General features: G+C 67.7%; 203 protein-coding genes, 3 tRNA genes and 13 pseudogenes (2 of these 219 only partly in view). 88 read left to right on the forward strand and 131 right to left on the reverse strand.

From position 1 onward, the window contains the following. Both ASD77_RS16245 and ASD77_RS16250 read left to right on the forward strand, forming a co-directional pair. Positions 1-1,866 carry the 3' portion of an error-prone DNA polymerase gene (locus ASD77_RS16245; protein WP_055944361.1) on the forward strand. The gene continues 1,392 nt to the left of window position 1, outside the view, so 1,866 of the gene's 3,258 nt are visible here — the last part of the coding sequence; the start codon falls outside the window, past its left edge; its stop codon occupies positions 1,864-1,866. A 7-nt stretch (positions 1,867-1,873) separates the two neighbouring features. Then, positions 1,874-2,509, forward strand: a complete 636-nt coding sequence (locus ASD77_RS16250; protein ID WP_055944364.1) for an alpha-ketoglutarate-dependent dioxygenase AlkB — start codon at positions 1,874-1,876, stop codon at positions 2,507-2,509. Between the two features lie 124 nt (positions 2,510-2,633). On the opposite strand, the gene flgL is transcribed toward ASD77_RS16250, so the two are convergent. The 12 genes from flgL to ASD77_RS16310 form a co-directional block, all read right to left on the reverse strand. Then, the gene (gene flgL, locus ASD77_RS16255) at positions 2,634-3,836 is read right to left on the reverse strand and encodes a flagellar hook-associated protein FlgL (protein ID WP_055944367.1); all 1,203 of its coding nucleotides are present in this window, start codon (positions 3,834-3,836) and stop codon (positions 2,634-2,636) included. Beyond that, complete coding sequence (flgK, locus tag ASD77_RS16260; protein WP_055944370.1) at positions 3,833-5,716, reverse strand: flagellar hook-associated protein FlgK; 1,884 nt, start codon at positions 5,714-5,716, stop codon at positions 3,833-3,835. The genes flgL and flgK overlap by 4 nt, the downstream gene beginning before the upstream one ends. 14 nt (positions 5,717-5,730) lie before the next feature. Then, complete coding sequence (gene flgJ, locus ASD77_RS16265) at positions 5,731-6,714, reverse strand: flagellar assembly peptidoglycan hydrolase FlgJ (protein ID WP_327194198.1); 984 nt, start codon at positions 6,712-6,714, stop codon at positions 5,731-5,733. A 253-nt stretch (positions 6,715-6,967) separates the two neighbouring features. Continuing rightward, positions 6,968-8,149 (reverse strand): flagellar basal body P-ring protein FlgI, encoded by a 1,182-nt coding sequence (locus tag ASD77_RS16270; protein WP_082563380.1) that lies wholly within the window; start codon positions 8,147-8,149, stop codon positions 6,968-6,970. Between the two features lie 8 nt (positions 8,150-8,157). Continuing rightward, entirely contained in the window at positions 8,158-8,844 is a 687-nt protein-coding gene (flgH, locus tag ASD77_RS16275) for a flagellar basal body L-ring protein FlgH (protein ID WP_055944373.1), read from the reverse strand. 31 nt (positions 8,845-8,875) lie between these two features. Continuing rightward, positions 8,876-9,661 carry a flagellar basal-body rod protein FlgG gene (gene flgG / locus ASD77_RS16280; protein WP_055944376.1) on the reverse strand — a complete coding sequence of 262 codons (786 nt, stop codon included), beginning with the start codon at positions 9,659-9,661 and terminating at the stop codon, positions 8,876-8,878. Between the two features lie 959 nt (positions 9,662-10,620). Beyond that, positions 10,621-11,373: a flagellar basal body rod protein FlgF gene (locus tag ASD77_RS16285; RefSeq protein ID WP_055944380.1), complete on the reverse strand. Its 753-nt coding sequence runs from the start codon at positions 11,371-11,373 to the stop codon at positions 10,621-10,623. A gap of 110 nt (positions 11,374-11,483) precedes the next feature. Continuing rightward, positions 11,484-12,704: a flagellar hook protein FlgE gene (flgE, locus tag ASD77_RS16290; protein WP_055944383.1), complete on the reverse strand. Its 1,221-nt coding sequence runs from the start codon at positions 12,702-12,704 to the stop codon at positions 11,484-11,486. A gap of 37 nt (positions 12,705-12,741) precedes the next feature. Further along, on the reverse strand, positions 12,742-13,425 hold the full coding sequence (locus ASD77_RS16295; RefSeq protein ID WP_055944385.1) for a flagellar hook capping FlgD N-terminal domain-containing protein: 684 nt from the start codon (positions 13,423-13,425) through the stop codon (positions 12,742-12,744). Positions 13,426-13,452: 27 nt separating this feature from the next. Next, entirely contained in the window at positions 13,453-13,860 is a 408-nt protein-coding gene (gene flgC / locus ASD77_RS16300) for a flagellar basal body rod protein FlgC (protein ID WP_055944388.1), read from the reverse strand. Between the two features lie 11 nt (positions 13,861-13,871). Beyond that, positions 13,872-14,258, reverse strand: coding sequence for a flagellar basal body rod protein FlgB (gene flgB / locus ASD77_RS16305; protein ID WP_055944391.1), 387 nt, complete (start codon positions 14,256-14,258; stop codon positions 13,872-13,874). A gap of 150 nt (positions 14,259-14,408) precedes the next feature. Further along, positions 14,409-15,362: a chemotaxis protein gene (locus ASD77_RS16310; protein WP_055945071.1), complete on the reverse strand. Its 954-nt coding sequence runs from the start codon at positions 15,360-15,362 to the stop codon at positions 14,409-14,411. Positions 15,363-16,274: 912 nt separating this feature from the next. Between ASD77_RS16310 and flgA the strand changes: the two genes are divergently transcribed. The 4 genes from flgA (at position 16,275) to ASD77_RS16330 (ending at position 19,092) form a co-directional block, all read left to right on the forward strand. Continuing rightward, entirely contained in the window at positions 16,275-16,925 is a 651-nt protein-coding gene (gene flgA / locus ASD77_RS16315; RefSeq protein WP_082563381.1) for a flagellar basal body P-ring formation chaperone FlgA, read from the forward strand. Positions 16,926-17,093: 168 nt separating this feature from the next. Then, entirely contained in the window at positions 17,094-17,402 is a 309-nt protein-coding gene (flgM, locus tag ASD77_RS16320) for a flagellar biosynthesis anti-sigma factor FlgM (RefSeq protein ID WP_055944394.1), read from the forward strand. Positions 17,403-17,407: 5 nt separating this feature from the next. Continuing rightward, on the forward strand, positions 17,408-17,752 hold the full coding sequence (locus tag ASD77_RS16325) for a flagella protein (RefSeq protein WP_055944397.1): 345 nt from the start codon (positions 17,408-17,410) through the stop codon (positions 17,750-17,752). A 188-nt stretch (positions 17,753-17,940) separates the two neighbouring features. Then, the gene (locus tag ASD77_RS16330; RefSeq protein WP_082563415.1) at positions 17,941-19,092 is read left to right on the forward strand and encodes an ATP-binding protein; all 1,152 of its coding nucleotides are present in this window, start codon (positions 17,941-17,943) and stop codon (positions 19,090-19,092) included. Positions 19,093-19,221: 129 nt separating this feature from the next. Here the strand turns inward: ASD77_RS16330 and ASD77_RS16335 are convergent, their stop codons facing one another. The 15 genes and pseudogenes from ASD77_RS16335 to ASD77_RS18335 form a co-directional block, all read right to left on the reverse strand. Beyond that, positions 19,222-19,521, reverse strand: coding sequence for a GIY-YIG nuclease family protein (locus ASD77_RS16335; protein ID WP_055944400.1), 300 nt, complete (start codon positions 19,519-19,521; stop codon positions 19,222-19,224). After that, positions 19,514-21,160, reverse strand: a complete 1,647-nt coding sequence (locus ASD77_RS16340) for an EAL domain-containing protein (RefSeq protein WP_082563416.1) — start codon at positions 21,158-21,160, stop codon at positions 19,514-19,516. Before ASD77_RS16340 ends, ASD77_RS16335 begins: the two co-directional genes overlap by 8 nt. Before the next feature lie 65 nt (positions 21,161-21,225). Beyond that, positions 21,226-21,861, reverse strand: coding sequence for a histidine kinase (locus ASD77_RS16345; RefSeq protein ID WP_055944406.1), 636 nt, complete (start codon positions 21,859-21,861; stop codon positions 21,226-21,228). A gap of 132 nt (positions 21,862-21,993) precedes the next feature. Further along, a complete protein-coding gene (locus tag ASD77_RS16350; protein ID WP_055944409.1) occupies positions 21,994-23,184 on the reverse strand; it encodes a methyl-accepting chemotaxis protein in 1,191 nt (396 codons plus the stop codon). 232 nt (positions 23,185-23,416) lie between these two features. Continuing rightward, entirely contained in the window at positions 23,417-24,487 is a 1,071-nt protein-coding gene (locus ASD77_RS16355; protein WP_156383726.1) for a chemotaxis response regulator protein-glutamate methylesterase, read from the reverse strand. Beyond that, positions 24,484-25,086 carry a chemoreceptor glutamine deamidase CheD gene (gene cheD / locus ASD77_RS16360; RefSeq protein WP_055945079.1) on the reverse strand — a complete coding sequence of 201 codons (603 nt, stop codon included), beginning with the start codon at positions 25,084-25,086 and terminating at the stop codon, positions 24,484-24,486. Before cheD ends, ASD77_RS16355 begins: the two co-directional genes overlap by 4 nt. Next, positions 25,083-25,994: a CheR family methyltransferase gene (locus ASD77_RS16365; protein ID WP_055944415.1), complete on the reverse strand. Its 912-nt coding sequence runs from the start codon at positions 25,992-25,994 to the stop codon at positions 25,083-25,085. The genes cheD and ASD77_RS16365 overlap by 4 nt, the downstream gene beginning before the upstream one ends. 97 nt (positions 25,995-26,091) lie before the next feature. Continuing rightward, positions 26,092-28,329, reverse strand: coding sequence for a methyl-accepting chemotaxis protein (locus ASD77_RS16370; protein ID WP_055944418.1), 2,238 nt, complete (start codon positions 28,327-28,329; stop codon positions 26,092-26,094). Positions 28,330-28,426: 97 nt separating this feature from the next. Continuing rightward, a complete protein-coding gene (locus ASD77_RS16375; RefSeq protein WP_055944423.1) occupies positions 28,427-28,831 on the reverse strand; it encodes a hypothetical protein in 405 nt (134 codons plus the stop codon). Positions 28,832-28,995: 164 nt separating this feature from the next. Further along, the gene (locus ASD77_RS16380; protein WP_055944426.1) at positions 28,996-31,605 is read right to left on the reverse strand and encodes an EAL domain-containing protein; all 2,610 of its coding nucleotides are present in this window, start codon (positions 31,603-31,605) and stop codon (positions 28,996-28,998) included. A 164-nt stretch (positions 31,606-31,769) separates the two neighbouring features. Continuing rightward, the gene (locus ASD77_RS16385) at positions 31,770-33,977 is read right to left on the reverse strand and encodes a methyl-accepting chemotaxis protein (protein ID WP_082563383.1); all 2,208 of its coding nucleotides are present in this window, start codon (positions 33,975-33,977) and stop codon (positions 31,770-31,772) included. A gap of 218 nt (positions 33,978-34,195) precedes the next feature. Continuing rightward, the gene (locus ASD77_RS16390) at positions 34,196-34,684 is read right to left on the reverse strand and encodes a chemotaxis protein CheW (RefSeq protein ID WP_055944429.1); all 489 of its coding nucleotides are present in this window, start codon (positions 34,682-34,684) and stop codon (positions 34,196-34,198) included. Between the two features lie 99 nt (positions 34,685-34,783). Then, the coding region (locus ASD77_RS18545; protein WP_235578568.1) for a methyl-accepting chemotaxis protein at positions 34,784-35,437 on the reverse strand (654 nt) is incomplete at its 5' end. A gap of 1 nt (position 35,438) precedes the next feature. After that, a pseudogene (locus tag ASD77_RS18550) lies at positions 35,439-36,529 on the reverse strand (HAMP domain-containing protein); the annotation flags it as partial. Between the two features lie 1,111 nt (positions 36,530-37,640). Then, positions 37,641-38,420, reverse strand: a complete 780-nt coding sequence (locus ASD77_RS18335) for a flagellar brake protein (RefSeq protein ID WP_055944435.1) — start codon at positions 38,418-38,420, stop codon at positions 37,641-37,643. A gap of 449 nt (positions 38,421-38,869) precedes the next feature. Between ASD77_RS18335 and ASD77_RS16405 the strand changes: the two genes are divergently transcribed. Continuing rightward, positions 38,870-40,492 (forward strand): hypothetical protein, encoded by a 1,623-nt coding sequence (locus tag ASD77_RS16405; RefSeq protein ID WP_162247646.1) that lies wholly within the window; start codon positions 38,870-38,872, stop codon positions 40,490-40,492. Positions 40,493-40,613: 121 nt separating this feature from the next. On the opposite strand, the gene ASD77_RS16410 is transcribed toward ASD77_RS16405, so the two are convergent. Further along, a complete protein-coding gene (locus ASD77_RS16410) occupies positions 40,614-41,345 on the reverse strand; it encodes a CPBP family intramembrane glutamic endopeptidase (protein WP_055944442.1) in 732 nt (243 codons plus the stop codon). Between the two features lie 95 nt (positions 41,346-41,440). Here ASD77_RS16410 and ASD77_RS16415 point away from each other — a divergent pair. Both ASD77_RS16415 and ASD77_RS16420 read left to right on the forward strand, forming a co-directional pair. Continuing rightward, a pseudogene (locus ASD77_RS16415) lies at positions 41,441-42,454 on the forward strand (L,D-transpeptidase). Positions 42,455-42,621: 167 nt separating this feature from the next. Continuing rightward, entirely contained in the window at positions 42,622-43,380 is a 759-nt protein-coding gene (locus ASD77_RS16420; protein ID WP_156383700.1) for a hypothetical protein, read from the forward strand. Positions 43,381-43,503: 123 nt separating this feature from the next. Here ASD77_RS16420 and ASD77_RS18555 read toward each other — a convergent pair whose 3' ends face one another. The 21 genes and pseudogenes from ASD77_RS18555 to flhB form a co-directional block, all read right to left on the reverse strand. Beyond that, complete coding sequence (locus tag ASD77_RS18555; protein ID WP_055944447.1) at positions 43,504-44,055, reverse strand: methyl-accepting chemotaxis protein; 552 nt, start codon at positions 44,053-44,055, stop codon at positions 43,504-43,506. A 72-nt stretch (positions 44,056-44,127) separates the two neighbouring features. Then, positions 44,128-45,899: pseudogene (locus tag ASD77_RS17890) on the reverse strand (methyl-accepting chemotaxis protein); the annotation flags it as partial. 42 nt (positions 45,900-45,941) lie between these two features. Then, positions 45,942-46,856 (reverse strand): annotated as a pseudogene (locus ASD77_RS18560) (Cache 3/Cache 2 fusion domain-containing protein); the annotation flags it as partial. Between the two features lie 189 nt (positions 46,857-47,045). Then, positions 47,046-49,336: pseudogene (locus ASD77_RS16440) on the reverse strand (methyl-accepting chemotaxis protein). Positions 49,337-49,768: 432 nt separating this feature from the next. Beyond that, positions 49,769-50,962, reverse strand: a complete 1,194-nt coding sequence (locus ASD77_RS16445) for a porin (RefSeq protein WP_055944456.1) — start codon at positions 50,960-50,962, stop codon at positions 49,769-49,771. Between the two features lie 85 nt (positions 50,963-51,047). Then, positions 51,048-53,036 carry a chemotaxis protein CheA gene (locus ASD77_RS16450; protein ID WP_055944459.1) on the reverse strand — a complete coding sequence of 663 codons (1,989 nt, stop codon included), beginning with the start codon at positions 53,034-53,036 and terminating at the stop codon, positions 51,048-51,050. Between the two features lie 47 nt (positions 53,037-53,083). After that, positions 53,084-53,449, reverse strand: a complete 366-nt coding sequence (locus ASD77_RS16455; protein WP_055944462.1) for a response regulator — start codon at positions 53,447-53,449, stop codon at positions 53,084-53,086. Beyond that, a complete protein-coding gene (locus ASD77_RS16460; protein ID WP_055944465.1) occupies positions 53,446-53,757 on the reverse strand; it encodes an STAS domain-containing protein in 312 nt (103 codons plus the stop codon). The genes ASD77_RS16455 and ASD77_RS16460 overlap by 4 nt, the downstream gene beginning before the upstream one ends. A gap of 191 nt (positions 53,758-53,948) precedes the next feature. Beyond that, the gene (locus ASD77_RS16465; RefSeq protein ID WP_055944468.1) at positions 53,949-54,956 is read right to left on the reverse strand and encodes a chemotaxis protein CheW; all 1,008 of its coding nucleotides are present in this window, start codon (positions 54,954-54,956) and stop codon (positions 53,949-53,951) included. Beyond that, complete coding sequence (locus ASD77_RS16470) at positions 54,953-55,735, reverse strand: ParA family protein (protein ID WP_055944471.1); 783 nt, start codon at positions 55,733-55,735, stop codon at positions 54,953-54,955. The genes ASD77_RS16465 and ASD77_RS16470 overlap by 4 nt, the downstream gene beginning before the upstream one ends. A 149-nt stretch (positions 55,736-55,884) precedes the next feature. Next, a pseudogene (gene motD, locus ASD77_RS16475) lies at positions 55,885-56,697 on the reverse strand (flagellar motor protein MotD); the annotation flags it as partial. Between the two features lie 18 nt (positions 56,698-56,715). Then, entirely contained in the window at positions 56,716-57,456 is a 741-nt protein-coding gene (locus ASD77_RS16480; protein ID WP_055944475.1) for a flagellar motor protein, read from the reverse strand. Between the two features lie 252 nt (positions 57,457-57,708). Beyond that, the gene (locus ASD77_RS16485) at positions 57,709-59,466 is read right to left on the reverse strand and encodes a chemotaxis protein CheA (protein ID WP_055944478.1); all 1,758 of its coding nucleotides are present in this window, start codon (positions 59,464-59,466) and stop codon (positions 57,709-57,711) included. A 27-nt stretch (positions 59,467-59,493) separates the two neighbouring features. Beyond that, positions 59,494-59,631, reverse strand: coding sequence for a hypothetical protein (locus ASD77_RS18240; protein ID WP_156383701.1), 138 nt, complete (start codon positions 59,629-59,631; stop codon positions 59,494-59,496). Positions 59,632-59,668: 37 nt separating this feature from the next. Beyond that, entirely contained in the window at positions 59,669-60,286 is a 618-nt protein-coding gene (locus tag ASD77_RS16490; protein WP_055944481.1) for a protein phosphatase CheZ, read from the reverse strand. Next, complete coding sequence (cheY, locus tag ASD77_RS16495; RefSeq protein ID WP_055945081.1) at positions 60,286-60,666, reverse strand: chemotaxis response regulator CheY; 381 nt, start codon at positions 60,664-60,666, stop codon at positions 60,286-60,288. Before cheY ends, ASD77_RS16490 begins: the two co-directional genes overlap by 1 nt. 155 nt (positions 60,667-60,821) lie before the next feature. Continuing rightward, the gene (locus ASD77_RS16500) at positions 60,822-61,574 is read right to left on the reverse strand and encodes an RNA polymerase sigma factor FliA (RefSeq protein WP_055944484.1); all 753 of its coding nucleotides are present in this window, start codon (positions 61,572-61,574) and stop codon (positions 60,822-60,824) included. After that, positions 61,571-62,383: pseudogene (locus ASD77_RS16505) on the reverse strand (MinD/ParA family protein); the annotation flags it as partial. The pseudogene ASD77_RS16505 and the gene ASD77_RS16500, both read right to left, overlap by 4 nt. Before the next feature lie 55 nt (positions 62,384-62,438). Further along, positions 62,439-64,103 (reverse strand): flagellar biosynthesis protein FlhF, encoded by a 1,665-nt coding sequence (gene flhF / locus ASD77_RS16510; protein ID WP_055944486.1) that lies wholly within the window; start codon positions 64,101-64,103, stop codon positions 62,439-62,441. A 179-nt stretch (positions 64,104-64,282) separates the two neighbouring features. After that, positions 64,283-66,364 (reverse strand): flagellar biosynthesis protein FlhA, encoded by a 2,082-nt coding sequence (gene flhA / locus ASD77_RS16515; protein ID WP_055944489.1) that lies wholly within the window; start codon positions 66,362-66,364, stop codon positions 64,283-64,285. Beyond that, complete coding sequence (gene flhB, locus ASD77_RS16520) at positions 66,361-67,491, reverse strand: flagellar biosynthesis protein FlhB (RefSeq protein WP_055944492.1); 1,131 nt, start codon at positions 67,489-67,491, stop codon at positions 66,361-66,363. The genes flhA and flhB overlap by 4 nt, the downstream gene beginning before the upstream one ends. A gap of 111 nt (positions 67,492-67,602) precedes the next feature. Between flhB and ASD77_RS16525 the strand changes: the two genes are divergently transcribed. From ASD77_RS16525 to ASD77_RS16540, 4 genes are all read left to right on the forward strand, one after another. Then, complete coding sequence (locus tag ASD77_RS16525; protein WP_055944495.1) at positions 67,603-67,983, forward strand: hypothetical protein; 381 nt, start codon at positions 67,603-67,605, stop codon at positions 67,981-67,983. Positions 67,984-68,046: 63 nt separating this feature from the next. After that, positions 68,047-69,336, forward strand: a complete 1,290-nt coding sequence (locus ASD77_RS16530; RefSeq protein ID WP_055944498.1) for a TolC family protein — start codon at positions 68,047-68,049, stop codon at positions 69,334-69,336. After that, on the forward strand, positions 69,333-70,607 hold the full coding sequence (locus ASD77_RS16535; protein ID WP_055944501.1) for an efflux RND transporter periplasmic adaptor subunit: 1,275 nt from the start codon (positions 69,333-69,335) through the stop codon (positions 70,605-70,607). The genes ASD77_RS16530 and ASD77_RS16535 overlap by 4 nt, the downstream gene beginning before the upstream one ends. Before the next feature lie 25 nt (positions 70,608-70,632). Beyond that, positions 70,633-73,794, forward strand: a complete 3,162-nt coding sequence (locus ASD77_RS16540) for a CusA/CzcA family heavy metal efflux RND transporter (RefSeq protein WP_055945086.1) — start codon at positions 70,633-70,635, stop codon at positions 73,792-73,794. A gap of 111 nt (positions 73,795-73,905) precedes the next feature. Here the strand turns inward: ASD77_RS16540 and ASD77_RS16545 are convergent, their stop codons facing one another. Beyond that, the gene (locus ASD77_RS16545) at positions 73,906-74,889 is read right to left on the reverse strand and encodes a GGDEF domain-containing protein (RefSeq protein WP_082563388.1); all 984 of its coding nucleotides are present in this window, start codon (positions 74,887-74,889) and stop codon (positions 73,906-73,908) included. A gap of 241 nt (positions 74,890-75,130) precedes the next feature. Here ASD77_RS16545 and ASD77_RS16550 point away from each other — a divergent pair, with 241 nt between their 5' ends. Next, a complete protein-coding gene (locus ASD77_RS16550) occupies positions 75,131-75,778 on the forward strand; it encodes a hypothetical protein (protein ID WP_156383703.1) in 648 nt (215 codons plus the stop codon). A 75-nt stretch (positions 75,779-75,853) separates the two neighbouring features. Here the strand turns inward: ASD77_RS16550 and ASD77_RS16555 are convergent, their stop codons facing one another. From ASD77_RS16555 to ASD77_RS16705, 32 genes and pseudogenes are all read right to left on the reverse strand, one after another. Next, on the reverse strand, positions 75,854-76,444 hold the full coding sequence (locus ASD77_RS16555; protein WP_055944506.1) for a TetR/AcrR family transcriptional regulator: 591 nt from the start codon (positions 76,442-76,444) through the stop codon (positions 75,854-75,856). A gap of 209 nt (positions 76,445-76,653) precedes the next feature. Then, the gene (gene fliR / locus ASD77_RS16560) at positions 76,654-77,445 is read right to left on the reverse strand and encodes a flagellar biosynthetic protein FliR (RefSeq protein ID WP_055944508.1); all 792 of its coding nucleotides are present in this window, start codon (positions 77,443-77,445) and stop codon (positions 76,654-76,656) included. 118 nt (positions 77,446-77,563) lie between these two features. Next, on the reverse strand, positions 77,564-77,833 hold the full coding sequence (locus tag ASD77_RS16565; RefSeq protein WP_055944511.1) for a flagellar biosynthetic protein FliQ: 270 nt from the start codon (positions 77,831-77,833) through the stop codon (positions 77,564-77,566). 122 nt (positions 77,834-77,955) lie between these two features. Further along, positions 77,956-78,765: a flagellar type III secretion system pore protein FliP gene (gene fliP, locus ASD77_RS16570; protein WP_055944513.1), complete on the reverse strand. Its 810-nt coding sequence runs from the start codon at positions 78,763-78,765 to the stop codon at positions 77,956-77,958. A 1-nt stretch (position 78,766) separates the two neighbouring features. Next, positions 78,767-79,159: a flagellar biosynthetic protein FliO gene (fliO, locus tag ASD77_RS16575; RefSeq protein ID WP_055944516.1), complete on the reverse strand. Its 393-nt coding sequence runs from the start codon at positions 79,157-79,159 to the stop codon at positions 78,767-78,769. Between the two features lie 10 nt (positions 79,160-79,169). Then, positions 79,170-79,517: a flagellar motor switch protein FliN gene (fliN, locus tag ASD77_RS16580; RefSeq protein ID WP_055944519.1), complete on the reverse strand. Its 348-nt coding sequence runs from the start codon at positions 79,515-79,517 to the stop codon at positions 79,170-79,172. Further along, positions 79,514-80,554 carry a flagellar motor switch protein FliM gene (fliM, locus tag ASD77_RS16585; protein WP_055944522.1) on the reverse strand — a complete coding sequence of 347 codons (1,041 nt, stop codon included), beginning with the start codon at positions 80,552-80,554 and terminating at the stop codon, positions 79,514-79,516. The genes fliN and fliM overlap by 4 nt, the downstream gene beginning before the upstream one ends. 15 nt (positions 80,555-80,569) lie before the next feature. Next, the gene (locus ASD77_RS16590) at positions 80,570-81,097 is read right to left on the reverse strand and encodes a flagellar basal body-associated FliL family protein (RefSeq protein WP_055944525.1); all 528 of its coding nucleotides are present in this window, start codon (positions 81,095-81,097) and stop codon (positions 80,570-80,572) included. Between the two features lie 238 nt (positions 81,098-81,335). Continuing rightward, on the reverse strand, positions 81,336-82,568 hold the full coding sequence (locus ASD77_RS16595; RefSeq protein WP_055944528.1) for a flagellar hook-length control protein FliK: 1,233 nt from the start codon (positions 82,566-82,568) through the stop codon (positions 81,336-81,338). Next, on the reverse strand, positions 82,568-83,020 hold the full coding sequence (gene fliJ / locus ASD77_RS16600; protein WP_055944533.1) for a flagellar export protein FliJ: 453 nt from the start codon (positions 83,018-83,020) through the stop codon (positions 82,568-82,570). Before fliJ ends, ASD77_RS16595 begins: the two co-directional genes overlap by 1 nt. Before the next feature lie 18 nt (positions 83,021-83,038). Continuing rightward, positions 83,039-84,436, reverse strand: a complete 1,398-nt coding sequence (gene fliI / locus ASD77_RS16605) for a flagellar protein export ATPase FliI (RefSeq protein ID WP_055944536.1) — start codon at positions 84,434-84,436, stop codon at positions 83,039-83,041. Further along, positions 84,433-85,023: a FliH/SctL family protein gene (locus tag ASD77_RS16610; protein WP_055945092.1), complete on the reverse strand. Its 591-nt coding sequence runs from the start codon at positions 85,021-85,023 to the stop codon at positions 84,433-84,435. The genes fliI and ASD77_RS16610 overlap by 4 nt, the downstream gene beginning before the upstream one ends. Before the next feature lie 23 nt (positions 85,024-85,046). Then, on the reverse strand, positions 85,047-86,057 hold the full coding sequence (gene fliG / locus ASD77_RS16615) for a flagellar motor switch protein FliG (RefSeq protein WP_055945094.1): 1,011 nt from the start codon (positions 86,055-86,057) through the stop codon (positions 85,047-85,049). Further along, positions 86,050-87,717, reverse strand: a complete 1,668-nt coding sequence (fliF, locus tag ASD77_RS16620; RefSeq protein ID WP_055944539.1) for a flagellar basal-body MS-ring/collar protein FliF — start codon at positions 87,715-87,717, stop codon at positions 86,050-86,052. The genes fliG and fliF overlap by 8 nt, the downstream gene beginning before the upstream one ends. 38 nt (positions 87,718-87,755) lie before the next feature. Then, complete coding sequence (gene fliE / locus ASD77_RS16625; protein WP_055944542.1) at positions 87,756-88,115, reverse strand: flagellar hook-basal body complex protein FliE; 360 nt, start codon at positions 88,113-88,115, stop codon at positions 87,756-87,758. A gap of 77 nt (positions 88,116-88,192) precedes the next feature. After that, a complete protein-coding gene (locus ASD77_RS16630; RefSeq protein ID WP_055944544.1) occupies positions 88,193-89,656 on the reverse strand; it encodes a sigma-54 dependent transcriptional regulator in 1,464 nt (487 codons plus the stop codon). Next, a complete protein-coding gene (locus tag ASD77_RS16635) occupies positions 89,649-90,029 on the reverse strand; it encodes a response regulator transcription factor (protein ID WP_055944547.1) in 381 nt (126 codons plus the stop codon). The genes ASD77_RS16630 and ASD77_RS16635 overlap by 8 nt, the downstream gene beginning before the upstream one ends. 15 nt (positions 90,030-90,044) lie before the next feature. Further along, positions 90,045-91,469, reverse strand: coding sequence for an RNA polymerase factor sigma-54 (gene rpoN, locus ASD77_RS16640; RefSeq protein WP_055944550.1), 1,425 nt, complete (start codon positions 91,467-91,469; stop codon positions 90,045-90,047). A gap of 237 nt (positions 91,470-91,706) precedes the next feature. Continuing rightward, the gene (locus tag ASD77_RS16645) at positions 91,707-92,339 is read right to left on the reverse strand and encodes a response regulator transcription factor (protein WP_055944553.1); all 633 of its coding nucleotides are present in this window, start codon (positions 92,337-92,339) and stop codon (positions 91,707-91,709) included. Between the two features lie 214 nt (positions 92,340-92,553). Next, a complete protein-coding gene (locus tag ASD77_RS16650; protein WP_055944557.1) occupies positions 92,554-93,138 on the reverse strand; it encodes a PilZ domain-containing protein in 585 nt (194 codons plus the stop codon). A 3-nt stretch (positions 93,139-93,141) separates the two neighbouring features. After that, positions 93,142-93,447, reverse strand: coding sequence for a hypothetical protein (locus ASD77_RS16655; protein ID WP_055944560.1), 306 nt, complete (start codon positions 93,445-93,447; stop codon positions 93,142-93,144). Further along, a complete protein-coding gene (fliS, locus tag ASD77_RS16660; protein ID WP_055944563.1) occupies positions 93,444-93,860 on the reverse strand; it encodes a flagellar export chaperone FliS in 417 nt (138 codons plus the stop codon). The genes ASD77_RS16655 and fliS overlap by 4 nt, the downstream gene beginning before the upstream one ends. A gap of 51 nt (positions 93,861-93,911) precedes the next feature. Beyond that, positions 93,912-95,276: a flagellar filament capping protein FliD gene (gene fliD, locus ASD77_RS16665; RefSeq protein WP_055944568.1), complete on the reverse strand. Its 1,365-nt coding sequence runs from the start codon at positions 95,274-95,276 to the stop codon at positions 93,912-93,914. 431 nt (positions 95,277-95,707) lie between these two features. Then, positions 95,708-96,858: pseudogene (locus tag ASD77_RS16670) on the reverse strand (flagellin); the annotation flags it as partial. Positions 96,859-97,032: 174 nt separating this feature from the next. Beyond that, positions 97,033-98,133 (reverse strand): annotated as a pseudogene (locus ASD77_RS16675) (flagellin); the annotation flags it as partial. A 187-nt stretch (positions 98,134-98,320) separates the two neighbouring features. Continuing rightward, a pseudogene (locus tag ASD77_RS16680) lies at positions 98,321-99,623 on the reverse strand (flagellin). Between the two features lie 80 nt (positions 99,624-99,703). Further along, on the reverse strand, positions 99,704-100,478 hold a 775-nt coding region (locus ASD77_RS16685), incomplete at its 5' end, for a flagellin (protein WP_268793391.1). A 1-nt stretch (position 100,479) separates the two neighbouring features. Next, positions 100,480-100,721, reverse strand: a pseudogene (locus ASD77_RS18685) (flagellin); the annotation flags it as partial. Between the two features lies 1 nt (position 100,722). Further along, positions 100,723-101,076: pseudogene (locus ASD77_RS18570) on the reverse strand (flagellin); the annotation flags it as partial. Between the two features lie 82 nt (positions 101,077-101,158). Continuing rightward, positions 101,159-102,362 (reverse strand): annotated as a pseudogene (locus ASD77_RS16695) (flagellin). A 351-nt stretch (positions 102,363-102,713) separates the two neighbouring features. After that, complete coding sequence (locus ASD77_RS16700) at positions 102,714-103,283, reverse strand: hypothetical protein (RefSeq protein ID WP_156383704.1); 570 nt, start codon at positions 103,281-103,283, stop codon at positions 102,714-102,716. After that, positions 103,267-104,121 (reverse strand): hypothetical protein, encoded by an 855-nt coding sequence (locus tag ASD77_RS16705; protein WP_055944574.1) that lies wholly within the window; start codon positions 104,119-104,121, stop codon positions 103,267-103,269. Before ASD77_RS16705 ends, ASD77_RS16700 begins: the two co-directional genes overlap by 17 nt. A gap of 165 nt (positions 104,122-104,286) precedes the next feature. On the opposite strand from ASD77_RS16705, the gene ASD77_RS16710 reads away from it, so the two are divergent. Continuing rightward, the gene (locus tag ASD77_RS16710; RefSeq protein WP_082563419.1) at positions 104,287-104,697 is read left to right on the forward strand and encodes a hypothetical protein; all 411 of its coding nucleotides are present in this window, start codon (positions 104,287-104,289) and stop codon (positions 104,695-104,697) included. A gap of 70 nt (positions 104,698-104,767) precedes the next feature. On the opposite strand, the gene ASD77_RS16715 is transcribed toward ASD77_RS16710, so the two are convergent. After that, on the reverse strand, positions 104,768-105,175 hold the full coding sequence (locus ASD77_RS16715; protein WP_055944580.1) for a GFA family protein: 408 nt from the start codon (positions 105,173-105,175) through the stop codon (positions 104,768-104,770). Between the two features lie 72 nt (positions 105,176-105,247). Here ASD77_RS16715 and ASD77_RS16720 point away from each other — a divergent pair, with 72 nt between their 5' ends. Next, complete coding sequence (locus ASD77_RS16720; protein WP_200947421.1) at positions 105,248-106,213, forward strand: YafY family protein; 966 nt, start codon at positions 105,248-105,250, stop codon at positions 106,211-106,213. Positions 106,214-106,352: 139 nt separating this feature from the next. On the opposite strand, the gene ASD77_RS16725 is transcribed toward ASD77_RS16720, so the two are convergent. Continuing rightward, entirely contained in the window at positions 106,353-106,979 is a 627-nt protein-coding gene (locus tag ASD77_RS16725) for a TetR/AcrR family transcriptional regulator (protein WP_055944586.1), read from the reverse strand. A gap of 7 nt (positions 106,980-106,986) precedes the next feature. Continuing rightward, complete coding sequence (locus ASD77_RS16730; RefSeq protein WP_055944589.1) at positions 106,987-107,244, reverse strand: acyl-CoA-binding protein; 258 nt, start codon at positions 107,242-107,244, stop codon at positions 106,987-106,989. Positions 107,245-107,395: 151 nt separating this feature from the next. On the opposite strand from ASD77_RS16730, the gene ASD77_RS16735 reads away from it, so the two are divergent. Both ASD77_RS16735 and ASD77_RS18250 read left to right on the forward strand, forming a co-directional pair. Further along, complete coding sequence (locus ASD77_RS16735) at positions 107,396-109,384, forward strand: SDR family oxidoreductase (RefSeq protein WP_055944592.1); 1,989 nt, start codon at positions 107,396-107,398, stop codon at positions 109,382-109,384. A gap of 52 nt (positions 109,385-109,436) precedes the next feature. Beyond that, the gene (locus tag ASD77_RS18250) at positions 109,437-110,018 is read left to right on the forward strand and encodes a hypothetical protein (RefSeq protein ID WP_156383705.1); all 582 of its coding nucleotides are present in this window, start codon (positions 109,437-109,439) and stop codon (positions 110,016-110,018) included. Positions 110,019-110,040: 22 nt separating this feature from the next. Here ASD77_RS18250 and ASD77_RS16740 read toward each other — a convergent pair whose 3' ends face one another. The 4 genes from ASD77_RS16740 to ASD77_RS16755 form a co-directional block, all read right to left on the reverse strand. After that, positions 110,041-110,469 carry a group II truncated hemoglobin gene (locus tag ASD77_RS16740; RefSeq protein WP_055944595.1) on the reverse strand — a complete coding sequence of 143 codons (429 nt, stop codon included), beginning with the start codon at positions 110,467-110,469 and terminating at the stop codon, positions 110,041-110,043. 81 nt (positions 110,470-110,550) lie between these two features. After that, entirely contained in the window at positions 110,551-111,504 is a 954-nt protein-coding gene (locus tag ASD77_RS16745; RefSeq protein ID WP_055944598.1) for a restriction endonuclease, read from the reverse strand. 241 nt (positions 111,505-111,745) lie between these two features. Next, positions 111,746-112,309, reverse strand: a complete 564-nt coding sequence (locus tag ASD77_RS16750; RefSeq protein WP_055944601.1) for a phasin family protein — start codon at positions 112,307-112,309, stop codon at positions 111,746-111,748. Positions 112,310-112,403: 94 nt separating this feature from the next. After that, complete coding sequence (locus ASD77_RS16755; RefSeq protein WP_055944604.1) at positions 112,404-113,648, reverse strand: patatin-like phospholipase family protein; 1,245 nt, start codon at positions 113,646-113,648, stop codon at positions 112,404-112,406. An 87-nt stretch (positions 113,649-113,735) separates the two neighbouring features. On the opposite strand from ASD77_RS16755, the gene ASD77_RS16760 reads away from it, so the two are divergent. Then, complete coding sequence (locus tag ASD77_RS16760) at positions 113,736-114,452, forward strand: hypothetical protein (protein WP_055945098.1); 717 nt, start codon at positions 113,736-113,738, stop codon at positions 114,450-114,452. Positions 114,453-114,455: 3 nt separating this feature from the next. Here the strand turns inward: ASD77_RS16760 and ASD77_RS16765 are convergent, their stop codons facing one another. Continuing rightward, positions 114,456-114,731: a polyhydroxyalkanoic acid system family protein gene (locus tag ASD77_RS16765; RefSeq protein ID WP_055944607.1), complete on the reverse strand. Its 276-nt coding sequence runs from the start codon at positions 114,729-114,731 to the stop codon at positions 114,456-114,458. A 99-nt stretch (positions 114,732-114,830) separates the two neighbouring features. Here ASD77_RS16765 and ASD77_RS16770 point away from each other — a divergent pair, with 99 nt between their 5' ends. Continuing rightward, the gene (locus ASD77_RS16770) at positions 114,831-115,634 is read left to right on the forward strand and encodes an FHA domain-containing protein (protein WP_055944609.1); all 804 of its coding nucleotides are present in this window, start codon (positions 114,831-114,833) and stop codon (positions 115,632-115,634) included. Here ASD77_RS16770 and msrQ read toward each other — a convergent pair. Further along, positions 115,603-116,232 carry a protein-methionine-sulfoxide reductase heme-binding subunit MsrQ gene (gene msrQ, locus ASD77_RS16775; RefSeq protein ID WP_055944612.1) on the reverse strand — a complete coding sequence of 210 codons (630 nt, stop codon included), beginning with the start codon at positions 116,230-116,232 and terminating at the stop codon, positions 115,603-115,605. The genes ASD77_RS16770 and msrQ overlap by 32 nt on opposite strands. 482 nt (positions 116,233-116,714) lie before the next feature. Then, on the reverse strand, positions 116,715-117,683 hold the full coding sequence (msrP, locus tag ASD77_RS16780; protein WP_055944616.1) for a protein-methionine-sulfoxide reductase catalytic subunit MsrP: 969 nt from the start codon (positions 117,681-117,683) through the stop codon (positions 116,715-116,717). 172 nt (positions 117,684-117,855) lie between these two features. Between msrP and serC the strand changes: the two genes are divergently transcribed. The 3 genes from serC to aroA all read left to right on the forward strand — a co-directional run bounded on the left by serC (position 117,856) and on the right by aroA (position 121,711). After that, the gene (gene serC / locus ASD77_RS16785; RefSeq protein WP_055944619.1) at positions 117,856-118,941 is read left to right on the forward strand and encodes a phosphoserine transaminase; all 1,086 of its coding nucleotides are present in this window, start codon (positions 117,856-117,858) and stop codon (positions 118,939-118,941) included. Positions 118,942-119,056: 115 nt separating this feature from the next. Next, the gene (gene pheA, locus ASD77_RS16790; RefSeq protein WP_055944622.1) at positions 119,057-120,208 is read left to right on the forward strand and encodes a prephenate dehydratase; all 1,152 of its coding nucleotides are present in this window, start codon (positions 119,057-119,059) and stop codon (positions 120,206-120,208) included. 198 nt (positions 120,209-120,406) lie between these two features. Then, positions 120,407-121,711: a 3-phosphoshikimate 1-carboxyvinyltransferase gene (gene aroA, locus ASD77_RS16795; RefSeq protein WP_055944625.1), complete on the forward strand. Its 1,305-nt coding sequence runs from the start codon at positions 120,407-120,409 to the stop codon at positions 121,709-121,711. Between the two features lie 184 nt (positions 121,712-121,895). Here aroA and ASD77_RS16800 read toward each other — a convergent pair whose 3' ends face one another. Both ASD77_RS16800 and ASD77_RS16805 read right to left on the reverse strand, forming a co-directional pair. Then, positions 121,896-122,453 carry an energy transducer TonB gene (locus tag ASD77_RS16800; RefSeq protein ID WP_055944628.1) on the reverse strand — a complete coding sequence of 186 codons (558 nt, stop codon included), beginning with the start codon at positions 122,451-122,453 and terminating at the stop codon, positions 121,896-121,898. 391 nt (positions 122,454-122,844) lie between these two features. Next, entirely contained in the window at positions 122,845-123,492 is a 648-nt protein-coding gene (locus ASD77_RS16805) for an energy transducer TonB (protein WP_055944631.1), read from the reverse strand. 111 nt (positions 123,493-123,603) lie between these two features. Here ASD77_RS16805 and serS point away from each other — a divergent pair, with 111 nt between their 5' ends. Beyond that, the gene (gene serS / locus ASD77_RS16810; RefSeq protein ID WP_055944634.1) at positions 123,604-124,884 is read left to right on the forward strand and encodes a serine--tRNA ligase; all 1,281 of its coding nucleotides are present in this window, start codon (positions 123,604-123,606) and stop codon (positions 124,882-124,884) included. A gap of 237 nt (positions 124,885-125,121) precedes the next feature. On the opposite strand, the gene ASD77_RS16815 is transcribed toward serS, so the two are convergent. Both ASD77_RS16815 and ASD77_RS16820 read right to left on the reverse strand, forming a co-directional pair. Continuing rightward, positions 125,122-125,856 carry a DNA alkylation repair protein gene (locus ASD77_RS16815; protein ID WP_082563393.1) on the reverse strand — a complete coding sequence of 245 codons (735 nt, stop codon included), beginning with the start codon at positions 125,854-125,856 and terminating at the stop codon, positions 125,122-125,124. Between the two features lie 172 nt (positions 125,857-126,028). Continuing rightward, positions 126,029-126,607, reverse strand: a complete 579-nt coding sequence (locus tag ASD77_RS16820) for an NAD(P)H-dependent oxidoreductase (RefSeq protein ID WP_055945103.1) — start codon at positions 126,605-126,607, stop codon at positions 126,029-126,031. 116 nt (positions 126,608-126,723) lie between these two features. Between ASD77_RS16820 and ASD77_RS16825 the strand changes: the two genes are divergently transcribed. From ASD77_RS16825 to ASD77_RS18255, 4 genes are all read left to right on the forward strand, one after another. After that, a complete protein-coding gene (locus ASD77_RS16825; RefSeq protein ID WP_055944637.1) occupies positions 126,724-127,731 on the forward strand; it encodes a LysR family transcriptional regulator in 1,008 nt (335 codons plus the stop codon). Positions 127,732-127,971: 240 nt separating this feature from the next. Further along, a tRNA-Ser gene (locus tag ASD77_RS16830) sits at positions 127,972-128,061 on the forward strand. Between the two features lie 44 nt (positions 128,062-128,105). Then, positions 128,106-128,354, forward strand: a complete 249-nt coding sequence (locus ASD77_RS16835) for a hypothetical protein (RefSeq protein ID WP_235578569.1) — start codon at positions 128,106-128,108, stop codon at positions 128,352-128,354. 198 nt (positions 128,355-128,552) lie between these two features. Then, positions 128,553-128,834: a hypothetical protein gene (locus tag ASD77_RS18255; protein ID WP_156383706.1), complete on the forward strand. Its 282-nt coding sequence runs from the start codon at positions 128,553-128,555 to the stop codon at positions 128,832-128,834. Positions 128,835-129,386: 552 nt separating this feature from the next. Here ASD77_RS18255 and ASD77_RS16840 read toward each other — a convergent pair. Next, positions 129,387-129,917 carry a transposase gene (locus ASD77_RS16840; protein ID WP_055944643.1) on the reverse strand — a complete coding sequence of 177 codons (531 nt, stop codon included), beginning with the start codon at positions 129,915-129,917 and terminating at the stop codon, positions 129,387-129,389. A gap of 125 nt (positions 129,918-130,042) precedes the next feature. Here ASD77_RS16840 and ASD77_RS16845 point away from each other — a divergent pair, with 125 nt between their 5' ends. From ASD77_RS16845 to ggpS, 3 genes are all read left to right on the forward strand, one after another. Beyond that, positions 130,043-130,324 (forward strand): hypothetical protein, encoded by a 282-nt coding sequence (locus ASD77_RS16845; protein ID WP_055944646.1) that lies wholly within the window; start codon positions 130,043-130,045, stop codon positions 130,322-130,324. A gap of 42 nt (positions 130,325-130,366) precedes the next feature. Next, positions 130,367-130,636, forward strand: coding sequence for a hypothetical protein (locus ASD77_RS16850; RefSeq protein ID WP_055944649.1), 270 nt, complete (start codon positions 130,367-130,369; stop codon positions 130,634-130,636). A 668-nt stretch (positions 130,637-131,304) separates the two neighbouring features. Further along, positions 131,305-133,602 (forward strand): glucosylglycerol-phosphate synthase, encoded by a 2,298-nt coding sequence (gene ggpS / locus ASD77_RS16855; protein ID WP_055945106.1) that lies wholly within the window; start codon positions 131,305-131,307, stop codon positions 133,600-133,602. A gap of 426 nt (positions 133,603-134,028) precedes the next feature. On the opposite strand, the gene ASD77_RS16860 is transcribed toward ggpS, so the two are convergent. From ASD77_RS16860 to ASD77_RS16870, 3 genes are all read right to left on the reverse strand, one after another. Next, the gene (locus ASD77_RS16860; protein WP_055944652.1) at positions 134,029-134,829 is read right to left on the reverse strand and encodes an isocitrate lyase/phosphoenolpyruvate mutase family protein; all 801 of its coding nucleotides are present in this window, start codon (positions 134,827-134,829) and stop codon (positions 134,029-134,031) included. A 99-nt stretch (positions 134,830-134,928) separates the two neighbouring features. Beyond that, a complete protein-coding gene (locus ASD77_RS16865; protein WP_162247647.1) occupies positions 134,929-135,147 on the reverse strand; it encodes a hypothetical protein in 219 nt (72 codons plus the stop codon). Positions 135,148-135,568: 421 nt separating this feature from the next. Further along, positions 135,569-136,447, reverse strand: coding sequence for a M28 family metallopeptidase (locus ASD77_RS16870; RefSeq protein WP_055944658.1), 879 nt, complete (start codon positions 136,445-136,447; stop codon positions 135,569-135,571). 146 nt (positions 136,448-136,593) lie between these two features. On the opposite strand from ASD77_RS16870, the gene ASD77_RS16875 reads away from it, so the two are divergent. Beyond that, the gene (locus ASD77_RS16875; protein WP_055944661.1) at positions 136,594-137,241 is read left to right on the forward strand and encodes a response regulator; all 648 of its coding nucleotides are present in this window, start codon (positions 136,594-136,596) and stop codon (positions 137,239-137,241) included. Positions 137,242-137,861: 620 nt separating this feature from the next. On the opposite strand, the gene ASD77_RS16880 is transcribed toward ASD77_RS16875, so the two are convergent. Next, a complete protein-coding gene (locus tag ASD77_RS16880; RefSeq protein ID WP_055944665.1) occupies positions 137,862-138,593 on the reverse strand; it encodes a hypothetical protein in 732 nt (243 codons plus the stop codon). Between the two features lie 148 nt (positions 138,594-138,741). After that, positions 138,742-141,900, reverse strand: coding sequence for a ribonuclease E (gene rne, locus ASD77_RS16885; RefSeq protein WP_055944669.1), 3,159 nt, complete (start codon positions 141,898-141,900; stop codon positions 138,742-138,744). Positions 141,901-142,284: 384 nt separating this feature from the next. Between rne and ASD77_RS16890 the strand changes: the two genes are divergently transcribed. Then, positions 142,285-143,283, forward strand: coding sequence for an RluA family pseudouridine synthase (locus ASD77_RS16890; protein ID WP_055944672.1), 999 nt, complete (start codon positions 142,285-142,287; stop codon positions 143,281-143,283). Here the strand turns inward: ASD77_RS16890 and ASD77_RS16895 are convergent. The 4 genes from ASD77_RS16895 to ASD77_RS16910 form a co-directional block, all read right to left on the reverse strand. Continuing rightward, positions 143,271-145,337: an ATP-binding protein gene (locus tag ASD77_RS16895; RefSeq protein ID WP_055944675.1), complete on the reverse strand. Its 2,067-nt coding sequence runs from the start codon at positions 145,335-145,337 to the stop codon at positions 143,271-143,273. The genes ASD77_RS16890 and ASD77_RS16895 overlap by 13 nt on opposite strands. A 233-nt stretch (positions 145,338-145,570) precedes the next feature. Then, positions 145,571-145,960 carry a DUF1761 domain-containing protein gene (locus ASD77_RS16900; protein WP_055944679.1) on the reverse strand — a complete coding sequence of 130 codons (390 nt, stop codon included), beginning with the start codon at positions 145,958-145,960 and terminating at the stop codon, positions 145,571-145,573. Between the two features lie 22 nt (positions 145,961-145,982). Then, complete coding sequence (locus ASD77_RS16905) at positions 145,983-146,396, reverse strand: energy transducer TonB (protein ID WP_055944682.1); 414 nt, start codon at positions 146,394-146,396, stop codon at positions 145,983-145,985. Continuing rightward, on the reverse strand, positions 146,396-146,743 hold the full coding sequence (locus tag ASD77_RS16910) for a 4a-hydroxytetrahydrobiopterin dehydratase (protein ID WP_055944685.1): 348 nt from the start codon (positions 146,741-146,743) through the stop codon (positions 146,396-146,398). Before ASD77_RS16910 ends, ASD77_RS16905 begins: the two co-directional genes overlap by 1 nt. 94 nt (positions 146,744-146,837) lie before the next feature. Here ASD77_RS16910 and ASD77_RS16915 point away from each other — a divergent pair, with 94 nt between their 5' ends. Both ASD77_RS16915 and ASD77_RS18260 read left to right on the forward strand, forming a co-directional pair. Continuing rightward, positions 146,838-147,434, forward strand: a complete 597-nt coding sequence (locus ASD77_RS16915; RefSeq protein ID WP_055944688.1) for an NfuA family Fe-S biogenesis protein — start codon at positions 146,838-146,840, stop codon at positions 147,432-147,434. 15 nt (positions 147,435-147,449) lie between these two features. Next, positions 147,450-149,093, forward strand: a complete 1,644-nt coding sequence (locus ASD77_RS18260) for a hypothetical protein (RefSeq protein ID WP_055944691.1) — start codon at positions 147,450-147,452, stop codon at positions 149,091-149,093. A gap of 159 nt (positions 149,094-149,252) precedes the next feature. Here ASD77_RS18260 and ASD77_RS16925 read toward each other — a convergent pair whose 3' ends face one another. From ASD77_RS16925 to ASD77_RS18265, 3 genes are read right to left on the reverse strand one after another with little or no spacing between them, the layout of a single operon-like run. Further along, positions 149,253-149,708 (reverse strand): cytochrome c, encoded by a 456-nt coding sequence (locus tag ASD77_RS16925; protein WP_055944695.1) that lies wholly within the window; start codon positions 149,706-149,708, stop codon positions 149,253-149,255. A gap of 7 nt (positions 149,709-149,715) precedes the next feature. Continuing rightward, entirely contained in the window at positions 149,716-150,114 is a 399-nt protein-coding gene (locus ASD77_RS16930) for a cytochrome c (RefSeq protein WP_055945109.1), read from the reverse strand. A gap of 16 nt (positions 150,115-150,130) precedes the next feature. Then, positions 150,131-150,409, reverse strand: coding sequence for a hypothetical protein (locus ASD77_RS18265; protein ID WP_156383707.1), 279 nt, complete (start codon positions 150,407-150,409; stop codon positions 150,131-150,133). 53 nt (positions 150,410-150,462) lie between these two features. Between ASD77_RS18265 and ASD77_RS16935 the strand changes: the two genes are divergently transcribed. The 3 genes from ASD77_RS16935 to ASD77_RS16945 are packed head-to-tail and all read left to right on the forward strand — an operon-like array spanning position 150,463 to position 158,230. Continuing rightward, on the forward strand, positions 150,463-151,605 hold the full coding sequence (locus ASD77_RS16935) for an efflux RND transporter periplasmic adaptor subunit (RefSeq protein ID WP_055944698.1): 1,143 nt from the start codon (positions 150,463-150,465) through the stop codon (positions 151,603-151,605). Beyond that, positions 151,602-155,120: an efflux RND transporter permease subunit gene (locus ASD77_RS16940; RefSeq protein WP_055944701.1), complete on the forward strand. Its 3,519-nt coding sequence runs from the start codon at positions 151,602-151,604 to the stop codon at positions 155,118-155,120. The genes ASD77_RS16935 and ASD77_RS16940 overlap by 4 nt, the downstream gene beginning before the upstream one ends. Then, the gene (locus ASD77_RS16945) at positions 155,117-158,230 is read left to right on the forward strand and encodes an efflux RND transporter permease subunit (protein ID WP_055944704.1); all 3,114 of its coding nucleotides are present in this window, start codon (positions 155,117-155,119) and stop codon (positions 158,228-158,230) included. The genes ASD77_RS16940 and ASD77_RS16945 overlap by 4 nt, the downstream gene beginning before the upstream one ends. Before the next feature lie 67 nt (positions 158,231-158,297). Here ASD77_RS16945 and ASD77_RS16950 read toward each other — a convergent pair whose 3' ends face one another. From ASD77_RS16950 to ykgO, 8 genes are all read right to left on the reverse strand, one after another. Further along, positions 158,298-159,533 (reverse strand): TraB/GumN family protein, encoded by a 1,236-nt coding sequence (locus tag ASD77_RS16950; protein ID WP_200947422.1) that lies wholly within the window; start codon positions 159,531-159,533, stop codon positions 158,298-158,300. A 4-nt stretch (positions 159,534-159,537) separates the two neighbouring features. Next, on the reverse strand, positions 159,538-160,068 hold the full coding sequence (locus tag ASD77_RS16955) for a GNAT family N-acetyltransferase (protein ID WP_055944710.1): 531 nt from the start codon (positions 160,066-160,068) through the stop codon (positions 159,538-159,540). 9 nt (positions 160,069-160,077) lie between these two features. Further along, the gene (locus ASD77_RS16960) at positions 160,078-160,962 is read right to left on the reverse strand and encodes a carbon-nitrogen hydrolase (RefSeq protein ID WP_055944713.1); all 885 of its coding nucleotides are present in this window, start codon (positions 160,960-160,962) and stop codon (positions 160,078-160,080) included. 85 nt (positions 160,963-161,047) lie between these two features. Next, positions 161,048-162,355, reverse strand: a complete 1,308-nt coding sequence (locus ASD77_RS16965) for an MFS transporter (RefSeq protein ID WP_055944716.1) — start codon at positions 162,353-162,355, stop codon at positions 161,048-161,050. A gap of 4 nt (positions 162,356-162,359) precedes the next feature. After that, positions 162,360-163,331 (reverse strand): aldo/keto reductase, encoded by a 972-nt coding sequence (locus tag ASD77_RS16970; RefSeq protein ID WP_055945113.1) that lies wholly within the window; start codon positions 163,329-163,331, stop codon positions 162,360-162,362. A gap of 125 nt (positions 163,332-163,456) precedes the next feature. Further along, positions 163,457-164,488, reverse strand: coding sequence for an agmatine deiminase family protein (locus tag ASD77_RS16975; protein WP_055944719.1), 1,032 nt, complete (start codon positions 164,486-164,488; stop codon positions 163,457-163,459). A 27-nt stretch (positions 164,489-164,515) separates the two neighbouring features. Continuing rightward, on the reverse strand, positions 164,516-164,845 hold the full coding sequence (locus tag ASD77_RS16980; protein ID WP_055944722.1) for a hypothetical protein: 330 nt from the start codon (positions 164,843-164,845) through the stop codon (positions 164,516-164,518). A 185-nt stretch (positions 164,846-165,030) separates the two neighbouring features. Beyond that, positions 165,031-165,156: a type B 50S ribosomal protein L36 gene (ykgO, locus tag ASD77_RS16985; RefSeq protein WP_010342887.1), complete on the reverse strand. Its 126-nt coding sequence runs from the start codon at positions 165,154-165,156 to the stop codon at positions 165,031-165,033. A 172-nt stretch (positions 165,157-165,328) separates the two neighbouring features. Here ykgO and cmk point away from each other — a divergent pair, with 172 nt between their 5' ends. From cmk to ASD77_RS17035, 10 genes are all read left to right on the forward strand, one after another. Then, positions 165,329-166,006: a (d)CMP kinase gene (gene cmk / locus ASD77_RS16990; RefSeq protein WP_055944725.1), complete on the forward strand. Its 678-nt coding sequence runs from the start codon at positions 165,329-165,331 to the stop codon at positions 166,004-166,006. A 151-nt stretch (positions 166,007-166,157) separates the two neighbouring features. Continuing rightward, positions 166,158-167,849: a 30S ribosomal protein S1 gene (gene rpsA / locus ASD77_RS16995; protein WP_055944730.1), complete on the forward strand. Its 1,692-nt coding sequence runs from the start codon at positions 166,158-166,160 to the stop codon at positions 167,847-167,849. Positions 167,850-167,945: 96 nt separating this feature from the next. Continuing rightward, the gene (locus ASD77_RS17000) at positions 167,946-168,251 is read left to right on the forward strand and encodes an integration host factor subunit beta (protein WP_055944733.1); all 306 of its coding nucleotides are present in this window, start codon (positions 167,946-167,948) and stop codon (positions 168,249-168,251) included. A gap of 71 nt (positions 168,252-168,322) precedes the next feature. Next, positions 168,323-168,604 (forward strand): lipopolysaccharide assembly protein LapA domain-containing protein, encoded by a 282-nt coding sequence (locus tag ASD77_RS17005; protein WP_055944736.1) that lies wholly within the window; start codon positions 168,323-168,325, stop codon positions 168,602-168,604. A gap of 2 nt (positions 168,605-168,606) precedes the next feature. After that, the gene (gene lapB, locus ASD77_RS17010) at positions 168,607-169,785 is read left to right on the forward strand and encodes a lipopolysaccharide assembly protein LapB (RefSeq protein WP_055944739.1); all 1,179 of its coding nucleotides are present in this window, start codon (positions 168,607-168,609) and stop codon (positions 169,783-169,785) included. Continuing rightward, a complete protein-coding gene (locus tag ASD77_RS17015; protein WP_055944744.1) occupies positions 169,785-170,756 on the forward strand; it encodes a hypothetical protein in 972 nt (323 codons plus the stop codon). Before lapB ends, ASD77_RS17015 begins: the two co-directional genes overlap by 1 nt. 18 nt (positions 170,757-170,774) lie before the next feature. Next, the gene (locus ASD77_RS17020; protein ID WP_055944747.1) at positions 170,775-172,688 is read left to right on the forward strand and encodes a nucleoside-diphosphate sugar epimerase/dehydratase; all 1,914 of its coding nucleotides are present in this window, start codon (positions 170,775-170,777) and stop codon (positions 172,686-172,688) included. Continuing rightward, positions 172,685-173,587: a UTP--glucose-1-phosphate uridylyltransferase GalU gene (gene galU, locus ASD77_RS17025; RefSeq protein WP_055944756.1), complete on the forward strand. Its 903-nt coding sequence runs from the start codon at positions 172,685-172,687 to the stop codon at positions 173,585-173,587. The genes ASD77_RS17020 and galU overlap by 4 nt, the downstream gene beginning before the upstream one ends. Before the next feature lie 56 nt (positions 173,588-173,643). After that, positions 173,644-174,936, forward strand: a complete 1,293-nt coding sequence (locus ASD77_RS17030) for an FAD-binding oxidoreductase (RefSeq protein WP_235578584.1) — start codon at positions 173,644-173,646, stop codon at positions 174,934-174,936. Next, positions 174,933-175,277: a tRNA-binding protein gene (locus tag ASD77_RS17035; RefSeq protein WP_082563397.1), complete on the forward strand. Its 345-nt coding sequence runs from the start codon at positions 174,933-174,935 to the stop codon at positions 175,275-175,277. Before ASD77_RS17030 ends, ASD77_RS17035 begins: the two co-directional genes overlap by 4 nt. A gap of 59 nt (positions 175,278-175,336) precedes the next feature. Here the strand turns inward: ASD77_RS17035 and ASD77_RS17040 are convergent, their stop codons facing one another. From ASD77_RS17040 to ASD77_RS17050, 3 genes are read right to left on the reverse strand one after another with little or no spacing between them, the layout of a single operon-like run. Next, positions 175,337-176,542 (reverse strand): acetyl-CoA C-acyltransferase, encoded by a 1,206-nt coding sequence (locus tag ASD77_RS17040; protein WP_055944761.1) that lies wholly within the window; start codon positions 176,540-176,542, stop codon positions 175,337-175,339. A 26-nt stretch (positions 176,543-176,568) separates the two neighbouring features. After that, positions 176,569-178,941: a 3-hydroxyacyl-CoA dehydrogenase/enoyl-CoA hydratase family protein gene (locus ASD77_RS17045; protein WP_055944765.1), complete on the reverse strand. Its 2,373-nt coding sequence runs from the start codon at positions 178,939-178,941 to the stop codon at positions 176,569-176,571. A 23-nt stretch (positions 178,942-178,964) separates the two neighbouring features. Continuing rightward, positions 178,965-179,594 carry a TetR family transcriptional regulator gene (locus ASD77_RS17050; RefSeq protein ID WP_055944768.1) on the reverse strand — a complete coding sequence of 210 codons (630 nt, stop codon included), beginning with the start codon at positions 179,592-179,594 and terminating at the stop codon, positions 178,965-178,967. Positions 179,595-179,816: 222 nt separating this feature from the next. On the opposite strand from ASD77_RS17050, the gene ndk reads away from it, so the two are divergent. The 9 genes from ndk to moeB all read left to right on the forward strand — a co-directional run bounded on the left by ndk (position 179,817) and on the right by moeB (position 188,941). Further along, positions 179,817-180,242 carry a nucleoside-diphosphate kinase gene (gene ndk, locus ASD77_RS17055; RefSeq protein WP_055944771.1) on the forward strand — a complete coding sequence of 142 codons (426 nt, stop codon included), beginning with the start codon at positions 179,817-179,819 and terminating at the stop codon, positions 180,240-180,242. Positions 180,243-180,252: 10 nt separating this feature from the next. Then, positions 180,253-181,476, forward strand: a complete 1,224-nt coding sequence (rlmN, locus tag ASD77_RS17060) for a 23S rRNA (adenine(2503)-C(2))-methyltransferase RlmN (protein ID WP_082563398.1) — start codon at positions 180,253-180,255, stop codon at positions 181,474-181,476. A gap of 13 nt (positions 181,477-181,489) precedes the next feature. Then, a complete protein-coding gene (gene pilW, locus ASD77_RS17065; RefSeq protein WP_235578570.1) occupies positions 181,490-182,287 on the forward strand; it encodes a type IV pilus biogenesis/stability protein PilW in 798 nt (265 codons plus the stop codon). Next, entirely contained in the window at positions 182,287-183,102 is an 816-nt protein-coding gene (locus tag ASD77_RS17070; RefSeq protein WP_235578571.1) for a RodZ domain-containing protein, read from the forward strand. The genes pilW and ASD77_RS17070 overlap by 1 nt, the downstream gene beginning before the upstream one ends. 61 nt (positions 183,103-183,163) lie before the next feature. Beyond that, positions 183,164-183,799, forward strand: coding sequence for a tetratricopeptide repeat protein (locus ASD77_RS17075; protein ID WP_055944780.1), 636 nt, complete (start codon positions 183,164-183,166; stop codon positions 183,797-183,799). Then, entirely contained in the window at positions 183,796-184,974 is a 1,179-nt protein-coding gene (gene bamB, locus ASD77_RS17080; RefSeq protein WP_055944783.1) for an outer membrane protein assembly factor BamB, read from the forward strand. Before ASD77_RS17075 ends, bamB begins: the two co-directional genes overlap by 4 nt. A 179-nt stretch (positions 184,975-185,153) precedes the next feature. Beyond that, entirely contained in the window at positions 185,154-186,554 is a 1,401-nt protein-coding gene (gene der, locus ASD77_RS17085; protein WP_055944786.1) for a ribosome biogenesis GTPase Der, read from the forward strand. Further along, entirely contained in the window at positions 186,551-187,768 is a 1,218-nt protein-coding gene (gene glp, locus ASD77_RS17090) for a gephyrin-like molybdotransferase Glp (RefSeq protein WP_055944795.1), read from the forward strand. Before der ends, glp begins: the two co-directional genes overlap by 4 nt. An 18-nt stretch (positions 187,769-187,786) precedes the next feature. Further along, positions 187,787-188,941, forward strand: a complete 1,155-nt coding sequence (moeB, locus tag ASD77_RS17095) for a molybdopterin-synthase adenylyltransferase MoeB (RefSeq protein ID WP_268793393.1) — start codon at positions 187,787-187,789, stop codon at positions 188,939-188,941. On the opposite strand, the gene ASD77_RS17100 is transcribed toward moeB, so the two are convergent. Beyond that, positions 188,942-189,799 (reverse strand): AraC family transcriptional regulator, encoded by an 858-nt coding sequence (locus tag ASD77_RS17100; protein WP_055944801.1) that lies wholly within the window; start codon positions 189,797-189,799, stop codon positions 188,942-188,944. 194 nt (positions 189,800-189,993) lie between these two features. Between ASD77_RS17100 and ASD77_RS17105 the strand changes: the two genes are divergently transcribed. The 3 genes from ASD77_RS17105 (at position 189,994) to ASD77_RS17115 (ending at position 192,989) form a co-directional block, all read left to right on the forward strand. Beyond that, positions 189,994-190,767: an SDR family oxidoreductase gene (locus ASD77_RS17105; RefSeq protein ID WP_055944805.1), complete on the forward strand. Its 774-nt coding sequence runs from the start codon at positions 189,994-189,996 to the stop codon at positions 190,765-190,767. 103 nt (positions 190,768-190,870) lie between these two features. Next, positions 190,871-191,122: a hypothetical protein gene (locus ASD77_RS17110; protein ID WP_055945120.1), complete on the forward strand. Its 252-nt coding sequence runs from the start codon at positions 190,871-190,873 to the stop codon at positions 191,120-191,122. Between the two features lie 25 nt (positions 191,123-191,147). After that, complete coding sequence (locus ASD77_RS17115; protein WP_055944808.1) at positions 191,148-192,989, forward strand: monovalent cation:proton antiporter-2 (CPA2) family protein; 1,842 nt, start codon at positions 191,148-191,150, stop codon at positions 192,987-192,989. Between the two features lie 6 nt (positions 192,990-192,995). Here ASD77_RS17115 and ASD77_RS17120 read toward each other — a convergent pair whose 3' ends face one another. Together ASD77_RS17120 and ASD77_RS17125 are read right to left on the reverse strand one after the other, a co-directional pair. Beyond that, a complete protein-coding gene (locus ASD77_RS17120) occupies positions 192,996-193,793 on the reverse strand; it encodes an alpha/beta hydrolase (protein WP_235578572.1) in 798 nt (265 codons plus the stop codon). Next, positions 193,786-194,082, reverse strand: coding sequence for a DUF1244 domain-containing protein (locus tag ASD77_RS17125; protein ID WP_055944814.1), 297 nt, complete (start codon positions 194,080-194,082; stop codon positions 193,786-193,788). Before ASD77_RS17125 ends, ASD77_RS17120 begins: the two co-directional genes overlap by 8 nt. A gap of 70 nt (positions 194,083-194,152) precedes the next feature. Here ASD77_RS17125 and folD point away from each other — a divergent pair, with 70 nt between their 5' ends. The 5 genes from folD (at position 194,153) to tadA (ending at position 199,687) form a co-directional block, all read left to right on the forward strand. Further along, positions 194,153-195,010, forward strand: a complete 858-nt coding sequence (gene folD / locus ASD77_RS17130) for a bifunctional methylenetetrahydrofolate dehydrogenase/methenyltetrahydrofolate cyclohydrolase FolD (RefSeq protein ID WP_055944817.1) — start codon at positions 194,153-194,155, stop codon at positions 195,008-195,010. 198 nt (positions 195,011-195,208) lie between these two features. Beyond that, positions 195,209-196,666, forward strand: coding sequence for an IMP dehydrogenase (gene guaB / locus ASD77_RS17135; RefSeq protein ID WP_055944820.1), 1,458 nt, complete (start codon positions 195,209-195,211; stop codon positions 196,664-196,666). Positions 196,667-196,779: 113 nt separating this feature from the next. Beyond that, a complete protein-coding gene (guaA, locus tag ASD77_RS17140; protein WP_055944823.1) occupies positions 196,780-198,345 on the forward strand; it encodes a glutamine-hydrolyzing GMP synthase in 1,566 nt (521 codons plus the stop codon). Positions 198,346-198,380: 35 nt separating this feature from the next. Continuing rightward, positions 198,381-199,211, forward strand: coding sequence for an NYN domain-containing protein (locus ASD77_RS17145; protein ID WP_327194197.1), 831 nt, complete (start codon positions 198,381-198,383; stop codon positions 199,209-199,211). After that, positions 199,211-199,687, forward strand: a complete 477-nt coding sequence (gene tadA / locus ASD77_RS17150) for a tRNA adenosine(34) deaminase TadA (RefSeq protein WP_055944829.1) — start codon at positions 199,211-199,213, stop codon at positions 199,685-199,687. The genes ASD77_RS17145 and tadA overlap by 1 nt, the downstream gene beginning before the upstream one ends. On the opposite strand, the gene ASD77_RS17155 is transcribed toward tadA, so the two are convergent. Then, on the reverse strand, positions 199,684-200,154 hold the full coding sequence (locus ASD77_RS17155; protein ID WP_055944832.1) for a DUF2721 domain-containing protein: 471 nt from the start codon (positions 200,152-200,154) through the stop codon (positions 199,684-199,686). The two genes, tadA and ASD77_RS17155, sit on opposite strands and share 4 nt — an antisense overlap. Positions 200,155-200,254: 100 nt before the next feature. Here ASD77_RS17155 and orn point away from each other — a divergent pair, with 100 nt between their 5' ends. Beyond that, on the forward strand, positions 200,255-200,818 hold the full coding sequence (gene orn / locus ASD77_RS17160) for an oligoribonuclease (protein ID WP_055944844.1): 564 nt from the start codon (positions 200,255-200,257) through the stop codon (positions 200,816-200,818). A 64-nt stretch (positions 200,819-200,882) separates the two neighbouring features. Here the strand turns inward: orn and ASD77_RS17165 are convergent, their stop codons facing one another. Together ASD77_RS17165 and ppsA are read right to left on the reverse strand one after the other, a co-directional pair. After that, positions 200,883-201,833 (reverse strand): mechanosensitive ion channel domain-containing protein, encoded by a 951-nt coding sequence (locus ASD77_RS17165; RefSeq protein ID WP_055944846.1) that lies wholly within the window; start codon positions 201,831-201,833, stop codon positions 200,883-200,885. Between the two features lie 92 nt (positions 201,834-201,925). Further along, on the reverse strand, positions 201,926-204,298 hold the full coding sequence (gene ppsA / locus ASD77_RS17170) for a phosphoenolpyruvate synthase (RefSeq protein WP_055945123.1): 2,373 nt from the start codon (positions 204,296-204,298) through the stop codon (positions 201,926-201,928). A gap of 154 nt (positions 204,299-204,452) precedes the next feature. Here ppsA and ASD77_RS17175 point away from each other — a divergent pair, with 154 nt between their 5' ends. Both ASD77_RS17175 and ASD77_RS17180 read left to right on the forward strand, forming a co-directional pair. Continuing rightward, entirely contained in the window at positions 204,453-205,274 is an 822-nt protein-coding gene (locus ASD77_RS17175) for a pyruvate, water dikinase regulatory protein (protein WP_055944848.1), read from the forward strand. A 113-nt stretch (positions 205,275-205,387) separates the two neighbouring features. Continuing rightward, positions 205,388-205,870: a DUF1249 domain-containing protein gene (locus ASD77_RS17180; protein ID WP_055944851.1), complete on the forward strand. Its 483-nt coding sequence runs from the start codon at positions 205,388-205,390 to the stop codon at positions 205,868-205,870. A 19-nt stretch (positions 205,871-205,889) separates the two neighbouring features. On the opposite strand, the gene ASD77_RS17185 is transcribed toward ASD77_RS17180, so the two are convergent. The 3 genes from ASD77_RS17185 to ASD77_RS17195 all read right to left on the reverse strand — a co-directional run bounded on the left by ASD77_RS17185 (position 205,890) and on the right by ASD77_RS17195 (position 206,512). Next, complete coding sequence (locus tag ASD77_RS17185) at positions 205,890-206,117, reverse strand: hypothetical protein (protein WP_055944856.1); 228 nt, start codon at positions 206,115-206,117, stop codon at positions 205,890-205,892. Between the two features lie 191 nt (positions 206,118-206,308). After that, positions 206,309-206,384, reverse strand: a tRNA-Glu gene (locus ASD77_RS17190). Between the two features lie 52 nt (positions 206,385-206,436). Next, a tRNA-Ala gene (locus tag ASD77_RS17195) sits at positions 206,437-206,512 on the reverse strand. 137 nt (positions 206,513-206,649) lie between these two features. On the opposite strand from ASD77_RS17195, the gene ASD77_RS17200 reads away from it, so the two are divergent. The 20 genes from ASD77_RS17200 to ASD77_RS17295 all read left to right on the forward strand — a co-directional run bounded on the left by ASD77_RS17200 (position 206,650) and on the right by ASD77_RS17295 (position 224,052). Beyond that, a complete protein-coding gene (locus ASD77_RS17200; protein WP_055944859.1) occupies positions 206,650-207,387 on the forward strand; it encodes a beta-ketoacyl synthase chain length factor in 738 nt (245 codons plus the stop codon). Then, entirely contained in the window at positions 207,380-208,177 is a 798-nt protein-coding gene (locus tag ASD77_RS17205; RefSeq protein WP_055944862.1) for a lysophospholipid acyltransferase family protein, read from the forward strand. Before ASD77_RS17200 ends, ASD77_RS17205 begins: the two co-directional genes overlap by 8 nt. Further along, a complete protein-coding gene (locus tag ASD77_RS17210) occupies positions 208,164-208,424 on the forward strand; it encodes a phosphopantetheine-binding protein (protein WP_055944865.1) in 261 nt (86 codons plus the stop codon). The genes ASD77_RS17205 and ASD77_RS17210 overlap by 14 nt, the downstream gene beginning before the upstream one ends. Before the next feature lie 23 nt (positions 208,425-208,447). Further along, positions 208,448-208,702: an acyl carrier protein gene (locus tag ASD77_RS17215; protein ID WP_055944868.1), complete on the forward strand. Its 255-nt coding sequence runs from the start codon at positions 208,448-208,450 to the stop codon at positions 208,700-208,702. Between the two features lie 17 nt (positions 208,703-208,719). Beyond that, positions 208,720-209,271, forward strand: a complete 552-nt coding sequence (locus ASD77_RS17220) for a hypothetical protein (protein ID WP_055945127.1) — start codon at positions 208,720-208,722, stop codon at positions 209,269-209,271. Beyond that, positions 209,264-210,949, forward strand: coding sequence for an AMP-binding protein (locus ASD77_RS17225; protein WP_055944870.1), 1,686 nt, complete (start codon positions 209,264-209,266; stop codon positions 210,947-210,949). The genes ASD77_RS17220 and ASD77_RS17225 overlap by 8 nt, the downstream gene beginning before the upstream one ends. After that, positions 210,939-211,718: a glycosyltransferase family 2 protein gene (locus ASD77_RS17230; protein WP_055944874.1), complete on the forward strand. Its 780-nt coding sequence runs from the start codon at positions 210,939-210,941 to the stop codon at positions 211,716-211,718. Before ASD77_RS17225 ends, ASD77_RS17230 begins: the two co-directional genes overlap by 11 nt. Then, positions 211,715-212,659 (forward strand): acyltransferase, encoded by a 945-nt coding sequence (locus ASD77_RS17235; protein WP_055944877.1) that lies wholly within the window; start codon positions 211,715-211,717, stop codon positions 212,657-212,659. The genes ASD77_RS17230 and ASD77_RS17235 overlap by 4 nt, the downstream gene beginning before the upstream one ends. Continuing rightward, complete coding sequence (locus tag ASD77_RS17240) at positions 212,652-214,193, forward strand: aromatic amino acid ammonia-lyase (RefSeq protein WP_055944879.1); 1,542 nt, start codon at positions 212,652-212,654, stop codon at positions 214,191-214,193. The genes ASD77_RS17235 and ASD77_RS17240 overlap by 8 nt, the downstream gene beginning before the upstream one ends. Continuing rightward, positions 214,183-214,614, forward strand: coding sequence for a thioesterase family protein (locus tag ASD77_RS17245; RefSeq protein WP_055944882.1), 432 nt, complete (start codon positions 214,183-214,185; stop codon positions 214,612-214,614). Before ASD77_RS17240 ends, ASD77_RS17245 begins: the two co-directional genes overlap by 11 nt. After that, positions 214,611-215,237: an outer membrane lipoprotein carrier protein LolA gene (locus tag ASD77_RS17250; RefSeq protein ID WP_055944885.1), complete on the forward strand. Its 627-nt coding sequence runs from the start codon at positions 214,611-214,613 to the stop codon at positions 215,235-215,237. The genes ASD77_RS17245 and ASD77_RS17250 overlap by 4 nt, the downstream gene beginning before the upstream one ends. Continuing rightward, positions 215,230-217,596: an MMPL family transporter gene (locus tag ASD77_RS17255; RefSeq protein WP_055944886.1), complete on the forward strand. Its 2,367-nt coding sequence runs from the start codon at positions 215,230-215,232 to the stop codon at positions 217,594-217,596. The genes ASD77_RS17250 and ASD77_RS17255 overlap by 8 nt, the downstream gene beginning before the upstream one ends. Then, on the forward strand, positions 217,593-218,825 hold the full coding sequence (locus ASD77_RS17260; protein WP_055944889.1) for an NAD(P)/FAD-dependent oxidoreductase: 1,233 nt from the start codon (positions 217,593-217,595) through the stop codon (positions 218,823-218,825). The genes ASD77_RS17255 and ASD77_RS17260 overlap by 4 nt, the downstream gene beginning before the upstream one ends. Further along, complete coding sequence (locus ASD77_RS17265; RefSeq protein ID WP_055944891.1) at positions 218,813-219,361, forward strand: DUF3261 domain-containing protein; 549 nt, start codon at positions 218,813-218,815, stop codon at positions 219,359-219,361. Before ASD77_RS17260 ends, ASD77_RS17265 begins: the two co-directional genes overlap by 13 nt. Continuing rightward, positions 219,358-220,548 (forward strand): beta-ketoacyl-ACP synthase, encoded by a 1,191-nt coding sequence (locus tag ASD77_RS17270; RefSeq protein WP_055944894.1) that lies wholly within the window; start codon positions 219,358-219,360, stop codon positions 220,546-220,548. Before ASD77_RS17265 ends, ASD77_RS17270 begins: the two co-directional genes overlap by 4 nt. Then, positions 220,548-221,003 carry a hotdog family protein gene (locus ASD77_RS17275; protein ID WP_055945130.1) on the forward strand — a complete coding sequence of 152 codons (456 nt, stop codon included), beginning with the start codon at positions 220,548-220,550 and terminating at the stop codon, positions 221,001-221,003. Before ASD77_RS17270 ends, ASD77_RS17275 begins: the two co-directional genes overlap by 1 nt. Beyond that, on the forward strand, positions 221,000-221,734 hold the full coding sequence (gene fabG, locus ASD77_RS17280; protein ID WP_055944897.1) for a 3-oxoacyl-ACP reductase FabG: 735 nt from the start codon (positions 221,000-221,002) through the stop codon (positions 221,732-221,734). Before ASD77_RS17275 ends, fabG begins: the two co-directional genes overlap by 4 nt. Further along, the gene (locus ASD77_RS17285; RefSeq protein ID WP_055944900.1) at positions 221,731-222,966 is read left to right on the forward strand and encodes a beta-ketoacyl-ACP synthase; all 1,236 of its coding nucleotides are present in this window, start codon (positions 221,731-221,733) and stop codon (positions 222,964-222,966) included. Before fabG ends, ASD77_RS17285 begins: the two co-directional genes overlap by 4 nt. A gap of 55 nt (positions 222,967-223,021) precedes the next feature. After that, positions 223,022-223,492 (forward strand): hypothetical protein, encoded by a 471-nt coding sequence (locus ASD77_RS17290; protein WP_156383710.1) that lies wholly within the window; start codon positions 223,022-223,024, stop codon positions 223,490-223,492. Positions 223,493-223,611: 119 nt separating this feature from the next. Next, entirely contained in the window at positions 223,612-224,052 is a 441-nt protein-coding gene (locus ASD77_RS17295) for a hypothetical protein (protein WP_055944906.1), read from the forward strand. Between the two features lie 95 nt (positions 224,053-224,147). Here ASD77_RS17295 and ASD77_RS17300 read toward each other — a convergent pair whose 3' ends face one another. After that, a complete protein-coding gene (locus ASD77_RS17300) occupies positions 224,148-225,056 on the reverse strand; it encodes a copper resistance protein B (protein WP_082563401.1) in 909 nt (302 codons plus the stop codon). Further along, a protein-coding gene (locus tag ASD77_RS17305) for a copper resistance system multicopper oxidase (RefSeq protein WP_055944912.1) crosses the window boundary here: on the reverse strand, positions 225,053-225,792 show its end. Its footprint extends 1,063 nt past the window's final position; only the last 740 of its 1,803 coding nucleotides appear in the window; its start codon lies beyond the right edge, outside the window; its stop codon occupies positions 225,053-225,055. The genes ASD77_RS17300 and ASD77_RS17305 overlap by 4 nt, the downstream gene beginning before the upstream one ends.

Genomic DNA, 225,792 nt, shown 5'->3' on the forward strand with positions numbered 1-225,792 from the left:
GTGGCCAAGGCCTTCGGCCTGCCGGCGGACCAGATCGCGCTGCTGTCCGAGTGCTACGGCTGGGGCAATGGCGAGGCGCCGATGGAACAGCGCCTGCGCGAGGCCGGCTTCGATCCCGCAAACCCGTTGATCCAGCGCGTGCTGGCGGTCACCGAACAGTTGCGCGACCACCCGCGCCACCTCTCGCAGCACGTGGGCGGCTTCGTCATCGGCGACGCGCCGCTGTCGACCGTGGTGCCGGTGGAAAACGCATCGATGGACGACCGCACCATCATCCAGTGGGACAAGGACGACCTGGAGACGATGCAACTGCTCAAGGTCGACTGCCTGGCGCTGGGCATGCTGACCTGTATCCGCAAGGCGGTGGACCTGGTCGAGCGGCACCGCGGATTCAGGGTGGATATCGCCCGGTTACCCAGCGACGATGCAAGCACCTACGAGATGATCCAGGCCGCCGACACCGTGGGCGTGTTCCAGATCGAGTCGCGGGCGCAGATGAGCATGCTGCCGCGGCTGAAGCCGAAGGAATACTACGACCTGGTAGTGGAGGTGGCGATCGTGCGCCCCGGCCCGATCCAGGGCGGCATGGTGCATCCCTATCTGCGACGCCGGCAGGGCAAGGAGCCGGTGACCTATCCCTCCGAGGGTGTGAAAGAGATCCTCGGGAAAACACTGGGCATCCCGCTGTTCCAGGAACAGGTGATGGAACTGGTGATCCATGCCGGCTACACGCCCTCGCAGGCGGACGGGCTGCGCCGCTCGATGGCGGCCTGGAAGCGCGGCGGCGACATGGAGCCGCATCGCCTGCGCATCCGGGAACTGATGGAGAAGAAGGGCTATTCGTCCGAGTTCATCGACCAGATCTTCGAGCAGATCAAGGGCTTCGGGTCCTACGGCTTTCCGCAGAGTCATGCGGCTTCGTTCGCCAAGCTGGTCTACATCAGCTGCTGGCTGAAGCGGCACGAACCGGCGGCGTTCGCCTGCGCGCTGCTCAATGCGCAGCCGATGGGCTTCTATTCGCCGAGCGAAATCGTGCAGGACGCACGCCGTAGCAAGGGCGGACGCGTCGGTATCGAGGTGCTTGCGGTCGATGTGACCCGCAGCGACTGGGACAACACGCTGGAGGGCGGACATGCGCGGCGTGGCGTCGACGACGGTGGCCAGGCTGCGCTGCGGCTCGGTTTCCGCCAAGTGAACGGGCTGTCGCAGCAGGCGGGCGAGGCGATCATGGCCGCGCGCGCGCAACGCGCCTTCACCGATGTACGCGACCTGTGCCTGCGGGCAGGCCTGGATGGCAAGGCCCGTCATGCCCTGGCCGAAGCAGGCGCATTGCACTCGCTGGCCGGGCATCGTCATGCGGCCCGCTGGGCGGTGGCCGGCATCGAACGGCAACGCCCGTTGTTGCCGGGCAGCCCGGACGAGGAGGCCATCGCCTTGCCCGCGCCAGCGGCCGGCGAAGACGTCACCTCCGACTACCGCGCCACCGGCCTGACGCTGGGCGCGCATCCGCTGTCGTTGCTGCGCGAACGCCTGCGACGGCAGCGCGTGGTCGATTCCCGCCAGTTGCGCGCACTGCCGCATGGACGCGGTGCACTGGCCGCCGGCATCGTCACCCAGCGGCAACGGCCGGCGACGGCGAAAGGGACGATCTTCATCACGCTGGAAGACGAGCACGGCATGGTCAACGTGGTGGTGTGGTCGCACGTGGCGCTTCGCGACCGCAAGGCCTTGCTGGGGGCGCGGCTGCTGGCCGTGCGCGGGCGCTGGGAGCAGGTGGACGGCGTGGCGCACCTGATCGCACGCCGGCTGGAGGACTTCAGCCACCTGCTGGGCGAGCTGCAGACCAGCTCGCGCGACTTCCACTGAGCCGGCGATGCACGCGCTGCCCACGCTGACTGACGACCTGTTCGCCCCCGCCATGATTCAACTGGTGGACGATGCCGAAGGCGGCATCCGCTACTGGCCGGACGTTATCCAGCCCGTCACGGCGCGTGCCTGGTTCGACACGTTGCAGTCGCGCGCGGCGTGGACGCACCTGCAGCGGCCCATGTACGACCGCATCGTCGATGTCCCGCGGCTGCTGGCGAACTACGCCGTGGACGCGCTGCCGAACGATCTGCCACTCGCGGAGCTGCTGGCCTGCGTGCAGGCGAAGGCGCCGGCGCCGTACTCGCGCATCGGCATGAACCTCTATCGCAACGGCGATGACAGCGTCGCCATGCACGGCGACAAGCTGCACACCGTCTCCGCAGGGCATCCGATCACGCTGGTGTCGCTGGGCGCGCCCCGGCGCATGCTGATCCGCGCCCGCGAGGGCAGGCGCGAGACGCTGGCGGTCGATCTGATGCCGGGCAGCGTGCTGTCGATGAGCCACGCCTCGCAGCGCACGCACGAGCACGGCATTCCGAAGACCCGGCGCGCTCAGGGACCACGTATCAGTGTGGTGTTCAGAGTGAGGCCGGCGTCGCCTGTGGGGGTAGGTGTGGTGGCAGGTGTGGGAGCGACGTAAGTCGCGATGAACTACCTGTAACGCTTCATCGCGACTTACGTCGCTCCCACAAGAATTCCCAAAAAAACGCCGCGAGGTCATCGCGGCGTGAGGGCAAGGACTGCTGGAAAGGAAAAGGGGTTCGTCAGCCCATCAGCTTGAACAGCGAGAGCGACTGCATCTGCATGAAGACGGTCTGCGCGGCCTGCAGGGCGGAGTTCTCCATCTGGTAGCGGCCGATGGCCTCGGCCCAGTCCAGGTCGCGCAGGCCGGAGAGGGTGTCCTTGAGGGTGATGTTGTTGGCCTCGCGCAGCGACGCGGCGGTCTCGATGGCGGACAGCTGCGCGCCACCACTGGCGCGTGCGTCGATCATCCTGCCCTGCGCGGTGCCGATGTCGCGCATGGCGCCCTGCAGGCTGTTCTGCATGGCGGCGCGCTGCGCGTCGGTAGTGGGGCTGGTGTCCAGCGTGTCGATCAGACCCTGCACGGTGGCGAAGATGTCGCGGCTGCCGGCGGGCCCCAGCGTAAAGCTGTCGCCGTTGGCGGGCTGGCCGTCGATCCGCATCTGCGCACCGGCGAAGGCGATGCTCTCGCCCTTGGCGTAGGTGCCGGCGGCGACCGGATTGCCGCCCGCATCCAGTACCTGGTAGCTGTCGTTGGCACCGAACGACAGCGTGTAGGTGCCGCCGTTCCACACGGTGGAGTCGGTGACGCCGAACGCCATCAGCAGGCCGGTGCCGGTGTTGCCGCTGGCGGGTTGGCCATCGACGCGGCCATCGCCGGTACGCAGGCGCAGGAAAACCTCGCTGCCGGGCAGGGTGTCGGAGACGAACATGTCCGGCGCCACTTCCACCTGCCGCTGGGTCTGGTCGCCGCTGTAGATCACGTTGCCGCCACTGAGGGCGAACGGTGCGCTGCCGTCGCTGGTGCCGCCGAACAGATAGCGGCCGGCGCCGTCGGTGCTGTTGGCCAGGTCCAGCAGGCCGGCGTGGATCGCCTTCAGCTCGGTGCTGATCGCCTGCCGGCTGTCGTCGCCCATCGCCGCATTGTTGGCCTGGATGACCAGTTCGTTGATGCGCGCCATCGCATCGCCTACGCGGGTCAGTGCGTTCTCCTGCAGGCCCAGGCGGTTCTGCACCGCGTTGGCGTTCTGGCCGAAGCGTTCCAGTTCGGCGACCGCGCGATCCAGGCCCACGGCGGTTCCGGCGGCGACCGGATCGTCCTTGGCCGTCACCAGCCGCTGCCCGCTGGCGAGCTGCTGCTGCGTGTGCGCCAGCTTCGCCTGCTTGGCCAGCATCGTGTTGATCGACTGCTGGTACATCATGTTGGTGGAGATGCGGTAGTTCATCGACGTGTCGCCGCCAGGAGCGATTGGAACAGGGTGTCGGCGGTGGCGATGATCTGCGAGGCGGCCTGGTAGGCCTGCTGCAGGCGCATCAGGTCGGCCGCTTCCTCGTCCAGGTTGACGCCGGAAATCGCATCGCGCGAGGCCTGCGCCTGGTCGTGGATGACCTGCTGGGCCTGCGCGGAGTAGTCCGCCTGGCGCGCGGCCGAACCGACCTGCGTGGTCAGGCCGCCGATCGCGCCGTTGAGGGTCAGCGTGCCGCCGTTGAGCACGCGCGCATCGTCCAGGTTCGACAGCAGCTTCGCGTTGCCGTTGTCGCTGGAATTCGCACCGGTCGGGCCCACGCGGAAGCTGTCGCCGGCCGCCGGCGCGCCATCCAGCACCACGCTCCAGCCGTTGTAGGCCACGGTCTGGCCCGGCGTGTAGGGGAACGGGCCGGTGCCGTTGATCGTGTACTGGGTGGCGTCGAGGAAATCGATGTCGACCGGCGCCAACAGGTTGGGGTCCGCGGCATTGGTCACCTTCATCCCGCTGACCTTGCCGCTGCCGGTGTTGGTCAGGTCGGTGTTGGCCTTGACCGGCGTCGCCGCGGCGATGCGGCCCGGGTCGGTGATGGCCACACCGAGGTTGCCGGCCGCGCCGGCAGTGGGCTGCAGCAGGAAGCGGTCGTTGGTGCCCGGCGTGGTGCCCGCTGCCAGCCGCAGTTCGATGCCGTTGACGATGAGCGGATCGGTCGCGGTGCCGGTGCCGGTCATGGGAATGCTCGCGCCCGTGTCCGGATGGGTCGCCACCCAGGCGGCGCCATCGAAGCGCAGCAGCACGTTCTGCGCGTTCAGCGCACCGGTATTGCCCACCGAGGTCTGCAGCACGGCGTTGCCGGTATTGCCGGCGTTCGAGGAGATGCGCGGCGCGGGCAGGCTGAAGAAATCCGCGCCCATCTGCCCGTACTGGTCCATGCCGGCGCGATGGCCGGCATTGAACGTCTGCGCCAGCGAGGTGGCGACACGGCCGAGTTCGGCCGATGCCGGATCCAGCACGGTGGTGCGGAACTCGATCAGTCCGCCGATCTGGCCGCCGAGCGCGCGCTTGTCCAGCGTGGTGCGTTGGCCGTTGGTTTCCAGCGCCACCTGCAGGCGCTCGGGACGGTAGGGGTCGGGCACGGTGACGAGGGTGCTGGCGGTGGCGCCCACCACCAGCGGCTGGCCGCCGGCGCTGAAGACGTTGACCAGGCCGCCGTCCTGCACCACGGCATTGCCGCCGGTGTAGCCCACCAGTTCGGTGATCAGCTGGTCGCGACGGTCCAGCAGGTCGCCGGACGGACTGGTGTTGCCGCCGATGCGGCCGTTGAGCTGGGCGATCTCCTTGGCCAGCCGGTTCACTTCGCCGGTGGCGGCGGTCAGGCCCGCGTTGACTTCGATGTCCAGGCCATCCAGATGCTTGTCGACCTGGTGGAAGCGGGTGACCAGCGCATTCGCCTGCGCCAGCACGCTTTCACGATCAGCCGAGCCGGCCGCGTTCGACGACAGCGCATTGACCGAGTCGAAAAAGCTCGACCACGGCGCGCTGATGCCGGTGGCCTTCTCGGAGAACAACTGGTCCAGCCGCGTGGACAGCGTGGACAGCTGCTGCAGGCGCGAGAGTTCGCCGCCGCTGTCGAGCAGGCGCGAGGTGGCCAGCGAGTCGGCCATCCGGCGCACATCGACGATCTGCACGCCATTGCCCTGGTAGCCGTAGCCGAAGTAGGTGCCGTCGCGCGATTCGAACTCCACGCGCTGGCGCGAGTAGCCCGGCGTGTTGATGTTGGCGACGTTGTGGCCGACCGTGGACAGGGCGCGCTGGAAGGCGATCAGGGCGCTGCTGCCGGTGGCGAGAAGGTTGGACATGCGTGTTTCCCAGGTCAGCGCCGCAGCGCGTTGCCGATGGCGTTGCCCACGGCGTTGCCGACCGGTCCGGCCACGGTGGTGCCGATCGCCGACAGCACCTTGCCCAGCGTGGGGCCGTTGGCGATGGAGGCGATCTTGTTGGCGTAGGTCGGGTCGGTGGCGTAGCCGGCGCGTTGCAGGCCGCGCGCGAAGCCGGCGATGTCCTTGCCGGCGGCGAGCGCCTGCTGGTAGCGCGGGTTGGTCTTCAGCAGCCGCACGTAGTCGGCGAAGCTTTCGGCGGGCGAGGCGTAGGCGCGGAAGTCCGCCGTCTCGGTGTGCTTCACGCCGTTGGTGTACTCGTGGGTGGCGGTGCGGGCGCGTTCGCCCTTCCAGCCGGTGGCCTTGATCCCGAACAGGTTGTGCGCGCTGCCGCCGTCGCCGGTCCTGATCTGGCGCTTGCCCCAGCCGGTTTCCAGCGCAGCCTGCGCGACCAGCGCCCGCGGATCCACACCCAGCTCCTTCGCCGCCTGCTTGGCGTGGTCCCAGATCTCGGCGACGAAGCGTTCCGGCGTGTTGCGTGCGTACTTGGACGGATCGGCCGAGGCGACCTGTTCCACCTCGTCGCAGGCCACGTCGGGCCGCACGGTGATGGTGTCGAGCGTGATGGTGGCCGGCATGCCGGCATCGTGGCGCGCGCTGCTGCCGATGCCGCGGCCGGCGATGGCGTCGAGCATGGAATCGGACTCGTTGCCCGGCAGCAGGCGCTTGTACGCCGACAGCGCGGTGCTGGCGGGTACGGCCGGCGTAGCGCTGTCGGTGGCGCCCAGCTGGCGCGCGATCATCGGCGCCAGGCCCAGTCCGCGGCCCTGCGACATGGCAGTGGCCAGCTGCTGGTCGTACATGTCGCGGAACACCTGGTTCTCGCCGGGGAACAGCGAGTCGCCGAAGCCGGCCTCGCGCATGCACTTGATCATCATCTGCGCGAACTGGCTTTCCAGCTTGCGGGCGACGTCGTGGATGCGCGCGTTGTCCGGCGTACCGCTGGCGTCGGCCAAGGGCAGAGCGGGGTTCAACGTTCCGATGGGCATGCTGGCCATGGCAGTCAGGGGCCGGGATGGGGGATGGAGGATTCGGGATTCGGAAAAGCGTGGTTGCGCAGGAGGTAAGGCAAGTCCTGTGCCGAAGGGACGTCGGAGATGGGCCAGGACGCGGCGGCGTGCGCGGAGTCCACACCCGCCATCCCGTATCCCGAATCGCGAATCCCGGCTTCCATCAGATCACCTCGAGCTCCGCACGCAGGGCGCCGGCCTGCTTCAGGGCTTCCAGGATCGCGATCAGGTCGCCCGGGGCGGCGCCGACTTCGTTGACGGCGCGCACGATCTCGTCCAGCGAGGTGCCGCCCTCGAACTTGAACATGCGGTTGCCTTCCTGGCTGACCGACACGCTGGACTGCGGCGTCACCACGGTCTGGCCGCCGCGGGAGAATTCGTTCGGCTGGCTGACGTTGGCCGACTCGGTGATCGTCACCGTCAGCGAGCCGTGCGTCACCGCCGCGGCCATCACCTGCACCTGTGCGCCGATCACCACAGTGCCGGTGCGTGCATTGACGATGACCTTGGCCGGCGCACTGCCGGGCGTCAGTTCCAGGTTCTCGACCTGGGCGAGGAAGTTGATGCGACGGGAGATGTCGGCGGGCGCCCGCACGGCGACGGTGACGGCATCCAGCGCGTACGCATTGCCGGCACCGAAGTTCTGCTCCAGTGCCGCGACCATGCGCGAGACCGTGGTGAAATCGGCGCGGTGCAGGTTGAGGGTGATGGTGCCTTCTCCGCTGTCCAACGCATTGGGGATCGCACGCTCGACGGTGGCGCCGTTGGGAATGCGGCCCACGCTGGGCACGTTGACCGACACGCGCGAGCCGTCCTTGCCCTGCGCGCCGAAGCCGCCGACCACCAGGTTGCCCTGCGCGATGGCGTAGACCTCGCCGTCGGCACCGCGCAGCGGCGCCATCAGCAGGCTGCCGCCGCGCAGCGAGGTGGCGTTGCCGATCGAGGACACGGTGATGTCGATCGGCTGGCCGGGCTTGGCGAAGGCGGGCAGGTCGGCGTGGATGGCCACGGCGGCCACGTTCTTCAATTGCGGATTGACGTTGGCCGGCACGTTGACGCCCAGCTCGCCCAGCATGTTCTTCAGGCTCTGCACGGTGAAGGGCGCCTGGCTGGTGCGGTCGCCGCTGCCATCCAGGCCCACGACCAGGCCGTAGCCGACCAGCGGATTGCTGCGCACGCCGCCGACCTGCGCCAGGTCCTTGATGCGCTCGGCGCGCGCGGCCGGCGCCAGGCAGATCAGCACCAGGCCGATCCACGCCAGCAGGCCGAGCAGGGTGTAGGTGTCGATGCGGCGCGGCTTCTTCGTCGGCGTCGGCGCAGCGTGGTTGGAGTCGTTGGTGTCCATCACGGCGCTCAGTTCGGGAAGATCGGGGAATTGAAGAAGCGGCCCAGCCAGCCCATCGAATTGGACTGCGCGATGGCGCCACGGCCGCCGTAGGCGATGCGTGCGTCGGCGACCTTGCCGGAGGAAATGGTGTTGTCCGGGTTGATGTCGGCCGGACGCACGATGCCCTGGATCTGCACCAGCTCGTCGCCCTGGTTCAGGCGCATGTTCTTCTGCCCCTGCACGACCAGGTTGCCGTTCGGCAGGCGCTGGATCACGGTGACCGTCACGCTGCCCTGCAGGCGGTTGCTCTGCGCGCTGTTGCCGGCGCCGCTGAAACCACGGTCGCCGTTGACCGAGGCGCTGAGGATGTCGCGGCCGTTGAGCGTGACCGGTGCGCCGGCGATGTTCGGTGCCGCCAAGCTGACTTCGCTCTGCTTGTCCACCGAGGTGGTGGCCGAGGTCTGCGCGGTGGTGTTTTCCACCAGGTTGATCGTCAGCAGGTCGCCCACGTCGCGGGCGCGGCGGTCGGCGTAGAGGTTCAGGCCCGGGCCGGCGCGGTAGATGGAACCGGCGGTGGCCGGGGCCTGTACTGCGACGATGGGCTGGATGGGCTGCATCGGCGCGTACGGGCGCACGTCGCCTACGTAGCGCGCGCAGCCCGGCAGCAGCATCAGCGCGCAGGCGAGGGTGGTGGCGGACGTGGAGCGCTTCATGGCATGTCCCGTGGCGTGACGATGGCGACCGTCAGACGTTGTTGTTGAGGTAACCGAGCATCGAGTCGGTGGTGGAGATGGCCTTGGCGTTCATTTCGTAGGCGCGCTGGGTCTCGATCATGCTGACCAGCTCTTCCACCACGTTGACGTTGGAGCCTTCCAGCGAGCCCTGCACCACGCTGCCCAGGCCGTTGAGGCCGGGCGTGCCGTTCTGCGCCGGGCCGGAGGCGGTGGTTTCCAGGTAGAGGTTCTCGCCCTTGGCCTGCAGGCCGGACGGATTGACGAAGTCGGTGAGCGTCAGCGAGCCGATCTCCAGCGCCTGCGCCTGGCCGGCCATGGTCACGCTGACGGTGCCGTCGTTGCCGATGGTCAGCGACTGCGCGCCTTCGGGCACCTGGATGCCGGGTTGCACGGGATAGCCGCTGTTGGTGACCAGTTCGCCCTGCGCATTGATCTGGAACGAGCCGTCGCGGGTGTAGGCAGGCGAGCCGTCGGGCAGCAGCACTTCGAAGAAGCCGCGGCCGTTGACCATGACGTCGAGCGAGCGGCCGGTCTGCTGCGGGTTGCCCTGCTGGAAATCCTTGGAGGTGGACACCACGCGCACGCCGGTGCCGAGTTGCAGGCCGGACGGAAGCTGGGTCTGCGAGGAAGTGGAGCCGCCGGGCTGGCGCACCTGCTGGTACAGCAGGTCCTCGAAGCTGGCGCGGTCGCGCTTGAAGCCGGTGGTGTTGGTGTTCGCCAGGTTGTTGGAGACCACGGACATGCGCGTCTGCTGCGCGTCCAGTCCGGTCTTGGCGACCCAGAGGGCTTGGTTCATGGCGTGGTTCCTCGCGGATGGAAGGGGTGGGGCCGCGCGATGCGGTTCCTCGCGTCTTCTCAGGCAAGTCCTGTGCCGGAATGGGTGCCGTGGTTCTGGCGCGGGGCCGGGAGGTCGCGCGGCCGGGTGGGGCATGGCGTGCGACGGGTGCGCCGGAAAGTCGGCGGGCCCCTCATCAAGCCCCTCTCCCTGCGGGAGAGGGGTTTGGGGAGAGTGCCAACGAAGTCCATGTCTTCTCCCCGCGCTGGCGGTTGCCACATCCGCCGTGGGCTTTTGCCTTTGATGGCCTTGCGGGATGAGGCTTTCTGCCGCCGACGCATGGCGCCGCTCGCCGCGGGGGCCCTACTTTCTTTGCTTGTGCAAAGAAAGTAGGCAAAGAAAGCACACCCCGGCGGTCCGCCCGCCGCTGTGCGGCGGGTACGCAGTCCCGGCGGGAATTTTCGTAAGTGCCATCCTGGCCCATACGAAAACGGCGCACGTCCTGTGCGCCGCCCTGCGGGTTTTACCCGCCGTGACTGCCGGACCTCAGGGGGCCCAAAGGCTGTGTCCGAGGGATCGGCGCGCGCTCTTGTTGTTGCTGTTGCCGTTGCTTTCGGGCCCCCATCTAGGCACGGCGAGTAGGGCGGGTACAACCCGAAGGGCGCCGTCATGGATGACGGCGTTTTCGTACGGCACAGGGATGTGCCTTACGAAAATTCCCGGCCTGCTCGCGGACCCGGCGCGTAGCGCCGGGCGTGCCGCCTGGGGTGTGTTTCTTTGGTTCTTTCTTTGCACAAGCAAAGAAAGAACGCCCACCCGCGGCGAGCGGCACCATCTATAGGAAACAGAAAACCCGTCCCGTAAGGCCATCCAACCCAAGCCAATCGCGGACGTGGTCGATGCCATGGGCCGGAAAGGGAGTGGACTTCGTTGCCCCTCACCCCAACCCCTCTCCCGCAGGAAGAGGGGCTCAAGCGGCGTCAGCCGCCGAGACGCAGCAACTGGTTCGACGACTGCGCCATCTCGTCGCCGCTGCGGATCACCTTCACCTGCATCTCGAACTGACGCTGCAACTGGATCATCTGTACCAGCGCACCGGCCGCATCCACGTTGCTGCCTTCCAGCACGCCCATCGTCAGGCTGTTGCCGTTGGCCACCGGCAATGTCGGCGCCTGCGGGTCCGAAGGACGCATCAGGCCATCGCCGCCGCGGGCGAGCTGCGACTGCGCCGCTTCCACGATGCGCATCCGACCGACCACGGCCATCGTCTGCGGACCTTCGCCCTGCGGGATGATCGACACCGTGCCGTCGGCCCCGATGTCGATCGACTGCGCCGGCGGTATCGCGATGGGGTTGCCGTTGTCGTCCAGCACCGCGCGGCCGCCCGCCGTCACCAGCTGGCCGTTCGGCGTGACGTTGAGCTCGCCGTTGCGCGTGTAGGCGGTGCCGCCATCGGCGGCCTGCACGGCCATCCAGCGGTTGGGCTGCAGCGACACGTCGAGCGAGCGCCCGGTGACCATCTGCGAACCCGTGCGTCCGTCGAAACCGGGATCGATCAGTACCGCGTCCACACGCGAGGGAAAGCCCTGGCCCTGGATCTTGAACGCCTCGGTGCCGGCCAGCGCCGCCTTGAAGCCCTTGGTGTCCACGTTGGCCAGGTTGTGCGACACCGTGCCCTGCGCCTGCAGCGAAGCGCGGGCGCCGGTCATTGCGACGTAGAGGGCTTTGTCCATGAGGCGAGTCCAGAGTGAAGAGGAGTGAGAAGTGAGGAAAGGCGGGGGAGTGTGTCAGCGAGTGCGGTAGATCCCACTCACTCCTCACTCCTCTCCGCTCACTCCTCGCCTCACCTGATGTTGATGACCGCCTGGGTGATCTGGTCCTGGGTCGACAGGGCCTGCGAGTTGGCCTGGAAGTTGCGCTGCGCCACGATCATGTTGACCAGTTGTTCGGTCAGGTCGACGGTCGAGGCTTCCAGCGCGCCGGAGGCCACCTGGCCGAAGTCCGACGTGCCCGGTGCGCCGATGCGCGGTTCACCCGAGGCGTAGCTGTGCGTCCAGGTATTGTTGCCCTGCGACACCAGGCCCTGCGGGTTGCTGAAGTTGGCCAGCGCCACCTGGCCCAGTGCCTGGTCTTCGCCGTTGGAGTAGCGCGCGTAGACCACGCCGGTTTCGGACACGCTGAACTCGTTGAGCTTGCCGGTGGCGTAGCCGTCCTGGTTCTGGATGCGCTTGGCGAACTGCTCGCCGTATTGCGTGGTGCCGCTGATGTTCAGCGTCATGTTCAACACGCCGGCGCCGGTGCTGGGCGTGAACGGGGCGAGCGCCACCTGGCCATTGGCCGGTGCGGTCAGCGTGCCGTTGTTGTCGAACTGCACGGTGGTCGGCGCGCCCATCGAGGCGCCGTCCACGTAGGTGTGCATCTGCCACTCGTTCGGGTTCGGCGTCTTAACGTAGTACACAGTCTGCTGGTGGGCCACGCCCAGCGAGTCGTACACGGTGACCGAGGTGGTTTCGTTGTAGCTGGCGCTGTCGGTCGGCGAGAACGGGGCGATCGTCGGCTGCGCGGCGTTGCCGGGCAGGGTGACGCCCAGTTCCACGGCGGTGGTCGGCGACGGCGGGCTGTCGGTGGTCAGCAGGCGCAGGTCGGTCATGTTGCCGGTGTCGAAGCCGATGCCGTCGGCACGTGGCGGGAACACCTGCAGGCGGTAGCCTTCCGGCGTGGTCACGAAACCGTTCGGATCGCGCTGGAAGTTGCCGGCGCGCGTATACACGTTGGTGCCGTTGTTGCTGACGGTGAAGAAGCCTTCCTTGTCCACCGCCATGTCCAGGTAGCGCCCGGTCTGGTTGATGTCGCCCTGCGAGAACTGCTGGGCGACGTTGGTCAGCCGCACGCCGGCACCGATGCCGTTGCGCATCAGGCCGTAGCCGGTGGACGAGAACACCTCGGCGAACTCCGCGCGCGACTCCTTGAAGCCGGTGGTGTTGACGTTGGCGATGTTGTGCGAGGTGACGTTGAGGTCGGCGTTGGCCGCCCTCATGCCGGACAGTGAGCTGTTGAATGCCATGGAAGACTCCTTGCGGGATGCGGTGGGAGCGTGGGTGTCAGGACGTCGACTTGCCGATGCGCAGCACGTAGTCGAGCGGGGCGGTGCCCAGGCCGGGCAGGTTGAGGTACAGGCCGTCGGAGCCGATGGTCACGCTGTCCACGGTGGCGTCGACGTAGGTGTTGAGGGCGGTGCCGGTGCCATCACTGGCGGTGTGCGTGGCCTTGATCGTGTACGCGCCGGCGTCGGCACGCTCGCCGTTGGCCTTCACGCCATCCCAGGCGAACGCGGTTTCGCCCTTGGCGGTGGCGTCGACTTCAATGGTGTCCACCACCATGCCGCTGGCGTCCTTGATCTCGAAGGTCACCTTGCCGGCGCCGGGGGACATCACCAGGCCGCTGGCGTTGCCGGTGGCGGGCAGGGCGATGGATTCGGACGGCACCACCACCGAGTGGCCGACCAGCGCGGCGCCTTTCAGCACCTGGTCGCCGGTCAGTGCGGCGGTGAAGCCGTTGACGGTGCCGTTCAGATCGCTGATGCCCTGCACGGTGGAGAACTGCGCCAGCTGGGCGACAAACTCGCTGTTGGACAGGGGTTTCAGCGGATCCTGGTTGCTCAGCTGCTCGGTCATCAGCCGCATGAAGTCGGCCTGGCCCAGGGTGTCGGCTTTCTTCGCGGTGGTCGCGGCGCCGGTGGTGCTGGTATTGAGGGCGGCGAACGGATCGCCGTTGACAGTGGTCATGGGTGTGCTCGGTCAGGGGAGGGTGCGTCAGCGGCCCATCGTCAGCGTGGCCAGGGCGAGTTCCTTGGCGGTGTTCAGCACTTCCACGCCGGCCTGGTAGCCGCGCGAGGCCGAGATCAGGTTGACCATCTGCGCCACCGGATCGACATCCGGCGCATAGACGTAGCCATCGCCATCGGCCATCGGATGGCCGGGCTCGTAGCGCTTGATCGGCGGTGCCTCGCTCTGGGTGATTTCCTTCACCTGCACCGAGGTCAGCGACCCGTCCGCATTGAGCTTGCGGGCCTGGAAGATCGGTTCGATCGGCTTGTACACCGCTTCCGGCGAGGAGGCGATGGAGTCGGCGTTGGACAGGTTGCTGGCGATGGTGTTGAGACGTACGGACTGCGCCTGCAGCGCGGAACCGGCGACGTCGAAGATCGGCAGGTTGCTCATGGCAGTGCCCCTTACTGGCCGGTGATCGCGGTGAGCATGGTGCGCACCTTGGATTCGATGAAGCTCAGCGAGGCGCGGTATTCCAGCGCCGCGCGGCCGTAGGCGGCACGCTCGGTGTCGGCGTCGACGGTGTTGCCGTCGAGGCTGGGCTGCACGCCGTCGCGCTCGAAGATGCGCGGCGAGGCGTTGAGCAGCGTCATGTGCTGCTCGTTGGTGCTGCTCAGCGGCGCGGCCTTGGCGGCGGCCTGTTCCAGGGCGGCCTGGAAGTCCAGGTCCTTGGCCTTGAAGTTGGGCGTGTCGGCGTTGGACAGGTTGCTGGCGATCAGCTGCATGCGCTGCTCACGCAGCGGCAACGCCGCGGCGTGGACACCGAGGTAACTGGAGATGGGATTGGACATGGCACCGCTCCGGCAGACCGTTGCCGGGGCAGTTGCAAGGCGTGTGCCAGACATGCGCCTCCTTCTCCCCGCGCGGCGGGGAGAAGGTGCCCGAAGGGCGGATGAGGGGCGAGCGCCGCGCTGGCGCTGACGGTGGCTTCGGGGTGCGCCTTACGCCGCCATGCGTGCCGCCGCCACCTGGTTCAGGCGGAACAGCACGTGTTCGGCCAGCTCGTGCGGGCTGTACTTGGCCACGAAGGCGTTGGCGCCCACGCGTTCGACCATCGCGTTGTTGAACACGCCCGACAGGGACGTGTGCAGCAGCACGTACAGGCCGGCCAGGCCCGGGTGGCGCCGGATTTCCGTCGTCAGCGTGTAACCGTCCATGGCGGGCATCTCGATGTCGGAGATGACCATGGCGTAGCGCTCGGCCGGATTCTCGCCGGCGGCGTGCACCTGCAAGAGGTGGTCCAGTGCCTGCCGGCCGTCCGAGAGCAGGGTGGCGGTGACGCCCAGCTGCTCCAGCACGCTGCGGATCTGCGAGCGCGCCACGCGGGAGTCGTCGACGACCAGCACCTGCATCGGCGGCGCATCGGCGGGCAGGGCCATCTCCGGCGCCAGGGTGGCGTCCATGCGCGACTGGCAGATGTCGGCCAGCACGCTTTCCACGTCGATCACCTGGATCAGTTCGCCCTGGAAGCGCGTCACCGCGGTCAGGTAGCTGTTTTCCGCGCCCAGCTCCGGCGGCGGGTGGATGTCTTCCACCGCGATGTTGACGATGCGCTCCACGCCGCTGACCAGGAAGCCCTGCACCGAGCGGTTGAACTCGGTGACGACCAAGTAGTTGGGGGCGTTCTCGGGATTGGGGTCGCGCTCGGGGTGGCGGATGCTCAAGCCCAGGTCAAGCACGGGCACCGACCGCCCGCGGACGTCGGCCACGCCGACGAACTCGCCCGGCAGGCCGGGGAGCTGGAACAGCGAGGGTCGGCGCAGGACTTCCTGCACTTTGAAGACGTTGACGCCAAAAAGCTGACGCCCGCCCAGGCGGAACAGCAGCAGGGCGAGGCGGTTGTGGCCGGCCAGGCGGGTGCGCTGGTCGATGCGGTTGAGCAGATCCTGGGTCATGCACAGCATATCGGCCGCGGGATAGGGAACTTGAGCCGGGGGAGCGGCGCCGATTGAAGCCCCTCTCCCTGCGGGAGAGGGGTAGGGGAGAGGGCCAACGAAGTCCATGTCTTCGCTCTCCATGGTGCGCCACGACATCCGCGATGGCCTTTGGGTCCGTGGCCTTGCGGGGTGGGGCTCTTTTCCAGGACGTATGGTGCCGCTCGCCGCGGGGGCATTCCTTTCTTTGCTCGTGCAAAGAAAGGAACCAAAGAAACACGCCCCAGGCGGCACGCCCTGCGCTTCGCGCAGGGTCCGCGAGCGGTCCGGGAATTTTCGTAAGGCACATCCGTGTGCCATACGAAAACGCCGCCCATCCGGGGCGGCGCCCTTCGGGTTTTACCCGGCCCGCTCGCCGTGCCTCATGGGGACCCCGAAAAGCAGGAGCAACCGCGACGCATCGGCTTTGGCTCTCGGGCCCCCTGAGGTCCGGCAGTCACGGCGGGTGCAACCCCAAAGGGGCGCCGCACAAGGATGTGCGGCGTTTTCGTACGGGGCACGATGCCCCGCACGAAAATTCCCGCCTGGACTGCGCACCCGCCGCGCAGCGGCGGGCGGACCGCCGGGGTGTGCTTTCTTTGCTTACTTTCTTTGCACAAGCAAAGAAAGTAAGGCCTCCGCGGCGAGCGGCACCATGTTCAAGAAAAGGAAAGCGCCTCCCGCCAGGCCATCAAAAGCGGAGCCCGTGGCGGATGTGGTGCGGACTGCCGGCGGATCGAAGGCACGTGCTTCGTTGGCCCTCTCCCCAACCCCTCTCCCGCGGGGAGAGGGGCTCAAGCGCGTCAGAAAGACAACACCTCGGACCCCGCGGCAGTCGAGGGCTCTGGCACACCGCTTGCAGCTTCCCCGCCGATGAACCTCCGGACCCCGCCCATGCTGCGCCTCACTTTCGCCCTGATCGGTGGCCTGACCGCATGCAGCGTGTTGGCCGCGGACTTCCAGCCGGTCGACAGCATCAAGGCTGCTGCGATCGGTGCGCTGCCTGCCGGCAGCGAAGCCGAAGCCACGCTGGACCCCGCCCTGCGTCTGCCACGCTGCGGTGCGGCGCTGGTGGCGCGCATCCAGGGCAGCACCAGCGTGGAAGTCAGTTGCCCGCAGGACGCCGGCTGGCGCCTGTTCGTGCCCGTGCGCGTGCGCCGCAGCCAGACGGTCCTCGTCCTGGCGCGCGGCATCGCCCCGGGCGAAACGATTACCGCAGACGCTTTCGTCGCCGAGCGTCGCGATGCCTCGCGCATCGTCGGGGCCGCCGTCGCCGATCCGGCGCAGGCGGTGGGCCGGGTCGCCCGGCGCATGCTGTCGGCCGGCGCGGTGCTGGCTTCGACCGACCTGGTCGCGCAGCGGCTGGTCCGGCGTGGCGACAACGTGGCGCTGGTGTCCCGTCGCGGCGGGGTGGAAGTGCGCGTGGCCGGCAAGGCGCTCGCCGATGGCGGCGAGAACGAGCGGGTCACCGTGGAAAACCTGTCCTCGCGCCGCGTGGTGCAGGGCGTGGTGGGGCCGGGCGGCGACGTCTGGGTCAGCCGATGACGCATCATGGCCACATCGCCCTCAAGGTATGCCGGGGGTGGCCGATATCGAACGTGGGTGGAAGCAGGCCGGGCACGATCTGGCACTTCCGCGGATTGTGGCCTCCGTCACTAAAGTCGGAAGGGCCGCGGCCGATAACTCCTATGAACCCTGTGACAGGTGAATGAAATGAGCCAGAAAATCGAAGGCACTCCCCCTGCCGCCGTCCGCACCACCGGCCCCGTTGGCGGCCGTGTTGCGCCGGCGGGTGCCGAACGTTCGCGGCCGGTCGAAGCCAGCGCCGGCGGCGACAGTCTGCGCCTGACCGGCGAGGCCGCCAGCCTGCAGGCGATGCAGCGCGAGCTGTCCAACGCGCCCGCGATCAACGAGTCCCGCGTGCAGGCCGTGCGTGAAGCCCTGCAGGCCGGTACCTACAAGGTCAATGCCGAGGCGATCGCCGACGGCATGCTGGGCCTGGAAGACCAGTTGGGCGGCTGAGCGCAATGAGCCATGCCTCCCTCCAGCGACTGTCCGCGGCCCTGGAAGGGGAACGGCGCGCCATCGTCGAGCACGACGTGGAAGCGCTGGTGCGATGCACGCAGGACAAGCTGGATGCGCTGCGCGCGCTGGAAACCGCGGCCGCCGGCTTCGGCTTCCCGGAAGACCTGCGCGAACAGCTGGCCGAACTGGCCGAGAAGAACCATGCCAACGGCATCCTGCTGGCGCGTCGCCGTCGCGAAGTGAACTGGGCGCTGCGCCATCTGGGCCGCACCGAAAGCCACGGCGCCTACGATGCGCAGGGGCAGACGTCCACGACGTCCGCGCCGCGTCCGCTCGCGGTCGCCTGAGCCCGGTGCCGGATCCGCAAACTGCGACACCGCACCTTGCCGCTCCCGCTGCCGCGCCGGATACTGGCGCCCCATCGCCGCCACCCGATGCATCCGTGGCCACAGTCCCGCCATTGAACACGTCCCCCGGCGCCTGCGCCGTGGACGACATCCCGACCTTCGCCGACCTCAAGGCGCTGGCCGAACTGATGGACGATGGTTATCTGCTCTGTCGTGGCGATGCGCGTCCGCTGCACGCCAACGCGGCGGCGCGCGCGCTGGTCAACGACCATGTCGACCCTCTGGCCGCCCTGTCGCGCCTGCTGCCGGCGGATGCGATCCGCACCGCGCGCGAGACCGGTCGCTGGAACGCCGACCTGACGCTCGACGATGGCCTGGTGCTGCAGGTGCGCGCCTACTTCCACGACAATCCCGGCGGCGGCCACTGCCTGGTCGTGTTCCACGACGTCAGCGAGGCGCATGCGCGCCAGCAGGAACTGCAGCGACGCCACGCCCAGCTCCGGCAGACGCTGGTGCGGCTGGCCGGCGCCCAGGAGCAACTGGTGCAGTCGGAGAAGATGGCCTCGATCGGCCAGCTGGCCGCCGGCGTCGCGCACGAGATCAACAATCCGATCGGCTACGTGCACTCCAACCTCGGCTCGCTGCAGGAATACCTGCACAGCCTGTTCTCGCTGATCGAGGTCTACGAACGCGCGCTGCGCCTGCCGGACCCCAAGGTGATGCTGCCCGAGATCGAGGATCTGCGCGCACGCTCCGACATCGACTTCATCACCGGCGACCTGCCGCAGCTGATGTCCGAATCGCGCGAGGGCATCGAGCGCGTCACCGCCATCGTGCGCAACCTGAAGGACTTCTCCTACTCCGGTCGCGACGACAGCTGGAAATCCGCCGACCTGCACGCCGGTCTCGATTCCACCATCAACATCATCTGGAACGAGCTGAAGTACAAGGTCACGCTGGAGAAACACTACGGCAAGCTGCCGCTGGTGCAGTGCCGTCCGTCCGAGTTGAACCAGGTGTTCATGAACATCCTGCTCAACGCCAGCCATGCCATCGACGAACGCGGCACGATCCACGTCACCACCGGCGTGGACGGCGAGGAGGTCTGGGTGGAGATCCAGGACAGCGGCCACGGCATTCCGGACGAGATCCTGCAGCGCATCTTCGACCCCTTCTTCACCACCAAGCCGGTCGGCAGCGGCACCGGCCTGGGCCTGTCGATCTCCTACGGCATCGTCAAGAAGCACAACGGCCGCATCGAGGCACGTAACGTGCCCGGCGCCGGCGCCTGCTTCCGCATCACCCTGCCGATCCGGCAGCCGAGCCTCGACGCGGCGTGAGTGGTCTGGTTCTTGTGGGAGCGACGTAAGTCGCGATAAGGGAGTTCGGTTGTCCCGAACCAGGATCTGCGCGGCAGGCGTCGGTCGCGTTCGATGACGCGGCGATGGTTCGTTTTCAGCGTTCGCGACTTACGTCGCTCCCACATCCACATCCACGTCAGCCGACTCGAAGAAAGCGAGCTTCTTCGCCCTGGGCAACCGCTTCAGCTGCGCCTCGGCGCGCGAGGCCGCGCTGCGGTCCGGGTAGCCACGACTCGCGAGCACGCGCAGCGGCGGATTCGCGCGGGTGTACTTGGCGCCGGTGCCGGCGACATGCGCGGCGTAGCGTGCTTCAAGCCGGTTGGTGATGCCGGCGTAGTACGTGCCGTTGCGGCATTCCAGCAGGTACAGGCACCAGCCCTCCGGCATGGGCGCGACAGCGTCAGGCATGCGCGCGGTGGTGCGGCTGGTTCTCGTAGGTGGTGAAGGCCTGGCGGATGTGTTCGCGCAGGTCGTCGTCGTTCCAGGGCTTGGTCAGGAAACGGTAGATCTCGCCGCGGTTGATCGCCTCGGTCACCGTGGCCAGGTCGGTGTAGCCCGACAGCACCAGCCGCACGGTGTCGGGATACAGCAGGCGCACGCGGCCGAGGAATTCGGTGCCGCTCATGTCCGACATGCGCTGGTCGGACAGGATGACCTGCACGTCGTTGGTCGCCAGCAGCTCGAAGGCGTCGGTGACGTTGCTGGCGGCGAGGATGCGGTAACCATCGCGGCGGAACAGGCGCACCAGCGAGCGCAGGATGTTCTCCTCGTCGTCCAACAGCAGCAGGGTGCGGTCCGGCTTGGTGGCGGCGAACGCGTCCGCGCGCAGGTAGCGGCGGCGCAGCACGGCGCCGGCATCCTCGGCCGACATCGGTTCGCCGAACAGGTGGCCCTGGAACATGTCGCACTGGTTGCGGCGCAGGAAGCCGAGCTGCGTGTCGGTCTCCACGCCGTGCGCGATGACCTTCATGCCCAGCTGGTGGCCCATCGCGATGATGGCGCAGGTGATGGCCACCTCGCGCGGGCTGGACGGCACGCCCTTCACGAAGTTGCGGTCGATCTTGATCTTGTCCACCGAGAAGCGCACCAGCGAATCCAGGTTGGAATCGCCCATGCCGAAGTCGTCCAGCGTCAGCCGCACGCCTTCGCGGTGCAGCTGCGCCAGCGTGCGGTGGACCAGGTTCATGTCCTTGGCCAGCGCGTTCTGGCGGACCTCCAGCACCACCATCTGCGGCGGGATGCCGGCCTCCTGCATCGCCTCCAGCACCTCGGACACGAAGCTGGGACGCAGCAGTTGCAGCGTCGATACGTTGACCGCGATCTCGAAGTCGTCGAAGCCCCAGTCGCGCCAGACGCGTGCCTGCTTGAAGGCGTTCCGCAGCACCCAGTCGCCGATCTGCACGATCACGCCGAGCTTTTCGGCCACGTGCATGAAGCGCTCCGGCACCAGCAGGCCGAGCGCGGGGGAGTACCAGCGCAGCAGGGTTTCCATGCCCACCACGCGGCCGTCGTGCGCGTTGATCTGCGGCTGGTAGAACAGGCGCAGTTCGTTGTGGTGGATGGCGTTGACGATCTGCCGCGCGATGATGCTGTCGCTGCGCGCGGTGATCGCCGCGCCGCGCCGGTACAGGCGTACCAGGTTCATGCCTTCGTGCTTGGCCTGTTCCATCGCGCTTTCCGCGCACTGCAGCAGGCCCGAGGCGGTGTCGGCATGCTCGGGGCACAGCGCCACGCCCAGCGTGCCGGTCAGGAACAGCGTGTACGGAAGCACCGTCATCGGCAGTTCGATCTGCTCGCGCAGCATGTCGCCGAAGCGCTCCGGCGGCAGCGTGCCCGCCACGCGCGGCACCGCCACGATGAACTCGTCGCTGCCGTGGCGCCACGCCCGCGCTTCCGGGCCGAGCGCCCGTTGCAGGCGGTCGCTGAGGATCGCCAGCGCTTCGTCGCCGACTTCCACGCCCATGTTCTCGTTGATCGAGCGGAAGTGGTCGATGTCCAGGTACAGCAACATCAGCGGCGTACCGTCCGCGGTCGCCGTGTCGACCATGCGTTGCAGGTCGGGTTCGCCGGCGCCCAGGCGGGGCAGGCGGGGCAGATGGGCGTGCTCGGTATTCACGCGGGTTGGGCAGGCATCGCGGACGTGGGGCCATAGGGTAGGCGAAGTCGCCAGTGCGTGCCGGAAACGGCATCGAGGCCGCCGCCGGCCGCGCCCGCCAATGCCTGCAGCAATGGCAGCTCGGGCAGCTCGATCGCGTCCCCGGCCTGCAGCTCCAGCGTCAGGTCGCCCGACGCCTCCGCGCTGCCTGCCAGCGACACGCCCAGCGTGGTTCCCGCCTGCGCCACGGCACGCATCACCATCTGGGCGATGCGGAACGCGACCAGGGCGTGGTCGGGTGCCGGCGCGCGCGGCAGCGGCGCCAAGGCCAGAGCGGTGCCGGGGAACAGGCGCTCATGCTCGGCACGCAGCGCGGCGTCCAGGCCGATCGAATCCAGCTGCGGCGGATGCAGCGTGGCATGCAGGTCGCGCACGATGGCGACGGCGTCGTCGCTGGCGCGGATGATCTCCTGCAGATCCTCCGCACGCAGGGCGGCATCGTCTTCCGACTGCACCAGATGGGCGCCCATGCGGATCGCCGACAGGGCCTGGCCGACCTGGTTGTGCAGGGCGCGGCCAACGCGATGGCGCTCGGCTTCCTGCAGGCGGAACAGCTGCAGCAGCAGGGCAGAGGAGGAAGGCGGGTTCGGCATCGGCAGCGACGGTGCGGGCGTGGCCGCAGTATGCCAGCGCGACTTCGAGGTCGGGCGGGTGAGGCCCGGAAACGCGACGGGGCGGCCCGTGGCCGCCCCGTCGTGGTCAATCGTGTGTCGCGTCTGCCGCGATCAGAACAGCTCGACCGTACCGGCGCCCATGTTCTGCTGGGCGACCGGCTTGTGCGGCGGACGCTCCCATTCCGTGCGCTGGTCGCGCAGGCGGTTGCCGATCAGGCGCAGTGCGCTGAGCAGTTCGTTGTCGGTGGCGCCGCCAGTGCGGTGCAGCAGTTCCTGCAGGGCGACGGCTTCCTTGTTGATCGCGGTCAGGCGGTCCAGATGGGTGGTCGCACTGCCCAGCGACTGCGTGGCGATGTCCTCGAACTGCAGTGAGCGGACCGCGTCGGCGACGCTCGCGTCGATGGCGTGGCCGCACATCGAGACCTCGCGCATGCCGTCGCCCAGCGAGGCGTTGATTGCCGCGACCTGGTTCAGCATGCCCGCGGCTTCCGAACGTGCTTCGCGTGAGCGGTCCAGGTCGCGCGAAGCCATGTTCGACACGGTGTCGCGGACCTTGGCGATGGATTCCTTGGAGCTGTGCGCCAGCTTGCGGATCTGTTCGTTGAAGGCGGTGGAGCGCTCGGACAGGTTGCGCACCTCGTCGGCGACCACGGCGAAGCCGCGTCCGGCTTCACCGGCGCGCGCCGCTTCGATGGCCGCGTTCAGCGCCAGCAGGTTGGTCTGGTCGGCGATCGACTTGACGTCTTCCAGCAGCGAGAAGATGCCGTCCAGGTGCTGGGCCATGTCGTCGATGTGGTGCACGGTGGTGCCGCTCTGGCCGGCGACCTGTTCCAGCGCCTCGACCAGCTGTTCCATGCGCTGGCTGGCGTTCTGGGCGAAGCGCGCCACGTCCACGCCGGCACGGTCGCCCTCGCCGTTGCGGTCGATGATGCGCGAGATCGCCGCGCTCTGCTCGCGCGACTTGCGGTTCATCGCGTCGAAGCTGCCGCCGAGGTTGTTGACGGCTTCGCGGATCAGTTCGCGGGCGCGTTCGATCTCGCTGCGCGAGCCTTCGATCTCGTTGTTGACGAAGCGGCGCAGTTCGGTCAGCAGTGCGTCCTGTTCGCGCACGACGCTGGCGTGCTCGGGCGAGATCTGGTGCCCGTGGGTCGCGGTCAGCCAGGCGAAGATCAACCAGGCCAGCGTCAGCGAGGTCAACAGGGCCCATTGCAGGGCATTGGGCCAGTCGAAGCCGACCGACACCGGGAACAGCAGGGTCAGGATGAGGGGTGCCGCCAGACGAACCAGGATGCGCGAGTACATGGGTGCTCTCTGATGAAGCTCACTGTTGAGTATCGGCCGTGGGGAACGGCTCTTTAGGCGGGAATTCGGGTGGTTTTTCGATCACCCGCGATCTGTGATGCCGGTTGTCGCTTGTGTGCCAGGCTGTTGTGGGAGCGATGTGAGTCGCGATGCTCTTTGTTCGGGCACCGCGGTCCCGTCATCGCGACTGACGTCGCTCCCACATCAGTCCCACAGCGAGGATTCCGGAAGCTCAGGCGATCGCCGCAGCCAGGTCGAGCAGGCGCTGGGCGATGCGTTCCAGTGGCAGGGCCTCTTTCGCGGCACCCATGCGCATGGCCGCGCCGGGCATGCCCCAGACCACGCTGGTGGCTTCGTCCTGCACCAGGGTGGGGGCGCCGGCCTGGCTCATTTCCAGTAGGCCGCGGGCGCCGTCGTCGCCCATGCCGGTGAGGATGGCGCCGACCGCGTTGCCGCCGGCGCTCTGCGCGACCGAGCGGAACAGCACGTCGACCGCCGGCTTGTGGCGGTTCACCGCCGGGCCGTCGTCGATGCGGCAGCGCCAGCGGGCGCCGTCGCGGATCACGCGCATGTGCAGGCCGCCCGGCGGCAGGTAGGCATGGCCGGGCAGGATGGCTTCGCCGTCGGTCGCCTCGCGTACGGCCATGGCCGAATGCCGGTCGAGGCGTTCGGCGAAGGCGCGGCTGAAACCGGCGGGAATGTGCTGGGTCAGCACGATGGCGGGCGCGTCGGCGGGCATCTGTTCCAGCACCACACGCAGCGCCTCGGTGCCGCCGGCCGACGCGCCGATGGCGATCAGCCGGTCGGTGGTGCGGAAGCGCAGCGCGGGCGGTGCCGGCAGGGCGGTGTCGAGGTTCACGCGCGGCGCGCCCTGGCGCGCCAGCGGGCGGACGCGCGCCTTCGCCGCGGCCTTGACCTTGGCGATGATTTCGTCCGAATACGCCTGCAGGCCGCTGGCGACATCGAGCTTCGGTTTTGAGACGAAGTCCACCGCGCCCAGCGCCAGCGCCTGCAGGGTGGTGTCGGCGCCGCGCTCGGTGAGCGAGGAGATCATCACCACCGGCATCGGCCGCAGGCGCATGACGTTCTCCAGGAACGCCAGCCCGTCCATGCGCGGCATTTCCACGTCCAGCGTCATCACGTCGGGATTCAGGCGCTTGATCTTGTCGCGCGCCAGCAGCGGATCGGCGGCCGAGCCGACCACCTCGATGCCGGGGTCGCGGGACAGGATCTCGGTCAGCATCTGGCGCACGACCGCCGAGTCGTCGACGATCAGCACGCGGCAAGGGGTCATGCTCATCAGAACAGCTCCACGCCCCCGGTGACGGGGGCCTTGGACAGGCGGGCGCGGGCCGCGGACTCGGCGGCCAGCACTTCGGCGTCGTGCGCGTGCGGCAGGCGCTGCACGACCGCGCGGCCACTGTCGGGGAAATACCAGACCTTGCGCGGATGGATGCCGCGCAGGTCTTCGGCCACCACCGGGATGCGTTCGGCATCCAGGTAGCGGCGGACGAATTCGGCGTTGCGCGTGCCGACCGGATTGCTGGTGAACCCCTTCAGCACGTTGGCGCCGCCGAACACCTTGGCCTGCAGCCGGTTGCGGGCCGCACCGCGCTTGAGCAGGTCGTTGATCAGCAGTTCCATCGCATAGCTGCCGTAGCGCGCGGGCGCGCCGTCGCCGACGTTGCCGTCGGGCAGCAGGAAGTGGTTCATGCCGCCGAGCTTGAGCAGCGGGTCGCGGATGCACGCAGCCACGCACGAGCCCAGCACGGTGACCAGCGCGGTGTGGTCGTCCACCACCAGGTACTGCGTGGGCAGCAGCTTGGCGGCTGCGGTCTTGAAGCGGATGTCGTGGTAGCGCAGGACGCTGCCATCGGCGAAGGCGGCCGCGGCGGCGCTCACGCGGCGGCCCCGGCGCGCCGGTACAGCGTGCGGCCGCACGGCTGGATGATGTCTGCGGCGTGCAGGTAGTTCTCCGAGTGCCCGGTGTACAGCATGCCGTCGTCGGCCAGGTGCGGGACCAGGCGGGTGAGGATGCCGCGCTGGGTCGGCTTGTCGAAATAGATCATCACGTTGCGGCAGAACATCGCCGTGAACGGACCGGCCACGTCGTAGCGGGGCGCCAGCAGGTTGAGCGGGCGGAACTCGATCATCTGCCGCAGCGCCGGATGCACGCGGCACTTGCCTTCGTTGGGACCGCTGCCGCGCTGGAAGTAGCGGCGCTTCAGCGTGTCGTCGAGGCCGGCGATGCGTTCGACCGGGTAGACGCCGCGTTCGCCGGTGGCCAGCACCTGCGTGTCCACGTCGGTGGCCAGGATGCGTACCGGCGGGGTCAGCGTGCCGTAGGCCTCGCAGGCGGAGATGGCGATCGAATACGGTTCCTCGCCGGTGGAGGCGGCGCAGGTCCAGATCTTCAGCGGTCCGTCGTGGCGGCGCTTGGCCAGCTCTTCCTGCAGCCGCTCGAAATGGTGCGGTTCGCGGAAGAACGAGGTGAGGTTGGTGGTCAGCGCGTTGGTGAACGCCTGCCATTCGTCGCCGCCGTCGCGCTCCAGCTGGTCCAGGTAGTCCTTGAAGCTGCGCAGCCCCAGCGCACGCAGGCGGCGCGAGAGGCGGCCGTAGACCATGTCGCGCTTGCCATCGGCCAGGGCGATGCCGGCCCGCTGGCGGATCAGGTCGGCGACGCGGCGGAAGTCGCGGTCGTCGAACTCGAAATCGCGCGCGCCGGATGCTGCTGCATCGTCCTGCGGTGGCGCGGCGGAGGTCCGTCGGGTCGAAGGTGCCGGAACAAGAGGGCGGGGACTGACGGACATGGGATCTCGTAAGAGAGGGCTACTGTCGGGTTACTCGGCCGAAGCCCCGTCGGCAGGACGGGGCTTCGGCATGTCCACGTGATGCAAGCGGCGTGCCTCAGAACTCCTGCCAGTCGTCGCCGTCGGCCAGCGCCGGCTCGAGCGGCGCGGGCGCGCTGCTGCGGGCGACCGCTGGGCGGGTGCTGGCGGCCGCGGGCGCGGCCTTGGCCGGCTTGGACGTCGCCAGCGGCGCGGCCGGGGCCTGCGCATGCAGTTTGAACACCGAGACGGACTCGCTCAGCGCCAGCGCCTGTTCTTCCATCGAGCGGGCGGCGGCAGAAGCCTCTTCGACCAGTGCGGCGTTCTGCTGGGTGGTCTCGTCCATCTGGGTGATGGTCTGGTTGACCTGTTCGATACCGGCGCTCTGTTCCTGCGAAGCGGCGGAGATCTCGGCCATGATGTCGGTCACGCGCTGCACCGAGGCGACGATCTCGCCCATGGTCGCGCCGGCCTGGTTCACCAGCTTGGAGCCGTCGGCCACCTTGTCCACGGACGTCTCGATCAGACCCTTGATTTCCTTGGCCGCATTGGCCGAGCGCTGGGCGAGGGTACGCACCTCGCTGGCCACCACGGCGAAACCACGACCCTGTTCACCGGCACGGGCGGCTTCCACCGCGGCGTTGAGCGCCAGGATGTTGGTCTGGAAGGCGATGCCGTCGATGACCGAGATGATGTCGGCGATCTTCTTCGACGAATGCTCGATGTCGCGCATCGTCGTGACCACCTTGCCGACCACCTCGCCACCCTGCGAGGCCACGCTGGCGGCACCGATGGACAGCTGGTTGGCCTGGCGGGCGGATTCGGCGTTCTGGCGCACGGTGGAGGTCAGTTCCTCCATCGACGCGGCGGTTTCTTCCAGGTTGGCCGCCTGCTGCTCGGTACGGCGCGACAGGTCCGAGTTGCCGCTGGCGATCTCGCCGGCGGCGGTGTTGATGCTGCTGGATGCGTCTTGGATGCGGCCGACGATGTCGGTCAGCTGCGTGACGGTGGCGTCGGCGTCGTCGCGCATGGTGGCGAACACGCCGTGGAAGTCGCCTTCCATCCGCGCGGTCAGGTCGCCGCGGGCGATGGCCTTCAGCAGTTCGGAGACTTCGGCCAGGTTGCCGTCGGTGGTTTCCATCAGCTGGTTCAGGCCGTCGATCATGTCGCGGAAGTCGTACTGGTACTTGTCCACGTCGCCGCGCTGGCTGAAATCGCCCGCCGACGCCGACATGGCCAGGCGCTTGATCTCGCCGTTGATGGCCGACAGGTTGGCCTTGGTGGCGTCCATCGTCTCGGTGAGGTTGGCCTTTTCGCCAGGCAGCTTGGGCATGTCCAGGCTCAGGTCGCCGACCGAGTAGCGCTGCATGATCTTCAGTGCATCGCCGATCGCCTGCAGGTGCGAGGCGACCAGCGCGTTGGTGTCGCGCACCATGCGGCCGTACTCGCCGGGGAACGCGCTGTCGTCCATGCGGTAGCTGATCTGGCCTTCGTCGTGGCGCGCGGCCATCTCGCTCTGCGCGGCGATGACCGACTGCACCTGCGTCTGCATGCGCTGCATGGCGGTGAGCAGCTGGCCGACTTCGTCAGAGCGGCTGGTGTCGATCTTGCCGTCCAGCTTGCCGGCGGAGACGTCATTGGCCACGCGCACGGCCTCGCCGACGCCGTTGGCGATGGCACGGGCGAAGAACCATGCCAGCGTCAGGCCGCCGACGATGCCGGCCAGCAGCATGACGATCATCAGCGTGCTGGAGGCGGCGTAGGTGCTCTCGGCGCTGGCGCTGGCCGCCTTGGCCTGCGTGTCGACGACATTAACCAGGGCGGTGAGTGCGGTGAGCGCCTTGCGGTGCTGGTCGCGGGTGGAACCGATGAAGGCGTCGACGGCGTCGTCCGGCAGGCCGAGATCGAGCATCTCCTGCACTTCGGCATAGGATTGCTGCGCGCCCTTCCATTCCTTGACGAAAGCGTCGTAGGCCTTCTTCTCGTCAGCGCTGGAGATCAGCGGCACGTAGTCCTTGATCGCCTGGTCGATCTTCTTCTCGGTCTGCGCGGCCTGTGTCTTCGCTTCGGCCTTGACCGCGTCACTGGCGCGGACGTGCTGGCGATAGGACGTGGTGCGGTACTCGCCCAGCAGGCTCTGCATGTCGCCTGCGGCCTTCACGCTGGGCAGTACATTGCCGGTGACGTCGGTGGTGACACCGTTCAACGAATTGAGGCCGACGAACGCGGCGATGCCCTGGATCAGCATCAGGGCCAGCACGACGCCGAAGGCGAGCATCATCTTCGTCGTCAGTTTGAGGTTCTTGATCCGCTGCATGGGATTCTTTTTCCTTTGACCTTGGCGCGCGCCGCGCCGCTCTGGGTGCAACCGGGGCAGGGCGTCGTGCGCCCTGCCCGTGGAACGGATCGGCGTATCAGCGGATCGTCGCGAGCTTCAGGTTCGACGGCGAGTTGACGACGATCTCGGCGCGCGACTGGTCACGCTCGATGTTGCCGATCACGCAGACGTCCTTGCCTTCCAGTTCTTCCGGCGCCGGCTTGAACTTGGCGCGGGCGTCGCCCGGGATGCGCGCGGTGAAGGTGTGGCGCGGGAAGTTGCCGCCCATGTACAGGAAGGTCGGCGTGCCTTCGGCGTTCTCGGCGAAGCGGGCCTTGCCGACCTTGCCGCAGACGGTGCCGGCCTTGCCGGCGAAGCGCGGCGCCATGTCGGCCGGGATGGCGTTGTCGATCTGCGACTGGCTGTTGGCCGGCGCGGCGGGCATCAGCAGGGCGGCGCCGACGACGGCGATGGACAGGGTCAGGACGGATGCGATCTTCATGCCAGTGGCTCCGGAGAGTGGGGAAAGTGGGAAGGACTCACCGGCTGAGATCGGCCCGCCCGGATCAAACTTGAGACCATGGTCGAACCCTGACGCGCGGATGTGTGCGATTGGGACCCGCATCACAATTCGCGTGTCCTGTGCGCGCGCCGGGGGGCGCGCGCTCAGGCGACGGAGGCGGTGACCTCGGCCTCGCGGGCCGCGCTGTAACCCTGGGCTTGCATCCAGTCTTCCAGCTCGTCCGCCGGCAACGGCGGCGAGAACAGGTAGCCCTGCAGCACGGGAAAGCGCTGTTCGGTGAGGAAGCGATGCTGCGACTCGGTTTCCACGCCCTCGGCCACCACCTTCATGCCCAGGCTTTCGCCGATGCGCAGCACCGAGGACGTCAGCGTGCGCGCGATCGCGCTGGTGTCGATGTCGCGCACGAAGCTCTGGTCCAGCTTGAGCTCGCTGATCGGCAGGCGGTGCAGGTGGCTGAGGCTGGAATAGCCGGTGCCGAAGTCGTCCAGCGACAGGCGCACGCCGAGCAGGTAGATGGCCTCGATGTTCTCCAGCACGTCCGGGTCGGGATCGAGCATGACGCTCTCGGTGATCTCCAGCGTCAGGTCGGCGGGTACCAGGCCGTGTTCGTCCAGCAGTTCGGAGATCTGCAGCGACAGCTGCGGATCGCGGAAGTTGATCGCCGAGATGTTCACCGAGACGCGCGGGATGTCGATGCCGCGGCCACGCCAGTCGGCCATGCGTGCGCAGGCCTGGCGCAACACCCACAGGCTGAGGTCGGCGATCAGGCCGCACTCTTCGGCGACGGGCACGAAGCGCGCGGGCGGGATCACGCCCAGGTCCGCGTGGTGCCAGCGCAGCAGCGCCTCCACGCCGTACAGTTCGTGGCCGTGGGAGCCGCCCACCTGGGGCTGGTAATGCAGGTCCAGCTGGTTCTGGCGCAAGGCGTCGCGCAAGGCGGTTTCCAGCGAGACGCGTTCCTGCGCCAGGCGGTTCATGTCCACGCTGAAGAAGCGGAAGCCGCTGCCGCCGTCGCGCTTGGCGCGGTACATGGCCATGTCGGCGTGGCGCACCAGCAGGTCGATGTCGCGGCCGTCCTCGGGGAACATCGCCACGCCGATGCTGGCGCTGGGATGCAGGGTCATCAGGCCGGCGGTGGTCGGTGCGGCGATGGCGCCGAGCAGGCGCTCGGCCACGCTGCCGGCCTGTTCGGTGCTGCACATCGGCAGCACCGCAACGAACTCGTCGCCGGCCTGGCGACCGACGATGTTGATGCCGCCCAGTTCCTCGCTGAGGCGGGCGGCGACATCGCGCAGCAGGCCATCGCCAGCGGCATGGCCTTGCGCGTCGTTGACCCGCTTGAAGCGGTCCAGGTCGATGAACAGGACGGCGGCCGTACCGTTGGACTGGGCCACGTTGGCCAGCGCCTGCTCGGCCTTGGCGCTGAACATGATGCGGTTCGGCAGGCCGGTGAGGGTGTCGTAGAACGCCAGCTGATGGACGCGCTCGTTGGTCTGTTCGCGCTCCAGCGTCAGCGAACAGAGGTGCAGGCAGGTGTCGGCCAGGCGCTCGTGCAGTTCGTCCGGGCCGCGGTTCTCGCGGTAGTAGAACGACAGCGTGCCCAGCACGCGGCCGCTGCTGGACTTGATCGGGTGCGTCCAGCACGCGCGCAGCCCCAGCGGCGTGGTCAGGTGGCGGGTGTTGGCGCACAGCGGATCGCTGGCGATGTCCTTGACCAGCACCGCGCGGCCACGCCAGGCGGCCACGCCGCAGACGCCTGCCCGCGGGCCGATCGGCAGGCCGTTGATCTTGCGCGCCCAGGCTTCGGGCATGCTCGGCGAGGCGAGGGCATGCATCAGCCCTTCGCTGTCCACGGTGATGATGGACACGGTCAGCTCGGGCGCGATGTGCTCCACCTCGCGGCAGATCAGCGTCATCACGTCGGCGACGTTCCACTCGTGCACCAGCGCGTCCAGCACCTTGTTGTGCAGCACCTGGTGCATCTTGGTCCGGGTGATGTCGCTGAGCACGCTGACCAGGCCCAGCAGCGTGCCGTCTTCGTCGTGCACCGGATTGATCGCGGCGGACAGCCACAACGGCCGCCCGGCCTTGGTGTACAGCAGTACCTCGGTCTGCAGGCCCTCGCCGGCATCCATCGCCCGGTTGATGCGCTCGTCCAGCGTGCCGTCGGTATGCGGACCGGACAGCAGTTCGGACGGTTTGATGCCGCGCAGTTCCTCCAGCCGGTAGCCGAGCATGCGGGTGAAGCCGCTGTTGACGTAGACGACCTCGCGATCGACCGAGCTGATGAAGATCGCGTTGTCGCTGCTGTCCACCACGATGGACAGCTGGCGCAGGCGTGCCAGCTGCCGCTGCTGGTCGCTGGTGTCGCGGACGAAGGCGGTGTGGAAGACGTGTTCGCCGATCACCACTTTCGACATCGACACCGAGCAGGCCGCCTGGCTGCTGTCCTGGCGCAGCAGCACGGCATCGCGATGGCTGCCGAGCAGGGCGGCCAGCGTCGAGTCGGCCGTGCCGTCAGCCTGCGCGTTCGCCAGCAGGCGGGTGAAGGGCAGGCCGTGCACGTCTTCGCGGCGGCAGCGCCACAGCGCTTCGGCTGCCGGATTGAACAGCACCACGCGATGGCGGCCATCGACGACGAAGGCCGCATCCACCGACTGTTCCAGCACGTGCCACAGGCTGTCGTGCGCCGGCTCGGTCGGTGCCTGGGCCTCGCGCAGCGGTGTCAGCGCATTCAGCGTGCGGCGCAACATGCCGCCTCCGCGTGGTGCACGGGCGGCGGGCGGCTGGCGTCGTCGTGGGCGGTGGGTGCGACGGTCATCGGGGGCCAGGGTGGGGTGCCTTCAAGTGACATAACGGCCGGGTTCCGGATTACTTGAACGCGGTCACGGGGCAGGGACGCAGGACGTCCGCGCCATCAGAACTCCTGCCAGTCGCCGTCCGCCAGCGCCGGCTCGGGCGGGCGGGTCACCGGCTTGCGAGCCACGGCCCGCGGCGCCGCTACCCGCGACGGCGCGGCCGCCGACGTGGCCTTGCGTGCCGGCGCGGCGACCGTGGCCTGCAGCTTGAACACCGAGACCGAACCGGTCAGCGCCTGCGCCTGCTCCTCCATCGAGCGCGCGGCGGCGGTGGCTTCCTCCACCAGTGCGGCGTTCTGCTGGGTGGCTTCGTCCATCTGCACGATGGTCTGGTTGACCTGTTCGATGCCCGCGCTCTGTTCCTGCGAGGCGGCCGAGATCTCGGACATGATGTCGGTCACGCGCTGCACGCTGGCCACGATCTCGGCCATCGTCGCACCGGCCTGGTTCACCAGTGCCGAGCCATCGGCGACCTTGTCCACGGAGTTCTCGATCAGGCCCTTGATCTCTTTGGCCGCATTGGCCGAACGCTGGGCCAGCGTGCGCACTTCCGACGCGACCACGGCGAAGCCGCGGCCCTGTTCGCCGGCACGGGCCGCTTCCACCGCCGCGTTCAAGGCCAGGATATTCGTCTGGAAGGCGATGCCGTCGATGACCGAGATGATCTCGGCGATCTTCTTCGAGGACTGCTCGATGTCGGTCATCGTGGTGACGACCTTGCCGACCACGAGCTGGTTGGCCTGGCGGGCGGATTCGGCGTTCTGGCGCACGGTGGAGGTCAGTTCCTCCATCGACGCGGCGGTTTCTTCGAGGTTCGCCGCCTGCTGCTCGGTGCGACGCGACAGGTCCGCGTTGCCGCTGGCGATTTCGCCGGCAGCGGTGTTGATGCTGGTGGCCGCCATCTGGATGCCGCCGACGATCTCGGTCAGCTGGCCGACGGTGGCGTTGGCGTCGTCGCGCATCGTGGCGAACACGCCGTGGAAGTCGCCTTCCATCCGTGCGGTCAGGTCGCCATCGGCAATGGCGCGCAGCAGGGCCGACAGCTGTGCGAGGTTGCGGTCGCTGGTGGCCATCATGGTGTTCAGGCCCTGCACCATCTGCAGGAAGTCGTGGCGGAAGCCGGCCTCGTCGCCGCGTGCGGTGAAGTCGCCGGCCGCCGCCGACTGCGACAGCCGCTTGATCTCGCCGTTGATGGCCAGCAGGCTCTGCTTGGCTGCGTCCATCGCCTCGTGCAGGAACGCACGGGTACCGGGCAGGCGGCGTGCGTCCTGGCTCAGGTCGCCGCTGGCATAACGCTCCAGGATGCCGATGGCATCGCGGAACGCGTGCAGGTGCTCGAACATCATGGTGTTGATGCCGCCGGCCAGTTCGCCGTATACGCCGGGGAAATCCTCCGGCATGCGGTGGCTGATGTCCTCGGCTTCGTGCAGGCGGATCATGTCCCGCGTCTCGTGCGAGAAGCGTTCCAGCATGTGCACCATCTCGTCGGTGGCCTTCAGCATCTGGCCCACCTCGTCGCGGCCATGATGGCCGGTGCGCACGCTCAGGTCGCCGCGCGAGACGCCCTTGATCGCCGCCAGGGCACGTGCCACCGGCTCAAGCACCGACTGGCCGATGACCCAGCCGATCGCCATGCTCAGCAGCACCAGCAGGCCGCCGGCGATGGTCATGACCACGGTGAACTGCATCGCCTGCGCCTGCGTATCGTCGAGATAGACGCCGGTGCCGATCACCCAGCCCCACGGCTGGTACAGCGCGGCGTACGAGGTCTTCGGTACCGGCGCTTCCTCGCCGGCCTTGGCCCAGCTGTAGTCGACGTGGCCACCGCCGGCCCGCGCCACGCGGACGAATTCCGGGAAGATGCGCTTGCCGTCCGGGCTCAACACATCGTCCAGCGGCTTGCCGGTCAGATCCGGCCGGGTGGGGTGCATCAACATGATCGGGGCTTCGTCGGTGACGAAGAAATAGTCCACGCCGCCGTTGGCCTGCATCGTCGACAGCGTGGCCAGTGCCCGTGCCTTGGCGTCGGCTTCGTCGAGCTTGCCGTCGGCCGCCTGTTTGGCATAGCCGGCGATCACGCTGAGCGCCATCTCGGTCTGTGCCTTCAGACCGTTCTGGCGCGTACTGGTCAGGTCCAGGTACTGCATGCGCGCGGCGACGACCGCCAGTGCGATGGTGCCCAGCGCGACCAGCGCGGTCTGGATCAGGAACCGGCGCTTCAGCGGCAAGGAGGAAAGCGTGGCGGCGATCTTGGCATTCAGCGACATGGCGGTCTCGGACGGCAGGGACGATGCATAGGAGTGGGAGGGAACGCAGTGCGCCCCTCTGGTGTTATCGGCCGGCGCGCGCGGATTTGCAGGGTGCGTTGCGTGCTACGACGAAAGACGCATGGCCGGGCTTGCGATGGCCGCATACGCGAAAACCGCGGGCCTTGCGGTCCGCGGTCTCGGGAGTGCTGCCGTGCTGCCGAAGGCCCGGCGGTGGATCAGGCGGCGACCGCTTCCGGCAGGGGCTGGCCCAGATCGGCGCTGTCGATCAGCGTTTCGATGTCGAGCAGGATCAGCATGCGTTCGTCAATGGTGCCGATACCGGAGATGAAGCGGGTATCGACGCTGGCGCCGAATTCCGGCGTGGGGCGGATCTGCTCGGCATTGAGCGCGATCACGTCCGACACGCTGTCCACCACGATGCCGACCACACGGTCTTCCACGTTCAGTACGATCATCACGGTGAAGGCGTCGTAACGCGCTTCCTTCAGCCGCAGCTTCAGGCGCAGGTCGATCACCGGCACGATGGTGCCGCGCAGGTTGATGACGCCCTTGATGTAATCCGGTGCGTCGGGCAGGCGGGTCACCGAGTCGTAGCCGCGGATTTCCTGGACCTTCAGGATGTCCACGCCGTAGTGCTCGTCTCCCAGGGTGAAGCTGAGGAACTCGTCCGCGGTCGCCGCGGCCAGGGTCTTCTTGTCGCTCATTCGTCGGGCTCCTGTTGCAGCCGGTAAGGGGTAGCGGGGTTCCCGGGGCGGAACCGGTCAAGGCCTAGATCGGCCCCGGGCGGGGTTTCTTTAGCGCGGTCAGTGCAGATCCGGTTCGGCAACGCTGCGCAGGGCGCCGCCGGCCGCGATGCGGGTGACCCGTTCCTGCACCAGGCGCGCCACGGTGCCGTGGCCATCCAGGCGGAAGGTGGACACGGCATCGCTCAGGGCATGGGCCTGTTCCTCCATCGAACGGGCTGCTGCCGAGGCTTCTTCCACCAGCGCGGCGTTCTGCTGCGTGGTCTCGTCCATCTGCACGATGGTCTGGTTGACCTGTTCGATGCCCGCACTCTGTTCCTGCGAGGCGGCGGAGATCTCCGCCATGATGTCGGTCACGCGCTGCACGCTGGCCACGATCTCGGCCATCGTCGCGCCGGCCTGGTTCACCAGCTTGGAACCGTCGGCCACCTTGTCCACCGAGTTCTCGATCAGGCCCTTGATCTCCTTGGCCGCATTGGCCGAACGCTGGGCCAGCGTACGCACTTCGCTCGCCACGACCGCAAAGCCGCGGCCCTGTTCGCCGGCACGCGCCGCTTCCACCGCCGCGTTGAGCGCCAGGATATTGGTCTGGAAGGCGATGCCGTCGATGACCGAAATGATCTCGGCGATCTTCTTCGAGGACTGCTCGATGTCGGTCATCGTGGTGACGACCTTGCCGACCACATCGCCACCCTGCGAGGCGACCGAGGCCGCNAGCTGGTTGGCCTGGCGGGCGGATTCGGCGTTCTGGCGCACGGTGGAGGTCAGTTCCTCCATCGACGCGGCGGTTTCTTCGAGGTTCGCCGCCTGCTGTTCGGTGCGGCGGGACAGGTCGGCGTTGCCGCTGGCGATTTCGCCGGCCGCGGTGTTGATGGAACCGGAGGCTTCCTGGATGCGGCCGACGATGTCGGTCAGCTGCGCGACGGTGGCGTTGGCGTCGTCGCGCATCGTGGCGAACACGCCATGGAAGTCGCCTTCCATCCGTGCGGTCAGGTCGCCCTTGGACAGGGACTGCAGCACACCGGACACGGCCTCCACGCTGCCGGAGATCGTCGCCAGCAGGCCGTTGACCTGCTGCGCCAGCGTCAGCAGGAAGCCCTGCTTGCCGGTCTCCGTGATGCGGCCGCTGAGATCGCCCTGCACGGCGGATTGCACGATGCGGGTGACCTCCTGTTCGACCATCACTTCGTTGGTGCGGTCCGCCCATTCGACCACGTAGCCGATGCGCTGGCCTTCGCCGTCGGTCACCGGGTTGATGATCAGCTGCATGATGCGGCCACCCACGCTGATCTGCGCACGGTGCGTGCCCTGCAGCTGCGCCAGCATGCGCGACTGGTGCTCGGGCTTCTTGTGGAAGATGTCGATGCTGCTGCCCACCACCGTGCGCACGTCGAAGGCGGGCAGGTCGCGGCGCAGGTCCTGTTCCACGTCGGTCAGCATCTTCATCAGCGGGCGGTTGGCGTAGACGATGGTGCGATCGGCATCGGCGATCATGACGTTGGTGGTGACGTCTTCCAGCGCGGTACGGATGCGCAGGCTTTCCTTCGCCACCACGGCGTCGCGTTCGATGCGCTCGCGCAGGTTCGCCTGCATGCTGCGCATCGCCTTCATCAGTGTGCCGATCTCGTCGCTGCGCGCGGCATCGATCTCGCTGTCGAGCTTGCCGCGGGCGATGTCGTCGGCCACGCGCACCGCGTCGGCCAGCGGCCGGGCGACCTGGCGGCGCAGCAGCCAGAACACCGCGCCGCACAGCAGCGCCGCGCCGAGCGCGCCCACCATCACCACGGTCCACAGCACGGCGCGCGCTTCCTGCATCAGCACGGCGCGCGGCACCACCACGCCCAGTGCGAAGCGTTCCTGCGCGTCACCGATCTGCAGCGGCACGTAGGCCTCCATCACCGATTCGCCGGTGGCATCGGTGGCTTCGCGGAAGACGGATTCGCCGCTGGCGATCTGCTTCATCACGTCGGTCGCCTGCGCGCCGGCGAACGGCTTGCCGACCGAGGCGGCATTCTGGTCGGCCATGACCACGCCGGCCGGCGTCAGCAGGCGGACGAAGCCGGCGTCCATCGGGGTGAGCTTGGCGATGCGCTCCTGCAGCGACTGCAGGGCGAAGTCGACCGTCATGACGCCGAGGTAGGTGCCGTTGTCCAGTACCGGGGTGGACAGGGTCGTCATCAGCACGTCCTTGCCGGCGATCTTGTAGACGTAGGGTTCGGCGACCACCGCCCGCTTGAGCTCGCGCGGACGCAGGTACCAGTCGCCGGCTCCGGGCACCTCGTAGTCGCGCAGCGCCTCCTGCAACGGGACGCCGTCGGCCCAGGCCCAGTAGCTCATGAAGCGGCCGGTGTCGTCGTGGCCTTCGGCGGATACGTATTCCGTGTCCTTGCCGTCGAAGGCGTCTGGTTCCCACAGCGTGCCGACGCCCACCCATTCCGGATGCGCTTCCAGCTGGCGCTTGAAGATGGCGCTGGCGGTGCTGCGGCTGAGGCCGTCGCCGGCGCGCTGTGCGAGCAAGGCATCGGCCAGCGCCGCGTTGGTGTCGAAGGCGCCGGTCAGTTCGCCGGCGATGCGCTGCGCTTCGAGGTTGGCCAGCCCTTCCATCGTGGTGCGCGCGCCGGCCAACAGGGACTGGCTGCTGCGCAGGTAGCTGGCGGCCGCGGCGACGCCGAAGGCGAGCAGGGCGACGATGGCGGTGCCGTACATCACGCGGGTGGCGATGCTGCGGGAGGAGAAACGCGAAGAAGCGGAAGACATGGTGACCTCGTCTGCAGAGTGGCGACGTCTGCAGCGAGGGTGCGCCGGGGCCGGCGTCCGGTAGTGCAGTCGTGTTACGACAGCTATCGGCGGCGTCGCGGGGCGATTGAGCACGGGAAGGCCGATGCCCGACAAACGGCGGCCGGAATGGCGACGCCGGTCACGCTGCGCCGCGTTCGCGGGCGCTGCGCTGGCGCTCCAGGCGGAAGATGTAGCGCTGGATCAGTGCGTCGCCACCGCGCGGCATGTCGGTGAACTGGCAGCCGGCGCGCCAGCTTTCACTGCCGTTCTGGTTGAGTTGCCGGTGCAGGCTCTTGACCATCAGGCGCACGCACAGCGGGCCACTGTCGGGCAGGTGCAGCAGGCTGCCGGGGAATTCCTTGTACGGCTTCAGTGCGGGCTCTTCGGCCTGCACTGCCAGCGCCACGCCGCCGCCGCTGATGTCCAGCACGCGATACCTGCGGTAGGTGGTCTCGCCATCGGGCTGGCGCTCGGCGATGGCGCAGTCCATCGGCTGGGTCACGGGTACCTGCAGGCGGTAGAACTCACGACGCTGCAGGCGCAGGACGCAGTCCGGCAACGCCGCGCGGAAGGCGACCTGGCCGTCCTTCTGCACGCGCTGCAGGTCGTAGAGCTTGAACTGCACGTGGATGCGGTCCAGCCGCGACACGCAGGTGACGTGGCTGGCCTCCTCGATGCTCCGGTTCACGGCGTCCGAGGCGCTGCCGTCGATCAGCACCCCTTCGTCGTCGTCCAGCACTTCGACCACGGACGTCGGAAAGGTGTGGTTGCGGGGCATGGCACAACCGCTGACCAGCGCGCGCTTGTCGATCAACGACTGCAGGATCTGGCGCACGGCGGGCGCGCCATGCACAAGGTATTTTTCTTCCTCGTCGTACCTGACGGGATCGGCCAGAGGGGCGTCGCTGGACTCGGTCATGCGGAGCGGAAGCGTCAGGGCAGGGAAGGCGTCACAGGCTGTATCGGCGTGTGTCACAAACTCTTTAGGCGATGTCTCCGCCGGCCCGGCGGGGGACAGGCTGGCCCGCGCAGCACGACGTACACGGATGTAGCCGACCGACGGTCCTGTCAAATCACATTTAGCGAACACGGTGCGGGCGCACTCTGCTGGACACAGCCGGGACAGCGTGGCCATCACGGCGGCGATTCCCGGACGCGCGCGAGACCGCGCTGCTGGCCGACATGCGATGCACCGCACGCACCGCCGCCTCCATCTGCGATCCCCCGCGGCCATATGGCCTGCGCTTGTCTGCGCGCCCGCAACGGCGCGCCGCCGCGGGCGCCGCTGACCGCGACGCCGGACGCGTTCCTCACTGACGGGCGGTGCGGTGTTGCTCGGGCTGTCGTGGCCCAGGGAAGGAGAACAGCATGTCTGCGAATCCGAATGTGCGCTGGGGCGGAGTGCTGCGGCGGTATCTGGTCTGTCTGGTAGTGGCCTGTGCGGCGGTTTCCTCGCCTGCATGGGCGGACGAGATCGAACAGGGAGTACTGCTGCTGCGCTGGGGCGATGCCCGACCGGCGGGGCTCGGGCAACCCGTGCTTCCGCCCCGTTTCAAGGCCTGGCTGGAAGCAGGGCCGGGCACACGCCATCGACTCGACATCGCCCAGGCCACGCGCGCGGCAGGGGACCTGTACGCGCTGGCGAACCGCCGTGTCGCGGTATCGCATGTCGTCGCAAAGGGCGGGGGACGGCAGGTCATCGATGCCATCGTGCCGACGGATCGCGTGTCGCACCCAGCCCCCGTGGCGGGCGACGATGGCCGTCCCCGACTGTCGGCGCCTGTCCATGGCAGCACGCGCTGGATCACGCTGATGTGCCGGTTCGCCGATGTGGCGACGGAACCGAAGTCGCGCGACTTCTTCCAGTCCCAGTACGGCAATGCCCCCGGGCAACTGGGCCACTACTGGTCGCGGGTGTCGCGGGGCGCCATCGACCTGGCCGGTAGTCAGGCGCATGGCTGGTATGCACTGCCGCGCCCGCGCAGCGCCTATACGGGCACGCAGGCCGACCTGTCGCTGCTGTTCGCCGACTGCACCGCCGCTGCGGATGCGGAGGTGGATTTCACCGGCGTCATCGGCGTCAACCTGATGTTCAACGGTGAGCTGGACGGCTATGCCTGGGGTGGCGGTGCATGCGCGGTGCTCGATGGCGCCTACGGCTGCCTGCGCGCTACCTGGAATCCGCCCTGGTCGTTCTCCAACCTGGCCGCCATGGCGCATGAAATGGGCCATGGCTACGGCCTGCCGCATTCGGACAACAGCGATGGCGACGCCGACACCTACGACAATCCTTGGGACCTGATGAGCGATGCATGGCGCCGGGCCGGCAGCGACCCGGTGTACGGGCTGCTGCCCAAGCACATCAATGCGTACCAGCGCGAACGGCTGGGATGGGTGCCGGCGACAAGCAGGCGGACGCTGCAGGCGGACGACATCGGCACGCACGAGTTCCTGCTCGAGACCGTCGATGCGCCGGGAGCGAGCGGCGTGCAGTTGCTGGTGGTGGCAGTGCCCACGCAGCCCGATCCGTTCGCGACGGTCATCTACACGGTGGAGGCGCGCCGTCGCACCGCTCCCTACGAGTCCAACCTGCCGGGCGATGCCGTCATCATCCATGCGCTGACGCACTACGGGACCACCCAGAGCCTGGACAGCGACGTGCCGCCGGCAACCTACTCGGCCAACGAAGGCTCGATGCTGAGACCCGGCGAACGCTTCCGCCTGCCGCAGGGACAGCACTGGGTCGAAGTGGTGGCGGATACGGACAGCGGTTTTCGCGTACGCGTGGGGCCGGGCGCGCGGGTGATGAGTTCGCCGTTGCCGGCGCTGGTGCGCATCGCAACCGGGACGACTTCCACGCGACCGTCGCCCGCGCCGCCCACTGGGCGGGCATCGTCGTTGGAACGGCGACCTAATGCAGAGAGACGGGCTTGCGTCGCCGCGCCGGCGATGAAGACTCCGGCTTCGCCCTGCACCGGGCATTCGCGTTGAAGGGCGCGTGTGCGGCCGCATGACATCCGCCCAGCGTCATCACGACAGGGTCCGGTCCGGCAGGTAAGTTGCTTTCGATAGCCACCCGCCACTGTACGATCCCGCGATCTCTCGGCCGCCGCTATCCCATCAGCAGGGCGAAGCCGAACAGCGTCCAGTCGTTGAGCACGTGCGCGCCGGTGGAGACCCACAGGTTGCGCGATAACAGGTACGCCAGGCTCAGCACCAGGCGGGCCGTGCCGATGATCACCAGGCACTGCACCAGGTCCCACTGGTAGGTCGGCAGGTGTACCAGCGCGAACGGGATGGCCGACAGCAGCCACGCCAGCACCAGGGCGGTGCGTCGCTGCAGCTTCATGCGGGTATGCAACCACCACAGCAGGGCGAGGAAGGGCAGGATGGTCAGCAGCTCCTCGCCCAGCAGCTGCGGCACCATCGCCGCGAAGGCCATGACACGGGTGGCCGTATCCGCTTCGCCCATCGATTTGAACGCGGGGTTGGCCGACGCGTGATCCAGGCCGCTCAGCAGCAGGCCGACCAGCAGGGTGACCACCAGGTTCAATGCGGCAATGCCGACCATCAACAGCAGGTCGCGGCCGCTGAGTCGATGGAATAGCGCCGTCCATGCGTGGCCGGTGACCAGCGCCAGCGCGCCCAGCGGCACCAGGCAGAACAGCAGCACCGGGATCCACATGCCCCATGGCTGCGGAGGGCGCGTCCACGGCGACACCAGCAGCCAGAACGCCACCGCCACGCCGGCCAGCACCACGAGCCACTGCAGCCCCGAAAGGCTGACCGGTGTGCCGGCATAGAAGGGGAAGTCGGGACGATCCTGCGAACCGGGAGAATGCATGAGCGACTCCGGAAGCGAGCGGCTGCATTTAAGCACGCGGCCGTGCAATATGTGACACGAGCTGACGCTCGTGCCATCCCGACAAGGACACCGCGATGATCCGGACCCCACTGTGCGCATGGCTGGTACTGGCGCTGCTTTCCTTCGGCGCGCAGGCCACGCCGTCATGGGGCGCGAAGACCTCCCGTCCCGCCGGCACGCCGCCGGCCGCGCTCAACCCCGGCGAATGGGTGTGGGGCGGCGATGCCAAGGACATGGGACCGATGGCGGTCGTGGTCAGCCTGACCGAGCAGCGCGCCTATGTGTACCGCAACGGATTGCTGATCGCCGTCTCGACCGTCAGCAGCGGCAAGCCGGGCCATGAAACACCCACGGGTGTGTTCACCATCCTGCAGAAGGACAAGGATCACCACTCCAGCAAGTACAACAACGCGCCGATGCCGTACCAGTAGCGGTTGACCTGGGATGGCGTGGCCCTGCATGCCGGCGGCTTGCCCGGCTACCCGGAATCGCATGGCTGCGTGCACCTGCCCACCGAGTTCGCCCGCCTGCTGTTCGATGCCACCACCATGGGCATGGTGGTGGTGGTCGCGAAGGAAGGGCTGGCGCCCGAGGACCTGGTGCATCCGCCGGTTGCCAGCCCGATCGATCCGAAGACCGGCGTCGAGAACGCGGGGCCGCTTCTGGGCGCGCACGAATCGTTCCGTTGGGAACCGCAGAAGTCGCCCACCGGTCCGCTGTCGATGGTGATGAGCACGGCGGACCGTCGCCTGTTCGTCTTCCGCAACGGCATCGAGATCGGACGGGCGCGGATCGACTTCCGCAACGGCCCCGTGCCGCAAGGTACACATGCTTACCTGGTCGCCGGGGTCACCTCGGGCCAGGCGCCGACGTGGCGGCGAATCGGTATTCCCGGCCGCGAGGACGAAGCCGGCCAGGACGTCACGTCGCAGGACGTGGCACGCGTGGTGGTGCCACCCGACTTCACCGCGGCGGTCTCGCCGCTGCTGCAGCCGGGCGCGGTGCTGTTGCAGACCGACCTGCATGTGCTGCCGGAGACCACCGGGCAGGCGCTGCAGGTGCTCAATGCGGATGTGCCGGCGCTGTAGACATTCCCATCGGAGTGATCTTCACGCCACCGCGTCTGCCATGCAGCGATGCTCCGCCGACCCGTCCTTTCTTCATTGGTTGGCGGGCGAGAAGACCCGATTTTCGCAAGATCATCGTTGTCCCGCTTCCCTCACGGCCACGCTCGAATCCCACCAGGAGAACCGTCATGCGTCCGCAGCCTCTCGCCGTTTCCCTTGTCGCAACGCTTGCCATGTCCTTCGCCGCGTCCGCCCAGACCCCGCCCGATGTCGAAGACCTGGTCGGTGCGCGCGGTGCCGGCGGTGAAACCCAGCTGCAGTCGCGCGGCTACGAGCAGCGCGATTCCAACACCGTGCGCGACCAGCGCTTCACCTTCTGGTGGAATGCCAAGCGGAGCCAGTGCATTTCCGTGTCGACCATGGACGGGCGTTATGCCTCGATCCAGTCGGTGCCAGCCGCCAACTGCGGTGCATCCGGAAGTGCAGCGGGCGGCGCATCGTTGCGTCCGTCTCCGTCCAGCGAGCGCGATCCCAATTCGCTCGTGCTGGTCTGCTACGGCGCCGGCACGCGTCCGACGGTGACCAGCGAACCCGACTACCGCTGGGACGACAAGCGCAACAAGTGGCAAGAAGCCGACACCGTGCGTGCCACCACGGAAGGCTTCAACAGCGACGTGCAGATCGAACTGTACGGCGACCACGGCCGCATCCACCTGGGCGCGCCGCTGATTCCGCCGATCAACTCGCACGGCGATCATGGCTGGTGGGACCTGGACAACCTGCAGGTCGGCGCGGACCGCATCACCGCCACCTACCGCCTCAATGGCATGAACAAGCCAAGGCTGACCGTCGACCGTCGCTCCGGTCTCATCACCATCGAAGGCGGCACCACCTTCTCCGGCCAGTGCGACATCGGCAACTACGGCGGCGGCCAGCGCCGCTTCTGATCGCGATCGGGTAGAGCGTGTCGCCTGGCGGGCAGCGTCCGCCTGCGCTGCCATCCCATGAAGCACACGACCCGGCCTGAGCCGGGTAGTCTGCGTTGAACGTCACTGCGCGCGCCGACGCGCTCAGAACTCCTGCCACTCGCCGTCTTCGGTCACCGCAGGATCGGTCTTGCGCGGGCTGGGCTTGCGGACCACGGCCTTGGGTTTCGCTGCCGGGGCAGGCGGGACGTGCTTGCCGGTGGTGGCGGCCGCGATGGCGTGGCGCACCGGTGCGCTGATGGTGCCGTCCAGCGTGAACACCGCGACCGATTCGGCCAGCGCCCGTGCCTGGTCCGCCATCGACGTGGCCGCGGCCGAGGCTTCTTCCACCAGCGCGGCGTTCTGCTGGGTCGCCTCGTCCATGTGGGTGATGGTCTGGTTGACCTGCTCGATGCCGATCGACTGCTCCTGCGACGCCGCCGAGATCTCGGCCATGATGTGGGTGACACGCTGCACGCTGGCGACGATGTCGCCCATCGTGGTGCCGGCCTGATCCACCAGCGTCGAGCCCTCGGCCACCTTGTCCACCGAGGCTTCGATAAACCCCTTGATCTCCTTGGCCGCATTGGCGCTGCACTGGGCGAGCGTGCGCACCTCGCTGGCCACCACGGCGAAGCCGCAGCCCTGTGGCGCCACGATCGCGGAAAAGCAGACGGCCCGGACATGGCCGGGCCGTCGTTGATGCAGGAACAGATGAACGGTGGGCGGCTAGAACGTCTGCCAGTCCTCGTGGTCGTCACCGGCGGCCACCGGCTCCGGTGCGCGCACTGCCGGAGGGCGTGCCTTCCTGGCCGCGGCCGGACGCGACGGGGCGGCCTCCGCCGCCGGCCTGCGCGCCGGTGCGCTGACCTTCGCCTGCAGCTTGAACACCGACACCGACGCGGTGAGGGCGTGGGCCTGCTCTTCCATCGCACGCGCGGCAGCGGACGCTTCCTCCACCAGCGCGGCGTTCTGCTGCGTGGTCTCGTCCATCTGCACGATGGTCTGGTTGACCTGTTCGATGCCCGCGCTCTGTTCCTGCGAGGCGGCGGATATCTCGGACATGATGTCGGTCACGCGCTGCACCGACGCCACGATCTCGGCCATCGTCGCGCCGGCCTGGTTCACCAGCGCCGAGCCGTCGGCGACCTTGTCCACGGAGTTCTCGATCAGGCCCTTGATCTCCTTGGCCGCATTGGCCGAACGCTGGGCCAGCGTGCGCACTTCCGACGCGACCACGGCAAAGCCGCGGCCCTGTTCGCCGGCACGCGCCGCTTCCACGGCGGCGTTGAGCGCCAGGATATTGGTCTGGAAGGCGATGCCGTCGATGACCGAGATGATCTCGGCGATCTTCTTCGAGGACTGCTCGATGTCGGTCATCGTGGTGACGACCTTGCCGACCACGCGTCGATGACCGAGATGATCTCGGCGATCTTCTTCGAGGACTGCTCGATGTCGGTCATCGTGGTGACGACCTTGCCGACCACGTCGCCGCCCTGCGAGGCGACGGAGGCGGCGCCGATGGCGAACTGGTTGGCCTGGCGCGCGGACTCGGCGTTCTGGCGCACGGTGGAGGTCAGCTCCTCCATCGAGGCAGCGGTTTCCTCCAGGTTGGCGGCCTGCTGCTCGGTACGGCGCGACAGGTCCAGGTTGCCCGAGGCGATTTCGCCGGCGGCCGTGTTGATGGAACCGGAAGCCTCCTGGATGCGGCCGACGATGTCGGTCAGCTGCGCGACGGTGGCATTGGCATCGTCGCGCATGCTGGCGAACACGCCGTGGAAGTCGCCTTCCATGCGCGCGGTCAGGTCGCCGCGGGCGATGGCCTTCAGCAGTTCGGAGACCTCGGCCAGGTTGCCGTCGGTGGTTTCCATCAGATGGTTCAGGCCGCCGACCATGTCGCGGAAGTCGTGCCGGTACTTGTCCACGTCGCCACGCTGGCTGAAGTCGCCCGCCGATGCGGCCATGGCGAGGCGCTTGATCTCGCCGTTGATGGCGGACAGGGTGGACTTGCAGGCATCCAGCGTTTCGGTGATGAACGCTTTTTCGCCGGGCAGGCGGTCCATGTCTTCCGACAGGTCGCCGTCGGCGTAGCGTCGCATGATGCCGACCGCACGCATCTTGACCGCGATGTGGGCCGCGACCAGCGTATTGGTGTCTCGCACCATGCGGCCGTACTCGCCGGGGAAGACGCTGTCGTCGATGCGGAAGCTGATCTCGCCTTCGTCGTGGCGGCGCGTCATCTCGGTCTGCGCGGCGATCACCGACACCACCTGCGTCTGCACGCGATGCATGGCCGACAGCAGCTGGCCGACCTCGTCCTGGCGCGTGGTGTCGATCCGACCGTCCAGTCGTCCCGCCGCCACATCGCCGGCGATGGCCACGGCGCCCCGCAGCGGCTGCGAGACCACGCGGCGCACGCCGATCCAGGTGAGCACGGCGATCACCACCAGGGCGAGCAGCGAGAGCGACACGATCGCGATGGTCAACGCATGGCTGGAGGCGAGCACATTGGCCTGCGGTTCCACCGCCACCAGCGCCCATTTCCACGGCGCGAACCGCTTCACCGCGACCAGCGCGGGGACGGCCTGGTCGCCGGATTTCGGCGCGACGTCGAGCACGTCATGGCCGTGGTCCTGTTCCAGCAGCGACTTCATCGCGGGCACGGAACCGGCGGCCACCACGTCGGTGTAAGGCGTGTCCTGGCTGGTAGGATGCGCGGCCATCCTGCCGTGCTGTTCGCCTTCGGCCAGGTCGACGACGAAGAAGTAACCGGCTTCGCCGAGCTTCGTCGTGCGCAGCTTGTCCTTCAGCGCGGCCAGTCCGTCGCCATAATTCTGGCCGACGAACAGGATGCCGACGGTGTTGCCTTCGGCATCCTGCAGCGGCTGGTAGTGGGTCATGTAGTCGCGGCCGAACAGGCGTGCGCGGCCGGTGTACGGCTTGTCTTCCAGCATCAGTGCGTAGGCCGGATGCTTGTGGTCCAGCGCCGTGCCGATGACGCGCTGGTCCTCGGCGTTGCGCAGCGAGGTGGTGGCACGGATGAAGTCGTCGCCCTGGCGCACGAACAGCGTGGCGACCACGCCGGTGGCGTCGGTGAAACGGTCCACATGGGTGAAGTCGAGGTTCACGGTCTGCTCGCCGAAGCGCAACGCCGGTACGTCGACATCGCCGATGGGCGTGCTGGCGGCAGCATCCACCGACACGTCGCCGGAGGGCAGCGACGCGCGGAAGCTGCGCGCCATCCGCTGCGTGGCATCGGTCAGCGTGCTGTCGTAGAGCGCGACGGATTCCAGCATGACCTGCGCGGCGACATCCAGGTCGGCCAGCGCACGGTCCTGGATGGCGCGGCTGGATTGTCGCTGGACCACGAAGGCGAGGATGGCGAGCACTACCGCGACGGCGACGGTGACCTGCAGGGAGAGTTTGCTGCCAAGGGAAAGACGCGCGAGTCGGGTCATGGGGCAGGGAGGTGGTTGAGGTATCAGGACCGGTATCGGCGTTACGCCCTCCAAATTGAGCGCTGCGTCAGGATTTTCCCGACGAACGGTAAATGCGTGTACGTGGAGCGGTGTCCTGCCCTCAACGCACACGGCCCGGACAAGCCGGGCCGTGTGGTGACCACGAAGCCGGCAGGCGCCGGGTGGGGCTCAGAACTCCTGCCAGTCGCCGTCGGCCAAGGCCGGCTCCGGCTTGCGCGGGGCCGGCTTGCGGGCCACCGCCTTGGCCGCGACCTTCGGCGTCGGCGTGGCCACGGCGGCGGCCGCGATCGCCTTGCGCACGGGGGCGCTGACCGTGGTGGCCTGCAGCTTGAACACCGAGACCGATTCGGTCAGCCCTTGCGCCTGCTCTTCCATCGAACGCGCGGCGGCGGTGGCTTCTTCCACCAGTGCGGCGTTCTGCTGGGTGGCTTCGTCCATCTGGGTGATGGTCTGGTTGACCTGCTCGATACCGGCGCTCTGTTCCTGCGACGCGGCGGAAATCTCGGCCATGATGTCGGTCACGCGCTGCACGCTGGCCACGATCTCGGCCATGGTGGCGCCGGCCTGGTTCACCAGCGCCGAGCCGTCGGCCACCTTGTCCACCGAGTTCTCGATCAGGCCCTTGATCTCTTTCGCGGCGTTCGCGCTGCGTTGCGCCAGCGTGCGGACTTCCGACGCGACCACGGCGAAGCCGCGGCCCTGTTCGCCGGCACGCGCCGCTTCCACGGCCGCGTTGAGCGCCAGGATATTGGTCTGGAACGCAATGCCGTCGATCACCGAGATGATCTCGGCGATCTTCTTCGAGGACTGCTCGATGTCGGTCATCGTGGTGACGACCTTGCCGACCACATCGCCACCCTGCGAGGCGACCGAGGCCGCACGATGTCGGTCATCGTGGTGACGACCTTGCCGACCACATCGCCACCCTGCGAGGCGACCGAGGCCGCACCGATGGCGAGCTGGTTGGCCTGGCGGGCGGACTCGGCGTTCTGGCGCACGGTGGAGGTCAGTTCCTCCATCGACGCGGCGGTTTCTTCGAGGTTGGCCGCCTGCTGCTCGGTGCGACGCGACAGGTCGTTGTTGCCTGCGGCGATCTCGCCGGCGGCGGTGTTGATGCTGGTGGCCGCCATCTGGATGCCGCCGACGATCTCGGTCAGCTGGCCGACGGTAGCGTTGGCGTCGTCGCGCATCGTGGCGAACACGCCGTGGAAGTCGCCTTCCATCCGTGCGGTCAGGTCGCCGCGGGCGATGGCCTGCAGCAGCTCGGACACTTCGGCCAGGTTGCCGTCGGTGGTTTCCATCAGACGGTTGACGCCGGACACCATTTCGCGGAAGTCGTATTCGTACTTGCTTTCGTCGCCGCGCTGCGAGAAATCGCCGGCCGCGGCTGCGGTGGCCAGTCGCTTGATGTCGCTGTTGATCGCCGACAGGTTGGCCTTGCACATGTCCATCGCTTCGGTGATGACGATCTTCTCGCCCGGCAGGCGATCCATGTCTTCCGACAGGTCACCGACGGCGTAGCGGCGCATCACTTCCACGGCGCGCATCTTCACGCCGATGTGCTGGGCGACCAGTGCGTTGGTCTCGCGCACCATGCGGCCGTATTCGCCGGGGAAGGCGCTGTCGTCGATGCGGTAGCTGATCCGGCCTTCGTCATGGCGCACCGCCATTTCGCTCTGGGCGGCGATGACCGACTTCACCTGCGTCTGCATGCGCTGCATGGAGCCGAGCAGGTCGCCGAGCTCACTGCGGTCGTCGATGATGATCTGGCGATCCAGCTGGCCGCGCGCCACGGCGTCGGCGACGCTCATGACCTCGGTCATCGGCCGCACGATCGAGCGGGTGATGAGGACCGCGGCCGCGATGGCCAGCATCAACGCCACTGCCACCAGCAGCCCGATGGCGCGGATGTTGTTGGTATAGCCGGCCTGCTGGGCGGCAACGGCTTCGTCCAGCTCCTTCATCTTGTCGTCCAGAATCACGGCCACCGCATCGGCCGCGGCCTGGCGCAGGTCGCCGGCGCCACTGGCGGGTGCCAGGTCGCCGACTTTGACCGATTCGATCAGGAGGCGGCTGTTGTCGAAGTAGAGCGCGGACTTGGCCAGCATCTGCTGGTACAACTCCTTCTGATGCGTGTCGGTGATGGTGGTCCCGTACGCTTTCGACAGCTCGTCGAAGGCCTTGCTTCCCGCCACCAGCTCGCCGGTGTACTCGGCAACTTTCTCCGGGTCCTGGTAGCCAGCGACCAGGCCGCGCTCACTGACCCGGTATTCGGCCAGCATCGTGGCCAGGCGTCCAAGGTCGCGGATGGCGGGCACCTCCTTGTTCGTGATCCCGACCACCACGCCCTGCGCCACGCCCATCCGCTGTACGGAGAACGCGCCGGTGGCGACGATGAGCAGGACGAGCACGGCGAAGCCGATGGCCAGGCGCTTGCCGATCTTGAGGTGCTTGAACATGAAGGCGGTCTCGATAGAGTTCAGTAGGTGGGGCCGGTGCATCAGGCGGAAGCCGTCGCGGTACGTGCCCTTGGTGCGGTGTCTCCCCCGGAGTAACGGCGGAATGTGACAGTTCTTGATGACCGCTCGGCGGAAAGGTAAGCGTGCTTACCTGTATGTCGACGGCATGCCCGCGCAGACCGTGACCGGGTGCGCAGGCAATGCGGAAAGCAGGCTTGGACGTGCATCTGCGCGCGCAGCGGCAACACGGACGGAGCGGCGGAGAACGTCGCGCGCGTCGTCTCGCGCTTCACGCCGCTGGCGCGGAACTCGAACGACGGCATGAGGTAACCATTGGCGCCCGTGTCCAAACATAGGCGCGCTTGCCCGAGCGCCAACAGAGCATGCCCGCGCAGACCGTGACCGGCTGCGCAGGCGATGCGGAAAGCACGGTCAGAAATGCATCTGAGCGCGCAGCTGGAACACGGACGGATCGGCGGAGAACGCGCCGCGCGTCGCATCGCTCTTCACGTAATTGGCCTGGAACTTGAAGTAGGGCGTCAGGTACCAGTTCGCGCCCAGCGTCCAGTTGTGTTCGCGACCACCGGCGATGCCGTCGCTGTCCAGGTCGATGCGGCTGTAGCGCGCCAGCAGCTCCAGCGCGCCGTACTTGCCCTTGGGCTTGGGGTTGCTGACGTTGCCGCCGCTGTAGCCGCGCGATTCGCCGGTCACCAGCCAACTGCCCAGCACGTAGCCGCCATCGGCCGAGTACGAAGGCAATCCCAGCTCGCGCGTGGTCTCCTGTCGCAGGTACTCGCCCTGCAGCGACCACGGGCCGTGGATCCACAGCGCTTCCAGGCCCATGCGCTCGATCTGGTCCACGCGCGTGAGCGTGCCGGAGTCGACCAGGCGCACGCCGGTGAGCGAGGCTTCCGGCTTGGCGCGCCAGCGCACGCTCGGATACACGGTGACGCCCAGACCATTGACCTCGCTGTCGGGACGTTCCTGCGATCCGGCAATGCCCAGGTGCAGTACGTCGCCGGCCGCCTTGCGCGGCGTCCACGCCAGCCGGAACGCCGCCGTGTCGCCCTTGTTGTTGCCCTGCAGGTCGGACTCGAAGAAGTAGCCGACGTTGGCGATGTAGTGCGCGCGTTCGAACGCCCAGTCGATGCCGCTGCGGCGGCCCTGGTAGAACGCCTGCGTGGGCAGCGACGGTTCCAGCATCGAGACGTGGCGGGTGCCGGTGTTGCCCTCGAAGCCGAGCGGCAGCTTCATCTGGCCGATGCGCACCTTGCCGGCGTCATGGCCGAACAGCGCCTTGGTTTCCAGGCGCAGGGCGACGTCGTTCCAGGTCTTGGCTTCGAAGTCGAAGGTCGCGCCGAAGTCGTACACGCCCTTGCGCTTGAGCGTCACGCCGATCTCCTGGCGGCGCCAGGCGTCGTCGTCTTCAAGCGCGGCGCCGTTGTAGCCCTCACCGGAAAAGCGGTTGAGGTCGTATTGCAGGTTGCCGCCCAGGCTCAGCTCGGTGCCGTCGGCGAAGCTGATCTTCGGCGGCCACGCGGCCGCGGTGGTGCGTCCGTCGTCGGCACGGGCGCCGGCGTGCACGGCCAGCAGCGAAAGGGCGAGGGTGGAGAGCAGGTACTTCATGCGGATACCGTCAGTGTAGGGGCGTGCGCCACCGGCCGTCGCCCCGTGGGGAGCGACGCGGTCGGGGACAACGCGGGGAATGGGGTCAGGCGGCCTGCTGCATCCGGCGCGCGCGGACCAGGCCACCGACATCGACGATCAATGCGACGCGGCCATCACCGAGGATGGTGGCGCCGGAAATGCCGTCGATGCGGCGGTAGTTGTTCTCGATGTTCTTCACCACGACCTGCTGCTGGCCGATCAGTTCGTCCACTTCCAGCGCCAGTTTATGGCCGTCGGCTTCCACCACCACCACCAGCGGATCGTCCGCCTCGCTCTGGCCGTAGCGGTAGTACTGGTTCAGCGCCACGATCGGCAGGTACTCGCCGCGCACGCGCAGCACGCGGCCTTCGCCGCCGACCGTGCGCACGTCCTCGGCCTGCGGTTGCAGCGCTTCCAGCACGTAGGTCAGCGGCAGGATCAGGGTTTCCTCGCCGACCGACACGGCCATGCCGTCGAGGATGGCGAGCGTCAGCGGCAGGCGGATCACCACGCGGGTGCCGTGGCCGGCGCTGCTTTCGAGCTGCACTTCGCCACCGAGCGCCTGGATGTTGCGGCGGACCACGTCCATGCCCACGCCACGACCGGACAGATCGGTGACGGCATCGGCGGTGGAGAAGCCGGGCTGGAAGATCAGGTCCCAGACCTGCGCGTCGGTGGGGTTTTCCGGCAGCGGCAGGCCGCGCTCGGCGGCCTTGGCGAGGATGCGGTCGCGGTTGAGGCCGCGGCCGTCGTCGCTGACTTCGATGACGATGTGGCCGCCCTGATGGGACGCGGCGAGCGTGATGGTGCCGGTCTCGTCCTTGCCCGATTGCGCGCGCACGTCCGGCATTTCCAGACCGTGGTCGATCGAGTTGCGGACCAGGTGCACGAGCGGATCGGCGATGCGTTCGATCAGGCCCTTGTCCAGCTCGGTGCCTTCGCCGATGGTGCGCAGGCGCACCTGCTTGCCGAGGCGCGCGGACAGGTCGCGGACCAGACGCGGGAAGCGGCGGAACACGGCGTCCACCGGCAGCATGCGCACGCCGATGACGGCTTCCTGCAGGTCGCGGGTATTGCGTTCCAGCAGGTCCAGGCCGGCGAACAGTCGCTCGCACTGGGCCTGGTCGAGCAGGCCGGAGACCTGCTTCAGCATGGCCTGGGTGATGACCAGTTCACCGACGAGGTTGATCAGGCCGTCAATCTTGTCGACGCTGACGCGGATGGAGCTTTCGGCGGCGTCGTTGGCGGCGGGCGCGGCAGCGGGCGCCTGCGCGCCGCTGGCGACGACCGCGGCCACGGGCTGCGCCGCCACGGCGACGGCGTCGACCGGCACCGCGTTGCGCTGCATCGGCTGGATGTCGAGTTCGCAATCGTCGACGACCCAGGCGAACACGTCGTCCACGGCGCTGCGCGGGACCTTGCCGATCAGGCCCAGATCCCAGGCGAGATAGGCTTCCAGCGGATCGATCTGCTCGAAGCCGGGCAGGCGTTCCATGCGGCACGCGATTTCCAGCGGCCCCAGGTGTTCCAATTCGCGCAGGATGCGCAGCGGATCGTTGCCGCTCATGAACAGCGACGGCGCCGGCGTGAAGCCGATCTTCCAGCCGTCAGGTTCGGCCTCGGCGACGGCAGCGGCGGCCGGAGCGGCGGACGCGGGCGCGTCCTGTCCCGACAGCACGGCGTTGAGACGGTCCTTCATGGCCTGCACGGCGGCCGGATCTGCCGGCGTGCCGTGCTCGGCTTCGGCCAGCAGGGCGCGCAGCACGTCGACCGAGGCCAGCATCGCGTCGACCGCCGGCGGGCTGACCGCACGCTGGCCGGCGCGCAGTTCGTCGAGCAGCGTTTCCAGCACGTGGGTCATGCCGGCGATGGCGTCGAAGCCGAACGTCGCCGAGCCGCCCTTGATCGAGTGCGCGGCGCGGAAGATGGAGTTGATCAGGTCGCCGTCACGGTTGCCCTGTTCCAGCGACAGCAGGCCGGCTTCCATGGCTTCCAGCCCTTCGCGGCTTTCCTCGAAGAACGTGGCGTGGAAGCGCTGCATGTCCATGTTCATTGCGACGGTGCCCTGATGCGGTCGAAGGGAAGGAGAGGAGGGGAGGATCAGCCCAGGACTTTCTGGACGGTGGCGACCAGTTGTTCCGGGTTGAACGGCTTGACCAGCCAGCCGGTGGCGCCGGCGGCCTTGCCTTCGGCCTTCTTGTCGGCGGCCGACTCGGTGGTCAGCATCAGCATGGGCGTGAACTTGTAGTCCGGCAGCCCGCGCAGCGCGCGGATCAGCGAGATGCCGTCCATGTTGGGCATGTTGACGTCGGTGACCACGGCGTTGAACTTCTGTCCCTGCGCGCGCCCCAGCGCCACCTGGCCGTCTTCGGCTTCATCGACCGAGAAACCCGCCGAGCTCAGGGCGAAGGCGACCATCTGTCGCATCGAGGCCGAATCGTCCACTACCAGAATGCGTGCGCTCATGCGGCGTTCTCCACTTGTTGCGTGTTGTGTTCGTTGTCGTTGGCCAGGCCCAGCTGTGGTGCCAGACCGAGCAGCCGCGCGGCGTCGCGGAAGCTCTGGCTGACCGCACTGAAATCGGTGGCCAGGCCGGCCTGCTCGCGCTGGCGCACGAAGCTGCACAGCACCTGCAGGCTGGCGGTATGCACGCGCTGCACGGTGCCGGCGTCCAGCGCCAGCGGTTCCGGCTGCGCGATGTGCGGGGCCAGGTGCTGCTTGAGGTCGGTGGCGGCCTCGATACCGAGGTCGTCACCCAGGGGCACAGCGCTCATCGTGTCTCCGGAAGGGCGGCTCTAGTGAGGTATCGGCGCGGGGTGGCCGGTCTTGAGGTGCGGAAGTGAAAATGTGATGGACTGCTGGAAAGGCAGGAGTGAGGGGAGAGGAGTGAGGAGTGAGCGGAAGCGAAGCAGCTCTTGCGGTTACTCACTTCTCACTCCTCTCCACTCGCTACTCGCTACTCGCTTCACTGCAGGATCCGCGACGCATCCAGCAGGATCACCGCGCACTCGTTGAGGCGTGCCACGCCGCGGAACAGCGGATTGGCGATGCGGCCGACGCGGGCGTTGTCCGGCGATTCGATCTGCTGGTCGGCGAGATTGGCCACGTCCTCCACCGCGGTGACGCGCAGGCCCAGGGTTTCGCCATGTTCTTCGAGCACGACGATGCGGGTGGCGGCGTCGGATTCGATCGGGCGCCGGCCCAGGTACAGGCCCAGGTCGATCACCGGCACCACCTGGCCACGCAGGTTCATCACGCCCAGCATGTGCGGTGCGGCGCCGCGCAGCGGCAGCAGGGTGGCCGGACGCACGACTTCCTGCACCTTCAGCAGTTCCAGCGCGTAATGCTGCTGGTCGCAGCGCAGGCGCAGCCAGCGGGTCTTGCGTTCGGTCGCGCGCCGGCGTTCGCCGTGGTCCGTCGGCGTGAGCAGGTAGGGCTTGTCCGGCAACGGCGGCATGGCGCGCGGTGGCGGCGATGCCGGAACGGGCGCGGGCGCGATGACCGGCGCGGCCGGGGCAGCCACGCGCGCGGTCGGCGCGGCGCCGCCGTGGAGTTCGTCGAGCAGGGCTTCGAATTCGTCGTCGCCGATCATGTCGTCGCTGCGGCCGGGACGCGTCGGGGCGACCGCCAGTGCAGGTGCCGCGGCGGCGGGCGGCGGTGCAGGCGCAGGTGCGGCGGCAACCACCGCGGTCGGGACGCCGTCGCCATGCAACTGGTCGAGCAGGGCTTCGAACTCGTCGTCGCTGATCAGTTCCGCCTCGCTGCCGGGACGCGTCGGCGCCACCGCCAGTGCGGGTGCGGGCGTCGGAGCCACCTCGGCGGCCGGCGCGAGGACGACCGGTGCAATGTCCACGACCGGCGCGGCACGCTCGATCGCCTCCGCGACCACGGCCGGTGCTGGCGGCGTCGCAGGCAGGCCGGCGTCGCCGAGCAGGTCGAGCAGGTAGTCGTCGAGGACGGCCGGGGTGGTCATGCCGCCTGCTCCGTGTCGCGCGCTTCGGTCAGCAGCAGCCAGTCGAGCGCGCGGCGGTACGCCGACAACCCACGGCCGGGGTACTGCGTGGCCGGGCTGGAGCGCGTCAGCGCGTCGACGCTGCAGATGCGGGTGTCATTGGGGATGGCGTCGTTCCAGACGCGCTCGCCGTATTCCTCCTGCATCGCCTTGAGCGTGTCCGCGCCGGTACGCGTGCGCTTGTCGTGCAGGGTGGGCAGGATCGAGACCGGCAGCACGCGATGGCGCGAGCGCTGGATCATGTCGGCGGTGCGGCACATGCCCTTCAGGCCGTGCAGCGCCAGCGGTTCGGTCTGGGTGGGAATGATGACGTGGTCGGCCGCGGCCAGCGCGTTGACCATCAGCAGGCCCAGCGTGGGCGGACAGTCGAACAGCACGTGGTCCCAGGCCTGCCCGCCGCGCGCCAGCGCATTGGACAGCGCCAGGCCGAGGCCGGGCTGGGTGGCACTGCGGCGCTCCAGCGTGGCCAGCGGCGTCTGCGCGGCGACGAAGGACAGGTTCTCGATCTCGGTGGCGCGCGCCACGCTGGCGAGCGTGGGCGGCTGCTCGTCGAACAGTTCCAGCACGCCGGTCGGCTGCGGATCGGTGGCCACGCCGAACGCGCGCGTCAGCGAGGCATGCGGATCCAGGTCGACCAGCAGCACGCGATGGCCGCGCATGGCCAGGCCGCGCCCGAGGGCGAGGGTGGTGGTGGTCTTGCCGACGCCGCCTTTCTGGTTGGCGATTGCCCACACGCGCATCACGGTACTCCTTCATGGACCTGGGGCGCCGGCGGCGCTCCGGGCATGGGCGACGCGGCGTGGGTCGGCAACGGCGGCAGCGGGATCACTGACGGCGGAGCGACGGCCTGTTGCTGCGCATGCAAGTCCGGTGCCGGACCGGTCGGACTGGCCAGGATCACCAGCAGCACGCGGCGGTTGGTGTTGCGGCCTTCCTCACTGGCGTTGTCGGCGATGGGGCGGAACTCGCCGTACCCGATCATCGCCAGCCGTTCCGGCGGAATTCCGTCGCGCACGAACAGGTGCACCACGCTGGCCGCGCGGGCCGACGACAGTTCCCAGTTGGAGGGGAACTGCGAGGTGCGGATCGGTCGGTCGTCGGTGTAGCCCTCCACCCGTACGGAGTTGGGCACGTTGCCCAGCACTTCGGCCAGCTTGCCGACGGTCTGCTGCGCCTGCGGGTCGAGCGCCGCCGAGCCGGTGGTGAACAGGATGTCGCTGTTGATCTGCACTTCCAGCCACAGCGCCGAGCGCTTGATGGTCACCAGCTTCTCGTCGATCAGCGGCGCCAGCGCGCGCTCCAGGTCGTCGGCGATGCGCTTGAGCTCGCCCTGCGCGGCCTGCAGGCCGGCGGCGTCCAGCGACATGTTCATCTGCGAGGCCATCGCGGCCAGCAGGGTGACGTTGGGCGACGGCGAGGGCGCCGACGGCCCTTCCTTGGCCCCGGACTTGATGGGCGAGGGACGGTCGAAGTCCGAGCCCTGCAACTGGTGGTTGCCCACCTGCACCGGATTGATCGTGCGCGGCGCGCCGCCGAACGCGGCGGTGAGCGCATCGGCCACCACGCGGTACTTGCCTTCGTTGACGGTGGAGATGGCGTACATCACCACGAAGAAGGCCAGCAGCAGCGTCATCAGGTCGGCGTAGGGGATCGCCCAGGCCTCGTGGTTGGCGTGCTCTTCGTGCTTCTTCCTGCGTGCCATCGCCGTCGTCCCGCCGGGTCAGTGCAGGAAGCCGGCCAGCTTGGCCTCGATGTTGCGCGGATTCTCGCCCTGGGCGATGGCGATCAGGCCTTCGATGATCATTTCCTGCTCGCGGCTGCGCCCGCCGATCACGCTCTTCAGCTTGCTGGCGATGGGCAGGAAGAACAGGTTGGCCGAGGCGATGCCGTAGATGGTGGCGGTGAACGCGGCGGCGATGCCGTGGCCCAGCTTGCTGGGGTCGGCCAGGTTCTTCATCACCGCGATCAGGCCGAACACGGCGCCGATGATGCCCAGCGTGGGGGCGTAGATGCCCATCGCCTCGAACACCTTGGCGGCGGCCAGGTCCTGGTGTTCCTGGCCGTTGAGGTCGATCTCCATCATGTGCCGGATCGATTCCGGTTCCACACCGTCGACCAGCATCTGCAGGCCCTTCTTCAGGAACGGATCGTCCTGCTGGCTGACCACCGGCTCCAGGCCCAGCAGGCCCTGCTTGCGTGCGATGTTGCTCCACTCGACGATCTGCGCGAGCAGCGCGTCGCCGTCGGTGCCCGGCGGGCGGATCACCCAGCGGGCGATCGACACCGCGCGCTTGAACACCGGCGGCGGCGTATGCACCAGGATCGCGGCCAGCGTGCCGAGGATGACGATGACGAATGCCGCCGACGACCACAGCGACGACAGGCCGGCTCCCTTGAGGATGCTGCCGCCCACCAGCGCGACCAGCGCCAGCAGGAGTCCGATGAGGCTGAAGATATCCATGTGCTGATCTATCGGCCTGGTCGAGAGGGACTTGAGGTGGACCGCTTGTGGGAGCGACGTAAGTCGCGATCGCGATCACACCCAGATCGTTGTTGTGGGAGCGACGTAAGTCGCGATGGCCGCGAGACGGATGGGTAGAGGGTCTTGATGTCTGAGAGAAAAAGCTCGCGACTTACGTCGCTCCCACAACAGCCCGGCACCCACACCCACTCGGCACCCACAGCAGCCCGGCTCCCGCGCCCGCCCACTGCGTCACGCCGTCGCGCGCAGCCCGTCGACATCCAGGATCAGGGCCATGCGGCCGTCGCCGATCAGCGTGGCGCCGGCGTAGCCGGGCAGGCCGCGCACGGCGCGCGGCAGCGGCTTGATGACGACTTCCTCGCGGCCGCGGACCTGGTCGACGATCAGGCCGAAGCGCTGCTCGCCCATCTGCAGCACCACGATGGTCAGCAGCGGCGCCATGAACGGGTCCACGCGCAGCCACTGGCGCAGGTCGACCAGCGGCAGGGTATGGCTCTGGCGGTCCAGCACGGCCTGGCCGTCGAACCAGCGCAGGCTTTCCGACGGCGCGTGCAGCACTTCCATCACGCGCGCCAGCGGCAGCGCGTAGACGGGGTCGCCGGCCTGCACCAGCAGGGTCGGCAGGATGGCCAGCGTCAGCGGCACGCGGATGACGAAACGGCTGCCGCGACCGACATCGGAATGGATGGTGATCTGGCCGCTGAGTTCGCGGATGCGCGACTGCACCACGTCCATGCCGACGCCGCGGCCGGAAATGTCGGTGACCTCGGCCTTGGTCGAGAAGCCCGGCAGGAAGATCAGCTGCAGGCATTCGTCGTGGCTGAGGCGGGCGGCGGCCTCGGGATCGATCAGGCCTTTTTCCAGCGCCTTGACGCGCAGGCGTTCCGGATCGATGCCGGCGCCGTCGTCGCGGATCTCGATGGTGACAAAGTCGCCTTCCTGCTGCGCCGACAGCCGCACATGGCCCTGCCTGGGCTTGCTGCAGGCCTCGCGCAGCGACGGCACTTCGATCCCGTGGTCGATCGCGTTGCGCACCAGGTGCACCAGCGGATCGGCCAGCGCCTCGACCAGGTTGCGGTCGAGCTCCGTGTCGGCGCCGACCAGTTCCAGGTCGACTTCCTTCTGCAGCTGGCGGGCGACGTCGCGAGCGACCTTGGGGAAGCGCGAGAACACCTTGCCGACCGGCTGCATGCGCGTACGCATCACGGCGGTCTGCAGGCGTGCGGTGGCGATGTCCAGGCTGCTGACGGCGCGGTCCAGTTCCTCGTCGCGGATGCGCGCGCGCAGCGTCTTCAGGCGGTTGCGCGACAGCACCAGCTCGCCGACGAGGTTGACGATGGCATCCAGCCGCTTGGTGTCCACGCGGATGGTCTGTTCGACCTCGCCGCCGGCCTTGGCGGCGGGCTTCGGCGCGGCGGGTCTGGCCGGAGCGGGCGCCGGTGCGGCTCGCGGTGGCGTGGGCGCAGGCGCGGCCAAGGTCGTCGGCGCGCCATCGCCGTGCAGCTGGTCGAGCAGCGCTTCGAATTCGTCGTCGCTGATCATGTCGCCGCCCGCGGCGGGCGCCGTCGGTGTCGCCAGTGCAGCAGGCGCAGAGCGAGGTGCGGGGGCGCCACCGTGCACGTCGAACTGGTCGATCAGGATCTGTGGCGCATGCGGCGGGTCTTCGCCGGCGCCGATGGCGTCCAGCATCTGCTGCAGCCAGTCCAGCGACTGCTGCGCGGCGTCGAAGTGCTGCGCTTCCAGCGCGGCCTGACCGGCGCGGACCAGGCCCAAGGTCTCTTCGGCCGCGTGGCACAGGTTGACCATGGGCTGGATGCCGAGGAAGCCGGCACCACCCTTGAGGGTGTGGAAGCCGCGGAACACCGCGTTGAGCTGGTCGCTGTCGGACGGGTCCTGTTCCAGCGTGACCAGCTGTTCGCCGAGCCGGTCGAGGATTTCCTGCGCTTCGATCAGGAAGTCGGCGGCGATTTCGGGCGTGACGGCGGACATGGGCGGGACGGATACCGGGGCAGGCGATCAGCGGGAGGAATCGAGCAGGGCCGGGGCGGCGCGGCGTCGCAGGAAACGGCCGACCAGCGCATCGCAGACCAGCAGCGATCCCACGAACAGCAGGACGACGGGGTGACGGGAACGGCGGGCGGCAGCGGCGGGCATGGCGGGTCTCCGGTTCCGCAGCGCGTGTCCCCCGGGGCTACAACCCCAGGCCGGACAGCAGGTCGTCGGCGTCGTCCTGCGAAAACGCGTTGCGGTCAAGACCAGCAACGGCCGGACCGGCGAGTTCTGAAGCCTTGTCGCGGTTTTTTTCCGGTGGCGGCAGGCCGAGCGCGCCGAAACCCTCGTGCACGCGACGCACGATGCCGGCCACGCGGCGGATGATCTGGCCGGTGAGGTCCTGGTAACTCTGCGCCAGCGCCATCTCGGACAGGCCCTTGCCGATGCTGTCCACCAGCGCGGCCTGCGCCGGCGACAGGTCGGTGGCTTTCAGCTGGGTGGCGTAGCCACGGCACTGTTCGGCCAGGTCCAGCGTCTTGTGGCTGGCCTGCTCGGTCATCTCCACCACGTGGTCCAGGCGTGCACAGGCGTCATCGAGTTCGTCCGGACCGGTCGGCGGCAGCTCGCCCAGCGTCTGCGCCAGCTCACGCGCCAAGCGTCCCAGGCCCTGCATCATCGGCTGCGTGCGCCACGCGGCGATGGCATCCAGTTCGCGACGCCAGCCGGCTTCGTCGCCCTGTTCCAGGGCGTCGAGGGCGTGCTGCAGTTTCTCCACCAGCGCCGCGCGGGCAGCGGTGGCGTCGACGACGGCGTTCATCAGGCGGCCGCTCCCAGGCGTTCGAAGATCTTGCCCAGCTTCTCTTCCAGCGTCTGCGCGGTGAACGGCTTGATGATGTAGCCGTTCACGCCGTTCTGCGCCGCTTCGATGATCTGCTCGCGCTTGGCCTCGGCGGTCACCATCAGCACCGGCAGGGTCTTGTAGCGGTCGTCGGCGCGGATGGCCTTCAGCAGCTCGATGCCGGTCATGCCGGGCATGTTCCAGTCGGTGACCACGAAGTCGAAACCGCCCTGGCCCAGCGCCGTCAATGCGCTGTTGCCGTCCTCGGCCTCGGCGGTGTTCGTGTAGCCCAGGTCGTTGAGCAGGTTCTTGATGATGCGGCGCATGGTGGAGAAATCGTCCACGATCAGGATGCGCATGTTCTTGTTGGTCACGGGTGCTCCGGTATTGCGTGGACGGCGAGTCTGGAGGGGGTATCGGCCGGGGCCGGGAAATGTTTAGGGGCGGTGGATGACGCGGCAGGGGCACAGGGTGCGGAGCCGTGTCTCACTCCTCACGCCTCTCCACTCGCTTCTCACTCCTCGTCTCCCAGCCCCGCGTCGGCCTTCTCGAACACCTGCAGGCGTCCGCGCAGGCGCACCATCGCCTGGCCGTGGATCTGGCAGACGCGCGATTCGCTTACGCCGAGCACGGCGCCGATTTCCTTCAGGTTGAGCTCCTGCTCGTAGTACATCGACAGCACCAGTTGCTCGCGCTCGGGCAGCTGGCCGATGCACTTGACCAGTTGCTGGCGGAACTCGCTGCGTTCCAGGTTCTGCTGCGGCGAGGGACCGCCGGTACGCGAGGTGTTCGGCTCGCCGTGGTCGTCGATGTGCGACTCCAGGCTCAGCACCTGGCCACGCGCGGCGTCTTCCATCAGGCGCAGGTATTCGGGCAGCGGCATCTCCATCGCGCTCGCCACTTCGGTGGCGATGGCGGCACGGCCGGTGCGCTGTTCGATCTCGCGCACGGTGGCGGCGGCCTGGCGCGCGCGGCGATGCACCGAGCGCGGCACCCAGTCGCCACGGCGGATCTCGTCGATCATCGAGCCGCGGATGCGGATGGAGGCGTACGTCTCGAACGAGGCGCCCTGTTCGGCGTCGTAGCTGCGCGAGGCTTCCAGCAGGCCGATCATGCCGGCCTGAATCAGGTCGTCGATCTCCACGCTGGCCGGCAGTCGCGCCGCCAGGTGATGGGCGATGCGGCGGACCAGGTCGGCGTGCTGGGTGACGAAGTCGTTGGCGGCGCTTCGCTGCACCGCGCGGTACTGGGCGGCGGCGGTGTTCATGCGGCCACCCCCCGCTGGATCAGGCGTTCGACGAAGAATTCCACGTTGCCGCGCGCGCCTACCGGCGGCTGCCAGCGCGCCGTCGTGCGTGCGATGTCGGTGATGGCGCGCGCCGACGGGCTGCCCGGGTAGGCCTTCACCACCGCCTGCTGGCGCTGCACGGCGCGGCGCAGCCAGTCGTCCTGCGGCACGGCGCCCAGGTAGTGCAGGGCGACGTCGCCGAGGAAGCGTTCGCAGACGCGGGCGAGTTTCTCGTACAGCTTCCGGCCCTCGTTGGGGTCGCGGACCATGTTGGCGATGACGTGCACGCGGTCCAGGCCGCGCTCGCGCGTCAGCACCTTGATCAGCGCGTAGGCGTCGGTGATCGAGGCCGGTTCGTCGCAGACCACCACCACGGTGTCCTGCGCGGCCTGGCAGAAGGTCAGCACGCTGTCGGTGATGCCGGCGGCGGTGTCGACGATCATGAAATCGAGGGCGCGCTGCAGTTCGGAGAATACGTTGACCAGGCCGACGTGTTCGGCCGGGGTCAGTTCGGCCATGTGGCGGAAACCCGACGAGGCCGGCACCACCAGCACGCCTTCCGGACCTTCCAGCAGCACGTCTTCCAGGCCGCAGCGGCCGGCGACCAGGTCGGCCAGGGTGAATTTCGGCGACAGGCCGAGCAGCACGTCCACGTTGGCCAGGCCCAGGTCGGCGTCCATCAGCAGGGTGCGCTTGCCCATCTCGGCGAGCGACACGGCCAGATTGACCGACACATTGGTCTTGCCCACGCCGCCCTTGCCGCCGGTGACGGCGACGACACGCACGGGATGGAAGGCGCCGGGCAACGGCGGGGTGCTGCGGGGATTGGTCTGCAGCGGATGGTCAGGCGACATGGGTGGCCTCGGTCGAGCAGGGTTCGTCGGCTTCGCGGCGCAGCTGGTCCAGCCGCAGCACGAGGTGGGCGCTGTTGGCGCGATGGAGGTCGTCGGGAACGCGCTGGCCGTCGGTCACCCAAGTCATCGGCAGCTGGTGGTCGACGACCACGCTCAGTGCGCTGCCCAGGCGGCCGGTTTCGTCCAGCTTGGTCAGCACCACGCCTTGCGGCTGCACGGTGCTGAAGCGGCGGACCACTTCGTCCAGGTCGGAGAAGTGCGAATTGGCCGGCAGGCACAGCAGGGTCTTCACCTGGCCGGAGGCACGCAGCCAGTTGAGCTGGCCGACCAGGTTGCGATCGCGCTGGCCCAGGCCGGCGGTGTCGATCAGCACCAGCTTGTAGTCGCGCAGGCGTTCCAGCACCAAGGCCAGGGTCTGCGCGCTGTCGGCCTCGTGCACGGCGATGCCGAGCTGGCGGCCGTAGCCGTGCAGCTGCTCGCGGCCGCCGACGCGCAGGGTGTCGGTGGTCACCAGCGCCACGTCGCGCGGGTTGTGGCGTTGCGCGAAGCAGGCGGCCAGCTTGGCGATGGTGGTGGTCTTGCCGGCGCCGGTGGGGCCGACCAGGGCGATCACGCCGCCGGTGTCCAGCAGGTCGGTGTCCAGCACCGGCAGCTTCTTCGACAGCAGGCCCAGCATCAGGCCGCGACCGCGGTGCGCTTCGGTATCGGCCGGAATCTGCAGGGCGATGTCGCGGGTGATACCGGCGTCGAAGCCGTAGTCCTCCATCAGTTCCATCGCCTGCATGCGCACCGGCGAACCGCGCAGGCGTTCGTCGGTGAGGCGGTGCATCTCGCGCTCGATCATCTCGCGCATGGCAGACAGTTCGCCGCGCATCTGCACCAGCTGCTCGTCGCTCTCGCGCGCCTGAGCGGCGTTGTCGGTGACCACGCTCAGCGTGGGCACGGTGACGGTGGTCGGGGCCGCCACGGGTGCGATGGCCGGCGTGCGGGCGGCATGCAGAGTGGCCACCGGCGCGGGTTCGGGTTCGGGCAGCGACACCGGCGGCGCGATCGAGGGCAGCAGCGCGTCCAGGTCCAGGGTGTCGTCGGCGTCGGCGCGCGGTACGACCGGACGGCGCGGAGCGACGGGCTCGTTCGCCGGCGCCGGCGGCAGGCACGACGCCAGCTTGGCGGCGAAGGATTCGGGTTCGATCAGCAGCGGTGCCATCTCGCGCGTCACCGGTGCCTGCACGCGGTCGGCCGGAGCCACCGGCGCACGCGGTGCGGCGACCGGCGAAGGCGGGGCAACGGTAACCGCGGCGGCGGCGACCGGTGCCGGCGTCGCGATCTCGGCGTGCGGCGCCGCGGGCGTCGCCGACTGGCGACGGGCGAAGTAGCTGGCCGCGGCCTGCGCCGGCGACAGCGCGGGTGCATTCGCGGCCGCGGCCGGCGTGGCCGGATCCAGCAGCGGATGCAGCGGCGCCGCGGGCGCAGCCGGGCGCATCGCTTCCAGCGTGCGCTGCACCAGCGCTTCGTCGTAGTTGCTGGCGGCGACGATCTCGACACCGTCCTCGGTGACCCGGTTGGACAGGATCACCGCATCCGGCCCGTGTTCCTGCCGGACCATCGCAAAGGCAGTGCGCATGTCGGCGGCGACGAAGCGTTTGATTTTCATGTCAGGGGCCGGGATTCGTGAGTGGGGATTCGGGATTCGTCAGGGCAACAGCAAGGCTCGGCACGCCGCCGTTTTCGTCGATGAGGGTTTGTTCCACGTTTCATTGCCATGCCATCTCTCTCCGATCCCGGGAAATCCGCCGTTGCGAATCCCCAATCCCCACTCACCAATCCCGGCTCTCAACTGATCGTCCCCACCAGCTTCAGCCGCTTGTCCTCGGGAACCTCGCTGTAGGCCAGCACCGACAGCGAGGGGACGCTGTGGCGGACCAGGCGGGCGAGGGCGGCGCGGACCGTTCCCGGTACCAGCACCACCGCAGGCTCGCTGCGGGCTTCCTGCTTGGTCACCACGTCGGCGAGGCTCTGGTGCAGGCGTTCGGCCAGTCCCGGTTCCAGCGCCGCGCCGGTTCCCTGGGTGCTGTCCTGCAAGACGCGTTCCAGATTCGGCGCCAAGGTGTAGACGGGCAGTTCCGGTGCCATGCCGGAGATTTCCTGCACGATGAAGCGGCCCAGCGAGGTGCGCACGGCGGCGGTCAGCGCGGCCGGATCGGCGTTCTGCGGGGCGAACTCGACCAGCGCCTCGACGATGCGGCGCAGCTGGCGGATCGGCACGCGCTCGATCAGCAGGTTCTGCAGCACGCGCACCACGGTGGCCAATGGCAGCGCCTTCGGGGTGAGGTCCTCGACCAGCTTCGGCGCGCTGCGGGCCAACTGCGACAGCAGCTGCTGCACTTCCTCGTGGCCCAGCAGTTCCGGCGCGTGTTCGCGCACCAGATGCGAGAGGTGGGTGGCCATCACCGTGGCCGGGTCGACCACGGTATAGCCCAGCGATTCGGCGGTGGCCTTCTGGTGCGACTGGATCCACACCGCGTCCAGGCCGAACGCCGGGTCCTTGCCGGGGATGCCGTCGATGGTGCCGAACGCGCCGCCCGGGTCGAGGGCCAGTTCGCGGTCCGGATGGATCTCCGCCGACGCCACCGGCACGCCGTGCACCAGCAGGCGATAGCCGTTCGACGGCAGTTCCAGGTTGTCGCGGATGTGGACCGGCGGCACCAGGAAACCGAGGTCCTGGGTCAGCTTGCGGCGCACCGCCTTGATGCGCGACATCAGCTCGCCGCCCTGGTTCTTGTCGACCAGCGGGATCAGCCGGTAACCCACTTCCAGGCCCAGCGGATCGACGGGACGCAGCTCGTCCCAGGTCAGTTCGGCATTGCGGTCCGGGGCGCCCGGGCCGGGCAGGGCGGGCACGTCGCCGGCCGGCCCGTCCGGGCCTTCCTGGGTCCGCTTCCACATCTTCCAGGCCAGGTAACCGATGCCGGCGGCCAGCGTCAAAAAGGCGACGTTGGGCATGCCGGGCACCAGCCCGACCAGGCCCAGCACGCCAGCCGCGACCGCGAGCGCCTTGTGCTGGCCGAAGGCCTGGCCCATCACGGCCTGGCCCATGTCTTCCGAGCGCGAGGCGCGCGTCACCAGCATGGCCACGGCCGACGACACCAGCAGCGCCGGCAGCTGGGCGACCAGGCCGTCGCCGATCGACAGCAGGGTGTAGGTGGAAGCGGCCTCGGCCGCTGGCATGCCGTGCTGGAACATGCCCACGGCGAAGCCGCCCACCAGGTTGATGAACAGGATCAGGATGCCGGCGATGGCGTCGCCGCGGATGAACTTGTTGGCGCCGTCCATCGAGCCGTAGAAGTCGGCTTCCGCGCGCACTTCCTCGCGGCGGGCCTTGGCCTCCTCGCGGGTCAGCACGCCGGCGTTGAGGTCGGCGTCGATGGCCATCTGCTTGCCGGGCATGGCGTCCAGGATGAAGCGCGCCGAGACCTCGGCGATGCGGCCCGCACCCTTGGTGATTACCACGAAGTTGATGATGGTCAGGATGGCGAACACCACGATGCCGACGGCGTAGTTGCCGCCCACCACGAATTCGCCGAAGGCCGCGATGACCTTGCCGGCGGCGTCGTGGCCGTTCTGGCCGTTGAGCAGGATCACGCGGGTCGACGCGACGTTCAGCGCCAGCCGCAGCATGGTGGTCATCAGCAGGATGATCGGGAAGATGGTGAAGTCGAGCGGCCGCTTCACGTAGATCACCGCCAGCAGCACCACCAGCGAGATGGCAATGTTGAAGCTGAAGAGCGCGTCCAGCACCGGCGGCGCCAGCGGCACCACGATCATCGCCAGCAGCGCCAGCACGACCAGCGGCGCGCCCAGGCCGTTCTTCAGCATCTCCATCCAGCGCAGCCCGCCGGCGGGTTGCGCGCTCATGCCTTGCCTCCGTGCTCATCGATGTCGACGGTCGGCTGGTCGGGCAGCGGGGCTTCGCCCACGCGCCAGGCACGCAGTTGGTAGACGTAGGAGAGGATCTGGGCGACGGCGGCGTACATTCTCACGGGGATTTCCCGGCCAAGCTGGCCTTCCCGATACAAGGCGCGTGCCAACGGCGGCGCGGAGACGATGGCGATGCGGTGGGCGTCGGCCAGTTCGCGGATGCGCAGGGCCATTTCGTCCACGCCCTTGGCGACCACGGTGGGCGCGCCCATCTGGCCGGCCTGGTACTTCAGCGCCACGGCGTAGTGGGTCGGGTTGACCACGATGACGTCGGCGGTTGGCACCTCCTCCATCATCCGCCGCTGCGACATCTGGTGCTGCAACTGGCGCATGCGGCCCTTCACCTCCGGGCTGCCTTCGCTTTCCTTCATCTCGTCGCGCAGCTCCTTGCGCGTCATCTTCAGCTTTCGCAGCCAGTTCCACTTCTGGTACGGCGCGTCGATGGCGGCCAGCAGGATCAACCCGCCCGTGGTGGCCAGCAGCAGCGTGCTGGTGAACGACAGGCCGCTGCGCACGGCCTGCTCCAGTGGCATGGTCAGCAGCTCGCGCAGCGGATCCAAACCCGGCTTCAGACAGATCGCTGCCGCGCCGCCGATCAGCGCCACGCGCAGCAGCGACTTCAGCAGCTCGGCGATGCTTTCCGCGCCATACAGGCGCTTGAGACCGGTCGCGGGGTTGAGGCGCTTGAAGTCGGGCATCAGCGACTTCTGCGAGAACTGCAGTCCGCTCATCAGCGCCGGTGCCGCCAGACCGGCCAGCACGCAGATGCCGGCCACCGGCGCGACCGCCGCCACCAGCTTCAGCAGCAACAGGCCGACATGGCCGAACAGCTGGTCCGGCTGGCGCATCAGCATGGGGTCGGGCGTCAGCGCGATCTTCATCCAGCCCAGCGCATTGCGCGCCAGGCCGGGCCCCATCGCGATGATCGCCAGCACGCCCGCCCCGAACACCGCCGCCGTCGCCAGCTCGCGCGAGCGCGGGATGTTGCCTTGCTCGCGGGCTTCGCGAAGCCGTTTTTCGGTAGGAAGTTCAGTGCGTTCGCCGCTTTCGTCCTGCTCAGACATGGCGCATTTCCGACGGGGTCGGAGCCTGTCGTGCAAGAGCTGTTCCAGTCGGGGACGGGAACCCGGCGTGGAATTGTCTAACGGAGCCGAGGACGGCTAGCATGGCGCACGATGCTCCGCGTCCTCCGCCACCGCCGTTTCTTCCTGCTGCGCCTGCCGGCGCTGGCGGTGCTGCTGCTCGCGGTACTGGCCAATCCGGTGCTGGCCTCGCTCGGAGACCTTCACGAGCTCGGCAACGGCAACGAGCATCTGCATGCGGTGAGCGACCACGCCGACGCCGACCACGGTCACGCCGATGGCGACGCGGGCGAGGGCGACCTGCTGCATGCGCTGATGCATGCCAGCCACTGTTGCGGCCACCTGACCGCCATTGTGCCGGCACCGATGCTGGTGCAGGGCATGTTGCTGCCGTCCGTCGCGCCTGCGACCGACGCGATGCCGTTGCCGCCTGCGCGGCCTGCGTCGTTGCTGCGTCCTCCGATCGCCGTGTGATGGCCGTGCCGGGCTGACCTCAGGTCGCCCGCGTTCCCTCACACGACGTTCCGGAGACTTCCCATGTGGTTGCGACTGGCGGCAGTGGCCGCCTTCGCGATGGCGCCGTGCGTGCACGCACAGGTGCCATCGCCTGCTGTTCCCCCTGAAACCCTGACGCTGGACGACGCCATCGCGCGTGTCGCCAGCGCCCATCCCGACCTGCGCCTGTTCGGCGCGCGTACCGACATCCTGCTGGCCGAACGCGAGGTCGCACTTCTGCGGCCCGCATTACGCGTCGGGCTCGATCTCGAGAACGTGCTCGGCACCGGCGATGCGAACGGCTTCCGCCAGGCCGAAGCCACGCTGACGCTGGCGGGCGTGCTGGAGCGCGGCGGCAAGCTCGACGCGCGACGGACGCTGGCACAGGCGCGCATCGACGCGTTGGCCATGCAACGCGAAACCCAGCGGCTCGACCTGCTGGCGGATGTCGCCCGTCGCTATCTGGCCGTCACCGGCGCGCGCGCGCAGCGGAGCATCGCCACGCAGGAGATCGCGCAGCGTCGGCGCACCGTCGTTGCCGCCCGCCAGCGTCTGCAGGCCGGCGCCTCGCCCGAGTCGGTCGTGCTGACCGCGCAGGCGGCGCTGGCGCGTGCCGAACTGGCGCTGCTGCGTGCCGACCAGCAGGAGGCCGCGGCGCGTCAGCACCTGGCAGCGTTGTGGGGCGAGCGCGCGCCGCGCTTCGAGGTGGCGGCCGGCGACCCGCTGGCGCTGCCGGCGATCGACGACGTCGACGCACTGGGATCGCTGCTGGACGGCACGCCGGAACTGGCGCAGTTCGCCGACGAACGCCGTATCCGTGAGGCCCGTGTCCGGCTGGCACGGACCGCGTCCACGCCCGACCTCGACTGGCAGATAGGCGTGCGCCGGATGCAGGACAGTGCCGATACCGCGCTGGTCGGCGGTATGTCGTTGCCGCTGGGCGGTAAGCGTCGCGCGGGGCCGGAGATCCGTGCCGCCGAGGCGGACCTGGCGGCACTGGAGATCGAGCGCGAATCACGCGACATCGCGCTGTACTCCACGCTGACCGATGCGCATGGCCGCTATCGGGTGGCGCAACTCGACGTGCAGCGCACGCGCAACGACGTGCTGCCACGCCTGCTGCGTGCCGAACAGGCGGCCGAGCGCGCCTATCGTGCCGGCGCCATCAGCTACCTGGAATGGGCGCAGCTGCAGTCCGAGACCACGGCGACCCGTCGCCAGCAGCTGGACACCGCGCTCGATGCGCAGGCGGCCCTCATCGAAATCCAGCGGCTCACCGGGCAGGCGTTCGTCGCCGCGCCCACCGCTTCAGAACAAGGAACCACCCCATGACATGGCATCCCCTCATGAGCGCGATGGCGCTTTCGTTGATGCTGGCCGCCTGTGGCGGGGGCAAGGACGACCACGTCGACGGTAACCGGGGCCACCAAGGCGAAGGGCATGGCGGAGAAGAGCACGACGCAGAAGAGGCCGCTCGCGGCGAACACGGCGGCCGCCTGCTGACGCAGGACGGCGTCACCGTCGAACTGGCGATCGCCGAAGCCGGCACGCCGCCGGCCTACCAGGCCTGGCTGTACCGCGACGGCAGGCCATTGCCGGCCAAGGCGGGCAGCGTGGAGGTCCGCCTGGTCCGCCTGGGCAACGTGCGGGAGACGCACGTGCTGCATCCACAGGCCGACGGCAGCCTGCTGGCGAAGAGCGTGGTGGGCGAACCGCATTCGTTCGATGTCGAGGTGCTGGCGAAGGTGGAAGGCAGGCGGCTGCGCTGGACGTACGACAGCTACGAAGGCCGCACCACCATCGGCGCGAAGGTCGCCGAGGATTCCGGCATCCGCGTTGCCCCGGTGCAGGCCGGCACGATCGCCGACGAGCACGAAGTGCAGGGTTTGCTGACGCCGGTGGAAGGCCGCGTTGCCAACGTCGCCGCACGCTTTCCCGGCCCGGTCCGCCGGCTGTCGGTCAACGTCGGCGACCGCGTACGGGCCGGACAGGCGCTGGCGACCATCGAAAGCAACCTCAGCCTGACCACGTATTCCGTCACCTCGCCGATCGGCGGCGTGGTGCTGGCGCGCAACGCCGGCGTCGGCAGCGTGGCGGGCGAGGGTGCCACGCTGTTCGAGATCGCCGACCTGTCCACCCTGTGGGTGGACCTGCATGTTTTTGGCGCGGATGCCCAGCACATCGTGCCCGGCGTGCCGGTCACGGTGACGCGCCTGGCCGATGGCGCCACCGCGCAGACCACGCTGGAACGCGTGCTGCCCGGCACCGCCACCGCCAGCCAGAGCACAGTGGCGCGCGCGACGCTGCAGAACAGCGATGGCCTGTGGCGTCCCGGCTCCGCGGTGAAGGCGCGCATCACGGTGGAGCAGCAGCCGGCGGCGATGGTCGTGCCGCTGGCCTCGCTGCAGACGTTCCGCGACTGGGACGTGGTGTTCGTGCGCGTCGGCGACACCTACGAGATCCGGCCGGTCGAGCTGGGCCAGCGCGACGCGCAGCGCGTCGAAGTGCGCGCAGGCTTGAAGGCGGGCGACCAGGTGGTAGTCGAACAGAGCTATTTGGTGAAGGCCGACATCGAGAAATCGGGGGCCTCGCATGACCACTGATCCCGGCATTCCCGCATCCGGCGGTGTGCTGGAGCGTGTCCTGCGCTTCGCCATCGGGCAACGTTGGCTGATGATGGCGTTGACGCTGGTCCTGGTGGCGGTGGGCGCATGGAGCTTCGGCAGGCTGCCGATCGACGTCACCCCCGACATCACCAACGTGCAGGTGCAGGTCAACACCGAGGCGCCCGGCTATTCCCCGCTGGAGGCCGAACAACGCGTCACCTTCACCCTGGAAACCGCGCTCGCCGGTCTGCCGGGGCTGGACTACACGCGCTCGATCTCGCGCTACGGGTTGTCGCAGGTGACGGTGGTGTTCAAGGACGGCACCGATGTCTACTTCGCCCGCCAGCAGGTCGGCGAGCGCATCCAGCAGGTGAAATCGCAGCTGCCGGCCGGACTGGCGCCGGAGATGGGGCCCATCGCCACCGGCATGGGCGAGATCTTCATGTATACCCTCGAAGCGGAGGCGACGGCGCGCAAGGACGACGGTAGGCCGTATACCGCCACTGACCTGCGCACGCTGCAGGACTGGGTGGTGCGTCCGCAACTGCGCAACGTGCCCGGCGTGACCGAGGTCAACACCATCGGGGGCTTCGCCCGACAGATCCACATCACCCCCGATCCGGCGCGGCTGGTGGCGCTGGGGTTCACCCTGCACGACGTGGTGCAGGCGGTGGCGCGCAACAACCGCAACGTCGGCGCCGGCTATATCGAACGCAATGGGCAGCAGTTCCTGGTGCGTGCGCCGGGACAGGTGGCCGACCTCGACGGCATCCGGGACATCGTGCTGGACCGCCGCGATGGCGTGCCGATCCGCGTGCGCGACGTGGCGCAGGTAGGCGAGGGCCCGGAGCTGCGCACCGGCGCGGCGACGCTCGACGGCAAAGAGGTGGTATTGGGCACCACCTTCATGCTGATCGGCGCCAACAGCCGCGAGGTGTCGCAGGCCGTCGCCGCGCGTCTGGCCGAAGCCAACCGCAGCCTACCCCCGGGGGTGCGCGCGGAGCCGATGTATGACCGGACGGCGCTGGTCGACCGCACCATCCGCACCGTGGCCAAGAACCTGGTCGAGGGCGCGATCCTCGTCGTCGTCGTGCTGTTCCTGTTGCTGGGCAACGTGCGCGCGGCGCTGATCACCGCGGCGGTGATCCCGCTATCGATGCTGTTCACCCTCACCGGCATGGTGCGTGGCGGCGTGTCGGGCAACCTGATGAGCCTGGGCGCGCTGGACTTCGGCCTGATCGTTGATGGTGCGGTGATCATCATCGAGAACTGCCTGCGTCGCTTCGGCGAACTGCAGCACCGGCTGGGGCGCCTGTTGACGGACGAGGAGCGGCGGGAGGCCACGGCATCCGCGACGGCCGAGGTCATCCGGCCCAGCCTGTTCGGCCTGGGCATCATCACGGCGGTGTACCTGCCGATCTTCGCGCTCACCGGCGTGGAGGGAAAGATGTTCCACCCGATGGCCGTCACCGTGGTGCTGGCGCTCAGTGGGGCGATGGTGCTGTCGCTGACCTTCGTACCGGCGGCGATCGCGCTGTTCCTGCGCGGGCGCGTGCAGGAGAAGGAGACGCAGTTGATGGGCTGGGCGCGTCGCGCCTATGCGCCGGTGCTGGCGTGGGGATTGCGTACGCGTAGGATCGTGGTCGGCGCTGCGTTCGCGCTGGTGGTGGTGTGTGGCCTGCTGGCGACGCGACTCGGAACGGAGTTCGTGCCGAGCCTGGACGAAGGCGACATCGCCATGCATGCCATGCGCATCCCCGGCACCAGCCTGGACCAGGCGGTGCGGATGCAGTCCACGCTGGAAGCGCGGATCACGCAGTTCCCGGAAGTGCGCCGCGTGTTCGGCAAGCTGGGCACGGCGGAGGTGGCGACCGATCCCATGCCGCCGTCGGTGGCCGACACCTTCATCATGCTCAAACTGCGCAGAGAATGGCCCGACCCGCGCAAGTCGAAGGCCACGCTGGTCGCGGAGATCGAGAAAGCGGTCGCCGAGATCCCGGGCAACAACTACGAGTTCACCCAGCCCATCCAGATGCGGATGAATGAGCTGATCTCCGGCGTGCGCGCTGACGTCGCGATCAAGCTGTACGGGGACGATCTCGGCACCCTGGTGGAGGTCGGCGAGCGCATCGAGGCGCTCGCGAAGTCCGTGGACGGTGCAGCCGACGTGCGCATCGAACAGGCCACCGGTCTGCCGCTGCTCACCATCACGCCGGACCGTCAGGCGCTGATCCGCTACGGATTGAATCCCGGCGACGTGCAGGACACCGTGGCGACCGCGGTGGGGGGCGAGGTGGCGGGACAATTGTTCGAGGGCGATCGCCGCTTCGACATCGTGGTGCGTTTACCGGAAGCGATGCGGCAGGACCCCGCTGCGCTGCACGATCTCCCCATTCCCCTCGGTGGTGCCGGCAACGAGGACGAGTCCACGCGCGCCGCAAGCTGGCGCTCGGGCACGCCCGCCACCGTGCCGCTGCGCGAAGTGGCGAAGATCGAGACCACGCTTGGACCCAACCAGATCAATCGCGAGAACGGCAAGCGCCGCGTCGTGGTGACGGCCAACGTGCGCGGTCGCGACCTGGGCGGCTTCGTCGAGGATCTGCGCGCACGCGTCGCGACGGACGTGACGCTGCCGGCCGGTTACTGGATCGAGTACGGTGGCACGTTCGAGCAGTTGATCTCGGCCAGCCAGCGGCTCGCCGTGGTGGTGCCGGCGACGCTGCTGCTGATCTTCGCGCTGCTGTTCTGGGCCTTCGGTTCGGCCAGGGACGCCGCCATCGTGTTCACCGGCGTGCCGCTGGCGCTGACCGGGGGCGTGGTGGCGCTGGCGCTGCGCGGGATTCCGCTTTCCATCTCCGCCGGCGTGGGCTTCATCGCGCTGTCCGGCGTGGCGGTGCTCAATGGCCTGGTGATGATCGCCTTCATCCGCAAGCTGCGAGAGCAGGGGCTGAGGCTGGATCAGGCCGTCGTCGACGGCGCACTCGGTCGCCTGCGCCCGGTGCTGATGACCGCGCTGGTCGCCTCGCTCGGTTTCCTGCCGATGGCGTTCAACGTCGGCGCGGGATCGGAAGTGCAGCGGCCGCTGGCGACGGTGGTGATCGGCGGCATCGTGTCCTCGACGCTGCTGACGCTGGTGGTGCTGCCGGTGCTGTACCGGTGGTGGTGGGGTAAAAGCGAGACGTGAGTGATGGGGCGGGGAGTGAGCGTTGAGCGATAGCACACTTTGCTCACTCCTCACTCCTCACTCCTCACTCCTCACTCCTCACTCCTCACTCCTCACTCCTCTTCACTCGCACTAGAACAAGTCGTCCGCGATCACGTAGCTGTCGCGGCCGGCCGATTTGGCGCGGTAGAGCGCGGCGTCCGCGCGCGAGAACCAGTCGTGCCAAGTCTTTTCCTGTTCGCGCAGCAGGGCGGCGCCGAGCGAGATGGTGATGCGTCCGCCGGGGCCGCGAAGGCTGCCGCGCACGGCCTTGCGCAGGCGCTCGGCCGCCGCTTCCAGATCCTCGGTGCTGTCGAGTTCGAGCAGGGTCACGAATTCCTCGCCGCCGAAGCGGAACACCTGGTCGTTGCGGCGCATCTCGAAGCGCAGGATCGAGGCGAGGTCGGCGATGGCGGCGTCGCCGGCGGCGTGCCCGTACTGGTCGTTGACGTCCTTGAAATGGTCCAGGTCCAGCACGACCAGTCCGAAACGGCGCTCGCCACGCTGGAAGCGGCCGACGGCATCGGCCAGGGCGCGCTCCATGCTGCGGCGGTTCGGGACGCCGGTCAGTGCATCGACCGCCGCCAGCCGCTCCAGGTGGGCGCGGTCGTCCTGCGTGCGCGCGGCGAAGATCAGTGAGAACGCGGTGATCATGCCGGCACTGACGAAGACCGACGCGGCGTGCACGACGTCGTGGAAGAAGCCCGGGATCAGTTGCATGCCGACGATCAGCAGCACGTTGCACGCCACCGCCACCCAGCGGTGCGCGATGAAGAAGTTGGTCAGCAGTACCAGGTAGGTCCAGGTGAGCGCGGTATGGCCCAGCAGCAGGCAGGCGCCGAACGTCGCGACGGAATTGAGCACCGCCAGCACGTTGCCGGCGCGGAGACTGTCGCCGGTACGCCACGCGTACACCACGGGTGCGGAGACGGCCAGGACCACCGCCAGATCGAACCCTGCCTGCGACCACTGTCCCTGCCAGCCGCGATAGACGCCGAACGAGGCGATCGTCACTGCCGTGATCGAGCCCAGCAGGACGATGATGTCCAGGCGGAAGTCGCGGTGTTTCGGCTTCATCTCGAGTGCGGTTGCGGGAGTCGCGAGTCTGCGACTCGTCGCTCGGAAGGGGCAGGGACAGGCGCCACCCCGGCGCCCCGCGCAGTGTAGGCGTTAACTGTGAGACGAGAGTGATGGAGGTCACGCTTGGGCGTCCACTGATCGACCGAGGGTGCGTGCATCGTGCAAGCAGGCAGCACCGTCACTGCGCATTCATGCAAGCCTGCGAAAACTGCCGCCTCCGCAGCGGGCGAGGACGGTCATGAAGACGATGAAGATGGCGGCATGGGTAGCGGCGTTGGGGATGGCGATGGCCGCCGGCCAACCGGTATACGCGCAGACGGTGGGCTACAACATCCGCACCGGCGATGTGTGGGTGGATACGCGTTTGGGCGAGATCAACGATTACGGGCGACGTTACCGCGACCCGTTCGTATCGGAGATGACGGGGCATTACGGCGCACCGCGTTCGTTGGTGCTGGATCTGCTCGATCGTCGCGACTGGGCGCCGGCCGACGTGTACTTCGCCTGTGCCATCGCCAGGGCGCTCCGCATTCCCTGCCTGGAGGTCGTGCAGCGTTATGAGCGCGACCCGGGCCAAGGGTGGGGCAACCTGGCCAAGCAGATGGGCATCAAGCCCGGCTCGCCCGCCTTCCATGCGTTGAAGAACGGTACGGTCGGCACGTACGACCGCTGGGGCTATCCCGTCCGCGTCGATCAGCGTGTCAGCGTGGACTGGTCCCGGCACGGTCCGGGCCACGGCAAGGGCGGCAACGGCGCAAAGCCGCAGGCCGGTCCGGCCAAGAGCGATCACGGCGGGCACGGGCAGGGCAACAGCGACAAGGGTCCCGGCAACAGCGGGAAAGGCAACGGCGGCAAGGGCAATGGCAAGGGCAACGGACGCGATTGAGCCGTTGCCGGTTCGAACGAAGAACGGCCTCCGCAAGGAGGCCGTTCTGTTTGCAGCGATCCGGCGCGTCGCGCGTCAGGCCGACAGCGCTTCCAGTGTCTTGAATACCTGAGGCACCGCCATCGCCGGCGTGCCGCCGTTGACGGCGACGGCGCGCAGACCGTGCTGGTAACTCTGCCAGATCATTTCGTCGGCATGCTGGATGTCGATGCCACGGAACTCGCCGGCGCCCATGCCGCGGCTCAGTTCCAGGCGCACCGGTTCGCGCATGCGGCGCAGCGCGGTGTTCATTTCGGCTTCGACCGTCGGCGACCAGCGCGCCGACACGCTCCACAGCGCCGGGAAGGCGATGAAGTTGGCCGCGTCTTCGCGCGCCATCCAGAAATAGAAATCCAGAATACGCTGCGCGTGCGTCGAGCCCTGCGGACGCTCCACCATCGGTGCCCGACGCGCGGTGTAATCGCGGATCAGCAGGGTGGCGATGATGTCGGCCTTGGTCTCGAAGTGAAGGATCACGCCGCGTGCGCTCAGCCCGGTTTCCTCGCCCAGGTCCATCAGCGTGGTCTGGTCGAAACCCTTGGTGAAGAACAGGCGGCGTGCCGCGGCCAGCACGGCTTCACGCGTTTCCTGACTGGTGCGTCGCTTGTGGGTCGGGCTGTGGTGCACGGCAATCTCCGGTTCGCGGGAGAAGCGTTCCGGCGTCGGGCGGGATCGGTTCCGTCCGTGCGCAGGCGTATGTCGCAACTCCCTTGCCCCCATTCTGCACACATTCATCCATTTAGTGGAACCGGCGACGCACTTCAATATGAGACACACGCTGCAAAGCCGCCAACTGTGCGTTCCCGCACCGTTTCACAAACGTGACTGTCATGCCCTCATGCGGTGAGCTGCCGCGCCGCGTCGAACGACACATCGAAGATCCGCTGCACCGGCGGGCCCAGCTCACCGGCCAGCAAGGCCAACAGGAACAGGCCCAGCAGCAGCGCGGTGGGCAGGCCCAGCTGGATGGGGTTGAGGGCCGGCGCAGCGCGGCCCAGCACGCCAAAGGCCAGGTTCACCGCCAGCATCGCCACCATGACCGGCAGCGCCAGCCCCACGGCGGCCCGCAGCACATGGGTGAACAGCATCGGCGCCACTTCCAGCATCTGCTGGACATCGGGCAGCGCGGTGCCGATCGGCAGCGAGCGGTAGCTGTCCACCAGCAGCGACACCAGCGCCAAGTGGCCGTTGGCGGTGAAGAACAGCAGGCCGAAGGCCAGGTAGAACCACTGGCCGACGACACCGGAATTCACCCCGCGCAAGGGGTCCGACATCTGCGCGAAGGCCAGGCCGGTGCCCTGCGAAATCAGTTCGCCCGCCATCGCGCCGGCCTCGAAGGCCAGCCGCAGCATGAAGCCCATGCTCGCGCCGACCGCCAGTTCGCGTGCCACGTTCAGCACGGTGCTGGCATCGAAGGCGATGCGGTCCGGCGTGCCGGGCAGCAGCGGGGCCAGCGCCATCGCCAGCGCGCCGGCGATGATGACGCGCACCCGCACCGACACCGCGCGCGTGCCGATCAGCGGCGCGGCCATCAGCAGCGCGCCCGTGCGCAGCATCGTCCACAGGATGGCGTTGATCATCCCGAAGGCCTGCTGGCCGTCGATCACCATCTGGGTGGCTGCGTCCATGAGGCGAGAAGTGAGTGGGGAGGAGTGAGGAGTGAGTAGGAGCAGAAGCAGGAGCGGGAGGGGGTATGTCGGATGTGGCTTTTGCTCACTCCTCACTCCTTTCCGCTCACTCCTGGCCTCAGCCGATCAAATGCGGCAGTCGCTGGAACAACGTCGTCGTGTATTCCACCAGCACGCCGAGCAGGTAGCTGCCGGTGGCGAACAGCGCGGCGGTCAGGGCGATGGCCTTGGCGACGAAGGCGATGGTGGGCTCGTTGAGTTGCGTGGCCGCCTGGATCACGCCGATGACCACACCGACGACCAGTACGACCAGCAGCAGCGGGCCACCGACCCAGAGGGCGATCTCCAGACCATCGCGAAGTTCGGTGAGGGCGGTTTCAGGGCTCATGAGGATTAGAGAAGTGAGTGGAGAGGAGTGAGGAGTGAGGAGAAGCAACAGCAGGAGCAAGGGAGGCAAGTCGGGGGTGGCTTTTCGCTCACTCCTCACTCCTCTCCACCCACGCCTCGCTCCTAGTTGAAGCTCGCCGCCAGCGAGCCGACGATCAGCACCCAGCCGTCGACCAGCACGAACAGCAGGATCTTGAACGGTGCGGACACCAGCATCGGCGACAGCATCATCATGCCCATCGACATCAGCACGCTGGCGACCACCAGATCGATGATCACGAACGGGATGAAGATCAGGAAACCGATCTCGAACGCGGTCTTCAGCTCGCTGGTGATGAACGACGCCACGACGATCGGGAACGGCACCGCATCCGGACTGGTATAGCTGCCGTGTCCGGCCAGGCCGGCGAAGGTCATCAGATCGGTCTCGCGCACCTGCGCCAGCATGAAGTCGCGTAGCGGGCCGGTGGTCAGCGTCCACGCGGTGGAGAAGTCGATCTGGCCGTTGAGATAGGGCGCCATACCCTGTGCCCACGCCTTTTCGCCGACCGGCATCATCACCAGCATGGTCAGGAACAGCGCCAGGCCCACCAGCACCTGATTGGAGGGCGTCTGGCCCGTGCCCAGCGCCTGTCGCAGCAGGCCCAGCACGATGATGATGCGGGTGAACGCCGTCATCGCCAGCAGTGCCGACGGGATCAGCGTGATGGCCGTCATCAGCAGCAGCGTCTGCAGCGGCAGACTGACGGTGTTGTCGCCGACCTGGCCGACATTGACCTTGGGCAGCGTCGGCAACGCGGGCGCCGTCGGTGCGGCAGGCGCCGCCGGTGTCGCCGCAGGTGCTGCGGCAGGCGCGGTCGCCGCCTGCGCGAACGCCAGCGTCGGCGCGGCCAGCCACAGCAGGCAGATCAGGGAAAGAACGAAACGACGCATCTCAGGACTCTTTGCGCAGGCGCTTGGCCAGCAGTTCGGCGAAATTAGGCAGGGCCGGCGCCGGGGCGACGACCAGCGGTTCGGGCAGCGTGTGCAGCGCGGTGATGCCGCCGGCGGTCACGCCGATCAGCAGCTGCTCCTTGCCGACCTCGATGACCATCACGCGCTCCTTGGTGCCGACCGACAGCATCGACACCACGCGCAGCTGTTCGCTGGGCCGGATGCCGACGCCCATGCCGGGCATGCGCTTGAGCAACCAGGCCAGGCCCAGGATCAGGCCCAGCACCAGCACCAGGCCGACCAGCGCGCCGCCGATGCCGGGCGTGGACGGCGCGTGCTGGCCGATCTTCTGGGCGGGCGCCGCGGCGGCGGCGAGCAGGGCGAAGGCGTGCATGGCGATCGGCTCAGCGCAGGCGGCGGATGCGTTCGCTGGGGCTGACCACGTCGGTCAGGCGCACGCCGAAGCGGTCGTTCACCACCACGACTTCGCCATGCGCGATCAGCGTGCCGTTGACGAACACGTCCAGCGGTTCGCCGGCGCCGCGCTCCAGTTCCACCACCGAGCCCTGGTTGAGCTGCAGCAGGTTGCGGATGGGCATGCGCGTGCGGCCGACTTCCAGCGACAGCGTCACCGGCACGTCGAGGATGACGTCCAGGCTCATGTCCATGTCGTGGCCGGCATGGGCGCCGTGGTCGGCAAGCGCGGTATCGCCGAAGGCGGTGGCGAGGGCTTCTTCGTTCTCGGGAATCATGGCGTGGCGTCCTGGAAGGCGACGGGTGCAAGGGCGTGGCGGCCGGCGGTCGGCGGCTGGTGCCGGCTGCCGGGAGGGTGGTGGGCGGTGATCTTCACCGCGTTGAGTCCGTTGGAGATGCCGAACTCGCCGGTGAACACCGGTACCTGCTCCACGCAGACCGGCACGCACTTGGGCAGGTCGATGGGCAGGATGTCGCCGATCTTCAGGCGGGTGAGCTCGCGCAGGTTGATGCGCTTCTCCGCCAGCACGCTGGAGACGGTGACTTCGGCGCTGCGCAGCTGCTCGTGCATCGTCACGCGGAAGCTGTCGTCGTCGTGCACGCGGTCGGACTGGATGCCGGCGTCGAGCAGTTCGCGGATCGGCTCGAGCATGGAATAGGGCAGGGTGACGTGCAGGTCGCCGCCGCCGCCGTCCAGCTCCACGTGGAAGCGGCTGACCACCACGTACTCGCGCGGGCTGACGATGTTGGCGAAGTGCGGATTGACCTCGCTGGTGATGTACTCGAAGTCCACCTGCATCACCGGCGCCCAGGCATCGATCAGGTCGGCAAAGGTCTGCTTCAGCAGCAGCTGGATCACGCGCATCTCGGTGGCGGTGAACTCGCGGCCTTCGATCTTGGCCGGGTAACGGCCGTCGCCGCCGAAGAAGTTGTCCACCATGGTGAACACCAGCTTCGGTTCGAACACGATCAGGCCCACGCCGCGCAGCGGCTTGAACTTGACCAGGTTGAGATTGGTGGGCACGTACAGCGAATGCAGGTAGTCGCTGAACTTGACCGTCTCGATGCCGCGTACCGACAGCTCGGCGGAGCGGCGCAGCAGGTTGAACAGGCCGATCCGCCACGTGCGCACGAAGCGCTCGTTGATCATTTCCAGCGTCGGCAGGCGGCCGCGGACGATGCGGTCCTGGCTGGCGAAATCGTAGGTCCGCGCCACCGTCGGATCGTGCGGCGGTTCCTCGGTCTCGATGACGCCGGAGTCGACGCCGTTCAGAAGCGCGTCGATCTCGTCTTGCGACAGCAGGTCACTGGTCATGGCGGCGGGTATCCGTCACTGCATCACGAAACTGGTGAAGAGGATCGATTCGGCGCTGGGCTTGCCGGTCTCGGCCACCAGCAGCGATTTCACTTCGCCGAGGGCGGCGTTCTGCAGGCGCTCCTTGCCTTCGCGCGACATCAGGCTGGCAGCGTCCTGCTGGGCGAACAGCATCAGCAGCCGTGCACGGATGGCTGGCGCATGCAGCTGGATGGCGGTCATCGCTTCGGGATCGCGCGTCATCAGCTGGACTTCCACCTGCAGGTAGCGGGCGCCGCCGGTTTCACCGACGAGGTTGACGACGAAAGGCGGTTCGAGCGCGAAGTACTGCGCCGGTGCGGGCACTTCACCCGGCTTCTTGGCCTCGGGGGCGTCGGCCTTCTCGTCCTTCGTGCCGTGGCTGGCGAAGTACCAGGCGCCGGCGCCCGCTGCGCCGGCCGCGATCACGGCCACCAGTCCGATGGTCAGCAGCGACTTGCCGCCCTTGGGCTTGTCGCCCTTGTCGGCCTTGGATTTGCTTGCGTTCTTGTCGGCGGCTGCCACGGCGCTGGATCTCCTGAGGGGTCAACCCAGGGATGCAAGCGGTGTGCCGTGGTACGGAAGCGGGGCCGACGGGGTTTTGACGGGTGGGATTTCTGTAGGAGCGACGTGAGTCGCGACCGCACCTCATCTGCGTCCGGGACCGTCATTCAAGCGCGGATGAACGTCTGATCCAGCGTCAATGATGCCGAGTTCATACGGTCGCGACTCACGTCGCTCCTACAGCAACTACGGCGGGCCGTCAGGCGTAGGCGTCGACCAGGCCGCGGGCGGTCATGCGGACGGTGCGAGGTGTTTCGATGGCGGGTTCTGCGCTGTCGCCTCCGCCTTCGCCGAACGCCGGACCGCCGCCCTGCGGGCGCGGCGTGTGCTGCTGGCCCACGTCGGCGTGGGCGAGCTGGAAGCCGTGCTGGCCCAGCATCTCGCGCAGGCGCGGCAGGCTGCTTTCCAGCGCCTGGCGTACATCGGCCTGGGCACTGGAGAAGTCGGCGTGCACGCGGTCGCCGTCCAGGCGCAGGCGGATCTCCACCGTGCCCAGGTCGTTCGGCGTGACCTTGATGTGGGCATGGCCGATCTTCTGGTCGGCCATCCAGCGCACGGCGTCGCCGATGTCGTCGTCGAAGTGGCCGCCGTGCAGGTCGGCGCTCGGTGCCTGCAGGGCATTGACGGTGTCGGTGCGCGCCAGGCCGAGTGGTGCATTGGAGGCGCCGACGCCGGCCAGCAGGTTGCCGGTCGGTGCGGCCGCGTCGCCGTCGTCGCTGCGCAGCGCATCGACGATATCGCGGCCGAGCTTGACGGCGTCGGGCACGGCGGCGGCGACCTGGCCGCTGGCAAGGTGCGTGGCGAAGGACAGCAGGTTCTGCAGCGGCGCCTTGGTGTCGGACGTCGCGGCGGCGGTCGGCAGCGGTGATGTCGTATCGACGCTGGCGGGTGGGGCGATGTCGCCGCTGTCCGGCGAGGCGATGATCGCCGTAGCGTCGAGCGTGCCCGGCAGGGTCGGCAGGGTCGGCAGAGCCGCACGTACTCCCGACAACAGGGCATCGGGCGTGGGCGTCGTCGTAGCCGGCTGAGCGCCGCTGAGCAGGGGGTTGCCGAGCGGATCGGTCAATGCGGTGGCCGTGGTGTCCGAAGGCACGGCAACGGACGGCACGGGCAGTTCCATCAGTACGGGCGGCAGGATCGGGGATGCGGCGAGGGCATCTTCTGGCTTGTCGTCCGCAGCAGGGGGGCGCGCCGTTTCGTCCTGCGTTCGCGCGGCGCTGTCGGCGCGTTGCCCGACGGGTTCCTTCGTCCCGCGAGCGCGTGCCTCGGAGGAACGTGGCGCGTCGTCGTGCTTGACGGGGCGACGGACCATGTCGTCGAACGCCGGCTTCTTCACGGCGGTCTCGTCGTTGGCAGCGGCCGCATTCCCGGGCGGCGTCGCGGACGCAGGCGCCTTGGGGGCGAAAGACAGCGCGGAGGTCGGCGACGGCATCAGGCGTCCTCGTTCTCGCGGGCGGTGGCCGCCAGGCGTGCACGGCGCGCACCCACGTCGTCCATCTCGCGCTGGTCGCGGCGGTCGACGATCAGCTTTTCCTGCACGCGATAGCTGGCGGCCAGTTGCTCAAGCACCTGCTTGTCGCGGCTGGCCAGCAGCAGGCGGTCGCGTTCGATGTCCACGCTGGCGCGGCTGCGGTCGACGTTCTGCAACTGCTGTTTGAGCGCCTGGTCGATGCGTTCGAGGAAGGCGCGACGGTTGGCGAGCTGCGCCGGACTGGTGGCGGCCATCTGGCTGTTGGCGTAGTCCTCGGCGTACTGGCGCAGTTCCTCCAGTCGCGATTCGTGCTGCGCAAGCGTGTTCTGGCGCTCGGCCAGTTCGCGGGCGATGGAATCCTCGTGCTCCTGGGCGCGGCGCAGCAGCGGGTCGATTCGGCGGGACTGCATCATCGTGGGGGTTCCTTGGCGTTACTGCAGGCCGGGCGGCAGGGGCATGCCGGCGGCGATGTTGCGTTGGATCAGGGACTCCAGCGCGGCGCGGCTGCTCGGCAGGTCGGCGGCGCGCGCCACGTCCTGGCCGAGGAACTCGACGATCTCGGGCCAGCGTTCGAGCGCTTCGTCCACGGTCGGATCGTTGCCGCGCTGGTAGGCGCCGATCGCGATCAGGTCGCGATTGCTGTTGTAGGCCGACAGCAGGCGCTTGAGCTTGCGGATGCGGTCGCGCCAGGTTTCGTCTGCGATCTCGGTGACCACGCGGCTGACCGACGATTCCACGTCGATGGCCGGGTACAGGCCGGCATCGGCGACGCGGCGCGACAGCAGGATGTGGCCGTCGAGGATGGCGCGGGCGGCGTCGGCGATCGGATCCTGGGGATCGTCGCCTTCGGTCAGCACGGTGTAGAAGGCGGTGATCGAACCGCGACCCTTGGCACCGTTGCCGGCGCGTTCGACCAGCGCCGGCAGGCGGGCGAACACGGACGGCGGATAACCGCGCGTGGTCGGCGGCTCGCCGACCGACAGGCCGATCTCGCGCTGCGCCTGGGCGAAGCGGGTCAGCGAGTCCATCAGCAGCAGCACGTTGAGGCCCTGGTCGCGGAACCATTCGGCGATCGCGGTGGCGCGATAGGCGCCCTGCAGGCGCGCCAGCGGCGGACGGTCGGCGGGACTGGCGACGACGACGGCGCGCGCCAGGCCGGACGGGCCCAGCGTGGTCTCGACGAAGTCGCGCACTTCGCGCCCGCGTTCGCCGATCAGGCCGACGACAATGACGTCGGCGGCGGTATAGCGGGTCATCATGCCCAGCAGCGTGGACTTGCCGACGCCCGAGCCGGCGAACAGGCCGACGCGCTGGCCGCGGCCGATCGGCAGCAGCGCGTTGATCGCGCGCACGCCGACGTCCAGCGGCTGGGTGATCGGTTCGCGCGACAGCGGATTGATCGCCATGCCGGCCAGGCTGACGCTGCCTTCGGCGCGGATCGGGCCGCGGCCGTCGAGCGGCACGCCGTCGCTGTCGATCACACGGCCCAGCAGGCCTTCGCCCACTTCCACGCCGCCGCGACGACGCGATGGCACCACGCGCGCATTCGGCAGCAGGCCGTGCAGTTCGGCGCTGGGCATCAGGTAGGTGCGTTCACCGGAGAAGCCGACCACTTCGGCATCGACCCAGCCGCCGTCGACCACCTCGACCTTGCAGGTGGCGCCCATCGGCGCCTCGCAGCCGATGGCTTCCAGGGTCAGGCCGACCGCGCGGCGCAGGATGCCTTCGCGGATCAGGCCGTGGCCGCCGAGTTCGGGATTGATCTGCGACAGGCGCGCGGACAGGCGCAGGTCGCGCGCGGTCAGCCACTCCAGCGGTTGCGCACTCATGCGCGTGCACCGCGGTTGAGGACGGTGTCGAGCGCGCCGCGCAGGCGTGCTTCCAGGGTGCCGTCGATGCGCACGCTTTCGGCGTGCACGCGCAGGTCGCCGCGGCTGAGCGAGGTGTCCGCGGTCAGGCGGGTGTGCGCGGTCATCGCCAGCACCGGCGTCAGCGCGGCGATGTCGTCCGGATGCAGGCGCAGTTCGACCTCGCGCTGCGAGCCGCCGACGGCATCGAGCGCCGAGGTGGCCAGTTCCTGCAGCAGGACCGGATCGGTCTGGTAGGCACGGCCGACCAGTGCGCCGGCGATGCGCACGGCGAGCTCGGACAGCGCGGCGACCACTTCGTTCTCCAGCCGGTCGAGCGGCCGCGAGAAGTTGTCGAGGATGCCTTCCATCTGCGCGGCGAGGCGGCGCACCTCGGCCTGGCCCTGGCCGAAGCCTTCGGCGTGGCCTTCCGCGAGGCCGCGCTCCAGGCCTTCACGGTAGGCGGCGTCTTGGATGGCCTGGATCTCTTCCAGCGTCGGCGGCACCAGTGCGGGCGCGTCCTGTTCGGCGGGCGCGTCGGTGACGACCACGTCGAGCGGGGCCGGCATCCAGCGCAGCGGCGAGGGCGTGCTCATACCATTTCCTCGGCGCTGGCGGTGAGGGCGATGACGCCCTGGTCAGCCAGGCGGCGGACGATGGCGAGGATTTCCTTCTGCGCGCCTTCCACGTCGGACAGGCGCACCGGACCGCGCGCTTCCATGTCTTCCAGCAGGATCTGCGCGGCGCGTTGCGACATGTTGCGGGTGATCTTTTCCTTCACCTTGGCGTCGGCGCCGCGCAGCGCCAGGCCCAGGCGGTCGTTCGGCACTTCGCGCAGCAGCGCCTGCAGTTCGCGGTCACCCAGGTCGGCCAGGTTGTCGAACACGAACATGAGGTCCTGGATGCGCGCGCCCAGGTCGGCGTCGACCTGGGTGATGCTGCCCAGGATCACCTGGTCCTGGCCGGAGTCCATGAAGTTGAGGATGTTGGCCGCGACCTTCACGCCGCCGATGCTGGAGGCCTTGAGGTTCTGGTTGCCGGCGAACTGGCGCTCCATGATCTCGTTGAGCTCGTTCAGTGCGTTGGGTGGAATGCCGTCGAGCGTGGCGATGCGCAGCAGCACGTCGGTGCGGGTGCGTTCGGGCAGCAGCTTGAGGGTGTCGGCGGCCTGGTCGCTGTCCAGGTGGGCCAGCACGATGGCGATGATCTGCGGATGCTCGTTGCGCACCAGGTCGGCGATCGCGCGCGGGTCCATCCACTTCAGCGTGTCCAGGCCGGTGGTGTTGCGGCCCAGCAGGATGCGGTCGATCAGGCCGCCGGCCTTGTCCTCGCCCAGCGCCTGCACCAGCACCTTGCGCACATAGTCGTCGGCGCCCATGCCCAGCGAGGTCTGCTTGTGCAGCGCCTCGCCGAAGGTGGCCATCACCTGCATCACCTGCTCGCGGCTGATGCCGGAGATGGTGGCCATGGCGATGCCGAGCTTCTGCACCTCCTTGGCGTTCATGTGCTTGAGCACTTCGGCGGCGTCTTCCTCGCCCAGCGAGAGCAGCAGCACGGCGGCGCGCTGCACGCCGGTGAGGCTGGTGTCCGGTGCGTTATTCATCATTGGCCACCCAGTCCTTGACCACCTGTGCGACCTGCTTGGAGTCGGTCTTCACCGCCTCGCGCGCCTGGCGCAGGCGATCCTCGTAGGCATCCGAGGGCAGAGCACGCATCGGCGGCAGCTGTTCGTGCGAGAGCGTGGCGACCACGCCGTCCTCGCCGTCCTCGTCGACCACGCTGACGTCGATGCCGTCCTCGTCCTCGCGCTTCTGCCGGGCCGACGGGCTGATGATCTGGCGCATGGCCGGGCGCAGCACGCCGAACAGCAGCACGATGACCACCAGCGCACCCAAGCCGTAGCGTGCGATGTCGCGCACCATCGGGTTGTGCAGCCACGGGCTTTCCCAGAACGGCACGTCGACCGGTGCTTCGGTCTCGCGCACGAACGGCGCGTTCATCACCGATACCGAGTCGCCGCGTTCGGCGTCGAAGCCGACGGCTTCCTTCACCAGCGCCTCGATGCGGGTCAGGGTGGCGGCGTCCAGCGCGGTCATCACCACCTTGCCGTTCTCGCCGGTGCGCGGTACGTGGTCGACCAGCACGGCGGCGGTGACGCGGCGCACGCGGCCGGCCGGCTGGCGGGTGTGCTGCAGCGTGCGGTCCATCTCGAAGTTGCGGGTGGCGCTGCTCGCGGTTTCCACCGGGGCGGCGGGATTCGGGGCGGCCGCCGCGTTCGGACCGGGCGGCGTGTTGCTGGTGGCGCCGGGCACGCCCTCCGGGCCGGTGCCGGCGACGGTGTTCTGGCTGACCTGTTCGCTGCGGATCTTGGCCGGGTCGTTGGCGAAGGTCTCGCGCGCTTCCTCGGTGACGGAGAAGTCCATGTCCACGGCGACTTCGGCGTTGACACGCCCGGCGCCGGTCAGCGGTTCCAGCAGTTCGCGGATGCGGTCGTTGAACGAGGTCTCCAGCTTGCGCACGCGCTCGAACTGCGCGGCGTTGAGGGCGGCTTCGCTGTTCGGGTCGCTGATGGTCAGCATGCGGCCGCTCTGGTCGACCACGGTGACGCGCTCCGGCGCCAGGTCCGGGATCGACGACGACACCAGGTGCACGATCGCGTCCACCTGGTTGCGTTCCAGCAGCGCGCCCGAGCGCAGGTCCAGCACGACCGAGGCGCTGGCCACTTCGCGCTGGCGGGTGAAGGCGGACGGCTTGGGGATAGCCAGGTGCACGCGCGCGTCGCGCACCGGGCGCAGGGTGGTGATGGTGCGGACCAGTTCGGTTTCCAGGGCGTGCTGGTAGCGCGCGTTCTCGACGAACTGGCTGACGCCGAAGCCGGGATCGCGCTCCATCATCTCGAACCCGAGACGGCCGCTTTCGGCCAGGCCGGCGCCGGCCAGTTTCAGGCGGGCGTCGTGCAGGTTCTCTTCCGGCACGGAGATGGCGCCGCTGGCCTGGTCCAGCTGGAACGGAATCTGCGCCGCACGCAGCATGTCGGTGGCTTCGGCGGTGGCCTTGGCGTCCAGGCCGGTGTAGAGCGGGGTGTAGGCCGGCTTCTGCGACCAGAAGAACACCATCATGCCGACGGCCACGGCGCCGGCGATCAGCAGCAGCGTGCCCATCTGCTTGAACACGCGCGCGTCCTGGATCTTGGTCAGCGCCGCACCGGCCTTGTCGGCGGTCAGCGATTCCTTCAGGGCTTCCTTGGACAGCGTGAGGGCCATGGTGACGGTTCGGTTCTAGGTGAGAGGGTGGGGCCGCGTTACAGCGGCATGTTCATCACGTCCTGGTAGGCCTGCACCAGGCGGTTGCGCACTTCCACGGTGGCGCGGAACGCGACCTGCGACTGCTGTGCGGCCACCATCACCCGCGCCAGGTCAGCGCGCGGATCGCCCAGCTCGAAGGCCTGCGCCAGGGCGCCGGAGGTCTTCTGGGCGTTGTTCACGCCCTCCAGCGCGTTCTGCAGCGTGTCGCCGAAGCTCGGCGCCTTGACGCCCGGCTGCTCCAGTCCCACCCGGTTGGGCGTGAACGCGCCGGGGTTGGGCATCGGCTCCAGCGCACGCGTACCGACCTGGTGCTGGTAACTGCGGATCTGCGAGAGGATGGAGGAGACGTCGGACATGGGCGGGTGCTTCGGTCGTCGGGGTGTCTTGCCTGATCAGTTGCAAGACCCGTGCCGGAAACCGCGCCCGTGGCCAGTCAGTTTTCCGTCGCCAGCGCGACGTCCTCGCGCTCGATGCCGTACTTGCGCAGCTTCTCCACCAGCGTGGTGCGGCGCAGGCCCAGCAGCTGCGCGGCATGCGCGACCACGCCACCGGCGCGGTCCAGCGCGTCGCGGATCAGGTTCAGTTCGATCTGGGCGATGTGTTCGCGCAGGTCGATGCCGGCCTCGGGCAGGCGGTCGGGCGGCGACACGGCGGCGGCGACGATCGCCGACGGCAGCGGCGCGGCCATGGCGGGGGCGGCGGCGACTGCTGCCGGCGTTTCCACCGCCGGCACGTCCACGCCTTCGGGCTGGTAGCGCTTGGGCAGGTCGGCCACGCGGACCAGGCCGCCGGGATGCAGCACGGCCAGGCGCTCGACCAGGTTGGTCAGCTCGCGTACGTTGCCCGGCCAGGCGTACAGGCGCAGGGCCTGCAGGGTCTCGTTGGCGAAGCGCACTTCGCCGCGGCCGGTGCGCGAGAGCTGGGCGGCGATGGTCATCACCAGGTCGGGCAGGTCGTCGGCGCGCTCGCGCAGCGCCGGCATCTCGATGGGGAACACGTTGAGGCGGTAGAACAGGTCTTCGCGGAAGTGGCCGTCGGCGATGCGCGCTTCCAGGTTGCGGTGGGTGGCGGCGATCACGCGCACGTTGCAGCGGATGGTCTGGTTGCCGCCGACGCGCTCGAAGCTGCGCTCCTGCAGCACGCGCAGCAGCTTGACCTGCATCGGCAGGCTCATGTCGCCGATCTCGTCCAGCAGCAGGGTGCCGCCCTCGGCCATCTCGAAGCGGCCCTTGCGCGCGGTCAGCGCGCCGGTGAAGGCGCCCTTCTCGTGGCCGAACAGTTCGCTCTCCAGCAGGTCCGGCGGGATGGCGCCGCAGTTGATCGCCACGAACGGTCCGTCGCGGCGCGGCGACTGGTCGTGGATGGCGCGGGCAACCACTTCCTTGCCGGTCCCGGACTCGCCCAGCACCAGCACGGTGGTGTCGAAGTCGGCGACCTGCTCGATCATGCGGCGCAGGCGGGTAACGGCCGGGCTGTTGCCGGTCGGGCCGCGGGTGGTGACCTGCTGCGCCTGGTGTTCGGTGTCCAGCCGCTTCAGGCTGGCGCGGCGCAGGCAGGCTTCCAGCTGCGCGTGGCGGATCGGGCTTTCCAGGGCCCACACGCCGGCCTCGTGCAGGCCGTGCGCGGCGGCGAAGCCGGCGGTGTCGCCTTCCAGCAGCAGCACCGGCGGCGGCAGCGGGGCCTTGCCCAGCCAGGCGAAGAACGTGTCGGCGGCCTTCTGGTCGTCGAGCGAACCCACCACCACCGCCAGCCAGTCGTGCTGGCGCGCGCGGCGGACATCCACGTCACCGGCGCTGGCGACCCAGCGGGGTGTCAGGTCCATGAATTCGAGCAGTCCGGCCAGGCGTTCGGCACGGGTGGCGTCGGCGTCGATGACGAGGATGCGGGATTCACTCATGGCGGCGGTCTTTGAATTTCTCGAGGATGGGCAAGACTTCCTGGATGTAGGAAAGCTTGCTGACGAAGTCGTCGGCACCGGCGCGCATCGCGTGTTCGCGGTGCTCGGCGTCGTCGAAATGGCTGGCGATCACGATGAAAGGCGGTGCGTCCTGCGTCTTGATCAGGCGGGTGGCCTGCAGGCCGCCCATCTCCGGCATGGCCAGGTCCATCAGCACCACGTCCGGACGCAGGGTCTCGGAGCGTTCGATGGCTTCCAGGCCGTTGCTGGCGCGGCCCACGATGTCCAGCCACTCGACCTTGCGCAGGTGGCGCAGGGCGGCGTTGATGAAACCTTCGTGGTCGTCCACCAGCAGTACGGTGATCTTGCTCATTGCGTGCGTGCTCCGTTATCCGGCCTTGGCCAAGACCGATACGGTAGCGCGTCGGCGTTCCCGGGCGGGAGCGATATCGAGTTGTTCGCGGTACTTCGCCACGGTCCTGCGGGCGATGTGGATGCCCTGCCGGGCCAGCAGGCCGGCGATGGCTTCGTCGGCCAGCGGCTTGCCGGCCGGTTCGGCGTCGATCAGGCGGCGCACCATCGCGCGCACGGCCGGACCGGACACGTTGGCGCCTTCCAGCCGCACCGCGAAGAAATGCTTCAGCTCGAACGTGCCGCGCGGGGTCTGCATGTACTTGCCGGTGGTGATGCGCGAGATGGTGGACTCGTGCATGCCGATGGCGTCGGCGATTTCCTTCAGCGTCAGCGGCGCCATCGCTTCGTCGCCCTGGGTCAGGAAGCCGGCCTGGCGCTCGACGATGGCGCGCGCGGTGCGCAGCAGGGTGTCGTAGCGGATGGACAGGCCGCGGGTCAGCCAGCGGGCTTCCTGCAGCAGTTCGCGCAGCTTGCCGGCGCCTTCTGACGGTGCGGCCTGGTCCAGCGCACGCTCCTGCATGGCGTTCACGCGCAGGCGCGGCGTGGTGGCCGGGTTCAGCGCCACGCGCCACGCGCAGTCGGCGTGCCAGGCCACCACGTCCGGCACGATGTAGCCGGTCGGGGCGGGCGCCAGCGAGGCGCCCGGGCGCGCGTCCAGCGACAGCACCAGGTGCACGCCTTCCATCACTTGGTCGATGTCCAGCTCCAGCAGGCGGGCGAGGGCGTCGTATTCGTGGGCGGCCAGCAGCGCCATGCCGTCGGTGACGATGCGGCGGGCCACATGGCGCGCCGGCACGCGGCCCTGCAGGCAGTCCAGCTGCACCAGCAGGCATTCGCGCACGTCGGCGGCGGCCAGGCCGGGGAACTCGCCGCGCAGCAGGCGCTCGCGCAGCGCCAGCACGGCCGGCACGGTCAGGTCGAAGCGGGCCGAGGCCAGCAGCGCCAGGGTGTCGGGCGCCTGCTCCAGGTAGCCGGCGTCGTTGGTGTGTTCGAGCCAGAACGCGACCACGTCGAGCGAACGGTCGTCCAGTTCCAGCGCCAGCCGGTCCAGCACGCGCACGTGCGGGTCGCTGGATTCGCCGGCTTCGATGCGCTGCATGCGGTCTTCGTCGCCGTCCTGCCAGCCGGCGCCGGGGACGTCCCACAGGCTGGATTCGGGCAGTTCGTCGAAGGCGGCGGTTTCCAGCGTGGCCACGTCCTGGGCGGGCAGCACCTCGATCTCGGCGGTCTGGTCGGCGTCGTGGGTTTCCTCGACTTCCAGCAGCGGATTGAGGTCCAGCGCGCGGCGCACTTCCATTTCCAGCTGCAGGCCGTCCAGCTGCAGCAGCCGGATCGACTGCAGCAGTTGCGGCGTCAGGTGGAGTTGCTGTCCGAGCTGGGTGGAAAGTCCCGTCTTCATTCCCGTCATCCCCGATTCGATGGCGTGCCGAGGTCGGCTTCACATCGTGTTGACACTGTGCGCGGCGGGTGACGGAAAAAAAATCAGGGCGATTCTGGTCGTGCTGCGGGCACGCCCGACGCGCCGTCAGGGTTTCCCCTACGACGTCGGTTCAATGGCGGGAAAGGGCGCCCCGGGAGGACGCGGCACAACGGAAATCCGTCACGGAACGGATCTCCCGGTGATGCATTGCAAGGCTCAGGCCAGTTCGTTCTGGTGGCGCGCGGCCAGCAGCAGCAGATCGTTGGCGCGGCGGCAGCCCAGCGATTCCATCATGCGCGCGCGATGCGTTTCGACAGTCTTGACGCTGATGCCGAGCTGCGCGGCGATTTCCTTGCTGCTCATGCCGCCGCCCAGCTGGCGCAGGATCTCGCGCTGCCGCGGCGACAGCGCGGCGATGCCGGTGGGACGCTGCTGATTGAGCATCGGCGCCAGCATCTTCGACGAAACCTGCGGGCTGAGGAACACCTGGCCATTGGCGGCGGCGCGCAGGGCGAGTTCCAGTTCCATCGGCGCGGCTTCCTTGACGACGAAGCCGGCGCAACCGCGATCGAGCGCCACGCGCACCTGGGTGGGATCGTTGTGCATGGACATCATCACCACGCGCGTCTGCGGCAGCGAGTCGCGCAGCAGCGGCAACAGCTCAAGCCCGCTGCGGTCGGGCAGCGAAAGATCCAGCAGGATCAGGTCCGGGCGGTGGATGGCCGCCATGTCCAGCGCCTGTTGCCCGTTGCAGGCCTCGGCCACGACATCGACATCGGGCAGCGCCTGCAGCAGGCGTCCGATGCCGGCGCGGACCAGGGTGTGGTCGTCGACGATGAGTACACGCACGGGAGGAACCAGATCTTGTCGCGGTAACGAGTCGTCTCACGATAGCCGCGGACGGCGGCAACGCCAATTCACAATCGCGATGGAGATGTGAAATGCCGACGCGAGTCACAGTTGAGGGGCGCGTACGGCGACGGAAACCACGAAGTTGGCAAGGCGCGGCTGTGATGGGTGCACGGCGCATGCGCAGGCGCGCACGCCGCTGCGCAAAACACGGCTACGTGCGGTCGGCCAGTTGCCGTGCTTCGGCGATCTGGCGGCGGTGCAGGCGGAACAGGTGACGGTCCATCGCTTCGGCCAGGCCAGCGTTCAGTGCATCGAACTGCAGCCACACGTGCTGCAGTCCCTGCGAGCCTTCCACCTGGTCGAGCACGGTGGCCGGCAGTTCGATCTGGTCGCTCAGCCACGCGGCGGGCTGCACGGTGACGATGCCGTTCGTACCGTTGGCAACGGGCAGCGGCGTGGCCACATCCAGCCGCAATCCGCGATGCGACCAGCGCAGGGCCGTGACGGGCAGGGCGTCTTCGTGGCGGCGCGCCAGGCGGCCGAGCAGCGACAGCACCAGGTCGAGCTTGGCCTCGATGCGCTGCTGCGAGGGCGTCGCTTCCTTGCGTTCCTCGGGGTCGTCGCCGCTGACGTCTTCGGCGATGGCCAGCCCCTTCAGCAAAGCTTCCGAGGTCGCCTGCATCAGTGCGCGCCGGCCGGCGTCGAAGCGCGCCGGCAGCACCGCGTCACAGGTCAGTGCGCCCTCGAACAGGGCGTGTTCGGCCGGATGTTCCACCAGGATGATCGAATGGGGCACGGCTCATCCCTCCACGACGGACAGGTAGGCGCGCGCGGCGCGGTCGGCGCGCTGCGTGGCATGCATGCGCACGCGGGCCTGTTCGCGCGCGTCCTGCATGGACTTCTGCAGTTCCAGCTGCGCGCGCAGCAGCACGGCGAGGGCATCGTAGCCGGCGGTCTTGCCGCCATCGGCGTGCAGGAACGCGCGCACGTCGTGGTCGTGGCGATTGAGCAGGCGCTCGACGTCGTCCAGTTCGCCGGCGTGCAGCGCGTGGCGCATGCCGTCCAGCTGCGCGAACAGGTCGGCGAGGGCCGGTGCGGTGCTCATCCGGCCACGGCCATCGCCGGGACCTGGCGCTGCTCGTTGGGGATGGCGTTCCACGCCGATTCGATTTCGCCCAGCAGCTCCAGCGATTCGCGCAGGGCGGCGGGATCGTTGTGCAGGTTGGCTTCGATCAGCCGCGTCTGCACGTAGTCGTACAGCGCCGACAGGCTGCCGGCGATCTCGCCGCCCGCCTCATGGTCGAGCGAGCCGTTGAGGTGGCCGATGATCGCGCTGACCTCGCCTATCGCCTTGCCCTTGCGCGCCAGGTCGCCACGCAGCACGCAGGCCTCGGCCAGGCGCAGGCGCTCGCAGGCACCCGCCAGCAACAGGGCGACCAGACGGTGCGGATCCGCTTCCATCACGGCACTGCTGAGGCCGGTGTTGCGGTACTGCGCGGCGTAGGACTGAAGTGACATTGCGTGATCTCCTGGGGTGGCAATGCGGGGCGTGCCCCGCGACCACCTTGCTTATCCGGTCTGATTGGAGAGAGAGGCCAGTTGCTGGGCCAGGTAGTTGCTGGTGTTGCTCATCTGTCCGACCAGGGCGTCCATGGCGACGAACTGCGCCTTGTACCGGTTCCCGACGGCTTCCATGCGGGCGTCCAGCGCGGTGCGTTGCGCGGCGACGTCCTTGATCTGCGCGTTCAGCCCGTTGCTGCGCAGGGTGAATGCGCCATCGGTGCCGGTGTAGCTGCCGACCGCCTTCTGCAGGGTGCCGGCGAACGCGGTGTCGCCGGTGAACGCGGTACGGATCTTCTGCGGATCGGCGGTCAGGGCGGCGGTGAACTTGCTGCTGTCGAACACCAGCGTGCCGTCGGACGACGGAAAGCCCTTGGTCTGCAGGCCCAGTGTCTTGGCATCCAGGCCCTGCGCGGCCAGGTCGCCGAGCAGGTTGCCCATCAGGTTGCGCAACTGCCCTGAGGCGCTGCGCATCTGCGCGTCACCGGTCAGGGCGGAGGGCTCGTTGGTTTCGGCGTTGTACTTGGTGGACGCGTTGATCGCGTTGATGGCGGTGTTGTACGCCGTCACGAAATCCTGGACCAGTTTGCTGGCGGCGGCGGTGTCGGTGGACACGGTGACCGTGCTGGTGCCCTTGGTCTTCAGGTCCAGGGTCAGGCCGGGCACGGCCTCTGTGATCTTGTTGTTGCTGGCGGTGACGGTCAGGCCGTCGATCAGCACCTCCGCATCGGCCGCCGGCACGCGCTCCTGCAGGCTGCCGACCAGCGATTGCAGGTCGCTGCCACCGGAGGTGAAGGCGAGGGTGAGGCCGTTGGCCGCGCCGGTCTTGTCCGACGATACCGACAGGTACTGGCCGTCATTGGAGGTCAGCACGCTGGCCTGCACGCCCTTGCTGCGCGCGGCGTCGTTGATGGCGCTGCGCACGTCCTGCAGGGTGGCGCCCGCGGCGATGTCGATGGCCAGCGCCTCGCCGCCGACGGTCAGCGTCAATTGGCCGGCGCCGAAGGTCTGGGTGGCCGTGACCGGCGCGTTGGTGATCCATTTGTTGGCGGTGGCCAGTTCGACCACCTCCACGTTGTAGGTGCCGTTGGGCGCGCCGCTGGAGACGCTGGCGCTGGCGACGGTGTCTGTCCCCGACTTGACCGTGCGCGTGTCGAACGCGGTGGCCGATTTCAGCGCCTTGAGCGCGGTGTCCAGGGTGCTGAAGGCGGAACTGACGGTGCCGATGGCGGACAGCTTGAACTTCGCCTGGCTCTCGATGCGGTTCAGGCGGTTGTCGGCGGGTTTACGGTCGGCCGCGACCAACTGCTCGACCATGCCGGTGATGTCCATGCCGGAGCCGACGCCGCCGTAACCCAGTGAGTAATCTGCCATTGCCCTGTCTCCTGTCTGGCCCTTTCCGCAAAAAGGGAGGCTGGGCGGGTCGCCATCCGCTGACGAATGGGACCCGCCCGTGCAGTACTGATAACGGCCCGCGGGAGCCGTTCTTTAGCCGCATTTCTCCGTCTCCCACCGCCGCCGTGGGTCCGGCGTGCTGGTAAGAAATGCAGGCGAAGACGGAGATGCAGGGTTTGTGCCAGTGGGGCGAGGAGTGAGTGGAGAGGAGTGAGGAGTGAGTGGAAGCAGGAGCAGCCGTCGCCGCTGAACGCTTTTGCTCACTCCTCACTCCTCACTCCTCTCCGCTCGCTCCTGCCAAAAAAAGACCCCCGCCGTCGCCGGCAGGGGTTGGGGTACTGCCAAACGGAGGGAGACGAATCCGTCCGTGACGACAGGGAACTATCAAAGAGGGTGGAGTGGCATGGTTTCATGGCCGTACCGGCCTGCTGCAGGATCTGGGTGCGGGTCAGTTCGGCGGTTTCCTTGGCGAAGTCGGTGTCGCGGATGCGGCTGCGCGATGCGGCCAGGTTTTCCGAACTGGTCTGCAGGTTGGCGACGACCGAGGTGAAGCGGTTCTGCACCGCACCCAGGTCGGCACGGGCGCTGTTGACCGCCGTCAACGCCTTGTCGACGATGGTGACGGCGCGCGAGGCATTGAGGTAGGTGGTGACATCGAGGTCCGACAGACCCTTCACGTCGCCTGCGCCGGGCACACCGCCCGTGACGCCCACGCCGGAGGTGATGCCGGCGGCACCACTGGTGCCGTACACCACATTGATGCCTGCGGGTGCGCCGCTGGCGTTGAGCGCGGCGCCGACGGTGGAGTACGTACCGCTGGTGCCGGTCGACTCGGCGTAGATGCCGTGTTCGCCGATCTTGGCGTTGATGGCGCCCATGATCCTGGCGGTCACCTGCGCGCCGGTGTCGCCCGTTTTCACGTCGACATCGTCGATGGCGACGGTCTTGCCGGCAGGATTGGTCACCGAGATGTTGGTGATCTTGCCGTCTGCGGTGGCCGTCCCCGTCGCCACGCCCACGCCGCCGGTGGAACCGAACTGGACCTTGCCGAGGGCCGTGGACTTGGCATCTCGACCACCTTGTCGATGGCGATGGCCTGGCCGGCGTTGGCGCCGACCTGGAACAGCTGGCTGGAGAACGAGCCGTCCAGCAGCTTGGTGCCGTTGAACTCCGACTGCTTGGCGACGCGATCGATCTCGGCGGTCAGCTGTTTGACCTCGGCGTTCAGCGCCGCACGGTCGGAGGAGGAATTGGTCGCGTTGGACGATTGCACGGCCAGTTCGCGGATGCGTTGCAGGTTGTTGCCGATTTCGGTCAGCGAACCTTCGGCGACCTGGGCCAGCGAAATGCCGTCGTTGGCATTGCGCACGGCGACGTCGAGGCCGCGGATCTGGGTGGAGAAGCGCTCGGAGATGGCCAGGCCGGCGGCGTCGTCCTTCGCGCTGTTGATGCGCAGGCCCGACGAGAGACGCTGGATGGTCGTGGCGAGCGAGGCACCGCTGGTGCTCAGGTTGCGCTGGGCATTCAACGACATCGTGTTGGTGTTGATGACCTGTGCCATGGCGCGGACCTGGAGGGACGAAGAGAAGAGTTACGGCGGAGAAGGAAGGCCCGGCGCCCGCCACCAAGCCGGTAGAAGGCGGAGGGGTGGCGATACCACCCCTCCCGGCGCGAAACGGAGGGAGACGAATCCTTCCGGGACGCCTGCGCCAGGCGACGATTCCTGTGAAGCGGNCAGCATGGCCGTACCGGCCTGCTGCAGGATCTGGGTGCGGGTCAGTTCGGCGGTTTCCTTGGCGAAGTCGGTGTCGCGGATGCGGCTGCGCGATGCGGCCAAGTTTTCCGAGCTGGTCTGCAGGTTGGCGACGACCGAGGTGAAGCGGTTCTGCACCGCACCCAGGTCGGCACGCGCGCCGTTGACCGAGGTCAGGGCGGCATCGACGATTTCGAGGGCCTTCTGTGCGCCTTCCACCGAGGTGATGTCCAGGTCCTTGACGAACGAGGCCGTGGCGGTCGCGGCGGCGGTGGTCGTGGCGGCGGTCAGGCCCGACCCGGTCACCGTGCCACCCACCACCAGATCCTTGCCGCCCTTCACCGAGTTCAACGTCACCTGGTCGGCGGCCACCGACGCGTACACGCCGGTTTCGCCCATCTTCGCGTTGATGGCGGTGGCCAGCGTCTTGGCGATGTCGTCGCCGCTGGTACCGTTGGTGTAGGCCACGGTGTCGATCGCGATGCCGTTGATCGTCAGGCCGGCGACGCTGCCGTCGGCGCCTGCGTCGGCGATCGCCGCGCCAGTGACGTCGGCGGCGAACTTGATGTTGCCCAGCGACTGCGAGCGCGCGTCCACCACCTTGTCGATGGCGATGGCCTGGCCGGCGTTGGCGCCGACCTGGAACAGCTGGCTGGAGAAGGAGCCGTCCAGCAGCTTGGTGCCGTTGAACTCGGACTGCTTGGCGACACGGTCGATTTCCGAGGCCAGCTGCTTGACTTCGGCGTTCAGTGCGGCGCGGTCGGACGCGGAGTTGGTCGCGTTGGCCGACTGCACCGACAGCTCACGGATGCGCTGCAGGTTGTTGCCGATTTCGGTCAGCGAGCCTTCGGCGACCTGGGCCAGCGAAATGCCGTCGTTGGCATTGCGCACGGCGACGTCGAGGCCGCGGATCTGGGTGGAGAAGCGCTCGGAGATGGCCAGACCGGCGGCGTCGTCCTTGGCGCTGTTGATGCGCAGACCCGACGACAGGCGCTGGATGGTGGTGGCGAGCGAAGCGCCGCTGGTGCTCAGGTTGCGCTGAGCGTTGAGCGACATCGTGTTGGTGTTGATGACCTGTGCCATGACGGGGTCCTGGAGAAAGGGAGGGTGACGCGTGGTACGTGAGAGAGGAGCGGGGAGGAAGGCCCGGCGCCCGCCACCAAGCCGATGGAAGGCGGAGGGGTGGCGATACCACCCCTCCCGGCGCGAAACGGAGGGAGACGAATCCTTCCGGGACGCCTGCGCCAGGCGACGATTCCTGTGAAGCGGTTTAGCGGAGCAGGGACATCACGTTCTGGGGCACCTGGTTGGCCTGGGCCAGCATGGCCGTACCGGCCTGCTGCAGGATCTGGGTGCGGGTCAGCTCGGCGGTTTCCTTGGCGAAGTCGGTATCGCGGATACGGCTGCGCGAAGCGGCCAGGTTTTCCGAGCTGGTCTGCAGGTTGGCGACGACCGAGGTGAAGCGGTTCTGCACCGCGCCCAGGTCGGCACGGGCGCCGTTCACGGCGGTCAGTGCCTTGTCGACGATTTCCAGCGCCTGCTGCGCACCCTTGACCGAGCTGATGTCCAGGTTGGAGGCGTACTGCTTGGTGGTGGCGACCGTGCTGGCGGCGACGTCCGCCGGGGCGGTGCCGCCGGTCCACGTGCCGGTCTCGATGGCGATGCCCTTAAACGCGCCGTTGGTGCCGACGCTGTCCTTGACCGAGGTCAGGTTGATCGCGCCCGCCGCGCCGAGTTCGGCATACACGCCGCTCTCGCCGATCTTGGCGTTGATCGCCGTGACCATCGCCTTGGCGGCGGCGTCGCGGGTGCCAGCAGCGGTGCCCTGCGCCGCCACGTCGACGGTGTCGATGGTGACCGTGGCACCGTCGGCGTTGGTCAGCTGCAAGCCTTCGATCTTCAGCGCGGTCACGCCGTCGGCCGGGGTGGCGGTGGTGAAGGTGGCGGTGGCGAACATCGCGCCGCCCAGCGCATTGGCCTTGGCGTCCACCACCTTGTCGATGGCGATGGCCTGGCCGGCGTTGGCGCCGACCTGGAACAGCTGGCTGGAGAACGAGCCGTCCAGCAGCTTGGTGCCGTTGAAATCCGACTGCTTGGCGACACGGTCGATTTCGGAGGTGAGCTGCTTGACTTCGGCGTTCAGTGCGGCGCGGTCGGACGACGAGTTGGTGGCGTTGGCCGACTGCACCGACAGCTCACGGATGCGCTGCAGGTTGTTGCTGCTTGACTTCGGCGTTCAGTGCGGCGCGGTCGGACGACGAGTTGGTGGCGTTGGCCGACTGCACCGACAGCTCACGGATGCGCTGCAGGTTGTTGCCGATTTCGGTCAGCGAGCCTTCGGCGACCTGGGCCAGCGAGATGCCGTCGTTGGCGTTGCGGACAGCGACGTCCAGGCCGCGGATCTGCGTGCTGAAGCGTTCGGAAATCGCCAGGCCGGCGGCGTCGTCCTTGGCGCTGTTGATGCGCAGGCCGGACGAGAGACGCTGGATGGTGGTGGCGAGCGAGGCGCCGCTGGTGCTCAGATTGCGCTGAGCGTTCAACGACATGGTGTTGGTGTTGATCACTTGGGCCATGGAGGTTTCCTCAAGGCGTTGAAAAGGGCAGGCATCAGGTGGGTGGGGAGAGAAACGCCCACCCGATGCCCTTCAGCGGGTTAGCGGAGCAGGGACATCACGTTCTGCGGCACCTGGTTGGCCTGGGCCAGCATGGCCGTACCGGCCTGCTGCAGGATCTGGGTGCGGGTCAGTTCGGCGGTTTCCTTGGCGAAATCGGTATCGCGGATACGGCTGCGCGAAGCGGCCAGGTTTTCCGAGCTGGTCTGCAGGTTGGCGACGACCGAGGTGAAGCGGTTCTGCACCGCACCCAGGTCGGCACGTGCGCCGTTGACCGAGGTCAGCGCCTTGTCGACGATTTCCAGCGCCTGCTGCGCACCCTTGACCGAGCTGATGTCCAGGTTGCTGGCGTACTGGCGGGTCGGCGCCGCGCCGGCGGTGTAACCGACCGCCGTGGTGGTGAAGGCGGTAAACGCGCCGCTGCTGTTGACGCTGTCCTTGACCGAGGTCAGGGTGACCGCGCCGGCCGCGTTGGCTTCGGCGTAGACGCCGGTTTCGCCGACCTTGCCGTTGATGTGCGCGGCCAGCTGCTTGCCGGCTTCGCTGGCATTGGCGGCGGCCAGGCCGACGCTCTTCACGGTCAGGGCGTCGAAGCTGACGGCCGTGCCCTTGCTGTCGGTGATGGTGAACGCAGCGATCGCGACGTCGGTGTTGTCCACGCCCGTGACCGCGGCGACCGTGCCCGTCGCGAACTGGGCGCCGCCCAGTGCATTCGACTTGGCATCGACCACCTTGTCGATGGCGATGGCCTGGCCGGCGTTGGCGCCGACCTGGAACAGCTGGCTGGAGAACGAGCCGTCCAGCAGCTTGGTGCCGNGACTTGGCATCGACCACCTTGTCGATGGCGATGGCCTGGCCGGCGTTGGCGCCGACCTGGAACAGCTGGCTGGAGAACGAGCCGTCCAGCAGCTTGGTGCCGTTGAAGTCGGCCTGCTTGGCGACGCGGTCGATTTCGGCGGTCAGCTGCTTGACTTCGGCGTTCAGTGCGGCGCGGTCGGACGACGAGTTGGTGGCGTTGGCCGACTGCACCGACAGCTCACGGATGCGCTGCAGGTTGTTNCTGCTTGACTTCGGCGTTCAGTGCGGCGCGGTCGGACGACGAGTTGGTGGCGTTGGCCGACTGCACCGACAGCTCACGGATGCGCTGCAGGTTGTTGCCGATCTCGGTCAGCGAACCTTCGGCGACCTGGGCCAGCGAGATGCCGTCGTTGGCGTTGCGGACGGCGACGTCCAGGCCGCGGATCTGCGTGCTGAAACGTTCCGAGATCGCCAGACCGGCGGCGTCGTCCTTGGCGCTGTTGATGCGGAGACCCGACGACAGACGCTGGATGGTCGTGGCCAGCGAAGCGCCGCTGGTGCTCAGGTTTCGCTGAGCATTCAACGACATCGTGTTGGTGTTGATTACCTGTGCCATGAGAAGTTTTCCTTAGGCGTTTGTCGCACGGGGGGATGGAGGTTCCAACGCTTCCCGGCCGTGCAACCCGGGACGCAAAGGCTTAGTTCCGCAGCAGGGACATCACGTTCTGGGGCACCTGGTTGGCCTGGGCCAGCATGGCCGTACCGGCCTGCTGCAGGATCTGGGTGCGGGTCAGTTCGGCGGTTTCAGTCGGTATCGCGGATGCGGCTGCGCGAGGCGGCCAGGTTTTCGGAGCTGGTCTGCAGGTTGGCGACGACCGAGGTGAAGCGGTTCTGGATGGCACCCAGGTCGGCGCGGGCGCCGTTGACCGAGGTCAGGGCCTTGTCGACCACTTCCAGGGCGCGCTGCGAGCCGGCGAAGGTGGTGATGTCCAGGCCCTGGACGAAGCTGTTGGCCGTGGCCAGGTCGCCACCGTTGGTGCTGGTTTCGGTCAGGCCGAGGTTGGCGGCCGTCGAAGCGGTGGCGCCGGCGACGACCGGACCGCCGAAGGCGAGGGCGAATTCCTGCCCGCCCTTGATGCCGGTCAGGTTGATGACACCGGCCTTGACCTCGGCGTAGACGCCGGTCTCGCCCAGTCGGGCGTTCAGCGCGGCGGCCGCGCCCTGGGTGATCGACTGGCCTGCCTTCACTTCGAAGGCGCCGATGTCGAAGGTCGTCGCGGTGCCGCCGGTCGGCGTGACCGTGACCTGCAACTGCGAGAAGGTGGTGTCGGCCGCGGCGGCATCGACGCCCAGCGCCGTGCCGATGTAGGTGTTGGCGAAGGTCACGCCGCCCAGCGTCTGCGCGCGGGCGTCGACGACCTTGTCGATGGCGATGGCCTGGCCCGCATTGGCGCCGACCTGGAACAGCTGGCTGGTGAACGAGCCGTCGAGCAGCTTGGTGCCGTTGAAGTCGGCCTGCTTGGCGACGCGGTCGATTTCCGCCGTCAGCTGCTTGACCTCGGCGTTCAGCGCCGCACGGTCGGAAGCGGAGTTGCTGGCGTTGGACGACTGCACGGCCAGTTCGCGGATGCGCTGCAGGTTGTTGCCGATCTCGGTCAGCGAGCCTTCGGCCACCTGGGCCAGCGAGATACCGTCGTTGGCGTTGCGGACGGCCACGTCGAGGCCGCGGATCTGGGTGGAGAAGCGTTCGGAGATGGCCAGACCGGCGGCGTCGTCCTTCGCACTGTTGATGCGCAGGCCCGATGACAGGCGCTGGATGGTGGTGGCCAGAGAGGCGCCGCTGGTGCTCAGGTTGCGCTGAGCGTTGAGCGACATCGTGTTCGTGTTGATTACCTGTGCCATGTTCGTCTCCTCTTATTTGGATTCACGGCGTTGAAGGGAAAAGACGCTGCCGGTTTGTTTTGTTGGGCTAGTCGTCTTCGTGTTGCGAAATGAATAACGGCGCTGCCAAAAAAACCTTTAGGGGGTGTGCGAAAAAATGTGGTAAGTCGCGGAAACGCCCATGCGACAGGCGTTTCCGCGGATGACGAAAAGCGTGATGAAGGCCCTAAAGAAGGCGCGGAGGCTGCCGTTAAGGCCGCCCTTCGGGACACCGTGGCGCGCAAAGGTGCGTGCAGGCGCAGGCGAACGTCCGCGCGCGGCGTTATCGGTGGGATGAAAAAGCGGGCATGCGCACGACGCGCACGCGGGCGATCAGGGCGTTGGGCTGGCCGTGCGCCAGGCGTCGGCAGGATCGCTCAGCAGCGACACATCGCTCATGCGGTACTCGCAACCGACCAGGGAGCGTCCCTGCAGGCTGGGATGCTCGGCGGGGTAGACGACCAGCGCGTGTGCGTCGTCCAGCGCGCCGGCCAGCGGCGCGTCCTTGCTTTCTTCCAGCGCACGCTCCAGCTGAGCAGTGGCCTGTTCGATCGGACTGTTCACCAGCAGCAGCACGCGGTTGTCGGTGATGACGACCGCGTCGCTGCGATGCCCCCACGCCTGCACGGGATCCTGCAAGCGGTAGAGATCCATCATCGGCGCGCTGTACTGGCGTTCGGTCTGGACGAATTCCGTCGGGCGCTCGCGCCGCAGGCGCGTCAGCAGCGTCGGCAGGTGGGCGATCGACGTGCGGCAGGTGAGCGCATCGAGCAGCGTGTCCGTGGGGCCGGCGGTCGGCGCGGGGGCGGTGGCGACAACCGGTTGCGCGGACAACGCGAACGTCGTGCCGGTCAGCGACAGCGCCGCCAGCACGACGGGCAGGGACTTACTCGATCTGCGCATTCGCGTGGGCGGCATCCAGCGCTTCCATGGCGTCGCGCGGCTTCAGCTTGCCGGCCTTCTCGAACGAGGCGGCCGCGGCGTCTTCCTTCTTGTCGCCATGCAGAAGCAGCAGCACGTTGCCGTACTCGACGTGCGCGATGGGGGATTCCGGCGTCAGCTTGAGCGCGGTCTTGATGTGCGATTCGGCTTCGCCGGCCTTGGCGCCGTAGGTCAGGCCGCCGATCATCGCGCCGATCTTGTCGATGATCTCGGCGTGATAGAGCGCCAGCGCGGTATGCGCCTCGGCATGCTTGGGCTCGCGTTGCAGCGTGGCGTCCAGCGCCGCCCGCACCTTGCCGGCGATGCCCTGCTTGAGCGCCTTGGCGATGCTCAGGCCCTGGCTGTAGCGGCCCAGCGCGAAGGCGTGGCGGTAATGGCTGTTGGCTTCGTCCGGCAGGGCCTTGATCGCGGCCTCGGCCAGCTTGGCGGCCTGCTCGAAGCGCTTCAGCTGCTCGGCTTCGTCGTCCACCAGATAGGTAGCGTGGATGCCGATGGCCTTGACCGCGACGGAGGCGCCCAGCGGACCGAGCGCTTCACCGGCTTCGTAGGCGGCCTGGAAGTCGCCGCGATGGAAGGCGCGCCACGCGTCCTGCAGGCGCTGTGCCAGATCGGCGGGCTCCATTCCCTTCGCGGCTTTGCCGGCGGCGGCGATCAGCGCCTTGGCGCGCTTGTCGTCCGGCCAGGGCTCCTGATCGCCGGCGTGCAGGGCAGGCCAGGCTTTCTTCAATGCATCGCCAGCGTAGGCATAGGCTTTTGCATCGTGCGGAAACGGCGCCCACTTGGATGATTTTGCTGCCATCGATCGTCCCTCCCAGGAAGCGGCGAGCATCGCCGCGAACGCGGTCCACAGGCAACCCCTACGCATTCCGTCGCGCCAGCGGCCAATAGTGTGATTGCTCGACGCAGGCCAGACAGCATCCCATCATGGAAGCCGGCCACCGTGGCCGGCATGTGGACCGCCCCCATGGCCGCCAAGAAGACCACCCGCAAGACTCCCGAACCCACCCTGCGCCATGTCTGGCTCGCTGGCCTTGGCCTGATCGCCGTCGCGCGCCGCGGAGCGGTGACCGCCGCCAACGACGTCGCCGGCAGCCTTCACGCCGCCCGCCAGCAGGCGGAGACCCTGGCCAGCCAGGCCCAGCGTGACGTGCTGGATCGCCTGGCCGGCATCCGCGAGCAGGGCGAAGCCGGCGTTGAGCGCTTCAGCGCCGACGTCGAAGCGCGCCTGCAACCGGTGCTGGCCAAGCTGGGCCTGAAGACGCCGGCCCGCAAGCCGGCGGCCCGCACCCGCAAGAAGCCGGCCGCCAAGCGCACGCGCGCCGCCGCGCCGCGCAAGGTCGCGACCAAGCGCCCGGCCCGTCGCAGCCGCGCCTGAGCGCTCACGCCGCGTATCCATCAAAGAGAACGCCCCGGTTTGCCGGGGCGTTCTGTTATGTGACGCTCGATCAGAGATGCCGGGTGATGGCGGGCTCCGAGAACCAGTCGTTGTCGCGCCCGTTGGCATAGCGGATCGGGATTTCGGCCAGCGTGGCGGGCTCGACGTCATCGAGGCAGGCCAGGTTGACCGAGTAATAGCGCCCACCCAGCACCTCCAGCTCGCCGCGGCCGAACGACTTCACGCCGCAGTGCCTGCAGAACAGGTGTTCCACCATGCCCGTGCCGAACGGGTAGCGGGTCAGCGCGTCTTCGCCCTGCTGCAGACGGAAGGCCTCCGGCTTGACGATGGCGCCCCAGTAGCGGGTCTTCGAACAGATAGAGCAATTGCAGCGGCCGCTGCCGGCAGTCAGGTCGAGATCGGCCTCGTAGCGCACGGCCCCGCAATGGCAGCTTCCCTGGTAGGTCTGGACGGTCATGAGGCCTGGCTCCCGGCTGGATGATGGCGTCAGTGTGGTGGTTATCGAGGACAGAATCAGTCCTCAATAGGCGTGCATACTGACGCTATGCTCAGCACCTCCAACCGTCTTCTCCGCCTGCTCTCGCTGATGCAGTCGCGTCGCCACTGGACCGGCGCCGAACTGAGCCAGCGGTTGGAGGTCGACCGTCGAACCCTGCGTCGCGATGTCGAGCGGCTGCGCGAGCTCGGCTATCCCATCGACGCCTCGCCCGGACTGGGGGGCGGCTATCGGCTCGGCGCCGGCTCGGCGATGCCGCCGGTGCTGCTGGAAGACGATGAAGCGGTCGCCGTGGCGGTGGCGCTGCGCACGGCTGCGGCCAGCGTCGGCCGGATGGAGGACACGGCGCTGCGGCTGCTGTCGAAACTCGACCAGTGGTTGCCGGCACGGCTGCGCAAGCGCGCCAGCGCGTTGTATTCGGTCACGTTGTCGCTGGCCGGCGGCGTACCCACCTCCGACGTGGACGCGCTGCTGCGCATCGCCGGCGCCTGCCGTGATGGTTTCCGCCTGCGCATGCAGTACCGCGACCGCAGCCAGCGCGCCAGCGAGCGCCTGATCGAGCCGCTGCGCCTGGTCCATACCGGCAGTCGCTGGTATCTGGTGGCGTGGGACCTCAAGCGCGAGGACTGGCGGACCTTCCGCGTGGATCGCGTGCAATCGCTGCACGACACCGGCACGCAGTTCCCGCCGCGCGAGTTTCCCGGCGACGTGGCCGACTACGTGGCCAAGTCGATCACCCAGCCGTTCACCCGCTACCAGGTCAGGCTGCGTCTGCCCGGATCGATCGAAGACCAGGCCGCGCGTGTGCCCACGTGGTGCGGCATCCTCGAAGCCGGCGATGCGCAGCACTGCCTGCTGGAGCTCGGCGCCGAATCGCTCGATGGACTGCTGGCGTTGATGGCCCTGATCGGCCCGGACTTCGAGATCGTCGACGATCGCGGCCTGCTGCCGGAACTGCGTGCGGCATCGGCCCGGCTGGGCGATGCGCTGGCCGCCTGAGCTCGGCCTACTGGGCATTCACCGGTCCGCGTAGAGCGGAGCTTGCTCCGCTGCTGTTCGTTTCCCGAGCCACCGATGCCGTCCGGCGTCGAGCAAGCTCGACGCTACGCGGTAGGGCACAGGCAACGATGGGGCGGCGTCAGACGGTATACGCCTGCGTCAGCGTATTCAGGTGCACGCGTTCCGCGTCGCGCAGGAACGGCGCCACCAGCATCATCACCTGCACGATTCCCTGGCGGATGGCGGCCTGTTCGTCCTTTTCGCCGCGCGTGGCCGCGTAGTTCAGCCAGAACGTGGAAATCACCAGCACGTTGGTGGCGGTGGCGGCCAGCTCCGCCGCCGACGCGCGCATCACGCCGGCGTGGCCCATGCCGCGCATCACCGCGTGCGCACTGTCGTCGGCGCGCTTGAGGATGCGGGCGAAGCGCAGTCGCAAGCGACGGTTGCGACTGAGGATCTCGACCAGGTCGCGATACAGGAACCGGTAGTCCCAGATGCACTCGAACACCAGGTGCAACTGCAGCCAGATGTCCTCCAGCCCGGGCAGCCGGTCGGTGGGCGGCGTCAGGGCCGCGTCCATGCGCTCTTCGTACCGCGCGAAGAGCTGCTCGATGATGTCGTCCTTGTTGCGGAAGTGGTAATACAGATTGCCCGGGCTGATCTCCAGCTCGTCGGCGATGTGGTTGGTCGTTACATGAGGCTCGCCCTGTGAGTTGAACATCGCCAGGGCGGCATCGAGGATACGCTGGCGGGTGTCGCGCGCCACGTGCGTCTCAGGCCAGCAACTTCTTCACCAGGTCCACGTATTTCTTCTGCGCATCCTCCTGGGCGGTGCCCTTGAGCTTGGCCCAGGCTTCGTACTTGGCGGTGCCGACGAAGTCGAAGAAACCGGGCTTGTCGCCTTTCACATCACCTTCCGCACCCTGTTTGTACAGCCCGTACAGGCGTAGCAGGGTGTCGTTGTCCGGGCGCTCCGACAGCGTCTGGATGTCCTTGGATGCCTGCTCGAACGCGTTCTTCAGATCTGCCATGGATGATCCCTCCCAGTGATCGGGGCCATCACACCACGGGTGGTGGGGGCGGTCAATCCGTGACGGGATTGTCGAATCTGGGCCGCTCTGGCAAGTTAGCCCGCAGGGCGGTCGGAGGGGCTTGCCCACACAACTCGAGGATTGGGTCGTCATGAGCTATTTCGTCACGGGCGCCACGGGATTCATTGGCCGCTATCTGGTCGGCAACCTCCTCAAGCGCAGCGGGACGGTCCATGTGCTGGTCCGCAAGGACTCGCAGAAGAAGTTCGACGCCATCGCCAAGAAGGCCGGCTGGGACATGAAGCGCGTGTCCGTGGTGCATGGCGACATGACCAAGCCCAAGTGCGGCCTGACACCGGCGCAGTTGCGCGCACTGGGCGGCAAGGTGAAGCATTTCTTCCACCTGGCCGCCGTCTACGACCTGACCGCCACCCGCGAAGCGCAGCAGGCCGCCAACATCGACGGCACCCAGCATGCGCTGGACCTGGCCGCCGCGCTGAAGGCCGGCTGCTTCCACCACACCAGCTCCATCGCCGCCGCCGGTCTGTATCCGGGCATCTTCCGCGAGGACATGTTCGAGGAAGCCGAGGGCCTGGACGATCCCTACCTGCGCACCAAGCACGATTCCGAGGGCCTGGTCCGCGCCGAGACGCGCACCAAGTGGCGCATCTACCGTCCCGGCATGGTGGTGGGCCACTCGAAGACCGGCGAGATCGACAAGATCGACGGTCCGTACTACTTCTTCACCCTGATCAAGAAACTGCGCGAACTGCTGCCGCCGTGGATGCCCGTGCTCGGCATCGAGGGCGGGCGCATCAACATCGTGCCGGTGGATTTCGTGGCCGATGCGATGGACCACATCGCGCACAAGCCGAAGCTCGACGGCCATACCTTCCACCTGACCGATCCGGAACCGATGCGCGTGGGTGAAGTGCTGAACACCTTCGCCCGTGCCGGCCACGCACCCGAAATGACCATGCGCCTGGATGCGCGCATGTTCGCCTTCGTGCCCGGCGGCATCCGCACGGCGGTCGGCAACCTGCCGCCGGTGCGGCGCTTCATCGGCATGCTGCTGCGCGATTTCAAGATCCCGAAGGAGGTGCTGAAGTTCATCACCTATCCCACGCGCTTCGACAGCCGCGAGACCGAGCGTGCGCTGAAGGGCACCGGCATCGCCGTGCCACGGCTGGAGGACTATGCCTGGCGCCTGTGGGACTACTGGGAGCGCCACCTCGATCCGGACCTGTTCGTCGACCGCACGCTGAAGGGCAAGGTGCGCAACAAGGTCGTCGTCATCACCGGCGGTTCGTCCGGCATCGGCCTGTCCACCGCGCAGCGCGTGGCGGAAGCCGGCGCGACCACCATCATCGTGGCGCGCGGCGAAGAGGAACTGTTCAAGGCCCGCGACGACATGAAGAAGGCGGGCGGCAAGGTGTTCGCGTATACCGCCGACCTGGCCGACATGGCCGACTGCGACCGGCTGGTGAAGACGGTGCTGGACGAGCACGGGCATGTCGACATCCTGATCAACAACGCGGGGCGCTCGATCCGCCGTTCCATCGAGGCGAGCTACGACCGCTTCCATGATTTCGAGCGCACGATGCAGCTGAACTATTTCGGCAGCATCCGCCTGATCATGGGCTTCCTGCCGAAGATGACCGAGCGCCGCAAGGGTCACATCATCAACATCAGTTCGATCGGCGTGCTGGCCAATTCGCCGCGTTTTTCGGCGTATGTGGCATCGAAGGCGGCGCTGGACGCGTTCAGCCGCTGCGCGCAGGGCGAACTGTCGGGCAAGGGCATCAGCTTCACCACCATCAACATGCCGCTGGTGAAGACGCCGATGATCGCGCCCACCAAGATGTACGACAGCGTGCCGACGCTGTCGCCGGAGGAAGCGGCCGACCTGCTGGTCAAGGCGATCATCGAGAAGCCGAGCCGCATCGCCACCCGCCTGGGCATCTTCGCCGCGCTGATCAATGCGGTCGCGCCGAAGGCCTACGAAGTGGTGATGAACACGGCCTTCGAGCTGTTCCCGGATTCGGCCGCCGCCAAGGGCGACCGCAAGGCGCTGAAGGAATCAGCGCCCAGCCAGGAGCAGATCGCGTTTGCGTCGCTGATGCGGGGTGTGCACTGGTAGGCGGGGTGGCATCATGGTCGTGGGCCAAAGAGTATTAAAGCTCGCGAGCTGTATGGCTGTGCTGGTCGCGGTACTTCTTCTTGGGTTTTACGTTTACCGAGCTACTCAGAGTCGGCAGCTGAGTCAGCAGCTAGCAATCGAATCGCAGGCCATTGGTTCGGGTGAGGGTGTTCGCACGTTGCGCGACATCATGGGCTTAGCGCCGATGCGGCTTGACTGCACTCCAGGAGAGCTGCTGATTTCGATGGCATACCTCAGATGCGATGTTGGAGGAAGCATCCAAGCGCGCATCCAGCCTGCTGGATTGGCAACTTATGAAGGGGCTGAGAGCAGCGGCTATATATTGAATGGCGTCTACAGGGCACGGTACACACAGCGACTTTCTGCGTTACAGCGTGAACAATTGAGGCTATTGGTCCGCAAGTGGCCGAAGTTCGATCCGGAAATGGAAGCGTCTCGCATGCTTCTCCTGAGCCGCAAGAACGCGATGCTAGTCTGTGAGGATGGGCGACTGTACGGTATCCCTGCTATGCGTGATCTGCGTGGGGTCGAGCCGAAAGAAGAGCTCTTTCAGGTTCTTGAGGTCGCGCCGGCAAGAGATCCGGATGCTCGTGAGATTGTCTGCTTTCACTGAAGACAGCGAAGCAAGCTCCGCTCTACGCATCCTGGGTGTCCGCCCACCGTAGTGGCACCGCCTGCAGGTTCCGCATATGCAGCGCCAGCGGTTCGATCCTCGACCACAGGAACTCGCGCAGTTCCGCGTCTTCGATCGTCTCGACCATCGCGCCATGGAAGCAGGCCAGCCAGCCGCTGGCTTCCTCCATGCCGATCCGGAAGGGCAGGTGGCGGGCGCGCAGCATCGGGGCGCCGTGCTTCTGCGTGAACAACGGCGGCCCGCCGAGCCAGCCACTGAGGAACTCGAACAGCTTCTGCTCGCTGCCGTCGAGGGAGATCGGATGCTGCGCGCGCACCGCGGCGGCTTCCGGCAACGTGTCCATCAGCGCATACATGCGCTGGGTCATCCGGCGCAGGCCGGCTTCGCCGCCGATGCGGGCGTAAGGCGTGGGAGCAGCTGGATCGTTCATCGGATCGGGAGGTGGGGCGACGGCGGCAGGATCATCCTGCAGCGCTGCCCCGGTGCACAGCGACGGAGTGTCGCGGCGGCATCACATCGTCTTGCACTGGCGCCAGCGCACCGGCTCGCTGCTGCCCGGCGGCGGATTGAGCTGTACGCGGCTCGCGCGGAGGGCGGGGTAGCGTTCCAGCTCCAGACAGATCCACGGCCAGATCTCCTTCTCGCTGGCCGTGCGGTCGACGCTCAGTGTCAGCTTGGTCTGCCAGACGCCGCGGGTGATGCCGGGTGTCTTCGACAGCGCCTTGAGGACATCGCGCATCTGCGCTTCCAGTTCTTCCTGGGTGGGTTCGCGGAAGCTTTCCTGCGGAACGGCGGGCGTCGCCGGTGCCGCCGCCGGGGCAGGGCGTGCCATGGTGGCGGCAGAGGCGGGTTCTGCGTCCTCGCGGACCGTGGGGTAGGCGTTCGACCAGACGGCCATCGCCAACGCGCCCAGGGTCACCGCGCCCAGCCATGAGATGCCCGTATGGCGCTTGGCGCGGCTGGTGGCGTAGTGGGCGATCTGCTCACGCAGGGCGGGCTCGATCAGGAAACGCACTTCCGGCCACAGGCGGGGGCCGTCGAGCAGTTCGATGCTGGTGCCCTGCGCGGCGTCGCGACCTTCCTTCTCGACCTTGCCTTCGGTGGCAAGGATGCCGCCACGTGCGGCGCCCAGGCGGATGCTGGCCGCCAGCTCCTGTACCGGTGCCGCGGCGATGCGGTAGGCCGAACCATGCTTGCAGGACAGCAACCAGCGTTCTTCGCCCCGGGCGAGCACGAAGGTCGACTGCGGTTCGCGCGAATCCTGCTGGTCCGGCGTCGCCTCCACCAGGCCCCGGCGTTCCATCGCGGCCAGCACGAGCTTGGAAAATTCGCGCCAGCGCAGTCCGGACAGTGCGTGCAGTCCATACGACATTTCGTCGTGGGGGCGGCGGATCAGCCAGAGATAAACCGTGGCGGCGGTGCCGCTCACAATGGTGACGGCCAAGCCGATGAGCCAGATGGACATGCGTCGCGGATGCGTTGTTGTTATTAGACCCGCGATTCTACCGGGCCGCCCCTGTACGTGTCTGTGTTCGATGGGAACAGGGGGGCGGCAGGCCGAGGAAGCGCCCGCCAGTCCGAAGCCGTAAGGGGAGGGGAGCAAACGAACTTCGATGGACTGGCGGGCGGAATGATTGTTACGTCATTCGATGTTGCCGCGCAACAAATTTTTATTCAGAAAAGCGCTTGAAAAACCGTGTGCAACCTTATGGTGCAGCCTTCTTGCGCGGTGCACGTTTCGCGGGCGTTTTCTTCGCTGCGGGCGTCGATTTCTTGACGCTGGCGGCCTTGCGCGGACGCGCGGTGCGGGCCGTCTTGGCCGCCGGCGCACCGCCGAGCTTGCGCAGTTCGGCATTCAGCGCATCCACGCGATCGATCAGTGCGGAGAGATCCTCGCGGCTGGGGACTTCCAGACGGCGCAGGGCACGGTGCACGCGCTCCTCGAAGACCTTCTCCAGGCGGTCCCAGGTATCTGAGGCGCGCTCGCGCGCCTGGCCGACCGTGGTCTCGACCGCGTCACGCATGGCCTGGGCCTTGCCGCCGGCGGCCTTGCGCGTGAGGTGTTCCAGTGACAGGCCTTCCTTCACCAGCGTTTCGAACAGCTTGGTGCCTTCGGCCTGCGCCCGCCCGAAGGCACCCACGCCGGCCAGCCACACCTGCTGCGCCGATTCGCCCAGGCGCTTGGACATCTGTTCGGCCTGCGCCTGCAGGTCCTCGTTCTTGGAAGCGGAAGCGGTCTTCTTGCGTGCGGATTTCTTCAGCGTGGCCATGGCGTTCCGTCGTTGGATGAAGGGGTGAGTGCGGGCCAGAATCGACGCCGCGTCTAGAGTTTTCACACCAGCCGGTGAGGCCGCCGTGAGCGGATCACGTGCGGCGGGCGGCCCGGCGGCGCGATACCAACTGGTCCACGTCGTCCAGCGCGCGACGCAGTCGGGCGGTGGTTTCGGTCATGCGCGGCATGACGTCCAGCCCATCGAGGATGGAACGGTGGCGGTCGTTGACGATGTCCTCGTTGTAGCGGATGCCGTGCGCGGCCAGCATCGGCTTGAGCACCGCGGCGCGCTTGCGCAGGTCCGCCAGCGTGTTGCGGTAGGCCAGTTGGCAGACGCGGTGGCGCGAGGAGAAGCTGAAGAGGTTGGTGAAGAACAGCTCGCTGTCGTCGGCGTTGGGCTCGAACACCAACTGGTCGATGTCCGGGTAACGGTGCGGATACTTTTCCATGCCGATCTGCATGCGCGACTGCAGCAGCGTGCGCAGCGTCTGCGACAGCACGGCCGGCAGTCCGCCGCTGGCCAGCCCGACCTGTTCGGCCTCGTCCGCCTGCGGCGTGGCCTGGTTGGCATCGAACGGCACCAGCGGGTTGATGCCGATCATCAGGTCGATGCCGCGGTCCAGTACCGTGCTCGCATGCATCGTGCGGCGCAGGGCGCCGTCGAGGAAATGCCGGCCGCCTATCTCCACCGGCGGGTACAGGCCGGGCAGTGCGGAACTGGCCTGCACGGCGCGCGAGATGGGAATGTCGTCCCAGCCTTCCTCGCCGAAGCGCACCGTCTCGCCGCTGTCCAGGTCCACCGCCACCACGAACAGGTCGGCGTCCAGCGTGCGGAAATCGTTGCTGCGGCCGCGCCGGTTGAAGATGTCGCGCAGGAAGCGCTCCACTTCCTCGTTGTCGAAGATGCCGGTGGGCACCAGACCGCCGAAGCGCAGGAACAGGTCCGACCAGCGCGTGGCGCGGCGGGGATTGCGCATCAGCCGCGACAGCCAGTCGGCATACAGCCCCGGCAGGGTGGCCGCCCGCCGCAGGTATTCGCCCACATTGGGTCGCAGGAAGGTCTCGGGACGGAATTCGGCATCGTCGCTGGTGCCGGTGATGAAGATGCGGCACATCTCGGCCGTGCCCATCCGGTTGGCCAGTCCGGCAGCCAGGAAAGCCCCCGAGCTGACGCCCACGTAGCAATCCATCCGGGTCAGGTCCAGACCGTCCAGCGCTTCATCCAGCGCACGCAGTGCGCCCAGTTCGTACATCCCGCCGATGGGTCCGCCGCCGGCGATGGCCAGCCCGATCTTGCCGTTGTGGCCCCGTTGCCGCGCGCTGTGGATCGAAAGCATGTACTACCCGTGGTGACCTTGCCGCCCGAGTGTAGCCGACCGGTCGCCGGGTTGCGGTGGTCGCACCCGGTCCGGATCATGGCGACCATGGCCCGAGCAAATCCGTTGATAGAACGCGTGGGCAGGCGCCTGGCCTGGCACCAGGCCGCGCACGACCCCGACCACGAGCCGCGCAACCGGCTGCGCTGGCTGCCCGAGGTCCGGCGCTGGCAGGCGGCGCGGCTGGAAGCCAGCTTCGCGCATTTCCTGAACGACCCGAAGCGGCGCGCGGCGGCGATGTTCTTCCTCACCGACGTCTACGGCGACCACGACTTCAGCGGGCGCGACGCCAACGTCGCCAAGGTGATGCCGATGATGCAGCGCCTGCTGCCCGGTGCCGTATTGGAAACCGTCGCCCATGGCATCGAACTGGGCGTGCTGACCCATGCCCTGGACATGCGCATGGCCGAGGCGCTGCACCGGCTGGCGCCGAACCGCCGCAAGCTGGACGCCGACCTGTACGGCAAGGCCTATCGTGAGGTGGGCCTGCCGCGCCTGCGCGGGCACCAGATCGACCTGATCGCGGAGGTCGGTGTGGGCCTGGCGCGGGCGGTGAAGACGCCGGGCGTGGCCACGCTGCTCAAGCTGTCGCGCGGACCGGCCAAGGCGACCGGTCTGGGCGAGCTGCAGGGATTCCTGGAGCGGGGTTTCGCTGCCTTCGCCGCCCTTGGCGATGGCAAGGCGTTCGTGCGCGACATCGAGCGTGCGGAACGTGCGGTATCGCGCCGGCTGTTCGCCTCCGACCCGGATCCGTTCCGCGACTGAGCCCTAGTCGAACTTCTCGCTCAGCACCCGGCGGATCTCGGCTTCGATCGGCCCCTTCATCGCCGAGAGCAGGAAGCCCAGGTTGGCGGTGACCCGCAGCTTGTCGGCGAGCAGGGCGATGGTGCCGTCCACGCCGGAGCGGCTGAATTTCAGCGTGTCGCCGTCCCAGCCGTACTCCATGTCGAAGCGCTCGGCCAGTTTCTTGGCCACGCCTTCGACGGCCTTGCGCGCCTGCGCGGGCGTCTTGGAATGCGGGTGCTGGATATCGATGCTGGCCATGCGCGGGCTCCGGTGACGGGCCGCCATTCTGCGCGGCGACGCGTGAAGATGCCAAGCCGGGGCTGCCGGTCCCACGCCAACCTGCTAGGCTCCCGTCGCGTGCAGAACCTCAGACTTCATTTCAGCAACCGCCCCGCGCCGGACCGGCCGCTCACCACCGGTGTGCACCGCATCGTGCGCGAGGCCACCGGCACGATCGGCGTCGGGGACGCCCTGCAGGGCGCGCTGCTCGCGCAGATCTGCGTGGACCGGCGTGGCCTGTGGCTGCAGGTGGCGAACGGCATGCGTGGCGTGCACATCAATGGCCGCCCGGTCAGGCGCATGGCGGTGTTGCGGCCCGGCGACGCGGTGTTCGTGGAAGGCGTGGAATTGCTGCTGCAATCCGGCTACGCATCGGCGGCCGACCTGCGCGACAGTGATGCCGGCCAGGGCGACATGCGGGTGGTCCTGCGTGGCCTGGGCGGCAAGTACCACGGCAAGAGCGTGTCGCTGGAGCAGCCGCGCGTGGTGGGCCGCGCCCGCGATGCCCACATCCGCATCGACGACCCCGGCTTCGCCGAACGGCATGCGCGCCTGGAGCTGCGCGGCGAGCGCGTGCTGCTGCGCGATCTGGGATCGGTGGAGGGGACGCGGGTGAACGGCGTGCCCGTGCGTGACGCATTGCTGGTGGCCGGCGACCAGATCGTGTTCGATGCCCAGCATCGCTTCGTGCTCGAAGTGCCGTGGGCGCCCAGCGCGAAACTGGAGGATGCCGCCCCGATGGACGACGCCGGCACCACGCCCGTAGACGGCGCCACGCCGACCCGGCCGGCCTCGTCGATGCTGCGCTGGCCCTGGCTGTTGCTGGCGGCGCTGCTGATGGCGGGCGCGCTCAGCGCGCTGCTGCTGTTCGGCGCGGGCTGAACTTCTTCCAGACACGCCAGCCGAGCAGGACCGCCAGGATGGCGGCATACAGCAGCGGCTCGCGGATGTCCGACTTCACCAGCCACCAGAAGTGCAGCACCGCCAGCACGCCGATGGCGTAGACGAGTTTGTGCAACTGGCCCCAGCGGCGGCCGAGCCGGCGCATCCAGCCCTGCGTCGAGGTGATGGCCAGCGGCACCAGCAGCAGCCAGGCGGCGAAACCGACGGTGATGTAGGGCCGCTTGACGATCTCCTCGAAGATCTGCGTCCAGTAGCCGCGCAGGTCCAGGCCCAGATACACGGCCAAGTGCAGGCTGGCGTAGAAGAACGCGTACAGCCCCAGCATGCGCCGGAAGCGCAGCAGCACGGACTGCCCGGTCAGCTGGCGCAACGGCGTGATGGCCAGCGCGATCATCAGCATCCGCAGCGCCCACAGCCCGGTGCGATGCTCGATTTCCGCCACCGGATCGGCCCCCAGCGCATCGCTGCCGTGCTGCCAGACGTCGTAGAACTGACAGGCCAGGATGGCCAGCGGGGTCAGCGCAAGCGCATGGACCAGGGTCTTGGCGGCGATCAGGCGCGGGGAGGTCTTGGGCATGCGGGATGGGATCGGTGTCGGTATCGGAAAGGGATGATGTCAGGAGAGGGACGACGTCGGCGGCTGCGGGTCCGGGTGCCGAGGGTGGTGGCCCCGTCCCAGCGCCCTTCGTGCCGAACCCGTCGAGAAGCCGTCCGTGGTGAGCCGTCGAGGAGCCGTTCGTGGTGAGCCTGTCGAGGCTCCGTGCCGGGTGAGCCTGTCGAGGTCCCGTTCGTGGTGAGCTTGTCGAGGTCCCGTTCGTGGTGAGCTTGTCGAACCACGCTCTTGGCGGAAAGCCTGAGCGTCGGCCTCGAAAAGCGTGGTTCGACAGGCTCACCACGAGCGGAATGGGAAATCATCACGCAATGAGTTGAAGCTCACCACGAACGGAGTGGGCGCTCACCCCTGCCATACCCGGGTGACAGGGCACCCCACGCGGACCGCGAACGGCGTTGCCATGCCACCCCCCGCACAGCCGCAGCACGCGTTCTCCGGACGCGCGCTCAATACCACTTCTTCAGGTCCATGCCGGTGTACAGCGACGCCACCTGGTCGGCATAGCCGTTGAACGCACGCGTGGGGATGCGTTCGGCGAACAGCTTGCTCTGCGTGCCGGCGATGCGCCGCTCGGTCTTCTGGCTCCAGCGCGGATGGTCGACGTTCGGATTGACGTTGGAGAAGAACCCGTACTCCGAGGGCTGCAGGTCGTGCCAGGCGGTCTCGGGCATCTTCTCGACGAACTTGATCTCCACGATCGACTTGATGCTCTTGAAGCCGTACTTCCACGGCACCACCAGCCGCAGCGGCGCACCGTTCTGTTGCGGCAGCGGCTTGCCGTACAGGCCGGTCGCCAGCAGGGTCAGCGGATGCATGGCCTCGTCGATGCGCAGGCCTTCGCGGTAGGGCCAGTTGATCGAGCGGTAACGCACCCCCGGCATCTGCACCGGATCGGCTAGCGTGGTGAAGGCCACGTACTTGGCCTTGGACGTGGGCTGGAACTTCTTCAACACGTCGCCCAGCGGCACGCCCAGCCACGGGATCACCATCGACCAGCCCTCCACGCAGCGCAGGCGGTAGATGCGCTCCTCGGGCGTGAGCCCCTTGATCAGGTCCTCCAGCGCGATCTTGCCGGGCTTGGCGCATTCGCCGCCCACCACCACCGACCACGGCGAGGTCTTCAGGGTCTTGCGCGCGTTGGACGGGTCGGCCTTGCCGGTGCCGAACTCGTAGAAGTTGTTGTACGTGCTGACATCCTCGAACCGGGTCAGCGTCTCGGTGGTGCGGAAGCCGGACCGCGCCTGTTCCGGCGTCACCGTGATCTTCGGCGGCGGCGGGGGTTCGGCCTCGGCGCAACCGGCCAAGGCCAGTGCGGGTGCGGCGGCGAAGGCCTGCAGCAGGCGGCGACGCTCCAGATAGACACGCTCGTCGGTGACGTGGGAGGCGGGAATCCGCAGGACATCGCGCAAGGACATGGAAGGGTTTCCTCGGAGGGCGGTGGTTCGACCCGGGCATGCGGCATTGGTTCACCGGCCGGGCGCATACAAGGTAGTACGCCAGCGATGAAGAAAAGGATGCGCCCGGCGCTGGTTGCCCCTGCAACTGATGCGCTGCGGCATACTACGGCCCTTCTTGTTCAGGTGCCCCATGACGCGCGCGTTCAACTTCAGTGCCGGCCCGGCGACGTTGCCCGAATCCGTCCTGCGGCAGGCCCAGGCCGAGATGCTCGACTGGAACGGCATCGGCGCGTCCATCGTGGAGATCAGCCACCGCAGCCAGGATTTCATCGCGGTGGCGGCACAGGCCGAGGCCGACCTGCGCGCGCTCGTCGGCATTCCCGATGACTACGCGGTGCTGTTCCTCTCCGGTGGCGCGACCACCCACCAGGCCCTGCTGGCGCTGAATTTCGCGGCGCCCGGCCAGGTGGTCGACTACGTGGTGACCGGCCACTGGGGCAAGACCGCGATCAAGCAGGCCAAGCCGTACTGCACCGTCAACATCGCCGCGGATGGCGAAGCCGGCGGCTTCCACGACATTCCCGCGCGCGACAGCTGGCGGCTCACGCCGGGCGCGGCCTACGTCCACATCACCGCCAACGAGACCATCCACGGCGTGGAGTTCCGCGATACACCGGACGTCGGCGACGTGCCGCTGTTCGCCGATTTCAGTTCCTCCATCGCCTCCGAGCCGCTGGATGTGTCGAAGTACGGCGTGATCTACGCAGGCGCGCAGAAGAACCTGGGCCCGGTCGGCGTGGCGGTGGTCATCATCCGCAAGGACCTGTTCGCGCGCAGCGGCCAGCCGCGCGCGGACATCTTCGACTACCGCTCGCACGCCGAACGCGACTCCATGCTCAACACGCCGCCGACCTGGAACTGGTATCTGGCCGGCCTGGTGTTCAAGTGGATGCTGGCCGAGGGCGGGGTGGCCGAGTTCGCCCGCCGCAACGCCGTCAAGTCGTCGCTGGTCTACAGCGCCATCGACGCCTCGGGCGGTTTCTACCGCAACGACGTGGCGGCGGCCGCGCGGTCGCGGATGAACATCCCGTTCTTCCTGCCGGACGACACCCTGACCGCGCGCTTCGTGGCCGAATCCAAATCGGTCGGCCTGCTGGCACTGAAAGGCCACAAGGCGGTCGGCGGCATCCGTGCCTCGCTGTACAACGCGATGCCGGTGGAAGGCGCGCAGGCGCTGGTGGAGTTCATGCGCGATTTCCAGCAGCGCAACGGATGAAGCATCCCTCTCGATCCGGTGTGGGAGCGACGTAAGTCGCGATGAAGCGTTACCGGTAAATCTTCGCGACTTACGTCGCTCCCACAGGGATGCGACCGGATTACGGAAAAACCCGATGGCCTCCAAACCCAGCAAGAAACCCGCAAAGCCCGCCGGCGGCAAGAGAACCGACGTCACTACCCCCGCCGCGCCCGCCCTCTCCGACGTCCGCGCCAAGATCGACGGCATCGACCGCCAGATCCAGTCGCTGATCGCCGAGCGCGCGCGCTTCGCCCACCAGGTCGGCAAGGCCAAAGGCAAGCTCGCCGCCGCGGTCGACTACTACCGGCCCGAGCGCGAGGCGCAGGTGCTGCGGATGGTCGTGGACCGCAACGAAGGCCCACTCAGCGATGAAGTGCTGGTGCACGTCTTCCGCGAGATCATGTCCGCCTGCCTGGCCCAGCAGGAGCCGTTGAAGATCGGCTACCTCGGTCCGGAAGGCACCTTCAGCCAGCAGGCCGTGCTCAAGCACTTCGGCCGCTCGGCGCATGGGCTGCCGCTGGCCAGCATCGAGGAAGTGTTCCAGGAAGTGGCCAGCGGCAATGCCGATTTCGGCGTGGTGCCGGTGGAGAACTCGGGGCAGGGCACCATCCAGATCACGCTGGACATGTTCCTGACCTCGGACCTGAAGATCTGCGGCGAAGTCGAACTGCGCGTGCACCAGTTCCTGATGTCGCGCAGCGGACGTATCGACGACATCGAGCGCATCTACGCACACCCGCAGTCCTTCGCGCAGACGGCCGGCTGGCTGCGTGCGAACCTGCCGAAGGTGGAGAAGGTGCCGGTATCGAGCAACGCCGAGGGCGCGCGCCGCGCGCGCGGCAACGATGATGCGGCGGCCATCGGCGGCGAGAGCGCCGCGCACGTATACGGCCTGAAGAAGGTCGTCATGAGCCCGATCCAGGACGACAAGGACAACACCACGCGCTTCCTGGTGATCGGCCGCAGCCTGTTCCCGCCGTCCGGCCACGACCGCACCTCGGTGCTGGTCTTCATCCACGACAAGCCAGGCGCCCTGTTCGACGTGCTCAGCCCGTTCGCGCGCCACGGCATCAGCATGAACCGCATCGAATCGCGCCCGTCGCACCACGCCAAGTGGGAGTACGGCTTCTTCATCGACCTGGCCGGCCATATCGACGACGACGCGATGAAGCTGGCCCTGGCCGAACTGAAACAACACTCGGCGCAGATCAAGGTGCTGGGGTCGTATCCGGTTGCGGTGCCTTGAAAGCCGTCACGAACCCCGTCCGGTCTTGGTATCGCTTTATTCGTCATCCCGGCGAAAGCCGGGATCCACGTTGACGTTGCCTTTTGCCGGACCAGCAAGATCAAGATGGATCCCGGCTTTCGCCGGGATGACGGCAACCTCCCGTCCTACGTCCAGACGTCCGCTTCCTTCTATCCTCGCAAGACGCAACGAGCTCCCATGACCCAGCACTGGATCGCCTCCACCGGCCGCGCCTTGCGCGGCACCCTCGACATCCCCGGCGACAAGTCGGTGTCGCATCGCGCGGTGATGTTCGCCGCGCTGGCCGATGGCGTATCGACCATCGACGGCTTTCTCGAAGGCGAGGACACCCGCGCCACGGCCGCCATTTTTTCGCGCCTGGGCGTGCGTATCGAGACCCCCTCGCCGTCGCGTCGCATCGTGCATGGCGTCGGCGTGGACGGCCTGAAGGGCGCGGATGGCGAGCTGGACTGCGGTAACGCCGGCACCGGCATGCGCCTGCTGGCCGGGCTGCTGGCGGCGCAACCGTTCGACAGCGTGCTGGTCGGCGATGCGTCCCTCTCCAAGCGGCCGATGCGCCGCGTGACCGGCCCACTGTCGACGATGGGCGCACGCATCGATACGGAAGAGGGTGGTCTGCCGCCGCTGCGCATCCATGGCGGCCAGGCGCTCACCGGCATCGACTACACGCTGGAAGTCGCCAGCGCGCAGGTGAAGTCGGCCGTGCTGCTGGCCGGCCTGTACGCGCAGGGCGAGACCGTCGTGCGTGAGCCGCATCCCACCCGCGATTACACCGAGCGCATGCTCAAGGCCTTCGGCGTGGACATCGATTTCTCCCCCGGCGTTGCGCGGCTGCGTGGCGGCCAGCGGTTGAAAGCGACGGACATCGCGGTGCCGGCGGACTTCTCGTCGGCGGCGTTCTTCCTGGTTGCGGCCAGCATCATCCCGGGCTCCGAGCTGCGCCTGCGCGCGGTCGGCCTCAACCCGCGCCGCACCGGCCTGCTGCAGGCCCTGCGGCTGATGGGTGCTGACATTCGCGAGGAGAACGCCAGCGAGCATGGCGGCGAGCCGGTCGCGGACCTCGTGGTGCGACATGCGCCGCTGCGTGGCATCGCCGTGCCCGAGGCGCTGGTGCCGGACATGATCGACGAGTTCCCGACGCTGTTCGTCGCGGCGGCGGCCGCTGAAGGTCCCACGGTCGTCAGTGGCGCCGCGGAATTGCGGGTGAAGGAATCCGACCGTCTCGCCGCCATGGCAAATGGACTACGTGCCTTGGGGCTGCGCATCGACGAAACCCCGGATGGCGCGACGATCTTCCCCGGCGAGCTGAAGGGTGGGGTGGTGGACAGCCATGGCGACCACCGCATCGCGATGGCGTTCTCGATTGCGGGTCAGCTCGCAAAGGGCGAGGTGCGCATCGGCGATGTCGCCAACGTGGCCACCTCGTTCCCGAACTACGACGGGCTGGCCACGGGGGCGGGGTTCGGGCTGCGCAACGCCTGAGGCCTCACGAAACTGGGTGTGGGAGCGACGTAAGTCGCGATGAAGGGTCCTGAATGCATCATCGCGACTCACGTCGCTCCCACAACAGCCGCTAGCAACTCGCGCCGCATCCACAAAAAAGGGGGCGCCTGCCCGCGCCCCCTTTCCTTTCCTCGTCAGCTCCGTGTCGGGAGCGGTGCCGTGCTTAGATCGGCGTGAAGTCCACCGGCACCTTCACGCTGGTGGCGACGGCCTTGCCATTGCGCATGGCCGGCTCGAAGCGCCACTGGCGCACGGCGGTCAGCGCGGCACGGTCCAGATCGCGTTCGCCGCTGCGCTCGACCACGCGAACCTCGATCGGATTGCCGTTGGCGTCCACCTCGGCCAGCACGACCACCGTGCCACCCACGCCGGCCCGCAGCATCGAGGCCGGGTACTTCGGCTCGGTGTTGGTCGCGAGCGGGCGTGCATCGCGGCTGATCGGCGCCGGGCGCGTGGCGACACGCTCGGCGCGTTCGCGGTTGGTGGCGGCGCGCTCGCCTGCCGGCGCGGCGGGCGCCGCATCGCCGATCACGGCTCCCGGCACGGTTGCCACCGGGGCCTCAGCCGGCGCACGCGACTGGCTCCACCAGATCAGGCCGCCCGCCGTGACCGCAAAAGCGAGCAGCGTCAGCAGGACGGGGGACGTGGTGCGGCGCGGTTCGACCGTGCTGTCTTCGACGGTGTCCGGGGCGCGGTATTCGTTGTTCGTGGGCATCGACATATGAACCTCCGTTTCGCGTTGTGGGTTCCGCGTTGGAACGGTGCCGAGTCTTTGCGCGAGGATGTTTGCGATGCGTGATCGAGTGATGAAGCGCGCCGGTTTGAGTTCAGCTAATGAAACACGCGTTCATCGGTGTGCAAGGCGCGTGCATGGGCGGAGCCTTTCAGCACTGCGGCCAAACATATCGCGTATCGGAAGCTCCGACACAAGCCTCCGTTCGTGGTGAGCCTGTCGAACCACTCTGGCGCTGATGTGCGCCGTCGTGGCGTTTGGAGCTTGCGCGAAGAGCGTGGTTCGACAGGCTCACCACGAACGGATCTCTAGCGGCGCCGAAAGTCAGGTGGCGTCGTGGCGGCGCCCACGCTGCATCCTGCGCCGTGCCGACGTCGCATCACCGCATCTTGAAATCGATCGGCACCGTCACCGCGCCGGGGACCGGCTGGCCATCGCGCTGCGCCGGCTGGAAACGCCACTGGCGCACGGCGGCGACGGCCGCACGGTCCAGGTCGCGCGAGCCGCTGCGCTCGGCGACGTCGACGGAGGTGGGCACGCCATCTGCGCCCACTTCCACGCGCACCATCACCGTGCCCTGGTCGCCATTGCGCATCGCGGCGGCCGGATATTCGGGGGCGGGGGTCTGGCCGGGGATCGGCACCGGCACATCGCCCGGGGCCAGCGGAACGGTAGCGGAGGGCGCCGGGGCATCGCCGGGCGTGGCGGGCAGCGGGGTTTCGGCGACCGGTACCGGCATCGGCTTTTCTTCCACCAGTTGTGGACGCTCCTCGGCCGCGGGGCGCGGCGCCGGTTCGTCCATGCCGCTGGCGCCGGTGCCGGTGGACAGCGGCTCGGGCAGCGCTTCGATCGGCAGCGCCTTGCCCGGCGCGGCGGCCTCGGGGGTATAGAAGCCGTCGTCGCGGCCGAGCCACCACACGATCAGGAACAGCAGCAGGCCGATGCCGAAGGCGATGGCGGCGTTGCGCAGGGCGGTGCGGGGCAGGCGGAAGGTGAAGTGCGGGTCGTGCGGTTGCTGGGCCGACATGGGGATCACCGGTGGAATCGCGCCGATTCTTGCACAGCAGGGGTTAACCGCGCGGGCAGCCGGTCGCAGATGGGCGATAATGCCGGCCTCCCACGCCAGACTGCTGTTTCCATGCTCGATCCTGTCCTGCTCCGCACCCAGCCCGCCGAACTCGCCCAGCGCCTCAAGCAGACCCGCAACTTCGATCTGGACGTGTCCCGCATCGCCGACCTGGAAGCTGCCCGCAAGCAGCTGCAGAAGCGTACCGAGGAGCTGCAGAACCTGCGCAACACCCGTTCCAAGGCGATCGGCCAGGCCAAGGCCAAGGGCGAAGACGTGTCCGCGCTGATGGCCGAAGTGGCCGGCTTCGGCGACGAGCTGAAGGCCTCGGAAGTGAAGCTGGACGAGATCCGCAGCGAGATCGAAACCATCGCCCTGGGCATTCCCAACCTGCCGCACGCCAGCGTCCCGGTCGGCCAGGACGAAGCCGACAACGTCGAACAGCACCGCTGGGGCACGCCGCGCACGTTCGACTTCGCGGTCAAGGACCATGTGGAACTCGGCGCCCGCCACGGCTGGCTCGACGCCGACACCGCCGCCAAGCTCTCCGGCGCCCGCTTCACCGTGCTGCGCGGCCAGCTGGCCCGCCTGCACCGCGCGCTCGCGCAGTTCATGCTGGACCTGCACACCAACGAACACGGTTACGAAGAGACCAGCGTACCGGTGATCGTCAACGCCGATTCGATGCGCGGCACCGGCCAGCTGCCGAAGTTCGAGGAAGACCTGTTCGCCACCCAGTTGGGCGAGCACACGCGCTACCTCATCCCGACCTCGGAAGTGCCGCTGACCAACATCGTCCGCGACGAGATTCTCGACGACGCCCGCCTGCCGCTGCGCATGACGGCGCATTCCATGTGCTTCCGCTCTGAAGCCGGCAGCGGTGGCCGGGACGTGCGCGGCATGATCCGCCAGCACCAGTTCGAGAAAGTGGAACTCGTCTCGATCGCGCGCCCGTCCGAAAGCTACGACGAGCAGGAGCGCATGACCCGCGCCGCCGAAACCGTGCTGGAGAAGCTGGGCCTGCCGTACCGCCGCATGCTGCTATGCACCGGCGACATGGGCTTCGGCGCCACCAAGACCTTCGACCTGGAAGTCTGGCTGCCGTCGCAGGCCATGTACCGCGAGATCTCCTCGTGCTCCAACTGCGAGGACTTCCAGGCCCGGCGCATGCAGGCCCGCTGGCGCAACCCCGCCACCGGCAAGCCCGAACCAGTGCACACGCTCAACGGCTCCGGCACCGCCGTCGGCCGCGCGCTGATCGCGGTGATGGAGAACTACCAGAACGAAGACGGCTCGATCACCGTGCCCGAAGCGCTGCGGCCGTACATGGGCGGGGCCGAGCGGATCGCTTGAATCGTCGTTTCTTCACGCCAGCGGAGAGTCCGCATTGAATCCTTCTCCCCGCGAGCGGGGAGAAGGTGCCCGGAGGGCGGATGAGGGGCAGCCTTTCGCGCGTTTTCCTCCATCGCGTTTTGTTTGTCGAATGTGATCGAGCGTTGACCGCCAGCGACGCTCGCAGGATGCTGCCTCCGTTCGCCCCTCACCCGCCCGTTGGGCACCCTCTCCCCGCTGCGCAGGGAGAGGGGAGTGTCAAGTCTTTTTCGCGCGCCCCTTGCCCGACGTCGCCACCTTGGCGCGCACCAGCGGGCGAGTGAGGTCGCGCAGGGCGTCCTTGCCGATCCAGCGCCGCGTCGCATCGTCGGAGGCGGCCAGTCGCGTGGCCAGCGCGAGCGCTTCCGCATGCAGCGCGGCATTGCGGTGGCCGATGGCCCGCAGCGCCCAGCTCACGCCCTTGCTGACGAAGTTGCGCGCGTCGTCCGCCGCAGCCTCGACCAGCCCCAGCCCCTCGAGGAAGGGCGCATCGCCGGTCCGTCTGTCGTGCACGGCCAGTCCGGCGAGCAGCGCGAACGCCGCGCGTTTCTGGAACTCATCGCGCTTGCGTGCCCACGCCACGACACGCGTCCACGCGTGCGGGCTGCGGTCGAACAGGTGCAGGCACATCGTGTCGCAGACCGCCCAGTTGTCGAACGCACGGCACCAGCGGTCCATCCGGGTCGTCGTCAGCTGGGCGGGGTCGGCAACGAAGGCCGCCAGCAGGCGCGCCTCGTAGATCCCGCTGTCCCACAGCGGCTGCGCCAGCGCGTGCCGGCGCCCGATGCGCTTGCCCAGCGCCTGGATATCGCGCATGGGCACGCCCAGCGCATGGGTGTCGGGAATGCCGTAGCGTGCCAGCCCGCCCCGGTGTGCGGGGCTGGCGGCGGCGTGCAGCAGGGCGATCGCCTGCGCGGCGTCGATCTGTTCCGGGGCGGCTTTCCGGGCGGGCATCGGCGGATCACGGTGACGAGTGCCGGCAGCATACCGGTGCCGCCTTGTCATTCCGACGCGCGCGCGGCGGGCGTCGCGCCTCGGGCAGTCGCGCGAGCGGCCACGCCTTCCATCGCTGCAAAGAAAACGGCCCGCTTGCGCGGGCCGAACGGAGAGAGGACTGCGGTGGACCTCAGGCTGCCTGGCGCACCGGCGCCGGAATGCTCGCCAGCGCGACTTCGATGGCCTGCGCCTTGTGCTCGGGCGAATAGGCCACGCGCTCGGCGCGGATGAAGTCCACGTCGGTGATGCCCAGGAACTTGAACACCTGGGTCAGGTACGGGGCGACGAAGTCGATCGCGGTGCCGGCGTATTCGCCGCCGCTGGCCTCGGCCACGATGACCTGCTTGCCGCCGGCCAGGCCCACCGGGCCGTTCTCGGTGTACTTGAAGGTGCGGCCGGCCACGGCCACGCGGTCGATCCAGGCCTTCAGCGTGGACGGCACGCCGAAGTTGTAGCGCGGCACACCCAGCACGATGACGTCGGCGTCCAGGAACTGCTGCAGGGCAGCTTCGCTGGCTTGTGCGGCGGCGGCGTCGCCCCCACCCAGTACGGCATTGGTCAGGTGGGGCAGCGGGTCGGCGTCGAGGTCGCGGTAGGTGACCTCCAGCCCGGGCACGCTGTCCTGCCAACGGGCTACGATGGCGGCGGTCAGTTGTCGGCTGACGGAGTTGGCGGCCAGCGCGCTGCTGTCGATATGCAATAGTTTCACGGTGGTTCTCCTGTCGGGTGCGGCCAGCGCCGCCTTGGAGACCACTGTAGGTCGTTGCATAAGTGGGATAAACGTGGTTTAACGTCACTGATTGTTCTAAAGGCGGAACTATTGTCATGCAGCACGACCTCAACGACCTCTATTACTTCGCCATGGTGGTGGACCACGGTGGCTTCGCTGCGGCCGAGCGGGCGCTGGGTATTCCCAAGTCGCGCTTGAGCCGGCGCATCAGCCAGTTGGAAACCGACCTGGGCGTGCGCCTGCTGCAGCGCTCCACGCGCCGCTTCGCGGTAACCGACGTCGGCACCAGCGTGCATCGCCATGCGCAGACCATGCTGGCCGAAGCCCAGGCCGCACGCGAAGTGGTGGATCGTCTCAGCGCGGAACCGCGCGGTGTGGTGCGCGTCAGCGTGCCGGTGGCGGTGGCGCAGATGCAGTTGCCGAAGATCCTGCCGGCCTTCCTCGACAAGTACCCGAAGGTGCGGCTGCAACTGCACGTCAATAATCGCCGGGTCGACATCATCAACGAGGGCTACGACGTGGCCCTGCGCGTGCGCGCCAAGCTCGACGACGATGGCAGCCTGGTGATGCGCAGCTTCGGCCAGATCCAGGAGCTGCTGGTCGCCAGTCCCAAGTACCTCAACCGCGCCGGCCGCCCGAAGGTGCCGGAAGACCTGGCCGAGCACGTCACCCTCAGCATCAGCGAGGACGAGGCGCGCCAGCGCTGGGAGCTGCATGGTCCGGACGGCGAGGTGCGCCGCATCGAACTGAATCCGCGCCTGGCCGGTTTCGATTTCCCGCTGCTGCAGTCGATGGCGAAGGACGGGTACGGCATCACGCTGCTGCCTGAGACGGTGTGCGCGGACGCGGTGCGCAAGGGCGAGCTGGAGGTGGTGTTGCCGGAATGGAGCCTGCCGCAGGGCATCTGCCACGCGGTGTTCGCCTCGCGCCGGGGCATGTTGCCGGCGGTGCGGGTGTTCATCGATTTCCTGGCCGAGCACCTGCCGCAGCAGATCGAGTCGTCGCGGCTGGATTGCGGTGGCGCCTGTGCGGAGGCGAAGGAGAAGGCCATCGCGATGGCGATCGACAACACCAAGGCCGGCAAGGTGAAGAAGGCCTCGTAAGCCACGGCGGCGGGGTTCGTGCGAAAATGCGCACCGGCCTGCAAGGGGCCGGGGTGTGCCGCCGGCGTAGGGTGGCAGGCTGGGATGGATCGAGGTCCATCGGCGTTACAACCGAGAGATGGCCGAGCGGTTTAAGGCAGCCGTCTTGACGCGAAGGCCGCAGGCCGGAGCGAACATCGACTGCAGGTCGATGGTAAAACTGCCGTACGGCGCGCAGCGCCGGGGCAGGGCAATGACAACGGAGAGATGGCCGAGCGGTTTAAGGCAGCAGTCTTGAAAACTGCCGTAGGTGTAAGCCTACCGTGGGTTCGAATCCCACTCTCTCCGCCACTTCATTTGATGCCGCACGCCGCCATTCGGGGACTGCAATGCACATGAAGGATGGCAATGGCTTCTACAACAAGATAATGGGCATGCTGTTCGTGTGGGCGGGCGGTTTTGTCGCATACGTCTCGTGGGGCAAGCTGATGGCGTACGTAGCGACCGGATACATCGCGGTGTCCGCTACGGCCAAGATGCCTGGCGCTGAGGGGCCTCGGGCGCTGGTCGAAGTCGCGGTGATTCTCTTCTTCGGACTTTGGCTTGCCGCTTCCGGCCTGCACCTGTTCTTCAAGAAGCCGTGACCTGACTTGTAGGACGGGTTGAGCGCAGCGATACCCATCGTTTGGGTGTGTCTGATCGTGCGCGATGATGGGTATCGCTGCGCTCAACCCATCCTACGTGCTGACGTCGGCGGAGCTGATGATGGCCACTTCAGCTAACGACTAAACTATTGTCTATTGCATTAGGATTGCAAAATTCTTCACAAGATGGAGGTAGTGATGGTTCCTGTGCCTGACTATTCAGATGAATGGCTCGCAGGCCTGAGTGATTCGGAAATCCAGTATTGGAGCATGAAGCCTCAATCTGAAAAAGACTGGTGGGCTTTCAATACGAAACAAAAAGACCGAGCAATGCTATTGCGCACAGAGCTTGGAGCACTTGAAGTCCATCAATCATTGCTGGCCATGCCGGAATCAGAGCATAAGAAGATTCTAGATAAGCTAAAAATCAAAAGAAATGAAGCGATGGAGCGGCTAAAGGGAGGCTTTCCAGATGCCTAACGCAGACCGTCCGAAGTGTGGCTATGTTCCGTCACTCCCGCAGAAATTTGGCGCTGGCGAAGACGATGAGCAAATACTCTCTTGACTTGCCCACCGGCGAGTTCCCTGAGTCAGCGACAGTTACCCCAGCCTCACGGCTAGGTCTGCGTCGGAACGTGGAGCGCTTTGCGGAGTACTTTAAGCGGGAGCTTAAGTACGACATCTCGCTTTTCTGCGCGAGAGAATCCAGCAAGTCTCCCGTATTCGTCCCATATGAAGGGCATCTTTTCCATGTGCCGGCTGACGACATGCCGGGCATGAAGGTTCGCTACGTAGGGGCTGCCGTGTTCAGGAGGCGCGAAGCACATTGGGTTATGCAATGGGTTTGGATTCACCCTTTCTTTCGGCGTGAAGGTCATCTGTCTCGGTCCTGGCGAGATTATCAAGCGCGGTACGGTGAATTTGTTGTAGAGGGGCCGTACTCGCTTGATATGCAAGCTTTCCTCAGGTCTAAGACGAGTTCCGCTTAAGCTTGTAGGAGCCCGTAGGATGGGTTGAGCGAAGCGATACCCATCACCGCCGCTCCCCGAAACCCGCCTCATCTCCGTCCCAACCCCACCCCTCCGCCAACACCCCATCGCGCACAAACCGATGGAACGTGGAGTATGGCCAGTCCACAACACGCGCCGCACGACCATGCTTCACCGGATTCCAGTGGATGTAATCCACATGCCGCGCGAAGTCGACGTCATCGCGTATCAGATGCTCCCAATATCGCCGTTGCCAGATGCCGCGTTCGCCCTTGTCGACACGACTCGCGCGTCGATGCTCGCCACGGAGAAGGTGGCGTGAGAACCAGGTTTTGATGAGGCGCCAGCGCAAGGGAAAGTCGGCATCGTTTGGCGGCAAGGTCCAAAGTGCGTGCAGGTGATCCGGCAGCACGACCATTGCGTCGATGTCGAAAGGATGACGGTGCCGGGTGTACCGGATTGCGTCGCGCAATAGGTCGATGTGGTCGACCAGCAGTGTCGTGCGCCGGTCGGCGAGATTGACGGTGAAGAAGTAGGTGGCGCCGGGGATGAAGGTGCGGCGGTAGTTGGTCATCCTTGACCTCGGAGATGGTGTCGATGGGTATCGCTTCGCTCAACCCATCCTACGACTTTTCGATAAGCCGTCCTTGCGACCCGAGTCCGCTAGACTCCGGGCACGCCCGATAAGACGCATCCCGCATGAAACTCACCCCAACCCCCCTCACCGCCGCCACTGCCGGCCTCTTCGCCGGCATCGTGATGCCGTTGCTCTGGCCGCACCTGGGGGAGGAGACGTTGAACTGGGTGTTCGCGTTCCTGCTGGTGGTGGCGCTGCCGGTGCATGTGCTGGTGGTGGGTTTCAACGTGCCGGGCGAATCGCGGGCGGCGGGGGCGCTGGATGCCGCGTTGCTCAAGCGGGTGATGATCTGGCTGGCGACCGCGGTGGCGACGCTGGCGCTGATGAATATCATGCTGGCCTAGGGCCGGGCCTATACTCGCCCCACTCAACGGAAAGGGCTACCCATGTGCAAGACCGCACTCTTCCTGGCCTTGATGCTGGCGGCCGGCGCTGCCTTCGCCGACACCTACGCCTTCGGCAACCGCGTGGTCAGCAGCGGCGACAGCATCGGAAGACTTGTCGAGATCGCCGGCAAGCCCGACCTGGTCACACCCCTGGAAAACCAGTACGGCGCCCTCGAAGGCGAGAACTGGACCTACTTCCGTGAGGGCAAGACCATCGTCTTCACCATCAACACAAACGGCAAGATCCTGCGCATCTCCGAGTCGCGTTGATCGCCGCCATCGGTGGGCGCGCGATGCGTGGAATGCCCCCATCGGATGTTTTTGGGCGGCGCGCGGACCTTTTTCGCTCTCGCGATCCCCTTCGTGTGAGAAGAACGGCTCTTTTTCGCCCAACGCCGGACCTTAGTGAGAGAAGAGAGGACCTTTTCGGTCCAGCGTCGGATCTTGTTGAGAGATGACAGGCTCTTTTTGGTCCATCGTTGGACCTTAGTGAGAGAAGAGAGGATCTTTTCGGTCCAACGTTGGATCTTTCAGGTCCATCGCCGGACCTTACTGAGAGAAGAGAGGATCTTTCAGGCCCAAGGTGGCGTCTTGCAGTGAGCAGAGCGCAGCGTGCCGGTGCCGTCTGTGGGGCAGGGCGCGCGGAAAACAGCGGTTTTCGGCCGCAGATTTAACATTCTTAACATTACGTTGACCTCTCACTGTGAGATGCGGCCTACAATGCTGCATCGCATCAGTCGATGTCCGCGTCCATGCTTCGGGGACGGACGCACATCTGCAGCGCTTCCGCGCGCAGCGTGCCTGGCACGCGGCACCCTAGTTTCCTGCGCCCGTTCGTGGCGCCTTCTTTCGATGCGATGACTCTCCCCGCCGGCGTCCCTGTACGCCTTCGCGTCGTGCCTTGTGCGCGGCATCTCCCCCTTATGGAGTGCACCTGCATGAGCCTGCTGAAACACCCTGAGCAACCCCTTCTTCTTGCCACCGATCTCGATGGCACCTTCCTGGCCGGCGATCCGGAAGCGCGCAAGCGCCTGTACCACCTGGTCGACGCCCATCCCGACGTCAAGCTGGCCTGGGTGACCGGCCGCGGCCGCGAAGCGATACTCTCGCTGCTGGCCGATCCCGGCCTGCCCACGCCGGACTACGTGATCTGCGATGTCGGCGCCACCGTGCTGCGCACCGCCGACATGCAGCCGATCCAGCCGCTGCAGTCGCAGATCGAAGCGCGCTGGCCGGGCGAGCACGTGGTGGCCGACGCCATGCGCCGCTTTCCCATGCTGGTGCGGCAGGAAGTGCCGCAGGAGCGCCGCTGCTCGTACTACTGCCATCCCGAGCAGCTCTCCACCATCCAGGCCGAGGTGGAAGCCGTGGCCGCCTCGCTGGGCTGCGAGGTGCTGTATTCAGCCGACCGCTACCTGGACATCCTGCCGCGCGACACGCGCAAGGGCAGCACGTTGACGGCGCTGGTGGACGAACTGGCACTGGACCCCGCGCGCGTGCTGGTGGCCGGCGACACCCTCAACGACCTGTCGATGTACGGCGAGGGCTTCCCTGGCGTGTGTGTGGGCGACTCCGAGCCGGCGCTGGTCGCCGCCACGGCCGGCATGGACAACGTGCTGCATGCCGACGCGCCGGGTTGCGGTGGCATCCTGCAGGCGATGGCGCATTTCGCGCTCATCGATGCCGACGATTACCCGCCCACGCTGCATCCGCCGGGCAAGGCGGAACTGGTGATGGTCTATCACCGCCTGCCGTACGAGGAGCACATCGTCGACGGCCAGCGCGTGCGCCGGCCGCACAGTTCGCCGAATGGCATCATTCCCAGCCTGCTCAGCTTCTTCGGCAACGGCCAGCCCGGTTCATGGGTGGCGTGGACGGTGGACGATCCGAAGGCGCCGCCGGTCGAGGCGCGCGCGCCGGTGGATGCCGAGCGCTATCCCGGTCTCACCGCCGCGCATGTGCCGCTGACCAAGCACGAGGTGGACGTGTTCTACAAACGCTTCTCGAAGGAAGCGTTCTGGCCGGTGATCAACAGCTTCTGGGAGCGCGCGCGTTTCAACGAGGACGACTGGGCGCTGTTCAAGCGCGTCAACCGTCGCTTTGCCGAGGCCGCCGCCGCCGAGGCCGCGCCCGGCGCCACGGTGTGGCTGCACGACTACAACCTGTGGATGGTGCCGTCGGTGCTGCGCGAGCTGCGCCCCGACGTGAAGATCGCCTTCTTCCACCACACGCAGTTCCCGTCGGCGGACATCTTCGCCATCCTGCCGTGGCGGCGCGAGATCCTCGGCAGCCTGCTGGCCTGCGACTATGTGGGCTTCCATATCCCGCGCCATGCGGAGAACTTCACCGACGCGGTGCGCAGCACCTTCCCTGTGGAGGTCACCGCACGCGCCTCGTGCGCGCCGCGCTTCCTGACCTTCGGCTGCGCCGTGGGCGTAGAGGACATGGCGACGGAACTGCGCATCGACGGCCGCACGGTGCGCATCGGCGCGCATCCGATCGGCACCGACGTGGGCCGCATCCGCGCCAGCCTGGAGACCGAGCAGGTGGCGGAGGACATCGCGCGCATCCGCGACGAGATCGGCCGCCGCAAGCTGGTGCTGTCGATCGAGCGGCTGGACTACACCAAGGGCATCCTGCAGAAGCTGCACGCGTTCGAGCGCCTGCTGGACGAATCGCCGGAACTGCAGGGCGAAGTGACGCTGGTGCTGGTGTGCGTGCCGGCGGCGAAGGAGATGACCATCTATCGCCCGTTGCAACAGCAGATCGAACAGGCGGTGGGCCGCATCAACGGCCGGCTGTCGCAACTGGACTGGACGCCGGTGCGCTTCTTCGCCCGCGTGCTGCCGTTCGCCGACGTGGTGGCGCATTACGCCGCGGCCGACGTCATGTGGATCACGCCGTTGCGCGATGGCCTGAACCTGGTGGCGAAGGAGTTCGTGGCGGTGCAGGGCCTGGACGGCGGCGACGGCGTGCTCGTGCTGTCGGAATTCGCCGGGGCTGCGGCCGAACTGAAGGGCGCGGTGCTGACCAATCCGCACGATCCGGCCGACCTGGCGCGCACGCTGCGGCAGGCGCTGGCGATGACACCGGGCGAACGCGAAGACCGTCAGCGCCGGCTGTTCGACATCGTGCGCCACCACGATCTGTCGCGCTGGGGACGCGAGTTCCTGGCGGCTGCACGCGGCGAAGAGCAGGGGGAGAATGCGGGCCCGCAGGCAGCGATTGCGGCTTAACGCATTTACCTTTGACTCCTCCCGTGTGACTCGCGATAGTCACGTCACACCCGGGGCAGGAGACCCACGATGCGCACATTGATGATGCGGAGCATGGCCTGGCTGCTGATCGCGGCCACCGCGCTGGTGCTGTTCGGCTTGCTGCAGATGCCCGAGCTCTGGCTGGGCCGCTGATTCGCGGATCCGCGGCTCACGACAGGCAAAAGAAAACCCGACCATGAAGGTCGGGTCTGAAAGGGGGAGTCCCCGGCTCCGGCAGTGCTGCTTGCTCAAGGCAGCGCCCAGTTCCATTGCAGAGCGGCCATTCCTGGCCTGCGCAGGGCGTGCTGCCGGGGACGTGGCTATCCTCGCCCATCGCTTTCACATTCACAGTCGGGCCTTGTCCCGGTGTGCTGTAGGAAAAATCCTACCCGCCCGCGCGTCGACTCAGCCGAACAGACCGTTGACCGCGCCATAGCCCATCGCCTGCGGGTCGGGCAGGGCGGTGGTGTCGGCATGCAGGAAGGTGTCGACCTGCGCGGCCAGCCGGCCATACATCGACTCGGCCAGGGCCGAGCCGGTGCTGACGCGCCGCACGCCCAGAGCCTCCAGCGCGGCGAGATCCTGCAACTGCGGACGCAGCATCGCGTTGAGCGGCAGACCGCAGCGCGCCGCCAGTGTGCGCAGGGCGTCGGCATCGACCAGGCCGGGCACGAACAGGCCATCGGCACCGGCATCGCGGTACAGCGCGGCGCGCGCCAGCGTGGTCTGCAGCCGCGCGCTTTCTTCGACGAGCCCGCGCAGATAGACGTCAGTGCGTGCGTTGATGAAGACATCCAGGCCCTGCGCAGCGCACGCCTCGCGGATGGCGCGGATCTTGGCGGCGAGCAGGGCGGGATCACCGGCGCCGTCTTCCAGGTTGATGCCGGCCGCGCCGGCACGCACGACGCGCAGCACGGTGTCGGCGACGGTGGCCGGATCGTCCGCATAGCCGCCTTCCATGTCGACCGTCAACGGCACGGTGATGACCCGCGCGATAGCGGTGACCGCATGCAGCAGGGCTTCCACGTCGAGCGTGTCGCCATCGGGATAGCCCTGCGCCCACGCCAGGCCGGCGCTGGTGGTGGCCACGGCGGGCGCGCCCAGGTGTTCGATCAGGCGCGCCGTGCCGGCGTCCCAGGCGTTGGCCAGGCGGAGCAGGCCCTGCGTGTGCAGGTGGCGGAAACGGGCGGCGGGCGAGGGCGTCATGGGCGGACCGGTGGTGGACGTCGGACCGTCAGGGTGCCATGACCCGGCGCAGGCGACTCACCGGATGCGGACAGCGTTATCGCCGCCGCACCCTCGGCGTCAGGCGCAGAGCTTCCAGCCCTCGAACAGCCGCCAGCGGCCGTCGCCGCCTTCGATGTTGATGGCGTAGTCCAGCCCCTGCTGGTGGCGCTGGTTGGCCAGTTTCACGGCGTAGCCGAGCGCGGCGCCCGGGCTGGCGAAATGAAGCGGCGGCGACTCGTTGATCGACAGCTCGTAGGAGCCGTCTTCCGCCGGGGCATGGAACAGGTCGAAGGTCATCATGGCAAGCAGATTGCGGTGTCTGTGCGAAAACCTACGGGACGCGCCGTGACGTGGACGCATAGGGGCAGCCTGCCGTTTCCCGGGATTAAGTCATGTGGAAGCGGTGTGAGAAAACTGTGCGGTCAGACTGAACCGTCTACACATCGTCTTCGCATTGCCGTACGTAAAACGGCCGCCAGTGGTCGGGAAGACGGATCCACCCCCTCTGTCCCCCGCACACCCCTGCTACCGAGCCGCAAGGCTGACACCCAGGGCACCACGAGAGAACCGAACGCAGCTTCCCGGACACCCCCTGTTCCGTGCTGCGCCTGGCGGTGGACCGCGAGTCCGACACCGTCGCCGCCCGGAGAGCCAGGCGTGTTCTCGCCCCAACGCAAACGGGCCCGCAAGGGCCCGTTCGTGTGTCCGCCGTGCGGTGTCAGTGCGTGGCGGCGGCGTCCCAGGCGCGCAGGCCCTGTTCGACCACGCGCAGCGCGTCGTCCACGCGCGCGCCGTCCAGCTCGGCGGTGGTATCGCGTTCGCTGTGAATCACCTGCATCACCTTCGGCACCTGCGCCGGCTTGCCGCCGCCGAAGACGGCGAGGATCGGATCGATCTCGTCGCCACCGACCAGCGAGAACGACACCGCCGGCCAGCCCGCCTTGAGGAAGGCCAGGTGGTCGGTGGGCGGGTACTTGTCGCCCGGCGAGAAGCCGAGCTTCTCCTGGGTGCTCGCGGTGCGCAGCGCGGCGACCAGCCGGCTGTCGCCCTCGGCGGCGGGCGTCATCATCCACAGCGTGTCGCCCCAGCCGAACACGTCGAAGTTGACGTACAGCGCCGGCCTCTCGCGCCCTGCGGTGGCGACCCAGGCATGTGCGCCCACCAGACCCTTCTCTTCCAGGTCCCAGAACACCACCTGCACGCGATGGTGGGCCAACGGTGTGGCCTTCAGCGCCTGTGCCAGTTCCAGCACGGCGGCCACGCCGGAGGCGTTGTCGGTGGCGCCGTGACCGACCGGGACCTTGTCGTAGTGCGCGCCGATCAGCAGCAGCGGCGCCTTGTCGGGGCCGCCGAGATCGGCAACGAGATTCTCGCCGGCCTGGTCCCCGCGCACGAACGCCTCGCGCTTCCACGCGATGCCCAGCGTGTCCAGGCGCGCGCCGATGGCGTCGCCGCGGGCGATGGTGCCCGTGCCCGCGCTGATCGCCTCGACCTGGTGCTGCCAGCGCTCCGACACGTTGTTGTCGGCCCAGGCCGGGACGCTGGCGACGAGGGACAGCAGCAGGGCAACGCGGGTGCGATGGCGCAGATCGGACATGGTGGAATCCCCGGGGAAAATCCGAGTATGCCGTACGCACCCGGCGACTACACCCATGTAGCCGCCGCGCATCGATACAATGTTAATTGCGCGGCGACGGACGGCCCCTCTACGCTCGACCCGTTCTCCCCAAGGCATCGGCTTACATGACCATCCGCGTTTTCCTGATCGACGACCACGCCCTGGTGCGCACCGGCATGCGCCTGATCCTCGGCACCGATACGGAGATCGAGGTGGTGGGCGAGGCGGAGACGGGCGAGGCGGCACTGCCGCTGGTGCGCCAGCTGAAGCCCGATGTGGTGCTGTGCGACCTGCACCTGCCGGGCTATAGCGGACTGGAAGTGACCGAGCGTCTGGTGCGGGCCGACATCGGCGTGCGCGTGATCATCGTGTCGGTGCTGGAAGACGGGCCGTTGCCCAAGCGCCTGCTGGAAGCCGGCGCCTCCGGCTACCTGGGCAAGGCCGGCGATGCGGCGGAACTGATCCGTGCCGTGCGCGATGTGGCGCGCGGCAAGCGCTATCTGGGCAGCAACGTGGCGCAGAACCTGGCACTGCATACGGTGGGCGGCGATGCCTCGCCATTCGACGCGCTGTCCCCACGCGAACTGGAAGTGGCCATGCTGCTGACGCAGGGCCTGCGCCAGGAAGAGATCGCCCGTCGCCTGAGCCTGAGCGCGAAAACGGTGAACACGCACAAGACGCGCCTGTTCGAGAAGACCGGCGTGCAGGACAACATCGCCCTGGCCCGGCTGGCCGCGCAGTGGGGCCTGATGGATCCGACGCGCGCGCTTTGACTGGGCAGGCGGCGCATCGGAATCGTCATCCCGGCGCAGGCCGGGACCCAGTGGCTTTCGCTTCCCGCGCAAGGCGATGACGCCAGTCGCTGGGTCCCGGCTTGATCAGACGTACGTCTGTTAAAAGCCGCCGGGATGGCGGAGGTCTCTTGGCCTTTGAGGACGTCATTCCAGCGCAAGCTGGAATCCATTGCGCTTAGGTCGCTGCGCTTGCCGCGACGGCGCGATCGGCATCAAGATCAAGATCAAGATGGGTCCCAGCGTTCGCTGGGACGACGGCGCTGGGCTCGTCATCCCGGCGTAGGCCGGGACCCAGTGTCTTTCGCTTCTCACGCAGGACGATGATGCCGGTCGCTGGGTCCCGGCTTGACCAGACGTGCGTCTGTTAAAAGCCGCCGGGATGACGGAGCTGCCTTCGCCTTTGAGGACGTCATTCCAGCGCAAGCTGGAATCCATTGCGCTTGGGCCGCTGCGCTTACCTCGACGTCACGATCAGCAGAAGATCAAGATGGGTCCCAGCGTTCGCTGGGACGACGGCGTTGAGATCGTCATTCCAGCGGCTTTTAACAGACGCGCGTCTGGTCAAGCTGGAATCCATCGCGAGCATGCGAGTGTGCGTTCTAGCGCGCAGACCGTGCCCTCGCTTCCATCGACGCGGTGCAGGTCTGCAGGGAAGCCAGCATGGTGTCGGCAAGCTGCGCGGCACGGGATTCCAGCGCGGTGCGGGATTCGCCTTTCGCGGGCACGCCCAGCACGGCGATTTCGTAGCGGCTGCCGCCATGCACGAACAGGCGATGGACCGAAAGCGAGTACAGCGGTTCATCGGGCACGTTCAGCAGGGGACGCGTGACCGGGAACGGACCGTCCTCGTTGCCGCCCTCGATGTTGAGCAGGCGCATCTCCACGGTCGGACCGAAGGGCGATGTGCCGGTGTCGACCACATAGCGCTCCCCGGAGGCGGCCGTGCGGATGGCCAATGCCGTGTCCTGCTCGCGTTGCAACAGCCGCGCGTACTCGTCGGAGGCCGTGCGGCCATTCGGCAGGGTGGAGGTCACCACGTGTCCATGCAGGCCGTTGGTGTAGGCCAGCCGGTAATACGAGATCGCGCCACCCTTGAGGGTGCCGTGCACGACGTTCTCGATGGGGCCGGCGTCGGGCATGTCGACGCAGTACACCTCCATGAAGGTCTGCTTCAACAGATGTTCCCGCGTGTTGTCGGCGCCGCGCACGACCACCGGGCCTTCGGTCCAGGTGTAGACCTCGCGGGACTGGGCGCCGGCCGTGCCGGATAGGCAGGCAAGCAGTGCGATCACCGCACGGCTCAGGGTGAACGACGAGGCGACTGACTCCATGACAGGCATCCATGCGCTGGGAACATGGAGGGACTGTAGTCGCATCGTTCCACCCTTGCCAAACCCGCACGGTAGAGGAGCTGATACGACACTGGCCGCTTTCGCGGCCAGTGTGCTTTCACGACGATTATCGAAGGAGCGCGGCGCGTCAGGCGCTGCGTTCCTCGGTGCTGTCGTCGTCCTGCTTGTCGGCCTGGGCGATCTCGTCCGCCGACTTGACCGGCGTGACCACGGGCTCGAACAGGCTGCGCGTGACCGACGGCGGCGTGTCCGCATCGGCGACGAAGAACAGCGAGCCGGTGGCCGGGGCGCTGGCGGGCTTCGGCGCGGCGGGCGCGGGTGCGACGGCTTCGACCGGCGCCTCGATGTCGGCCGTGGCTTCGTTGACCGCGTCGACCAGATCGATCTGCACGGGCTCGTTGCGCACGGCGGCGACCGGGGCCTCTTCGACGGCTTCGACCACGGCCATGGGCGCTTCAACCGCAGCGACCACTGGGGCGGGCTCGGCGGCGATGTCGGCCTTCACCGTTTCGACAATGGCGACGGCGGCCGGGGCTTCCTGCTGCACCGTGGCGATCACCTCGGGCTGTGCGCGGGCGGCTTCCGCCTTGACCTCTTCGATGACCGCGACGGCGGCGGTGGTCTCGACCACGGCCGGGGCGGGCACGACGTCCGGCGTCGTGTCGACGGCGGATGGTTCCGCAGCGGCGACCGCAGCGGCGACGACCGGCGCGGATGCCACCACGGGCGCGACGGCGACGGGTGCAGCCGGACGCGGCTTCGGCGGACGCGGGGCGGCGACGGCCGGCTCCTCGTCGTCGAAATCGAATTCGGGCTGCGAACGGTCGGCCACCTGGGTTTCGTCGTCGCTGCCGAGATCGTCGGCCAGCAGGCCTTCTTCGCCAGCACCGGCTTCGCCATTCCCACGACGGCGGCGACGGCCACCGCGACGGCCACGGCGGCGGCGGCCGCCCTCACCGGTATCGCCTTCGGCCGACGGCGCGGCATCGCCCTCGACGGCGGCGACCTGGGTCGTGTCGAGCTCGGTCGCCGGTGCCTCTGCCGTCGGTGCGATGACGGGAGCAGCGGCGGGCGGCGTGGTGCGTGCGGTGTCCTGCGCGGCGACCACGGCAGCGGCTGCTGTCGTCAGCGTCTCATCAACGGCGGGCTTGGCGACGGCGTCCTGCTGCGGTGCACGCGGGGCCTGCTGGCGCTGGCCTTCCTGCGGCTTGCCACCCTGCTGACCCTGCGGCTGCCTGGCTGCCTTCGGCGGCTGCTGCGGATTGCCCTGGCCGTTCTGCGGCTGGCTGCCCTGCGGCTTCGGCTGCTTCGGGCCCTGCGGTTCGTTGCGCGGCTTCTGCTGCTGGGCATTGCCGCCCTGGGCGTTCTGGCCCTTGTTGCGCTCGTCGCGGCGGTTGCCGTCCTGCTTGCCGCCGCGTGCGCCATTCTGCTGGCCACGGTTGTCGCGGCCATCGCGGTTCTCGCGACGACCGTTGGAACCGTTGGTGCGGTCATTGCGCTGGCGGCTGTCCTGCTGCGGACGGGCCTGCGGGGCGGGCGCGGCGGCTTCGCCACCGCCGAACAGACGCTTGAAGAAGCCGACCACACCGCCCGAGGCAGGCGCGGCGACGGCCACCGGTGCCGCCACTACCGGGGCGGGCGCAGGCGCGGCCACCGGGGCTTCGCGTTCTTCGCGCACCGGCGCGGGCTGGGCATGCTTGACGTGGGTCACCGCCGGCGCGGCCGGGATGTTGAGCTGGGCCTTGGTCAGCGCATGCACCGGCAGCTTGCGCTGGGTGCCGCGGTGGTAGCTGGGCTTGCTGCTTTCTTCGCCCAGCTCGTTCTCGCGGATGCGGGTGACTTCGTAATGCGGCGTGTGCAGCGCCTCGTCGGCCACGATGATGACCGGCGCGTCGTGGCGCTGTTCGATCTCGCGCAGGGCGCTGCGCTTCTCGTTGAGCAGGAAGTTGGCGATCTCGAGCGGTGCCTGGATCAGCACCTGGCCGGTGTTGTCCTTCATGGCGTGCTCTTCGGCCACGCGGATGATCGACAGCGACAGCGACTCGACGCTGCGCATGCGGCCGTGGCCTTCGCAGCGCGGGCAGACGATCTGGCTGGATTCGCCCAGCGACGGGCGCAGGCGCTGGCGGCTCATCTCGAGCAGGCCGAAGCGCGAGATGCGGCCGATCTGCACGCGGGCACGGTCGTACTTCAGCGCGTTCTGCAGCTTGTTCTCGACTTCGCGCTGGTGCTTGTTGCTCGACATGTCGATGAAGTCGATCACCACCAGGCCGCCCAGGTCGCGCAGGCGCAGCTGGCGGGCCACTTCCTCGGCCGCTTCCATGTTGGTGTGGAACGCGGTTTCCTCGATGTCGCCGCCCTTGGTGGCGCGCGCCGAGTTGACGTCGATGGCGGTCAGCGCCTCGGTCTGGTCGACCACGATTGAGCCGCCGGAGGGCAGGCGCACGTTGCGTTCATAGGCGCCTTCGATCTGCGATTCGATCTGGAAGCGGTTGAAGAGCGGGATGTCGTCCTTGTACGCCTTCAGCTTGCGCAGGTTGTGCGGCATGACCTGCTGCATGAACTCGCGGGCGGTTTCGTACAGTTCGTCGGTGTCGACCAGGATCTCGCCCACGTCGCTGCGCAGGTAGTCGCGCAGGGCGCGCACGATCAGGCGGCTTTCCTGGTAGATCAGGAACGGGGCCGGCTTGGTCAGCGCGGCTTCGGCGATGGCCTTCCACACGCTCAGCAGGTAGTCCAGGTCCCACTGCAGCTCTTCGGCGTCGCGGCCGACGCCGGCGGTGCGGATGATCACGCCCATGTCGTCGGGGATGGCCAGGGCGTCCATCGCCTTCTTCAGCTCGGCCCGGTCATCGCCCTCGATGCGGCGCGACACGCCACCGGCGGTGGGCGAGTTGGGCATCAGCACCATGTAGCGGCCAGCCAGCGAGATGAACGTGGTCAGGGCGGCGCCCTTGTTGCCGCGCTCGTCCTTGTCCACCTGGACGACGACTTCCTGGCCTTCCTTCAGCAACTCGCGGATGCCGGCCTTGTTGTGGTCGACGCCGGCCTGGAAGTAATCGCGGGAGATTTCCTTCAGCGGCAGGAAGCCATGGCGGTCAGCGCCGTAATCGACGAAGGCGGCTTCCAGGGAGGGCTCAAGCCGGGTGATGCGGCCCTTGTAGATGTTGGACTTCTTCTGTTCCTTCGACGGCTGCTCGATATCGATGTCGTACAGGGTCTGACCGTCGACGATGGCCACGCGCAGCTCTTCGGCCTGCGTGGCGTTGATCAACATGCGTTTCATTGTGCGTTCCTCGCGCGCTGCTACCGCGCGGAACGCCATGGGGTTTCGCCTCTGGAACGTTGCACCGCCCCTTGCGCAGGCGCAGCGGGGCGGATCGGGTTTCCAGCGCTACGACACCACGGCAGGCCGCGGGAGCGCTTCTTTCTAAATAGGTGTTGCAGGGCCGGCGGCAGCTTCCCTCAAGAGGGGGCGCCGCGCGGGACATGTTCAGCATCAGGTGCCGTCACGCACCCGGCGGTATCCGGGTCTGCCGATGAGCCGCTAACATGGCCGCCCCTGGGGCGGTGGCCGCGCACTTGCCGGAATCGCGGGGAGACGGGCTTCTGGCCCAACGGCAACTCCCTGCGAAATCAAACCCTTATCTCGCCCTCCGAGTGTAACAGAATGAATGGTTCCAACCCCAGCCCCCCCGTCGACAAACCGGCGGCGGCCAGCAAGAGCGCCGTGAGGACGGTCAAGGTGCCGGAGGACCGTGGCGGGCAGCGGCTGGACAACTTCCTGCTCGGCCAGCTGAAAGGCGCCCCACGCAGCCTGGTCTACAAGCTGGTGCGCAGCGGCCAGGTACGGGTGAACGGCGGTCGGGCCAAGGCCGAGCGCAAGCTGGAGGGTGGGGACGAAGTCCGCATCCCGCCCGTCAGTCTCAGTGAGGCAGGAGAAAAAGCCGCGCCGCCGGCGGGCTTCCTCAAACGGATGGAAGCCGCCATCGTCTTCGAGGACGAGCGGCTGCTGGTCATCAACAAGCCCACCGGCGTGGCCAGCCATGGCGGCAGCGGCATCAGCCACGGCGCCATCGAGACCATGCGCGCGCTGCGGCCGAACCAGACGCTGGAACTGGTGCACCGGTTGGACCGCGACACCTCCGGCCTGCTGGTGATGGCCAAGAAGCGTTCGGCCCTGTCCGAACTGCAGGCATTGCTGCGCGAGGACAGCGAGGACGGCACCCGCAGCATCGAGAAGCGCTACCTGACCTTGCTGGTCGGCCGAATGCCGGATGGGGTGATGAGCGTGGACGCGCCGCTGCACATCGGCCTGCGCCAGGGCGGCGAGCGCCATGTTCAGGTGCATCGCGACGGCAAGGAATCGCTGAGCCACTTCCGCGTGCTGGAACGGCGCGGCGGGCATTCGTACTGCGAAGTCCGCATCGAAACCGGCCGCACCCACCAGATCCGCGTGCACGCCCAGCACATCGGCCACCCGGTGGCCGGCGACGACAAGTACGGCGACGCGGCCGTGAACAAGCGGCTGCGCGAGCAGGTGGGGCTGAAGCGCCTGTTCCTGCACGCCGCGTCGCTGCAGTTCGCCCTCGATGGCGGCCGGACCCCCTACGTGCTCAATGCCCCGCTGGCCGAGGATCTGGCGGCCGCGCTGGATCAGTTGGGCTGAACGCGTGGGGCGGTGAGGGCGGCGGTGAAGCCCATGCCGCCCGTGCTGCCCCCGGGTTTGAGTGCCATCTCCTGTGCCAGCGCCTCCAGCAGATCGCTGTGCCGTCCTTGGCCACGCAGGGCGGCGAGCCGGCGCCGCTGTGCGGCGAAGTCGCCGGGTGCCAGCCGGCCCATCGAGGCGAGACGCGACATCAGGCTGTCGGGTGCGACGTCCGGCGCCAGCGCAAACACCTCGGCGTAGTGCAGGAACAATTGTGCCGCTTGCGCCGGTCGTAGCCAGTCGAAGCGCAGCTTGAAGTCGAAACGACGCAGTGCGGCCGCATCCACCTGGTCGATGAGGTTGGTCGACGCCACGAACAGCCCGCGGAAGTCCTCGAGCTGGGTCAGCAGTTCGTTGACCTGGGTGACTTCCCAACTGCTGCGGGCCTGCTGTCGGTCGCGCAGGAAGCTGTCGGCCTCGTCCAGGCACAGCAGCGCCCCTTCGCGCTCCGCCTGGCGGAACATGGCGCTGATGCGCGCTTCCGTTTCGCCGACCCAGGCGCTGAGCAGGTCCGATGCGCGACGCAGCAGCAGCGGACGACCCAGCTCGCGGGCGAGGTGGGCCGCCAGCGCGGTCTTGCCGGTGCCCGGCGGGCCGTACAGGCAGAGGCGGCCACGCGGGTCGTGCGCCAGCGCTCGCGCGACCGTGTCGACCGCCGGAGTGGTATTGATCCAGGCGGGATCGAAGGGCAGCGGATGCGCCAGGGTGTCGATGCGCCGCACGCCTTGTACTTCCGCCAGTTCGTCCAGTGAGCCGCGCAGAATCTGCGCGCTCGCGGCGTCGTCGCGGATGCCGAGACGGTCGAGGACGCGGGCGGCCCGCGTGTAGTGCGCGGGTGTGAAGCTGGTGTGGTCCGCGATCGCATCGAGCAGGGCGTCGTCGATCGGCCGGTCGCCGAGCGCACGCCGCAGCAGTGTGCGGCGGTGCGCGAAGGGTGGCGCGGTCACTTCCAGCACCATGTCGAAGCGGCGCAGCTGCGAATCGTCTAGGTTGCCGATCCGGTTACCGACCCACAGGCACGGCACCGTCGTGGTCTCCAGGCGCCGGTTGATCCAGCTCTTGAAGGCGGGCGCGCGTTCCTCGCGTGACGAAGGCGGACGGAACACGTCCTCGATCTCGTCGAAGAGCAGCAGCGCACGCGGGTTGGCCGACAGGGCGCGCTGCGCCGTGTCGTACGCCTGCAGGCGCGCCTGGTGTTCGATCGGCTCGCCGTCGGCGTTGGCGGTGCGCACGAGGAACAGGTCCATGCCCAGCGATGCGGCGAGTGCGCGCGCCAGTTCGCTCTTCCCCGTGCCGGGCAGGCCGTGCAGCAGGATGTTGGCGCCCGCGCCGTCGCGTGCGGCGGCGGCCAGATAGTCGCGCATCCGCTGCAAGGGCGCGGCGAGGTGCGGATAGTCCTCCAGCGACAGCGCGGTGGCGGAGGCGCGTTCGAACAGACGGTCGAGGAAGCGCGCATCCAGGGCCCCGTCGTCGAGCAGTTGCAGCATGTGGTCCGCGGGTTCCAGGCATTCCGCTGCGTCCGCATACTGGCCGTAGTAGATGCGCAGCAGGCCGCTGGACTGCAACGGACCGCGTGGACGCAGGGTGTCGCGCAGTCGGCGGCCCGGCAGCTCGAGCGCGCCCGCGAGCAGCCGCATCAGGCCCGCGCGATGGCTGTGCCAGCGCTTGCGACCGAGATCGACGGCCTCGCGCAGGTCGGGATGCTCCTGCAAGGCGCAGGCGAATGCCAGCACCTGCACGTCGTCGTGCGAACAACCAAACAGGCGGGCCAGTTCGGCGAACACCGGTTCGTCGATCAGCGGGGGTGGCGGTGATGCGCGCCGACGCGCCAACAGCTCGCCTACCTTGTGACGCAGCGCAGCCGCCGTGGGCTCGACGCGGCGCACGCGCAGATTGCCCAGGCCGGCGGCGAGCGCACGGCAGGTATCTTCTTCGGGATCGGTTTTCAGCAGGCAGGCGTAAAGACGCAGCTGCCACAAGCGCGCCCATTCGGCGCGCGACATACGCAGGTTCATGCTTGTCTCGTCTCACCGACGCGCTCGGGCGTCAGGAATGCGTTCACGGTTCGGCGCAGGCCCTCATGGCCCGGTCGGTCGGCATCCGGTCAGGATGCGGTGAAGCTCTCTGGGAGATTGAAGACACGCATGACGGCGCACCTGCGCTATCTGAGAAGGTCGCGGAGTCTACGCAGCAGGCATCGGTCTGGCAACCCGAGACACGCCCGTGAACGGACGAACGGCAGGAAGCCTCAGTGCCAGAGGCCGAGGATCAATCCAAACAGGGTGAACTGCAGCGTGTGGTAGCCGGCATCGATCAGCCACAGCGTCGCACCACGCTGCGCGAACAGATAGTTGATGCCGAAGCTGGCGGCGACCAAGCCCACGCCGGCCACCGCTCCCATGCTGATCGCTGTCGTCAATGTGGGCGCAGGGCCGAGCAGGTAGGCGAACGCCATCGCGGCGATAATAGAGAACACGAACGCGCCGCCGAAGATCTTCGCCGGGTGTCCCTGCTTCTGCGGGTCCATGCCGGCCGCCGCGTTCCACGCCTTGCCGAACAGGGGCCCGTACCAGACGCCGCCCAGCAGGAAACTGGAGAGCGCCGCTACCAGGACCGCCCAGAGATTGATGCCTTCCATCGAGAGGTGTCCTCTGTCGGGCTCAGCCCGCGCCCTGTGCGAAGCACCGCGTCGGCTTTTCGAGCACGGGCGGGAAGGTCACCGGGACGTTGATGGTGTGGCTGACGGGATTGCCGTTGCGGGTGGCGGCACGGAACTTCCATGTCTGGACGGCCTCCAGCGCGGCCTTGTCGAGTGCCGCGTTGCCGCTGCCCTGTACCTGCGACACGCGCGCCGGCACACCATCCTTCTCGATGGTCACGCGCAGCACCGTGGTGCCGCCGTCGCTGTTGCATTCGGCTTCGGCCGGATAGGCGGGCGGCGGGGTGTCGACCGCAGCCAGCTCCGTAGGAGCGATCAGTGGCGCTGCCGACTCTTCCTGCTTCTTGGCGCAAGCTGAGAGTGCAAGCACGCCAGCGAGCAACAGGACGGTGACGGGGGCGATGCGACGTTCCATCAGGATTCTCCCAGCAGGGCGCTGGCCTTGGCCGCGCAGATGAAGTCGTTCTCGCTCAGGCCGCCCACGTCGTGCGTGGAGTAGCGCACCACGGCACGGTTGTAATGCACGCCCAGGTCGGGGTGGTGGTCTTCGGCATGCGCGACGAAGGCGAGCGCGTTCACGAACGCCATCGTCTCGTAGTAGTTGTCGAACGGAAACGTACGCAGCAGGGCATGCCCGTCCTCGACCACCTCCCAGCCGGGGATCTGCGGCAGCAGTTCGGTGATGCGGGCCGGCGGCAGGCGGTGCTCGCTGCCACGCAACGGCACGCAGTGCGCGCGGGCGAGGGGGATGAGGTCGGACATGGCGCAACTCCTGCTGGGCGACCAGTCTGAATGAACCACGACGACCGGCCTGTGGATGTGAATGCCCGTCGGGCAGGGGGCTAGAATAGCCCGCATGATCCAGATTTCCGACAGCGCGCAGGCGCACTTCCGCAAGCTGATCGAACGCGAAGCCCTGCCCGGACTGGGCGTGCGCCTCAGCGCGGTCCACCCCGGCACGGCCCAAGCCGACGCGCGGCTGGAATTCGCCGAGCCGCGCGACCTAGCCGGGGACGAATGGGCCGTCGACTGCGACGGTTTCACGCTGTACGTCGACGCGGCCAGCGTGCACTGGCTGGACGGCGCCGATATCGATTACGTACTGAAGGGCGCCAGCACCCAGCTGACCATCAAGGCGCCGCGCATCAAGGGCGAAGCGCCCGGCGATGCGGCCTCGCTGGTCGAGCGCGTGCGCTGGGTGGTCGACAACGAGATCAATCCGCAGCTGGCGTCGCACAAGGGACGCGTGGCGGTCGAGGAAGTCAGCGCTGAAGGCGTGGTCTGGCTGCGCTTTGGCGGTGGTTGCCATGGCTGCGGCATGGCCGATGTCACCCTCAAGCAGGGCATCGAGAAGACGCTGATGGCCCGCGTGCCCGGCGTCACCGCCGTCCGCGACGCGACCGATCACGGGACCGGCGATGCACCCTATATCCCGCGCGGCAACGCCGCCTGACGGAGCCGAGCGCCGGTGACGAACGCCACCGACGTCATCGCGCACCTGCTGCCGCGCAAGGCGGCCCCCATCGTCGAACGCCAGACCGGCTTGCCCTTCGGTTGGGGCCTGTGGCTGCGTGCCTTGCCCGAACGCTTGGGGCGCATCACCGCCGAGAGGGCCGACGCCATCGTCGATACGGTGATCGCGCGTGCGCGGCCGGTCGAGCGCGCGGCCCCCTTCCTGCCGGGCAGGGTTGGTGCGCTGCGCGCGCTGTTCTACCAGGGTTGGGGCCCGCCCCCGCGCGAAGAGCGGGGGATGCGCTGGGCCGCGGGCTTCAGCAGCAGCCTGCTGCACCTGCTGTTCTTCCTGTTCCTGCTGTGGGTGGCCCTGGTGAAGATCCCGCCGCCGCCCGAGGAGGCGGGCGACAGCAGCCGCGTACGGCTGGAAATGATCGGCGATGGCAGTCCCGAAGAACCGGGCGGGGCCACCCAGGCCGGTGAGTCGGCCGCGCAGTCGGCGAGCGCCGCACCGTCGTCTCCGGCCCCGGCCCCGCCGTCGTCCGCGCAATCCTCGCCGGTCGAACAGGTCCCGGCGCCGGCGGACGTGCCGGCACCCACGGTGGCGATGGACCTGTCGCCCATCCCGCCACCCGACGTGCCGCTGCCGGAAATCGCGGAGCAGCCGCTGCAGGTAACCGAGGTCGCCGAACCCACCCGTGCGTTCGTGCTGCCGCCGCCCACGCCCCGGCAACCAGAGATCACGCAGCCGGCGCTGCGGGAAATCGGCGTCCCCAACCGCGAGATACCCACCCCGGTCACTGCACCCGTCGTACGCCGTGACGTGCCGGTGCGCGCCGTGGACGTGCCGGCGGTGGCCACGCGCGAGGCCGAGGTCAGGGAGCGCGAAGTGGCGGCGCCCGCCCCGCAGATCCGTGCGGTGCCGGTGCCGTCGCGCGAGGTGGCGCCGCGTCCCATCGCCACGCAGGAACGCAGCGTGCGGCAAGCCGAGGTCCGCGAGCCTTCCCCGCGACCGGCGCCGCCGGCCCCATCCAGCGCACGCGCATCAAGCCCGGCCTCGTCATCGGCCGCAAATACGTCAGCGCCGAGCACATCGACGCCAGGTGCCTCCCCGCGCGGCAGCGCGTCATCCGCCTCCACTGCGCCGGGTCCGTTGCCGGCCGCCAAACCCGGTGGCTGGAACACGCCGGCGGGCACGGACGAATGGGGCAATGCGCGCCGCAACGTCGCCGGCGACAGCGCGGCCGACGGGCGCGACCAGCCCGGCCTGTACAACACCGACGGCAGCCTGCGCGTGCCCGGAAATGCCGGCGAGGCGACGGCGCAACGCGGCGCCCCCGGCGGCGGCAACGACCAGTGGACGCGCGAGCGGCTGGAAGAAGCGGGCACCTGGCTGCAGCGGCCGCCCTACGATTACGAGCCGACCAGCTTCGACAAGTATTGGGTGCCCAGCGAATCGCTGCTCGCCGAATGGGTGCGGCGGAATGTGCGCGAGGTCGAGATTCCCATTCCGGGCACCCGCATGAAGCTCAAGTGCGCGATCTCGGTGTTGCAGCTGGGCGGTGGTTGCGGCCTGGGCAGCCTGTTCCCGGAGCCGCCCCGGGCACGTCCGCCGCCGGAGATCCCGGTCAAGCGCAAGCCGATTCCGACGGACAGCTGAGGGTGCAGATGACGAAGGGTGTGGGAGCGACGTCAGTCGCGATGACGCATCCGGAGGGTTCATCGCGACTGACGTCGCTCCCACAAGAAGCCTGAGGTCGCCGCAAACAAAAACGGAGCCCCTGGGCTCCGTTTTCGCATTCCCGAGGATGGGGAAGACTTAGTTGTGCACGCCGTGCAGGTCGCGCAGCTGCGACGGACGCGAACCGAAGTATGCCGCCAAGTCGGAGATGTCCTGGTCGCTGAGGCCGGCGGCCTGCGGGGTCATCAGCGCATGCTGGCGATCGCCGCTGCGGTAGGCCTGCAGCGCGTGCGCCAGGTAGTCGCCGTACTGGCCGCCCAGCTTGGGGTAGGTGTCGTCGATCGGCGCGTTGCCTTCGGCGCCGTGGCAGTCCACGCAGCTCTGGCCGGTGGCCTGGCCCTTGGCCTTGGCCAGTGCCTCGCCCTTGGCGATATGGCCCTTGGGCAGGCCGGCCGACGAGCTGGACCCGTGCTGGCCGCTGGCGTGGCCGGGATTCTCGGCCGAAGCCTCGGTGCTTTCCTTCGAGCAAGCCACCAGGGTGAGGGCCGCGAACAGGACGATGGCTAGACGCTGGGCGTGCTTGGCGTTGGGCATGGTGGGCTTACTTGACGGTGGAAAGGAAAGCGGCGATGTCGGCGATGTCCTGGTCGGAGAAGCTCTGCGCCTGGGCCTGCATCGTGGGGTGCTTGCGGTTGCCGGTGCGGTACTCGGTCAGCGCGTTGGCCAGGTAGTCGGCCGACTGGCCGCCAATCTTCGGCACCTTGAAGCTCGGGTAAGCATTCTTGTAACCCTCAATGCCGTGGCAGCCCTGGCAGGTGTAGCTCAGCGTGCGGCCGGTGTCGGGGTTGCCGACCAGCGGCTTCGGTGCGGCGGCGGGGGCCGCGGCAGCGGCTTCGGTGGCTTCGGTGGCCGGCGCAACCGGGGTTTCCTGTTGGGCGGTCAGGGCGGCCAGCGGAAGGGCGGCCAAGGCAAGGCAAGCAGCGAGCGGCAGCAGTCGCATCATTCTCGTGAAACTCTCAGGTTGCGCGCGCCACGTACCACCGCGGCGCTTGGCTGAACGCAAGTATAGCCTGCGACCGAATGCCGCGCACAGAGAACGTCAGTGCGCGAAAGAACGCCTGCGGCCGCCGCCGGGCGGTTGCCGTGCCCCGTAATGGATCGACGTTTACGGTGGCGATGAGGCGTTCTTCATGTAGGCGAGGGCGAAACGGCGCATCGTCTCCTTCGGCTGTCGCGTACGCAGCATGAACCTCGACGCAAGTCACCATGACCTTCGGCGCATGGAAGTCGTTCATGGGTGATATACCTTCATACAACACCACCACAACACCACCACGGTACCGCCCCCATGTCCCGACCCCGCCCCGAATCCGGCCGTTCCTACCTGCGCCTCGCACTGGTCCCCGTGCTTTGCGGCCTGCTGGTCCTGTCCGCCTGCAAGGGGGGCGGCCCGACGCCCGAGGCGCAGGCCAAGAACGGCGATGCCCCCAAGGAGCCCGACGCCGTCCCGGTCGAGGTCGCCAAGGTCTCGCACCGTCCGGTCGCGGCCAGCTACAGCGGCACGGCCGCGCTGGAAGCGCTGGGCGAGTCGCAGGTCGTGGCCAAGACCTCCGGCGTGGCGCTCGCCGTGCTGGTCGAGGAAGGGCAGGTGGTCCGTGCCGGCCAGGCACTGGTGCGCCTCGACCCCGACCGCCTGCGCCTGCAGGTGGCCCAGGCCGAAGCGCAGATGCGCAAGCTGGAGAACAACTACCGTCGCGCGCAGCAGCTGGTCGAACAGCAGATGATCAGCGCCAACGACGTCGACCAGATCAAGTACGACCTGGAGAACGCACGCGCCTTCTACCGCGCCGCCGCGCTCGAGCTGTCCTACACCACGGTCACCGCGCCGATTTCCGGCGTGGTCGCCTCGCGGTCCATCAAGACCGGCAACTTCGTGCAGATCAACACGCCGATCATCCGCATCGTCGACCAGTCGCGACTGGAGGCCACGTTGAATGTGCCCGAGCGCGAACTGTCCACGCTGAAGGCCGGCCTGCCGATCGCGCTGGCGGTGGATGCGCTGCCGGGCAAGGTGTTCCAGGGCAAGGTCGACCGCATCGCGCCGGTGGTGGATTCCGGCAGCGGCACCTTCCGCGTGGTCGGTTCGTTCGCCAGCGACGGCGTGCTGCAGCCGGGCATGTTCGGCCGCATCCGCATCGACTACGACCAGCGCGCCAATGCGCTGGTGGTGCCGCGCGTGGCGCTGCTCGACGACGGTGACCCGGCGGTGTTCGCGGTGCGCAACGGCAAGGCCGCGCGTGTGCCGGTCAAGGTGGGCTATGTCGACGGCGAATGGATCGAGGTGCGCGAAGGCCTCAAGGCCGGCGAGCAGGTGGTGACCGCGGGCAAGGTGGCGCTGCGTGAAGGCAGCGCGGTGCAGGTGATCGGCGCAGAACCGGCCAAGGTCGCCACCAAGCCGGACGCCGCCAAGTCCGCCGGAAGCAAGCAATGAGCACGCCCGGCCACGCACCGGGGGAACACGACCCCCACGCAGCGGCGGACGGCGGAACAGTGGGCGGCGGACTGGTCGAGTTCTCCACCCGTCGTCGCGTCACCATCGCGATGTTCTGGATCACGATGTTCCTGTTCGGCGTGATCGCACTGGGCTCGCTGAAGGTCAACCTGCTGCCCGACCTCAGCTATCCCACGCTGACGGTGCGCACCGAGTACACCGGTGCCGCGCCGTCGGAGATCGAAACGCTGATCAGCGAGCCGGTGGAAGAAGCCGTCGGCGTGGTGAAGAACCTGCGCAAGCTGAAGTCGGTCTCGCGCACCGGCCAGAGCGACGTGGTGCTGGAGTTCGCCTGGGGCACGGACATGGACCAGGCCAGCCTGGAAGTCCGCGACAAGATGGAAGTGCTGTCGCTGCCGCTGGAAGCGAAGGCGCCGGTGCTGCTGCGCTTCAATCCCTCGACCGAGCCGATCCTGCGCCTGGTGCTGTCCAACAAGCAGGAACCGAAGAACGACACCGATGCGATCCGCCTGCTCACCGAGCTGCGGCGCTATGCCGATGACGATCTGAAGAAGAAGCTGGAACCGGTCAGCGGCGTGGCCGCGGTAAAGGTCGGCGGCGGTCTGGAAGACGAGATCCAGGTCGACATCGACCAGCAGAAGCTGGCCCAGCTCAGCCTGCCGATCGACACGGTCATCCAGCGCCTGCAGCAGGAGAACATCAACATCTCCGGCGGCCGCCTGGAAGAAGGGTCGCAGCGTTACCTGGTGCGTACCGTCAACCAGTTCGCCACCGTCAACGAAATACGCGACATGCTGGTGACCACGCAGAGCGGCGGCGACAACGCCGCGGCGTCGGCGGCGGCGCAGATGGCGGCGATTGCCGCGTCCACCGGTTCGGCCGAGGCCATGGCCGCCGCGGCGTCCGTGCAGAGCGCGTCGGGCGGTGGCAGCAGCGTGATCGCCGGCGGCATGCCGGTGCGCCTGAAGGACGTGGCCGAGGTCCGCCAGGGCTTCAAGGAACGCGAGGCGATCATCCGTCTGGCCGGCAAGGAAGCGGTGGAACTGGCGATCTACAAGGAAGGCGACGCCAATACCGTGTCCACGGCCGATGCGCTGAAGGCCAAGCTGGAGCAGCTCAAGCAGCAGGTGCCGCCGGATGTCGAACTGACGATCATCGACGACCAGTCGCTGTTCATCGAACACGCCATCGCCGACGTCAAGAAGGACGCCGTGATCGGCGGCCTGCTGGCCATCCTGATCATCTTCCTGTTCCTGCGCGATGGCTGGAGCACCTTCGTCATCAGCCTGTCGCTACCGGTCTCCATCGTCACCACGTTCTTCTTCATGGGCGAGCTGGGACTGAGCCTCAACGTCATGTCGCTGGGCGGCCTGGCGCTGGCGACCGGCCTGGTGGTGGACGACTCCATCGTGGTGCTGGAAAGCATCGCCAAGGCGCGCGAACGCGGCCTGGGCATCCTGGAAGCGGCGATGGTCGGCACCCGCGAAGTCAGCATGGCGGTGGTGGCGTCCACGCTGACGACCATTGCGGTGTTCCTGCCGCTGGTGTTCGTACAGGGCATCGCCGGCCAGCTGTTCCGCGACCAGGCATTGACCGTGGCGATCGCCATCGGCATCTCGCTGATCGTGTCGATGACGCTGATCCCGATGTTGAGTTCGCTGAAGGGCCGGCCGCCGATGGCGTTCCCCGAAGAGACTCCGCACCCGCAGTGGAAGCCCGCCTCGCGCTGGCAGAAGCCGGTGGCGGCGAGCGGGCGCGGCATCGGTGCGATGTTCCGCTACGCTTTCTTCGGCCTGGCCTGGCTGGTGGTGCGCGCGTGGCGCGGACTCGTCGCCGTGGTCGGCCCGGTCATGCGCAAGGCCAGCGACCTGACGATGGCGCCTTACCACCGCGCCGAAGCCGGCTACATGCGCCTGCTGCCGGCGTCGCTGCAGCGGCCGTGGCTGGTACTGGGTTTCGCCGCCGCCACCTTCGTGGTGGCGCTGGCTGCGGTGCCGATGCTGGGCGCGGACCTGATCCCGCAGCTGGCGCAGGACCGTTTCGAGATGACGGTGAAGTTGCCCCCGGGCACGCCGCTGGCCAAGACCGATGCGCTGGTGCGCGACCTGCAGAACAAGCATGCCAAGGCCGAAGGCATCCATGCACTGTATGGCGTGAGTGGCAGCGGCACCCGGCTGGACGCCAACCCGACCGAGAGCGGCGAGAACATCGGCAAGCTGACGGTCGTCATGGCCAACGGCGGCAACGAGGCCATCGAAGCCCGCGAGACCGAAGCGCTTCGCACGACGATGCAGGACCACCCGGGTGCACAGGTCGATTTCAGCCGGCCTGAGCTCTTCAGCTTCTCGACCCCGCTGGAAGTCGAACTGCGCGGCCAGGACCTGGCCAGCATCGAGCAGGCCGGCCAGAAGCTGGCGGCACTGCTGCGGGAGAACCCGCACTACGCCGACGTCAAGTCGACGGTGGAGCAGGGCTTCCCCGAGATCCAGATCCGCTTCGACCAGGAGCGCGCCGGTGCGCTGGGCCTGACCACGCGGCAGATCGCCGATGTGGTGGTGAAGAAGGTGCGCGGCGAAGTCGCCACGCGCTACAGCTTCCGCGACCGCAAGATCGACGTGCTGGTGCGCGCGCAGGAAGGCGACCGCGCCTCGGTGGACAGCATCCGCCGCTTGATCGTCAATCCCGGCAGTGCCCGCCCGGTGACGCTGTCGGCGGTGGCGGATGTCGTGGCCACCACCGGTCCCAGCGAGATCCATCGCGCCGATCAGGTGCGCGTGGCGATCGTCTCGGCCAACCTGCGCGACATCGACCTGGGCAGCGCCGTGCAGGAAGTGCAGACCATGGTCGCCGAGAATCCGCTCGGCGCCGGCGTCGGCATGCACATCGGCGGGCAGGGCGAGGAACTGGCGGAATCGGTCAACTCGCTGCTGTTCGCGTTCGGCCTGGCGGTGTTCCTGGTGTACCTGGTGATGGCGTCGCAGTTCGAATCGCTGCTGCATCCGTTCGTCATCCTGTTCACCATCCCGCTGGCGATGGTCGGTGCCGTCGCGGCGCTGTTCCTGACCAATTCGCCGGTGTCGGTGGTGGTGTTCATCGGCCTGATCCTGCTGGTGGGCCTGGTGACCAAGAACGCGATCATCCTGATCGACAAGGTCAACCAGTTGCGCGAGGCCGGCGTGTCCAAGCGTGAAGCGTTGGTCGAAGGCGCGCGATCGCGCCTGCGTCCGATCATCATGACCACGCTGTGCACGCTGTTCGGGTTCCTGCCGCTGGCCACCGCGCCGCTGTTCGGCAGCCCGGGTGCGGAAGTCCGCTCGCCGATGGCCATCACCGTGATCGGTGGCCTGCTGGTGTCGACCCTGTTGACCTTGCTGGTGATCCCGGTGGTCTACGACCTGCTGGACCGCCGTGCCGACGAGTACTACCGCGAACGCGGCCGTCGCGCCCGCAAGACGGCGGCCATGCCGGTCGACGGGGAGGGCGAACCCGCATGAGCGTCGCGGAGTTCAGCATCAAGCGGCCGGTCACGGCGGTGATGTTCTTCATCTCGCTGTTCGTGATCGGCCTGATCGCGGCGGTCCGCCTGCCGCTGGAAGCCTTCCCGGAGGTGTCGCCGCCCTTCATCTTCGTTTCGCTGCCGTACACCGGCTCGACGCCGGAGGAAGTCGAGCGCACGGTGCTGCGCCCGGCCGAGGAAGCGCTGTCGACGATGGCCGGCATCAAGCGGATGGAGTCCAATGCCAAGGCCGAAGGCGCGCAGATCTTCATCCAGTTCTCCGACTGGGACCGCGATGTCGCCATTGCCGCCTCGGAAGCGCGCGAGCGGCTGGATGCGATCCGCGACGAGCTGCCCGAGGACCTGCAGCGCTACTTCGTCTTCAAGTTCTCCACCACCGACCAACCCGTGCTGCGGGTACGCCTGGCCAGCAAGACCGACCTGACCGGCGCGTACGACATGATCGAGCGCGAGTTCAAACGGCGGATCGAGCGCATCCCCGGCGTGGCCCGCGTCGAGGTGTCGGGTGCGCCGCCGAACGAGGTGGAGATCGCGATCAACCAGGACCGGTTGACCGCGCACAACCTGAGCCTCAACGAGTTGACGCAACGGCTGCAGGCGGTGAATTTCTCGATCTCGGCCGGCGTGATCAGCGACGGGCCGCAGCGCCTGCGCGTGCAGCCGGTGGGCGAACTGACCGATCTGCAGCAGCTGCGCGACCTGGTGGTCGGCAGCGGCAACGTGCGGCTCGGCGACATCGCCGACGTGCGCCTGAAGCCGGCGCGCATGGACTATGGCCGCCGCCTCGATGGCCAGCCGGCCGTGGGTCTGGACATCTTCAAGGAGCGCAATGCCAACCTGGTGGAGGTGTCCAGCAACGCGTTGAAGGAAGTGGAGGCGATCCGTTCGCAGCCCTCGCTCAGCGACGTGCAGGTCAAGGTGATCGAGAACCAGGGCGAGAACGTCACGTCCTCGCTGCTGGAACTGGCCGAAGCCGGCTTGATCGGCCTGGTGCTGTCGATCGTGGTGCTGTGGTTCTTCCTGCGCCACTGGCCATCGGTGGCGATGGTCACGCTGGCCATCCCGATCTGCTTCGTGATGACGCTGGGCTTCATGTACTTCGCCGGCGTGACCCTCAACATCCTGTCGATGATGGGGCTGCTGCTGGCCATCGGCATGCTGGTCGACAACGCCGTGGTCGTGGTCGAGAGCATCTACCAGGAGCGCGAGAAATACCCCGACAATCCCGTGTGGGCGTCCATCGTCGGCACCCGCCACGTGGCGATCGCGCTGTCGGCCGGCACGCTGTGCCACTGCATCGTGTTCGTGCCCAACCTGTTTGGCGAGCGCAACTTCCTCAGCATCTACCTGGGGCAGATCGCGATCACCATCTCGGTGTCGCTGCTGGCCTCGTGGCTGGTGGCGGTGAGCCTGATCCCGATGATCTCGGCGCGGCTGAAGACGCCGCCGCTGGTGCGTACCGAGTCGGGCATCATCCCGCGCATGCAGAAGCGCTATGCCGGTTTCCTGCGCTGGACGCTGGAACACCGCGGCTGGAGCGTGCTCGGCATCCTGCTGATCGTGGTGGTGAGCTTCGTGCCGATCAAGTTCACCAAGTTCGACATGTTCGGTGGCGACGGCGGCGGCGAAGCCGAGCTGTACTACCAGTGGAAGGGCGCGTACACGAAGGAGCAGATGTCCGACGAGATCCTGAAGGTCGAACAGTTCCTGCAGGCCAACCGCGAGAAGTACCGCATCACCCAAGTGTATTCGTACTTCAGCGAGCAGGGCTGGGGCGGCACGCAGGTGAAGTTCGACACCGACAAGTCCAGCGAAACCAAACCGATCATCGAACAGCTGCGCAAGGAACTGCCGAAATCGGCCCGGGCCAACATCGGCATCAATGGCGAGGGCGGCGGACAGGGCGGTGGTGGCCAGCCGGGGCAGAGCGTGTCCTTCCAGCTGGTCGGCGATTCCACTCAGACCCTGTCCGAGATCGCCAACGACCTGATCCCCATCCTCGCCAAGCGCAAGGAGCTGCGCGACGTGCGCGTGGATGTTGGCGACCAGAACAGCGAGCTGACCGTGCGCGTGGATCGCGAACGTGCGGCGGCGTTCGGTTTCAGTGCCGAGGAGGTCGCACGCTTCGTCAGCCTGGCGCTGCGCGGCGCCCCGCTGCGCGAGTTCCGCCGTGGCGAGACCGAGGTGCCGGTCTGGGTCCGCTTCGCCGGCGCCGAGGATTACGGTACCGAGGACCTGGCCGGCTTCATGGTGCGTTCGCCGGACGGCCGCACCGTGCCGCTGCTGAGTCTGGTGAACGTGGCGGTGCTGCCGGCGGCCACCCAGATCCAGCGCACCAACCGGCAGACGACGGTGACCGTGCAGGCGAACCTGGCCGAAAAGGTCACCGTGCCCGACGCGCGCAAGGCGATGGAAGAGACGCTGAAGGGCATCGCATTCCCCGCCGGCTACAGTTACTCCTTCGACGGCAGCGCCTTCCAGGAAGACGACGAGGCGATGGCGCAGATGATGTTCAACCTGCTGATCGCGCTGGTGATGATCTACATCGTGATGGCGGCCGTGTTCGAGTCGCTGCTGTTCCCGGCGGCGATCATGAGTGGCGTGGTGTTCTCGGTGTTCGGCGTGTTCTGGCTGTTCGCCCTGACCGGCACGACGTTCGGCATCATGTCCTTCATCGGCATCCTGGTATTGATGGGCGTGGTGGTGAACAACGGCATCGTGATGGTGGAACACATCAACAACCTGCGACGGCGCGGCCTGTCGCGCACCGATGCGCTGGTCGAAGGCAGCCGCGAACGCCTGCGTCCCATCCTGATGACGATGGGCACGGCGATCCTGGCGATGGTGCCCATCGCGATGGCGAACACGCAGATGGCCGGCGACGGTCCGGCCTATGCCCCGATGGCCCGTGCCATCGCCGGCGGCCTGGCGTTCTCGACGGTGGTCAGTCTGCTGTTCCTGCCGACCATCTACGCCATCCTCGACGATCTGCGCAGCGGTACCGCCCGCACGATCCAGCGGGCACGCCAGGGACGCGGCGGTGGCGCTGCCGCCGCCGGCAGCGTGGCAGCGGTACACGTGGAGTAACGGGAGCGGACAGGAAAAAGCCGGGCAATGCCCGGCTCTTTCTTTGGATCGAAGGGGAAGTGCAGGATCAGCCGACCAGCTTGCCCAGCATCCGCAAGCCCCCGGTCCACACGCCGATGGCGGTGCCCAGGCTTGTCAGGAAGAAGTTCAGCAGCACGCGCGCCACGCGGTTCTTCCACCAGCCGCGCAGCGTCTGCACGTCGTCGCGCAGGGCCATGAAGTCGGCGTAGGTGGGCTTGCGCAGCGTGGCTTCCACGAACGCGCTGACCGTGCCCGACGCCAGCGCCGGATGCAGCGGCGTCAGCGGCGACGAGATGAAGGCGGCAAGGATGCTGAGCGGATGCCCGCCCGCGATCGCGCAGCCGATGGCGCCCAGCACGCCGGTGGCCAGCACCCACTGCAGCAGCAGGTCCGAACCGACATCGACGCCGCCCTGCCAGAATCCCCAGGCGAAACCGCCGATCAGGAACACGCCGATTACCAGCTCCATCCACGGCATGCGTGACTTGGGCTTGACGACTTCCAGCGCGCTGCGCAGTTCCGCGGGATCGGCTGTGTCGTCTTTCAGATGACGGGTCAGACCGGGCAGGTGGCCGGCGCCGACCACGGCGAGCACGCGATACGGCAATGGGGCATCGGTCGGCTTGCTGGCGGCGATCTGACGCAATGCCGCCGCCATGTACTGGTCGCGCTCGGCGATGATGGCCTGGTAGAGCTGCGGGCTTTCGGCGGCGAACTCGCCGAAGCTCGATTCCATCATGTCGCCCTGCTTGAGCTTCTCGATCTCGTCGTCGCCGACTTCCTCGTCGCCGAACATGCTGGCCAGGATGCCGGCGCCGACCTTGGTCCGCTGCCACCAGCCCAGCGACTGCAGGGCGCGCTTGAAGGTCAGGCCGACTTCGCGGTCGATCAGGTGCACGGGCAGGCCGCGCGCCTGCGCATCCAGCGCGCCGGCTTTCAGTTCCTCGCCGGGCTCGACGCCGAGTTGTTCGGCCAGGCGGCGCTGGTAGGCCGCCAGTGCGAGGTTGGCGGCGAACAGATGCGTCTTGCCTTCGCGGATGACCTTCACCAGGTCCAGCCGCGCCAGCGTGTCGGGGTCGGTCAGCGACTGCAGGCGTCCCGGATCCAGTTCCACCGCCACGCTGTCGTAGTCGCCGCTGGCGACTGCCGCGCGCACCGCGTCGACGCTGGCGCGCGAGACGTGCGCCGTGCCCAGCAGCGTGTAGCGGATGCCGTCGCGCTCGACGATCTCGTGGGGCTGTCCGTGCAGCGGATCGGCAGCGGCGGGGGTGGGTTCGGTCATCGTGTCAGTCATCTTGCGGGGACGCGTTAGTGCCGGCGCCGAGGGTGCGCTGCATCTGCACGGTGTCCAGCCAGCGGTCGTGCTTCCAGGCGATGCCGCGGAAGATACCGACCAGGGTGAAGCCGAACTTCTCGTGCAGGCTGATGGAGGCGGTATTGGTGGGTTCGCCGATCACGGCGATCATCTGCCGATAGCCGCGCGCCTCGCAGGCATCGATCAGGGCCTGCATCAACGCTGCGCCGATGCCCTGGCCCTGCCGGCCGGGCACCACGTAGACCGAGTTCTCCACGGTCTTGCGGTAACCCGCGCGGGCGCGATAGCTGCTGGCGTAGGCATAGCCGACGAAGGCGCCGTCCTGTTCCGCCACCAGGTACGGATAACCGGCGTCTAGCACGCTGTGCATGCGGCGCGCCATCTCGGCTTCGTCCGGCACGTCGTACTCGTAGGTGTTGACGTGATGGCGGACTTCGTCCGCATAGAGGGCGGCGATGGCCGGCACGTCGGCCGGCGTGGCGTCACGGACGATCAACGGCACGCGGCGGCCTCAGTCGATGTAGCGCTTGAGCAGGTCGCCGTACGCATCGATGCGGCGGTCGCGCAGGAACGGCCAGATGCGGCGGACATGCTCGCTGCGCTGCAGGTCGATGTCGGCCATCAGGATGGTTTCCTCGGTGCCGGCTTCGGCAATGAATTCGCCCTGCGGACCCAACACGTGGCTGTTGCCCCAGAAGCGGATGCCGGAGGCGCCCAGCGGCGACGGCTCGTGACCGACGCGATTGCAGCTCAGCACCGGCAGGCCGTTGGCGACGGCGTGGCCGCGATGGCTCAGCACCCAGGCATCGCGCTGGCGGCTCTTCTCAGCCTGCTCATCGTCCGGATCCCAGCCGATCGCGGTGGGATACAGCAGCAGGTCGGCACCGGCCAATGCCATCAGGCGTGCGGCTTCCGGATACCACTGGTCCCAGCACACCAGCACGCCGAGGCGACCCACCGAGGTGTCGATCGGGGTGAAGCCGATGTCGCCCGGGGTGAAATAGAACTTCTCGTAGAACCCCGGATCGTCGGGGATGTGCATCTTGCGGTACTTGCCCGCGATGCGGCCGTCCTTTTCGTAGACCACCGCGGTGTTGTGGTACAGCCCGGCGGCGCGGCGCTCGAACAGCGAGGAGACCAGCACCACGCCGTGCTGCTTGGCCAGCCTGCCCAGGCGCTCGGTGCTGGGGCCGGGGATCGGTTCGGCCAGGTCGAATTCCTGCACCGATTCGTGCTGGCAGAAGTACGCGCCGTTGTGCAGTTCCTGCAGCAGCACCAGTCGCGCGCCACGCTTGGCCGCTTCGGCGACGCGCGCTTCGATCACCGACAGGTTGGCGTCGGCATCGCCGTGGTTCTTTTCCTGGATCAGGGCAACGGGCAGGGTGGTGCGGCTCATCGTGCGAGTCGGCGGCTATCGAGGGGAGGGCGAATGGTACCGCGTCCTCCGTGACGGCAGGCGTCCCGCGGGTGAACGCGCGCGCTCAGGACGCGTCGCGCCTCGCCTCCAGCCGCCGCTGCCGACGTCCCAGCGCGACGCCGGTGACCGCCCATGCCACCGCCACACCGGCACCGATGAACATCGCCGCCGACGGATGGTCCGCCAGCACGTCGAGCGCACGCTTGACCCAGCCGCTCAGCGCATCGCCGCCACGGTAGACCACGGTATCGATGAAGTTCTTCGCCTTGTACTTCTGATCGGCGGGCACGACCGTGTACAACATCTCGCGGCCGGGCCGCACGAAGGCGTACTCGCCCGCGCGCCGCACCACCATCACCACCACGAATACGGCGAAGACCGGCGCCAGCGCGAGCCACAGGAATCCGGCCGCCACCACCAGCGGCACCGCCACCAGCAACACGCCGACGCCGAGCTTCTGCGCGATGCGCCCGGTGATGAACAACTGGCTGAGGATGGCCAGCGTCTGCACGACCGTGTCGATCAGGCCGAAGACCTGGGTCTGCTCTTCCTTGTCGGCGAAGCGTTCGGCGACCAGCTTGGCCTGTTCGAAGTAGAGGAAGGTTGTCACCGTCGCCAGCAGCAGCACGAAGAAGGCGATGCCCAGCAGGTAGGACGAGCGGAACACCGCAGTGGCGCCGGCGAACGGATTTCCTCCCAGCGGGCGCTGCCGTTGCTCGGCGGAACTGCCACCGGCGGGCAGCGGATGGCGGTCACGCCAACGATGAAGCCAGGTCGCGGTCGCAGCGCTGGCGCCGATCAGCAGCGCGGACAACAGCATCAGGCGGCCATGACCCAGCGGCTTTACCAGCAGCGTGGTCAGCAGGGGACCGGCCAGGCCGCCGAGGCTGGCGCCTGCGGCGATCAGCGCGAACAGGCGCTTGGCTTCGCTGCTTTCCATCACGTCGGCCAGCACGCTCCAGGCCAGCGAGATCATCAGCAGGTTGATCACCGACACCCAGATGTAGAACGTGCGTGCCAGCCAGAGGTCGTCCGGCCGCACCAGCATCGCCGCGCCGTACCCGAGCAGGCTGGCCACGACCACGCCGAACACCCACGGTACGATGCGCCTGCGCGGCACCTTCGAGGCGATCCAGCCGAACAGCGGCAACACCGCCAGCGTCGCCACGAAGGTGCCGGTGAACAGCCATTGCAGGTTGTCGACACCGCCGGCGACGCCCATCGTTTCGCGGATCGGCCGCAGCATGAAATAGCCGGCGAACAACAGGAAGAACATCGCCAGCCCTGCCCCGACCACCGGCGCCTCGTGGGCTTTGACGTTGAACAGGCGGGCGAGCCAGCCGGCGAAGCCGGACGCGGGGGGCAACGACATGGGCTCAGGCCAGGGCGGCGATCAGCGCGTCGCGCTGGGCGGCCGTCAGGTCGGGACCGGTGCCGGCACGCAGGTTGTCCGTCTGCCGATCGGGCTTGCCGGTGGCCGGAATGACGGCGGTCACCGCCGGGTGGCTCAGGGCGAACTTGAGGAAGGCCTGCGCCCACGAGGTCACGCCTGTCGCGGCGAGTTCCGACGGTACCGGCTTGTCCTTCACCTGGGCGAACAGCTTGCCGTCCTCGAACGCACGATTGATCAGCACCGCCACGCCGAGATCCTGCGCCAGCGGCAGCACGCGTTTCTCCGCGCCACGACTGACGACCGAATAGTTGATCTGCAGGAAGTCGGGCTTTTCCGCCTGGACGACGTCCGCCAGTTCCTCCTGCGCGCGCTCCACGTAGTGGGTCACGCCGACGTACTTCACCTTGCCCTGCGCCTTCAGCTCGCGGGCGACGGCCATCTGCGTCTTCAGGTCGCCCAGGTTGTGGACCTGCAGCAGGGCCACCTTGTCGGTCTTCAGACGCCGCAGCGTGTCCTCGAACTGGGCCAGGCCCGCCTCGCGCCCGGTCACGCCCGACAGTTTGGTGGCCAGCCAGGCCTTGGCGGTCAGGTTCTGCTCTGCCAGCAGCGCGCCCATCACGTCTTCGGCGGTCCCATAGGTGGGCGCGGTATCGATCAGGGTGGCGCCGGCGGCAAAGAACCGCGTCAGCACCTCGCGCAACGGATCCCGCTCGGTGGCGCTCTCGCCCACCTGGAAGCTGCCGGAGGTGCCCATGCCGATGACGGGGACCCGCTCGCCCGAAGAGGGAATGGCGCGGGTATTCAGCAGCCCGATCGCGCTGGAAGCGGGTGCGGCGGCAGGCACGGGGGGTGCCGCGCTCACGCCACCGGCCTGGGCGGCATCGCGGCACGCGGCCAGGCCAAGGCCGGCCGTGGCCAGCGCCGTGGTGGTCAGGAACTTGCGTCGTGAATACACGGCCGTCTCCTCGATCGAAGGGAAACGGTGGTTATCCGGGATCACGGAGGGCGAGATGTAAACGAAACGTTCAATCTGCGCCCAACTGATGTCACGGTGCCATGAACCGTGACATGCCGGGTGCCTCAGCCGAGCAATCCCGCGGGCAACTGCATGGTGATGCAGTGCAGGCTGCCGTTCTGCCAGATCAAGGCGCGGCAGGGCACCTGCACGATCTCGCGATCCGGGTAGGCCTGGGCCAGTACGGCGGCCGCGTGATCGTCGGCGGGATCGCCATAGGCTGGCATCAGTACGGCGCCGTTGACGATCAGGTAGTTGGCGTACGAAGCCGCCAGCCGCCGACCGTTGTCGATCACCGGCTGTGCCCACGGCAGCGGGAACGCGCGATACGGGCGGCCGTCGGCGGTGCGCAGGGCGGCGATGTCGGCCGCCATGGCCTGCAGTTCGGCGAAGTGAACGTCCTCGGCGTCATCGCAGGCCTGGTAAACGATGGCGTCGTCCGGAGCAAAGCGGGCGAGGGTGTCGATGTGGGCGTCGGTGTCGTCGCCTTCCAGATAGCCGTGGTCGAGCCAGAGCACGCGGTCCTGCTTCAGCCAGCGCGCGAGCTTTCCGGTCAATTCCTCGCGCGAGGCATCGGGATGACGCTCATGCAGGCACTGCCACGTGGTCAGCAGCGTGCCCGCGCCATCGGTTTCGATGGCGCCACCTTCCAAGGCAAAATCAATGCTTTGGACGAAATAGTTGTGAAACAGCTGCATGCCCGCCAGTTCACCGACCAGGCGGTCGTCGCGAGTGGCCTCGTACTTGCCGCCCCAGCCGGTGAAGCGGAAATCGAGCAGCTTGAAGCGGTCGCCGTCGCGCAAGGTGATCGGGCCGGAGTCGCGCAGCCAGGTGTCGTCGTATTCGGCCGGGACGAAGCGCACCCGTTCCATCGCCACCCGCGCCGAGCGCAGTCGGGCCTCGGCATAGGTCTGCAGGTCGTCGTCGGCCACACAGATCACCACCGGCTGGAAGCGGGTGATGGCGGCTACCAGGGCGACGTAGGTCTCTTCGACGTCGGCGAGGCGGTCGGCCCAGTCGGTCTCGGCGTGCGGCCAAGCGATCAGGACCGCGGACTGGAGTTCCCACTCCGCGGGAAAGCGATAGGCATCGGTCATCGGGTTACGGAACGCGCGGGGCGCCGGTCAACGGATGGGAGGCTTGGGGCCGATTTCGTCGGCGGAAGCCTGGTTCAGGACCACGTCGATGACGCGGCTCTTCTCGAAATAGACGGTGAAGCCGGGATACACCCAGCGATGGATCACCGGCCACTGGCGCTTCTGGCCGCCGCGCGGCTCCAGCTTCTGCTGCGGGGCGCCGAAGCGCGCCTCGACATCGGCGGCGGTCTGTCCGCGCACGGGCGCGGCGGCGGCCGGTTTCTCCTGGGCGCGTTCGATCAGCAGCGTATCGGCGGACGCCGGGCCGGCAAGGCCGAGCAGGGCGATCAACGGAAGTGCGAGGGCGCGACGGCTCATGGTGGAGTTCCCCTGGGTGATCCGCCTTTTATAACAAAAGGCAGGCAACAAAAAGGCGGCCTGGCGCCGCTTTTGACATCGCTCGTCGCTCGCCCGGCGGGTTGCCGGCGTGGACCGCAGCAACAAAAAAACCGCCCGGAGGCGGCTTTTCGCGCATTGCCGGCCTGAGCCGGCAGTGCCGTTCCTCAGCGCTGGCGCGCCTTGAAACGGGGGTTGGACTTGCAGATCACGAAGACCTTGCCGCGGCGGCGGACCACCTTGCAGTCGCGGTGACGGGCCTTCGCCGACTTCAGGGAGGACAGGACCTTCATGAGTTGAAACCTCGGCGTAAAAGTATGGGGTGAAGCGAAGCCCGCTATTCTAGCGGCAATTCCGCTGCCTTATCAAGCGGTTGCATCCCTTGCCCGTGATCGGGGTGTGCGGCGGTCTCCTCGTGGCCCGCGGCGGTGGCCATAATGGCGGCGAAAATCCTGTGGAGCCCCCATGTCCGACACCGCCCCCGTCCTCACCATCGATGGCCCTTCCGGCGCCGGCAAGGGTACCGTCAGTCGCCTTGCGGCTGCCCGCCTGGGCTGGCACTACCTGGATTCGGGTGCGCTGTACCGCGCGGTGGGCGTGGCGGCGAGCTGGGCCGATCTGGATATTTCCGATCCGGCGGCGCTGGTCCGTTGCGCCTTCGATACCCGGGTGAGCTTCCGGGAGTCGGAGCAGGGCTTGCGGGTGATCGTGGATGATCTGGACGCCACCGATGAACTTCGCCTGGAGACCACCGGTGCGCTGGCCTCGGCCATCGCCGCCATTCCGGAGGTCCGTTCGGCGCTGAAGGAGCGCCAGCGGGCGTTCCGTCAGTCTCCCGGGCTGGTCGCCGACGGCCGCGACATGGGCACGGTCATCTTTCCGGATGCCCCCTACAAGGTCTTTCTGACCGCCAGCGCCGACGAACGGGCCGAAAGGCGCTATAAGCAGTTGAAAGACAAAGGGGTTTCCGTCACAATCGACGGTCTGCTGCGCGAGATCCTCGCCCGCGATGCCCGTGACGCCCAGCGCACGGTGGCGCCCCTGAGGCCGGCCGACGACGCCATCCTCATCGACACCACCGGCCTCGGCATCGACGCCGTCGTCGAGCGCGTGCTGGCCCTGGTGCCTGCACACGCAGGTTGATCCTGGCGCTGCAGAAGGTCCGTGCGGAATCCTCCGCGCGGTGTGTCCAACCACAACACTCACGGCCATACGCATCCCGCGCAGGCCGACAACGGGTGGACCGAGCGCACCTCAGTGCGCCGGTCTGTGTCATCAACCGAGTATTTTTTCAATGACCGAATCATTTGCCGAACTGTTTGAACAGAGCCAGACCCATCTGGCCAAGCTGAAGCCGGGTGCGATCGTCACCGGCGTCGTCGTGGAAGTCCGCAACGACGTGGTGGTGATCAACGCCGGCCTGAAGTCCGAAGGCATCGTGCCGATCGAACAGTTCCGGAACGACGCCGGCGAAATCGACGTGGGCGTGGGCGACGAAGTCAAGGTCGCGCTCGACTCCCTCGAGAACGGCTTCGGCGAAACCGTCCTCTCGCGCGAGAAGGCCAAGCGCGCCATGGTGTGGGACGAGCTGGAGCAGGCGCTGGAGAAGAACGAAACCATCACCGGCCGCATCAGCGGCAAGGTCAAGGGTGGTTTCACCGTCGACATCAAGGACGTCCGCGCATTCCTGCCGGGTTCGCTGGTCGATGTGCGCCCTGTGCGCGACCCGGGTTACCTGGAAGGCAAGGAACTCGAGTTCAAGCTCATCAAGCTGGATCGCAAGCGCAACAATGTGGTCGTCTCCCGCCGTGCGGTGGTCGAGAGCGAGCATTCGGAAGAGCGCGAGCAGCTGATGGACAAGCTGCAGGAAGGCGTGGTGCTGAAGGGTGTGGTCAAGAACCTCACCGACTACGGCGCGTTCGTCGACCTGGGCGGCATCGACGGCCTGCTGCACATCACCGACATGGCCTGGAAGCGCGTGCGCCATCCGTCCGAAGTCGTGGAAGTCGGCCAGGAACTGGACGTCCGCGTGCTGAAGTACGACCGCGAGCGCAACCGCGTCTCGCTGGGCCTGAAGCAGCTGGGCGAGGATCCGTGGGACAACATCGCCCGCCGTTACCCGGCCAACAGCCGCGTGTTCGGCAAGGTCTCCAACGTCACCGATTACGGCGCGTTCGTCGAGATCGAGCCGGGCGTCGAAGGCCTGGTGCACGTCTCCGAGATGGACTGGACCAACAAGAACGTCAACCCGTCCAAGGTCGTGCAGGTCGGTGACGAGGTCGAAGTGATGGTGCTGGACGTGGACGAAGAGCGTCGCCGCATCTCGCTGGGCATGAAGCAGGTCGCCGCCAATCCTTGGGAAACCTTCGCGGCCACCCACAAGAAGAACGACAAGGTGTCCGGCCAGATCAAGTCGATCACCGACTTCGGCATCTTCATCGGCCTGGACGGCGGCATCGACGGCCTGATCCACCTGTCGGACATCAGCTGGAACACCACCGGCGAAGACATCGTGCGCAACTTCAAGAAGGGCGACACGCTGGAAGCCGTGGTGCTGGCCGTGGACCCGGAGCGCGAGCGCATCAGCCTGGGCGTGAAGCAGCTGGAGCAGGATCCGTTCGGCCAGTACATGGCCGCGCACCCGAAGGGCTCGAAGGTCGAAGGCACCGTGAAGGAAGTGGACGCCAAGGGCGCCACGGTCGAACTGGCCGACGGCATCGAAGGCTACGTGATGGCGCGCGACATCAGCTACGACCGCGTGGACGACGCCAGCCAGCACCTGAAGGTCGGCGACAAGGTCGAAGCCAAGTTCATCGGCATGGACCGCAAGGGCCGCACGCTGCAACTGTCGATCAAGGCCAAGGACGAAGCCGAGACCGCCGAGGCGCTGGCCGAGTACAACAAGTCGGCCGCCGAAGCGTCCACCGGTACCACCAGCCTGGGCGCGCTGCTGCGTGCACAGCTGGACGGTGGCAAGTCCGAGTAAGCGGCTCCGCCGTTGCTTTACGTCTGGTTGTAACGTTCCCCGCCGGCCCGGAAACCCCGGGCCGGCGCGGGTACTTCCGCCTTTATTCCGCATGCGATGACCAAATCCGAACTCATCGAGATCCTCAGCCGCCGCCAGCCGCACCTCAAGGCGGAGGACGTGGACCTGGCCGTCAAGGCATTGCTGGAAATGATGGGTGGCGCCCTGTCGCAGGGTGACCGCATCGAGATCCGTGGCTTCGGCAGTTTTTCGCTGCACTACCGTCCGCCGCGCATGGGCCGCAATCCCAAGACCGGTGAATCGGTCGCGCTGCCGGCCAAGCATGTCCCCCATTTCAAGCCGGGCAAGGAGCTGCGCGAGCGCGTCAGCGACGTCACGCCCATCGAGGAAAGCGGGGAATAGCCCTGCCACAGGCGCGTGTCGTTCCGCGCCGACTCCGTTAAGCTAGGCGCCGTCCTGCAAGGAGTCGCCTGATGAACATGTTCCGCCTGGTCGTCGCACTGCTGTTCCTGGCCTACGGACTCATCATCGGCGTGCTCAACACGCAGCCGATCACGTTGAAACTCCTGTTCACCGAATTCCAGACGTCCTCCGGCGTCGGCATCATGCTGTCCCTGTTGCTGGGTGTCGTGGTCGGCGGGCTGATCGTGCTGGCTACGCTGGTCTGGCCGCTGTACGCCAAGTTGCGCAAGGCGAACCGTGCCGCCTTGTCGACGGGCGGCGCCGGCACCTCGGCCGTGGACGGTGGTCCCTGAGCATGGATTTCCTGACCGAGTGGTTCTGGTTCTTCCTGTTCCTCCCACTGGCGGCGCTGAGTGGCTGGATCATCGGCCGGCGCGGTGGCCAGCGGCACGGCGACACCCAGGTCAGCCGGCTGTCGAGCACCTATTTCCGTGGCCTGAACTACCTGCTCAACGAGCAGCCGGACAAGGCGATCGAGCTCTTCCTGCATATCGCCGAGCTGGACAAGGAAACGTTCGAGACGCAGGTCGCCTTGGGCCATCTGTTCCGTCGCCGCGGTGAAGTGGACCGCGCGATCCGCCTCCATCAGGGACTCGTGCAACGCGCCGACCTGAGCGATGCGCAACGGGTGCAGGCGTTGCTGGCACTAGGCGAAGACTACATGCGCTCAGGCCTGCTCGATCGCGCCGAGACCGTCTTCACCGATCTTGCCCGGATAGACCAGCGCGCACCGCAGGCGCTCAAGCACCTGATCGGTATTTACCAGGCCGAGCGGGACTGGGAGAAGGCCATCGACAATGCGCGGCGCTACGAAGAGGTGACCGCCGAGCCGATGGGCAAGCTGGTAGCCCAGTTCGAGTGCGAGCTCGCCGAACGACAGCGCACGGCGAACAACATCGACGCGGCACGCGCTGCCGTGGGGCGGGCCTACCAGGCCGATGCGGGCAGCGTGCGCGCCGGCATCATCGAGGGGCGGATCGAGACGGATGTGGGCAATCCCGAAGCCGCGATCCGCGCTTTCGAGCGGGCGGCACGGCACGACCCGGATTATCTGCCGGAGGTGCTCCCCAGCCTGCTGGCCAGCTATGAGCAGGTCGGGGATTTCTCGGGCGCGCGGGCGTTCCTGTCCGAGATGTGCGAGCACTATCGCGGGATCGCGCCGGTGCTGGCCCTGACCAAGCTGGTTGAGCGCCAGGAAGGCGTCGCCGCCGCGCGCGCTTATCTGGCACGACAGCTCAAGGATCGCCCCTCGGTCAGGGGCGAGGCATCGCTGATAGACCTGACGCTGGCCGAGGGCGCGGATCCCTCCGCCACGCTGCATGACCTCAAGCACATCACCGACCAGTTGCTGGTGCGCAACCCGAGCTATCGCTGCACACGCTGCGGCTTTGGCGCCCGCACGCATCACTGGCAGTGCCCCAGCTGCAAGGAGTGGGGGACGGTCAAGCCACTGCTGAACTACGCGGTGGTGTGATGCTCAACGTGTATGTCTGGGTGGGGGGGCTGGCGGCCGCCGCCGCCGTGGCGACCTGGATGGCGCGACACTACGCGCTGCTCGGCAACCTTATGGACCAGCCGGGCGAGCGGCGCAGCCACACGGTCGCGACGCCCAGAGGTGGCGGCATTGCCATAGTGCTGGTGGTCGCCTGCGCCAGTATCTACCTGATGACCCGGCAGGTGTCCGTGGATGCCTTGTGGCTTGGGTTCATGCCGGGGTTGCTGCTCGTGGCCGGGATCGGCTGGTGCGACGACCACCGCCCCTTGTCGCCCTGGTTGCGCCTGGGGGTACAAGCCGTGGCGGCCACGATGCTGGCGGTGGGTGCGGGCTGGCAAAGCGGCCACTGGTTGCCGGCCTTGCTTGCGTTCGCGGCCGCCATGGCGCTGGTCAATGTCTGGAACTTCATGGACGGCATTAATGGGCTGGCCGCCAGTCAGGCGGCGCTGGCAGCGTTCGCTTACGCGGGGCTGCTGGACGGCGGCTGGCAGTGGCTGGCCTTGGCGCTGCTCGCGGGCTGCCTGGGCTTCCTGCCGTTCAATTTCCCCAAGGCCCGGATATTTCTGGGCGATGTGGGGAGCGGGGCGCTGGGGTTTGCGCTGGCGGGATTGGCTGCGGCGGCATGGGCCACAGGCCCGTCGTCGCAGGCGCCGTTGCTGCTGCTTCCGCTCTGCGCCTTCCTCATCGACGCCGGCTTCACGCTGTCGGGGCGCATGCTCCGAGGAGAGCGGTGGTGGACCCCGCATGTCGGGCACCTGTACCAAATGGGCGCCAGACGATGGGGGCACACATCGATAACCGTGATTTACATGGCGTTTGGCGGTATTAGCTTATTGTTAAGCTATGCGGCATTGCAGGCCGGTTTGGCAATCACCGCATCCGTGACGGTGGCGGTATTCGGTACAGGCGCGGCATTGTGGTTTTTGTTGCGTCGAGGATGGCGCAATTAGCACTGGGAGAGGGAACTGATGGAATCCTGGCGGGATCGATTGAGCGGATTCATGCCCCGCGCGCTCGTGGCGATCCATGATTTGGCCATGGTCTGGCTGTGCTGGCAGGCGCTGCACCGGTTCCGTTACTCGATGCTGGCCCATGCGCCGGAGTTTCCACTCTGGTCCAACGAGATTGCCATTGTTTTGCTGGCGCAGGGTGCCGTCTTCTGGTGGATGGGTCTTTATCGCGGGCTTTGGCGTTTCGCGAGCCTGCCCGACCTCTGGAACATCGTGAAGGCCTGTGCGCTGGGTTTCCTCGGCGTCGTGCTCGGCCTCTTCTTTTATAACCGGTTTGGCTCCACTCCACGTGCCGTGCTGGGTTTCTACCCATTCGCGTTGGTGGGCTTTCTCGGCCTGCCACGACTGGCGTACAGGGCTTGGAAGGACAGCCAGCTCCAGCGGAGCCATGAGAGCGCGTCGCGTGTACTGATCCTCGGCGCGGGCCGGGCCGGCGAGGCCTTGGTGCGCGAGCTTCGGCGGACGGGTGTGTACCATCCGGTGGCCTTTCTTGATGATGCCTCACGGCTTCACGGCTCCAAGCTGCTCGGCGTTCCGGTGTTGGGTGGCTTGGAGAGCGCGGCAGCGGTCGCTCGCGAGACCGCTGCGCGGATGCTGGTCATCGCCATGCCGTCGCTCGAGGCGCCGGCCATGCAACGCGTCGTGGCGATCTGCGAGAGCACCGGGCTGCCGTTCCGCATGGTGCCGCGACTGGTCAATGTCCTGGAAGGCCAGTCCATGCCTGGCGACCTCAAGGAAGTCGCGATCGAGGATTTGCTGGGGCGCAAATCGGTGACACCGGACTGGAAGCTCATCCGGGGCTGGCTGGGCGGGCGCACCGTCATGGTGACCGGCGCGGGTGGGTCCATCGGTTCCGAGCTCTGCAGGCAGTGTGCGCGCCATGGTGCGCAACGGATCGCGCTGGTCGAGATCGACGAGCTTGCGCTCATCACGATCCAGGGTGACCTGCGGCGCGCCTTCCCGGATCTGGAGGTCCTGCCTGTGCTCGGCAACTGCGGTGATCCTGCCGTCATGGCACATGCGATGCAGCTGGCTGAGCCCGATGCGGTGTTCCATGCGGCCGCCTACAAGCAGGTGCCGCTGCTGGAGGGCCACCTGCGTGAGGCAGTGGGCAACAACGTGCTCGCGACAGAGACCGTGGCACGCGCCTGCCGTGAGGCTGGCGTGGGGACGTTTGTCCTGATCTCGACCGACAAAGCCGTGGACCCGGTCAACGTCCTGGGAGCGACCAAGCGGCTGGCCGAGATGGCATGTCAGGCGCTGGACGATGCGCGTTCCGGCACGCGTTACGTGACGGTCCGCTTCGGCAACGTCCTCGACTCGGCAGGCAGCGTGGTGCCGCTTTTCCGCGAGCAGATACGCAAGGGGGGGCCGGTGACCGTCACGGACCCCGACGTGACCCGTTACTTCATGACCATCCCCGAGGCCTGCCAATTGATCCTGCAGGCCGCGTCTGGCGCGGCGCATGCATCAATCTACACCCTGGACATGGGCGACCCGGTGCCGATCCGCCTGCTGGCCGAACAGATGATCCGACTGGCGGGCAAGCAGCCGGGCCGCGACATCGCGATCGTGTACACCGGTTTGCGTCCGGGCGAAAAGCTTCACGAGACACTCTTCCATGCGGACGAGCGCTATCAGCCCACGTCGCATTCGAAGATCATGAAGGCGCTGGCCCGCGAGGTGTCGCCTGAGTTTCTCGAACTTGCGCTGCAGCGCCTGCGGGCTGCGCACAGCCGGTATGACACCGCCGAATTGGGCGAGGTGCTGAAGGTCGCCGTGCCTGAGTTCGCGCCGCTGTCAAACGGAGTTGATGAAGCGTCGGCTAATATCGTGGTCTTCCCAGGCCGCGACGCGCGCAGGACCCGATGACCCAAGCCCGAATCCGCAAGGCCGTGTTCCCCGTGGCGGGGCTTGGTACCCGTTTCCTCCCCGCCACCAAGACCGTGCCCAAGGAGATGCTGCCGATCATCGACCGGCCGCTGATTCAGTACGCTGTCGATGAGGCGATCGAGGCCGGTTGCGATACGCTGATCTTCGTCACCAATCGCTACAAGCATGCGGTGGCGGACTACTTCGACAAGGCCTACGAGCTCGAGCAGAAGCTCGAGCGGGCCGGCAAGATCGAGCAGCTTGAGCTGGTGCGGAACGTGCTGCCGCCGCATGTCCGCGCAGTCTTTGTCACCCAGGCCGAGGCGCTGGGGCTGGGGCACGCGGTGTTGTGCGCCAAGCCCATCGTGGGTGATGAACCCTTCGCCGTGCTGTTGCCCGATGACCTGATCTGGAACCGCGGTCCAGGCGCCTTGAAGCAGATGGCCGACGCCGCCGAAGCCAGTGGCAGCAGTGTGATCGCCGTGCAGGATGTGCCGCGCGACCAGACGGGCAGTTACGGCATCGTCGCGACGGGCGCGTTCTCGGGGCGCGAAGGGCGCATCAGCGCCATCGTCGAAAAGCCCAAGCCGGATGTCGCCCCCAGTACGCTCGCGGTCGTCGGTCGTTACGTACTGGATGCGCGCATCTTCGCGTTGCTGGAAAGCACGACGCCGGGAGCGGGGGGGGAAATCCAATTGACCGATGCCATCGCGGCGCTGCTTGCGGAGAAGCCGGTTCACGCTTACCGCTTCCAGGGCACGCGTTTCGACTGTGGCACCCACATCGGGCTGATCGAGGCCACCATCCGCTACGCGCTCGACCACGAGAAGCTCAGCGATGCGGCGCGCGAGACCATGCAGAATGCCTTGAACGAACTGGGCGTGCGCGACCTCGGCTGACCGCATCCAGCTGGGCAGCGTTGGCCATTGCAGGGCAGGGGAGTCGTTTGTTGGCGATGTCATCCCGCAATTACTACGTCGATACGGCCGGCAGCGCGCCTGTGCTGCCGGCACTTCAGTCGGCCGTCGATGCCACTGTCTGTGTCGTCGGCGGCGGGTTTGCGGGGCTCAACACCACCTTGGGCCTGGCAGAACGCGGGGTCCGCGATGTCGTGCTGCTGGAAGCGGACGTGCCCGCATTCGGCGCGTCCGGTCGCAATGGCGGATTCGTATTCGGCGGCTTCTCGCGTGGCGAGGACTCGCTGCTGCGTGACCTGGGGGCCAAGCGCGCGAAGGCCCTGTATGCGGGCACAACGCAGGCAGTGGACCTGATCCGCAGCCGTATCGCACGGCATGGCATCGATTGCGACGACACCCAGGCGGGCATCCTATGGGCCAACTGGTTCCATGACCGCGATGTGCTGAAGCGGCGCCAGATGCTGCTTGCGGAGGCCTTCGACCAGGACTGGCAATGGGTGGATCGCGACGTCGTGCGCTCGCAACTGCGCACGACGCGCTATCACGACGCTCTGTTCGAGCCGCGTGCCTTTCACTTCCATCCCCTGAAGTATGCCAACGGACTGGTCGGGTTGGCAGCCGCGCAAGGCGTCTCGGTCTTTGCGCAGTCGCCAGCGGTCTCGCTTGCGAAGCGCGGACATGGCTGGCGCATCACCACGCCGTCAGGGACCGTCGAAGCGAAGCACGTGGTGCTGGCCTGCGGCGGTTATCTGGCCGGCCTGCACCGGCGCGTGGATGCCGGTGTGTTGCCGATCGCCACCTACGTCATGGTCACGGAGCCGCTGGGTGCCCGGATGGATGACGCGATGCGCACGCCCGCCGCGGTCTACGACACCCGCTTTGCCTTCGATTACTACCGGCCGCTGCCCGACTCGCGGTTATTGTGGGGTGGCCGCATTTCCATCCTGGATCGCTCGCCCCAGGCCGTCAGGCGCCTGCTGTATCGCGACATGCTGAAGGTCTTTCCGCAACTGGACGGCGTGGCGGTCGAGTACGCCTGGTCTGGCCTGATGAGTTATGCCCGTCACGAGATGCCCCAGATTGGCCAGGTCGAGCCCGGACTGTGGGTGGCGCAGGCGTTCGGTGGACATGGCGTGGCGCCGACCACGTTCGCGGGCGAGATCGTCGCGGCCGCCATCGCGGAAGGGGACGAGCGATGGCGGGAGTTTTCTGCCTATGGTTTGGTGTCGGCGATGAAACCGGCCGGCTTCATCGGCGCCCAGTTGAGCTATTGGTGGGCAGAAGCCAAGGACGCGTGGAAGGCGCGGACGGAAGGCGAGGTACGGACATGACGGAACCGGTGGACGTCATCGCCTGGGATGATTTCGCGAGGGTGCAGTTGCGCGCGGGCACGGTGATACGGGTCGAACCGTTTCCCGAGGCGCGCAAGCCTGCCTGGAAGCTGTGGGTCGACTTCGGTCCGCATGGCATCAGGAAGACCAGCGCACAGATCCAGGCGATCTATTCGGCGACGGAACTGGTCGGGCGCCAGATCGTCGGCGTCATCAACTTCCCGCCGAAACAGGTGGGCCCCTTCGTGTCCGAGTTTCTGCTGACCGGCTTCCACACGGACGACGGCGTGGTGATCACCACGGTCGAGCGGCGTGTTCCCGACGGGGCACGGATGGCCTGAAGGGATCCAAAGAAATGGCGCCCCGAGGCGCCATTTCCCATTCTGCAGCGGGGATGTGCTTACAGCGACTCGAAGATGCCGGCCGCGCCCATGCCGGTGCCGATGCACATGGTCACCATGCCGTACTTCTTCTGGTGCCGGCGCATGCCGTGCACGATGGTCGCGGTGCGTATCGCACCGGTCGCACCCAGCGGATGGCCCAGCGCGATGGCGCCGCCCAGCGGGTTGATCTTGGACGCGTCCAGCTCGCTGTCGCGGATGACCGCCAGCGCCTGCGCGGCGAAGGCTTCGTTGAGTTCGATCCAGTCCAACTGGTCCTTGGTCAGACCGGCCTGCTTCAATGCTTTCGGGATCGCCGCGATCGGGCCGATGCCCATCACTTCCGGACGCACACCCGCCACGGAGAAGCTGACGAGGCGGGCCAGCGGGGTCAGGCCGTAATCCTTGATCGCCTGTTCCGACGCCAGCAAGACGCCGGCCGCGCCATCGCTCATCTGCGACGACGTGCCCGCGGTCACCGTGCCCCCGAACTGCGGGTTGCGGAACACGGTGCGCAGCTTGGCCAGGCCTTCGAGAGAGGTGTCGGCACGCGGGCCTTCATCCTGCTCGACCAGCGACTCCTTCAGGCGCACGGTATTGCCGGCCAGATCGGGCTGCCGGGAAATGATCCGGTAAGGGCTGATCTCGTCCCGGAACTCGCCCGCCGCCTGCGCAGCCAGTGCCTTCTGGTGCGAGGCGACGGCAAAGGCGTCCTGGTCCTCGCGCGAGATCTTCCACTCCTCGGCCACCTTTTCCGCGGTAATGCCCATGCCATAGGCGATCGCCACGTGGTCGTTGTCGAACACGCTGGGCGCCATGGCGACCTTGTTGCCCATCATCGGCACCATGCTCATGCTCTCGGTGCCGCCGGCCAGCATCAGGTCGGCATTGCCCAGGCGGATCTGGTCGGCCGCCATCGCCACGGCCTGCAGGCCGGACGAGCAGAAGCGGTTGATGGTCTGTGCCGCGATCGTGTTCGGCAGGCCGGCCAGCAGCAGGCCGATACGCGCCACGTTCATGCCTTGCTCGCCCTCGGGCATCGCGCAGCCGATGATGGCGTCGTCGATGCGGTTGAGGTCGATGCCCGGCGCCTGCGCCACGACCGACTTCAGCACATGCGCCAGCATGTCGTCGGGGCGAGTGTTGCGGAATACGCCCTTCGGTGCCTTGCCGACCGGGGTCCGGGTGGCGGCGACGATGTAGGCGTCCTGTATTTGCTTGCTCATGTCTCGATGTCCTGTGTCGTCGTCGGTCAGTTACGCAGCGGCTTGCCGGTCTTCAGCATGTGCGCGATGCGGGCCTGGGTCTTCTCCTGCTGGGCCAGTTCGACGAAGTGCTTGCGCTCCAGCTTGAGCAGCCACTCCTCGTCCACCAGCGAACCGCGATCCACTTCGCCGCCGCACAGCACGGTGGCGATGCGCACGGCGATCTCGTAGTCGTACGGGCTGATGAAGCGGCCTTCCAGCATGTTGACCAGCATCATCTTGAAGGTGGCGATGCCGACATCGCCAGCCACCTGGATGCGGCGGGCGGGCAGGGGCGGGCGGTAGCCGGTCTCGGCCAAGGCCAGCGCCTCCTGCTTGGCGATGTGGAGCAGTTCGTAGGCGTTGAAGGCGACCTTGTCGCCGGCACGCACGAGGCCCAGTTCCTTCGCTTCGACGGCAGACGCCGACACCTTGGCTATTGCCACGGTCTCGAAGGTCTTCTTCAACTCGGCGAACACATCGCCGCCCGGACCGGCAGCCTGCGAGGCTCGAACGGCGATCTCCTTCAGGCCGCCGCCTGCCGGCAGCAAGCCGACGCCGGCTTCCACCAGCCCGATGTAACTCTCCAGGTGCGCGATGGTGCGGGCACTGTGCATCTGGAACTCGCAACCGCCGCCCAGCGCGAGGCCGCGCACGGCGGCCACCACCGGTACCAGCGAATACTTGATGCGCTGGCTGGTGGCCTGGAAGTTGGCGACCATCGCCTCGAACTCGGCGATCTTGCCGGCCTGCAACGCGCCCAGCGCGCCGGCCAGATCGGCACCGGCGGAGAACGGCTCCTTCGGCTGCCAGATCACCAGGCCCTTGAACGTCTGCTCGGCGATCGAGATCGCTTCCTGCAAGCCGTCCAGAACGGCATCCGAGACGGTGTGCATCTTGGTCTTGAAGCTGACCACGCCGATGCCGTCGCCGTCGGTCCACAGGCGCACGCCGTCGTTCTCGAACACGGTTTCGCCCGGCGGGAACACCTCGCCCAGCAGCGGATCAGGGAAGCGCTGGCGCTGGTAGACGGCCAGCGAGGAGCGCGGCAGCTTGGCATTCTTGGACGGGCTGTAGCTGCCTTCGGCGGCATGCACGCCCTCGCGACCGTCGAACACCCAGTTCGGCAGCGGCGCGCTGCTCATGGCCTTGCCGGCCACGATGTCGTCGGCGATCCACTGCGCCACCTGCTTCCAGCCGGCGGCCTGCCAAGTCTCGAACGGACCCAACGACCAGCCGTAACCCCAGCGGATGGCCAGGTCGACGTCGCGCGCAGTCTCGGCGATGTCCGCCAGGTGATAGGCGCTGTAGTGGAACAGGTCACGGAACACCGCCCACAGGAATTGCGCCTGCGGATGCTGGCTCTCGCGCAGCTTGGCGAACTTCTCGGCGGGGTTCCTGATCTTCAGGATCTCCACCACCTCGGGCGCCGCGGTACGGTCGGAGGCGCGGTAGTCCTGCTTCTCCAGATCCAGGACCACGATGTCCTTGCCGGCCTTGCGGAAGATGCCGGCGCCGGTCTTCTGACCCAGCGCGCCCTTGGCGATCAGCGCATCCAGCCATTTCGGCGACGTGAAGTACGGGTGCCACGGGTCGCCGGGCAGGGTGTCGGCCATGGTCTTGATGACGTGGGCCATGGTGTCCAGACCGACGACGTCGGACGTGCGGTAGGTGGCGGACTTGGGGCGGCCGATCAGCGGGCCGGTGATCGCGTCCACCTCGTCGAAGCCCAGCTTGAACTCGCCTGTGTGGTGCGCAGTGGCCAAGATCGAGAACACGCCGATCCGGTTGCCGATGAAGTTCGGCGTGTCCTTCGCGTAGACCACGCCCTTGCCGAGGGTAGTGTTCAGGAAGGCTTCAAGGCCCGCCAGCACCGAGGCGTCCGTCGACTTGGCCGGGATCAGTTCGGCCAGATGCATGTAGCGCGGCGGGTTGAAGAAGTGAACGCCGCAGAACCGGTGACGAAGTTGTTCCGGAAGAACTTCCGCCAACTTATTGATTCCCAAGCCAGAGGTATTGCTCGCCAGCACCGCATGATCGGCCACGAATGGGGCGATCCTCTTGTAAAGGTCCTGCTTCCAGTCCATCCGCTCGGCAATGGCCTCGATGATCAGGTCGCAGCCTTTCAGGTGCTCCAGACCGGTTTCGTAGTTGGCCGGCGTGATGGCCTCGGCCAGCGCCTTGCTCGCAAGCGGCGCCGGGCTGAGCTTGGCCAGGTTGGCGATGGCCTTGTGGACGATGCCGTCGGGATGGCCGTCCTTGGCGGGCAGGTCGAACAGGACGGTGTCGACACCGGCGTTGGTCAGGTGCGCGGCGATCTGCGCGCCCATCACGCCGGCGCCCAGCACGGCCGCCTTGCGAACAAGCAGGGGGTTGGACATGGGATTTCCTCGGATTGCAGGGGTTAGGTGTGGTCGGCGCGCAGGCCGGCCTCGGCGAATCGGATCAGTTCACGGGCGGCGCGCTCACGGTGCGCGGCTTCCGTGACACCGATGGGGCGCTTGATCAGGCCGAAATCGGCCATGGCATAGGTCAGCGCGCCGGAGAAGAAGTCCAGCCGCCAATAAAGCTCTTCCTTGCTCAGGCCGGGCACGCAGGCGGCAATGGCCTTGCCGAACTCGCGCAGCACATGGCCGTAATGGTCGGAAAGGAACTTGCGCAGTCCATCGTTCTTCTCGGCGTAGGCGCGGGCGATAACCCGCACGAAGGCGCCACCGCCGTGGCGGTCCTGGGCAAGCGCCAGGGCGGGTTCGACGAAGGCGGCAAGGATGGGTTCCAGTTCGCCTGGACGGCTGGTCAGCGCCTTGTCGAGCAGTGACAGCCGGGCGGCGGTCATGTCGTCCATGCGGCGGCGGAAGACCTCGTTGACCAGGTTCTCCTTGCTGCCGAAGTGGTAGTTGACCGCCGCAATGTTGACGTCCGCCCGGCTGGTGACCTGCCGCAAGGAGGTGCCCGCAAAGCCGTGCTGGGCGAACAGCTCTTCGGCCGCCCCCAGGATGCGCTCCTTGGTCGAGAAATGCGTGGTGTTGCCCATGACCCCTCCGGAAACTGAATCAAACGCTTGTTTGACTGATTGTCCGCCCGTGGCCACGGCGTGTCATGTTGCGAAGCAGCAATCGCGGCCCGGTGGCCGCTGCAACTTGCCGCCGGATACGTTAGAATCTCGCTACGCTTTCTGGTCTAAGCCCGCGTTTCGACGCGGGTTTTTCATGTTAACCTTGGGTCCTCAGTGGCCCGCCCAACGGAGATAATCCCCATGGCGCTGGAGCGCACCCTGTCGATCGTCAAGCCCGATGCCGTCGCCAAGAACGTCATCGGCGAAATCTATGCCCGCTTCGAAAAGAACGGGCTGAAGATCATCGCCTCTAAGATGAAGCACCTGTCGCGCCGTGAGGCGGAAGGTTTTTACGCCGTCCACCGCGAGCGTCCGTTCTTCAACGCGCTGGTCGAGTTCATGATCTCCGGTCCCGTCGCGATCCAGGTGCTGGAAGGTGAGAACGCCGTGCTGAAGCATCGTGAGATCCTCGGCGCCACCAACCCGAAGGACGCCGCGCCGGGCACGATCCGCGCCGACTTCGCCGACTCCATCGACGCCAATGCGGCGCACGGTTCGGATTCGGTCGAGAATGCGAACAACGAGATCGCGTACTTCTTCGCCGCGACCGAAGTGTTCTCGCGCTAAGCGATATGCGATGAGCCGCGACGAACTGCCGCCGATCGAGTTGAAGCTGGCCACGGACGCACCGTCCGTGGCTGTCGGCGTGCCCGTGTCGTCCAAGCAGAACCTGATGGACCTGGACCGTGAAGGACTGGAGCAGTTCTTCGTCGGTACGCTCGGTGAGCAGAAGTTCCGCGCTCACCAGGTAATGAAGTGGATCCACCATCGCTACGTCACCGACTTCAGCGAGATGACCGATCTTGGCAAGAACCTGCGCGCGAAGCTGCAGGAACATGCCGAAGTGGTCGTGCCGCAGGTCGTTTTCGACAAGCCCTCCGCCGACGGTACGCACAAGTGGCTGCTCGGCATGGGGGTGGACGGCAAGAACGCGGTAGAAACCGTCTACATCCCCGACAAGAGTCGCGGCACGCTGTGCGTGTCGTCGCAGGTCGGTTGCGGCCTGAACTGCACCTTCTGCTCGACGGCCACGCAGGGCTTCAACCGCAACCTCACCACCGCCGAGATCATCGGGCAGGTCTGGGTCACCGCGCGTCACCTCGGCAACGTGCCTGCGCAGAACCGTCGTCTCACCAATGTGGTGATGATGGGCATGGGTGAGCCGCTGCTCAACTTCGACAACGTGGTGCGCGCGATGAACATCATGCGCGACGACCTGGGCTACGGCCTGGCCAGCAAGCGGGTCACGCTGTCGACGTCCGGTCTGGTGCCGATGATCGACCGGCTGTCCACCGAGACCGATGTCTCGCTGGCGGTGTCGCTGCACGCGCCGAACGATGCGCTGCGCGAACAACTTGTTCCGCTCAACAAGAAGTATCCGATCGCCGAGCTGATGGCCTCGTGCGTACGCTACCTGCGTGCGAACAAAAAGCGCGACTCGGTGACGTTCGAGTACACGCTGATGAAGGGCGTCAACGACCAGCCCGAGCATGCACGCCAGCTCGCGCAGCTGATGCGCAAGTTCAGCAATGCCGCGCAGTTGAAGGACGCCGGCAAGGTCAACCTGATTCCGTTCAATCCCTTCCCGGGAACGCGTTACGAGCGGGCGCCCGAGGAAGATATCCGTGCCTTCCAGAAGCTCCTGCTCGATTCGCAGGTGCTGACCATGGTGCGCCGGACCCGCGGTGACGACATCGATGCCGCCTGTGGCCAGTTGAAGGGGCAGGTGATGGACCGTACCCGCCGCCAGGCCGAGTTCCGCCGGCAGTTGCAGGAACAGGGCATCGACGATGCAGCGTAAGGCGCTCTGCCTGTTGCTGATCACCATCCTGCTGGCGACTGCCTGCAGTCGCCTGACCTTCGTGCGCCCCAAGGGCAAGATTGAGCATCTGTCCGGCGAGCAGATTGGCCAGGATTACTCGGTCAGCGACAGTCCGGAAGTGAAACGGCGGCAGACGGTGCAGACCCTGCTCGCGCGGGCCGTGCAACGTTTGCAGTCGGGGCAGGCCGACGAAGCCGAAAAGGACGCCCGCGCAGCGTTGAAGCTCGAGCCGGGCTCGGCCGACGCAGTGACCCTGCTGGGCATCATCGAGGACCGGCGTGGCAACGCCGTTCTGGCAGGGCAGCACTACCGGCGAGCCGCCGAACTGGCGCCCGCGCACGGGGGCGTGCAGAACAACTATGGCACCTGGCTCTGTGCCAATGGCTTCGCCGCCGAGTCCCTGGTCTGGTTCGATCGCGCGGTCCTCGCGCCGGGCTATGCCACGCCGGCTTCCGCCCTGTCCAATGCGGGTAGTTGCGCGCTCAAGTCTGGTCAGAACGATCGTGCCTCCCGCGATCTGCGGCGGGCGCTCGAGATCGAGCCGGCCAATGCCGTCGCGCTCGGGGCCATGGCCGAGCTCGAGTTCCACAGGCAGCAGTACATGTCCGCCCGCGCTTTCGTGGAGCGCAGGCTGTCGGCGGGACCGGCGACGGCCGCGGTGTTGAAACTCGCATCACAAATCGAGGACAGACTCGGCGACAAGGCCGCTGCCAGTCGATATGTTCAGCGCATTCGGGCGGAGTTCCCCGACGCGCAGGACGTCACAACCGGGGGAAATGCAGGGCCATGATGCAATCGGTAGTCGGGGATGTGTCCCCGCCGCAGGGGTGCGGCGAGGCGTTGCGGTCAGCGCGTGAGCAGGCGGGCCTGTCATTGCAGGAGGTCGGCCAGCGCCTGAAGATGCCAGCGAAGGTGCTGCAGGCACTGGAAGCGGGGCAGTGGGACCAGTCCGGCGGCGCCGTCTTCGTGCGCGGGCAGCTGCGCAGCTACGGACGCCTGCTGAAGGTGGACGTGGAGCCGTTCCTGCAGCAGGCCGATGCGGCGGTGGCGAGGCCGGCAGAGCTGGTCAGCCACACTCACACACCGCGGGTCCAGTATGTCTTCGAGAGTTTCAAACGTCGCGCTGTCTATGTGGTGCTGACGCTGGTCATCGTGACGCCGGTGTGGATGGCACTGCGTCCGTCCGCAGGACCGGCATCCGACACCGCTACGGCGTCCCTCGACCTGGTGTCCGCTCCGTCGGCTGCGGGCAAGGATGCGTCGGATGCTGTGCGACCGGCCAGTCGCCCCCGTGCCGAGCCCTACGTGGCCTCGATGGCATCGTTGCCGCGCGCTTCGACGCCTTGGCTGTCGCTGTCGTTCAAGGGCGACAGTTGGGTCGAAGTGAATGCGCCGGACGGAAGCAGGGTCGAACACGCACTGCTGCGCGCGGGCGATCAGCGCCGGTATGCGCAGGGCGAAGTCGGTCGCGTGAAACTGGGCGATGCGACGGCGGTCGAGGTTCAGCAAGCGGGGAGTACGGTGGATCTGGCGCCGTACCAGCGAGCGAATGTCGCACGCTTTACGGTATCCTCTGAGGGTTCCCTGGCGCCGGTCGTTGACTGACCCGCGCGCGGGTTTGTCCAACCTAGACCGAGACCCCGCCTGAGACGGGGCAAGAGAGCGCATGGCGATTGATGATCTGCTCGACGAGCACGAACAAAGCGAACGTGTCCGCAGCTGGCTGAGGAGTAATGGTGCCGGCCTGCTGGGAGGCGTGGTCCTGGGGCTGGGCGTGATCTTCGGCTGGCAGTGGTGGCAGAAGGACCTGGCGGGCAAGAAAGAGCAGGCATACCAGAGCTACCAGGGCGCCGTCGAAGGTCTGGCCAAGGGCGATCTGAAGCAGGCCCAGGGCGCGGTGAATGCATTGGTCAAGGAAGACGAGCTCTACGCCGATGTCGCCGGCCTGCAACTGGCCAAGGCGCAGATGCAGGCGGGCGAACGCGACGCGGCCATCGCCACCTTGCGCTCGCTGACGCCCGACGACGCCCTGCGGCCCCTGGTGAACCTGCGGCTCGCCCGCCTGCTGATCGACGCGGGTAAGCACGACGAAGCGCTGAAGGTACTGGAGAAAGCCGATGACGCCTCCAGCCTGGAAGTGCGCGGCGATGCGTTGCTCGCCACCGGCAAGGCCAAGGATGCGCAGGAGGCCTACACCCGTGCACTGACCACACTGGATGCGGTCTCCCCGCAGCGCCGTCTGGTCGAGCTGAAGTTGATCGACGCCGGCGGTACGCCGCCGAAGACCGGAGGTGCCGCATGACGCGCACTCTGGTACGTCTGGTCGCAGCCACCGTGATCATCGCCGCGCTGGGCGGATGCAGCACGGTGAAGGGCTGGTTCTCCGGCAAGGACAAGGAAGGCGAGAAGCCGGTCGATCCGGCCGAACTCGTCGACATCACGCCGACCGCATCGGTCTCGAAACTGTGGAGCGTCAACGTAGGCAAGGGTGAGAAGCGCCTTGGCCTGCAGCAGGTGCCCGCCGTGGAAGACGGACGTGTGTACGCCGCTGCCGTTGAAGGTGGCGTGCGTGCGTTCGATCTGCAGACTGGCAAGCAGGTATGGCAGTCCAAGTCCGACCTGCGCCTGTCGGGCGGTCCGGGTGCGGGGCAGGGCCTGGTGGCCGTGGGTACGCTCGATGGCCAGGTGATCGCGCTGGACGCGGCCACCGGTGCCGAGAAGTGGCAGGCCAAGGTGCCGAACGAGGTGATCGCCGCGCCAGCCATCGGTCAGGGCATGGTCTACGTGCGCACCAATGACGGACGGGTGACGGCGCTGTCGTCGGAGACGGGCGAGCGCCGCTGGTTCTGGAACAACGAACTTCCCAGCCTTACCGTACGCGGCAACGCGCCGGTCGTCCTCGGCCCGGGTGTGGTGTTCGTCGGCAACGACGACGGCACGGTCACCGCGCTGGCGGCCAACGATGGCCGGCCCATGTGGACGCAGGCCGTCGGCATGCCCGAAGGCCGCAGCGAACTCGAGCGCATGGCGGACGTCGATGGCGCGCCGGTGCTCGAAGGCACGACGCTGTATGTCACCAGCTTCAAGAAGGAAACGGTTGCGCTCGAAGGTCCCTCCGGCCGCCCCTTGTGGACGCGCGACAACGGTGGTGCCGGCGGTCTGGACGTGACCAGCAGTGCCGTCGTCGTGTCCGACCCGGCCGGTACGGTCTGGGGCCTGGACAAGTACAGCGGCAGCGCCCTGTGGTCGAACACCACGCTGGCCCGCCGTTCGCTGACGGCGCCGACGATCCACGGCGACTACGCGGTGGTCGGGGACTACGACGGCTACCTGCACTGGTTGAAGACCGACAATGGCGAAGCGGCGGCGCGCGCCCGCGTGGGCGGCAAGGCCCTGCGCGGCAAGCCGGTGGTCGCCGACGGCATCCTGCTGGTGCAGGACGTGGAAGGCGGTCTGACCGCGTTCGGCTTCAAGTGACCCGCCAAGGGGTGGCCTGGCCACTCCTTCGGAACTCCGGAAAGGGCCGCATTGCGGCCCTTTTTCGCGGACGCAGGCGTATTCCGCTACCATGGCGACCCCTTAACCGACCGGAGCAGCCGCGCCAACCGCGTGGCGGCGAGTCTCCGGCGACCTCCTTCTTCACGGTTGCTTCCTGCATGCTGCCCCTCGTCGCCCTGGTGGGCCGTCCCAACGTCGGCAAGTCCACCCTGTTCAATGCGCTGACCCGCAGTCGCGACGCCCTGGTCCACGATCAGCCCGGCGTGACCCGCGACCGCAACTACGGCGTCTGCCGCCTCGACGAGGAAGATCCGTTCCTGGTGGTCGACACCGGCGGCATCGCCGGCGAAGAGGAAGGTCTGGCCGGCGCCACTGCCCGCCAGGCGCGTGCGGCCGCCGAAGAAGCCGACCTCGTCCTGTTCATCGTCGATGGACGCGAAGGCGCCTCCGCGCTCGATGACGACATTCTTGCCTGGCTGCGCAAGACCGCGCGCCCCACGTTGCTGGTGATCAACAAGATCGACGGCATCAACGAGACCACGGCGATCGCGGATTTCGCGCGTTACGGCTTCGCCGACGTCATCACCATCTCCGCTTCCCACCGCCAGGGCATCGACGACCTGCTGGAAGAAGTCCATCAGCGGCTGCCCGAAGAAGGCGCAACCGCCGGCCTGGACAACGATCCCAACCGCATGCGCGTGGCCTTCGTCGGCCGTCCCAACGTGGGCAAGTCCACGCTGGTGAACCGGCTGCTGGGCGAGGAGCGCATGATCGCGTCCGAGGTGCCGGGCACCACGCGCGATTCGATTGCCGTGGACATGGAGCGCGACGGCCAACAGTACCGCCTGATCGACACCGCCGGCCTGCGCCGCAAGGGCAAGGTGGAAGAGGCGGTCGAGAAGTTCAGCGTGGTCAAGACACTGCAGGCCATTGAGCAATGCCAGGTGGCCGTGCTGTTGCTGGATGCCACCGAAGGCGTGACCGACCAGGATGCCAGCGTGCTCGGTGCCGTGCTCGATGCCGGTCGCGCCCTGGTGGTGGCGATCAACAAGTGGGACGGACTGACCACCTACCAGCGCGAACAGGCCGAGGCCCTGCTGACCCGCAAGCTGGGCTTCGTCGAATGGGCCGAAGTGGTGCGGATTTCCGCGCTGCACGGTTCGGGCCTGCGCGAACTGTTCAAGGCGATCCACCGGGCGCATGCGTCGGCGACCAAGGAGTTCGGCACCAGCGAGGTCAACAAGGCGCTCGAGATCGCCTACGAGACCAATCCGCCGCCGAGCATCCGCGGCCACGTCTCCAAGCTGCGCTACGTGCATCCGGGCGGCGCCAATCCGCCGACCTTCATCGTGCACGGCACGCGCCTGAAAGTGCTGCCGGAGTCGTACAAGCGCTATCTGGAGAACTTCTTCCGCAAGCGTTTCAAGCTGGTCGGCACGCCGGTGCGTTTCATTTTCCGCGAGGGCGCCAATCCCTACGAAGGCAAGAAGAACGTGCTGACCGAGAAGCAGATCGCCAAGAAGCGCCGGCTCATCCGGCACGTCAAGCGCGGCAAGTGACGGGTTACCAAACCCGCATCGATTTCGCCGCCGCCGCGGAGATCATCCGCGAGGTCGCCGGCAACCGGATGCTGAAGGCCGAACGCGTGCCCATCACGCGCGCCAGCGGCCGCGTGCTCGCCGAAGACATCACCTCGTCGATCGCGCTGCCGCCATTCGACAACAGCCGCATGGATGGCTTTGCCTTTGCGCATTCCAGCCTGTCGCCAGAGGGCGCCACCGCGCTGCGGCTGGCGGGCGAGCAGTTCGCGGGTCGGCTGCAGGCATGGCAGGTCGGCCCGGGCGAATGCGTCCGCATCACCACCGGCGCGCCGTTGCCCGGTGGCACCGATACGGTGGCCCTCAAGGAAGACTGTGTCGAGCAGGACGGGTTCGTCCGGATACCTGCCGGCCTGTCGCGCGGCGCGGATGTACGCCGGACCGGCGAAGACGTGCCGGCGGGCGAGCGCGTGCTCGGGGAAGGGTGGCTGCTGACGCCGGCGCGGGTGTCGCTTGCTGCGGCGCTGGGTGTCGCTTCCCTCGCTGTCGCGCAACGCCCGACCGTCGCCGTCTTCACCACCGGCGACGAACTGGTGGAACCGGGGCTGCCGCTGGCGCCGGGCCAGATCTACAACAGCAACCGCGAGTTGCTGATGGGCCTGCTGCGCGCGGAAGGCCTGGAGCCGACGGCGTGGCCGACGCTGCCCGACGATCCCGAACGCATGGCCACCGTGCTGACCGACGCCGCCGCGGCCTTCGACGTGGTCATCACCTGCGGCGGCGTGTCGGCCGGCGAAAAGGACCATCTGCCTGGCCTGCTGGCGGCGGACGGCCGCATCCACTTCTGGAAGGTGCGCATGAAGCCGGGCATGCCGGTGCTGTTCGGGGAGATGGATCGCGCGCTGTTCCTGTGTCTGCCCGGCAACCCGGTCTCCGTCTTGGCGACGTTCCTGACCCTTGGCCGCGATCTGTTCGATGGCCTGCAGCGGCGCCGCGAGCCGCGTTCGCAGTGGAAGGCGGTCCTCGGTGCGCCCTGGCGGAAGACACATGAGCGACGGGAGTTCCTCCGCGGCTGGCTGGACGGCGCAGCCGATGGTCGTCTGCAGGTCATGCCGAATGCGGCCGATGCCTCGCACCAGCTGCGCGCGGCGGCCGACAGCAATGCGCTGATCATGCTGCCCGAGGGCGCACGCGAATTCAGTGCGGGCGATGTCGTCGACGTGATCGCCTGCTGAGGCGGACAGCACGGCGACTTGCGCGATAATCACCGCATGGCCATCCGCGAAATCGATCCACGGGACGTTGCCGCACTGCTCGCACAGGGCAGTGTGTTCATCGACGTGCGCGAGGAGCACGAGCGCGCCAGCGGACAGGCGGAAGGCGCGCGCGGCATCGCCAAGGCGGTGCTGGAACGCGATCCCGCCGCGCATCTGCCGGACCGCGATGCCAGCATCGTCCTGATCTGCCAGAAAGGCGGCCGCTCGATGGAGACCGCCCGCGTGCTGGACGCCGCCGGCTACACCCGCCTGGCCTCCGTTGCCGGGGGAACCTCGCGCTGGATCGACGAGCAGCGCCCGGTCGTCGTGCCGGCCCTGTCGGCGGATGCACGCGACTTCAACGACCGCTATTCGCGCCACCTGCTGCTGCCCGAAGTGGGCGTGGCCGGCCAGCAGCGGCTGCAGCAGTCGCGGGTGTTGATGATCGGCGCAGGCGGGCTCGGTTCGCCGGCCGCGTTCTACCTGGCCGCCGCGGGGGTGGGGGAGTTGCGCATCGCCGACGACGACGTGGTCGATCGCAGCAACCTGCAGCGGCAGATTCTGCATACAGAAGCCCGCATCGGCATGTCAAAGGTGGCATCGGCGCAGGCGACGCTGGCCGCGCTCAATCCGCGCACACAGGTGGAAGCCGTGGCCGAGCGCGTCACCGCCGCGAACATCGAGCGTCTGCTGGAGGGCGTGGACGTGGTGCTGGATGGCGCGGACAACTTCCCGGCACGCTACCTGCTCAACGATGCCTGCGTGAAGCTGGGCAAGCCGCTGGTGTACGGCGCGGTCCAGCGCTTCGAGGGGCAGGTCAGCGTGTTCGACGCCGGACGGCACCGCGGCGAGCAGCCGTGCTACCGCTGTCTGTTCCCGGAACCGCCGCCGCCCGCCTTCGCGCCCAACTGCGCCGAGGCCGGCGTGCTCGGCGTGCTGCCCGGCGTGATCGGCCTGCTGCAGGCCACCGAAGTGATCAAGCTGCTGCTCGGCACCGGCGAAACGTTGGCCGGCCGCCTGCTGCATTTCGACGCGCTGGCCATGCGCTTCCGCGAGACCCGCCTGCGCCACGACCCGGACTGCCCGGTCTGCGCGGCCGGGCGGCCATTCCCCGGCTACATCGACTACGCCGCGTTCTGCCGGACGGCCTGATCAGAAGACCGCGCGCATGCGCAGCCCTTCGCGGAACTGGCGCGGGGTGATGCCGGTGTCGCGCTTGAAGGCGGCGCTCAGGTGGCTGTGGCTGGCGAAACCGCAATCGAAGGCGATGTCGGCGATGTCGGCGTTGCCATTGAGCAGGTGCCAGCGGGCAAGACGCAGGCGTTGCGCCAGAATGTATTGCGCCGGCGTAGTGCCGAAGTTGCGACGGAAGGCGATCAGCAACTGGTGCACGCTCATCTCGGCCAGCATGGCCAGCTCAGCGAGCGTGATGCGCTGGTCCAGCGCGCTTTCGATGTACTCGCACAGGCGACGCGCCACCTGCGGTGACAATGAAGCGGGAGCTGGCCTTGCCACCACCGGCAACCGGTAGCCGTCGTACAGATGCTGGCGCAGTACCCGCTGCAACCGGTCGGCCATCATCACCGACAAGTCGTCGCACTGCTGGCTCAGCCGGCCCAGTCGCGCCACGCTGTAGTGCAGAAACTCGTCGCGGTGGCCCAGGCGGGGCATCAGATCCTCGAGTGGCATCCGTGTCTCGTCCCCTGTTTCCACATCGGCCAGGGGAGAGAGGCGCAACTCGGCGTAGGTGATCACCTGTCCGCGGGCCTGGCTCGCATAGCGCCGCTTGGCCGGCACCAGCCAGATGTCGCCGGGCGAAGGCGGTGCGTGCGTCGCCCCGGCGCCGTCGATCTCGGTATCCAGTTCGCGCATCGTGCCGCCCAGGTGGACGATGACCGTATGGCGCGGTTGGTCGATGGCCCACAGCGTGCGCTGGCGGATGTCTTCCCGGCAGACCAGAAACTCCACGCCCGGCCAGTGCGCCTGTGCCAGCACCGCGTAAGACGGCATCGCCGCCGGTGGGGCTCCGGTGCGCTCGCGTGAGGATTCCCACCCATCGTGCGCCGGAGAATTTGATAGTGGGTCGGACATCGTGAAAGCCGGATGGACTGCTTCGCACGCATCTTAGGACCGTTCCGTACGGCTGCCTACTCAAGGCGCACCGGCCGGAGCTTTCCTGTCCTGAACCCCTGTAGGAGCACTCCATGATCGATCATTCCATCCGCGGCAAAGTGGCCCTCATCGCCGGCGGCGCCAAGAACCTCGGCGGGCTGATTGCCCGCGACCTGGCGCAGCAGGGCGCAGCGGCCGTCGCCATCCACTACAACAGCGCCGCCAGCAAGGCCGAGGCCAAGGCGACGGTCGCCGCCGTCGAAGCCGCCGGTGCGAAGGCGGTCGCCCTGCAGGGCGACCTGACCCGTGCCGACGCGATGGAACGCCTGTTCGCCGACACCGTCGCTGCCGTCGGTCGTCCCGATATCGCCATCAACACAGTCGGCAAGGTGCTGAAGAAGCCGATCGCGGATATCTCCGAGGCCGAGTATGACGACATGTCGGCGGTGAATGCCAAGACTGCGTTCTTCTTCCTCAAGGAAGCCGGCAAGCACGTCAACGACAACGGCAAGGTGGTCACGCTGGTCACCTCGCTGCTGGGCGCGTTCACGCCGTTCTATGCGTCGTACGCCGGCACCAAGGCCCCGGTGGAGCACTTCACCCGGGCCGCCGCCAAGGAGTTCGGTGCGCGCGGCATCTCGGTGACCGCCGTCGGCCCGGGCCCGATGGACACGCCCTTCTTCTATCCCGCCGAAGGGGCGGACGCCGTGGCGTACCACAAGACCGCGGCGGCGCTGTCGCCCCACAGCAAGACCGGCCTGACCGACATCGAAGACGTGGTGCCCTTCATCCGCCACCTGGTCAGCGACGGCTGGTGGATCACCGGCCAGACCATCCTCATCAATGGGGGCTACACCACGAAGTAGGCAACCCCGGCCCGGGCGCGCCTTGCGCATCCGGCGATGTCGCGCAGCGCGCCCATGCGATAACGTGGGCGTCCTGCCTACGCGTCGCAAGGGAGAGGGCTTCATGCGTACCCTGATCTTCATCGTGGTCGGCCTCGTGCTGGCCGGCTTGCTGGTAGGTGCGGTGCGTCCGGCATGGCGTATCCGGATGCTGCTGGTCTTCGCCGTTGCATGGGCCGTGGTGGTCACATGGAACCTTCAGACGGGCATGTCGCATGGCTACAGCCTGGGCGAAGAACTGCCCATCCAGTTGCTTATCTTCGTCGTGCCCGTGGCGCTCGCGCGATGGCTGGCCCGCGCACGCCCGCCGGCGTGACGCACGCATCCGGTAGACTTCACGCATGAGTGCAGAATCCGGTGCCAGCCAACTGGTCAGTGTCGTCGCCCTGCTGGGCGCCGCCGTCGTCGCCGTTCCGATCTTCCGCCGTCTCGGCCTGGGATCGGTGCTGGGCTATCTCGCCGCCGGCCTGGCGATCGGTCCCTTCGGGCTGAAGTGGTTCTCCGATCCGCAGTCCATCCTCCACGTGGCCGAGCTCGGCGTGGTGATGTTCCTGTTCGTGATCGGCCTGGAAATGCGGCCGAGCCACCTGTGGAGCCTGCGCAAGCAGATCTTCGGCCTGGGCGCGCTGCAGATCGCCGTTTGCACGCTGCTGCTGACCGGCGTCGGCCTGCTGTTCGGCTATCCGCTGCCGGTGTCGTTCATAGGTGGCATGGGTTTCGTGCTGACGTCGACCGCCGTGGTGATGCAGCTGCTCGCCGAGCGTGGCGACGTGGCGCTGCCGAACGGACAGAAGGTGGTTTCGATCCTGCTGTTCGAGGACCTGCTGATCGTGCCCTTGCTGGTGCTGGTCGCGTTCATGTCGCCACAGGTGGTGCAGCCGGAGGAAGGCTCGCGCTGGATGTCGATCGGTATCGCGGCAGCTTCGCTGGGTGGCCTGATCGCGGCCGGCATCTGGCTGCTGAATCCGTTCTTCCGCATCCTCGCCGCGGCCAAGGCGCGCGAGGTCATGACGGCCGCCGCACTGCTGGTGGTGCTGGGTGCGGCGCTGCTGATGCAGCTGGGCGGGCTGTCGATGGCGATGGGCGCCTTCCTGGCCGGCGTGCTGTTGTCCGAGTCGACCTTCCGCCACCAGATCGAAGCCGACATCGAGCCGTTCCGCGGCATCCTGCTGGGCCTGTTTTTCCTGGGCGTCGGCATGGCGCTGGACCTGGCGGTGGTGGCCGACAACTGGCCGCTGATCGTTGGGGCAGTGCTGGCGATGATGGTGGTGAAGGCCCTGTGTATCTATGCAGTGGCACGCATCACCCGCAGCCCGCATGCCGAGGCGCTCGACCGCGCCGTGCTGATGGCTCAGGGTGGCGAGTTCGCCTTCGTGCTGTTCGCCGCCGCCGCGTCGGCGGGCATCATCGATGCCACCGTCAATGCCAACCTCACCGCCATCGTGGTGCTGTCGATGGCGCTGACCCCGCTGTTCGTCCTGCTGCTGCGCCGTTTCACCCATCCGGATGCGCCCTCGATGGAGGGCATCGAGGAGGCCCAGGGCCTCAGCGGCAGCGTGCTGATCATCGGCTTCGGCCGCTTCGGGCAGGTGATGAGCCAGTCGCTGCTGGCGCGCGATGTGGACGTGACCATCATCGACACCGACATCGAGATGATCCGCAGTGCCGAGGAGTTCGGCTTCAAGATCTACTACGGCGACGGTACGCGGCTGGACGTGCTGCGGGCCTGCGGCGCACACACCGCGCAGTCCATCGCCATCTGCATCGACAACAAGGACGCCGCGAGCCGCATCGTCGAACTGGTGCGGCATGAATTCCCGCAGGCGCAGGTGCTGGCGCGTTCGTTCGACCGCGAGCACTCGCTGGCGCTGATCGCGGCCGGCGTCGATTTCCAGATCCGCGAGACGTTCGAGTCGGCGGTGGAGTTCGGCAAGGCGGCGTTGGTGAGCGTGGGCATCACGCGCGAGGATGCCGAGACGATCGCGTTGGAGATCCGAAAGCGCGACGCTGAGCGCTTCGAACTGGAGATGGCCGGTGCGAGCCTGCTGGATGGAGCGGCGATGGTGTACGGCAAGAAGCCCATACCCGCCAAACCAACGCCGACTCCGTTCACCAAGCCCAAGCGTGAGGCGAGGGCATTGAACGAGGAAGCCGCGGAAATCATCGGCGAGGAAGAAGAGTAGTGGGGGCTACTCGGCGTTGCGGTCCAGGAAGTCGCGGATCGCAGGCCAGTAGGCAGGGTGCGACGACAGGTCGTCGTGGCTGGCCTGCGGAAAATCCTTCACCAGCACCGGCTCCTTGAAGAGCGACAGCAACCGGTCGGTGTGCCTGGGAGGCACCACGGCGTCCAGGCCCGCCCGCAGCACCAGCAGCCTTCCCTGGTGGCGCGGCAGCCGCGCGGCGGAGTCGTAACGGTCCTTCAGCAGCAGCCCGACCGGGAACGCCGGATAGTGCGACCGGGCGACCGCCGCCAGACTGTCGAACGGCGTGATGAGCACCAGGTCGGCGATGTCGCGCTCCGAGGCCACATGGGTCGCCACGCCGCTGCCGAGGCTGCGACCGATCACGGCGACGCGGCCATTCGGATGGCGTGTGGCGATGTCGTCGTGCAGCGCCAGGGCGTCTGCGAGCAATGCCGCTTCCGAGGGTTCGCCGTCGCTCGCACCGTAGCCCCGGTAGGCGACCAGGTACACCGTGTGCGAGGGCAGCGCGTGGTCGAAAGCTTCGCGGTTGCCCTCGACCGCTTCGGCGTTGCCCCCGAAGTACAGCACGGCGTCCTTGCGGCCGGGATTGACGACCCAGCCGCGCAGCACCGCATCCGGCCGGCGCAGCGTGAAATCCGCCTGCGCCGGCGCGACACGGGTGAACTGCGGGTAATAGATCAGGCGCCGCTGCTGCAGATAGAGCAGGGCGCACAGCCCCAGATAGAGGGCCAGGCCCACGCCGATGATCCCCACGAGCATGCGGCGCGCACGAGGCTCAGCCATGGCGCTCCTGCGCGGCCTTGAAGGCGGCCAGCTGCGCGGGCGTGGCTTCGCGCTGGTGCTGCGCCTTCCATTCCGCGAACGGCATGCCGTAGACGCGTTCGCGCGCCTGCTCTTTGTCCATCGCGATACCCGCGTCCTGCGCCGCGTCGCGGTACCAGTCCGCCAGGCAATTGCGGCAGAAGCCGGCCAGGATCATCAGGTCGATGTTCTGCACATCGGGACGGTCCTGGTTGAGGTGCTGCAGCAGGCGGCGGAAGGCGGCGGCGTCGAGGGCGGTGGTGTCGGTCATGGTGTCGGTGGGTCGCGTTCGGGCAGGGGAATCGGGGACAATACGCGCCGACTCTACACCGCGCCTCCCCATGACTGCCCGAATCCTCGACGGCCGCCGCATTGCCGAGAACCTGCTGGACCAGCTGAAGGTCCGGGTGGATGCGCGCGTGGCGGCGGGCCTGGGCCGTCCGGGCCTGGCGGTGGTGCTGGTCGGCGGCGATCCCGCTTCGACGGTCTATGTGCGCAACAAGCGCCGGGCGGCGGAGAAAGTCGGTATCGAGGCCTTCGACCACGACCTGCCAGCAGGCACCACCGAGGCCCAGTTGCTGGCGCTGATCGACCAGCTCAATGCCGATCCGAAGATCCACGGCATCCTGGTGCAGCTGCCGCTGCCCGGCATTCCGGACGCGACACGCCTGATCGAGCGCATCGATCCGCGCAAGGACGTAGATGGTTTCCATCCGGCCAATGTCGGCCACCTGGCGCTGCGCCAGTTCGGCCTGCGCCCGTGCACGCCACGCGGCATCACCACCCTGCTGGGCTACACCGACCAGCCGGTGCGCGGCCGCAACGCCACCATCGTGGGCGTCAGCAACCATGTGGGCCGGCCGATGGCGCTGGAACTGCTGATCGCCGGCTGCACGGTGACCAGCTGCCACAAGTTCACCCCCCGCGACGTGCTGCAGGCGCGGGTCGGCGATGCCGACATCCTGGTCGTGGCGGCGGGCAAGCCGGGTCTGATTCCCGGTGAATGGGTCAAGCCGGGTGCGGTCGTCATCGACGTCGGCATCAACCGGCTGGACGATGGCCGGCTGGTGGGCGATGTCGGCTTCGATGCCGCCTTCGAGCGGGCCAGCTGGATCACGCCCGTCCCCGGCGGCGTGGGCCCCATGACCGTGGCCACGCTGATGCAGAACACGCTGGAAGCTGCGGAAGCGGGCCTCTGAGCGGCGCTCTCTGTGGGTCGTGGGAGCGACGTAAGTCGCGATAGGGGAATCCGAGGATTTCATCGCGACTTACGTCGCTCCCACACACTCATCCTCATGGGCCGTGGCGGGAATGCATCGTTCCGCCCGGAGCACCCGCCGGAAGCCCCGCCGATCAGGGTATAATGCCGCGCTTCCCCAACTCTCCCGGGCCCGCCGATGCTGCGCATCCAGGCTGAAGCACTGACGTACGACGACGTCTCCCTCGTCCCCGCCCATTCCACCGTCCTGCCCAAGGATGTCAGCCTGGAAACGCGCCTGACGCGCGACCTGCGGCTGAAGTTGCCGATCGTCTCGGCGGCCATGGATACGGTCACCGAAGCGCGCCTGGCCATCGCCATGGCCCAGCTGGGCGGCATCGGCATCCTGCACAAGAACCTGACGGTCGAACAGCAGGCCGCGGAAGTGGCGAAGGTCAAGAAGTTCGAGGCCGGCGTCATCAAGGAGCCCTTCACTGTCGGGCCCGAAACCACCATCGCCGAAGTGCTCAAGCTCACCCGCGCGCGCAACATCTCCGGTGTGCCGGTGGTCGATGGCGGCCAGCTGGTCGGCATCGTCACCAGCCGCGACATGCGCTTCGAGACCAAGCTGGACGATCCAGTCCGCCACATCATGACCAAGAAGGATCGGCTGATCACCGTGCGCGAAGGCGCCAGTGACGGCGAGGTGCTGCAGTTGCTGCACAAGCACCGCATCGAGAAGGTGCTGGTGGTCAACGACGCGTTCGACCTGCGCGGCCTGATCACGGTCAAGGACATCCAGAAGAAGACCGACAATCCCAATGCCGCCAAGGACAGCGCCAGCCGTCTGGTCGTCGGCGCCGCGGTGGGTGTCGGCGGCGATACCGACCAGCGCGTGGAAGCACTGGTGGCTGCCGGCGTCGACGTCATCATCGTCGACACCGCGCACGGCCATTCGCAGGGCGTGCTGGACCGCGTCGCGTGGGTCAAGAAGCGCTTCCCGCAGCTGCAGGTCATCGGCGGCAACATCGTCACCGGCGATGCTGCGCTGGCGCTGATGGACGCCGGTGCCGACGCCGTGAAGGTCGGCGTGGGCCCGGGCTCCATCTGCACCACGCGCATGGTGGCCGGTGTGGGCGTGCCGCAGATCACCGCGATCGACATGGTCGCCGAGGCGCTGCAGGACCGCATCCCGCTGATCGCCGACGGCGGCATCCGCTACTCGGGCGATATCGGCAAGGCCATCGCCGCTGGCGCGTCCACGGTGATGATCGGCGGCCTGTTCGCCGGCACCGAGGAAGCGCCGGGCGAAGTCGAACTGTTCCAGGGCCGCAGCTACAAGAGCTACCGTGGCATGGGTAGTCTGGGCGCGATGGAGAAGGGCTCCAAGGACCGTTATTTCCAGGACGCCAGCGACGCCGACAAGCTGGTGCCGGAAGGCATCGAAGGCCGCGTGCCGTACCGCGGCTCGGTCGGCGGCATCATCCACCAGTTGGTCGGCGGCCTGCGCGCCACGATGGGCTATGTGGGCTGCGCCACCATCGAGGAGATGCGCAGCAAGCCGAAGTTCGTCGTCATCACCGGCGCCGGCCAGCGCGAGAGCCATGTGCACGATGTGCAGATCACCAAGGAACCGCCGAACTATCGGATGGGGTGAGGCGCAGGAGTGAGCGAAGAGGAGTGAGGAGTGAAGGAACTCCGGAGCTCCTCTTCTGCTTTCGGCTTCTCGCTTCCACTCACTTCTCACTCCTCTCCACTCACTCCTCGCCCATGACCAACATCCACACCGACAAGATCCTCATCCTCGATTTCGGCGCGCAGTACACGCAGCTGATCGCGCGTCGCATCCGCGAGATCGGTGTCTACTGCGAGATCTGGGCGTGGGACCACGACCCGGCGGAGATCGCCGGGTTCGGTGCCAAGGGCATCATCCTGTCGGGCGGTCCGGAATCGACCACCCAGCACGGTGCGCCGAAAGCGCCCCAGCAGGTGTTCGACAGTGGCCTGCCGATCCTCGGCATCTGCTACGGCATGCAGACGCTGGCCGCACAGCTGGGCGGGGCGACGGAAGCCGCCGATGCGCGCGAGTTCGGCCACGCCGAAGTGCAACTGGTCGCGCACGACGCGCTGCTCGGTGGCCTGAGCGATCACCAGGGCGAGCCGCGCATCGACGTGTGGATGAGCCATGGCGACCACGTCGCGCAGGCCCCGCCGGGCTGGACGATCACCGCCACCACCGACCGCATCCCGGTCGCGGCCATGGCACTGGAAGAAAAGCGCTGGTACGGCGTGCAGTTTCATCCGGAAGTGACGCATACCAAGCAGGGTCAGACGCTGCTGCGTCGCTTCGTCGCGGAGATCTGCGGCTGCCAGACACTGTGGACCGCGGCCAACATCATCGACGACCAGATCGCCCGCGTGCGCGAACAGGTCGGTTCCGATGAGGTGATCCTGGGCCTGTCCGGCGGCGTGGATTCGTCGGTCGTCGCCGCCCTGCTGCACAAGGCCATCGGTGAGCAGCTGACGTGCGTGTTCGTCGACACCGGCCTGCTGCGCTGGCAGGAAGGCGACCAGGTGATGGCGATGTTCGCCGAACACATGGGCGTCAAGGTCGTGCGCGTCAATGCCGCCGACCGCTACTTCACCGCGCTGGAAGGCGTCGCCGACCCGGAAGCCAAGCGCAAGATCATCGGCAATCTGTTTGTCGACATCTTCGAGGAAGAATCGAACAAGCTGAAGAACGCCAAGTGGCTGGCGCAGGGCACCATCTACCCGGACGTGATCGAATCGGCCGGCAGCAAGACCGGCAAGGCGCACGTCATCAAGAGCCACCACAACGTCGGCGGCCTGCCCGAGCACATGAAGCTGGGCCTGGTGGAGCCGCTGCGCGAGCTGTTCAAGGACGAGGTCCGCCGTCTCGGCGTGGAACTCGGCCTGCCGCGCACGATGGTGTACCGCCATCCGTTCCCGGGCCCGGGCCTGGGCGTGCGCATCCTTGGCGAGGTGAAGCCCGAGTACGCCGAGCTGCTGGCCAAGGCCGACGCGATCTTCATCGACGAACTTCGCAAGGCCGACCTGTACGACAGGACCTCCCAGGCGTTCGCCGTGTTCCTGCCGGTCAAGTCGGTGGGCGTAGTGGGGGATGCGCGCGCCTACGAGTGGGTCATTGCGCTGCGCGCGGTCGAGACCATCGACTTCATGACCGCGCACTGGGCGCACCTGCCGTACGACTTCCTCGGCACGGTCAGCAACCGCATCATCAACGAACTGCGCGGCGTCTCGCGCGTGGTCTACGACATCAGTGGCAAGCCGCCGGCGACGATCGAGTGGGAGTGAGGCGCCTGGTCTTGGGCTAGACTCCGTCGAATCCAGTGAAGTTGGTGGCCGGTATGGCGGGGTCTTCGGAGAGCCGTGAGTCGCGTGTCGCAGTCCTAGTCGATTGCGACAATGTTCCGCCCGTCATTCTCGACCATGCGTTGCGTTTTGTTGCGCAGTTCGGTCGCGTGGTGGTGCGACGCGGGTACGGTAATTCCGCCACTCTAGGCGCAGCCCGTTGGCAGGACGCATTAACCAGACAGGCGTTCACTCCCTGTCTCCAGTATCAGTACGCCAGTGGCAAGAACACGGCCGATATCGCGCTCGCATTGGATGCGATGGAGATGCTGTTCGACGAAATCGTTGACACATTCTGTATCGTTACCAGTGATTCTGACTTTGCACATCTGTGCCGCAAGTTGCGTGAGCGCGGTGCGTTAGTGTGCATCGTCGGGGAGGAGAAGACACCCTCCGCACTTCGCAATGCGAGCGACCACTTTTCTGAGTGGGAGCCAATAATCGATTCCGCGCCCGCCGAGGTCGCGAGGCCGGCTAGCGAGATCGGCTCTGCGCTCAGGTCCGCTGAACCGCCGCGACCACCGACAAAACAGCGGCCGCTGGTGATAGTAAAGGCTGTCGCCATGCTGGCCGGTGACACGCCGGAGGGCAAAGTGGACTTAGGGGCTTTGGGCAATTACATGCGTCGCACGGATCCCTCTTTCACACCCAAGGCCTATGGACACTCTGGGCTGCTCGACATGCTGCGGACCTACGACCTGCTCAAGTTGCACCAGGAAGCGGGCGGGCATTGGGCGGTCACATTGAATCAAGAGCGGATCGCGCAAATGCCCGTGAACCCGCTAACTGGCAGGCCATCTGTTACCTGATGAACGCGTTCAATGACGATCACTGGATGCGCCACGCTTTCGCGCTGGCCGATCGCGCCGAACGCGAGTTCGACGAGATTCCGGTCGGGGCCGTGCTTGTGGGTGCCGATGGCCGGGTGCTCGGCGAAGGCTGGAACCGCAACATCGTCGACCACGATCCCAGTGCGCACGCCGAGATCGTGGCGATGCGCGAAGCTGGCACGGCGCTGGGCAATCACCGGCTGGTGGGCTGCACGCTGTACGTCACGCTGGAACCCTGTGCGATGTGTGCGATGGCGTTGGTGCATGCGCGGGTCGCGCGCGTGGTCTTCGGCGCCGCCGATCCGAAGACCGGTGCCTGCGGCAGCGTGTTCGACCTTGTCGCGGATCCGCGCCACAACCATCGTGTCGAGGTCGTCGGTGGCGTGCTGGGTGACGAAGCCGGTCGCCGCCTGACCAACTACTTCCGCGCCAAACGCGGACGTCCGCTGGTCTAGTTCGACGGGACCGGCGACTTGCGCTTCACCTTGCGGTGGTCCATCTCTTCATTGATCGCGGTGACGGCCAGGGTCGACTCGCGCGCCAGCAGCAGGCTTGCGGCCAGCATCGCCACCACGCCCACCGCCGCGAGCCAGGTCGGTAGCGAGCCGAGCCGGTGTCCGGTGAACGTATCCACCGCAACGGCCAGACTGGTGCCGACGAAACAGCTGATGGCTGCATACAGCAGCTGGCCCGCGCGCAGGATGATCAGGCTGCGCCGGCGTTGCAGCGCAATGCGCTGCTCCAGCAAGGCGCGCTCTGCATCCTCCTCGATATCCGCCAGCTCGCGCAGCAGCGTGCGGGCCCGGTCGATGATGCGCGCCAACCGGTTGTTGGCCGACAACAGCAGCGATGCCGTCGCGGTCAGGAAGAACGCCGGTGCCAGCATGGCGGTGAGCACAGCGTGGTCGGTGGTCGGATTCATGGGCCGGTCGCGGGAGTGGTCTGCGTTATGATGACATGATGCGGGTTTCCCGCATTGCCGGTGTGGATTCCCGGGCTCTTCTTCCGTCACGGACTGCTGCATGACCTCGAACAACGCGCACAACGACCGCCTGATCTGGATCGACCTGGAGATGACGGGACTGGATACCGACCGCGATTCCATCCTGGAAATTGCCACGGTGGTCACCGACTCGAAGTTGAACGTGCTGGCGGAAGGGCCCGAGTTCGCCATTGCGCATCCGGTGTCAGTGCTGGAGGCGATGGACGACTGGAACCGCAACCAGCATGGCCGATCCGGGCTGTGGAAGCGCGTGGTGGAAAGCCAGGTCTCGCTGGGCCAGGCCGAAGCGCAGACGGTGGCCTTCCTCAACGAGTGGCTGCCGGCGGGCGCGTCGCCGATGTGCGGCAACTCGATCTGCCAGGACCGCCGCTTCCTGCACCGGCTGATGCCGCGGCTGGAGAAGTATTTCCACTACCGCAACCTCGACGTCAGCACGCTGAAGGAACTCGCGCGCCGCTGGGCGCCACAGGTGCTGGAAGGCGTACGCAAGCAGGCCAGCCACACCGCACTGAGCGATGTGCGCGACTCCATCGAGGAGCTCCGCCACTACCGCAGGCACATGGCGGCACTCGCCGAGCAATGAGGTAGCGTGCGCCATGCGCACGACCCTGTGAAACCGTCATCGCGCGTCGTGCGCGCGGCGCCTGCTACGCGGGCTGCTTGGGGACGTCGCCGTCGTCGGCCACGCCCTTGGTGATGATGTCCGTCAGCGGCGTGCCGTCGGCATTGTGGTGGTATACGTGCAGGTCGCGCTGCGGGTACGGAATGTTCAGGCCGTTGCCGATGATCTCGGTGCGCACGGCTTCGGTCAGGTCGCTCTTCGTTTCGCCGAAATCCTTGGTCTTCGCCCACGCCAGCAGGATCAGGTCCACGCTGCTTTCGCTGAGCTTGGAGACGATGACGCTGGGCGCCGGGTCAGGCAGCACGCGTGCATCGTCACGGGCGATCTTCAGCAGGATTTCCTTGGCGCGCTTGAGATCGTCGTCATAGCCGACGCCCACCGGGATATCGATGCGACGAAGCGGCTTGGCGGTGAAGTTGATGATCGGCGCGGTGGTGATCAGGCTGTTCGGCAGCACGATCAGGCGGTTGTCGAGCGTGCGCATCCGGGTCTGGAAGATGCGGACTTCCTCGATGATGCCTTCCAGTCCCGCAGCCTGCACGAAGTCGCCGTCGCGGAACGGGCGCAGCACGATCAGCATCACGCCCGAGGCGATGTTCGACAGCGAATCCTTCAGCGCCAGGCCGACCGCGAGGCCGGCGGCGCCGAGCACCGCGAGCATCGACGTAGGATTCACGCCCAGCGAGGTGAGCGCGGTGATGATCACCAGCACCATCATTGCGGCGTAGCTCGCACGGCGCAGGAACCCGCCCAGTGTGGCATCGGCGTGCGTGCGGCCCAACACGCGTTCCAGGCCTGCGCTCAGCCGCTTGGCCAGCCACATGCCGACCAGGAAGATGACGACCGCCGCCAGCAGCTTCAGGCCCCAGGTTTCCAGCAATTGCAGCCAGTCGATACCGCGCAGTTCGTTGAGCAGTACCGCAGGTTCCGTGGGGATAGCGGGCAAGGCAGGGGGCGTGGTGGCGGGCGAGGACATGAGGACTCCTGAAATGCAGCACGCCCCAATCAGGGGCGTGCCGGGTTTACGGGAGCATGGTAACCGCGTTCGCGTGAACGCGTCCCCGGGCGTCAGCCGGCCTTTGTCTTCGCTAGGCGCAGCCAGGTGTCGACGACGGTATCGGGATTCAGCGAGACCGACTCGATACCCTCGGCCATCAGCCATTCGGCCAGGTCCGGATGATCGCTGGGTCCCTGGCCGCAGATGCCGACGTACTTGCCCTTGGCGCGGGCGGCCTTGATCGCCATCGACAGCAGCTTCTTGACGGCGGGATTCCGCTCGTCGAACAGGTTGGCGACGATGCTGGAATCGCGGTCCAGGCCCAGCGTGAGCTGGGTCAGGTCGTTGGAGCCGATCGAGAAGCCGTCGAAGATATCGAGGAACTCGTCGGCCAGCAGCGCATTGGACGGCACCTCGCACATCATGATGATCTTCAGCCCGTTCTCACCCTGGCGCAGGCCATGCTTGGCCAGCACGTCGATGACCTTGCGGCCTTCCTCCAGCGTGCGCACGAACGGGATCATCACCCACAGGTTGTCCAGTCCCATCTCGTCGCGGACACGACGCACCGCCTGGCATTCCAGGGCGAAGGCGGGCTCGAACGAGGGATCGATGTAACGGCTCGCACCACGGAAGCCGATCATCGGATTCTCTTCGTGCGGCTCGTAGCGCGTACCGCCGATCAGGTTGGCGTATTCGTTGGACTTGAAGTCCGACAGGCGCACGATCACCGGATGCGGCGCGACCGAGGCCGTGATCGTGGCGATGCCTTCGGCCAGGCGGTCCACGTAGAAGCTGACCGGGTCGGCGTAACCGGCGGTCTTGGCATCGATCTTCCTGCGGACGTCCAGGTCCTGGCGGTCGTAGTCCAGCAGCGCCAGCGGGTGCACGCCGATGTGGCTGGCGATGATCATCTCCAGGCGCGCCAGGCCGATGCCGGCATTCGGCAACTGGCCGAAGTCGAACGCGCGCTCCGGGTTGGCCACGTTCATCATGATTTTCAGCGGCGCTTCGGGCATCGCGGCCAGATCGGTGGTCGTACGCTCGAACGGCAGGCTGCCGGCGTAGATGAAACCGGTATCGCCTTCGGCACAGCTGACGGTGACTTCGACGCCATCCTCGATCCGGTCCAGCGCGTTGCCGGTGCCGACGACGGCGGGCACGCCGAGTTCGCGCGCGATGATGGCGGCGTGGCAGGTGCGGCCGCCGCGATTGGTGACGATGGCGCTGGCGCGCTTCATCACCGGCTCCCAGTCGGGGTCGGTCATGTCTGCGACCAGCACGTCGCCCGGCTGCACGCGCGCCATGTCGTCCAGCGAACGGACCACGCGGGCGACGCCGCTGCCGATCTTCTGGCCGATGGCACGGCCTTCGGCGATCACCTCGCCGCGCTGCTCCAGCGCATAGCGTTCGATCTGCGTGGCCTTGGCGCGCGACTTCACCGTTTCGGGGCGCGCCTGCACGATGAACAGCTTGCCGGTCACGCCGTCCTTCGCCCACTCGATATCCATCGGGCGGCCGTAATGCTGTTCGATCACCAGCGCCTGCTTCGACAGTTCCTGTACATCGGCATCGCTGATGGAAAAGGTGTTGCGCAGCTCCGCCGGCGTGTCTTCGGTGCGGACGCGTTCGCCGGGCACGTCGGAATACACCATGCGCAGCGCCTTGCTGCCCAGCGAGCGGCGCAGGATCGCCGGCTTGCCTTGTTTCAGCGTGGGCTTGTAGACGTAGAACTCGTCCGGATTCACTGCGCCCTGCACGACCATTTCGCCCAGTCCGAAACTGGAGGTGACGAAGACGACGTCGCGGAAGCCGGATTCGGTGTCCAGCGTGAACAGCACGCCCGACGCGCCGACGCCGGAGCGCACCATCAACTGGACGCCAGCGGACAGGAACACGTCCTCGTGCTTGAACCCGTGATGCACGCGGTAGGCGATGGCGCGATCGTTGTACAGGCTGGCGAAGACTTCCTTCACCTTGTGCACGACGTCATCGGCGCCGGTGACGTTGAGGAAGGTTTCCTGCTGGCCGGCGAACGAGGCGTCCGGCAGGTCCTCGGCCGTCGCCGACGAACGTACGGCCACGGCGATGTCGCCGCCGCCGTTCTCTGCGGAGAGCCTGGCGTAGGCCGTGCGGATGTCGGCATCCAGGTCGGGCTGCAGCGGTGCGTCGATGACCCACCCGCGGATCTCCTTGCCGGCTGCGGTCAGTGCGGCCACGTCCTCCACGTCCAGCGTGGCCAGCTTGTCGAAGATGCGCTTGGACAGGTCGTTGTGGGCGATGAAGGCCTTGAAGGCCTCCGCCGTGGTCGCATAGCCTCCCGGGACCGATACCCCCAGGTTGGCCAGGTGGCCGATCATTTCGCCGAGCGACGAATTCTTGCCGCCCACGCGGGCCAGATCGGCCAGGCGCAGCTCATGCAACCACAGGATGTTCTCGTTCAAGCGCAATGCTCCGAAGCAGGCCGCGCCATGCCGATGACCATCGGCGTGGGGTGCCGTGTCCATGGGGAAAGAGGCGCTATGATGCAGTGCATACCAATTGCAGACAAGCTTGATCTGACGGGGGTTTCCATGGTGAAGCAGGGAAGGAAAGGGCATGTCTGAGCTGCGCCCCGTGTTCTACGTGTCCGATGGCACCGGTATCACCGCCGAGACCATTGGCCACAGTCTGCTGACCCAGTTCGCCGGCATGCGCTTCCAGACCGACCGGCTGTCGTTCGTCGACGACGAGGAAAAAGCGCGCGACGCCGCCGACCGCATCCGCCGCATGGGCGAGAAGCTCGGCAGCCGACCCATCGTCATCAATTCCTGCGTGGACCCGTCGCTGAGCGCACTGGTCGCGGAAAGCGGCGCGCTGATGCTGGACGTCTTCGCGCCCTTCATCGAACCACTGGAGCGCGAGCTGGGCCAGCAGCGGCAGTCGCGGGTGGGGCAGGCGCATGGCCTCGTCGACTTCGAGACCTACCACCGCCGCATCAATGCGATGAATTTCGCGCTGACCCACGATGACGGCATGGCGGTGAACTACGACGAGGCGGACGTGATCCTGGTGGCGGTATCGCGCGCCGGCAAGACGCCGACCTGCGTGTACCTGGCGCTGCATTACGGCATCCGCGCGGCCAACTATCCGCTGACCGATGGCGATCTCGAAACCGACCGCCTGCCGATGCGCTTGCGACCCTATCGACGGAAGCTGTTCGCGCTGACCATCGACCCGGACCGCCTGCACCAGATCCGCCAGGAACGGCGCCCGAACTCCAGCTACGCGAAGATGGAGACCTGCAAGCGAGAGGTCGCCGCAGCCGAGGCGATGTTCCAGGTGGAACGGCTGCCCACGCTGAGCACCACCAACAAGTCGATCGAGGAAATTTCCAGCAAGGTGCTGTCCACGCTGGGGCTGCAGCGCGAGATGTATTGAAGGCGGGGGGCGTCGTGCGCGCCCGGTGCTCGACCGGGGAATCCTTAACTTAGGCCGCATGCGCCAGGACGTCAATGCTGCCGCCGGCGCGCGTGCGCGTGTAGGATCGACGCATGTCACAGGCCCTCGCACGTACCGCGCGCATTCCCCGTCTGGGCCGCTTCGGCTGGCTGATGGCGCTGTACGCGGAGAACCATGCGCGGCTCACGCGGTTGTTCGCTCCGGACCATCTTCCGGTAGGCACGTACGTGTCCAGCATCGGCGATGGCCTGGACCTGCGGCTGGAGGTCATCGAAACGCATCGCTACACGGTGGAACTGCGACTGACCTACGATATCTGCGATCCGCTGACCGGCGAGCCCGATCCGTCCGCCTTCGTCCGTCTTTACCGCGATGCCCACCAGGCCGAAGCGACGCATTGCTACGTCGGCAAGCGCTGGCAGGACGTGATCGGGCTGTATCCGCCGCCGGCGGAAGTCATCAGCCACCGCATGCGCATGAATACCTTCCTCGGCAAGTGGCTCGAATATCTGGGCGAGCAGGGACATGGTGTGGCGACGCTGCGTCCGTTGGACACCGCACGCGACGTCGCCTGACGCACGGTCGGCGGAGGGCTCAGGCCACGCGGACGAAACGGATGGCGTTGAGTCGGCGCAGGCCATGGCTGGCGTCGCGCGACAGGTTCATCACGTCCACCGAGCCTTGCGTTTCCAGTTCGAGCAGGCGCTGTGCGACGGCGTCGAACGCGGCGGCGTCCAGTCCCAGCGAGCCCGCGGTCCATCGCGTGTCGCGATGAAGCGGCAACTGCGAGACCAGTTCGTCAGCAAGGGCATCGTGTGTCATTGGTCGCGGCTCCGCAGGGTGGGCTCCACTCCGACTGCACTGTCCAGCGTGCGCGGCGGCAGGGCCACGGCGCATGCATGGCGCCAGCTTCTACGCCGTGCCCCGTGAGATTCTTGTAAATGCGGGCGAAGACGGCCATCCGGCTGGATGACGGGCAAAAGAAAGGCCCGGTTTCCCGGGCCTTGAAAGATTGGCGTCCCCACGGGGATTCGAACCCCGGTCGCTACCGTGAAAGGGTAATGTCCTAGGCCTCTAGACGATGGGGACGCACGAAAGTTGTTGCCGGCTTTTCTTTCCGGACGGCCTATTGTCCGGAAGTTGGTGGAGCCAGGCGGGATCGAACCGCCGACCTCCTGCATGCCATGCAGGCGCTCTCCCAGCTGAGCTATGGCCCCACGTGCTGGCAGGAGCGAAATAATAGCCAGCCTCTTTCCGATGCGCAAGCATCCCTTACGAAAATTTTCACGACTGGCGGTGGAAGGTGCATGCGGTTGAAATACGCGACCGGACATCGAGAGGCAGCGCAAGGCGGATGATCGCGTTTTCAGTAAAGGAATGGTCCGCATGGGCGCCCGGTCTGGTGGACCACGATGCGTGGCGCGCCTGGGCGGCCGCGCCGTGGCTGCCGACCGGCGATGAAACCCCCGCGCTGGCCGAAGTGCCGGCCATGCAACGCAGGCGCATCGAGCGGCTGGGGCGGATGGCCATCCAGACCGCGTCCTGGTGCCAGCGTGCCGAGGAGAACGGCATGCCGCTCATCTTCGCTTCGCGACACGGCGACGTGTCGCGTTCGATGGAATTGCTGGAAGCCCTGGCGACGGAGCAGCCGCCGTCGCCCACCACGTTCGGCCTGTCGGTGCACAACGCGATCGCGGCGCTGTACTCGATCCTGCGCCGCCAGCGCGGCAACTACCTTGCCCTGGCCGGCGGCAGGGCGACGGTCGAGACCGCATGCGTCGAGGCAGCCGCGTTGCTGGCTGACGGCGCGGAGCACGTGATGCTGGTGGTGTACGACGCACCGCTGCCGGCGATCTACACCGGCTTTGCCGACGAACCGGATGCCGGCTTCGCCTGGTGCTGGCGGATCGGCCACGCCGATGCCGCGTTGCCGAAACTGCGGCTGGCATGGGGGAGCGATCGTCCGGCGGAACAGGCCGGCAACCCGACACTGCCGCATGGCCTGGACGTCCTGCGCTTCCTGCTGGCGGGCGATGCGGGACTGCAGTGGCGGTGCGACGACGTGACGTGGCAGTGGCGGCGCGATGCTTGAACGCATCGACCGCGCATGGCGTGTGCTGGGCACCGGGCTGAGCTTCCTCGCGTTCGGGGTGGGAGGGCTGGTCCTGGGTCTCTTGGTCCTGCCGCCGATGCTGTGGCTGGTCCGCGATCCCGAGCGGCGGCGGCGCTGGTCCCGGCGCCTCGTGCAGCGCAGTTTCGCCGCCCATGTCGAGCTGATGCGTCGGCTGGGCGTGATGACCTACGAAATCCGGGGCCGTGAGCGCCTGCAGCGCGAGCGGCTGCTGGTGCTGGCCAATCATCCGACCCTGATCGACGTGGTGCTGTTGATTTCCCTGCTGCCGAACGCCGACTGCGTAGTGAAGTCGGCGGTGGCGCGCAATCCGTTCATGCGCGGCCCGGTCCGCGCAGCGGGCTATGTGGCCAACGACGACGGTGCAGGCCTGGTGGAGGACTGCATCGCCGCGGTCCGCGCCGGCGGCGCGCTGGTGATCTTCCCCGAGGGTACGCGGACCACGCCGGGGCAGCCGATGAAACTGCAGCGCGGCGCGGCGAACATCGCCGTGCGGGGCGCGCTGGACATCACCCCGGTGCGGATCACCTGCTCGCCGCTGACGCTGGGGAAAGGGGAGAAGTGGTATCGTGTGCCGCCGGTGCGATTCCACATGGTGATCGATGTTCAGGAAGACCTGCCGATCGCCCCATTCCTGAACGGAATGGCGGGGGCGGATCCATCGGCGGGGGGAGAGGCGCTGGCAGCCCGGCGACTCACGGAACATCTGGCCAACTACTTTGCGGGAGATCCATCGCGTGCAGGCACTTGAGCACGAGATCAAGGAATTGATCATTTCGTCGCTGTCGCTGGAAGACATCTCCCCCGACGACATCGATACCAGCGCGCCGCTGTTCGTGGAGGGGCTGGGTCTGGATTCCATCGACGCCCTGGAACTCGGCCTGGCGCTGCAGAAGCGCTACGGCGTGGCACTCTCCGCAGACTCGCAGGAAACCCGCCGGCATTTCGCCAGCGTGCGTGCCCTGGCGGATTTCGTCGCCTCGCAGGACAAGGCCTGAGCAGGGTCGGCAGGACTGGCAAGATGACCAAGAACGAACTTTTCGACCGGATCGTCACGATCCTGCATGACAGCTTCGAGATCGAGCCCGCGCGCATCACGCCCGAGGCCCGGCTTTACGACGACCTCGACATCGACAGCATCGATGCGGTGGACCTGATCGTGCAGCTCAAGCCGCTGCTGGGGCGCAGCCTGCAGCCGGATGCGTTCAAGTCGGTGCGCACGGTGCAGGACATCGTGGACGTGCTGTACGGCCTGATCCGCGAACAAGCCGCCTGAGCGCACGCCGCGTGCCCGTGTCCAGGATAGGCGCGGCCATCTTCGTGGCGTTGTCGTTGGCGTACCCGCTGGTGGTGTACTGGGCGATGGGTCGCTTCGAGCCGCGCTGGCTGGCGCTGCTGCTGCTCGCACTCGCCGTGCTGCGTGCCGTTGCCACCCGCCAGGCGGTCTGGCTGGTCGCGGCCGCCGGCGCCGCCCTGCTGGCGACACTGGCCACCGTCTTCAACGAAGCGCTGCCGCTGAAACTCTATCCGGCCCTGATCAACGCGGTGATGCTGGGGGTGTTCGCGACCAGCCTGGTGTTCCCGCCATCGGCGGTCGAGCGCATCGCGCGGCTCACCGAGCCCGATCTGCCGCCCGCCGGCGTGGCCTACACACGCCGGGTGACCCAGGTCTGGTGCGGCTTCTTCGTGCTCAACGGTGCGCTGGCGCTGGTCACCGCGCTGTGGATGTCCGACTGGGTCTGGGCGCTGTACAACGGCCTGATCGCCTACGGGCTGATCGGCCTGCTGTTCGGCGGCGAATGGCTGGTGCGGCAGCGCGTGAAAGCGGGGCATCGGCATGGCTGACTGGTGCGCGCTTGCCGACGTCGCCGTGCGCGCCTTGCCGGATCGCGCGTTCGTGTCCGCGGGCGCGGCCTCTGCGGACCATGCGGCATTCCATCACGAGGTGCTGCGCTGGCAGGCGGGTTTCCGCGCGCGCGCAGGCGACACCTGGGCGCTGCATTTCGACGACGCCGCGCGTTTCGCCGCCGCGCTGTATGGCGCATGGCACGCCGGCAAGACCGTGGTGCTGCCGGGTGACGCACTGGCCGGCACGCAGGCGCGCCTGCGGGCGCAGGTGGATGGCTTCGCCGGGGATTGGCAGCAGAGCGACCTGCCGTTGCCGGAGCAGGCGACGGGCGCCCACGCGCGGGCATTACCGCTCGACGTGGACGCCACGCGCCTGATCGTATTCACCTCGGGCAGCACCGGCGAACCCGTCGCGATCCAGAAGCGGCTGCGCCAGCTCGATGCCGAAGTGCACGCGCTGGAGAGCGCGCTGGGCGAGGGGCTGGAAGACGCGGCGGTGCACGGCACCGTGTCGCACCAGCACATCTACGGCCTGCTGTTCCGCGTGCTCTGGCCGCTGGCGGCCGGGCGCGCCATCGTGCCGCGGGCCTTCTTCCCGGAAGACCTGCTGGCCGCGATGGAGGGGCAGGATGCGGTGCTGGTCGCGAGCCCGGCGCACCTGAAACGCTTGCCTGCGCAATTGTCGTGGGCGTCGCTGCACGGGCGACTGCGCGCGGTGTTCTCCTCCGGCGGCGCACTGCCCGCGGACGCGGCACACGACACCGCCCGCCTGCTCGGCGTGCCGCCCACCGAGATCCTCGGCAGCAGTGAAACCGGCGGCATCGCCTGGCGCCGGTGGGACACCGAACAGCCTGCATGGACGCCGCTGCCCGGCGTGGACTGGCGCGTGCACGACGGCGTGCTGGAAGTGCAGTCGCCGCATCTGGCCGAGGCGGCGTGGTGGCGCAGCCAGGATCGCGCGGAGCCGGACGACCGGGGCGGGTTCCGCCTGCTGGGGCGTGCCGACCGCATCGTCAAGGTCGAGGAGCGGCGCGTCTCGCTGGAAGCGCTCGAACGCCAGATCCAGGCGCACCCGTCGGTGAAGGAGGCCCGGGTGCTGTTGCTGGGGGGCGCGCGCAGCGCACTGGCTGCCGTCGTCGCGATGGCCGACGGCGTGCCCGTGCCTGCCGATGCCGCTGCACGCCGCACGTTGTCGCAGGCGTTGTCGCGACATCTCGCCGGCACCCAAGATGCCGTGACGCGTCCCCGCCGCTGGCGCTTCGTGGCGTCGCTGCCGTCGAACGCGCAAGGCAAGGTGACCGAAACGGCGCTGACGGCGCTGTTCCGTCCGGAGCGTCCGGAAGCGCACTGGACCCTGCGCGAAGCCGATCGTGCGCAGGCCGAACTTCTGCTGGATGCGTCGCTGGCGGTGTTCGATGGCCACTTCGCCCAGGCCGCGGTCCTGCCGGGCGTCGCGCAACTCGACTGGGCGGTGCAACTGGCGCGGGAGGTCTTCGCCATGCCGCCGCGCTTCCTGCGGATGGAAGCATTGAAATTCCAGCGGGTGGCGCGACCGGGCGACCTGATCCGGCTGGAGATCGAATGGCGGGCCGACCGCAGCACGCTGGTGTTCCGCTACACCTCCGTGCACGGGCCGCATGCGAGCGGCCGGGTAGTGTTTGCCGATGACGAATAAGCCCATGCCGTCGCCCGCCGCGTTCCGTCCGCTCGTGGTGATCCCGGTGTTCGACCACGAACACGCCATCGCCACGATGGTGGCCGGCGTGGTGGCCGCCGGCGTGCCGTGCCTGCTGGTGGACGACGGCTCGGGCGAGGCCTGTGCGCGCGAGCTCGACCGGCTCGCGGCCTTGCATGCGCCGCAGGTGCGCCTGCTGCGTCTGCCGGTGAACCAGGGCAAGGGCGGTGCGGTGCTGGCCGGGTTCCGCGACGCCGACGCCCACGGTCATACCCACGTCCTGCAGATCGATGCCGATGGCCAGCATGATCCGGCCGACATCCCGCTTTTCCTCGCCGACGCCCAAGCGCATCCGGCCGCCGTCGTCTGCGGCGTGCCGCTGTACGACGACAGCGTGCCGAAGGGTCGGCTCTACGGTCGCTACCTGACCCATGTGTGGGTGTGGATCAACACGCTGTCGTTCGCCATCCGCGACTCGATGTGCGGCTTCCGGGTGTATCCGCTGCCGCCGGTGCTGCGGCTGATGGACGAGGAAACCATCGGGCGGCGCATGGACTTCGACGTGGAAGTGCTGGTGCGCCTGTTCTGGCGCGGCGTCAGCGTACGCAACCGGCCGACGCGCGTGACCTATCCGCTGGACGGCGTGTCGCACTTCGACGTCTGGCGCGACAATGTGCGGATCAGCCGCATGCACACGCGCCTGTTCTTCGGCATGCTGCGCCGGCTGCCACGGTTGCTGGCCCGCCGCGCACCGGAGGCCACGGCATGAGCGGTCGCAGCGAGCACTGGGCCGACATCGGCGAGTCCACCTCGGTGCGCGGTATCCTGCTGCTGTGCGCGGTGCATCGCTGGCTGGGGCGCTGGCCGTTCCGCCTCTGCGTGTACCCGGTGGTCCTGGTGCACTGGCTGCTCAACGGCACCGCGCGTCGCGCATCGTTGCAGTACCTGCGGCGCGCGCACGAGCATCTGGGTATGCCGGTACGGCGTCCCGGGATGTGGCAGAGCCTGCATCATTTCGCGATGTTCGCCGAGACCATGCTCGACAAGATCCTGGCGCTGGGCCAGCGCTATCCGGTCGACAAGGTGAGGATGGAGCGCCAGGGCGTGCTGGCAAGGGTGCGATCGGGGCAGGGCGGGCTGATCGTCACCGCCCACCTGGGCTGCCTGGAGTTGTGCCAGGTGATGGCCGAGCAGGTGCCCGGGCTGCGCCTGACCGCGCTGGTGCACACCGCGCACGCCGAACGCTTCAACCGGATGATGCGCCGGCTCGACGAGACCACGCGGGTCGAACTGCTGCAGGTCACCGACCTGGGGCCGGCCGACGCAGTGAAGCTGGCCGAACGCGTGGCGCGTGGCGAGTTCGTCGCCATCGCCGGCGACCGTGTCCCGCTGCGTGGCGGCCGCAGCGTCACCGCAACCTTCCTTGGTCGCGATGCGCCGTTCCCCATCGGCGCCTATGTGCTCGGTGCTGCGCTGCGCTGCCCCGTGTTCACGATGGCCTGCCTGCACGAAGGCGACGGCTACGCCGTGCAGTTCGACGCCTTCGCCGAGCGCATCGTGCTGCCGCGCGGCTCGCGCGATGCCGCCCTGGCCGGCTACGCTGCGCAGTTCTCGGCATGGATGGAACAGCAGGTCCGTCGCTCCCCGTACGACTGGTTCAACTTCTACCCCTTCTGGGATCAGGTAACGCATGACGCCCGCAATGAATGAATCCGTCGCGCCGGTTTTCGGCGACGCACCGCTGCGCATCGAGGACGTGGTGGCGCTGGCGCGACGGCAGGTGCCCGCGGTGCTGTCGACGGACCCGGCGTTCCGCGCGCGGATCGCGAAGGGCGCGGATTTTCTCAGCCGTCTGCTGGAAGAGGAGGGCGTCATCTACGGCGTCACCACCGGTTATGGCGATTCCTGCACGGTCAATATTCCGCCGGCCTTGGTCGCGGAGCTGCCGCACCATCTGTACACCTACCACGGCTGTGGCCTGGGCCGCTTCCTGGACCCGGCCGAGACGCGCGCGGTGCTCGCCGCGCGGCTGGCCTCGCTGGTGCGCGGCATGTCCGGCGTCAGCGTGCCCTTGCTCGAAGGGCTGGAGTCGCTGCTTCGCCACGACGTGCTGCCGCTGATTCCGGCGGAAGGATCGGTAGGGGCCAGCGGCGATCTGACGCCGTTGTCCTACGTGGCGGCGGTGCTCTGCGGCGAGCGCGAGGTGATGCACGACGGCCGCCAGCGTCCCGCCCGCGAGGCGCTGGCCGAGATCGGCATGACGCCGCTGACGCTGCGCCCGAAGGAAGGCCTGGCCATCATGAACGGTACCGCTGTCATGACGGCGCTTGCCTGCCTGGCGTTCCACCGTGCCGAATACCTGTCGCGGCTGGCCACCCGGCTGACCGCCTTCAACGTGCTGGCCAGCGACGGCAACGCGCATCACTTCGATGCCGTGCTGTTCGCGGCCAAGCCGCATCCCGGCCAGTTGCGCGTGGCCCAGCGGCTGCGCGAGGACCTGCACAGCGACCGGCCACCGCGCAACGAGCAGCGCCTGCAGGACCGCTATTCGCTGCGCTGCGCGCCGCACGTGATCGGCGTGCTGGAGGACGCGCTGCCGTTCCTGCGCCAGTTGATCGAGACCGAACTCAACAGCGCCAACGACAATCCGCTGATCGATCCCGAGCGCGAGCAGATCCTGCACGGCGGCCATTTCTACGGTGGCCATATCGCCTTCGCGATGGACTCGCTGAAGAACACGGTGGCCAACGTCGCCGACCTGCTGGACCGCCAGCTCGCGCTGATCGTCGATGCGCGCTACAACCACGGCCTGCCCGCCAACCTGTCCGGCGCCACCGGCCCGCGTGCGGCGATCAACCACGGCCTGAAGGCCCTGCAGATCAGCGTGTCGGCATGGACCGCCGAGGCGTTGAAGCTGACGATGCCCGCCTCGGTATTCTCGCGTTCCACCGAATGCCACAACCAGGACAAGGTCAGCATGGGCACGATCGCGGCCCGCGACTGCCTGCGCGTGATCGAGCTGACCGAGCAGGTGATCGCCGGCATGCTGATCGCCGCGCGCCAGGCACTGGCGCTGCGCGAGCGCGTCGGCCTGCAGTCCACTCTGGGTGAAGGCCCGGCGACGATGTACGCCGACCTGCAGGCACGCATTCCCCTGGTGGAGGAAGACCGTGCGCTGGACGGCGAGCTGCGCCAGTTGTTGGCCGATATCCGCGACGAGCGTTGGGATGTCTATGCCGGCTGACCTGCGCGACGATCTGGCAATCGAGATCCGGCTGAGCCCGGCGTTCCACGACTGCGACGCCATGCAGGTGGTGTGGCACGGGCACTACTTCAAGTACCTGGAAATCGCCCGCTGCGCCTTGCTGCAGCGGTTCGACTACGACTATCCGCAGATGCAGGCCTCCGGCTACCTGTGGCCGGTCGTCGACGCGCGCGTGAAGTACATCCGGCCGCTGCGTTACGCGCAGCCGCTGGTGGTGGCCGCACGCATCAGCGAGTGGGAGAACCGGCTGAAGCTGGACTACCTGATCCAGGATGCCGCCAGTGGCGAAGTGCTGACCCGGGCGCACACGATCCAGGTCGCGGTCGACGCCGCTTCAGGCGAGATGCGTTATCAGTGCCCGCCTGTCCTGTGGGAACGGCTGGGAGTCGAGGTGTCATGAAGATGATCCGTGGACGCGTGTTCGCGTTCGTGCTTGCCGTCGTGGCGGGTGGCGTCATGGCGCCGGCCATCGCCGCCGATCCGCTGGTCCAGGTGCGCGAACAGGTGGCGCAGGTGCCATTGCTGCGCGGCGATTTCACCCAGGAAAAGCAGGTCGCCGGCTTCAAGAATCCGCTGCGTTCCAACGGCCGCTTCGTGCTGGCGCGCGACAAGGGCGTGGTCTGGACCACGACGGCGCCGTTTCCGTCGGAACTCGTCATTACCCGGGACCGTATCCTCAGCCGCCAGCGCGACGGCAGCCGTCGCGTGGAAGTGGACGGCAAACAGCAACCCGGCCTGCGCAGCGTCAACGCAATGATGTTCGCGTTGATGAGCGGCGACATGAAGGCGTTGACGTCGACGTTCGAGGTGAAGGGCGAGCCGGCAGCGACCGGCTGGGCGATGACGCTGGTGCCGCGCTCGCGTCAGTTGGCGCAGGCGTTCACTTCGGTACGCCTGTCCGGCGACCGCTACGTGCGCCAAGTCGAGCTGCGCGAAGCCAACGGCGATCTCACCCGCTTGCGTTTCAGCGGCATGAGCGAGACGCCGGCCCTGTCGCGCGACGAGGCAGCCCGGTTTGAGTGAACCCGCACGTCCCCTTGCATCGGGCCGGCCGCTGCGTGGCTGGCGTTGGCTAGCGCTCGCCTGGGTGCTGGTGCTGGCCGCCGTGGCCTGGCATCACGTGCAGTTCTGGCAGGCGCCGCGCATCGACACCGACGTGCTGGCCCTGCTGCCGCAGGAAGCAGGCGATCCTGCGGTAGGCGAGGCGACCCGGCGCATCGCAGAGAACAGTGCGCGCGATGTCGTGGTCATGCTGGGCGCCTCCGATGCGGCTGCGGCGCTCAAGGCGCGTCAGGCGTTCGAGGCGGCGCTCGCTCGCCCGGCCGCGCAGGCCATGCTGGCGACCGCGGGATCGCCGGAGGACTGGTTCGCGCAGGCACGCGACAATCTGGCGCCGCACCGCGACCGGCTGCTGACGCCGGCGCAGCGCGACATGCTCGCGCAGACACCGGCGGAGGTGCTGGCCGAGTCGGCGCTGGCCGCGCTGTACGGGCCGATGGGCGCACCCCGGCTTACCGAATGGCGCAGCGATCCGTTGGGGCTGTGGTCGCAGTGGTGGCAGGCGCAGGCGACGGCCTCCGGCATGGCGCTGGATGGCGACGGTCTGCTGCAGGCCGAAGGCCGCCACTGGGCGGTATTGCAGTACACGCTGCGCACGTCGGCCTTCCGGCTGGATGGCGAGCGTCACCTGCAAGACGTGCTGGATGGCGCGACCGCCGCAGCCACGGCGGTGGCACCGGATCTGCGCGTACTGAAGGCCGGGGTGCCGCTGCATGCCGAATCGGCCGCCGTGCAGGCCAGCCGCGAGGTGAACACGATCGGCTGGGGCTCGCTGGCGGCCGTGCTGCTGCTGGTGTGGCTGGCGTTCCGGTCGCTGCGCCCGCTGTTGCTGGTGGCGCTGTCGCTGCTGGTCGGCTGCGCGGTGGCGCTGACGGTGACCGTGCTGGTGTTCGGCAAGATCCATCTGCTGACGCTGATCTTCGGCGCGAGCCTGGTCGGCGTGGCGGAGGACTACGGCATCCACTGGTTCTCGTCGCGCCAGGGCGTCGCCAATGAACATCGCTGGCCGCTGTTGCGCCATCTGCTGCCCAGCCTGTGGCTGGCGCTGCTGACCAGTGCGCTGGCCTACCTGGCGCTGGGACTGGCGCCATTCCCGGGCCTGCGGCAGATGGCGCTGTTCTCCGTGGTCGGTCTGGCGGCGGCGTTCCTGACCGTGATCTTCCTGTTCCCGTGGCTGGATGGGGGGCGGGTCCGCGAGACGGCCTTCTCGCGCTGGCTCGGCGGCACCCTGGCGCACTGGCCCAGGATCGCGGGACGTCGTGCCCTGATGATGTTCGTGCTCGCGGTGGCGCTGGTCGCCGTGCCGGGACTGATGCGCGTGGAGGGCAACGACGACCTGCGCGGCCTGCAGTCCTCGCCGCCGGAACTGATCGCGCAGCAGCGCGAGGCCGGCCGGCTGCTCGGCATGCCCAGCCCCGCGCAGTTCTTCCTGGTGCAGGGACGCGATGCAGAACAGGTATTGCAGCGCGAAGAACAGTTGGTCGCACGGCTGCGCCAGGCCGAGGCGAACGGGGCCGTCGGCGGTCACCGTGCGCTGAGCGACTGGCTGCCGTCGCAGCGCCGGCAGGACGAGGATGCGGCGCTGGCTGCGCGGGTCGAGCAGGACGTGCTGGCGCAGCTGTCGGCGGTGACGGGAGAAACGCTGGTGCGTGGCGAGCTGGCCAAGAGCTCCCTCGGCATCGAGGCCTTCCTGGCGTCGCCGGCCTCGCTGCCGGTGCGCCATCTGTGGCTGGGCAAGGTGGGGCAGGGCGTGGCCTCGGTGGTGATGGTCAACGACCGGTCGAAGCCGGAGGCGATGGCCACGTTCGCCGCGCAGGCGGACGGGCTGGACGGCGTACGCTGGGTCGACCGCACCGCCGACATTTCACGCCTGCTGACGCACTACCGCCACATGATGTCGTGGCTGCTGCTGGCGGGCGTGGCGGTGGTGTTCGTCGTGCTGGCATTGCGCTATCGCGGGCAGGCGTGGCGCGTCATCACCCCGACCGTGCTGGCCGGTGTGCTGACGGTGGCGCTGCTGGGCTGGCTGGGGCTGCCGTTGCAGCTGTTCAACGTGCTGGCGCTGATGCTGTTGCTGGGCATGGGCATCGACTACGGCATCTTTCTGGTCGAGCACCGTGGCGATGGCCGCGCCTGGCTTGCGGTCTGTGTCGGCGCCGCCAGTACCTGGCTGTCGTTCGGCCTGCTGGGTCTGTCGGCCACGCCGGCCTTGCGCGCGTTCGGCCTGACCCTGCTGTTCGGCATCGGCCTGGTCTGGCTGCTGTCGCCCCTGTTCCGGCCCGCGCCGGATGATTCCCCCTTGCACGGACATTCCCCCACATGAAGACGGAACGCACTGACATCCTGATCATCGGCGCGGGACCCGCCGGTTCCGTGGCGGCGGCGATGCTGCGGCAGCAGGGCCGCAAGGTGCTGATCGTCGAGCGCGAGCAGTTTCCGCGCTTCTCCATCGGCGAGAGCCTGCTGCCGCAGAGCATGGAGTACCTGCAGGCCGCCGGGCTGCTGCAGGACGTGGTGGAAGCCGGTTTCCAGTACAAGAACGGCGCGGCGTTCGTGCGCGGCGAACGCACCACCGAGTTCGATTTCCGCGACAAGTTCTCCGAAGGCTGGGGCACCACCTACCAGGTGCAGCGCGCCGACTTCGACCATGTGCTGGCGAAGGGCGCCGAGCGGATGGGCGCCGAGGTCCGTTACCGCCACGAGGTGCTGTCCGCCGAACCGGGCGAGACCCCGCGCGTGACCGTGCGTTCGCCGGAGGGCGAGGAGTACGTGATCGAAGCGGACTTCATGCTCGATGCCAGCGGCTTCGGCCGCCTGCTGCCGCGCCTGCTGAAACTGGAGTCGCCGTCGAACTTCCCGGTGCGCGGCGCCATCTTCACCCACGTGCGCGACCACATCCCGCACGACGCCGGCTTCGACCGCAACAAGATCCTCATCACCACGCATCCGGAACACGTGGACGTGTGGTACTGGACCATCCCGTTCTCCAACGGCTGCTGCTCGCTGGGCGTGGTGGCGGAACAGAGCTTCCTCGATCGCTATACCGGTACCGAACTGGAACGCCTGCAGGCCATCGTCGGCGAGGACCCCAACCTGACGCGCCTGCTGGCGAACGCGGAGTGGGCCGTGCTGCCGGTGCGCCAGATCACCGGTTACTCGGCCAACGTGTCGTCGCTGTGGGGACCGGGGTATGCGCTGCTCGGCAATGCCGGTGAATTCCTCGATCCGGTGTTCTCCTCCGGCGTGACCATCGCGTTCAAGTCCGCGCAGCTGGCCAGCGAATGCCTGCGTCGCCACTACGCCGGCGAGGCGGTGGACTGGGAGGCGGACTTCGCCATTCCGTTGCGCGGCGGCGTGCAGACGTTCCGCCGGTTCGTGGAGTCGTGGTACGCCGGCGGCTTCCAGAAGATCATCCTGCATCCCGATCCGCAGCCGGATATCCGTCGCATGATCTGCTCGATCCTCGCCGGCTACGCCTGGGACAGGAAGAATCCTTACGTCGCCGACACGCAGCGCCGCCTGCAGGTGCTGGAGCAGCTGTGCACCGGCTGATCGCGCTGCTGATGGCATGCCTGTGGGTGTCCGCGTGCGCCATGCCGCCGGTGAAGCCGGACGTCGTGCTGCCTTCGTTGCAGCTGGCGCCGGCAGCCCTCGGCCATGAGCTGTCCGCCCAGCAGCGCCTGGTGTTCCGCTTCGGCACGCAGGTGCGCGAACTGGATGCGCTGCTCGAAGTCGACGCCACCGTCGTGCGTCTGGCGGTGCAGGCGATGGGCCGTACCGGCGTGCGCCTGCAGTGGGACGGAAAGGACCTAGTCGAAGATCGCGCTGCCTGGTTGCCTGCCGCCGTGCGCGGCGAGCGCGTGCTCGACGACGTGCAGTTCAGCCTCTGGCCGGCCGATGCGATCCGATCCGCATTACCCGCCGGCTGGGAGCTGACCGAGCGCGGTACCTTCCGCGAGTTGCGCAGGAACGGGCAGGTCTGGTTGCAACGCGAACAGGTGGATGCGGGTACGCTGCGCATCCGCAACGACGTCGACGGTTACGAGCTGACGATCGAATCGGTGGCCGGCGGAGTGCAGGCCCCGTGAGCGGCGACGCCATCTTCCTCAACCACCTCGGCATCGTCTGCGCGCTCGGCGACGGGGCCGATGAGGTGCGCGCGGCGATGTTCCGCACCGATGCGCCGCAGGGCGTCGCGGCCAACGACCGCCTGTTGCCGGGGCAGACGCTGGCACTGGGCGCGGTATCGCGTCCACTGCCGACGCTCGACCATCACCCCGCCCCGTTGCACGGCCGCAACAATGCGCTGCTGCGTGCGGCGTACCTGCAGATCCATGGGCAGGTGCAGCAGGCGATCGAACGCCATGGACCGTCGCGTGTCGCGGTCGTCGTGGGCACCAGCACGTCCGGCATCGGCGAGGCCGAGCAGGCGATGACGCACTGGCACCGGCATGGGCAATGGCCGGACGGCTTCCACTACGTGCAGCAGGAGATCGGCGCACCGTCGCGTTTCCTGGCCGCCGAATCCGGTGCGCGTGGTCCGGCATGGACGATTTCCACGGCATGTTCCTCCAGCGCGAAGGCGATGGCGTCCGCCGCGCGCCTGCTGCGCACCGGGCTGGTCGATGCGGTCATCACCGGCGGCGCCGACTCACTGTGCGCCTTCACCGTGCGCGGGTTCATGGCGCTGGAGTCGGTCTCGGTGGAGCGCTGCAATCCGTTTTCCGCGCACCGGCATGGCATCAACATCGGCGAGGGCGCGGCGCTGTTCCTGATGACGCGCGCGCCGGGGCCGGTGCGACTGGCGGGGTGGGGCGAAACCGCCGACGCCCACCACATCTCCGCACCCGAGCCGCAGGGCATCGGCGCCATCGATGCCATCGGGCAGGCGCTGGCGCGGGCGAAGCTGTCGCCGTCGCAGATCGACTACGTCAACCTGCATGGCACCGCCACGCCGCAGAACGATGCGATGGAAAGCCGCGCGGTGACCGCGGCGCTCGGCAGCGACGTGCCGGCGAGCGCCACCAAGCCGTTGACCGGGCACACGCTGGGTGCGGCAGGCGCCATCGAAGCGGGCCTGTGCTGGCTGGCGATGACCGACAATCCCCGGCACCTGCTGCCGCCGCACTGGTGGGATGGCGCGGTGGATCCGGAACTGCCGCCGCTGTCCTTCGTCGCGCCGGGCGCCACCGCCCCGCGGCCGCTGCGGCATGTGCTGAGCCAGTCGTTCGCGTTCGGCGGCAGCAATGCCGTGCTGGTGTTCGGAGGAGAATGATGCGCGAGCTGTACGACATCCAGCGCGTGGTACCGCACCGCGGGACGATGCGGCTGGTCGACCGGCTGGTCGACTGGGACGAGGACACCGTGGCCGTCGAGCTGCGCGTGCCCGAAGAAGGACCTTTCAGCCACGCCGAGGGCGTGCCCGCCTGGGTCGGCGTGGAGTACATGGCGCAGACCATCGCCGCCTGGTCCGGTTGCCGTGCTCGGGCGGCCGGACGCGCACCATCGGTCGGCTTCCTGCTCGGGACGCGGCGCTACGAGAGCCGCGTCTCGTGGTTCCGTGCCGGCAGCGTGCTGCGGATCGAGGCGATCCGCGAGCTGCTGGGCGACAATGGGCTGGGCATGTTCCGCTGCCGCATCCTGGGGGATGGCGAGGAACTGGCGACCGCCAACGTGTCGGTGTACGAACCCGCCGACGCGATGGCCTATTTGGAGAGTACGCAGGAATGAGTGCAGAACAGACGGTCCTGGTCACCGGGGGGAGCCGGGGAATAGGGCGGGCCATCGCGCTGCGGCTGGCGCAGGACGGCTTCGACGTGGTCGTGCATTGCCGCAGCCGCGTGGACGAAGCCGAGACGGTCGCCGGACAGATCCGCGAGCTTGGCCGGCAGGCGCGCGTGCTGGCCTTCGATGTGGCCGACCGCGACGCCGCCGCGCAGGCGCTGGACGCCGACATCGGCGAGCACGGCACCTACCACGGCGTGGTCTGCAATGCCGGCATCGCCCGCGACACCGCCTTCCCGGCGATGACCGGCGAGGACTGGGACGCCGTGCTGCGCACCAACCTCGACGGCTTCTACAACATCCTCAATCCGCTGGTCATGCCGATGGTGCGCCGGCGCAAGCCCGGCCGCATCGTCACCCTGTCGTCGGTGTCCGGCCTGGTCGGCAACCGCGGGCAGGTCAACTACAGCGCGGCCAAGGCCGGCATCATCGGGGCGACCAAGGCGCTGGCACTGGAACTGGCCAGCCGCGGGATCACCGTCAACTGCGTGGCGCCGGGATTGATCGATACCGAAATGGTCAGTGGCGAGGTGGTCGACGAAGCGCTGAAGATGATCCCGATGAAGCGCGTCGGCCGGCCCGAGGAAGTCGCCGCCGTGGTGGCCTTCCTGATGTCGCCGCAGGCGTCGTACGTGACCCGTCAGGTGATTTCGGTCAACGGAGGACTGATCGGATGAGTCGCAACGATCGACGCGTGGTGGTGACCGGCGCCGGCACCATCAGTCCGCTCGGCCACGACTGGCCCAGCGTGCACCTGCGCCTGCGCGAGTGCCGCAATGCCGTGCGCCACATGGACGACTGGGCGAAATACGAGGGCCTGAACACCCGGCTGGCCGCGCCGGCGGAGGCGTTCGAGCTGCCGGCCCACTACAACCGCAAGACCACGCGCAGCATGGGGCGCGTGGCGCTGATGTCGGTGCGTGCGACCGAGCTCGCACTGGAGCAGGCGGGTCTGCTCGGCGATCCACTGCTGAAGAGCGGCAAGGTGGGCGTGTCCTACGGCTCGTCCGCGGGCAGCCATGAAGCGGTCGGCGATTTCGGGCGGATGCTCAACGAGCACACCACCGAAGGCATCAACGCCACCACCTACCTGAAGATGATGAGCCACACCGCGCCGGTGAACATCGGCGTGTTCTTCGGCCTGACCGGGCGCGTGTACACCACCTCGAGCGCTTGCACCTCGGGCAGCCAGGGCGTCGGTTGCGCGTACGAAGCCGTGCGCAGCGGCAAGCAGGTCGCGATGATCGCCGGTGGCGCCGAACAGCTGGATGCCACCGCCGCGGCGGTGTTCGACACCCTGTTCGCCACCAGCGTGCGCAACCACCAGCCCGAGCTGACGCCGCGCCCGTTCGATGCCAACCGCGACGGCCTGGTGCTGGGCGAAGGCGCGTGCACGCTGGTACTGGAAGACCTGGAACACGCCCAGGCGCGCGGCGCCACCATCCTGGCCGAGATCGTCGGCTACGGCACCAACAGCGACGGCCAGCACGTCACCCAACCCAGCGCCGACACCATGGCGCAGGCGATGCGACTGGCGCTGGAAGACGCGGGCCTGACGCCGGAGGCGATCGGCTACGTCAATGCGCATGGCACTGCCACCGACCATGGCGACATCGCCGAAACCGCGGCCACGGCGGCGGTGTTCGGCAACCGCATGCCGATCAGTTCGCTGAAGAGTTACGTCGGCCACACGCTGGGCGCCTGCGGTGCGTACGAGTCGTGGATCGCGCTGCAGATGATGCGCGAGGGCTGGTTCGCGCCCACGCTGAACCTGGAAGAGCGCGATCCGCGCTGCGCCGACCTCGACTACATCACCGGCGAGGGCCGCGAGCTGCAGACCGATTACGTGATGAACAACAATTTCGCGTTCGGCGGCATCAACACGTCGCTGATCTTCAGGCGCTGGTGAGCGGACGGGCAGGGGTGCCCGGCCACCGCCATCCACGACCACAGGGGGAAACATGATGAAGCGTTCCGTAGCGTTGCTGTTCGCGTTCGCACTGGCGGCGGCCAGCGTGCCCGCCATTGCGGGCAGGCAGGATCCGATGGTGGTGCCTGCCTACGAAAGGGTCGAAGCCACCAACGGCATCGCGCCCACCGCCAAGCGTGTCAGCGCGGCGATCATCTACGCCGGCAGGCTGCGTGGCTGGACGGTCGTGGAGAGCAAGCCCGGCCAGGTCACGCTGCGTTACGCGCCACGCGAGCACGAGGTGGTGGTCGCGGTGGATTACGACGCCGAGGGCTTCAAGATCTCGTATGTCTCCAGCAAGGAGATGGACTACGAGATCAAGCGCGGCGTCGCCGAGATCCATCGCAACTACAACCGCTGGATCCGCAACCTGGCCCACGATATCCACCAGTCGCCTGTGTTCCACCTGCCCGACATGACGGAAGCGGAGACGGCACCGGCCCCGGCGACTGCGCCTACGTCCTGAGCGGCTGCCGTTCCCGCATACGACAGCGTGGTGCAGTCGGCCTGCACATCGCACGAACAGCCGGCTTGGCACGCTGCGCCTTCCCGCGGCCACGCCGCCATCACCCAAGGAGCTGAACCTTGAAACGACGTCTGACCGTTGGCATGGCCTGCCTGCTGCTGACCGCGGTGCCGGCCTTCGCTGCCGACACGCGCCTCGAACTGCCGCTGCAGGAGTTGCTGGATTCGCCGGAGGCCAAGGCCGCCGGCATCGACGGCAGCGTCCGCTTCTACCTGGCCGGCCAGAAGACGCCCGCGGTGGTGTCGCGCTTCGGTGAGGACGTCACCAACAGGAAGACCAATGGCGTAGGCAAGTCCGACACCGAGTCCTGCCGTTGGGTGGCGTTGTCGGCGTTGAAGGCGCTGCAGCAGGGTGCGAAGGATCGCGGTGCGAATGCGGTCATCGACATCGTCAGCTACTTCAAGAAGAACGAGTTCCGCAGCGCCACCCACTACGAATGCCATGCCGGCGGCATCATGAGTGGTGTCGCGTTCAAGGCGACTTACGCCAAGGTCAAGTAAGTCCCCGAGACGTGCAGGGAAACGGCCACCGCGGGTGGCCGTTTCCTCTGCATCGCTGCGTCGCCGAAGGCGTGCAGCGGCGCAAGCCGCTTCCCTCAGAACCAGATCCGGACGCCCGCCACGACACGGGTGTCGCGCGTGTCTTCGCCGTCTGCGCGGCGGAGATCGGCGGTGTCGCCGAGCGCGCGTTCGTACACCACGCCCACATACGGTGCGAAGCGGCGGCTGATCTCGTAGCGCAGGCGCAGGCCTGCTTCGATCGCTGAAATGCCGCGTCCGATGCCGTAGTCCGGATCGTCCTTCGCCGCGATATCCACTTCCACCAGCGGCTGCAGGATCAGGCGGTTGGTGATGCGCAGCGTGTACTCGACCTCGACGTTGGCTGCCACCTGGCCATCCTCGCTGACATAGGCGGTCGCCGACACCTCGAAGCGGTACGGTGCCATGCCCTGCACGCCGAACGCGCCCCACGTGCGCGCGTCATCAGGCTTGAAGTCATGCCGGATGCCGGCCACCGCGTCCCACCACGGCGAGACGCTGCGCCCGTACAGCACTTCAAGGTCGGCGCTTTCGGTGTGGCCGCCCACACGTTCGCCCTCGCTGCGCAACCACAGACGGTCGGTGTCTGTGCCGAACCACGCGCTGCCTTCCCAGGCCTGGCCGGTGCCTTCATCGGCATCCCAGGCTTCCAGCCGGTTGAACGTCACCTTGTGGTTGAACGCCGGCGCATGCTGCATGGCGTGGTGGTCGATGACGGGAAATGCGGCGGCCAGATCATCGGCGGTGATGGCGGGGATCGGCTCGCGCGACGCCGCGGATGTCGGAGCCGGCTCCGACTGCGACATCGCCGCATGGTCGTGCTGCGCATGCGCATCCTGCTTTGGCGCATCGGTCGTGGCGTGGTGCGCATGGTCGTGATGCTGTGCCGAGGCGGGGAGGGCGAAACCCAGCACCATCGCGATCGCAGCCGTCATGCCGAGCGGGGTAGGGAAGTGAATCTTCATGCCTCGATCCTCACTTCCCGCATCATCCCGGCTTCCATGTGGTAGAGCAGATGGCAGTGGAAGGCCCACCGTCCCAACGCATCGGCGCGCACGCGGTAGCTGCGCCGCGTTCCCGGCGGCATGTCGATGGTGTGCTTGCGCAGATGGAAGCCGCCGTCGGCGTCCTCCAGGTCGCTCCACACGCCATGCAGGTGGATCGGGTGCTGCATCATCGTGTCGTTGACCAGCACGATGCGCATGCGCTCGCCGTACTTCAGCGTCAACGGTTCCGCGCTGGCGAACGGGATGCCATCGAACGACCAGGCGAACTTCTCCATGTGACCGGTCAGGTGCAGTTCGACCGTGCGGCCCGGCTCGCGGCCATCGGGATCATCGAACAGGCTGCGCATGGCGCCATAGGTCAGTACCTGGCGTCCGTTGTCGCGCAGGCCGATGCCGGGGTCGTCGAGTTTCGGTTCGCTGGCGGACGACTGCATGTCGACCAGCGGGCTGCCGGTTTCGCTGGCGGGATGGCTCGGTGCGTTCGAGGTCGCACCGTGCGCGCCGTGATCCATCGCGCCCATGTTGGCGCCACAGCCGCCTTCACCCATCATCGCGCCGCAGCCGCCCTCCATGCCCTTGTGCGCGCCGTGGCCACCCATGTCGTGGGCCATGTCGGCCATGGTCAGCAGCGGACGCGGATCGCGCGACGGGATCGGCGCTTCCAGTCCGTCGCGCACCGCCAGCGTGCCGCGTG

Source organism: Pseudoxanthomonas sp. Root65 (assembly GCF_001427635.1).
In the GTDB taxonomy this organism is placed as follows: domain Bacteria; phylum Pseudomonadota; class Gammaproteobacteria; order Xanthomonadales; family Xanthomonadaceae; genus Pseudoxanthomonas_A.

What these genes read in the sequence shown, in the direction of transcription:
- ASD77_RS16250 (WP_055944364.1), top strand. Translation starts at nt 1,874, where the DNA reads ATGCACGCGCTGCCCACGCTGACTGACGACCTGTTCGCCCCCGCCATG.
- flgL (WP_055944367.1), bottom strand. Translation starts at nt 3,836, where the DNA reads ATGAACTACCGCATCTCCACCAACATGATGTACCAGCAGTCGATCAAC.
- flgK (WP_055944370.1), bottom strand. Translation starts at nt 5,716, where the DNA reads ATGTCCAACCTTCTCGCCACCGGCAGCAGCGCCCTGATCGCCTTCCAG.
- ASD77_RS16270 (WP_082563380.1), bottom strand. Translation starts at nt 8,149, where the DNA reads ATGGACACCAACGACTCCAACCACGCTGCGCCGACGCCGACGAAGAAG.
- flgH (WP_055944373.1), bottom strand. Translation starts at nt 8,844, where the DNA reads ATGAAGCGCTCCACGTCCGCCACCACCCTCGCCTGCGCGCTGATGCTG.
- flgG (WP_055944376.1), bottom strand. Translation starts at nt 9,661, where the DNA reads ATGAACCAAGCCCTCTGGGTCGCCAAGACCGGACTGGACGCGCAGCAG.
- ASD77_RS16285 (WP_055944380.1), bottom strand. Translation starts at nt 11,373, where the DNA reads ATGGACAAAGCCCTCTACGTCGCAATGACCGGCGCCCGCGCTTCGCTG.
- flgE (WP_055944383.1), bottom strand. Translation starts at nt 12,704, where the DNA reads ATGGCATTCAACAGCTCACTGTCCGGCATGAGGGCGGCCAACGCCGAC.
- ASD77_RS16295 (WP_055944385.1), bottom strand. Translation starts at nt 13,425, where the DNA reads ATGACCACTGTCAACGGCGATCCGTTCGCCGCCCTCAATACCAGCACC.
- flgC (WP_055944388.1), bottom strand. Translation starts at nt 13,860, where the DNA reads ATGAGCAACCTGCCGATCTTCGACGTCGCCGGTTCCGCGCTGCAGGCG.
- flgB (WP_055944391.1), bottom strand. Translation starts at nt 14,258, where the DNA reads ATGTCCAATCCCATCTCCAGTTACCTCGGTGTCCACGCCGCGGCGTTG.
- ASD77_RS16310 (WP_055945071.1), bottom strand. Translation starts at nt 15,362, where the DNA reads ATGACCCAGGATCTGCTCAACCGCATCGACCAGCGCACCCGCCTGGCC.
- flgA (WP_082563381.1), top strand. Translation starts at nt 16,275, where the DNA reads ATGCTGCGCCTCACTTTCGCCCTGATCGGTGGCCTGACCGCATGCAGC.
- flgM (WP_055944394.1), top strand. Translation starts at nt 17,094, where the DNA reads ATGAGCCAGAAAATCGAAGGCACTCCCCCTGCCGCCGTCCGCACCACC.
- ASD77_RS16325 (WP_055944397.1), top strand. Translation starts at nt 17,408, where the DNA reads ATGAGCCATGCCTCCCTCCAGCGACTGTCCGCGGCCCTGGAAGGGGAA.
- ASD77_RS16330 (WP_082563415.1), top strand. Translation starts at nt 17,941, where the DNA reads ATGGACGATGGTTATCTGCTCTGTCGTGGCGATGCGCGTCCGCTGCAC.
- ASD77_RS16335 (WP_055944400.1), bottom strand. Translation starts at nt 19,521, where the DNA reads ATGCCTGACGCTGTCGCGCCCATGCCGGAGGGCTGGTGCCTGTACCTG.
- ASD77_RS16340 (WP_082563416.1), bottom strand. Translation starts at nt 21,160, where the DNA reads ATGGTCGACACGGCGACCGCGGACGGTACGCCGCTGATGTTGCTGTAC.
- ASD77_RS16345 (WP_055944406.1), bottom strand. Translation starts at nt 21,861, where the DNA reads ATGCCGAACCCGCCTTCCTCCTCTGCCCTGCTGCTGCAGCTGTTCCGC.
- ASD77_RS16350 (WP_055944409.1), bottom strand. Translation starts at nt 23,184, where the DNA reads ATGTACTCGCGCATCCTGGTTCGTCTGGCGGCACCCCTCATCCTGACC.
- ASD77_RS16365 (WP_055944415.1), bottom strand. Translation starts at nt 25,994, where the DNA reads ATGTCCGTCAGTCCCCGCCCTCTTGTTCCGGCACCTTCGACCCGACGG.
- ASD77_RS16370 (WP_055944418.1), bottom strand. Translation starts at nt 28,329, where the DNA reads ATGCAGCGGATCAAGAACCTCAAACTGACGACGAAGATGATGCTCGCC.
- ASD77_RS16375 (WP_055944423.1), bottom strand. Translation starts at nt 28,831, where the DNA reads ATGAAGATCGCATCCGTCCTGACCCTGTCCATCGCCGTCGTCGGCGCC.
- ASD77_RS16380 (WP_055944426.1), bottom strand. Translation starts at nt 31,605, where the DNA reads ATGTTGCGCCGCACGCTGAATGCGCTGACACCGCTGCGCGAGGCCCAG.
- ASD77_RS16385 (WP_082563383.1), bottom strand. Translation starts at nt 33,977, where the DNA reads ATGTCGCTGAATGCCAAGATCGCCGCCACGCTTTCCTCCTTGCCGCTG.
- ASD77_RS16390 (WP_055944429.1), bottom strand. Translation starts at nt 34,684, where the DNA reads ATGAGCGACAAGAAGACCCTGGCCGCGGCGACCGCGGACGAGTTCCTC.
- ASD77_RS18335 (WP_055944435.1), bottom strand. Translation starts at nt 38,420, where the DNA reads ATGACCGAGTCCAGCGACGCCCCTCTGGCCGATCCCGTCAGGTACGAC.
- ASD77_RS16405 (WP_162247646.1), top strand. Translation starts at nt 38,870, where the DNA reads ATGTCTGCGAATCCGAATGTGCGCTGGGGCGGAGTGCTGCGGCGGTAT.
- ASD77_RS16410 (WP_055944442.1), bottom strand. Translation starts at nt 41,345, where the DNA reads ATGCATTCTCCCGGTTCGCAGGATCGTCCCGACTTCCCCTTCTATGCC.
- ASD77_RS16420 (WP_156383700.1), top strand. Translation starts at nt 42,622, where the DNA reads ATGCGTCCGCAGCCTCTCGCCGTTTCCCTTGTCGCAACGCTTGCCATG.
- ASD77_RS16445 (WP_055944456.1), bottom strand. Translation starts at nt 50,962, where the DNA reads ATGAAGTACCTGCTCTCCACCCTCGCCCTTTCGCTGCTGGCCGTGCAC.
- ASD77_RS16450 (WP_055944459.1), bottom strand. Translation starts at nt 53,036, where the DNA reads ATGAACATGGACATGCAGCGCTTCCACGCCACGTTCTTCGAGGAAAGC.
- ASD77_RS16455 (WP_055944462.1), bottom strand. Translation starts at nt 53,449, where the DNA reads ATGAGCGCACGCATTCTGGTAGTGGACGATTCGGCCTCGATGCGACAG.
- ASD77_RS16460 (WP_055944465.1), bottom strand. Translation starts at nt 53,757, where the DNA reads ATGAGCGCTGTGCCCCTGGGTGACGACCTCGGTATCGAGGCCGCCACC.
- ASD77_RS16465 (WP_055944468.1), bottom strand. Translation starts at nt 54,956, where the DNA reads ATGACCACCCCGGCCGTCCTCGACGACTACCTGCTCGACCTGCTCGGC.
- ASD77_RS16470 (WP_055944471.1), bottom strand. Translation starts at nt 55,735, where the DNA reads ATGCGCGTGTGGGCAATCGCCAACCAGAAAGGCGGCGTCGGCAAGACC.
- ASD77_RS16480 (WP_055944475.1), bottom strand. Translation starts at nt 57,456, where the DNA reads ATGGATATCTTCAGCCTCATCGGACTCCTGCTGGCGCTGGTCGCGCTG.
- ASD77_RS16485 (WP_055944478.1), bottom strand. Translation starts at nt 59,466, where the DNA reads ATGTCCGCCGTCACGCCCGAAATCGCCGCCGACTTCCTGATCGAAGCG.
- ASD77_RS18240 (WP_156383701.1), bottom strand. Translation starts at nt 59,631, where the DNA reads ATGCCCGCCGCTGCCGCCCGCCGTTCCCGTCACCCCGTCGTCCTGCTG.
- ASD77_RS16490 (WP_055944481.1), bottom strand. Translation starts at nt 60,286, where the DNA reads ATGAACGCCGTCGTCGACGCCACCGCTGCCCGCGCGGCGCTGGTGGAG.
- cheY (WP_055945081.1), bottom strand. Translation starts at nt 60,666, where the DNA reads ATGCGCATCCTGATCGTGGACGATTTCTCCACCATGCGCCGCATCATC.
- ASD77_RS16500 (WP_055944484.1), bottom strand. Translation starts at nt 61,574, where the DNA reads ATGAACACCGCCGCCGCCCAGTACCGCGCGGTGCAGCGAAGCGCCGCC.
- flhF (WP_055944486.1), bottom strand. Translation starts at nt 64,103, where the DNA reads ATGAAAATCAAACGCTTCGTCGCCGCCGACATGCGCACTGCCTTTGCG.
- flhA (WP_055944489.1), bottom strand. Translation starts at nt 66,364, where the DNA reads ATGAGCGCGCAACCCGCCGGCGGGCTGCGCTGGATGGAGATGCTGAAG.
- flhB (WP_055944492.1), bottom strand. Translation starts at nt 67,491, where the DNA reads ATGTCTGAGCAGGACGAAAGCGGCGAACGCACTGAACTTCCTACCGAA.
- ASD77_RS16525 (WP_055944495.1), top strand. Translation starts at nt 67,603, where the DNA reads ATGCTCCGCGTCCTCCGCCACCGCCGTTTCTTCCTGCTGCGCCTGCCG.
- ASD77_RS16530 (WP_055944498.1), top strand. Translation starts at nt 68,047, where the DNA reads ATGTGGTTGCGACTGGCGGCAGTGGCCGCCTTCGCGATGGCGCCGTGC.
- ASD77_RS16535 (WP_055944501.1), top strand. Translation starts at nt 69,333, where the DNA reads ATGACATGGCATCCCCTCATGAGCGCGATGGCGCTTTCGTTGATGCTG.
- ASD77_RS16545 (WP_082563388.1), bottom strand. Translation starts at nt 74,889, where the DNA reads ATGAAGCCGAAACACCGCGACTTCCGCCTGGACATCATCGTCCTGCTG.
- ASD77_RS16550 (WP_156383703.1), top strand. Translation starts at nt 75,131, where the DNA reads ATGAAGACGATGAAGATGGCGGCATGGGTAGCGGCGTTGGGGATGGCG.
- fliR (WP_055944508.1), bottom strand. Translation starts at nt 77,445, where the DNA reads ATGGACGCAGCCACCCAGATGGTGATCGACGGCCAGCAGGCCTTCGGG.
- ASD77_RS16565 (WP_055944511.1), bottom strand. Translation starts at nt 77,833, where the DNA reads ATGAGCCCTGAAACCGCCCTCACCGAACTTCGCGATGGTCTGGAGATC.
- fliP (WP_055944513.1), bottom strand. Translation starts at nt 78,765, where the DNA reads ATGCGTCGTTTCGTTCTTTCCCTGATCTGCCTGCTGTGGCTGGCCGCG.
- fliO (WP_055944516.1), bottom strand. Translation starts at nt 79,159, where the DNA reads ATGCACGCCTTCGCCCTGCTCGCCGCCGCCGCGGCGCCCGCCCAGAAG.
- fliN (WP_055944519.1), bottom strand. Translation starts at nt 79,517, where the DNA reads ATGATTCCCGAGAACGAAGAAGCCCTCGCCACCGCCTTCGGCGATACC.
- fliM (WP_055944522.1), bottom strand. Translation starts at nt 80,554, where the DNA reads ATGACCAGTGACCTGCTGTCGCAAGACGAGATCGACGCGCTTCTGAAC.
- ASD77_RS16595 (WP_055944528.1), bottom strand. Translation starts at nt 82,568, where the DNA reads ATGCCGTCGCCGACCTCCGCGCTGTCTTTCGCCCCCAAGGCGCCTGCG.
- fliJ (WP_055944533.1), bottom strand. Translation starts at nt 83,020, where the DNA reads ATGATGCAGTCCCGCCGAATCGACCCGCTGCTGCGCCGCGCCCAGGAG.
- fliI (WP_055944536.1), bottom strand. Translation starts at nt 84,436, where the DNA reads ATGAGTGCGCAACCGCTGGAGTGGCTGACCGCGCGCGACCTGCGCCTG.
- ASD77_RS16610 (WP_055945092.1), bottom strand. Translation starts at nt 85,023, where the DNA reads ATGCCGGCCCCGCTCGACGTGGTCGTCACCGACGCGCCCGCCGAACAG.
- fliG (WP_055945094.1), bottom strand. Translation starts at nt 86,057, where the DNA reads ATGAATAACGCACCGGACACCAGCCTCACCGGCGTGCAGCGCGCCGCC.
- fliF (WP_055944539.1), bottom strand. Translation starts at nt 87,717, where the DNA reads ATGGCCCTCACGCTGTCCAAGGAAGCCCTGAAGGAATCGCTGACCGCC.
- fliE (WP_055944542.1), bottom strand. Translation starts at nt 88,115, where the DNA reads ATGTCCGACGTCTCCTCCATCCTCTCGCAGATCCGCAGTTACCAGCAC.
- ASD77_RS16630 (WP_055944544.1), bottom strand. Translation starts at nt 89,656, where the DNA reads ATGAGTGAATCCCGCATCCTCGTCATCGACGCCGACGCCACCCGTGCC.
- ASD77_RS16635 (WP_055944547.1), bottom strand. Translation starts at nt 90,029, where the DNA reads ATGAGCAAGATCACCGTACTGCTGGTGGACGACCACGAAGGTTTCATC.
- rpoN (WP_055944550.1), bottom strand. Translation starts at nt 91,469, where the DNA reads ATGAAGACGGGACTTTCCACCCAGCTCGGACAGCAACTCCACCTGACG.
- ASD77_RS16655 (WP_055944560.1), bottom strand. Translation starts at nt 93,447, where the DNA reads ATGAGCACCGCACCGGCCCTCGCCGACCTGTTCGCGCAGCTGGACGGC.
- fliS (WP_055944563.1), bottom strand. Translation starts at nt 93,860, where the DNA reads ATGTCACTTCAGTCCTACGCCGCGCAGTACCGCAACACCGGCCTCAGC.
- fliD (WP_055944568.1), bottom strand. Translation starts at nt 95,276, where the DNA reads ATGGCAGATTACTCACTGGGTTACGGCGGCGTCGGCTCCGGCATGGAC.
- ASD77_RS16700 (WP_156383704.1), bottom strand. Translation starts at nt 103,283, where the DNA reads ATGCGCAGATCGAGTAAGTCCCTGCCCGTCGTGCTGGCGGCGCTGTCG.
- ASD77_RS16705 (WP_055944574.1), bottom strand. Translation starts at nt 104,121, where the DNA reads ATGGCAGCAAAATCATCCAAGTGGGCGCCGTTTCCGCACGATGCAAAA.
- ASD77_RS16710 (WP_082563419.1), top strand. Translation starts at nt 104,287, where the DNA reads ATGGCCGCCAAGAAGACCACCCGCAAGACTCCCGAACCCACCCTGCGC.
- ASD77_RS16715 (WP_055944580.1), bottom strand. Translation starts at nt 105,175, where the DNA reads ATGACCGTCCAGACCTACCAGGGAAGCTGCCATTGCGGGGCCGTGCGC.
- ASD77_RS16730 (WP_055944589.1), bottom strand. Translation starts at nt 107,244, where the DNA reads ATGGCAGATCTGAAGAACGCGTTCGAGCAGGCATCCAAGGACATCCAG.
- ASD77_RS16735 (WP_055944592.1), top strand. Translation starts at nt 107,396, where the DNA reads ATGAGCTATTTCGTCACGGGCGCCACGGGATTCATTGGCCGCTATCTG.
- ASD77_RS18250 (WP_156383705.1), top strand. Translation starts at nt 109,437, where the DNA reads ATGGCTGTGCTGGTCGCGGTACTTCTTCTTGGGTTTTACGTTTACCGA.
- ASD77_RS16740 (WP_055944595.1), bottom strand. Translation starts at nt 110,469, where the DNA reads ATGAACGATCCAGCTGCTCCCACGCCTTACGCCCGCATCGGCGGCGAA.
- ASD77_RS16745 (WP_055944598.1), bottom strand. Translation starts at nt 111,504, where the DNA reads ATGTCCATCTGGCTCATCGGCTTGGCCGTCACCATTGTGAGCGGCACC.
- ASD77_RS16750 (WP_055944601.1), bottom strand. Translation starts at nt 112,309, where the DNA reads ATGGCCACGCTGAAGAAATCCGCACGCAAGAAGACCGCTTCCGCTTCC.
- ASD77_RS16755 (WP_055944604.1), bottom strand. Translation starts at nt 113,648, where the DNA reads ATGCTTTCGATCCACAGCGCGCGGCAACGGGGCCACAACGGCAAGATC.
- ASD77_RS16760 (WP_055945098.1), top strand. Translation starts at nt 113,736, where the DNA reads ATGGCCCGAGCAAATCCGTTGATAGAACGCGTGGGCAGGCGCCTGGCC.
- ASD77_RS16765 (WP_055944607.1), bottom strand. Translation starts at nt 114,731, where the DNA reads ATGGCCAGCATCGATATCCAGCACCCGCATTCCAAGACGCCCGCGCAG.
- msrQ (WP_055944612.1), bottom strand. Translation starts at nt 116,232, where the DNA reads ATGCCCAAGACCTCCCCGCGCCTGATCGCCGCCAAGACCCTGGTCCAT.
- msrP (WP_055944616.1), bottom strand. Translation starts at nt 117,683, where the DNA reads ATGTCCTTGCGCGATGTCCTGCGGATTCCCGCCTCCCACGTCACCGAC.
- serC (WP_055944619.1), top strand. Translation starts at nt 117,856, where the DNA reads ATGACGCGCGCGTTCAACTTCAGTGCCGGCCCGGCGACGTTGCCCGAA.
- pheA (WP_055944622.1), top strand. Translation starts at nt 119,057, where the DNA reads ATGGCCTCCAAACCCAGCAAGAAACCCGCAAAGCCCGCCGGCGGCAAG.
- aroA (WP_055944625.1), top strand. Translation starts at nt 120,407, where the DNA reads ATGACCCAGCACTGGATCGCCTCCACCGGCCGCGCCTTGCGCGGCACC.
- ASD77_RS16800 (WP_055944628.1), bottom strand. Translation starts at nt 122,453, where the DNA reads ATGTCGATGCCCACGAACAACGAATACCGCGCCCCGGACACCGTCGAA.
- ASD77_RS16805 (WP_055944631.1), bottom strand. Translation starts at nt 123,492, where the DNA reads ATGTCGGCCCAGCAACCGCACGACCCGCACTTCACCTTCCGCCTGCCC.
- serS (WP_055944634.1), top strand. Translation starts at nt 123,604, where the DNA reads ATGCTCGATCCTGTCCTGCTCCGCACCCAGCCCGCCGAACTCGCCCAG.
- ASD77_RS16815 (WP_082563393.1), bottom strand. Translation starts at nt 125,856, where the DNA reads ATGCCCGCCCGGAAAGCCGCCCCGGAACAGATCGACGCCGCGCAGGCG.
- ASD77_RS16825 (WP_055944637.1), top strand. Translation starts at nt 126,724, where the DNA reads ATGCAGCACGACCTCAACGACCTCTATTACTTCGCCATGGTGGTGGAC.
- ASD77_RS16835 (WP_235578569.1), top strand. Translation starts at nt 128,106, where the DNA reads ATGAAGGATGGCAATGGCTTCTACAACAAGATAATGGGCATGCTGTTC.
- ASD77_RS18255 (WP_156383706.1), top strand. Translation starts at nt 128,553, where the DNA reads ATGGTTCCTGTGCCTGACTATTCAGATGAATGGCTCGCAGGCCTGAGT.
- ASD77_RS16840 (WP_055944643.1), bottom strand. Translation starts at nt 129,917, where the DNA reads ATGACCAACTACCGCCGCACCTTCATCCCCGGCGCCACCTACTTCTTC.
- ASD77_RS16845 (WP_055944646.1), top strand. Translation starts at nt 130,043, where the DNA reads ATGAAACTCACCCCAACCCCCCTCACCGCCGCCACTGCCGGCCTCTTC.
- ASD77_RS16850 (WP_055944649.1), top strand. Translation starts at nt 130,367, where the DNA reads ATGTGCAAGACCGCACTCTTCCTGGCCTTGATGCTGGCGGCCGGCGCT.
- ggpS (WP_055945106.1), top strand. Translation starts at nt 131,305, where the DNA reads ATGAGCCTGCTGAAACACCCTGAGCAACCCCTTCTTCTTGCCACCGAT.
- ASD77_RS16860 (WP_055944652.1), bottom strand. Translation starts at nt 134,829, where the DNA reads ATGACGCCCTCGCCCGCCGCCCGTTTCCGCCACCTGCACACGCAGGGC.
- ASD77_RS16865 (WP_162247647.1), bottom strand. Translation starts at nt 135,147, where the DNA reads ATGACCTTCGACCTGTTCCATGCCCCGGCGGAAGACGGCTCCTACGAG.
- ASD77_RS16870 (WP_055944658.1), bottom strand. Translation starts at nt 136,447, where the DNA reads ATGTCCGATCTGCGCCATCGCACCCGCGTTGCCCTGCTGCTGTCCCTC.
- ASD77_RS16875 (WP_055944661.1), top strand. Translation starts at nt 136,594, where the DNA reads ATGACCATCCGCGTTTTCCTGATCGACGACCACGCCCTGGTGCGCACC.
- ASD77_RS16880 (WP_055944665.1), bottom strand. Translation starts at nt 138,593, where the DNA reads ATGGAGTCAGTCGCCTCGTCGTTCACCCTGAGCCGTGCGGTGATCGCA.
- rne (WP_055944669.1), bottom strand. Translation starts at nt 141,900, where the DNA reads ATGAAACGCATGTTGATCAACGCCACGCAGGCCGAAGAGCTGCGCGTG.
- ASD77_RS16890 (WP_055944672.1), top strand. Translation starts at nt 142,285, where the DNA reads ATGAATGGTTCCAACCCCAGCCCCCCCGTCGACAAACCGGCGGCGGCC.
- ASD77_RS16895 (WP_055944675.1), bottom strand. Translation starts at nt 145,337, where the DNA reads ATGAACCTGCGTATGTCGCGCGCCGAATGGGCGCGCTTGTGGCAGCTG.
- ASD77_RS16900 (WP_055944679.1), bottom strand. Translation starts at nt 145,960, where the DNA reads ATGGAAGGCATCAATCTCTGGGCGGTCCTGGTAGCGGCGCTCTCCAGT.
- ASD77_RS16905 (WP_055944682.1), bottom strand. Translation starts at nt 146,396, where the DNA reads ATGGAACGTCGCATCGCCCCCGTCACCGTCCTGTTGCTCGCTGGCGTG.
- ASD77_RS16910 (WP_055944685.1), bottom strand. Translation starts at nt 146,743, where the DNA reads ATGTCCGACCTCATCCCCCTCGCCCGCGCGCACTGCGTGCCGTTGCGT.
- ASD77_RS16915 (WP_055944688.1), top strand. Translation starts at nt 146,838, where the DNA reads ATGATCCAGATTTCCGACAGCGCGCAGGCGCACTTCCGCAAGCTGATC.
- ASD77_RS16925 (WP_055944695.1), bottom strand. Translation starts at nt 149,708, where the DNA reads ATGCCCAACGCCAAGCACGCCCAGCGTCTAGCCATCGTCCTGTTCGCG.
- ASD77_RS16930 (WP_055945109.1), bottom strand. Translation starts at nt 150,114, where the DNA reads ATGCGACTGCTGCCGCTCGCTGCTTGCCTTGCCTTGGCCGCCCTTCCG.
- ASD77_RS18265 (WP_156383707.1), bottom strand. Translation starts at nt 150,409, where the DNA reads ATGAACGACTTCCATGCGCCGAAGGTCATGGTGACTTGCGTCGAGGTT.
- ASD77_RS16935 (WP_055944698.1), top strand. Translation starts at nt 150,463, where the DNA reads ATGTCCCGACCCCGCCCCGAATCCGGCCGTTCCTACCTGCGCCTCGCA.
- ASD77_RS16940 (WP_055944701.1), top strand. Translation starts at nt 151,602, where the DNA reads ATGAGCACGCCCGGCCACGCACCGGGGGAACACGACCCCCACGCAGCG.
- ASD77_RS16945 (WP_055944704.1), top strand. Translation starts at nt 155,117, where the DNA reads ATGAGCGTCGCGGAGTTCAGCATCAAGCGGCCGGTCACGGCGGTGATG.
- ASD77_RS16950 (WP_200947422.1), bottom strand. Translation starts at nt 159,533, where the DNA reads ATGACCGAACCCACCCCCGCCGCTGCCGATCCGCTGCACGGACAGCCC.
- ASD77_RS16960 (WP_055944713.1), bottom strand. Translation starts at nt 160,962, where the DNA reads ATGAGCCGCACCACCCTGCCCGTTGCCCTGATCCAGGAAAAGAACCAC.
- ASD77_RS16965 (WP_055944716.1), bottom strand. Translation starts at nt 162,355, where the DNA reads ATGTCGTTGCCCCCCGCGTCCGGCTTCGCCGGCTGGCTCGCCCGCCTG.
- ASD77_RS16975 (WP_055944719.1), bottom strand. Translation starts at nt 164,488, where the DNA reads ATGACCGATGCCTATCGCTTTCCCGCGGAGTGGGAACTCCAGTCCGCG.
- ASD77_RS16980 (WP_055944722.1), bottom strand. Translation starts at nt 164,845, where the DNA reads ATGAGCCGTCGCGCCCTCGCACTTCCGTTGATCGCCCTGCTCGGCCTT.
- ykgO (WP_010342887.1), bottom strand. Translation starts at nt 165,156, where the DNA reads ATGAAGGTCCTGTCCTCCCTGAAGTCGGCGAAGGCCCGTCACCGCGAC.
- cmk (WP_055944725.1), top strand. Translation starts at nt 165,329, where the DNA reads ATGTCCGACACCGCCCCCGTCCTCACCATCGATGGCCCTTCCGGCGCC.
- rpsA (WP_055944730.1), top strand. Translation starts at nt 166,158, where the DNA reads ATGACCGAATCATTTGCCGAACTGTTTGAACAGAGCCAGACCCATCTG.
- ASD77_RS17000 (WP_055944733.1), top strand. Translation starts at nt 167,946, where the DNA reads ATGACCAAATCCGAACTCATCGAGATCCTCAGCCGCCGCCAGCCGCAC.
- ASD77_RS17005 (WP_055944736.1), top strand. Translation starts at nt 168,323, where the DNA reads ATGAACATGTTCCGCCTGGTCGTCGCACTGCTGTTCCTGGCCTACGGA.
- lapB (WP_055944739.1), top strand. Translation starts at nt 168,607, where the DNA reads ATGGATTTCCTGACCGAGTGGTTCTGGTTCTTCCTGTTCCTCCCACTG.
- ASD77_RS17015 (WP_055944744.1), top strand. Translation starts at nt 169,785, where the DNA reads ATGCTCAACGTGTATGTCTGGGTGGGGGGGCTGGCGGCCGCCGCCGCC.
- ASD77_RS17020 (WP_055944747.1), top strand. Translation starts at nt 170,775, where the DNA reads ATGGAATCCTGGCGGGATCGATTGAGCGGATTCATGCCCCGCGCGCTC.
- galU (WP_055944756.1), top strand. Translation starts at nt 172,685, where the DNA reads ATGACCCAAGCCCGAATCCGCAAGGCCGTGTTCCCCGTGGCGGGGCTT.
- ASD77_RS17030 (WP_235578584.1), top strand. Translation starts at nt 173,644, where the DNA reads ATGTCATCCCGCAATTACTACGTCGATACGGCCGGCAGCGCGCCTGTG.
- ASD77_RS17035 (WP_082563397.1), top strand. Translation starts at nt 174,933, where the DNA reads ATGACGGAACCGGTGGACGTCATCGCCTGGGATGATTTCGCGAGGGTG.
- ASD77_RS17040 (WP_055944761.1), bottom strand. Translation starts at nt 176,542, where the DNA reads ATGAGCAAGCAAATACAGGACGCCTACATCGTCGCCGCCACCCGGACC.
- ASD77_RS17045 (WP_055944765.1), bottom strand. Translation starts at nt 178,941, where the DNA reads ATGTCCAACCCCCTGCTTGTTCGCAAGGCGGCCGTGCTGGGCGCCGGC.
- ASD77_RS17050 (WP_055944768.1), bottom strand. Translation starts at nt 179,594, where the DNA reads ATGGGCAACACCACGCATTTCTCGACCAAGGAGCGCATCCTGGGGGCG.
- ndk (WP_055944771.1), top strand. Translation starts at nt 179,817, where the DNA reads ATGGCGCTGGAGCGCACCCTGTCGATCGTCAAGCCCGATGCCGTCGCC.
- rlmN (WP_082563398.1), top strand. Translation starts at nt 180,253, where the DNA reads ATGAGCCGCGACGAACTGCCGCCGATCGAGTTGAAGCTGGCCACGGAC.
- ASD77_RS17070 (WP_235578571.1), top strand. Translation starts at nt 182,287, where the DNA reads ATGCAATCGGTAGTCGGGGATGTGTCCCCGCCGCAGGGGTGCGGCGAG.
- ASD77_RS17075 (WP_055944780.1), top strand. Translation starts at nt 183,164, where the DNA reads ATGGCGATTGATGATCTGCTCGACGAGCACGAACAAAGCGAACGTGTC.
- bamB (WP_055944783.1), top strand. Translation starts at nt 183,796, where the DNA reads ATGACGCGCACTCTGGTACGTCTGGTCGCAGCCACCGTGATCATCGCC.
- der (WP_055944786.1), top strand. Translation starts at nt 185,154, where the DNA reads ATGCTGCCCCTCGTCGCCCTGGTGGGCCGTCCCAACGTCGGCAAGTCC.
- ASD77_RS17100 (WP_055944801.1), bottom strand. Translation starts at nt 189,799, where the DNA reads ATGCCGTCTTACGCGGTGCTGGCACAGGCGCACTGGCCGGGCGTGGAG.
- ASD77_RS17105 (WP_055944805.1), top strand. Translation starts at nt 189,994, where the DNA reads ATGATCGATCATTCCATCCGCGGCAAAGTGGCCCTCATCGCCGGCGGC.
- ASD77_RS17110 (WP_055945120.1), top strand. Translation starts at nt 190,871, where the DNA reads ATGCGTACCCTGATCTTCATCGTGGTCGGCCTCGTGCTGGCCGGCTTG.
- ASD77_RS17115 (WP_055944808.1), top strand. Translation starts at nt 191,148, where the DNA reads ATGAGTGCAGAATCCGGTGCCAGCCAACTGGTCAGTGTCGTCGCCCTG.
- ASD77_RS17120 (WP_235578572.1), bottom strand. Translation starts at nt 193,793, where the DNA reads ATGGCTGAGCCTCGTGCGCGCCGCATGCTCGTGGGGATCATCGGCGTG.
- ASD77_RS17125 (WP_055944814.1), bottom strand. Translation starts at nt 194,082, where the DNA reads ATGACCGACACCACCGCCCTCGACGCCGCCGCCTTCCGCCGCCTGCTG.
- folD (WP_055944817.1), top strand. Translation starts at nt 194,153, where the DNA reads ATGACTGCCCGAATCCTCGACGGCCGCCGCATTGCCGAGAACCTGCTG.
- guaB (WP_055944820.1), top strand. Translation starts at nt 195,209, where the DNA reads ATGCTGCGCATCCAGGCTGAAGCACTGACGTACGACGACGTCTCCCTC.
- guaA (WP_055944823.1), top strand. Translation starts at nt 196,780, where the DNA reads ATGACCAACATCCACACCGACAAGATCCTCATCCTCGATTTCGGCGCG.
- tadA (WP_055944829.1), top strand. Translation starts at nt 199,211, where the DNA reads ATGAACGCGTTCAATGACGATCACTGGATGCGCCACGCTTTCGCGCTG.
- ASD77_RS17155 (WP_055944832.1), bottom strand. Translation starts at nt 200,154, where the DNA reads ATGAATCCGACCACCGACCACGCTGTGCTCACCGCCATGCTGGCACCG.
- orn (WP_055944844.1), top strand. Translation starts at nt 200,255, where the DNA reads ATGACCTCGAACAACGCGCACAACGACCGCCTGATCTGGATCGACCTG.
- ASD77_RS17165 (WP_055944846.1), bottom strand. Translation starts at nt 201,833, where the DNA reads ATGTCCTCGCCCGCCACCACGCCCCCTGCCTTGCCCGCTATCCCCACG.
- ASD77_RS17175 (WP_055944848.1), top strand. Translation starts at nt 204,453, where the DNA reads ATGTCTGAGCTGCGCCCCGTGTTCTACGTGTCCGATGGCACCGGTATC.
- ASD77_RS17180 (WP_055944851.1), top strand. Translation starts at nt 205,388, where the DNA reads ATGTCACAGGCCCTCGCACGTACCGCGCGCATTCCCCGTCTGGGCCGC.
- ASD77_RS17185 (WP_055944856.1), bottom strand. Translation starts at nt 206,117, where the DNA reads ATGACACACGATGCCCTTGCTGACGAACTGGTCTCGCAGTTGCCGCTT.
- ASD77_RS17200 (WP_055944859.1), top strand. Translation starts at nt 206,650, where the DNA reads ATGATCGCGTTTTCAGTAAAGGAATGGTCCGCATGGGCGCCCGGTCTG.
- ASD77_RS17205 (WP_055944862.1), top strand. Translation starts at nt 207,380, where the DNA reads ATGCTTGAACGCATCGACCGCGCATGGCGTGTGCTGGGCACCGGGCTG.
- ASD77_RS17215 (WP_055944868.1), top strand. Translation starts at nt 208,448, where the DNA reads ATGACCAAGAACGAACTTTTCGACCGGATCGTCACGATCCTGCATGAC.
- ASD77_RS17225 (WP_055944870.1), top strand. Translation starts at nt 209,264, where the DNA reads ATGGCTGACTGGTGCGCGCTTGCCGACGTCGCCGTGCGCGCCTTGCCG.
- ASD77_RS17230 (WP_055944874.1), top strand. Translation starts at nt 210,939, where the DNA reads ATGACGAATAAGCCCATGCCGTCGCCCGCCGCGTTCCGTCCGCTCGTG.
- ASD77_RS17235 (WP_055944877.1), top strand. Translation starts at nt 211,715, where the DNA reads ATGAGCGGTCGCAGCGAGCACTGGGCCGACATCGGCGAGTCCACCTCG.
- ASD77_RS17240 (WP_055944879.1), top strand. Translation starts at nt 212,652, where the DNA reads ATGAATGAATCCGTCGCGCCGGTTTTCGGCGACGCACCGCTGCGCATC.
- ASD77_RS17245 (WP_055944882.1), top strand. Translation starts at nt 214,183, where the DNA reads ATGCCGGCTGACCTGCGCGACGATCTGGCAATCGAGATCCGGCTGAGC.
- ASD77_RS17250 (WP_055944885.1), top strand. Translation starts at nt 214,611, where the DNA reads ATGAAGATGATCCGTGGACGCGTGTTCGCGTTCGTGCTTGCCGTCGTG.
- ASD77_RS17260 (WP_055944889.1), top strand. Translation starts at nt 217,593, where the DNA reads ATGAAGACGGAACGCACTGACATCCTGATCATCGGCGCGGGACCCGCC.
- ASD77_RS17275 (WP_055945130.1), top strand. Translation starts at nt 220,548, where the DNA reads ATGCGCGAGCTGTACGACATCCAGCGCGTGGTACCGCACCGCGGGACG.
- fabG (WP_055944897.1), top strand. Translation starts at nt 221,000, where the DNA reads ATGAGTGCAGAACAGACGGTCCTGGTCACCGGGGGGAGCCGGGGAATA.
- ASD77_RS17285 (WP_055944900.1), top strand. Translation starts at nt 221,731, where the DNA reads ATGAGTCGCAACGATCGACGCGTGGTGGTGACCGGCGCCGGCACCATC.
- ASD77_RS17290 (WP_156383710.1), top strand. Translation starts at nt 223,022, where the DNA reads ATGAAGCGTTCCGTAGCGTTGCTGTTCGCGTTCGCACTGGCGGCGGCC.
- ASD77_RS17300 (WP_082563401.1), bottom strand. Translation starts at nt 225,056, where the DNA reads ATGAAGATTCACTTCCCTACCCCGCTCGGCATGACGGCTGCGATCGCG.